The sequence below is a fragment of the Natrinema sp. DC36 genome (genome assembly GCF_020405225.1).
Classification (GTDB): Archaea; Halobacteriota; Halobacteria; order Halobacteriales; family Natrialbaceae; genus Natrinema.
Genome location: NZ_CP084472.1, coordinates 3,312,502 through 3,538,382, shown reverse-complemented (window position 1 = coordinate 3,538,382; position 225,881 = coordinate 3,312,502). Strand labels below are relative to the sequence as shown.

216 protein-coding genes, 4 tRNA genes and 2 pseudogenes (2 of these 222 only partly in view) are annotated in these 225,881 nt (G+C 65.0%); 114 read left to right on the top strand and 108 right to left on the bottom strand.

Annotated features, from left to right (window positions below):
- The 12 genes from LDH74_RS18080 to LDH74_RS18025 all read left to right on the top strand — a co-directional run.
- Positions 1–362, top strand: partial view of an argininosuccinate synthase gene (locus LDH74_RS18080; RefSeq protein ID WP_226040074.1) — the final stretch only. It extends 871 nt beyond the left edge of the window; only the last 362 of its 1,233 coding nucleotides appear in the window; its start codon lies beyond the left edge, outside the window; the stop codon is at positions 360–362.
- Between the two features lie 2 nt (positions 363–364).
- Positions 365–1,870 carry an argininosuccinate lyase gene (gene argH / locus LDH74_RS18075; RefSeq protein ID WP_226040073.1) on the top strand — a complete coding sequence of 502 codons (1,506 nt, stop codon included), beginning with the start codon at positions 365–367 and terminating at the stop codon, positions 1,868–1,870.
- Positions 1,871–2,098: 228 nt separating this feature from the next.
- On the top strand, positions 2,099–2,263 hold the full coding sequence (gene lysW / locus LDH74_RS18070) for a lysine biosynthesis protein LysW (RefSeq protein ID WP_005554620.1): 165 nt from the start codon (positions 2,099–2,101) through the stop codon (positions 2,261–2,263).
- Between the two features lie 88 nt (positions 2,264–2,351).
- Positions 2,352–3,230 carry a lysine biosynthesis protein LysX gene (gene lysX / locus LDH74_RS18065; protein ID WP_226040072.1) on the top strand — a complete coding sequence of 293 codons (879 nt, stop codon included), beginning with the start codon at positions 2,352–2,354 and terminating at the stop codon, positions 3,228–3,230.
- Positions 3,230–4,306 (top strand): N-acetyl-gamma-glutamyl-phosphate reductase, encoded by a 1,077-nt coding sequence (gene argC, locus LDH74_RS18060; RefSeq protein WP_226040071.1) that lies wholly within the window; start codon positions 3,230–3,232, stop codon positions 4,304–4,306. The genes lysX and argC overlap by 1 nt, the downstream gene beginning before the upstream one ends.
- Complete coding sequence (locus tag LDH74_RS18055) at positions 4,307–5,179, top strand: acetylglutamate/acetylaminoadipate kinase (RefSeq protein WP_226040070.1); 873 nt, start codon at positions 4,307–4,309, stop codon at positions 5,177–5,179.
- Positions 5,176–6,324, top strand: coding sequence for an aminotransferase class III-fold pyridoxal phosphate-dependent enzyme (locus LDH74_RS18050; protein ID WP_226040069.1), 1,149 nt, complete (start codon positions 5,176–5,178; stop codon positions 6,322–6,324). The genes LDH74_RS18055 and LDH74_RS18050 overlap by 4 nt, the downstream gene beginning before the upstream one ends.
- Positions 6,321–7,391: a [LysW]-lysine hydrolase gene (locus LDH74_RS18045; RefSeq protein WP_226040068.1), complete on the top strand. Its 1,071-nt coding sequence runs from the start codon at positions 6,321–6,323 to the stop codon at positions 7,389–7,391. The genes LDH74_RS18050 and LDH74_RS18045 overlap by 4 nt, the downstream gene beginning before the upstream one ends.
- 31 nt (positions 7,392–7,422) lie before the next feature.
- Complete coding sequence (argF, locus tag LDH74_RS18040; RefSeq protein WP_226040067.1) at positions 7,423–8,352, top strand: ornithine carbamoyltransferase; 930 nt, start codon at positions 7,423–7,425, stop codon at positions 8,350–8,352.
- Positions 8,353–8,862: 510 nt separating this feature from the next.
- A complete protein-coding gene (thrC, locus tag LDH74_RS18035) occupies positions 8,863–10,122 on the top strand; it encodes a threonine synthase (protein ID WP_226040066.1) in 1,260 nt (419 codons plus the stop codon).
- A 90-nt stretch (positions 10,123–10,212) separates the two neighbouring features.
- The gene (locus LDH74_RS18030; protein ID WP_226040065.1) at positions 10,213–10,563 is read left to right on the top strand and encodes a hypothetical protein; all 351 of its coding nucleotides are present in this window, start codon (positions 10,213–10,215) and stop codon (positions 10,561–10,563) included.
- A 102-nt stretch (positions 10,564–10,665) separates the two neighbouring features.
- Positions 10,666–11,565, top strand: a complete 900-nt coding sequence (locus LDH74_RS18025) for a transcription initiation factor IIB family protein (RefSeq protein ID WP_226040064.1) — start codon at positions 10,666–10,668, stop codon at positions 11,563–11,565.
- Between the two features lie 33 nt (positions 11,566–11,598).
- Here the strand turns inward: LDH74_RS18025 and LDH74_RS18020 are convergent, their stop codons facing one another.
- Together LDH74_RS18020 and LDH74_RS18015 are read right to left on the bottom strand one after the other, a co-directional pair.
- Complete coding sequence (locus LDH74_RS18020) at positions 11,599–14,241, bottom strand: ATP-binding protein (protein ID WP_226040063.1); 2,643 nt, start codon at positions 14,239–14,241, stop codon at positions 11,599–11,601.
- A 349-nt stretch (positions 14,242–14,590) separates the two neighbouring features.
- Positions 14,591–15,241: a DUF502 domain-containing protein gene (locus LDH74_RS18015; protein WP_226040062.1), complete on the bottom strand. Its 651-nt coding sequence runs from the start codon at positions 15,239–15,241 to the stop codon at positions 14,591–14,593.
- A gap of 179 nt (positions 15,242–15,420) precedes the next feature.
- Between LDH74_RS18015 and LDH74_RS18010 the strand changes: the two genes are divergently transcribed.
- Together LDH74_RS18010 and LDH74_RS18005 are read left to right on the top strand one after the other, a co-directional pair.
- Positions 15,421–15,996, top strand: a complete 576-nt coding sequence (locus tag LDH74_RS18010; protein WP_226040061.1) for a hypothetical protein — start codon at positions 15,421–15,423, stop codon at positions 15,994–15,996.
- Between the two features lie 197 nt (positions 15,997–16,193).
- The gene (locus LDH74_RS18005) at positions 16,194–16,361 is read left to right on the top strand and encodes a hypothetical protein (RefSeq protein WP_226040060.1); all 168 of its coding nucleotides are present in this window, start codon (positions 16,194–16,196) and stop codon (positions 16,359–16,361) included.
- Positions 16,362–17,275: 914 nt separating this feature from the next.
- Here LDH74_RS18005 and LDH74_RS18000 read toward each other — a convergent pair.
- A tRNA-Pro gene (locus tag LDH74_RS18000) sits at positions 17,276–17,348 on the bottom strand.
- Positions 17,349–17,431: 83 nt separating this feature from the next.
- Between LDH74_RS18000 and LDH74_RS17995 the strand changes: the two genes are divergently transcribed.
- Positions 17,432–17,686, top strand: coding sequence for a pro-sigmaK processing inhibitor BofA family protein (locus LDH74_RS17995; RefSeq protein WP_226040059.1), 255 nt, complete (start codon positions 17,432–17,434; stop codon positions 17,684–17,686).
- Positions 17,687–17,797: 111 nt separating this feature from the next.
- Here LDH74_RS17995 and LDH74_RS17990 read toward each other — a convergent pair whose 3' ends face one another.
- The 8 genes from LDH74_RS17990 to LDH74_RS17955 all read right to left on the bottom strand — a co-directional run bounded on the left by LDH74_RS17990 (position 17,798) and on the right by LDH74_RS17955 (position 25,982).
- Complete coding sequence (locus tag LDH74_RS17990) at positions 17,798–18,493, bottom strand: hypothetical protein (protein WP_226040058.1); 696 nt, start codon at positions 18,491–18,493, stop codon at positions 17,798–17,800.
- Between the two features lie 146 nt (positions 18,494–18,639).
- On the bottom strand, positions 18,640–20,706 hold the full coding sequence (locus tag LDH74_RS17985; protein WP_226042557.1) for a DEAD/DEAH box helicase: 2,067 nt from the start codon (positions 20,704–20,706) through the stop codon (positions 18,640–18,642).
- A 108-nt stretch (positions 20,707–20,814) separates the two neighbouring features.
- Positions 20,815–21,915, bottom strand: a complete 1,101-nt coding sequence (locus LDH74_RS17980) for an ABC transporter substrate-binding protein (RefSeq protein ID WP_226040057.1) — start codon at positions 21,913–21,915, stop codon at positions 20,815–20,817.
- Between the two features lie 59 nt (positions 21,916–21,974).
- Positions 21,975–23,081 carry an ABC transporter substrate-binding protein gene (locus tag LDH74_RS17975; RefSeq protein ID WP_226040056.1) on the bottom strand — a complete coding sequence of 369 codons (1,107 nt, stop codon included), beginning with the start codon at positions 23,079–23,081 and terminating at the stop codon, positions 21,975–21,977.
- A gap of 49 nt (positions 23,082–23,130) precedes the next feature.
- Positions 23,131–23,994, bottom strand: a complete 864-nt coding sequence (locus LDH74_RS17970) for an ABC transporter ATP-binding protein (protein ID WP_226040055.1) — start codon at positions 23,992–23,994, stop codon at positions 23,131–23,133.
- Complete coding sequence (locus LDH74_RS17965; protein ID WP_226040054.1) at positions 23,994–25,103, bottom strand: iron ABC transporter permease; 1,110 nt, start codon at positions 25,101–25,103, stop codon at positions 23,994–23,996. Before LDH74_RS17965 ends, LDH74_RS17970 begins: the two co-directional genes overlap by 1 nt.
- A gap of 114 nt (positions 25,104–25,217) precedes the next feature.
- Positions 25,218–25,583, bottom strand: coding sequence for a cupin domain-containing protein (locus tag LDH74_RS17960; RefSeq protein ID WP_226040053.1), 366 nt, complete (start codon positions 25,581–25,583; stop codon positions 25,218–25,220).
- Between the two features lie 204 nt (positions 25,584–25,787).
- Positions 25,788–25,982: a cold-shock protein gene (locus LDH74_RS17955; protein WP_005554588.1), complete on the bottom strand. Its 195-nt coding sequence runs from the start codon at positions 25,980–25,982 to the stop codon at positions 25,788–25,790.
- A gap of 480 nt (positions 25,983–26,462) precedes the next feature.
- Between LDH74_RS17955 and LDH74_RS17950 the strand changes: the two genes are divergently transcribed.
- The 4 genes from LDH74_RS17950 to LDH74_RS17935 all read left to right on the top strand — a co-directional run bounded on the left by LDH74_RS17950 (position 26,463) and on the right by LDH74_RS17935 (position 30,478).
- Positions 26,463–27,479, top strand: coding sequence for an NADP-dependent oxidoreductase (locus tag LDH74_RS17950; RefSeq protein WP_226040052.1), 1,017 nt, complete (start codon positions 26,463–26,465; stop codon positions 27,477–27,479).
- Between the two features lie 426 nt (positions 27,480–27,905).
- Positions 27,906–28,052 (top strand): hypothetical protein, encoded by a 147-nt coding sequence (locus LDH74_RS17945; protein ID WP_176548140.1) that lies wholly within the window; start codon positions 27,906–27,908, stop codon positions 28,050–28,052.
- Between the two features lie 154 nt (positions 28,053–28,206).
- Positions 28,207–29,298 (top strand): hypothetical protein, encoded by a 1,092-nt coding sequence (locus LDH74_RS17940; RefSeq protein WP_226040051.1) that lies wholly within the window; start codon positions 28,207–28,209, stop codon positions 29,296–29,298.
- 85 nt (positions 29,299–29,383) lie between these two features.
- Entirely contained in the window at positions 29,384–30,478 is a 1,095-nt protein-coding gene (locus LDH74_RS17935; RefSeq protein WP_226040050.1) for an aminopeptidase, read from the top strand.
- Positions 30,479–31,109: 631 nt separating this feature from the next.
- Here LDH74_RS17935 and LDH74_RS17930 read toward each other — a convergent pair.
- Complete coding sequence (locus tag LDH74_RS17930; protein WP_226040049.1) at positions 31,110–31,271, bottom strand: hypothetical protein; 162 nt, start codon at positions 31,269–31,271, stop codon at positions 31,110–31,112.
- Between the two features lie 807 nt (positions 31,272–32,078).
- On the opposite strand from LDH74_RS17930, the gene LDH74_RS17925 reads away from it, so the two are divergent.
- Positions 32,079–32,495 carry a universal stress protein gene (locus LDH74_RS17925; protein ID WP_226040048.1) on the top strand — a complete coding sequence of 139 codons (417 nt, stop codon included), beginning with the start codon at positions 32,079–32,081 and terminating at the stop codon, positions 32,493–32,495.
- Positions 32,496–32,579: 84 nt separating this feature from the next.
- Here LDH74_RS17925 and LDH74_RS17920 read toward each other — a convergent pair whose 3' ends face one another.
- The 3 genes from LDH74_RS17920 to LDH74_RS17910 all read right to left on the bottom strand — a co-directional run bounded on the left by LDH74_RS17920 (position 32,580) and on the right by LDH74_RS17910 (position 34,592).
- Positions 32,580–33,248 carry a dienelactone hydrolase family protein gene (locus tag LDH74_RS17920; protein ID WP_226040047.1) on the bottom strand — a complete coding sequence of 223 codons (669 nt, stop codon included), beginning with the start codon at positions 33,246–33,248 and terminating at the stop codon, positions 32,580–32,582.
- Positions 33,245–33,868 (bottom strand): VOC family protein, encoded by a 624-nt coding sequence (locus LDH74_RS17915; protein ID WP_226040046.1) that lies wholly within the window; start codon positions 33,866–33,868, stop codon positions 33,245–33,247. Before LDH74_RS17915 ends, LDH74_RS17920 begins: the two co-directional genes overlap by 4 nt.
- A 115-nt stretch (positions 33,869–33,983) precedes the next feature.
- Positions 33,984–34,592 carry an FAD-dependent oxidoreductase gene (locus LDH74_RS17910; RefSeq protein WP_226040045.1) on the bottom strand — a complete coding sequence of 203 codons (609 nt, stop codon included), beginning with the start codon at positions 34,590–34,592 and terminating at the stop codon, positions 33,984–33,986.
- A gap of 268 nt (positions 34,593–34,860) precedes the next feature.
- Here LDH74_RS17910 and LDH74_RS17905 point away from each other — a divergent pair, with 268 nt between their 5' ends.
- Together LDH74_RS17905 and LDH74_RS17900 are read left to right on the top strand one after the other, a co-directional pair.
- Complete coding sequence (locus LDH74_RS17905; RefSeq protein WP_226040044.1) at positions 34,861–35,955, top strand: glutamate--cysteine ligase; 1,095 nt, start codon at positions 34,861–34,863, stop codon at positions 35,953–35,955.
- 325 nt (positions 35,956–36,280) lie between these two features.
- Positions 36,281–36,517: a UPF0058 family protein gene (locus LDH74_RS17900; protein WP_226040043.1), complete on the top strand. Its 237-nt coding sequence runs from the start codon at positions 36,281–36,283 to the stop codon at positions 36,515–36,517.
- A gap of 267 nt (positions 36,518–36,784) precedes the next feature.
- Here the strand turns inward: LDH74_RS17900 and LDH74_RS17895 are convergent, their stop codons facing one another.
- The 3 genes from LDH74_RS17895 to LDH74_RS17885 form a co-directional block, all read right to left on the bottom strand.
- Positions 36,785–37,963, bottom strand: a complete 1,179-nt coding sequence (locus LDH74_RS17895) for a C45 family peptidase (protein ID WP_226040042.1) — start codon at positions 37,961–37,963, stop codon at positions 36,785–36,787.
- Positions 37,964–38,422: 459 nt separating this feature from the next.
- The gene (locus LDH74_RS17890) at positions 38,423–39,124 is read right to left on the bottom strand and encodes a hypothetical protein (protein ID WP_226040041.1); all 702 of its coding nucleotides are present in this window, start codon (positions 39,122–39,124) and stop codon (positions 38,423–38,425) included.
- Between the two features lie 178 nt (positions 39,125–39,302).
- Complete coding sequence (locus tag LDH74_RS17885; RefSeq protein ID WP_226040040.1) at positions 39,303–40,472, bottom strand: divalent metal cation transporter; 1,170 nt, start codon at positions 40,470–40,472, stop codon at positions 39,303–39,305.
- A 296-nt stretch (positions 40,473–40,768) separates the two neighbouring features.
- Between LDH74_RS17885 and LDH74_RS17880 the strand changes: the two are divergent.
- Positions 40,769–41,078, top strand: a pseudogene (locus tag LDH74_RS17880) (hypothetical protein); the annotation flags it as partial.
- 345 nt (positions 41,079–41,423) lie between these two features.
- On the opposite strand, the pseudogene LDH74_RS17875 reads toward LDH74_RS17880, so the two are convergent.
- The 7 genes and pseudogenes from LDH74_RS17875 to LDH74_RS17845 all read right to left on the bottom strand — a co-directional run bounded on the left by LDH74_RS17875 (position 41,424) and on the right by LDH74_RS17845 (position 45,815).
- Positions 41,424–41,705 (bottom strand): annotated as a pseudogene (locus tag LDH74_RS17875) (hypothetical protein).
- Between the two features lie 334 nt (positions 41,706–42,039).
- On the bottom strand, positions 42,040–42,945 hold the full coding sequence (locus tag LDH74_RS17870) for a phosphatase PAP2 family protein (RefSeq protein WP_226040039.1): 906 nt from the start codon (positions 42,943–42,945) through the stop codon (positions 42,040–42,042).
- A gap of 553 nt (positions 42,946–43,498) precedes the next feature.
- Entirely contained in the window at positions 43,499–43,750 is a 252-nt protein-coding gene (locus LDH74_RS17865; protein ID WP_226040038.1) for a HalOD1 output domain-containing protein, read from the bottom strand.
- On the bottom strand, positions 43,737–44,132 hold the full coding sequence (locus LDH74_RS17860; RefSeq protein ID WP_226040037.1) for a hypothetical protein: 396 nt from the start codon (positions 44,130–44,132) through the stop codon (positions 43,737–43,739). Before LDH74_RS17860 ends, LDH74_RS17865 begins: the two co-directional genes overlap by 14 nt.
- A gap of 660 nt (positions 44,133–44,792) precedes the next feature.
- A complete protein-coding gene (locus LDH74_RS17855) occupies positions 44,793–44,990 on the bottom strand; it encodes a hypothetical protein (protein ID WP_226040036.1) in 198 nt (65 codons plus the stop codon).
- Positions 44,991–45,197: 207 nt separating this feature from the next.
- A tRNA-Arg gene (locus LDH74_RS17850) sits at positions 45,198–45,272 on the bottom strand.
- 174 nt (positions 45,273–45,446) lie between these two features.
- Positions 45,447–45,815 carry a hypothetical protein gene (locus LDH74_RS17845; RefSeq protein WP_226040035.1) on the bottom strand — a complete coding sequence of 123 codons (369 nt, stop codon included), beginning with the start codon at positions 45,813–45,815 and terminating at the stop codon, positions 45,447–45,449.
- Between the two features lie 366 nt (positions 45,816–46,181).
- Between LDH74_RS17845 and LDH74_RS17840 the strand changes: the two genes are divergently transcribed.
- The 3 genes from LDH74_RS17840 to LDH74_RS17830 all read left to right on the top strand — a co-directional run bounded on the left by LDH74_RS17840 (position 46,182) and on the right by LDH74_RS17830 (position 48,309).
- Positions 46,182–46,763 carry an AAA family ATPase gene (locus tag LDH74_RS17840; protein ID WP_226040034.1) on the top strand — a complete coding sequence of 194 codons (582 nt, stop codon included), beginning with the start codon at positions 46,182–46,184 and terminating at the stop codon, positions 46,761–46,763.
- Positions 46,760–47,173 carry an RNA-binding domain-containing protein gene (locus LDH74_RS17835; RefSeq protein WP_226040033.1) on the top strand — a complete coding sequence of 138 codons (414 nt, stop codon included), beginning with the start codon at positions 46,760–46,762 and terminating at the stop codon, positions 47,171–47,173. Before LDH74_RS17840 ends, LDH74_RS17835 begins: the two co-directional genes overlap by 4 nt.
- Positions 47,174–47,337: 164 nt before the next feature.
- Positions 47,338–48,309 (top strand): CBS domain-containing protein, encoded by a 972-nt coding sequence (locus LDH74_RS17830; protein ID WP_226040032.1) that lies wholly within the window; start codon positions 47,338–47,340, stop codon positions 48,307–48,309.
- Here the strand turns inward: LDH74_RS17830 and LDH74_RS17825 are convergent.
- Both LDH74_RS17825 and LDH74_RS17820 read right to left on the bottom strand, forming a co-directional pair.
- Entirely contained in the window at positions 48,306–49,259 is a 954-nt protein-coding gene (locus LDH74_RS17825; RefSeq protein ID WP_345778534.1) for a hypothetical protein, read from the bottom strand. The two genes, LDH74_RS17830 and LDH74_RS17825, sit on opposite strands and share 4 nt — an antisense overlap.
- A 157-nt stretch (positions 49,260–49,416) precedes the next feature.
- Positions 49,417–50,811 (bottom strand): signal recognition particle protein Srp54, encoded by a 1,395-nt coding sequence (locus tag LDH74_RS17820; protein ID WP_226040030.1) that lies wholly within the window; start codon positions 50,809–50,811, stop codon positions 49,417–49,419.
- 143 nt (positions 50,812–50,954) lie between these two features.
- On the opposite strand from LDH74_RS17820, the gene LDH74_RS17815 reads away from it, so the two are divergent.
- From LDH74_RS17815 to LDH74_RS17805, 3 genes are all read left to right on the top strand, one after another.
- A complete protein-coding gene (locus LDH74_RS17815; protein ID WP_226040029.1) occupies positions 50,955–51,176 on the top strand; it encodes a hypothetical protein in 222 nt (73 codons plus the stop codon).
- 117 nt (positions 51,177–51,293) lie between these two features.
- Positions 51,294–51,824: a hypothetical protein gene (locus LDH74_RS17810; protein ID WP_226040028.1), complete on the top strand. Its 531-nt coding sequence runs from the start codon at positions 51,294–51,296 to the stop codon at positions 51,822–51,824.
- 56 nt (positions 51,825–51,880) lie between these two features.
- A complete protein-coding gene (locus LDH74_RS17805) occupies positions 51,881–53,329 on the top strand; it encodes a dihydrolipoyl dehydrogenase (RefSeq protein ID WP_226040027.1) in 1,449 nt (482 codons plus the stop codon).
- A 93-nt stretch (positions 53,330–53,422) separates the two neighbouring features.
- Here LDH74_RS17805 and LDH74_RS17800 read toward each other — a convergent pair whose 3' ends face one another.
- Together LDH74_RS17800 and LDH74_RS17795 are read right to left on the bottom strand one after the other, a co-directional pair.
- Complete coding sequence (locus LDH74_RS17800; protein WP_226040026.1) at positions 53,423–54,130, bottom strand: ferritin-like domain-containing protein; 708 nt, start codon at positions 54,128–54,130, stop codon at positions 53,423–53,425.
- Between the two features lie 215 nt (positions 54,131–54,345).
- Positions 54,346–55,158 (bottom strand): sulfurtransferase, encoded by an 813-nt coding sequence (locus LDH74_RS17795; RefSeq protein WP_226040025.1) that lies wholly within the window; start codon positions 55,156–55,158, stop codon positions 54,346–54,348.
- Positions 55,159–55,437: 279 nt separating this feature from the next.
- Here LDH74_RS17795 and LDH74_RS17790 point away from each other — a divergent pair, with 279 nt between their 5' ends.
- Positions 55,438–56,295: a sulfurtransferase gene (locus LDH74_RS17790; RefSeq protein WP_226040024.1), complete on the top strand. Its 858-nt coding sequence runs from the start codon at positions 55,438–55,440 to the stop codon at positions 56,293–56,295.
- 107 nt (positions 56,296–56,402) lie between these two features.
- On the opposite strand, the gene LDH74_RS17785 is transcribed toward LDH74_RS17790, so the two are convergent.
- Positions 56,403–57,623, bottom strand: coding sequence for a polysaccharide deacetylase family protein (locus LDH74_RS17785; RefSeq protein WP_226040023.1), 1,221 nt, complete (start codon positions 57,621–57,623; stop codon positions 56,403–56,405).
- 215 nt (positions 57,624–57,838) lie between these two features.
- On the opposite strand from LDH74_RS17785, the gene LDH74_RS17780 reads away from it, so the two are divergent.
- Positions 57,839–58,474: a rubrerythrin family protein gene (locus LDH74_RS17780; protein WP_226040022.1), complete on the top strand. Its 636-nt coding sequence runs from the start codon at positions 57,839–57,841 to the stop codon at positions 58,472–58,474.
- A 1,137-nt stretch (positions 58,475–59,611) separates the two neighbouring features.
- On the opposite strand, the gene LDH74_RS17775 is transcribed toward LDH74_RS17780, so the two are convergent.
- Together LDH74_RS17775 and LDH74_RS17770 are read right to left on the bottom strand one after the other, a co-directional pair.
- Complete coding sequence (locus LDH74_RS17775; RefSeq protein WP_226040021.1) at positions 59,612–60,709, bottom strand: Gfo/Idh/MocA family oxidoreductase; 1,098 nt, start codon at positions 60,707–60,709, stop codon at positions 59,612–59,614.
- Between the two features lie 556 nt (positions 60,710–61,265).
- Positions 61,266–62,030, bottom strand: coding sequence for an IclR family transcriptional regulator (locus LDH74_RS17770; protein ID WP_226040020.1), 765 nt, complete (start codon positions 62,028–62,030; stop codon positions 61,266–61,268).
- 316 nt (positions 62,031–62,346) lie between these two features.
- On the opposite strand from LDH74_RS17770, the gene LDH74_RS17765 reads away from it, so the two are divergent.
- The 5 genes from LDH74_RS17765 (at position 62,347) to LDH74_RS17745 (ending at position 67,119) form a co-directional block, all read left to right on the top strand.
- Positions 62,347–63,795, top strand: coding sequence for an extracellular solute-binding protein (locus LDH74_RS17765; protein WP_226040019.1), 1,449 nt, complete (start codon positions 62,347–62,349; stop codon positions 63,793–63,795).
- A gap of 84 nt (positions 63,796–63,879) precedes the next feature.
- Positions 63,880–64,839: a sugar ABC transporter permease gene (locus LDH74_RS17760; RefSeq protein ID WP_226040018.1), complete on the top strand. Its 960-nt coding sequence runs from the start codon at positions 63,880–63,882 to the stop codon at positions 64,837–64,839.
- Positions 64,832–65,749, top strand: a complete 918-nt coding sequence (locus tag LDH74_RS17755) for a carbohydrate ABC transporter permease (RefSeq protein WP_226040017.1) — start codon at positions 64,832–64,834, stop codon at positions 65,747–65,749. The genes LDH74_RS17760 and LDH74_RS17755 overlap by 8 nt, the downstream gene beginning before the upstream one ends.
- Positions 65,750–65,753: 4 nt before the next feature.
- Positions 65,754–66,932, top strand: a complete 1,179-nt coding sequence (locus tag LDH74_RS17750) for an ABC transporter ATP-binding protein (protein ID WP_226040016.1) — start codon at positions 65,754–65,756, stop codon at positions 66,930–66,932.
- A gap of 7 nt (positions 66,933–66,939) precedes the next feature.
- Positions 66,940–67,119 carry a hypothetical protein gene (locus LDH74_RS17745; protein WP_226040015.1) on the top strand — a complete coding sequence of 60 codons (180 nt, stop codon included), beginning with the start codon at positions 66,940–66,942 and terminating at the stop codon, positions 67,117–67,119.
- Positions 67,120–67,301: 182 nt separating this feature from the next.
- Here LDH74_RS17745 and LDH74_RS17740 read toward each other — a convergent pair whose 3' ends face one another.
- A complete protein-coding gene (locus LDH74_RS17740) occupies positions 67,302–69,350 on the bottom strand; it encodes an RICIN domain-containing protein (protein WP_226040014.1) in 2,049 nt (682 codons plus the stop codon).
- 157 nt (positions 69,351–69,507) lie between these two features.
- Between LDH74_RS17740 and LDH74_RS17735 the strand changes: the two genes are divergently transcribed.
- The 5 genes from LDH74_RS17735 (at position 69,508) to LDH74_RS17715 (ending at position 76,562) form a co-directional block, all read left to right on the top strand.
- Positions 69,508–71,172 (top strand): glycosyl hydrolase family 28 protein, encoded by a 1,665-nt coding sequence (locus tag LDH74_RS17735; protein WP_226040013.1) that lies wholly within the window; start codon positions 69,508–69,510, stop codon positions 71,170–71,172.
- A 91-nt stretch (positions 71,173–71,263) separates the two neighbouring features.
- Positions 71,264–72,742: an aldehyde dehydrogenase family protein gene (locus tag LDH74_RS17730; RefSeq protein WP_226040012.1), complete on the top strand. Its 1,479-nt coding sequence runs from the start codon at positions 71,264–71,266 to the stop codon at positions 72,740–72,742.
- Positions 72,743–72,925: 183 nt separating this feature from the next.
- Positions 72,926–73,429: an LUD domain-containing protein gene (locus LDH74_RS17725; protein WP_226040011.1), complete on the top strand. Its 504-nt coding sequence runs from the start codon at positions 72,926–72,928 to the stop codon at positions 73,427–73,429.
- Complete coding sequence (locus tag LDH74_RS17720) at positions 73,429–75,654, top strand: LUD domain-containing protein (protein ID WP_226040010.1); 2,226 nt, start codon at positions 73,429–73,431, stop codon at positions 75,652–75,654. The genes LDH74_RS17725 and LDH74_RS17720 overlap by 1 nt, the downstream gene beginning before the upstream one ends.
- A 71-nt stretch (positions 75,655–75,725) precedes the next feature.
- Positions 75,726–76,562 carry a fumarylacetoacetate hydrolase family protein gene (locus tag LDH74_RS17715; RefSeq protein ID WP_226040009.1) on the top strand — a complete coding sequence of 279 codons (837 nt, stop codon included), beginning with the start codon at positions 75,726–75,728 and terminating at the stop codon, positions 76,560–76,562.
- Between the two features lie 3 nt (positions 76,563–76,565).
- Here LDH74_RS17715 and LDH74_RS17710 read toward each other — a convergent pair whose 3' ends face one another.
- The 3 genes from LDH74_RS17710 to LDH74_RS17700 all read right to left on the bottom strand — a co-directional run bounded on the left by LDH74_RS17710 (position 76,566) and on the right by LDH74_RS17700 (position 80,941).
- The gene (locus LDH74_RS17710; RefSeq protein ID WP_226042556.1) at positions 76,566–77,432 is read right to left on the bottom strand and encodes an amidohydrolase family protein; all 867 of its coding nucleotides are present in this window, start codon (positions 77,430–77,432) and stop codon (positions 76,566–76,568) included.
- A 229-nt stretch (positions 77,433–77,661) separates the two neighbouring features.
- Positions 77,662–79,698 carry a hypothetical protein gene (locus tag LDH74_RS17705; RefSeq protein ID WP_226040008.1) on the bottom strand — a complete coding sequence of 679 codons (2,037 nt, stop codon included), beginning with the start codon at positions 79,696–79,698 and terminating at the stop codon, positions 77,662–77,664.
- A gap of 211 nt (positions 79,699–79,909) precedes the next feature.
- Positions 79,910–80,941: an alcohol dehydrogenase catalytic domain-containing protein gene (locus LDH74_RS17700; protein WP_226040007.1), complete on the bottom strand. Its 1,032-nt coding sequence runs from the start codon at positions 80,939–80,941 to the stop codon at positions 79,910–79,912.
- Positions 80,942–81,007: 66 nt separating this feature from the next.
- Between LDH74_RS17700 and LDH74_RS17695 the strand changes: the two genes are divergently transcribed.
- The 5 genes from LDH74_RS17695 to LDH74_RS17675 all read left to right on the top strand — a co-directional run bounded on the left by LDH74_RS17695 (position 81,008) and on the right by LDH74_RS17675 (position 85,093).
- Positions 81,008–81,154, top strand: coding sequence for a hypothetical protein (locus tag LDH74_RS17695; protein ID WP_226040006.1), 147 nt, complete (start codon positions 81,008–81,010; stop codon positions 81,152–81,154).
- Positions 81,155–81,214: 60 nt separating this feature from the next.
- On the top strand, positions 81,215–82,420 hold the full coding sequence (locus LDH74_RS17690; protein WP_226040005.1) for an enolase C-terminal domain-like protein: 1,206 nt from the start codon (positions 81,215–81,217) through the stop codon (positions 82,418–82,420).
- Between the two features lie 3 nt (positions 82,421–82,423).
- The gene (locus tag LDH74_RS17685; RefSeq protein ID WP_226040004.1) at positions 82,424–83,455 is read left to right on the top strand and encodes an LLM class flavin-dependent oxidoreductase; all 1,032 of its coding nucleotides are present in this window, start codon (positions 82,424–82,426) and stop codon (positions 83,453–83,455) included.
- A 125-nt stretch (positions 83,456–83,580) separates the two neighbouring features.
- Complete coding sequence (locus LDH74_RS17680; RefSeq protein WP_226040003.1) at positions 83,581–84,726, top strand: mandelate racemase/muconate lactonizing enzyme family protein; 1,146 nt, start codon at positions 83,581–83,583, stop codon at positions 84,724–84,726.
- A 61-nt stretch (positions 84,727–84,787) separates the two neighbouring features.
- Positions 84,788–85,093 (top strand): L-rhamnose mutarotase, encoded by a 306-nt coding sequence (locus tag LDH74_RS17675; protein ID WP_226040002.1) that lies wholly within the window; start codon positions 84,788–84,790, stop codon positions 85,091–85,093.
- Positions 85,094–85,610: 517 nt separating this feature from the next.
- On the opposite strand, the gene LDH74_RS17670 is transcribed toward LDH74_RS17675, so the two are convergent.
- On the bottom strand, positions 85,611–86,540 hold the full coding sequence (locus LDH74_RS17670; protein WP_226040001.1) for a dihydrodipicolinate synthase family protein: 930 nt from the start codon (positions 86,538–86,540) through the stop codon (positions 85,611–85,613).
- A gap of 158 nt (positions 86,541–86,698) precedes the next feature.
- Here LDH74_RS17670 and LDH74_RS17665 point away from each other — a divergent pair, with 158 nt between their 5' ends.
- The 3 genes from LDH74_RS17665 to LDH74_RS17655 all read left to right on the top strand — a co-directional run bounded on the left by LDH74_RS17665 (position 86,699) and on the right by LDH74_RS17655 (position 89,350).
- The gene (locus tag LDH74_RS17665; protein WP_226040000.1) at positions 86,699–87,775 is read left to right on the top strand and encodes a glycoside hydrolase family 88 protein; all 1,077 of its coding nucleotides are present in this window, start codon (positions 86,699–86,701) and stop codon (positions 87,773–87,775) included.
- A 100-nt stretch (positions 87,776–87,875) separates the two neighbouring features.
- Positions 87,876–88,718, top strand: coding sequence for an NAD(P)-dependent oxidoreductase (locus tag LDH74_RS17660; protein WP_226039999.1), 843 nt, complete (start codon positions 87,876–87,878; stop codon positions 88,716–88,718).
- A gap of 209 nt (positions 88,719–88,927) precedes the next feature.
- On the top strand, positions 88,928–89,350 hold the full coding sequence (locus LDH74_RS17655) for a heme-binding protein (protein ID WP_226039998.1): 423 nt from the start codon (positions 88,928–88,930) through the stop codon (positions 89,348–89,350).
- 996 nt (positions 89,351–90,346) lie between these two features.
- Here the strand turns inward: LDH74_RS17655 and LDH74_RS17650 are convergent.
- From LDH74_RS17650 to thiE, 3 genes are all read right to left on the bottom strand, one after another.
- A complete protein-coding gene (locus tag LDH74_RS17650) occupies positions 90,347–90,619 on the bottom strand; it encodes a hypothetical protein (protein WP_226039997.1) in 273 nt (90 codons plus the stop codon).
- 106 nt (positions 90,620–90,725) lie between these two features.
- Positions 90,726–91,556 (bottom strand): hydroxyethylthiazole kinase, encoded by an 831-nt coding sequence (gene thiM, locus LDH74_RS17645; RefSeq protein ID WP_226039996.1) that lies wholly within the window; start codon positions 91,554–91,556, stop codon positions 90,726–90,728.
- Entirely contained in the window at positions 91,553–92,218 is a 666-nt protein-coding gene (thiE, locus tag LDH74_RS17640; RefSeq protein ID WP_226039995.1) for a thiamine phosphate synthase, read from the bottom strand. The genes thiM and thiE overlap by 4 nt, the downstream gene beginning before the upstream one ends.
- Before the next feature lie 127 nt (positions 92,219–92,345).
- Here thiE and LDH74_RS17635 point away from each other — a divergent pair, with 127 nt between their 5' ends.
- On the top strand, positions 92,346–93,035 hold the full coding sequence (locus LDH74_RS17635; RefSeq protein WP_226039994.1) for a haloacid dehalogenase type II: 690 nt from the start codon (positions 92,346–92,348) through the stop codon (positions 93,033–93,035).
- A gap of 53 nt (positions 93,036–93,088) precedes the next feature.
- Here the strand turns inward: LDH74_RS17635 and LDH74_RS17630 are convergent, their stop codons facing one another.
- Positions 93,089–93,694 carry a GNAT family N-acetyltransferase gene (locus LDH74_RS17630; RefSeq protein WP_226039993.1) on the bottom strand — a complete coding sequence of 202 codons (606 nt, stop codon included), beginning with the start codon at positions 93,692–93,694 and terminating at the stop codon, positions 93,089–93,091.
- Between the two features lie 408 nt (positions 93,695–94,102).
- On the opposite strand from LDH74_RS17630, the gene LDH74_RS17625 reads away from it, so the two are divergent.
- Complete coding sequence (locus tag LDH74_RS17625; RefSeq protein ID WP_226039992.1) at positions 94,103–95,062, top strand: AEC family transporter; 960 nt, start codon at positions 94,103–94,105, stop codon at positions 95,060–95,062.
- Between the two features lie 541 nt (positions 95,063–95,603).
- Here LDH74_RS17625 and LDH74_RS17620 read toward each other — a convergent pair.
- From LDH74_RS17620 to rpl18a, 6 genes are all read right to left on the bottom strand, one after another.
- Positions 95,604–97,226: a Coenzyme F420 hydrogenase/dehydrogenase, beta subunit C-terminal domain gene (locus tag LDH74_RS17620; protein WP_226039991.1), complete on the bottom strand. Its 1,623-nt coding sequence runs from the start codon at positions 97,224–97,226 to the stop codon at positions 95,604–95,606.
- Positions 97,216–98,916, bottom strand: coding sequence for a ferredoxin--nitrite reductase (locus LDH74_RS17615; protein WP_226039990.1), 1,701 nt, complete (start codon positions 98,914–98,916; stop codon positions 97,216–97,218). The genes LDH74_RS17620 and LDH74_RS17615 overlap by 11 nt, the downstream gene beginning before the upstream one ends.
- Positions 98,917–99,250: 334 nt before the next feature.
- A complete protein-coding gene (locus LDH74_RS17610) occupies positions 99,251–99,889 on the bottom strand; it encodes a hypothetical protein (RefSeq protein WP_226039989.1) in 639 nt (212 codons plus the stop codon).
- A 79-nt stretch (positions 99,890–99,968) separates the two neighbouring features.
- Positions 99,969–101,651 (bottom strand): signal recognition particle-docking protein FtsY, encoded by a 1,683-nt coding sequence (gene ftsY / locus LDH74_RS17605; RefSeq protein WP_226039988.1) that lies wholly within the window; start codon positions 101,649–101,651, stop codon positions 99,969–99,971.
- Between the two features lie 25 nt (positions 101,652–101,676).
- Positions 101,677–102,129 (bottom strand): prefoldin subunit alpha, encoded by a 453-nt coding sequence (gene pfdA, locus LDH74_RS17600; protein WP_226039987.1) that lies wholly within the window; start codon positions 102,127–102,129, stop codon positions 101,677–101,679.
- Entirely contained in the window at positions 102,126–102,302 is a 177-nt protein-coding gene (rpl18a, locus tag LDH74_RS17595) for a 50S ribosomal protein L18Ae (protein WP_180839771.1), read from the bottom strand. Before rpl18a ends, pfdA begins: the two co-directional genes overlap by 4 nt.
- 151 nt (positions 102,303–102,453) lie before the next feature.
- Between rpl18a and LDH74_RS17590 the strand changes: the two genes are divergently transcribed.
- A complete protein-coding gene (locus tag LDH74_RS17590; RefSeq protein ID WP_226039986.1) occupies positions 102,454–102,765 on the top strand; it encodes an ASCH domain-containing protein in 312 nt (103 codons plus the stop codon).
- A 22-nt stretch (positions 102,766–102,787) separates the two neighbouring features.
- Here the strand turns inward: LDH74_RS17590 and LDH74_RS17585 are convergent, their stop codons facing one another.
- From LDH74_RS17585 to LDH74_RS17550, 8 genes are all read right to left on the bottom strand, one after another.
- On the bottom strand, positions 102,788–103,453 hold the full coding sequence (locus LDH74_RS17585) for a translation initiation factor IF-6 (RefSeq protein ID WP_226039985.1): 666 nt from the start codon (positions 103,451–103,453) through the stop codon (positions 102,788–102,790).
- Positions 103,454–103,455: 2 nt separating this feature from the next.
- Complete coding sequence (locus LDH74_RS17580; RefSeq protein ID WP_226039984.1) at positions 103,456–103,734, bottom strand: 50S ribosomal protein L31e; 279 nt, start codon at positions 103,732–103,734, stop codon at positions 103,456–103,458.
- A 2-nt stretch (positions 103,735–103,736) separates the two neighbouring features.
- Positions 103,737–103,889 (bottom strand): 50S ribosomal protein L39e, encoded by a 153-nt coding sequence (locus LDH74_RS17575; RefSeq protein WP_006184874.1) that lies wholly within the window; start codon positions 103,887–103,889, stop codon positions 103,737–103,739.
- A gap of 361 nt (positions 103,890–104,250) precedes the next feature.
- Positions 104,251–104,808, bottom strand: coding sequence for an RNA 2',3'-cyclic phosphodiesterase (gene thpR, locus LDH74_RS17570; RefSeq protein ID WP_226039983.1), 558 nt, complete (start codon positions 104,806–104,808; stop codon positions 104,251–104,253).
- A 128-nt stretch (positions 104,809–104,936) separates the two neighbouring features.
- Positions 104,937–105,644, bottom strand: a complete 708-nt coding sequence (locus LDH74_RS17565) for a hypothetical protein (protein ID WP_226039982.1) — start codon at positions 105,642–105,644, stop codon at positions 104,937–104,939.
- A 103-nt stretch (positions 105,645–105,747) separates the two neighbouring features.
- The gene (locus tag LDH74_RS17560) at positions 105,748–106,563 is read right to left on the bottom strand and encodes an ABC transporter permease subunit (RefSeq protein WP_226039981.1); all 816 of its coding nucleotides are present in this window, start codon (positions 106,561–106,563) and stop codon (positions 105,748–105,750) included.
- 94 nt (positions 106,564–106,657) lie between these two features.
- Positions 106,658–107,482 (bottom strand): ABC transporter permease subunit, encoded by an 825-nt coding sequence (locus LDH74_RS17555; protein ID WP_226039980.1) that lies wholly within the window; start codon positions 107,480–107,482, stop codon positions 106,658–106,660.
- Complete coding sequence (locus LDH74_RS17550) at positions 107,482–108,396, bottom strand: ABC transporter ATP-binding protein (protein ID WP_226039979.1); 915 nt, start codon at positions 108,394–108,396, stop codon at positions 107,482–107,484. The genes LDH74_RS17555 and LDH74_RS17550 overlap by 1 nt, the downstream gene beginning before the upstream one ends.
- A gap of 142 nt (positions 108,397–108,538) precedes the next feature.
- On the opposite strand from LDH74_RS17550, the gene LDH74_RS17545 reads away from it, so the two are divergent.
- From LDH74_RS17545 to LDH74_RS17535, 3 genes are all read left to right on the top strand, one after another.
- The gene (locus tag LDH74_RS17545) at positions 108,539–110,164 is read left to right on the top strand and encodes an FAD-dependent oxidoreductase (RefSeq protein WP_226039978.1); all 1,626 of its coding nucleotides are present in this window, start codon (positions 108,539–108,541) and stop codon (positions 110,162–110,164) included.
- Between the two features lie 91 nt (positions 110,165–110,255).
- Positions 110,256–111,191: a tetratricopeptide repeat protein gene (locus LDH74_RS17540; RefSeq protein WP_226039977.1), complete on the top strand. Its 936-nt coding sequence runs from the start codon at positions 110,256–110,258 to the stop codon at positions 111,189–111,191.
- A gap of 4 nt (positions 111,192–111,195) precedes the next feature.
- Positions 111,196–111,489, top strand: a complete 294-nt coding sequence (locus LDH74_RS17535) for a DUF424 family protein (protein ID WP_226039976.1) — start codon at positions 111,196–111,198, stop codon at positions 111,487–111,489.
- Positions 111,490–111,549: 60 nt separating this feature from the next.
- Here the strand turns inward: LDH74_RS17535 and LDH74_RS17530 are convergent, their stop codons facing one another.
- Complete coding sequence (locus LDH74_RS17530) at positions 111,550–112,425, bottom strand: ABC transporter permease subunit (RefSeq protein WP_226039975.1); 876 nt, start codon at positions 112,423–112,425, stop codon at positions 111,550–111,552.
- Positions 112,422–113,417, bottom strand: coding sequence for an ABC transporter ATP-binding protein (locus LDH74_RS17525; protein WP_226039974.1), 996 nt, complete (start codon positions 113,415–113,417; stop codon positions 112,422–112,424). Before LDH74_RS17525 ends, LDH74_RS17530 begins: the two co-directional genes overlap by 4 nt.
- Positions 113,418–113,519: 102 nt before the next feature.
- Between LDH74_RS17525 and LDH74_RS17520 the strand changes: the two genes are divergently transcribed.
- The 8 genes from LDH74_RS17520 (at position 113,520) to sufU (ending at position 119,095) form a co-directional block, all read left to right on the top strand.
- Positions 113,520–113,861, top strand: a complete 342-nt coding sequence (locus LDH74_RS17520; protein ID WP_226039973.1) for a winged helix-turn-helix domain-containing protein — start codon at positions 113,520–113,522, stop codon at positions 113,859–113,861.
- Between the two features lie 5 nt (positions 113,862–113,866).
- On the top strand, positions 113,867–114,184 hold the full coding sequence (locus LDH74_RS17515) for a hypothetical protein (protein ID WP_226039972.1): 318 nt from the start codon (positions 113,867–113,869) through the stop codon (positions 114,182–114,184).
- Positions 114,185–114,331: 147 nt separating this feature from the next.
- Complete coding sequence (locus LDH74_RS17510; protein WP_226039971.1) at positions 114,332–114,688, top strand: hypothetical protein; 357 nt, start codon at positions 114,332–114,334, stop codon at positions 114,686–114,688.
- Entirely contained in the window at positions 114,685–115,560 is an 876-nt protein-coding gene (locus tag LDH74_RS17505) for a sensor domain-containing protein (protein WP_226039970.1), read from the top strand. Before LDH74_RS17510 ends, LDH74_RS17505 begins: the two co-directional genes overlap by 4 nt.
- 467 nt (positions 115,561–116,027) lie before the next feature.
- Positions 116,028–117,275 carry a cysteine desulfurase gene (locus tag LDH74_RS17500; protein ID WP_226039969.1) on the top strand — a complete coding sequence of 416 codons (1,248 nt, stop codon included), beginning with the start codon at positions 116,028–116,030 and terminating at the stop codon, positions 117,273–117,275.
- 106 nt (positions 117,276–117,381) lie between these two features.
- Positions 117,382–117,828 (top strand): response regulator, encoded by a 447-nt coding sequence (locus LDH74_RS17495; protein WP_226039968.1) that lies wholly within the window; start codon positions 117,382–117,384, stop codon positions 117,826–117,828.
- 89 nt (positions 117,829–117,917) lie between these two features.
- Positions 117,918–118,550, top strand: a complete 633-nt coding sequence (locus LDH74_RS17490) for an HD domain-containing protein (RefSeq protein WP_226039967.1) — start codon at positions 117,918–117,920, stop codon at positions 118,548–118,550.
- A gap of 122 nt (positions 118,551–118,672) precedes the next feature.
- Positions 118,673–119,095: a Fe-S cluster assembly sulfur transfer protein SufU gene (sufU, locus tag LDH74_RS17485; protein WP_226039966.1), complete on the top strand. Its 423-nt coding sequence runs from the start codon at positions 118,673–118,675 to the stop codon at positions 119,093–119,095.
- Between the two features lie 114 nt (positions 119,096–119,209).
- Here the strand turns inward: sufU and LDH74_RS17480 are convergent, their stop codons facing one another.
- From LDH74_RS17480 to htpX, 10 genes are all read right to left on the bottom strand, one after another.
- Positions 119,210–121,060, bottom strand: coding sequence for an IucA/IucC family siderophore biosynthesis protein (locus tag LDH74_RS17480; protein ID WP_226039965.1), 1,851 nt, complete (start codon positions 121,058–121,060; stop codon positions 119,210–119,212).
- A 3-nt stretch (positions 121,061–121,063) separates the two neighbouring features.
- A complete protein-coding gene (locus tag LDH74_RS17475) occupies positions 121,064–122,581 on the bottom strand; it encodes a lysine N(6)-hydroxylase/L-ornithine N(5)-oxygenase family protein (RefSeq protein WP_226039964.1) in 1,518 nt (505 codons plus the stop codon).
- On the bottom strand, positions 122,574–123,245 hold the full coding sequence (locus LDH74_RS17470; protein ID WP_226039963.1) for a GNAT family N-acetyltransferase: 672 nt from the start codon (positions 123,243–123,245) through the stop codon (positions 122,574–122,576). The genes LDH74_RS17475 and LDH74_RS17470 overlap by 8 nt, the downstream gene beginning before the upstream one ends.
- Positions 123,242–125,155, bottom strand: a complete 1,914-nt coding sequence (locus tag LDH74_RS17465; RefSeq protein ID WP_226039962.1) for an IucA/IucC family protein — start codon at positions 125,153–125,155, stop codon at positions 123,242–123,244. Before LDH74_RS17465 ends, LDH74_RS17470 begins: the two co-directional genes overlap by 4 nt.
- A complete protein-coding gene (locus LDH74_RS17460; RefSeq protein WP_226039961.1) occupies positions 125,152–126,738 on the bottom strand; it encodes an aspartate aminotransferase family protein in 1,587 nt (528 codons plus the stop codon). The genes LDH74_RS17465 and LDH74_RS17460 overlap by 4 nt, the downstream gene beginning before the upstream one ends.
- Positions 126,735–128,108, bottom strand: coding sequence for a diaminobutyrate--2-oxoglutarate transaminase (locus tag LDH74_RS17455; protein ID WP_226039960.1), 1,374 nt, complete (start codon positions 128,106–128,108; stop codon positions 126,735–126,737). The genes LDH74_RS17460 and LDH74_RS17455 overlap by 4 nt, the downstream gene beginning before the upstream one ends.
- Before the next feature lie 504 nt (positions 128,109–128,612).
- On the bottom strand, positions 128,613–129,644 hold the full coding sequence (gene radA, locus LDH74_RS17450; RefSeq protein WP_226039959.1) for a DNA repair and recombination protein RadA: 1,032 nt from the start codon (positions 129,642–129,644) through the stop codon (positions 128,613–128,615).
- Between the two features lie 155 nt (positions 129,645–129,799).
- Positions 129,800–130,987 carry a PQQ-binding-like beta-propeller repeat protein gene (locus LDH74_RS17445; protein ID WP_226039958.1) on the bottom strand — a complete coding sequence of 396 codons (1,188 nt, stop codon included), beginning with the start codon at positions 130,985–130,987 and terminating at the stop codon, positions 129,800–129,802.
- 647 nt (positions 130,988–131,634) lie between these two features.
- Positions 131,635–132,240 carry a hypothetical protein gene (locus LDH74_RS17440; protein WP_226039957.1) on the bottom strand — a complete coding sequence of 202 codons (606 nt, stop codon included), beginning with the start codon at positions 132,238–132,240 and terminating at the stop codon, positions 131,635–131,637.
- A 24-nt stretch (positions 132,241–132,264) separates the two neighbouring features.
- Positions 132,265–133,155 carry a zinc metalloprotease HtpX gene (gene htpX, locus LDH74_RS17435; RefSeq protein WP_226039956.1) on the bottom strand — a complete coding sequence of 297 codons (891 nt, stop codon included), beginning with the start codon at positions 133,153–133,155 and terminating at the stop codon, positions 132,265–132,267.
- Between the two features lie 397 nt (positions 133,156–133,552).
- Here htpX and LDH74_RS17430 point away from each other — a divergent pair, with 397 nt between their 5' ends.
- A complete protein-coding gene (locus LDH74_RS17430; protein WP_226039955.1) occupies positions 133,553–134,677 on the top strand; it encodes a 60S ribosomal export protein NMD3 in 1,125 nt (374 codons plus the stop codon).
- Entirely contained in the window at positions 134,670–135,845 is a 1,176-nt protein-coding gene (locus LDH74_RS17425; RefSeq protein ID WP_226039954.1) for a class I SAM-dependent methyltransferase family protein, read from the top strand. Before LDH74_RS17430 ends, LDH74_RS17425 begins: the two co-directional genes overlap by 8 nt.
- A 325-nt stretch (positions 135,846–136,170) precedes the next feature.
- On the opposite strand, the gene LDH74_RS17420 is transcribed toward LDH74_RS17425, so the two are convergent.
- The gene (locus tag LDH74_RS17420) at positions 136,171–138,036 is read right to left on the bottom strand and encodes an ATP-dependent DNA helicase (RefSeq protein ID WP_226042555.1); all 1,866 of its coding nucleotides are present in this window, start codon (positions 138,034–138,036) and stop codon (positions 136,171–136,173) included.
- 202 nt (positions 138,037–138,238) lie between these two features.
- Here LDH74_RS17420 and LDH74_RS17415 point away from each other — a divergent pair.
- Positions 138,239–138,327 (top strand) — tRNA-Gly (locus tag LDH74_RS17415).
- Positions 138,328–138,520: 193 nt separating this feature from the next.
- Here LDH74_RS17415 and LDH74_RS17410 read toward each other — a convergent pair.
- Positions 138,521–138,766, bottom strand: coding sequence for a hypothetical protein (locus LDH74_RS17410; protein WP_226039953.1), 246 nt, complete (start codon positions 138,764–138,766; stop codon positions 138,521–138,523).
- Between the two features lie 136 nt (positions 138,767–138,902).
- On the opposite strand from LDH74_RS17410, the gene LDH74_RS17405 reads away from it, so the two are divergent.
- On the top strand, positions 138,903–139,898 hold the full coding sequence (locus LDH74_RS17405) for a YkgJ family cysteine cluster protein (RefSeq protein ID WP_226039952.1): 996 nt from the start codon (positions 138,903–138,905) through the stop codon (positions 139,896–139,898).
- A gap of 62 nt (positions 139,899–139,960) precedes the next feature.
- Here LDH74_RS17405 and LDH74_RS17400 read toward each other — a convergent pair whose 3' ends face one another.
- Positions 139,961–140,134 carry a DUF5786 family protein gene (locus LDH74_RS17400; RefSeq protein WP_226042554.1) on the bottom strand — a complete coding sequence of 58 codons (174 nt, stop codon included), beginning with the start codon at positions 140,132–140,134 and terminating at the stop codon, positions 139,961–139,963.
- Between the two features lie 177 nt (positions 140,135–140,311).
- Here LDH74_RS17400 and LDH74_RS17395 point away from each other — a divergent pair, with 177 nt between their 5' ends.
- Both LDH74_RS17395 and LDH74_RS17390 read left to right on the top strand, forming a co-directional pair.
- The gene (locus tag LDH74_RS17395) at positions 140,312–141,319 is read left to right on the top strand and encodes a DUF5784 family protein (protein WP_226039951.1); all 1,008 of its coding nucleotides are present in this window, start codon (positions 140,312–140,314) and stop codon (positions 141,317–141,319) included.
- A gap of 100 nt (positions 141,320–141,419) precedes the next feature.
- Entirely contained in the window at positions 141,420–142,484 is a 1,065-nt protein-coding gene (locus tag LDH74_RS17390; protein WP_226039950.1) for a zinc-dependent alcohol dehydrogenase family protein, read from the top strand.
- A 231-nt stretch (positions 142,485–142,715) separates the two neighbouring features.
- Here the strand turns inward: LDH74_RS17390 and LDH74_RS17385 are convergent, their stop codons facing one another.
- The gene (locus LDH74_RS17385) at positions 142,716–143,003 is read right to left on the bottom strand and encodes a DUF2795 domain-containing protein (RefSeq protein WP_226039949.1); all 288 of its coding nucleotides are present in this window, start codon (positions 143,001–143,003) and stop codon (positions 142,716–142,718) included.
- Between the two features lie 158 nt (positions 143,004–143,161).
- Here LDH74_RS17385 and LDH74_RS17380 point away from each other — a divergent pair, with 158 nt between their 5' ends.
- Entirely contained in the window at positions 143,162–143,938 is a 777-nt protein-coding gene (locus LDH74_RS17380) for a PHP domain-containing protein (RefSeq protein WP_226039948.1), read from the top strand.
- A gap of 56 nt (positions 143,939–143,994) precedes the next feature.
- Entirely contained in the window at positions 143,995–144,159 is a 165-nt protein-coding gene (locus LDH74_RS17375; protein ID WP_176548143.1) for a DUF6757 family protein, read from the top strand.
- A gap of 17 nt (positions 144,160–144,176) precedes the next feature.
- Here the strand turns inward: LDH74_RS17375 and LDH74_RS17370 are convergent, their stop codons facing one another.
- From LDH74_RS17370 to LDH74_RS17355, 4 genes are all read right to left on the bottom strand, one after another.
- A complete protein-coding gene (locus LDH74_RS17370; protein WP_098724945.1) occupies positions 144,177–144,500 on the bottom strand; it encodes a ferredoxin family protein in 324 nt (107 codons plus the stop codon).
- A gap of 153 nt (positions 144,501–144,653) precedes the next feature.
- Positions 144,654–145,454: a helix-turn-helix domain-containing protein gene (locus tag LDH74_RS17365; RefSeq protein WP_226042553.1), complete on the bottom strand. Its 801-nt coding sequence runs from the start codon at positions 145,452–145,454 to the stop codon at positions 144,654–144,656.
- Between the two features lie 65 nt (positions 145,455–145,519).
- Complete coding sequence (locus tag LDH74_RS17360; protein WP_226039947.1) at positions 145,520–145,669, bottom strand: Zn-ribbon domain-containing protein; 150 nt, start codon at positions 145,667–145,669, stop codon at positions 145,520–145,522.
- A gap of 106 nt (positions 145,670–145,775) precedes the next feature.
- On the bottom strand, positions 145,776–146,948 hold the full coding sequence (locus LDH74_RS17355) for an MFS transporter (RefSeq protein WP_226039946.1): 1,173 nt from the start codon (positions 146,946–146,948) through the stop codon (positions 145,776–145,778).
- A gap of 165 nt (positions 146,949–147,113) precedes the next feature.
- Between LDH74_RS17355 and hemB the strand changes: the two genes are divergently transcribed.
- The 3 genes from hemB (at position 147,114) to LDH74_RS17340 (ending at position 152,153) form a co-directional block, all read left to right on the top strand.
- Positions 147,114–148,142 (top strand): porphobilinogen synthase, encoded by a 1,029-nt coding sequence (gene hemB / locus LDH74_RS17350; RefSeq protein WP_226039945.1) that lies wholly within the window; start codon positions 147,114–147,116, stop codon positions 148,140–148,142.
- 484 nt (positions 148,143–148,626) lie between these two features.
- Positions 148,627–150,354 (top strand): ammonium transporter, encoded by a 1,728-nt coding sequence (locus tag LDH74_RS17345; RefSeq protein WP_226039944.1) that lies wholly within the window; start codon positions 148,627–148,629, stop codon positions 150,352–150,354.
- A gap of 452 nt (positions 150,355–150,806) precedes the next feature.
- Positions 150,807–152,153 (top strand): glutamate-1-semialdehyde 2,1-aminomutase, encoded by a 1,347-nt coding sequence (locus tag LDH74_RS17340; protein WP_226039943.1) that lies wholly within the window; start codon positions 150,807–150,809, stop codon positions 152,151–152,153.
- A gap of 51 nt (positions 152,154–152,204) precedes the next feature.
- On the opposite strand, the gene LDH74_RS17335 is transcribed toward LDH74_RS17340, so the two are convergent.
- From LDH74_RS17335 to LDH74_RS17325, 3 genes are all read right to left on the bottom strand, one after another.
- Positions 152,205–153,389: a HAMP domain-containing sensor histidine kinase gene (locus LDH74_RS17335; RefSeq protein WP_226039942.1), complete on the bottom strand. Its 1,185-nt coding sequence runs from the start codon at positions 153,387–153,389 to the stop codon at positions 152,205–152,207.
- Between the two features lie 185 nt (positions 153,390–153,574).
- The gene (locus LDH74_RS17330; RefSeq protein ID WP_226039941.1) at positions 153,575–155,893 is read right to left on the bottom strand and encodes a cbb3-type cytochrome c oxidase subunit I; all 2,319 of its coding nucleotides are present in this window, start codon (positions 155,891–155,893) and stop codon (positions 153,575–153,577) included.
- 192 nt (positions 155,894–156,085) lie between these two features.
- Positions 156,086–156,451, bottom strand: a complete 366-nt coding sequence (locus LDH74_RS17325) for a group 1 truncated hemoglobin (protein WP_226039940.1) — start codon at positions 156,449–156,451, stop codon at positions 156,086–156,088.
- 219 nt (positions 156,452–156,670) lie between these two features.
- On the opposite strand from LDH74_RS17325, the gene hemC reads away from it, so the two are divergent.
- The 5 genes from hemC (at position 156,671) to LDH74_RS17300 (ending at position 162,340) form a co-directional block, all read left to right on the top strand.
- The gene (gene hemC, locus LDH74_RS17320) at positions 156,671–157,810 is read left to right on the top strand and encodes a hydroxymethylbilane synthase (protein ID WP_226039939.1); all 1,140 of its coding nucleotides are present in this window, start codon (positions 156,671–156,673) and stop codon (positions 157,808–157,810) included.
- A gap of 14 nt (positions 157,811–157,824) precedes the next feature.
- Positions 157,825–158,637 (top strand): uroporphyrinogen-III C-methyltransferase, encoded by an 813-nt coding sequence (gene cobA / locus LDH74_RS17315; protein ID WP_226039938.1) that lies wholly within the window; start codon positions 157,825–157,827, stop codon positions 158,635–158,637.
- Between the two features lie 3 nt (positions 158,638–158,640).
- Positions 158,641–159,384 carry a uroporphyrinogen-III synthase gene (locus LDH74_RS17310; RefSeq protein WP_226039937.1) on the top strand — a complete coding sequence of 248 codons (744 nt, stop codon included), beginning with the start codon at positions 158,641–158,643 and terminating at the stop codon, positions 159,382–159,384.
- Between the two features lie 241 nt (positions 159,385–159,625).
- Entirely contained in the window at positions 159,626–160,732 is a 1,107-nt protein-coding gene (locus LDH74_RS17305; protein WP_226039936.1) for a CapA family protein, read from the top strand.
- 72 nt (positions 160,733–160,804) lie between these two features.
- On the top strand, positions 160,805–162,340 hold the full coding sequence (locus LDH74_RS17300; protein WP_226039935.1) for a DHH family phosphoesterase: 1,536 nt from the start codon (positions 160,805–160,807) through the stop codon (positions 162,338–162,340).
- 327 nt (positions 162,341–162,667) lie between these two features.
- Here LDH74_RS17300 and LDH74_RS17295 read toward each other — a convergent pair whose 3' ends face one another.
- On the bottom strand, positions 162,668–163,423 hold the full coding sequence (locus LDH74_RS17295; RefSeq protein WP_226039934.1) for a PHP domain-containing protein: 756 nt from the start codon (positions 163,421–163,423) through the stop codon (positions 162,668–162,670).
- 1,226 nt (positions 163,424–164,649) lie between these two features.
- Between LDH74_RS17295 and LDH74_RS17290 the strand changes: the two genes are divergently transcribed.
- Positions 164,650–165,579 carry a hypothetical protein gene (locus LDH74_RS17290; RefSeq protein ID WP_226039933.1) on the top strand — a complete coding sequence of 310 codons (930 nt, stop codon included), beginning with the start codon at positions 164,650–164,652 and terminating at the stop codon, positions 165,577–165,579.
- Entirely contained in the window at positions 165,576–166,385 is an 810-nt protein-coding gene (locus LDH74_RS17285; RefSeq protein WP_226039932.1) for a hypothetical protein, read from the top strand. Before LDH74_RS17290 ends, LDH74_RS17285 begins: the two co-directional genes overlap by 4 nt.
- Before the next feature lie 19 nt (positions 166,386–166,404).
- On the opposite strand, the gene LDH74_RS17280 is transcribed toward LDH74_RS17285, so the two are convergent.
- Positions 166,405–166,803 carry a hypothetical protein gene (locus LDH74_RS17280; RefSeq protein ID WP_226039931.1) on the bottom strand — a complete coding sequence of 133 codons (399 nt, stop codon included), beginning with the start codon at positions 166,801–166,803 and terminating at the stop codon, positions 166,405–166,407.
- A 256-nt stretch (positions 166,804–167,059) separates the two neighbouring features.
- On the opposite strand from LDH74_RS17280, the gene LDH74_RS17275 reads away from it, so the two are divergent.
- Positions 167,060–167,377, top strand: coding sequence for a DUF5783 family protein (locus LDH74_RS17275; protein WP_226039930.1), 318 nt, complete (start codon positions 167,060–167,062; stop codon positions 167,375–167,377).
- Between the two features lie 82 nt (positions 167,378–167,459).
- Entirely contained in the window at positions 167,460–167,822 is a 363-nt protein-coding gene (locus LDH74_RS17270) for a NifU family protein (RefSeq protein WP_226039929.1), read from the top strand.
- Between the two features lie 147 nt (positions 167,823–167,969).
- Here LDH74_RS17270 and LDH74_RS17265 read toward each other — a convergent pair whose 3' ends face one another.
- From LDH74_RS17265 to LDH74_RS17255, 3 genes are all read right to left on the bottom strand, one after another.
- A complete protein-coding gene (locus LDH74_RS17265; protein WP_226039928.1) occupies positions 167,970–168,878 on the bottom strand; it encodes a ketopantoate reductase family protein in 909 nt (302 codons plus the stop codon).
- A 77-nt stretch (positions 168,879–168,955) separates the two neighbouring features.
- Positions 168,956–169,249, bottom strand: coding sequence for a hypothetical protein (locus LDH74_RS17260; protein WP_226039927.1), 294 nt, complete (start codon positions 169,247–169,249; stop codon positions 168,956–168,958).
- A gap of 105 nt (positions 169,250–169,354) precedes the next feature.
- Positions 169,355–169,693: an anaerobic ribonucleoside-triphosphate reductase gene (locus LDH74_RS17255; RefSeq protein ID WP_226039926.1), complete on the bottom strand. Its 339-nt coding sequence runs from the start codon at positions 169,691–169,693 to the stop codon at positions 169,355–169,357.
- 398 nt (positions 169,694–170,091) lie between these two features.
- Between LDH74_RS17255 and LDH74_RS17250 the strand changes: the two genes are divergently transcribed.
- The gene (locus LDH74_RS17250) at positions 170,092–171,003 is read left to right on the top strand and encodes an alpha/beta hydrolase (RefSeq protein WP_226039925.1); all 912 of its coding nucleotides are present in this window, start codon (positions 170,092–170,094) and stop codon (positions 171,001–171,003) included.
- Between the two features lie 321 nt (positions 171,004–171,324).
- Here the strand turns inward: LDH74_RS17250 and LDH74_RS17245 are convergent, their stop codons facing one another.
- On the bottom strand, positions 171,325–174,984 hold the full coding sequence (locus tag LDH74_RS17245) for a DNA polymerase II large subunit (protein WP_226039924.1): 3,660 nt from the start codon (positions 174,982–174,984) through the stop codon (positions 171,325–171,327).
- 1 nt (position 174,985) lies between these two features.
- Complete coding sequence (locus tag LDH74_RS17240; protein ID WP_226039923.1) at positions 174,986–175,405, bottom strand: PPC domain-containing DNA-binding protein; 420 nt, start codon at positions 175,403–175,405, stop codon at positions 174,986–174,988.
- Between the two features lie 313 nt (positions 175,406–175,718).
- On the opposite strand from LDH74_RS17240, the gene LDH74_RS17235 reads away from it, so the two are divergent.
- From LDH74_RS17235 to LDH74_RS17210, 6 genes are all read left to right on the top strand, one after another.
- Positions 175,719–177,305: an ABC transporter substrate-binding protein gene (locus LDH74_RS17235; RefSeq protein ID WP_226039922.1), complete on the top strand. Its 1,587-nt coding sequence runs from the start codon at positions 175,719–175,721 to the stop codon at positions 177,303–177,305.
- 120 nt (positions 177,306–177,425) lie between these two features.
- The gene (locus LDH74_RS17230) at positions 177,426–178,454 is read left to right on the top strand and encodes an ABC transporter permease (protein WP_226039921.1); all 1,029 of its coding nucleotides are present in this window, start codon (positions 177,426–177,428) and stop codon (positions 178,452–178,454) included.
- Positions 178,455–178,456: 2 nt separating this feature from the next.
- Positions 178,457–179,488 (top strand): ABC transporter permease, encoded by a 1,032-nt coding sequence (locus tag LDH74_RS17225; protein WP_226039920.1) that lies wholly within the window; start codon positions 178,457–178,459, stop codon positions 179,486–179,488.
- Between the two features lie 2 nt (positions 179,489–179,490).
- Positions 179,491–180,663, top strand: a complete 1,173-nt coding sequence (locus LDH74_RS17220; RefSeq protein WP_226039919.1) for an ABC transporter ATP-binding protein — start codon at positions 179,491–179,493, stop codon at positions 180,661–180,663.
- Between the two features lie 10 nt (positions 180,664–180,673).
- Positions 180,674–182,008 (top strand): oligopeptide/dipeptide ABC transporter ATP-binding protein, encoded by a 1,335-nt coding sequence (locus LDH74_RS17215; RefSeq protein ID WP_226042552.1) that lies wholly within the window; start codon positions 180,674–180,676, stop codon positions 182,006–182,008.
- Positions 182,009–182,185: 177 nt separating this feature from the next.
- Positions 182,186–182,341, top strand: a complete 156-nt coding sequence (locus LDH74_RS17210; RefSeq protein ID WP_226039918.1) for a hypothetical protein — start codon at positions 182,186–182,188, stop codon at positions 182,339–182,341.
- A 112-nt stretch (positions 182,342–182,453) separates the two neighbouring features.
- On the opposite strand, the gene LDH74_RS17205 is transcribed toward LDH74_RS17210, so the two are convergent.
- Positions 182,454–182,960, bottom strand: a complete 507-nt coding sequence (locus LDH74_RS17205; RefSeq protein WP_226039917.1) for a hypothetical protein — start codon at positions 182,958–182,960, stop codon at positions 182,454–182,456.
- 153 nt (positions 182,961–183,113) lie between these two features.
- Entirely contained in the window at positions 183,114–183,389 is a 276-nt protein-coding gene (locus LDH74_RS17200) for a helix-turn-helix domain-containing protein (RefSeq protein WP_345778562.1), read from the bottom strand.
- Positions 183,390–183,546: 157 nt separating this feature from the next.
- Between LDH74_RS17200 and merB the strand changes: the two genes are divergently transcribed.
- A complete protein-coding gene (merB, locus tag LDH74_RS17195) occupies positions 183,547–184,233 on the top strand; it encodes an organomercurial lyase (protein ID WP_226039915.1) in 687 nt (228 codons plus the stop codon).
- Positions 184,234–184,251: 18 nt separating this feature from the next.
- Here the strand turns inward: merB and LDH74_RS17190 are convergent, their stop codons facing one another.
- Positions 184,252–184,413, bottom strand: coding sequence for a hypothetical protein (locus LDH74_RS17190; RefSeq protein WP_176548145.1), 162 nt, complete (start codon positions 184,411–184,413; stop codon positions 184,252–184,254).
- A 133-nt stretch (positions 184,414–184,546) separates the two neighbouring features.
- On the opposite strand from LDH74_RS17190, the gene LDH74_RS17185 reads away from it, so the two are divergent.
- From LDH74_RS17185 to LDH74_RS17170, 4 genes are all read left to right on the top strand, one after another.
- Positions 184,547–185,401 (top strand): CBS domain-containing protein, encoded by an 855-nt coding sequence (locus LDH74_RS17185; protein WP_226039914.1) that lies wholly within the window; start codon positions 184,547–184,549, stop codon positions 185,399–185,401.
- The gene (glyS, locus tag LDH74_RS17180) at positions 185,394–187,226 is read left to right on the top strand and encodes a glycine--tRNA ligase (RefSeq protein WP_226039913.1); all 1,833 of its coding nucleotides are present in this window, start codon (positions 185,394–185,396) and stop codon (positions 187,224–187,226) included. The genes LDH74_RS17185 and glyS overlap by 8 nt, the downstream gene beginning before the upstream one ends.
- 225 nt (positions 187,227–187,451) lie before the next feature.
- Positions 187,452–188,036 (top strand): dolichol kinase, encoded by a 585-nt coding sequence (locus tag LDH74_RS17175; RefSeq protein WP_226039912.1) that lies wholly within the window; start codon positions 187,452–187,454, stop codon positions 188,034–188,036.
- Between the two features lie 142 nt (positions 188,037–188,178).
- Positions 188,179–189,363, top strand: a complete 1,185-nt coding sequence (locus LDH74_RS17170) for an MFS transporter (RefSeq protein ID WP_226039911.1) — start codon at positions 188,179–188,181, stop codon at positions 189,361–189,363.
- 39 nt (positions 189,364–189,402) lie between these two features.
- Here LDH74_RS17170 and LDH74_RS17165 read toward each other — a convergent pair whose 3' ends face one another.
- Positions 189,403–189,903, bottom strand: a complete 501-nt coding sequence (locus LDH74_RS17165; protein ID WP_226039910.1) for a TspO/MBR family protein — start codon at positions 189,901–189,903, stop codon at positions 189,403–189,405.
- Between the two features lie 131 nt (positions 189,904–190,034).
- Between LDH74_RS17165 and LDH74_RS17160 the strand changes: the two genes are divergently transcribed.
- The gene (locus tag LDH74_RS17160) at positions 190,035–192,482 is read left to right on the top strand and encodes a DEAD/DEAH box helicase (RefSeq protein WP_226039909.1); all 2,448 of its coding nucleotides are present in this window, start codon (positions 190,035–190,037) and stop codon (positions 192,480–192,482) included.
- Between the two features lie 19 nt (positions 192,483–192,501).
- Here the strand turns inward: LDH74_RS17160 and LDH74_RS17155 are convergent, their stop codons facing one another.
- The 3 genes from LDH74_RS17155 to LDH74_RS17145 all read right to left on the bottom strand — a co-directional run bounded on the left by LDH74_RS17155 (position 192,502) and on the right by LDH74_RS17145 (position 194,931).
- Positions 192,502–193,359: a phosphatase PAP2 family protein gene (locus tag LDH74_RS17155; protein WP_226039908.1), complete on the bottom strand. Its 858-nt coding sequence runs from the start codon at positions 193,357–193,359 to the stop codon at positions 192,502–192,504.
- 313 nt (positions 193,360–193,672) lie between these two features.
- A complete protein-coding gene (locus LDH74_RS17150) occupies positions 193,673–194,401 on the bottom strand; it encodes an Sjogren's syndrome/scleroderma autoantigen 1 family protein (RefSeq protein ID WP_226039907.1) in 729 nt (242 codons plus the stop codon).
- Between the two features lie 71 nt (positions 194,402–194,472).
- Complete coding sequence (locus LDH74_RS17145) at positions 194,473–194,931, bottom strand: TIGR00725 family protein (RefSeq protein WP_226039906.1); 459 nt, start codon at positions 194,929–194,931, stop codon at positions 194,473–194,475.
- Between the two features lie 246 nt (positions 194,932–195,177).
- Here LDH74_RS17145 and mdh point away from each other — a divergent pair, with 246 nt between their 5' ends.
- Positions 195,178–196,092: a malate dehydrogenase gene (mdh, locus tag LDH74_RS17140; protein ID WP_226039905.1), complete on the top strand. Its 915-nt coding sequence runs from the start codon at positions 195,178–195,180 to the stop codon at positions 196,090–196,092.
- Between the two features lie 133 nt (positions 196,093–196,225).
- On the opposite strand, the gene LDH74_RS17135 is transcribed toward mdh, so the two are convergent.
- The gene (locus tag LDH74_RS17135; RefSeq protein ID WP_226039904.1) at positions 196,226–196,471 is read right to left on the bottom strand and encodes a ferredoxin; all 246 of its coding nucleotides are present in this window, start codon (positions 196,469–196,471) and stop codon (positions 196,226–196,228) included.
- A 114-nt stretch (positions 196,472–196,585) separates the two neighbouring features.
- Here LDH74_RS17135 and LDH74_RS17130 point away from each other — a divergent pair, with 114 nt between their 5' ends.
- Positions 196,586–197,422, top strand: a complete 837-nt coding sequence (locus LDH74_RS17130) for a class I SAM-dependent methyltransferase (protein WP_226039903.1) — start codon at positions 196,586–196,588, stop codon at positions 197,420–197,422.
- Between the two features lie 63 nt (positions 197,423–197,485).
- Here the strand turns inward: LDH74_RS17130 and LDH74_RS17125 are convergent, their stop codons facing one another.
- Positions 197,486–199,057, bottom strand: coding sequence for an alkaline phosphatase (locus LDH74_RS17125; protein WP_226039902.1), 1,572 nt, complete (start codon positions 199,055–199,057; stop codon positions 197,486–197,488).
- A 200-nt stretch (positions 199,058–199,257) separates the two neighbouring features.
- On the opposite strand from LDH74_RS17125, the gene LDH74_RS17120 reads away from it, so the two are divergent.
- Positions 199,258–200,466, top strand: a complete 1,209-nt coding sequence (locus LDH74_RS17120) for an inorganic phosphate transporter (protein WP_226039901.1) — start codon at positions 199,258–199,260, stop codon at positions 200,464–200,466.
- Between the two features lie 68 nt (positions 200,467–200,534).
- Here LDH74_RS17120 and LDH74_RS17115 read toward each other — a convergent pair whose 3' ends face one another.
- Positions 200,535–200,984 (bottom strand): universal stress protein, encoded by a 450-nt coding sequence (locus LDH74_RS17115; protein WP_226039900.1) that lies wholly within the window; start codon positions 200,982–200,984, stop codon positions 200,535–200,537.
- Between the two features lie 422 nt (positions 200,985–201,406).
- Here LDH74_RS17115 and LDH74_RS17110 point away from each other — a divergent pair, with 422 nt between their 5' ends.
- The 3 genes from LDH74_RS17110 to LDH74_RS17100 all read left to right on the top strand — a co-directional run bounded on the left by LDH74_RS17110 (position 201,407) and on the right by LDH74_RS17100 (position 205,759).
- Positions 201,407–203,764: an ATP-dependent DNA helicase gene (locus LDH74_RS17110; RefSeq protein WP_226039899.1), complete on the top strand. Its 2,358-nt coding sequence runs from the start codon at positions 201,407–201,409 to the stop codon at positions 203,762–203,764.
- Positions 203,764–204,270: a KEOPS complex subunit Cgi121 gene (cgi121, locus tag LDH74_RS17105; protein WP_226039898.1), complete on the top strand. Its 507-nt coding sequence runs from the start codon at positions 203,764–203,766 to the stop codon at positions 204,268–204,270. Before LDH74_RS17110 ends, cgi121 begins: the two co-directional genes overlap by 1 nt.
- Before the next feature lie 112 nt (positions 204,271–204,382).
- Positions 204,383–205,759, top strand: coding sequence for an NADH:flavin oxidoreductase (locus LDH74_RS17100; protein ID WP_226039897.1), 1,377 nt, complete (start codon positions 204,383–204,385; stop codon positions 205,757–205,759).
- A 2-nt stretch (positions 205,760–205,761) separates the two neighbouring features.
- On the opposite strand, the gene LDH74_RS17095 is transcribed toward LDH74_RS17100, so the two are convergent.
- From LDH74_RS17095 to LDH74_RS17085, 3 genes are all read right to left on the bottom strand, one after another.
- Positions 205,762–206,508 (bottom strand): rhodanese-like domain-containing protein, encoded by a 747-nt coding sequence (locus LDH74_RS17095; RefSeq protein WP_226039896.1) that lies wholly within the window; start codon positions 206,506–206,508, stop codon positions 205,762–205,764.
- Positions 206,509–206,637: 129 nt separating this feature from the next.
- Positions 206,638–206,710: transfer RNA gene (locus tag LDH74_RS17090), tRNA-Gln, on the bottom strand.
- 74 nt (positions 206,711–206,784) lie between these two features.
- Positions 206,785–207,348 carry an HNH endonuclease gene (locus tag LDH74_RS17085; RefSeq protein WP_226039895.1) on the bottom strand — a complete coding sequence of 188 codons (564 nt, stop codon included), beginning with the start codon at positions 207,346–207,348 and terminating at the stop codon, positions 206,785–206,787.
- 122 nt (positions 207,349–207,470) lie between these two features.
- Between LDH74_RS17085 and LDH74_RS17080 the strand changes: the two genes are divergently transcribed.
- The 4 genes from LDH74_RS17080 to LDH74_RS17065 all read left to right on the top strand — a co-directional run bounded on the left by LDH74_RS17080 (position 207,471) and on the right by LDH74_RS17065 (position 210,368).
- Complete coding sequence (locus LDH74_RS17080) at positions 207,471–208,061, top strand: IMP cyclohydrolase (protein ID WP_226039894.1); 591 nt, start codon at positions 207,471–207,473, stop codon at positions 208,059–208,061.
- A 330-nt stretch (positions 208,062–208,391) separates the two neighbouring features.
- Positions 208,392–209,060, top strand: coding sequence for a metallophosphoesterase family protein (locus LDH74_RS17075; RefSeq protein ID WP_226039893.1), 669 nt, complete (start codon positions 208,392–208,394; stop codon positions 209,058–209,060).
- A gap of 195 nt (positions 209,061–209,255) precedes the next feature.
- Positions 209,256–209,765 carry a serine O-acetyltransferase gene (gene cysE / locus LDH74_RS17070; protein ID WP_226039892.1) on the top strand — a complete coding sequence of 170 codons (510 nt, stop codon included), beginning with the start codon at positions 209,256–209,258 and terminating at the stop codon, positions 209,763–209,765.
- Between the two features lie 222 nt (positions 209,766–209,987).
- Positions 209,988–210,368 carry a DUF1428 domain-containing protein gene (locus LDH74_RS17065; protein WP_226039891.1) on the top strand — a complete coding sequence of 127 codons (381 nt, stop codon included), beginning with the start codon at positions 209,988–209,990 and terminating at the stop codon, positions 210,366–210,368.
- Positions 210,369–210,676: 308 nt separating this feature from the next.
- Here the strand turns inward: LDH74_RS17065 and LDH74_RS17060 are convergent, their stop codons facing one another.
- The 5 genes from LDH74_RS17060 to larB all read right to left on the bottom strand — a co-directional run bounded on the left by LDH74_RS17060 (position 210,677) and on the right by larB (position 214,648).
- Positions 210,677–212,071: a phosphoglucomutase/phosphomannomutase family protein gene (locus LDH74_RS17060; RefSeq protein WP_226039890.1), complete on the bottom strand. Its 1,395-nt coding sequence runs from the start codon at positions 212,069–212,071 to the stop codon at positions 210,677–210,679.
- 91 nt (positions 212,072–212,162) lie between these two features.
- A complete protein-coding gene (locus tag LDH74_RS17055; protein ID WP_226042551.1) occupies positions 212,163–213,092 on the bottom strand; it encodes a hypothetical protein in 930 nt (309 codons plus the stop codon).
- Between the two features lie 192 nt (positions 213,093–213,284).
- On the bottom strand, positions 213,285–213,533 hold the full coding sequence (locus LDH74_RS17050) for a GIY-YIG nuclease family protein (RefSeq protein WP_226039889.1): 249 nt from the start codon (positions 213,531–213,533) through the stop codon (positions 213,285–213,287).
- An 87-nt stretch (positions 213,534–213,620) separates the two neighbouring features.
- Positions 213,621–213,770 (bottom strand): hypothetical protein, encoded by a 150-nt coding sequence (locus tag LDH74_RS17045; RefSeq protein WP_006184973.1) that lies wholly within the window; start codon positions 213,768–213,770, stop codon positions 213,621–213,623.
- A 119-nt stretch (positions 213,771–213,889) separates the two neighbouring features.
- Complete coding sequence (gene larB, locus LDH74_RS17040) at positions 213,890–214,648, bottom strand: nickel pincer cofactor biosynthesis protein LarB (protein ID WP_226039888.1); 759 nt, start codon at positions 214,646–214,648, stop codon at positions 213,890–213,892.
- 282 nt (positions 214,649–214,930) lie between these two features.
- Here larB and LDH74_RS17035 point away from each other — a divergent pair, with 282 nt between their 5' ends.
- The 3 genes from LDH74_RS17035 to LDH74_RS17025 all read left to right on the top strand — a co-directional run bounded on the left by LDH74_RS17035 (position 214,931) and on the right by LDH74_RS17025 (position 216,231).
- Positions 214,931–215,098 carry a DUF1931 family protein gene (locus LDH74_RS17035; RefSeq protein ID WP_008013450.1) on the top strand — a complete coding sequence of 56 codons (168 nt, stop codon included), beginning with the start codon at positions 214,931–214,933 and terminating at the stop codon, positions 215,096–215,098.
- Positions 215,099–215,237: 139 nt separating this feature from the next.
- Complete coding sequence (locus LDH74_RS17030) at positions 215,238–215,699, top strand: hypothetical protein (protein WP_226039887.1); 462 nt, start codon at positions 215,238–215,240, stop codon at positions 215,697–215,699.
- 97 nt (positions 215,700–215,796) lie between these two features.
- A complete protein-coding gene (locus tag LDH74_RS17025) occupies positions 215,797–216,231 on the top strand; it encodes a hypothetical protein (RefSeq protein ID WP_226039886.1) in 435 nt (144 codons plus the stop codon).
- A gap of 23 nt (positions 216,232–216,254) precedes the next feature.
- Here the strand turns inward: LDH74_RS17025 and rpiA are convergent, their stop codons facing one another.
- From rpiA to LDH74_RS17010, 3 genes are read right to left on the bottom strand one after another with little or no spacing between them, the layout of a single operon-like run.
- Positions 216,255–216,962: a ribose-5-phosphate isomerase RpiA gene (gene rpiA, locus LDH74_RS17020; RefSeq protein ID WP_226039885.1), complete on the bottom strand. Its 708-nt coding sequence runs from the start codon at positions 216,960–216,962 to the stop codon at positions 216,255–216,257.
- 52 nt (positions 216,963–217,014) lie between these two features.
- On the bottom strand, positions 217,015–217,872 hold the full coding sequence (locus tag LDH74_RS17015) for an ABC transporter permease (protein ID WP_226039884.1): 858 nt from the start codon (positions 217,870–217,872) through the stop codon (positions 217,015–217,017).
- Positions 217,869–218,810: an ABC transporter ATP-binding protein gene (locus LDH74_RS17010; protein WP_226039883.1), complete on the bottom strand. Its 942-nt coding sequence runs from the start codon at positions 218,808–218,810 to the stop codon at positions 217,869–217,871. Before LDH74_RS17010 ends, LDH74_RS17015 begins: the two co-directional genes overlap by 4 nt.
- Positions 218,811–219,085: 275 nt before the next feature.
- Here LDH74_RS17010 and LDH74_RS17005 point away from each other — a divergent pair, with 275 nt between their 5' ends.
- The 3 genes from LDH74_RS17005 (at position 219,086) to LDH74_RS16995 (ending at position 221,655) form a co-directional block, all read left to right on the top strand.
- The gene (locus LDH74_RS17005) at positions 219,086–219,421 is read left to right on the top strand and encodes a hypothetical protein (RefSeq protein ID WP_226039882.1); all 336 of its coding nucleotides are present in this window, start codon (positions 219,086–219,088) and stop codon (positions 219,419–219,421) included.
- A gap of 87 nt (positions 219,422–219,508) precedes the next feature.
- Positions 219,509–220,285 (top strand): ABC transporter ATP-binding protein, encoded by a 777-nt coding sequence (locus LDH74_RS17000; protein ID WP_226039881.1) that lies wholly within the window; start codon positions 219,509–219,511, stop codon positions 220,283–220,285.
- Positions 220,282–221,655 (top strand): ABC transporter permease, encoded by a 1,374-nt coding sequence (locus LDH74_RS16995; RefSeq protein WP_226039880.1) that lies wholly within the window; start codon positions 220,282–220,284, stop codon positions 221,653–221,655. The genes LDH74_RS17000 and LDH74_RS16995 overlap by 4 nt, the downstream gene beginning before the upstream one ends.
- Before the next feature lie 19 nt (positions 221,656–221,674).
- Here the strand turns inward: LDH74_RS16995 and LDH74_RS16990 are convergent, their stop codons facing one another.
- Together LDH74_RS16990 and LDH74_RS16985 are read right to left on the bottom strand one after the other, a co-directional pair.
- Positions 221,675–222,244 (bottom strand): DUF5518 domain-containing protein, encoded by a 570-nt coding sequence (locus tag LDH74_RS16990; RefSeq protein WP_226039879.1) that lies wholly within the window; start codon positions 222,242–222,244, stop codon positions 221,675–221,677.
- Between the two features lie 175 nt (positions 222,245–222,419).
- Complete coding sequence (locus tag LDH74_RS16985; protein WP_226039878.1) at positions 222,420–223,541, bottom strand: AI-2E family transporter; 1,122 nt, start codon at positions 223,539–223,541, stop codon at positions 222,420–222,422.
- 109 nt (positions 223,542–223,650) lie between these two features.
- On the opposite strand from LDH74_RS16985, the gene LDH74_RS16980 reads away from it, so the two are divergent.
- Positions 223,651–224,736 carry a thiamine ABC transporter substrate-binding protein gene (locus LDH74_RS16980; protein WP_226039877.1) on the top strand — a complete coding sequence of 362 codons (1,086 nt, stop codon included), beginning with the start codon at positions 223,651–223,653 and terminating at the stop codon, positions 224,734–224,736.
- Between the two features lie 4 nt (positions 224,737–224,740).
- Positions 224,741–225,881, top strand: the 5' portion of a protein-coding gene (locus LDH74_RS16975; RefSeq protein ID WP_226039876.1) for an iron ABC transporter permease. Its footprint extends 773 nt past the window's final position; 1,141 of the gene's 1,914 nt are visible here — the first part of the coding sequence; it begins with the start codon at positions 224,741–224,743; its stop codon lies beyond the right edge, outside the window.

Below are 225,881 nucleotides of genomic sequence, written 5' to 3'. Positions count from 1 at the left end.
TCAAGAACCAGATCGACCAGCAGTGGTCCCAGAAAGGCTACGAGGGCCTGATCGACGCACCGCTCGTGAGCGCGCTCGAGGGCTTCATCGCGGAGACGCAAAAGCGCGTCACCGGTACCGTCACGATCCGCTTCGAGGGTGGACAGGCCCGGCCTGTCGCCCGCGACAGCAAGTTCGCGGCCTACTCGGCCGAGCACGCCTCCTTCGACACGGAGACGGTCGGCAAGATCAAACAGGAGGACGCCACCGGCGTCGCGAAGTACCACGGCTTCCAGCGCCGCCTCGCGAACGAGGCGATCGCCGCGAACGCGGCCGACGAGGAAGTCGAACTCGCGACCGACGGGAGCGGAGACGACGAGTAATCATGACCGAGGAGAGCGCTCACGACGGGTCCGAATTCGAGTCGGACGTCGCTACCGACGGCGGTTCCGACGACGAGGGGGTCGTCCGCCGGGACCGCTTCAGCGGCGGCCCCGCCCGGAGCTTCCTCTCCTCGCTCGCGGCGGACGAACGCATTTTCGCGGCCGACCTCGAGGTCGACCGCGCGCATACAGTCATGCTCGCCGAGCAGGGAATTATCGGAGACGACGTGGCCGGTCAGATCCTGACCGCGATCGACGCGATCGAGGTCGACGGCCACGACTCATTGCCCGACGGCGAGGACGTCCACGAGGCCATCGAGACCGCCGTCATCGAACGCATCGGTGCGGACGGCGGGAAGATGCACACCGCGCGCTCGCGCAACGACGAGGTCGCGACCTGCATCCGCTATCGCCTGCGCGAGGACGTCCTCGAGGCGATCGAGACGACGCTGGCGCTGCGCGAGTCGCTGGTCGAGGTCGCCGAGGCGCACACTGAGACGATCATGCCCGGCTACACCCACCTTCAGCCCGCCCAGCCGACCACGATGGCCCACTGGGCGCTGGCCTACGAGGGAGCCATCCGCCGCGACACCGAACGCTTGCTCGAGGCCTACGGCCGAATAAACGAGTCGCCCCTCGGTGGAGCCGCGTTCGCGGGGACGACGTTCGATATCGACCGCGAGCGCGTCGCCGACTTGCTCGGCTTCGAGCGCGTCGTCGAGAACTCGATGGACGCCGCCTCGAGCCGGGACTTCCTGCTCGAGACGGTGCAGGCGCTGTCGACGCACGCGACGACGCTGTCGGGGCTCGCGGAGGACGTGATCATCTTCGCAAACCGCGGCTTCGTCGATCTGGCGGACGACTACTCCTCGACGTCGTCGATCATGCCCCAGAAGAAGAACCCGGACACGCTGGAACTGGTCCGCGCGGTTGCGGGCGACGCGGCCGGCGGCGTCCAGGGACTGACGACGACGCTGAAGGGGCTGCCCCGCGCGTACAATCGCGATCTGCAGCGGGCGACGCCACACGCGTGGGAGACCGTCGACGCCGTGACGGAAGCCAGCGAGGTTGCGGCTGGTGCGGTTGCCACCGCCGACTGGAACGAGGAGACCCTCGCGGCGGCGGCCGGCGAGGGCTTTTCGACGGCGACGGGCGTCGCGGATCTGCTCGCGGCGAACGGGTTACCGTTCCGGACCGCACACGAACTGGTCGCCATCGCCGCCGAACGCGGGGCCGATTACGACGCCCTCGAGGCCGCCGCGCAGGAGGTGCTCGGCGAGTCGCTCGAGGCCCACGTCGACCCCGAGGCGGTCGTGAACGCGCTCGATCCGGCCGAAAGCGTCGCGAGCCGCGACTCGCAGGGCGGTCCCGCGCCCGAAGCGGTCGCTCCCCAGCTCGAGTCGGCCCGCGAGGCGCTCGCGACCGACGAGGAGACCCTCGCGGACGCGAGCGACGCGCTCGAGGCGGCCCGCGGGGCGCTCCGTTCGGAGGTGAACGGCTATGTCTGAGGCGTTCACTCGAGCGGGACGGGCCGGTCGACCCGCGAAATCGCGGGCCGTCGCTCGACCGGTTCGGCGACGGTCCCCGCGAGGGGACGAATTAACTGCTTGATGATATGTCAAAGTAGACCTGCGGTGAAGTAGCCCCCACGGACCGGTAGAGTGGCGTGCAGTTAATATAATTTTGCTGTTAAGTTCGAAGGCTTTAAGGGATCCCGGCCCCCACGTGCGAGTACAATGACCGAATGCGTCGAGTGTGGGGCCGAGGTGTCCCTGCACGACGATCTGGAAGTCGGAGAGATTGTCGACTGTACGACCTGTGGAGCCGAGCTTGAAGTCGTCGATACGGAGCCGCCAGTCCTCGAGCGGGCCCCCGAGCTCGAAGAGGACTGGGGTGAGTGACCTTGCAGACGGGCGCGATTTCACCGTCCCCTGCGCAGCCGGTTCGCGGAGCGCGTAGCGCCGCGATCCCCACGCAGAGGTGTCTCGCGTGAACGTCGGCGTACTCTACTCGCGAATTCGCAAGGACGAGAAACTCCTGCTCAGCGAGCTTCGCGAGCGCGACCACGAGGTCACGAAGATCGACGTTCGCAAGCAGACCTTCGACATCTCGGAAGCCCCTGCGGCGTTCGACGGCCTCGACATCGTCGTCGACCGCTGTCTCGCCACGAGTCGGAGCCTGTACGCCACGCAATTCTTCGAGGCCTACGGCATCCCCGTGGTCAACAGCCACGAGACCGCGGACATCTGCGCCGACAAGGTGAAAAACAGCCTCGCGCTCGAGAAGGCGGGCGTGCCCACGCCCGCGACGAAAGTCGCCTTCACGAAGGAGACGGCCATGGAAGCCATCGAGGACTTCGGCTACCCCTGCGTCCTCAAACCCGTCGTGGGTTCGTGGGGTCGTCTGATGGCCAAGATCGACTCCGAGTCGGCTGCCGAGGCCATCCTCGAGCACAAGGCCACGCTGGGCCACTACGAGCACAAGGTGTTCTACGTCCAGGAGTTCGTCGAGAAGCCGGGCCGCGACATTCGCGTGCTCGCAGTCGACGGCGAGCCGATCGCCGGAATGGTCCGCTCGTCGGACCACTGGATCACGAACGCCGCCAAGGGCGCCGAAACGGACGTCTTCGAACCGGACGAGGAAGCGAAAGAGCTCGTCCAGAAGGCCAGCGACGCCGTCGGTGGCGGCTTGCTCGGCGTCGATCTCATGGAAACCGGTGACTCCTACACGGTTCACGAGGTCAACCACACGGTCGAGTTCAAGGCCCTCGACGGCGCCGTCGAGACCGATGTCGCCGGTACCGTCGTCGACTGGCTCGAGGCGAAAGCCGACGCCGCGGCCGACGAGGAACTCGAGGTGAGCGCCTGATGGCGGTCGGTACCGAGACCGGCGCGGACGCAAACGCCGAGACCGTTACCGCGAGCGTCATCGGCGGGAGCGGCTTCACGGGCGGCGAGCTCCTGCGACTGCTCGCCGGCCATCCAAATTTCGATATTACGGAAGTCACGAGCCGCTCGAAGGCCGGCAAGAGCGTGGGCTCCGTCCACCCGCCGCTTCGCGGCTCGGACCTGCGCTTTACCGAACCCGACGATCTCGAGAGCGTCGACGTCCTGTTCGCGGCGACGCCACACGGCGTCTCCATGGGCCGGATCGACGACTTTTTCGACATTGCCGATACCGTCGTCGACCTCTCGGCGGACTTCCGCCTCGAGAGCGAAGCCCAGTACGAGGAGTGGTACGACGGGCACGAGGCTCCGGAATACCTCGAGCGGGCCGAGTACGCGCTTCCCGAGATCAATCGCGAGAACCTCGAGGGCGCGGACCTCATCGCGGGCGGCGGCTGTAACGCCACCGCGACCATTTTGGGGCTGTACCCGCTGTTCGAACACGGCATTCTCGAGGGCGGCGAGCAGATCGTCGTCGACGTGAAAGTCGGCTCCTCCGAAGGGGGCGCCGGCGGCGGCGAGGCCTCGAGCCACCCCGAGCGCTCGGGCGTCGTCCGTCCGTACGCGCCGACCGGCCACCGCCACGAGGCCGAGATCGAGCAGTTCCTCGACACCTCGGTCGCCTTCACCTGCCACGCCGTAGATATGATCCGCGGCGCGAGCGCGACGAATCACGTCTTCCCCTCGGGACCGGTCTCGAAGGGCGACCTCTGGCAGGCCTATCGGGGCTGCTACGAGGACGAGCCGTTCGTCCGCATGGCCGCCGGCGGCTCCGGCGTTTACCGCTACCCTGAACCCAAAGCGGTTGCCGGGACGAATCTGGCCGAAGTCGGCTTCGAACTCGACCCCTCGAACAAGCGCATCGTCGTCTTCTCGGCGATCGACAACATGATGAAAGGCTCCGCGGGGCAGGCGGTCCACGCCGCCAACGTCGCGCTGGGCTTAGAGGAGACGGCCGGACTCGAGTTTACGGGGCTGCACCCCGTGGGGGCTCCGTAAATGACTGTCGTAGTCAAGATCGGCGGCGCGCGCGCCGTCGACCCCGAAGGCGCGCTCGCCGACGTCGCCTCGCTCGTCGAGGACGGCGAAGACGTGGTCCTCACGCACGGCGGTTCGACCGCCGTCGACGAGACCTTAGAAGAACTCGGCGAGGAACCGACCTACGTCGAGACGCCCGGCGGCGTCGTCGGCCGCTTCACCGACGAGCGCACGATGGACGTCTTCAAGATGGTGATGCCGGGCAAGCTCAACACCGATCTGGTGGAGAGTCTGCACAACGAGGGCGTCGACGCGGTCGGCCTCTCGGGCACCGACGGCAAACTGCTCGAGGGCAAGCGCAAGTCCGCCGTTCGCGTGAAAGAGGACGGCAAGAAGAAGATCAAGCGCGGCGACCACTCGGGCACGATCGAGTCGGTCAACGCCGACCTGCTCGAGACGGTGCTCGCGGGCGGCTACACGCCAGTCGTCTCCGTCCCCGTGTTGGGGAAAGAGAAGGAGGGCGGCTACACCGCGGTCAACGCCGACGCCGACCGCGCCGCGGCCGCGATCGCCGGCGCGCTCGAGGCCGATCTGGTCGTCCTCACCGACGTCTCGGGGATCTACGAGGATCCCGACGACGAGTCGACCAAGATCGACACGGCCTCCACGCCCGACGAGTTCGAGGCCGTCAAAGCCGCCGCCGAGGGGTTCATGACGAAGAAGGTCATGGCCGCCGAGGAGGCCCTCGAGGGCGGCGCGTCGTCGGTAATCGTCGCGACCGCGAACGCCGACGAGCCGATTACGAGCGCGCTCGCGGGGGAAGGGACGACCCTCGAGCCCGGCGCGCTCGGTGATGCGGACGCGGACGAGACGGCACAGGAGGCCGCAGAATGAGCGACCTCGACTTCATCTCCGGGAGCAAGCCGATCGGGCTCGAGACCGGCGAAGGACCGTATCTCTACACTGCCGACGGGACGGAGTACCTCGACGCCGGCGCGAGTTTCGCGTGCACGCCGCTGGGTCACTCCCACCCCGCGGTCGTCGAGGCCGTCCAGGAGCAGGTCGGCGACCTAACGTTCGTCGACTCCTCCTATCCCATCCAGTCGCGCGAGGACGCCTACGCGGCGTTCGTCGCGGCGGCGCCCGACGGACTCGAGTCCGCCTGGTTCTGCAACTCCGGGACCGAGGCCAACGAGGCCGCCTTGAAGTTCGCCCGGTCGGCGACCGGCGAGTCCAAGATCGTCGCCGCGACCCGCTCGTTCCACGGGCGGACGATGGGGGCGCTCGCGGCGACCTGGAAGGACAAGTACAAGAAGCCCTACGAGCCGCTGGCCGGCGACGTGGAGTTCGTCCCCTACGGCGACGGCGAAGAGCTCGCGGCCGCCGTCGACGACGAGACCGCGGCCGTCATCCTCGAGCCGATTCAGGGCGAAGGCGGGATCAACGTTCCGCCCGCGGGCTACCTCGAGACCGCCCGCGAGTGCACCGACGAGGCCGGCGCGGCGCTCGTCTTCGACGAGGTCCAGACCGGGATGGGCCGCACCGGCGAGATGTGGGCCTGCCAGAACGCGGGCGTCACGCCGGACGTGCTCACGACGGCGAAAGGGCTGGGCAACGGCCTCCCCGTCGGCGCGGTCGCGGTGCAGGACTGGATCGCCGACGGCGCGGCCTCGCACAACGCCACGTTCAGCGGCGGCCCCGTCGTCGCCGCGGCGGTTCACGCGACCGTCTCGACGCTGGTCGAAAAGGAGTGGCCCGCCCACGCAGCCGAGATGGGGGACTATCTCACGGCAGAACTCGAGGCGGCGCTGGGCGACGAGGTCCGCGAGATCCGCGGCGACGGACTGCTCGTCGGCGTCGAGTTGAAACGCGGCGCGAACCGCGCCGCTCGCGATCTGGCGATGAACCACCAGGTCCTGGCGCTTCCCGCGGGTCGAACGGTTCTGCGTCTGCTGCCCCCGCTCGTGATCGAAGAGGCGGAGGCGGACCGACTCGTGGACGCGCTGACCGCGGTCGTCGCATCCGACACCGAATCATGAACGCGAACTCGAGCGAGCCGACGGACGTGACGGCGGCGGACGCCCGGGAGCTGTTGGTCGATCTCGTTTCGATCCCCTCGCCGACCGGCGAGGAACGCGAGGCGGCCAAACGCCTCGTGGACTTCTTCGAGGCCCACGACCGGGAGGTCTGGATCGACGCGGTCGGAAACGTCCGCGCGCCGGCGGACGACGCCGTGTTGTTGACCTCACACATCGACACCGTGCCGGGGGACATCCCCGTCGAGGTCGAAGCGACCGGCGACGACGAGATCCTCTGGGGTCGCGGCAGCGTCGACGCGACGGGGCCGCTCGCCGCGATGGCGGCCGCCGCCGTCCGCACCGGCGTCTCCTTCGTCGGCGTCGTCGGCGAAGAAATCGACTCGAAGGGGTCGCGCTATCTGGTCGACGACCGCGAGGAGCCACCGGACGCCGTCGTCAACGGCGAACCCTCCGGAGCCGACGGGATCACGCTCGGGTATCGCGGACTGATCGCCGGCACGTACGTCGCGACCAGCGAGTCCGGCCACACCTCCCGGCCGGACCCGAACGCGATCCAACACGCCGTCCGCTGGTGGTCGGCCGTCGAGGACCGCTTCGAGGGCGACGAGTACGAACCGGTATTCGAGCAGGTGACGACCAAGCCGGTCGATATCGAAGGCGGCGTCAGCGCCGACGGCCTCTCCGTCGAGGCGACGATGGACGTCCAGTTGCGCGTGCCGCCAGCGCTCACCGTGGGGACCGTCCGCGAAGCCGCGGAGGCCGAACTCGAGGTCGGGACCGTCACCTGGAAGGATAAGGTCCCGCCGGTGATGATGAGCCCGCGAACGGCGGTCGCACGGGCGTTTCGCGTCGCCATCCGCAAGGAGGGTGGCGATCCTCGCCTGGTGCGAAAGACCGGCACGAGCGACATGAACATCTACGCCGGGGCCTGGGACTGTCCGATGGTCACCTACGGGCCGGGCAACTCGGACCTCGATCACGCGCCCGACGAACGACTGCCGCTGTCGGAGTTCGATCAGTCAGTAGCGATCCTCGAGCGCGTCGCGCGGACGCTTAGCGAGGACTGAGCACGAGTACACGCAGACGATTTATCATACCATGACAACAGCAACGAACGAGACGGAGCCGAGACATTTCCTCGACGTCGACGACCTCTCCGAGGCGGAACTGCTCGCAGTTCTCGATACGGCCGACGAGTACAAACGCGCCGTCGAAGCCGGCGAGGACCACGCCGACCTCTCCGGGCGGACCCTGGGGATGCTCTTCCAGAAGGCGAGTACCCGTACCAGGGTCTCCTTCGAGACGGGAATGACACAGCTCGGCGGACACGCGATCTTCCTCGGGGAAGACGACATCCAGCTCGGGCGGGGCGAACCGCTGAAAGACACGTCGCGTGCGCTCTCGCGGTACGTCGACGCGGTGATGGCTCGCGTCTTCAAACACGAGAACATCGAAGTGCTCGCGGAGTACTCCTCGGTTCCGATCGTCAACGGGCTCACCGACGACGCCCACCCCTGCCAGACGCTCGCGGATCTGCTGACGATCCGCGAACACGAGGACGGCTTCGAGGACGTCTCGGCGGCCTGGATCGGCGACGGCAACAACGTCGCCCAGTCGTTCGCGCTCGGCTGTGCGCTGACGGACGTCGATCTGACAATCGCGACGCCCGAGGGCTACGAGGTCGACGACGCCGTCCTCGAGCGGGCTCGCGAACTCGGCGGCGATCCGACGACCACGACCGATCCCGTCGAGGCGGTCACCGACGCCGATATCATCTATACGGACGTCTGGATCAGCATGGGCCAGGAGGACGAACGCGACGTCCGCATGGACGATTTCGCGGGCTTTCAGGTCAGTTCGGAGCTGCTCGAGCACGCCCCCGATGCGTCGGTCATGCACTGTCTCCCGGCCCACCGCGGCGAGGAGATCACCGACGACATTATCGAGGGCGACCGCTCGATCGTCTTCGATCAGGCGGAAAACCGACTTCACGCCCAGAAGGCGTTGCTGAGCTGGCTGCTCGAGTAGATGGCCGACCGCGAGTGAAACGAGCGGTCGGCTTTTTGGTCCAGATTGTTTGCGTGAGCGGTGAGTGACGTTCCGAAGAACTCGCGTAGCCGAGCACACTCGCTGCGCTGGCTCGTCGGGGTACTAAACCGTCGGAGAAATCGCTCGTTTCCGCGGTCAATCCGATATTGGTCACCGGTGCCGTGTGTTCATATAGCTGAACAATCTATTGCGCTTATATCTGAGTCGATCGAGGAGTGACGCGACCCATGTCGTTCAGACTGGTACTCGCGACGCTCCTCATGGTGTTAGGGCCGGCGGCCCTGATCGCGCTGGTCCTGCTGTAACGCTGGGGAAAGGGGTACCGACCACTAATCACGGGGACTGCGGTGATCCGGTTCGCAGTTCGGGGAATCGACTGACTCGAGCATCGTCGTCACGTCACCGAAACGAGGTCAGCGACGCGGTCCAGCGGGTCGCCCACCGACGAATCCAGTCACTTTTTCCCCCTCGCCTCCCTCTCGACCGACAATGAGTCTCAGTCTCTCGGCTGATCAACCGGAACAACCTGCGGACGCCGACGAGGGCGTCTGGCTCGAGTGCATCGAGTGCGGCGACACCTTCGCTCCCTTCGACGACGTCCGATACACGTGCGACGAGTGTGACGGGCTGCTCGAGGTCCGCTACGCCGACCTGCCCACCTTCGACGACTTCGAGGGTGAGGGCGTCTGGCGCTACGCCGACGCGCTGCCGTTCGAATCGGGCGTCTCGATTCAGGAAGGGGCGACGCCGCTGTACGAGGTCCCTCGTCTCGAGGACGATATCGGCGTCGAGACCCTGCGGATCAAACACGAGGGGATGAACCCGACCGGCTCGTTCAAGGACCGCGGGATGACCGTCGGCGTTCGGGTCGCCGAAGAACTCGGCGTCGGCCGACTGGCCTGTGCCTCGACGGGCAACACCAGCGCCGCGCTGGCCGCCTACGGCTCCCGCGGCGGGATGCAGACGCTCGTGCTCCTCCCCGCCGGCAAGGTCGCCGCCGGCAAGATCGCCCAGGCGAGCCTTCACGGCGCGCGCATCCTCGAGGTCGACGGCAACTTCGACGCCTGTCTGGACATCGTTCAGGAACTCGCGGGGCAGGGCGAGGCCTACCTGCTGAACTCGCTGAATCCCTTCCGACTCGAGGGCCAGAAGACGATCGGCCTCGAGATCCTCGAGGGCTTCCTCGCCGATTACGACACCGTCCCGGACCGGATCGTGCTCCCGGTCGGTAACGCAGGTAACACGTCGGCGCTGTACAAGGCATTCCGCGAACTCGTCCACGCGGGCGAACTCGAGGAGGGCGAGGTCCCGAAACTGACCGGCGTCCAGGCCGAGGGTGCCGCGCCGATGGTCGAGGCGATCGAGAACGGGGCCGACGAAGTCCGGCGCTGGGACGACGTCGAGACGCGCGCGACCGCGATCCGAATCGGCAACCCGGTCAACGCGCCCAAGGCCCTACCCGGCATCCGCGAGACCGGCGGTACCGCCGTCGCGGTCTCCGACGAGGCGATCACCGAGGCCCAGCGCGACCTCGCGGGCGAAGGGATCGGCGTCGAGCCCGCCTCCGCGGCCTCCGTCGCCGGTCTCCGAAAGCTTCGCGCAGCGGGAATCGTCGACGACGACGAGCGCGTCGCCTGTCTCACTACCGGCCACCTGCTCAAAGACCCCGACGCCGCGGCCGCCGCCGGCAGCGAACCCGAACCCGTGCCGGCCGACACGCAGGGAGTGCTCGAGCACCTGCAGGAGTAGCGTCGTTCGGACGGACGACCCGCGTCTGACGCGTCTGACGCCCGACTGACTGAGCTTTTTCCGGGACGGTATGGTAGGCGTTGTCGAGCCATGTCCGCCGAGCAACGAGGTCCAAGGCCCATCCACTTCAGTGCCGAACGAACCGAACACAGGTATCCAAACGGACCCGCCGTATCGGACCATCGAGACGGTCGCCCGCTGCAACGGCCCTCCCCCGACTCGGATCGACGGGAACCGCCGCTCGCCTACAAGATCGAACGCGCGCGGCTTCGCGCCCGGATCGCCGCCCTCGAGCAACTGGTCGAAACCAGCGAACGACGCCGACAGACGGTCATCGATCAGTACGAACAACTGTTGGCCGATCGAGCGGACGACAAGACGGCGACCCGCGAGTCGGAATCGCAGTCACGGTCCCTGCTGGCGCGATTAGTCGACCGATAGCCTCCCCCTGTTCTTTCCCTCCAGCCCCACAGTTTCCTTTAGACATTCCAACAGTTTAAATATTAAGCGGAAGCCAGTGGTAGATAGGGAATGAAATAACCAATGGCGAATGCTGATACGTCTATAGTCTGTCCCGAATGTGATGGCAGATTGCGGAAGAGGGATACCGAAATAGTCTGTGAGGAGTGCGGACTTGTCTCGGCAGAGGACGCGATCGATCACGGTCCCGAGTGGCGGTCGTTCGACGACGAGGACACCGACCCGAGACGCACCGGAGCCCCGCTAACCCGCTCGAGACACGATCGCGGGCTCTCGACGGAGATCGGATACGGCTCCGGCTCGAGTTCGGGGTACAGTTCTCGGTTAACCGGCAGAAAACGACGGCAGATCGCTCGATTACGCCGAGAGCACAACCGGGCCCGAATCTCCTCGAAGGCCGAACGAAATCAGGTGTACGGATTCGCAGAAATCAGGCGGATCACCGCCTTGCTCTCACTACCGGACTCCGCTCGAGAGCAGTCTTGCGCGCTCTTCGAGTCCGCCCAGTCCGAAGACCTCCTGCAGGGGCGGTCGCTGGAAGGCTTCGCCGCCGCCGCGATCTACGCGACCTGTCGAACGCGCTCGATCGCCCGGACGATCGACGAAATCGCCGCCGTCGCGCGCGCCGACAGCGACGAACTCACCGTCGCCTACGACGCCTTGAACCGTGAACTCGGTCTGCCGACGGGGCCGATCGATCCCACGCAGTATCTCCCGCGGTACGCGTCGAAACTCGACCTCGGACAGGCGGTCGAGCGGCGTGCGCGAGAGCACGTCGACGCCCTGCTCGAGGCCGGGCTGATCGGCGGGCGCAATCCGAGCGGGGTCGCTGCGGGCTGTCTCTACAAGGCCACCGGCGAACGCGAGGAGTGGCCGTCGGTAACCCAGTCCGACGCCGCGGAGGTGGCCGACGTCGCTGCCGTGACGATCCGATCGACCGTCATGAATCTCAGAGAGCTCTAAGGCACGTTCGAGCATGTCGGTCCGCCACTCGTCCTACGTCGTCCGAAGCGTATCCGTACTCGGCTCGTAGACCTCGCCTTTCTGTTTGAGCTTGTCGATCTCGTGTTCGGCCTTGGACTGATCCATGCCGACTTCCTCGGCTCGCTCGAGGACGATGTCAACCGGCGCGCCGTCGTCGTACTCCTCCTCGATGTCGCCGATCAGCTGTTTGAGGTTCTTGATCCGGTCGCGCTGGGACTTCGAGGTGCCGGCCTCGACGATGTCCGCGTCGAACTCGCCGGTCTCGGGATCGACGCCGATGTCCTGCAGACACGAGCGAACGATCTCGATGACCCGTTCGGCGTCGACCTGCTCGACCGTATCCGACAGTCGCACGCGAGCGCTGGCCTCCGAGAGGCGCACCAGTGCCTCGAGTTTCCGCGCCGTCACGGGGACCGGCGCGTCCTCGTCGGACCCCTTCGCACGCAGGTCGACGTAGAAATCCCGGATCGAATTGCGAGCGCTCTCGGTCATCCGCGGATGGCAGTTCTGTTTCGCGTAGGCGATGTACTTGCGCAGGAGTTCGGCGTCGATCTCCGGATCGACCTGCGCGGTCATCTCGTCGATCTCCTCGGTCGAGACGTCCATCGACGTCATCTCCTCGCGCTGCGTGGTCAACTCGCCCGCGTAGTTCGTGGTGATGATGTGTTCCGCGAGGTTGCGGTCTTTCTCCTCGTCGGGCTGGTCCGTCACGGTGAAGATCAGGTCGAACCGCGAGATCAGCGCCGGCTCGAGGTCGATCTGCTCGCCGATCGGCTCGTACTGGTCGAAGCGGCCGTACTTGGGGTTGGCCGCACCGAGCAGGGAACAGCGGGACTTGAGCGTCGCGTTGATTCCGGCCTTCGAGACCGAGATCTTCTGTTGTTCTAAGGCCTCGTGCATGGCACTCCTGTCTTCCGATCGCATTTTATCTAGCTCGTCAATGGCGGCGATCCCCTGATCGGCGAGGACGAGGGCCCCAGCCTCGAGAGTCCATTGCTGGCCGTCACCGAAGTCGTCGCGAACGGCGGCGGCGGTAAGACCCGCCGAGGACGAGCCTTTCCCGGAGGTGTAAACGGCGCGAGGAGCGATGTTCTGAATGTAGCTCAGCATCTGGGAGTTATGCGAGATGACTCCGTTCGAGACGTAGTTGTGAGTGCTCTCGACCTCGAGGTCGTACACCCAGTCGTAGTCGGGCTCGAGTGTCTCGATCGAGACGATTCGATCCGTCTCGACGGTACCAGAGATAGTCGCTACGCCACCATCAGCCAGCACTTCTTTTGGGTCTGACTGGCCGACTGGGTCTACGAGCGTTTCCATCGCAGCGACGGTGTCACCGACGGATAGTTCGTCGGCGCGTGTTGCCTGAAAGCTGGTCGCAGTGGGAACGAACAGCGGATGCGACGGCGTCACCTCGAGTTCCCGTCCGCTCGAGGTCTGCACGCGATACATCTGCTCGGGCGCTTTGCGTTTCCAGACTTTCGTCGCACGCTGTGGGGCGATTGAACCGTCGTCCTGCAGGGACGGAACCTCGAGATCGATTTCGTCGTACCAGCCGTCATCGATCGGTTTCGGGTCCTCGAGATTTGATTCGACGAGATCACGAATCGGGACCTCTCGTCCGTCTACGAGAGTAACCTTCGTATCTCCGCGGACGCATTTACCAGTACCAGGATCACCGATAAGCAGCATGTGCAAGTCCCCGCGAATCCTCGAGCCGTCGGGCAGCTGCTTCGTCACGCCGGAAAACAGCTGGAGGATCATCGAGAGCTTCTCCTGATCGTAGCCGTAGATCGAGGGCGCGATGGAGGCGACCATCTGCTCGTAGATGCCCTCGGAGCTCGAGAGTCGGATGATCTCCTCTTTGTCCTCGTCGGTGATGTCCATGTCCTCGAACTGTTCTTCGTCGACCTCGACTGACATCCCCTCCATGTAGAAGTCGAAGACCGGCGACTTCTCCTGCTGGTCGCCCTGTTGCTCGAGCCGGAGGACGCCGGTTGCGGAGACGTGGTCGCCGGGCGTGACCTCGCCGGTGATGTCGTCCTCGATGTGGATGTCGAGCGACTGCGGGGTCTCCCCGCCGCGCAGCCCCTCGGGACTCTCCTGAATGCGCAGCTTCTGCGAGTCGACGAACTCGGACTGGTCGAAGTTGACGCGGAACGGGCCCTGCCGTTCACAGCCCTGGCACTCGTGGGGTTCCTGAAAGTCGCCGCTGGACTGGGGGACGCGGGTGAGAGTACCACAGAGCTGGCACTCGAAGGCGGATTCCTCGATCTTGGGCCGGACATCGGTGGCTTTGCGAACGATCCCCCGGACCTGGACGAGGGAGTTCATCTCTCGAGCGCGGATCTCCCGGATCTCGGGGGACTCCGTCTCCGGGAGGTTCCGGATTCGGACGTGAGCCTGCCCGAGACTTACGTCGATCGGGAGGTCGTAGAGGCGCAGCGCCTCCTCGGCGTAGCGCTGGAGCTGTTCCGGCTGTGCGAGGAAATCGTCCGCGAGGTCGGGATCGAATTTGTAGAGGTCCTGCCAGTCGATGTGGAGCGATCGCTGCTCGTTGGGATACTGCTGGGCAAGCTGTTTGACCTCGTTGTCGTAGTAGTTACGAAAGAACTGCTCGAACGCGTCGACGAGTTCGGAATTTCCCGCTTGCGCCATTGCACCGTTCTAGGACCGGCATCGGGTATAAATGGTCGTATACCGGGGCGAAACTGAACGGAGACGAGCCAGAGCCGGTCTCCGCCTTCGAGCCGCCATCGTTCCGTCGGTCGGGTGCGATACGAAGCCGTGTCCGTGCCCTCGAGAAATCGGAAAATCGATTCGGTCCACGTCGAACCCGTCGACCCTGTTTCGTGGCAGGCCGACGTGGACCACACGCCGTGTACAGTATTCCCGTCGACCGGTTGGCCGCGCGGCCACAGTCGTTCGTTCGACCCCGACGGTATGTAACTACGGCCAATCTGTTTTGGATGTCGGGGGCCAAGAATGAGGGTGACAGCAGTCCGTCTCAATCGGCACCGCTCGTGGCCTCACCGAGACTATCCGCGGCGACGCCGAGCGTCGCGATCGATCGGAACGCTTCCTCGACGGTCAGGTCGACCTCGTGGACTTTCTCGGTGGGCATGTGCATGACGTAGCCGTTCGTCGCCGGGTTCGGCGCGAGCGGGACCATGATCGTCACCATCTCCGTTTCGTCCGCGCTTGCCTCGACCACGGCGGGCGTCTCCGCGGTGAGAAAGCCGAGCATGTACGCGCCTTCGTGAGGGAACTCGACGAGTTTCACGTCCTGGAACTGATCCGTGTCGTCATCGACCAGCAGCCGACTGGCCCGGCGAACGCTCTCGTAAACGGTGCTGACGCCGGGGATCGTCTCCATCACCGCGTGGACTCGCTTCGAGAGGTATTTGCCGGACGTGTGCTCCGCGACGAGGCCGACCAGCAGGAAGACGCCGAGCAGCGAGAGCAGCGTTACAAACTCGATTGCCAGGGCCGGCGGTTCGTCGGCCAAGAGATAGGTGACGCCGGCGGTCACCGGTGAGATCGCACTGCGAATGAAGTTGAGAACGACCATCACTACCAGCAGCGTCGCAACCAGCGGAATCGTGATCACGATCCCGTTGATGAGCCAGCGTCGGAACCGCGAGCCGTGAGAGACCATGTTTCCTGTCAATCGAAGTGACACCGAAACCGTTGGGCTTGCGGACGGTCGCAGTCGTCTGTGCGGTCGGTCAGTGTCTCTCGCGACCTCGAGGCTCGAGGACGACTCAGGATCCGGAGGTCCAATACAGTCCCGAGATGGCCGCTATTCTTAACTGAACGCGGTTGGACCGACACGTCGTGTCTCGAGAAACACCGACTGAATCGACTGCCGACTCGACTCCCAGACGGGAGCCACACCAGCAAGGGAACCGTTCCGCCTCGGACGTTCTCTCCGACGATCGAAATAAGGGGTATCTCACCTATACGACATCGATTTTCGCCATCGTCGGTGCCGGGTTCGGACTGACCGGTGCGCTCGGCACCCGGATGCTCTTCGACGGCTCCGACGAGGGCGGATTCGTCGTCGCGTTCTTCATGATCGTCCTGTTCGGCGTCATGGTATTCACCGGGCCGATACTCGGTGCGATCAGTGGGCTTCAGCTCGATCGGCAGATGGCCGACACGCGCGAAGCGATGATCACCGCCTTCGCAAGCGGGACGCTCGGCTACGTCGTGATGACGATCATCGGCGTCCTCGTCACCGTCGTCTTCTCCCCCAGTACCGATAGCGCGGACACCGGCGGCACCGGTGGGAGCGGCGGAACCGATCTCTTCGATCTCGGCGACGTGCTCGTCCCCCTGATCGCCATGGCGATTCCCGTCGGCCTCGTCGCTGCGGGAGTGATCTACGTCGGCGATCGGTTCCTCGAGTAGGCAGGGCGAGAGATCGAGGCGAGTTCGCACCTCGATTCGTCTTCTACCGACGTTCTCGAATTCGCTTTCGAAATCGGCCCTCTACAGGTGACAGATCCACCTGTTCCGGTCGATACCGAATCGAGGGGCACTCGAGCACCTTCATACGTTGGAGCCGTACTAATAGCGATGTAGCCGCTTGATCTCAGTCCATGGCAATGCAATCCACTCAAACGCGAGCCGCGGTCCGCTGTGAGAACTGTGACGCGATCCTCGTCGGCGCGATCTCGCCGACGGGCTCGATCCGCCCGCTGGGCACGAGCGAAGACTGCGTCTGCGGTGACGGCTCGTTCACTCGGCTCGAGCAGCCAACCTCGTCTCCCTGATCGGTGTTGCGCGCCTCGTCGGAGCGTCGATTGATCGGTCGATACTGCCCGCGACAGGGACGGATTTGGAAGACGGTCACAAACGCCCATAGCGGCACGTTTCGAACGTTTGATATCGAAGAGAATGCGGCATTAGAACCACGTTCGGCCATGTTATCCGCCCCATCTAGGGCGATTACCTCGATAAAAAGCTTTATTATTGAACATACGCTATGGAGTAGTGAGGTGATGACGACGAATACCAAAACGATCACTACGGCTATCCGAATCCCCTGTGGCCATTGTGACCATACTCCGTGTGGGCCCCGCAACCGGCTAGCACCGGAGATTGTCACACCCCGAACCCGTATGCTTCGATCCTCGGCACTCAGTTTTCACGACGCGTTTTGATACCCCAGCGAAATCACTCGGTATTTGACTCAGCGGAAGACCATCGCTCCGTCACGACAGAGATAGTGCAACAGTGGTCAAGAGCCACCCTATCGATCCCGACCGTGTTTTTCGCCTCGAGGCGAATGGGAAGGTAACAAGCTGGTCGCCGCCTTCGATGGCGACCTGCGCGGGGCTTCCATGTTTTCCCCATCTGAGGGTAGCAAAGACGGTTCCGTCGCTTGCGGCGGATAATCGAACAGCCGACAGACCACTCACTGGGTGGGTGAGTCGGTGGGTGGGCCTGTTTTCACTAAGGGAGGGGAAGAGCGACTGCTGAGAACCGTTCTCACACAGAATTTTATCGATTTGAGGAAAACTGGTGTATAAGGGTTGCGTAAGCCTTATTTTCGCGGTAGGACCGACCGGATTTGTACTAACGGAAGACGGTCGCTCTCGCTTCGCTCGAGCGCTGCGACTTCCGAGGTTCAAATCCGTGCTCTTTCCAATGGCTGCCGCTCACGAGTTTGTTCGCGGCAGCAATATGGGATCGCCCGGATTTGAACCGGGGTCACGGGCACCCAAGGCCCGAAGTATACCAAGCTAACCCACGATCCCGTATCTATGCAAACCGCGCCCACGTCATAAAGCGTTTCGTTACGGTCCGAACGGTTTTGCCCGGTGCCGTGATAGCGCCAGCCATGACCGGACTCGAGATACTGCTTCTGATTCTCGTGTTGGTACTCGTCCTCGTGGCGGCACAGCTCATCGAGGTCGCGAGACCCTTCATCGTCAACGCGGTGGGTGGACTCGTGGTGTTGTACCTCGCCCAGGTCGTCTTCGGTGTCGGAGTGGCGGTGACGCCACTGACGGTTGCAATCGTCGCGATCGGTGGCGTTCCGGGCTCGTTGCTCGTGCTCGCGCTCTCGCTATTTGGTGTCGCCTTCGTTCCGTGAGCCCCGCTGATCGGCGTCGAACCGTCGATTCATACGGTCTGCCGTACCGATGTCCCAGCGCACCCGTCTGGCGGGTCGCGGGTGCGCCGGAACTGACGGACCGTTTCCGTCTCAGTTTCCGAGAGTACGTGCGATGTCCTCGTCGGTCGCTTCGGTGACCGCATCGGATCCGGTATCAACCGTCGACTCCTCGTCCCACTCGGCCAGTAACGCCGCGACGTCCTCGTCGGTCGCTTCCGGGAGCGACTCGTGGGTCTCGTCGTCGGCGACGACGGCGTCGAAAATCGTCCCGAACGTCGAGATGACCCGGTCCTCGTGGCGCGCCGGATCGAAGTGAAAGTGGGCGTAGGCGTCGACGCTCGAGAGCCGGTTCGTGAGGACGTGTGCGAACTGGAAGACCTCCTTCGGCGAGCTGTGGCGAAGCAGGGCGTCGAGCGAGTCGAAACAGATCGTGATCTCCCCGCCGGTTTCGTCCCAGTGTTTACAAAACCGGCTGACTGCGACGCCGATCGCGGAGAGGTCGGTTGGATCGGTCACCGAATCGGTGACGACCGGCCGGGTGAAATCAGGCTCCGATTCGTCGCCGGCATCGGTTAGGACCTCCCCGATAGTGAGCTGACCGAGCGGGCCGTCGATCGCCTCCTCGTCGGGACAGTCGGGCTCCTCGTCGGCGAAGGTGACCGCGAGATGAGCCGTGTCGCTGTCGTCGTAACACAGCTCTTCGCAGGCGTTTGGCGCTGCTCGTCTCGAGTGGACGAGCAACACGTTCGCGGGCGGATCGATCGCGGCTGGCGTCGTCGTGTCCATGGTGACAGCTCCGGGTCGGATGCCCGTACTGGCTATCGATTGAACGCTGCCGTCCTTTACCGTTCCGGCCGTCGAGACGGCTCACAAACGATCGTGGCCGCCGTTCGCTGCGCCAGTGACAGTCACGGATCGCACCGCTGGCCTGATTAGAGGTCCTCGTCGCGGAGTTCGATATCCGCGACGAGTTCGTAGGGATGGGCGTCCTTCCGGATCCCGTCGAGAAGAGTGAACGCCTGGCCGGGCTCGAGGAAGTGTTCGGTCACCACGCGACCGAGCGGCGTGGGTTCGAAGCCGTCGATGAACTCGTACTGCAGCAGCTTGCCGATAGCGTGTTTCGTGGGGACGTCGCCGAGCATGCGGTCGTTGAGTGTCTTCGCAGCCTTGCCGCCGACAGTGACGTTCGCGAGCGTCTCCTCGACGGCCGCGGCCTCGTCGTAGTGGGTCATCACCGACTCCATATCTCCTTTGAGGAGTTTGAAGGCGACCTCGTCTTCGCTCATCTCCATCGAGTTGTGGTAGACGGTGTCGGGTTCGACGAGGACGTACACCGTCCCCGTGTCGTGGTAGTCGGGCCGGCCCGCGCGGCCGAGCATCTGGTGGAACTCCTGGACCGAGAGCCACTCGATACCCATCGCCAGCGAGTCGAAAATGACCTGCGAGGCGGGGAAGTCGACCCCTGCAGCCAGCGCGGCGGTCGTGACGACCGCCGAGAGCTCCTGGTCGCCGAACTTGCGTTCGACCGTCTTCCGGCGCTTGTAGTCCAGCCCGGCGTGGTAGGGGGCGGCCGAGTAGTCGAGTTTTCGCGAAATCTCGTGACAGCGCCGCCGGGAGTTGGTGAAGATTATCGTCTGCCCGCGATACCCCTTCGAGGACTCGGTGTCGAACTCGCGTTTGACGAGTTTGTTCTCGACCCGGACTTTCTCCTGACCGTCCGCGAAGGTGACGTGGCGTTCGATCGGGATCGGCCGCTCCTCGAACTCGATGAGCGTGGCCTCGAGCGCTTCGGTGAGCTGCGTCGGGTTGCCGACGGTCGCCGAGAGGTAGACCCACTGTGCGCCGTCGTACTCGTCGCGGCGCGCCGCCCGCTGCTCGCAGGTGTATTTGAGCCGCGAGATGAGGCCGTCGAGGCGGTGGCCCCGGTCCTCCTCCTTGAGGGTGTGGACCTCGTCGATGACGACGGTTCCGATGTCGCCCATCTCCTTGCCCGTTCGCAGGGCGTGGTCGATCCCCTCGTAGGTGCCGACGATGACGTCGGCGTTCGGATCGAACTGGTTGCCGTTGTCGGCGATCCGGCTCGCACCCACGCGGATGGAGACGTCGACGAGGTGGCCGTATTCGTCCTGAAAGTCCTCGTACTTCTGATTGGCCAGCGCCACCAGCGGGACGAGAAAGAGCATCGTCCCCTTGCCCTCGAGGACGCGGTCGATGCCGGTCATCTCGCCGACGAGGGTCTTTCCGGTCGCCGTCGCGGAGACGACGAGTTGGTCCTCGCCATCCAGGAGGCCGTTCTCGACCGCGAGACTCTGGACCGGGAGCAGAGTATCGAACCGGTCCTCGAGCAGGTTCTGAATGCCCGGATGCAGGTTCAACGAGTCCGTCCGAACGGGGTCGACCTCCTCGGTCGTCGCCGAGATGGTATCGAACTTCGTCAGATCGGGATCGAGCTGTCCCTTGAGCAGGTTGACGATCCGTTCTAAATCCTGGACCTCCAGCATGAGGTCTTCGAGGCGCTCCTTGGCGGCACCCGAGACCTCGCCGCCGCCCGAAAAGGAAAGCTGGCGCTCGAGTTCGCGTTTCGCACAGTCCGTACAGATCCAGTCGGTGTCGTCTTTGACGGCGGTCTCGGTAGTGATCGGCGAGTATCGGCCCGCACCGGCGCAGTAGCGGCAGGTCCGGACGGTCTTGACTTTGTCCTCGAGCTGGTAGCCCGCAAGCATTTCCCGAAGGTCGCGCCGACCCGCGCTCGAGGTCTGTTCGGAGATGCGGATCCGCTTGGCTCGGCGGGCGAGTTCGACGAACTCGTCGGGTTGGCGAGGCTCTTCGCTCGAGCCCTCCTTCAGCCGGAACTTCGCGGGGCGGGGCCCGGCCGAGGTTTCCGAGAGCTCGAGTTTCGCACGGAACAGCCGCTTCCCGTCACGTTCGACGACGACGAGGAAGTCGCCACCGGTTTCGTGACAGAAGATGGTATCGACCTGCTGGACCTGCTTCGACACGAGACTGAATAGTAGCGTGGCGTACTTGAGCGATTCGGACTCGAGTGCGTCGAGCGCGCGAGTCGATCCGGATGCGTGCCGTGTCACCGGTTTCGACCGAGCGGTCGCCTAGAAGTCGCCGTTGACGATGTCGCTGACTTCCTGCGGGTCGTACAGTTGCTCGTCGATGCCGTAGAGCCGCTCGGCCAGCTGCTGGGTGACGGCGAGGTTGATGATTGGCCCTTGGTAGAGCGGACCGGCCCGATAGATATTGTCATTCTGGACGGCCGTGAGTTGTTGTGCGGCGTCGTGATCTTTCATCGGCTCGACGGTGCCCTGTACGAACTCCTCCCGAGACTCGTACTCTTCACTGCGCAGCAAGAGATTGTCCGGATCGACCTCGAGCAGCGTCTCGTAGTCAACCTCGCCGCGTCCGCTGTGGAAGTCCTCAACGTTGGTGTTCGCGAGCGCGTCCTCGTACCCGAGGTCCTGTAGAGGTTTGTAACTCGTTCCCTCATCGACGATATACGGGAGGAAAACGTCATCCAGGGGCCACAAGACGGCGACCTGGGGATCGTTCGCGGGGACGGTGTCCTCGAGTGTCGTCTGGAACTCGTCGTGTAGCGCCTCGAACTCCTCGTAGCGTTCCTCTTCCTGGAAGACCTCGGCGAGTTTCTCGAACGCTTGGTACAGTGTCAGGTACTCGTAATCGTCGTGGAAGCCGTAATCCCGCGAGAAGATACTGTTGCCGAAAAACGGCACCCCAGTCGACGCGACTTGATCGATGTCGTCGTCGCTCCACTCGCCTTGACCCTTCAGGAAGTTCGGGTCCATGACGAAGACATCCACGTCCTCGCTCAGATCTATGAACTCCTCGACGGTCAGTTCGTCCGCCCAGAGCGCGTCGATATCGTCCTCGTCCGGATCGACGCTCACGTCGGGGATTTCGTCGTAGTACTGCGTGTGGTACCGGTGGGTGAGGTAGAGGGCCGCGGGAGGGTCCTGGCCCAGTGCGATCCCCATGTCGGCCCAGCTACCGTTGTTGGCCGCCCAGTTTTCCGGGACGCCCTCGAACTCGACGTCGCCGACCGGCGGCATCGATACCGTGTATGCGGTTTCGCCGTCCGAGGACCCGTCGTCCCCGATGCAGCCCGCCATCGCGCTCACGCCTGCGAGCGCTCCCCCCGTTCGAAGCACGTTCCGTCTCGTCCACGTCCGTTTCTCACTCATCAAATTTTAGGTTGGCCTAAAATAGTAAAAGTGTTCCGAAGCCGTCCGACTGATCGGCGTCAGCTGTCGCCGGTAACGATATCGGCGACCGCCTGCCGGTCGAACAGCTCCTCGTCGCCGAATTCGTCGGGATAGATCCCGCGAGCCGCCCGCTCGAGCTGGAACAAGTGAATGATCGGTCCCTGGTAGGTCATGCCACCGTAGACGACGCGGTCGTTCCGGACCGCCCGGAGTTGGCTCGCGACGTCGTGATCGCGCATGAACGAGACGATCCCCTGTTCGAACTCCGACTCGGTGACCGCCCCCTGCTGTCTGATCGCGATGACGTCGGGATCGATCTCGAGCAACGTCTCGTAGTCGATGGTGCCGCTCGCCGCCTGCGCGTCGCCGACGCCGTTCGCGGCGAGCGCGCCGTCGACCTGTAGATCGGTCCAGTGTTTGGACTGGGTATCGTCCTCGATGTGGTACGGATAGAACGCTTCGGGCTCGGCCGAGGCGGGGACCAGGACCGCGACCTCGGGTCGCTCGTCGGGCAGCCGGGACTGGACGTCGGCCAGCACGTCATCGTGGAGTCGTTCGAACGCCTCGTAGCGCTCTCGGGCCTGAAAGACCTCCGCCACCTTCTCGAAGGCCTCGTACAGCGTGTAGCGGGGGTAGTCGTGCCACTCGTAACTGGCCGAGAAGATCGTGTTACCGACGAACGGCGCGACGGTCTCACCGATCTCGTCGACCTCGTCCCGGCTCCAGCCAAGCCGGTTGATCATGAAGTTCGGGTCGATGAGGTGAACGTCGGCCTCGAGTTCGTAGAACACCTCCTGCCCGGTCCCGTCGTCCCAGAGTTCAGTCAGGTCGTCCGGGTCGACCGAGACGCCCGGGAGTTCGTCGTAGTAGTGGGTTCCGTACCGGCTCTGCAGGCCGATTCCGACCAGACCGTCGCCCTGCCCGAGCGCGACGCCCATGTCGGCGTAGTCCCCCGTATAGGGAAGCCACGTCTCGGGAACGGACTCGAACTCGACGGTGCCGACGGGCTCCATCGTAACGGAGTACTCGCTCTCGCCGTCCCCCGAGCCCTGCGTGCCGAGACAGCCGGCGGTCGTCCCGAGTCCGGCGATCGCCGCTCCCGTTTTCATCAGGCGTCGTCTCGTCCGTTTCGAATCGGCTGTCATCAGTTTTTTAGGCTGGCCTAAAAATACAAAAACCTTCCGGATAGCGGCGTCAGGTCCGGCTATCCGGGAGCGCCCGCTTTGGCAGCACCTGGAGTTCGGGCTCGTACTCGACGGTGGCTTCGACGCCGAAGACGTCGGCGAGCAGTTGCTCGGTCACGACCTCTTCGGGCGGCCCCCAGTCGTACAGTTCGCCGTCGCGCATCGCAACCAGATAGTCCGCGAACCGGGCCGCCTGCGAGATGTCGTGGAGAATGACGGCCACGGTGACGCCTTTCTCCTCGTTGAGCTGGCGGATCGTCTCGAGCACCCGGAACTGGTGGTGAATGTCCAGAAACGTGGTCGGCTCGTCGAGCAACAGGACGTCGGTGTCCTGTGCTAACACCATGGCGATCCAGGCCAGTTGCTTCTGACCGCCGCTCAGTTGGCCGAGTTCGGAGTCCCGCAGGTGGTCGATCCCCGCCAGTTCGATCGCGCGTTCGACCGCCCGATGATCCTCCTCGGAGACGCCGTCGAAAAAGCCCCGGTGCGGGTAGCGCCCGTGATAGATGAGATCCTCAACGGTGATCGAGCCGAGCGAGTCGTTCTCCTGCGAGAGGACCCCCATTTCGCGCGCCAGTTCCTTGCGACTGAACGTGTCGAGGTCCTCGCCGTGTATCTGTACGGTTCCCGCGTCCGGCTCGAGGTGCTTCGAGAGTGCCTTCAGGAGGGTACTCTTCCCGCTGCCGTTGGGGCCGACGAGCGCGGTCACCGCTTTCTCGGGGATGTCGAGGCGCGCGCAGTCGACGATGGTCTCCTCGCTCGTCGGATAACTGAGCTCGAGGTCGTCGCCGACCAGTGCGCTCTCGACCGCAACGCCGTTGTCGTCGGTGATCCGCTCCTGTTCTCGATCCGCATTCTGCTGTGTGCGTGACATTATAGCTCACCCATCGATTGCTGTTTCCGCATCAGATAGAGGAAATACGGGCCGCCGATCAGTCCGGTGACGACGCCGACGGGCATCTGGGTCCCGCCCAGCGCGAGTCGCGCACCGACATCGGCGGAAACCATCAGTGCGGGCCCGGCGAAGAGACACCCGATCATCAGCCGTCGGTAGTCCCCACCGACCGTGTTCCGAACGATGTGGGGGACGACGAGGCCGAAGAAGCTGACGATACCAGCGACGGCGATAGCAGCGCTGGCGGCCAGAATAGCGACGGCCGAGAGGAAAAACCGAACTCGTTCGACGCGCATCCCGAGCGATCGGGCGGTACTCTCGCCCAACATGAGGACGTTCAACTGCCGCGCACCGGCGAGCGCGATCGCGATCGCCACGGCCGCCGGCAGGATCGCGATCCGTACTTCTTCCCAGCCGGTACCAGTAAGCGATCCCGTCAACCAGGCGATCGCCGTCTGGACGACGCCCAGATCGTCCGCGAAGAAGAACAGCCCCTGCTGGAGCGACTGAAAGACCATGTTGACGACGACGCCCGCGAGGACGAGTCGGACGGGGCTCGTCCCGCCCTTCCAGGCGATCGTGTAAACGATCACGAACGCGACCGTCCCGCCCAGGGCGGCGATCAGCGGCAGGAACGGTGAGAGGCCGCTAAAGACGACCAGCGTCGCCAGCACGGCGAATCCAGCGCCGGAGCTGACCCCCAGCACGAACGGACTCGCCAGCTCGTTTCGCGTCACGGCCTGAAAGATCGCACCGGAGATCGCGAGCGTCGCGCCGGCGATGATCGCGACGAACACCCGCGGCATTCGGAGGGTCCAGACGACGATGCTCGCGGTGCTCATCTCCGGCAGGTCCGTCCCGAAGAGGAACGCCGACCAGGCGTGAAGATTGAATATCACGCTGGGGTTGAACACCGCCTGCCAGGCCTCGAGGAACGTCATCGAGTACTCCCCGAAGCTCACCTGTACGAGCCCGGCGGCGACGGTAACGACCGTGCTCGCCAGACAAAAGAGGACGAGCATCCCCGTGACCCATCCCTCCCGCTCTCGGGCGGACGCGTGCCCCTCGACCGACTGCGCTTCTGCCATCGTATTTAGGTGTGCCTAAAAGACGTTTAGTAGTTGCGGTTGCAGAGCGGTATGACACAGTACTGTCAAGGGACACAACTGGGCCGGGCAGGATCGGCTCGATCGGCTGCAGTCTCACTCGAGCAGGTCGATCTCGTCGTCCCCGTTCGGAACCGCACAGATGAACGTGCCCCGCCCGTCGCTCTCGTTGCGGTACCAGTGGACTGTCCCCGCTGGGATCAGCAGCGAGTCGCCCGCCTCCACCGCGTGCACCTCGTCGTTGATACCTACCGTGTACTCGCCCTCGAGGACGTACTGCTCGTGTTCGACGTCGTTGGTGTGTTTCGGCACCTCGGCACCGGGCTCGAGGACGAACCGCCGAATCGCGAAGTTCGGCGCGCCGTGGTCGTCGTCGATCAGGACGCCCTTCGAGAGCCCGTCGGCCGCGTCGACCGACTCGTACTCGATCTCGTCGGCGCGTCGCAGTACAGGGTCGACCATACCGTGCATGGGTGCCGGAGCCACAAAACCGTCCGGATCTCCCTCGCTGCGACCGACCGATCCCACGTCGGTTCGGTGTCCATCGATCATCTCGAGACAGCAATATCCGTCCAGTACTCTCGGAGTCAGCGTCGCCGACGACGGTGCTGTCGCTCAGCGGTGTAAAATACTGCAGTCAAGTGCCGATACCAGTTCGAATTCGCCTTACAGGCGCTCGACGTTCGTCGCGCGCGGGCCCTTGGGGGCCTGCTCGATGTCGAACTCGAGCTCCTGTCCTTCCTCAAGGTCCGGGCCGCCGATGTCTTCCATGTGGAAGAACACGTCGTCGTCCGCGTCCTCAGTCTCGATGAATCCGTAGCCGCCAGTGTCGTTGAAGAAATCAACGGTTCCTTTCGCCATTGCTTCTGAAGAGAAGCGCCAGGAAGTCATAAAGGCACCGACTCGTACCTAGCGACGATATTGAGGGAACAGACCCGCTCGAACCGGTATGTGCGGGTTCAGCGGCGGCTCGCTCGTTCCGTCTCCTCCGGGCGCTGCACCGAGATCGATCACGGCGACCGCGACCAGTCCGAGAACGAAGATCGAGATCTGGAACTCCCAGAACGCGTAGTAAACGGGAAGGCAACGCGCTGTCCTCTCCGAAATCGGTCTCGAGGCGTTCGCGCATCGCTGTTCGCCTCCGTTCGACGCGACTCGCACAACGGGACCGACGCGCTCCCGGTCGGCGGACCGAGATGCGCCGTCAGTAGTCGCGCAGGCGGTGTCCCCCGTCAGTAGTGGCACGGACGATGTTCGCGTGCAGGCGATCGGGACGGCGGTCCCGTTCGGACCGGGTTCCGGGAGCCCAATATTGACTTGGGGGCGGGACCAAGGACGGGTATGGCAGAAACCAGGCAGTGGCAACTCGCCAGTCGTCCGGTCGGCGAACCGACCGCGGAGAACTTCGAACTCGTCACCGTCGACCGGCCCGAACCGGGCGACGGCGAGGTGCTCGTCGAGACGCTGTATCAGTCGGTCGATCCCTACATGCGCGGGCGGATGCGCGACGTGGAATCCTACGCCGAACCGTGGAACGTCGGCGAACCCATGCAGGCCGGCGTCGTCGGCGAGGTCCTCGAGTCCGAGGCCGACGAGTTCGCGGAAGGCGACGTGGTAACCGGCGACCTCCTCTGGGCGGAGCACGCGGTCGCCGATGCGGACGAGCTCCAGCCGGTGAATCCGGACCTCGGACCGGTCTCGACGGCGCTGGGCGTGCTCGGCATGCCCGGTGTGACGGCCTTCTGGGGCCTGCTCGACGTCGGCGACCCGAACCCCGGTGACACCGTCGTCGTCTCCGCCGCCGCGGGCGCGGTCGGCTCCGTCGTCGGCCAGCTCGCCCGGATCAACGGCGCGCGCGTGGTCGGCACCGCCGGCAGCGAGGAGAAGGTCGAGTGGCTCACCGAGGAGCTCGGCTTCGACGCCGCGATCAACTACAAGGAGACCGACGACCTCGGCAGCGCGGTGGCCGAGGCCTGTCCCGACGGGATCGACGTCTACTTCGACAACGTCGGCGGCCCGATCACCGACGCCGTCTGGCCCCGTCTCAACGTCCACGCGAGAGTCGCCGTTTGCGGCCAGATCGCGCTATACAACGAGACCGAGGTCCCCACGGGTCCCCGAAAGCTCGCGAAACTCATCGAGACCCGCGCGAAGGTCGAGGGACTACTCGTCGGCGACTATCAGGATCGATGGGGCGAGGCGCTCAAGCGCCTCTCCACGTTCATTCAGGAAGACGAACTCCGCTACCGCGAGAACGTCGTCGAGGGCTTCGAAAATGCCCCCGACGCATTCCTCGGCCTGTTCGAGGGCGAGAACATCGGCAAGCAGCTGGTCAAGGTCGGCGAGCGCGGCGACTGAACGGGTAGCGTCGCGGCTCAGTTTTCCGTTTGGGAACGCGGGTCCGACGAGTCGGTCGTCCGCTCCGCTAGAGCGGCGAACGATAGAGTACGCGACGGAGGAGGGCCGCAGGACCAGCGCACGATGTCAGCGGGGAGGTAACCTGAAAGGGATGTCAGAGGGGCCGGCTGCCCGCATCTCCGAGCTGTCAGACGGGAGTGGGCGGACGGCCGGTCGCAGTCGCAGGGGACGGGCGACAGGCCCCGATCTCGAGGACGCGCCTCGGACGGTGGAGGGCCGGCGATCGAGGCCTATTCGAACGGAGGAACCGCCACACGTTATAGTCAGCGCAAGCTGAAATACCGATTTTAGTTACCGATTCGGGCGGACGGATTCAACCGATCGAGGTCGAAACGGTTAACCACGCTGACAGTGTAGCGGGCGACTATGCTGGATACCCTCATCGGCCTCATCCCCGACGACCCCGTCATCATCGCGGTCGTCGTGATCCTCCTCTCGCTGGTCTTCTTCGCGTATCTCCTCCTGCGACGGACCGTCCTCGAGTTCCGCGACGGAATGCGCGGCGATCGCTGAGCGATCCCAGCGTCATCGAACCCGGTAGAGAAGTTGGTCGGTTATACGGGGAGATAACTGCCGCCTCGAGCGTGGAACGGTCGACTGCGAACTGAAGCGTGACGGTGTTTCGGCGAGCGGAACGTTCATTTCGATAGTATTTGTACAGCGACACATGGCTCCCGCTTCCGGTACCGGGTCGGGCGACGACGATCCAGCGGCGACCACTGACGGGTCGGGCGACGGGCGGTCGAGGCCGTTTCAGCGTCACACTTCCCGCGTCATCGATCGATTCGGCGATCTCTGGGCGTTCGCGCTCGTCCCCCTATTCGTCGCGCTGATCGAGTTCGAGAAGGTACAACGAGCGCTCGACTCTCCCACTCGCGGGTTCGCCATCAACTTCGAGTTCCTCGTGCCGACGCCGCTCGTGACGCTGTGGCGGCTCGCCGATCCGCCGGCACCACCCGCCGCGACGACGCAAGCACCGCGCAGGGAACCGTACGACTCTCCCGCGTTCGGCGACGCCCCCGGTGAGCCGGCTCCGACCGACGGACGGACTGCTCCCGCCGGATCTGCTGGGTCCAGCGAGACGGACGTAACGGTCGAGACGCCGGTCGAAACTGTCGAGGTTCCTCTCGAGGCGATCGGTCTCGAGACGATGACGTGGATCGGACTCGCGCTCGCCGCGTACGCGGTGATTTCGGGTCTACTGATGGCGGGATACGTCGGCGGGATTGATCGACGGCTCCGCGGTGAGCCGATCGCGATCGCCTCGTGTGTCGTCACCTACGCGCCGCGATTCGTCCTGTACAATCTCGTGGTGTTCGGTGCGTTTCTGCTGGTCGTCCCGGTTTTCGCTCTCGCTCCGGGACTGTTCTTGCTCGCGATTCCAGTGATCGTCATCGTCGGCTACGTCTTCTACCCCGTTCCGTTTCTGTTCGTCGTCGACGATGCGCCGTTCCTCGAGGCGTTTCGGCAGGCGGTCCGTCTGACGACCGCGGACGGGCCTGTTCTCAGCTTCGCGCTCTGGCACATCGCTGCCGGAGTCGTCGCGTCGGTGGCCCTGTCGATATCGGTGAGCGCTGGCGGCGCGGGCTTCCTGCTCGCGCTGCTCGTTTCGGCTCCTTTCGGCCTTCTCCTGACCGCTGCGACGGTCTCGTTCTTCCAGACCCACCTCGAAGGCGACGGTCCCGAGATGGCGGGCGGCCCCTCGAGTGGCGACACCGAAACGCCCGTAACAGACGGATATGGCCGGGCGACTGACTGAGTGGGCGGAACCGACCTCGCCGAGCCGTTCGCCGGACGGTTCCCCATCACGAACCGTTTTTTCCTCCCCCCGTCAATAGCGGGGTATGGACCCGCGAATCCGAGAACACGCCGAGATTATCGCCAATCACTCGGTCGACCTCGAGGCAGGGGACAACGTCGTCATCGACGCCCATCCGGTCGCCGAGGACCTGGTCGTCGCCCTCCACGAGGTGATCGGCGATCGGGGAGCGAACCCGATCACGACCAGCCAGCGAACCGGGAAGCGACAGCAGCGCGCGTATCTTCGGGCTGCCGATGACGAGTTCGAGACGCCGGAACACGAACTCGCGCTCGTCGAGAACACCGACGTTTACATCGCCATTCGTGCGACGGACAACGCCACCCAGACCAGCGACGTCGACCCCGAGATCAGCGCGGCCCACCAGCAGGCCCATCGCCCGATTCTCGAGGAGCGCCTCTCGAAGCGCTGGTGTCTCACGCAGTTCCCAGCACCGGCGAACGCCCAACTCGCGGAGATGAGTACGGACGGCTACGAGAACTTCGTCTGGGACGCCGTCAACAAGGACTGGGAGGCCCAGCGCGCCCACCAGGAGCACATGGTCGAGATCATGGACCCCGCCGACGAGATCCGGATCAAAAGCGGTGACACGACCGACGTAACGATGTCCGTCGCGGGCAACCCGACGCTGAACGACCACGGCGAACACAACCTGCCGGGTGGCGAGGTCTTCACCGCACCCCAGCCCGACAGCGTCGAGGGCGAGGTCCTCTTCGACATGCCGCTCTATCACCAGGGCCGGGAGATTACGGACGTTTTCCTCGAGTTCGAGGGCGGCGAGGTCGTCTCGCACTCGGCGGCGAAGAACGAGGAGGTGCTGACCGAAGTGCTGAACACCGACGACGGCGCGCGCCGACTCGGCGAACTGGGTATCGGGATGAACCGCGATATCGACCGGTTTACCTACAACATGCTCTTCGACGAGAAGATGGGCGACACCGTCCACATGGCCGTCGGCCGGGCCTACGACGACACCGTCGGCGAGGGCAACGAGGCCAACGACTCCGCGGTCCACGTCGACATGATCGTCGACATGAGCGAGGACTCGGTCATCGAGGTGGACGGGGAAGTAGTCCAGCGCAACGGCACCTTCCGATTCGAGGACGGGTTCGAAGAATAGCAGGCGTCTTTTTGGGGGTTATGCGCGAGCGAACGACGTGAGCGAGCGGAAACCGGTCCGATCGTGACGGTCCGATTCGAGGAGCAGGGACCGTTCGACTCACTCGAGCCGGCTTTTGGCGTACTCTCGAGGCAAAGTCACGGCTGGAGCCCGCTGAACGTTCACATGCGGTGGCGCGCGCTGGGCCGCGGTGAACTACGAGGCCGAACGAAGTGACGGCCTCGGCTGTGAGCCGCGGCGCAACCCCGTGCGAGGGATGAGCGAAGGAGCGAAGCGACTGAGTGAATCGGCTGGGGAGGGCGTGGCGTCTCCCTGTTGCCACGATAGCAGGACACTCGTCACCATCTGCGGTCGCTGCTCAGACAGGTTCAACGAAGAGTGCGGTTCGAAGCCGCTCGAGCAGTCACGGATCACACCCGCTCGAGCCCCGTTTACGGGCCGACCCCCTGCCGTCGACGCGGTGGTTTCGGTGGTGGCGTCCGGCGACGGGAGGTCGGCTGTCCGCCGGGGCTCGAACCCGACGGAGAGCAGATAGTAGCCACTGAAGGAATGTACACACAGATCGGACAGCCGTCGTGCGATCAGGTGTGCAGTGACGTTCAGTAGCTATGATAGGTGCCCAGCGGAGATATCACTCGCGCTCGAGCAGCCCCGGCGGGACCGAACAGCCACAGGGGGAGGCGAAGCCGGTGTGGGGACCGGTGACGACCGAGAACAGGACCGGATCGCCACAGCGCGGACAGGCGGGGAACGGCGAGTCCTCGTCGTCGCCCGGCTCACGGTCGGTACTCATGGGCCGTGACCTCCGGTTCGGCTCGAGGCCGAGACGGGACTCGAGGCTGGTCGTGGCGGGCGATTCCGCGGTCGTGCGGGACGTTTATATCCCGGTAGAATCAACGCAATCATGGCTTGCAAACGGGTCGCGTTTGGAAGCCACGTCTCGGGTGCTGGTACACCCGGGGCATTTCAGCGCATGCCCCTCGCGACAGATGGAGTGTGGCTTCCGTTCTAATTGTTGAACTATAGAGACTTATAACTACTGAAAGTATGTAGAATAGAGTGGGCGAGGCCTCAAGCGTATTCGAAATTACTTGCTAACGGGCGATCAACCTGATTTGATCTGTAGCATGCGGATAGCAGCGGGAAGTGTCCTGATCTCACTGGCGACAGGGAATTGCCACGCCCTCCCCAGCCGATTTCTGCTCACGGGCGCTGCGGGACGGCTGCGTCGTCCCGACAGTCGCGGCGCGTCGCGCCGCGCACTGCCCGTTCGCATGGTTCGCGGAACCTCCGGTTCCGCGCTAACGCTCGTTCACTTCGTTCACTCGCTCATCCCTCGCGCAGCGTCGTGTCGCGGCTCACCAGTGGTTCGCGGTTCCCTCCGGTCACCGCTCACACTACCGAGGCCGTCACTTCGTTCAGGCCTCGCAGTTCGCCGCGACTCAGCGCGCGCCACCGCATGCCGGTCGGACAGTCCGAAGTGAGACGGCGGTCAGCGACCCGATTCGCGAACCGTTCGAAGACGGGGCGATCGCTCGTTCGGCCGAGTCGGTCGGATACTATCGGACGGATTTATACTCTCGAGAGAGCTATCAGGCGTATGGACGTACTCGTCGCGTACGACGGCTCAAAGCCCGCGCGAAAGGCGGTCGAACACGCGTTTACGACGTATCCCGACGCGGAGATCGTGTTGCTGCGCGTCATCGAGGCGGCGGACAGTTCGACGGAGGCGGGGATCAGTATTATCCAGGAGATGCTGCGGGAGCGAGAGGAGAAGATCTCCGAGGAGTTCCCAGACGAGATCGACGCGATCACCAGCGATCCCGACGTCGAGTTTCGGACCGAGACCGTCGTCGGGCGGCCCGCACGCGAGATCGTCTCGTTCGCAGAAGAGCACGACATCGATCACGTCATTATCGGAAGTCACGGACGGGCCGGGCTCTCCCGCATCCTGCTCGGCAGCGTCGCCGAGAAAATCGTCCGGCGCGCCCCCATGCCGGTTACCGTTATCCGCTAAGCTGAGCCTCGAGCGGAGCCGAACTCGGCCGACAGACCCGCAATCGGTTGTCGACGAAGCCGCGATCAATCGACGCAGCCGCGATTAGTCTTCGACCAGCTCCGCGACCATTTCGGAGACGAACGCCATCTCGTCCTCGTTGATGCCGTGGCCCATCCCCTCGTAGAGCCGTTTCGTGACGTCGGCGTGCATCGACTCGAGCACGTCGGCCGTCTCGTGGACGCGCTCCTCTGGGATGTGGGGGTCGACGTCGCTACAGCCGAGGAAGACGGGCGTTCCCTCGAGGTCGGGGTCGTTCTCGAGGTAGTCGTCGGGATCGATATCCTCGCCGATGAGACCGCCGCTCAGGGCGGCGAGACCGCCGTACCGGCGCGGGTTACGCGCGAGGTACTCGCTGGCGAGGCAGGCCCCCTGCGAGAAGCCGATCAGCATGATCCGCTCGATGGGAATCCCGGCGTCGGTGGCCTCACCGATCGCGTCGCTGATGGCCTGCAGGCCCGACGAGCGGCCGGGCTCGTTCCGCTCGACGGGCGCGAGAAACGAGTTCGGATACCACGTCTGACGGGCTGCCTGCGGCGCGAGGAAGGCGACGCCCTCCCGACCCACTTCGTCGGCCAGCTGGATCATTCCCTGCGCGGTCGCGCCGCGACCGTGAGTGAGGACGAGCGCGGCGGTCGCGTCCTCGAGGTCGGTTCCGCCCGTCGCAAGTTGCTGATCCTGATGGGGACCGTCGCCGCGGTCGTCCGCGCTCATTCGACACCACCGACGCCGGTGCTGGCCTCGGGCAGGTCGTGTTCGATGAGCTCGAGGCCGAGCGCCTCGATCGCACCGCGGAGGTGTTCGTCCTTGGCGTAGTCGGCACCATCTTCCTCGCGGAGCTCCTGTGCCTTCGCCAGCACCTCGCCGCGGCGGTCGTCGGGCACCTCGTACTTGTCCGTCGAGAGCTCGATGACGAGGCCGTTGTTGTCCGTGGTGTAGATCGAGTGGAAGATGCCTCGGTCGAAAACGTTGTACTGGTGGCCCGCGTCCTCGAGCGCCGCCATCGTGTCCTCGTACTCGTCCGGATCGATGCTGAAACAAAGATGGTGGACGGCACCGGTGCCGCCGCGCTGGCCGCGCTGATTCGACGGCCGGTCGTCGCTGACGAAGAAGGTCAGAATGCGACCGTCGCCGGTGTCGAAGAACAGGTGCGTTTGCGAGGGGTCGTCGAGGTTTGGCTGGCGGAGCACAAGCGGCATGCCGAGGAGGTCTTGGTAGAACTCGATCGTATCGGCTTCGTTGCTCCCCCAGATGGTGATGTGATCCGTTCCCGTCGTGTGGACGGGGCTGTCGGGTAGTTCCGGCGTGACTGGATTGGTAGGTTCGGTAGGCATGGTGGGTGAATCGAATCGGTCGTGAATCCGACCGAGGTGGGTTCGAATGCGATCCGCTCGGTTGCGGGTCCGGCGTCTCCACAGCTACGCCGCGAAGACGTCGGCGTCGGCGCGACTACTCCGCGACGTGTTCGCCGAAGACGCGCGCGGCGTCATCGGGAACGTCGAAGTCGTGGTAGTGTTCGCCCTTTACGCTCGAGAGGATGTTGAGTGCTGCGGCGGCCCCGTCGCCGACGGCGATGGCGGCCTGCCACTCCTCGGGGCGGACCATCGCGCCGGTCGCGTACGCACCCGAGACGCTCGTCTCCATCTCGACGCCGACGTCGACGGTGTCCTCGTCGGTGAACTCGACGCCGAGATCCTCGGCCAGTTCCCGGTTCGCACCGGTCGCGAGGACGACGAAGTCGGCCTCGTCGCTGCCCGCCTCGGTCTCGACGGTAAAGCCGTCGCCGGCTTCGCTGACGCCGGTCACTTCCTCGCCCTGGCGACGGTCGACGCCGAAGTCGTCGACCTGCTGGCGGGCCGTCGCCATGAACTCGCTGCCGCCGACCGAGCCGATGCCGAGGTAGTTGAACAGGTGGGCCTTGTGCATCCACGTCCCGTCGGTGTCGAACACCGTCGTCTCGAGCCCGTTCTTCGCGGTGAAGAGGGCCGCACTCAGTCCGGCGGGGCCGCCGCCGACAACGATCACTGTCGCATCGTCCGTAGTCGTCTCGTCGCTCATCGTAGTTACATAGTGTTACTGCAAGGGTATCAATCCCCAGCAACCCCGAAGCCACCACATAACACCAGTGTCAGTGTCGTGAGTTACCATAGGCCACTCATCGGAGCGGTCCCGTGAACGCTGCCAACGGACGGCACGACCTGCGCACGCAGGCTCAATTCATTCGCGTAACTCGTTCGTACTATCGTATCCAACAGGACAACTGTCGGCAGACGGCCCGGTGACGGCTTGCTCGAGGGCCAGACATCGCGTTCCAACAGACATATCCATGAACACTAGCCTCGAGGTGGAGTACTGGGTCGTCGACGACGACGGCGACCTCGTCTCACCTGACACACTGCTCGACGTTTCGCCGCAGGTCGACCCCGAGTTCGTCGAGCCGATGCTCGAGATCAAGACGACCCCGTGTGGATCGATGGCCGAACTCCGCGAGGAACTCGTCGGCCGAATCAGCCGCGTCGTCGACGCGGCACGCGATCGAAACAAGCGACTCGTCCCGCTCGCGACGCCGCTGAACACCGCACCCGCGGACGTCCCCTACCGCGACAAGGAGGAGACAGACCTCCAGCGCCGGATCGTCGGGCCGGCGTTCGACGACGCCCGCGTCTGCGCCGGCACGCACATCCACTTCGAGCAGTCGAACGTCACCGACCAGCTCAACGCCCTGACCGCGATCGACCCGGCGTTCGCGCTGGTCACCAGTTCGGCACACTACCGCGGCGAACGCCTCCTCGAGTGCGCCCGCCCCTTCCTCTACCGGCGCTCGTGTTACGACTCCTGTCCCGAACAGGGCCAGCTCCAGTCCTACGTCGACAGCGTCGCCGAGTGGGAGCAGCGTCTCGAGGACGCCTACGACTCGTTCCGCGAGCGGGCGCTCGAGCGCGGCGTCGACCGGGCCACCTTCGAGGACGAGTTCAGCCCCTACGACGCGGTCTGGAACCCAGTTCGGCTTCGCAAAGCGATGCCCACGGTCGAGTGGCGCTCGCCCGACGCCGCCCTACCGAGCCAGGTGCTTCGACTCGCGGACGACGTGCGATCGATCGTCACCCGCGCGGACGAGAACGGGACGGTCGTCGGCGGCTCGGAACGGAGCGCTTGGCCGGATGCAGCCACCGACGGACCGCTCCGTCTCCCCGAGTTCGACACCGTCGAGTCGGTTACTGACGTCGCCATCCACGATGGACTCGAGGGGGCGGGAGTCAGGGACTACCTGCGACGGCTCGGATTCACGCCCGCGGCGTACGATCCGCTCGCAGACCGGATGACCGACTCGCGACTCGGCGAGCGCCGCGCGAAGAAACTGCGGCTCCGGGCCGCCGATCGGCTCGAGGCCGACCTCGAGCAGCGCCGCGTTCGAGCCTGACGAGATTTCTTAGTTCCGTACCGGATTCCCTGCTCGCGTCTCACTATAGTAACAACTGCAACTATTTACACACTGATCGCACAGCTGTCGTGCGATCAGGTGTGCATTGACTTGCAGTGGCTACTATAGATAGTAGCCGGTTTCAGCGAGTGGAAGTTCGTGCGACTCGCGGTGAATATAGGCCACGGAGCGGATACTGATTGTACAAAAGACACAATAAAAGCGCTCGTCAGATGAACCTACCATTTACACTTGTTACTCGGATCAGTACATCTAAATAACGCCTCAAAAAACACTAAGAAGAGAGATAGCGGTAGATGGTAACGTGAGACAACAAGAACTCATACATCTGCACGCATTACTGTTGGAAATCCGCCGATATCTCGAACGGGAAGAGACGCTTCCTGCCGGTGCATTTGCCGCCTACGACGCGCAATCGGTCCGTCCTACTCACATCCATTGTGGGAAAGACGCACACAAGAAAGCGATTGCCCATCTACTGGGAGATCTCATCTATTCCGTACAGAGCCATCCCCCACCAGACCACACGATAGTATCATAAAATGAACCAGAGGTTTGAGAAAACGGGTCCGATAGAAGTGGCTGCTGTCGTGGCTGAAAACACAAATTCGGCCGACGTGTGCGTTCTCTATCCCGCGGATGCGACTGACGAGCAACTCGAAACGACGTGGGTTCGTGCAGAGGAGGCTGACTATACCTGTGTCGAGGATATTCGATAGTGAGCGACCAATAGTTGGCCGGAAGCGAACAGTCACTCACTGACGGACGGTTTCAGTCACTTTTCTGGGCACCGAACTCGTATTCCCACCTACTGGTATCGAAGCCACTCGAGCCACCGCGCTCCCGTCCGAAGCGCCATCGAAAACTCGTCGCCGAACGAACACCGCGCCGGCTCGGTTTCACAGGGGTTGCCCATCACGAGTTCTACCGTCGGCGAGCCGCCCTCGAAGACGGCCGCGCTCGCGGTCGTCAACTGACCGAACGCGTGCTCGTCCGTCTCGGGTTCGGGATGTCGGCAGATCGACTCGTTTCCCGGCCCGTACTCGTGATCCGCCGCGATCCGCCAGAGGTAGTCGCGGTCGATTTCGTCGCCTCCCGCCTCGAGCAGCGCCGTCGCTCGCTCCCGACGGCGGCGAGAACTCTCCGTCGACGCCGAGCGCGACAGCACGAAGTGATTCGTCCGGGCGACGGCCCCGTCGTCGGCGACCGCGATCCGCTCCTCGAGAGGGTTCACCTCGAGCAAGACAGCATCGGTTCCGTCCGCCAGAAACAGCGTCTGGGCCATCAGCTGCCGCGTCGGGATCGACTCGAGGAGTTCCCGGGCCGCCTCGACGGTGGCACACTCCTCGAGCACGCGCCGGACGACGGTGCCGTTCCGGAACTGCGCCTCGGGCTCGATATCGTCCCGGTTCGCGTCGATGTAGGTGTTCGCGGCGACCAGCCCCCGATCGTTCACGCCCTTGTAGAGCATGACCGTCCCGCAGGTGTCGACGGTCAGAAAGCCGTGGTAGCCGTCGATCGCCGGCTGCTCGACGACCGATTTGGGGCGGGCACCCCGGCCGGCGATGTCGCGATTCTTGAGCACGAGCGAGCCGTCTCGTCCGGTCCGCGACGGCGACACGAGCGCGTTCGTACAGCCGCGCGAGGGATCGGCGGCCGGCTCGGCGGCCAGTTCGTCACAGAGGTCGCTGTACGCGAAGGCGTAGACCTCGTATATATCGGGATCGACGTCGAGGGTCTCGGCCATCGCCTCGTAGGACCGCACGTGTCGGTCTGGCATGCTCTCCCGACTGCGACGCGCGTACTCGAGCAGCGGCTCGAGGTCGACGTTCCGGGCGTCGATCAGCGACTCGAGTTCGGCGACGGCCCACTCGACGGCCTCGCGTTCGGTGTCGGCGCGTCGGCGCGCCTGGTCGGCGAACGTGTCCGGTTCGGACGGCGCGTCCGGACCGGTGAACGCGACCGGCTCGAGGTCGGTGTCGTCCATACCGTCGGAAGGTGATCCAGCGGGTTGTATCGTGGGCCTGAACGAGAAGCCCGGGTACGGGTGAGAGCGGAAATCGTCGGCTCGAACGGCGGAAGCTGAGAGCGGGTACCAGCAGTCGAGTACGGGCGACAGCGAGGACTATCGGGCAGGTATCGAGGTTCGAAAGGGTGTACACGTGTCGGCAGCGGGATGGCGATCGTCGTGCGTGCATCGCGATGATCGGTGCGTCCCCCGTATCCCCTGTGATGCCAACGGCTGGCCCTGCCGACGTTCTATATAACGTTAGTGGCCGACATTAGTGTATCGGAACAAGTCAATTTTTAAATAATATCTGGTGAAGAAGTATCCCCCTTCGGTCGGTCGTCGTTCTCGAGCGTCTGCTGGGAGTCGCGAGCGGTATCGGTCTCGCACCCGCTTCGAATCCATCGTCGAACGACGACCGAACCGGGGTAGTGCGTCTCAGTCGTGTCGGTATCCGAGCGCTAGCACGGCAACGAGTAATCCGACGACGGAGGCACCGACTCCGAAGCCAGGAATACCGTCATCATCAGCGGAGTCAGAGTCGGACCCCGTCTCGGACCCCGTCTCGGACTCCACGGACAAGACGTTCGGTCGCTCTTCGTGGAGGTGCCACGTGGCAGTGTTTCCATCGACCGTCAGCGCGTTCGAGTCCGTCACCTCGCCGGGCATATTGATGACGTACGTCATCTCGCTAAACGTATCGTCTGTTTCGGGATCTTCTACGTTACCGATTTGCATGGAGACCGTTCCGTTCTCCGCCGTTAGTTCCGTGTCATCGAACTGCTCCTGATTGAAATCCGTGAATTCAATTTCGATCGCGTACCCGTCTTCGAGTTCGGTATCGTCGGCGTTCTCGTAGCCAGCGTACCCGTTCTCTTCCGGGAGCATTTCCTCCTCGGCGAACCACGCGGCTACGGTATCGTATCCCTGCTCAGACGCAGTCGACTCCAGAGAACTGTAGGTCTGTGCGTCCGTTTCCCACACCATTCGGAGGGTCTCAAATTCGCCGTCTTCCGTTATCGTGGCCTCCATCTCCATCGAATCACCGTCTTCTTGCGCCACTGCCGACAGTGGCATCGTGACGAGTCCCAACGCCACGACGACGAGCGTCACCGCGAGAATCGTATTCGTTCGTTTCATATTTCACGATTTACTCTCTATCTGTTATATATAGGATTTTCTCTCGAGAGTCCTCCTCATCGATCGAGTCGCCGCAGTGTGTTCGCTATCGCCCGGCGACCGGATGACCGACGCGGTCGCTCGAGCGATGGGCGTGTGGCTCGAGGCCAGCGGAGGCCCTGGAGACGGCGGGGAAACGTCAGACAATCGTTCTGATCGTCTCGGCCAACGACGTGGCCGTCAGGAGTGCCACGAGGAACGTGAGGATCACGGTGCCGATGAAGACCACATTTTCGATCCGCGTGGGGTTGTAATACCGGTGCATCGCGCCGTAGAGTGCCAGCACCGTCACCGGCAGGCCGATTACGCCGTTCACAGCGGGCACCACGAGTGCCAGTTGCACCGCCGAGAAGTCGGTGAACGTGAGGATCGACACGGCGAGGAGCAACGACAGGACGATCAGACCGTTGACGACGATGCGGAACGGCCGGTCACCGAATGCGGTGTCGTTGCCGAACGCCTGGGGAACCATGAACCCGGCCCCGAACAGGGTGCCCGTCGCGCTGGAAAAGGAGGCCGCCCCGGCCCCGACGATGAACACGGTCAGGGCCCAGGGGCCGAGCTCCTCCACGAGTGGCCGAGCCGGATCGACGAGCGAGACCACGCCGGACGGAACCGTGATCGCGGCTACGATCAGCACGGCCATGCTCATCAGGACGGCCGCAACCAGGCCGACGGTGTGGTCCCGTCGGTACTGGCTGACGGTGTCGAACTCCTTCGCCTGGTGCATGCTCGTCTGGATGAAGAAGTTCGGGTAGTAGATTGTCGTGCCGACCAGCGCGATAATCATCGTGAGTGGTCCCATCCTGGTCCGGACCGCCGGGATCAACCCCCGGGCGATGTCGGCGGCCGGGATGTCGATGCCGAGAAAGATCACGAGATACGACCCGAAGACCACGAGAACGAGGATCGCGATGACCGCTTCGATCCGCTGATAGACGCGGAGTTCGATGAGTGCAATCCCGGCGGCACCACTGAGGATGGTGGCGATCAGAACGTTGTCGAGCGGGGTGAGAAACGCAAGTGCGGCCCCCGTCAGCGCGTAGTTCGCCACGCTCCAGAGGTGCATGATGAACGCGATGAACACTGCGAACGCCTTCGCGGCAGGTGACCCGATAACGTCGCGAATGTACCCCATGAGTGGCCGATCGAGCACGGCCAGCCGTGCGGACATCTCGTGGACCGCGAGACCGACACCAAGGGAGAGTGGGAGGACCCACAGGAGGGTGAACCCAAACGATACGCCGATGGAAGAGAGAATGTAAATCGACCCAGCGCCGAAGATGTTCGCCGCAAATATCAGCCCCATGCCGTAACTCCGAAACAGGTTCCGTACGTATCGGTACGAGTCGTCGTTCCACTGGACGTTGTTCATCGGCGGTCGACCCCGTTGTCGGCGGCGGCGGGCGGAACCGTACCACACCGGTTCGGCGGCACATAGTCCATTGTGTGTAGTGGGTTCCGCCCGTCACCGGGGCGTGGCACAACGGAGATGACCTGCATACGAATGCTGATGAGCGGTCAATGAAATGGGGCTGACCCCTGACAATGAAAGTAGCTTACACAAGCGGCCGTTCACCATCGAAACGCCGGCCTCATCCTCTACGTCGCTTCGATCTCGAGCGGGCCAGCTGGCACGACGCGAGGGTCGGGAACGGCACGCCCGTCGAGAGCAAGTCGACGATGCACGAGCATTCCGATGGACAGCCCGGTATGGAAGGTCTACCGCGAATACGACGAGAAACTCCGGCGTCACGACGGCTGGTACTGTTTCGTCGTCTATCGGCCACAGAGGCGATCGGCTGCACGATCCGTTGTGAGAAGATGGTCCGCTCGAGTGATTTCCCGCTACTCCGCTGGCGGTGATCACCGCGGGACCAAACAAGCAAAAATCGCGATTAATACCATTTTTTGACAAAACGGCAGGTGGTGGATGCCTCCGAATGGATGGGGGAGAGGATGGTCGGAGGCAATCCGTTGTTATCGATAATTATTATTGATTGTTCCGGTAGTAGTCATACAGACGACAAGATTATGTCTATGTAATGCAAAGAAGCGGATGGCGGGGGAGAGGATTCGGTCGTTGGCCGACTGAATCCGTCCGACTTCGAGACAGACGGAACCTCGCCGCACCTGAGATCGGTCCGACTTGAAAGTCAACTTGTCAAACTTGATCTCAAACCCTCCCACCCAACACATCACCTATGGGGGGTGGGGGCTCCGACGCCGGCCCCTGGCCGGCGTTTCTCGAGGCAAGAATTCAATCAGTAGTGACAGCGATGTCGGTATCGACTTCGAACGTCACTACTCGAGTCGAGAGCGTCTCGGCGATCTCCCGGCGCTACTCGAGCGTGCGGTCGTCGCGCTCGAGGACGCGCCGAGCTGCGGAGACCAGCGCATCCACGTCGTTGCACGCGAACGCGATCGCGTTCGATCGGTTGCAGTCGTAGAAGCGGGCTGCTTTCTGGATGGCATCGAAGCGCCATTCGTTACCGTCGTCGGTCCGGACGCGCACCGATCCGGGAGTCTCGTTGTGAGACATGGCCGTGAACACAACCCGCCTATCCTAGTTTTTTCGGTTCACTCAAACAATCTCAGTTTATAAAGAGGGGTTCGGGATCGCCATGATCGTCGCGATCACCGGTACGTTCTCATGGGCGATGGGCCGAATATGAACACAGCCGGTATTCGGTTCGTGTTCATATCGAGGGAATCGTTCTTCGCGACGTGCAACTCCAGGCAGTTGAGTCGAAAGGGTGCTTCATTATCTTCTATTCACTTGGAAGTTGGCTGAACGCCGCGATAACTATGTGTGCGTATTGTTCGTCCATGGATACGACCGCCCTGGCTTCCTCTTAGCCGCGTAGTCACGCACCTCACCAATCAAGGAGTTTCTCACCGGCCAAAGGGGCGATAACGGCCCCACCGACGGCGATCGCGGAGCCGAAAAACGTGGCCAGTAGTGGCGGTTCGACAGCATACATCAGCGCGAAGAAACCGCCTGCCAATCCGAACACAACGAATCCAGCAGCTGCCTCTCGGCGGTTTGACGGGTGAGCGGGCGTTGAATCGGCGATGCCACGCCAGACGAGCCACCCGCCGACGCCACTTCCGAGCGCGGCCACGCTCTCGAAGGTGGCTCCCTGGATTAGTCCCAGGGCGCCAGCACCGACCGCGATGAGGAGTACTCGAGCAGGGGCAGTACCTCGATCGGCGATCACGTAGAGCACACCCAGCACCACCACTCCGAAACCGACCCCGACTACGACATCAACGAGATAGTGGACGCCCAAGATAAGTCGTGAGAGCGAGACGAGACCGACGACGGCTGCGACTCCGAGCCACCCCGGCGAAAATTTGTCTTCGAAGACGACGAGTGCGAACCCACCCCAGACGATCGTACTCCCGAAGGCGTGGCCACTCGGAAATCCGGGGCCCGACCCAGTCGCGATCGAAGCTAACACGCCCTGGAAGACGGCTGGAAGCCACGCAATGACGGGTGGCTCACCCGCTCCCGGGGGCCGAGGGAGCAGAAAGAAATGCTTGAGCACCCCGATGAGAGCCACGTACGTGAGTAGGAGACCGAGCACAAACAGGCCACGCCGCCGATCGATCCCCCACCGCGGAAACTGATCGCCGGCGACGTACAGAAGACCCCCCAACAGGAAGAGAAACCAAACGTCGCCGAGCTGGGTTAGTAGAGCGAAGACTATAAGAACGGGTTCTGACGCTGACTCGTGAAGCACCTCGGCCAGCCCGAGACCACGGTCACCTCCGAACATACTCGTACGAGAATATATCGGCTTCAGTTCCGTTAAGACCTTGGTCTGTACTTACCGCTCGGCGATAGTCTAATCTCTTCCCCCCCTAAGCGGACTCGACAACACTCGTTATCGAGGTCCCATCCTCTCCTACTGCTGGAGCAGCACCGTTCTACCGTCTCGAATCGGCCAGTCTGACTTTTCGCTAGCGCGGCGCGCGCTCTGCGCGCCGCGCAATTGCCCTGCCCCCTTAGGGGCATTTACGGCAATCTCTCCTCTTTCGTTCAGGTAGACGATTTTGAGTAGGCTGATACCAAGACATGCGTATCTAACGCTAGCACTTTTACCAACTATCGGTGATGTTGCCAGAGTCGTGCTGAATACAGCGCGCGAATGTCGCACGAGATCAGCCCCGGTTTGCGAAAGTGGAGATCGCTCAGTACAGGTCAAGTAGGTATTGGATCGACGACTGATTTATCTGGGAGATAGCAGAGACTGCGTGCTGAATGCAGAGGTGGAAGTTAGCCTGGAAGGGACATTGAGTTTAGAGTGGAGAACCCGCATCACTCAATAGTCATTTACTCCCTCTTGATACACTCGGCGTATGCAGGACACCATCAACGAAGATTTGTTCCTCGTGGGTCAGAGTGACTTGAGGATCGGAATATTGGAACGTAAAGGTCCAGTCGCCCTTCTCTTGCTCATACACTTTCTCTAATATTTCTGGGTCGATGTACTCGTACAATGAATCGAGTTCCCCTGGTTCTACCTCATCTTGGGCGGCCACCGCTTTGACAACGTTGGTGACAACGTCAGTTCGCATCATCGTTAATTTTCTTCTGTATAATCCTACAGTTGTCAATCAAGGGTTCGGGGATTTCGTCCATCGACTCGAACACGTTCTCAACGATAAATGCCGGTTCCGCAAAGTTGGGGCCACGCTGGACACAGAACCGTTCGGAATCCCAGCGAACGTACCCTTCTTCGGCGAGCTTAGGGAGGTGATGATGGCGCAAGTGAATAGCTAATGACTCAGAGTTCATCGACTGGTTAGGGGATTCTGCAGCCTCAGGTAGCGAGAGCCGTCGCTCTTGTGGCACATCCAGCAACGAATTGATAATCTCTCGCCGCGGCTCGACAGAAAGGATGTCAAATAACTTATTCCACCGCTCAGCCCATTCCTCATCGTTAGACGGACTTGCAGTCATACTCTGGCCAATTGTCTCTACGCACTTCACCCTTGTTGGCGTGCAACTTTTGATAATTTCTACATTTTAACTTTACCACCTCTATCGAGGATCTCCATCTTAGCCGACCTTGCAGCTAATCCAGCGAACTGTACTGCGAGTGTGTGCTGTGTATTCAGCACGGCTCTACAGAAGTCACTAATAGTTGATAGAGGCACCAGCGTTAGATTCGCAGATCTACGGAACGGCTGGTTCAGTAGGGCGGGCGTGAAACAAACGAGATCCTCGTACTAAACTCATCCTCTGTAGTCAGCACGCCGTTTCTGACAGTGTTTACGCAGAATGAGTAGCCGCTGCTGAGTAGAAAGCGCAAATTCATCAGTCCAGTCGGTTCTAAACATCGATTAAATTCCCCGGACAGTCTCGATGATTTCCATCGATTCGAGAATCATCCAGAGGAGGAACAATCCGTATAGGCAGAGAAAGCCGTATGCTTCGTGGTCGGTGAGTTCGAGGTCCGTGCGTGTAAACACGACGCAACTAAAGTTGTGAAAATCAGCGTCTGATGAAGGTGTAGTTGCGCAAACGAAATGAAGGGGTAGTGTTGCCACTATGGAGGCCGGTTCAGCGGTCGGCGACAGCGCCGACGAATCCGGTTTCAGAGCCGCCGCTTGGAGTCTTTCAGGTCAACTCGACGCCACGGAGTACGGTCGGATCGTTCCCCGATCGCGACCACTTCTCGAGAGCCTCGCTCGCGAGCGCATGGAGGTTCTCAAAACGGTCCGACTTCAACCGGGAGAGAATCGTATCGATCCGCATCCGCCGGGGCTCGCCCTGGTCGTCGAACTCGAGGCTGACCCCAGTTTTCTCGAGCCCCATTCGATCTCAGTGAGTACTGTCGCTGATGAATGGTTCGTGGCCGAACGCGGGCACGATGGGATTATGAACTACGCCGTCGGCTCGCTCCGCTCGCCGCCGTCTAGTTCAAATCCCATCTCTGTCTGTGATTCGCTCCTCGCGTCCGTTTCCGTGAAACTACGTTTCACGACGTTCCGCTCACTGGTTCGCGGAACCGTCGCAGAATCACGGGCACGATGGGATTTGAACCCACGACCGTCGGATTAGAAGTCCGACGCTCTTTCCGGACTGAGCTACGTGCCCTCGAGTCCGAATCCACGACGGAACGGCATAAGCGGTTGGGATTCTCGTCGCAGTCAACCGCTCGCTACGGTATCAAACAGGCGAACGGAATTCGAACGCGGTACCCGACGGTACCCGGTGATTCGCACAAAAAAGGTGCGTCCTCGTGAGTACCCGCGTCGGCACCGGCCGGCGTCAGAACTCGACCTCCGCATCGTCGTCGCTCGAGTTCTCGGTGTCGTTGCCGCCGGACTCGTTGATGGACGCGTTCTCCGTGTCATCACCCGTCCCGTCGTCGGATTCGTTCCCCACGCCGCCGTCGGACTCGTTGTCGGATTCGTTGCCGAGTCCGCCGTCATCCGACTCGTTACCGAGCCCACCGTCGTCGGACTCGTTACCGCCATCGCCGGAGCCGAGGTCCTCCGAACCGTCCGTTCCGTCCGACTCGTCGTCCGGCGAGTCCTCGCTGGATTCGCCGTCGTCCGAACAACCTGCGACTGCAGCGATCAGTCCGGCACCGGCTCCGGCCGTGAATCGACGCCTGGTGAGTATCTTGTCTGTCATGGTACGCACCCGTCTCCGCAACGGACTGCCACATAACGGCGTCTCTCCGTTTCAGCGATCAGTCAGAGTTTGATCGAATTGCCTCGAATTGGAACGGTTGAGCGAAGTACGACCGTCGAACGCGTCGGTTCGATGCGAGCGAACTCATCGATAGCAGGCGCATAAGCCGCGCCGACTCGAGCGAGACCGGCTGTCGAGTTCGACCCCGCTCGAGGGGCGGCCGACTCGGAATGTAACGCGGCGAATGTCGATCCTAAAACCGTTGCAGCGAACCGATGGATGGTCCGACCGCCGAGCGGAGACGGTGCAGTCCGGACCGAACGGCGAACACAGCGTTTATGCACGTCTCGCCGGTACGTAGTCTCGATGCACGTCATCGGAACGGTCGGGCTCCCCGGAAGCGGCAAGGGCGAGGCCGCGACCGTCGCACGCGAGGACGGAATCCCGGTGGTCACGATGGGCGACGTCGTCCGCCAGGAGACGGCCGACCGCGGGCTCGACCCCGCGACGGATCACGGCACGGTCGCGCAGGCGCTGCGCGAGGAAAACGGCCCGGCGGCCATCGCCGAACGATCGCTGCCGATGATCGAGGATCGCCTCGAGGCCCACGAGACGGTGCTGGTCGACGGCATCCGCTCGGGCACCGAGGTCGACGTCTTCGAGGACGAGTTCGAAGACGCGTTCACGCTGGTCAGTATCGAAGCTCCCTTCGAGTTGCGAGCCGAGCGGATCGACGAGCGCGGCCGGGACGCGAGCGAGGCCGACGGCGGCGAGGGGCTGGCCGCCCGCGACGAACGCGAGCGCAGCTTCGGAATGGACGATGCGATGGCCCGCGCCGACGTGGTCGTCGAGAACACCGACTCGCTCGAGGCGTTCCACGATCGGATTCGGTCGATCGTCCGGGGAACCGACGACGAGAAACGTGCCGAGGCCGAAGCGGACCCATGAGCGAGATCTACCGCGTCGACGTGGAGATTACGGCACCGATATACGACACCGAGGTCACGAGTCGCGTGATCGACGCCGTCGCGAATATCTTTCCCACCGCCGACCTCGAGGAGGAGTTCGGCGAGGTCAGGGGCGAGGCCCACACGCTCGATCACTTTTCGGAGCAGTTGCACCGCCAGGAGATCCTCGACACCGCCCGCGGCGAGTTCTTCGCCAACCGCGAGGGCGACGCGTTCACCTTCGCGCTGAAAAAGCAGGCGGCCTTCGAGGACTACGTCAACTTCTCGGTCGGCAAACCCGACGAACTCGGCGAGATCGCCGTCCGGGTCCGGGTCGACGAACCGAGCCTCGAGGAGTACGTCGACCACATCGCGCCGCCGACGGAAGACGGGCGGCCGGTCGACACCTGAATCGGCGCTCCCGAGTCGCGACTCATTGTTCTGTCTGTCCCACTGTGCCGCTCGAGTCGGTCTCGAACCCGGTCACTCGCGGTCGCGCTCGAACAGCGCCGGCGGGTGTCCGTTCAGCGAGTGGCCCTGCCAACTGATAGGGGTCGACCACGTAGGGCCGTCAGATGCACGACACGATATCCGTCGCGGAAATCATGGTCGAGGATGTCGTCACCGCCCCGCCGAACGCGACCGTCACCGAAGCGGCGACGCTACTACGCGACGAAGGCGTCAGTTCGGTACTCGTCGTCCGAGACGGTGACCCCGAGGGTATCATCACCGAGGGCGACTTCGTGACACAGCTCTGTGAACGACGGGATCTCGGCCACCTCGAGCTATCAGCGGTCATGTCGTCACCGCTGACGACGATCGAACCGACGGCCTCGATCGTCGACGCCGTGGCGCTGTTGCGGTCGACGGACATCGAACACCTGCCGGTCGTCTCGAGTCCCGAGCGGACGAGCGAGACGGCGGCGGATGACGGCACCGGCGAACTGGTGGGAATCGTCACGACGACCGAACTCACCTACTACGTGCCACAGCTCGTCCACCGTGCGACGGAGTCACGCGAGCAACCGCCTCAGCGACGTGTGCGGACCGACACCCTCTACGAGCGCGACGACTGGGAGTTCGAGTACCGCGGCGCGGACGAGACGGCCGTCTCGGTCGGCGACGTCGCACGGTTCTCGAAGCCGATTTCCGAAGACGACGTCGAGGCCTTCGCGTCGGTGACCGGCGACACCAACCGGGTCCACCTCGACGCGGCCTACGCGGCCGAAACGCGCTTCGGCGAGCGGATCGTCCACGGCGTCCTCGCGAACGGGATCGTCAGTGCGGCGCTGGCCCGGCTCCCGGGACTGACGATCTATCTTTCACAGGAAAGCAGCTTCCGCGCCCCGCTCCCGATCGGCACCCGCGCCACCGCCGTCTGCGAGGTCGTCGAGGACCTCGGCCGGTCGAAGTACCGGATCGAGACCGACGTGCTCGACGGCGACGGCACGACGGTCCTCGAGGGGGACGCGGTCGTGCTGATCGACGACCTCCCGCCGGCGGCCGCCCGCGAGCGCGACGCTGCGGCGACCGGGTCGTCCGACTAATCGGGACAGGAACCGACCGCATCGAGCGAGTCCTCGCCCTGATTCCGGTGGTTCTCGGCAGCGATCGGGTCTCTGGCCGCCGCGGCGGCTGCCGCCTCGGCGAACGCCGCTGCCGCGTCTCGCAGGTGTCCGTTCTGACACGACGCCGTCTCGAAGTAGTCGGCGTATCCCTCCGGGGACTCCGACCGCCCGGTTTCGAGTCGGTCCAGCGACGCCGCAAACGTCGCTTCGGCGGTCTCGAACTCCGCCTGCGCGTCCTCGTACTCGTCGTTTTCCAGCTGGTCCCGGCCGCGCTCGAGCGCGCCGAATCCGTCGTCCTCGCTCAGCGTCGCATCGTACGTCTCGGTGAGCGTCTCGAGCGACGTCACCGCATCGCCGAGCGCGGCCGCGCCGTCCGCGAGATCCGCGAGATCGATGCCGGACAGTTCGCCGAGCCGATCGCCGTCGATGGATTCGATCGTCGCCGTCGATTCCTCGTGGCGCTCGCGCGCCCCGGTGACGGTCTCGTTGCGTTCGTCGACGGTCTCGTTCGCCGCATCGAGGTCCCCGTCCTCCTCGAGCGCCGCGTTGACGGCCTCGATATCGTCGGTGATCGTGTCGTCGGTGACCGCCACGGTCACCGCGATGAGGCCCTCGAGAGCGTCCGCGTACGAGCGAAGCGTCCCGATGTCGCTCGTCCGGTCGTCGCCCAGTTCCGATTCCGCTGTCTCGAGGTGCTCGCGCGCCGCCGAGAGGTGGCTCCGCGGCTCCTGTGGGTCGAACTCGACGTCTTCGGGATTCTCGAGGTCGTCGAGGGCGTCCAGCGACTGTGCAGCCTTATTCAGACTGCCCGCAGCGCGGTCGAGCGCGCGTTCGCCGGTCCGATCGCTGACCGCGACGTTGTCCGTGTCCGACGAGCCGGTGAGCCCACCGAGACAGCCGGCCATCGCTGCCAGGGTTCCTGTGCTCACACCGGCCGCGCCGGTACGAGCGAGATACTGCCGACGATTCATTGGTACCCGAGGATTCGTCTAGAAGTCCATTAACGTAGTGGCAGCGAGAGAGCCTTCCGAACCGACAGGACGGAAGCGTTTCGTGAGGCGGGTATTGGCGAAACGCGGGCGAGATCTACCCGAACGGCCCCATACCGCCCATGCCGCCGCCACCGCCACCGCCGCCCTGTTGCATCTGTTTCATCATGCGCTGCATCTCCTGTTCCGAACCCATGCCCTGGAACTGCTTGATGGTGCGTTCCATCATCTTGTACTGCTGGAGCAGTTCTCGGACCTGCTCCTCGCTGGTCCCCGAACCGCGGGCGATGCGCTTGATCTGACTCGCGCCGATGGCCTTGGGGTACTCCTTCTCCGCGTCGGTCATCGAGTCCATGATCACCGAAAAGGCCCGCATCCGGTCCTGGGTGACGTCCATCGCGTCGTCGGGCAGCTGATCCTTGATCCCGCCGCCGAGGCCGGGGATCATGTCCATCACCTGATCGAGCGGCCCCATGTTGTTCATCGCCTCCATCTGTTTCTGCATGTCGTTCAGGGTGAACTGGCCCTGCAGCATGTCCTCGGGGTCCCAGTCGTCCTCCTCGATCTCGGTCTGCTCCATCGCGCGCTCGACGCGCTCGGCGAGCTGACTGAGGTCCCCCATCCCGAGCAGCCGCGAGATGAAGCCGTCGGGCTCGAAGCGCTCGACGTCCTGGACCTCCTCGCCCGTCCCGAGGAAGGCGATCGAGGAATCGGTCTGGTCCACCGCGGTGAGGGCACCGCCACCCTTCGCGGTCCCGTCTAACTTCGTGATGACGACGCCGTCGATCCCGATCGAGTCGTCGAACTGCTGGGCCTGATCCTTCGCGCCCTGTCCGATCGCGGCGTCGAGAACGAGTAGGGACGTGTCGGGTTCGACGACGCCTTCGATCTGCTCGATCTCGGCGATCAGGTCGTCCTCGAGCGCGTGGCGACCCGCCGTGTCCACGATGTGGACGTCGGCCTCGCTCGTCGCCTCGAGGCCCTCGCGGGCGATTTCGACGGGGTCCTCGCCGTCGGGATCGCCGTAGAAGTCGACTTCTGCGCGCTCGGCCATCTCCGCGGCCTGGTCGTACGCGCCGGGGCGGAAGGTGTCCGTCTGAATGACGGCCGGTCGGAGCCCCTTCGTGGAGAACCACCAGGCCATCTTCGCGGCGGACGTGGTTTTACCGGACCCCTGCAGCCCGGCCAGCAGGATGGTCTGTTCCTCGAGGGGCAACTCGGTGGAGTCGCCGATGAGGTCGACCAGTTCCTCGTAGACGATGCGGAGGACGAAGTCCCGCGCCGGGGTGCCGGCCGGGGGTTCCTCCTCGAGGGCGCGCTCTTTGATGTTGTCCGACAGCGCCATCACGAGCGAGACGTCGACGTCGGCGGAGAGCAGCGAGCGCTGGATCTCCTTGACGATCTCCTCGATATCTTCCTCGCTGAGTCGCGACTTCCCGCGGAGCTTGTCGAGGGTGCCCCGCAGAGAACTCCCGAGATCGTCGAGTACCATTTGCTGGGTCTACGGGGCGATGGTGTTAAAGGCTTTTTCTACGGCCGACGCGATCGGCTCGGTTTGCCCGCTCGAGCGCTCATCGCCCGAACCGATCGCCTGGCGTCGGAGAGTATTTCAGCCGACCGCGACAACTCCCACGTATGAGTTCCGACGCAGATGTAGATCCCTCGGAGTACGAGGCGCTCGCGGACGCGGACGTGACCATGCGGCAAAACGAGCACGGCCTCCACATCGCCGACGACGAGGAGACCGGCGTCTCGAGCCAGGGACAGACGCCCGAAGAGGCCCTCGCGAATCTCGCGGCGGCGGTCGAGGGATACGCGGACGCGACGGACGACGATCCGGGCGACGACTGGCTCTGAGACGAGCCGCGTGCGACGACGCCCCGAGATGGCCGAGAGAGTCGGTATCAGTACACGTTTTTTCGAGAGGAGGACCAGATCGGATATTACCACCGGCGATGGATCTGTAAGCGTCGCATGGCAGACACACCGCACGAGCCGTCAGGACAGGTGGAATCGACGAAGACGAACGCCGCGTTCGGTCGGCGACGCGTTCTCCGAGCCGGAACGGGGCTGGTTGCGACGACGCTCGGAATCGCAGCGTTCGGCGGACAGGCCGCCGCACACTTCCCGGCCGACCTCGAGATCGAGATCCGACCGGGCTGCGATCGCGCGCCGATCAATCCGGACAGTCGCGGCGTAGTCCCGGTTGCCGTCCGACAGACTGACGAGTTCGATCCGACGAGCGAGCCGGTTCGATACCGGTTCGGTGCGCCCGACGTCGTCGGTGACGGCGGCGGCGGTGCCCGACCGATCGGTGACGGTCACCTCATCGACGCGGATCGGGACGGCCGACCGGCTCTCCTCCTGTTCTTCCGAGCCGACGAGACCGGGTTCGACGGCGGCGAATCAACTGGCCGACTCGAGTGGGAACGCGACGACGAGGGGAATCACGGACTCGCGGGAACGGCGCCGGTAACGATCGTCGGCCGGCGCGGCAGGGACTGATCGGGGTTCGCATAGCAGGCCCCCGTTTTACGCGGCCGTTCGTGGTTTCGAACGGTATGGACGCGTACGACATCGTCGTCCTCGGCGGCGGATCGGGGAGTCAGGTCGCGACCGCGGCGGCCGACCGGGGACTCGAGGCGGCCGTCGTCGAACCCGGGCCGCTCGGCGGGGCCTGCATCACGCGGGGCTGCGTTCCCTCGAAGGCGCTCATCCACCGCGCGGACGTCGCGGAAGGCGTGCGCGGAGCCGAGAAGTTCGGCGTCCCCGCTCGGTTGCACGAGATCGACTACGGCGAGATCACGGAATCGGTTCACGACACGGTCTACGAGAAGGCGAACAGTCAGGAATCGAGCCTGAACGACAGCGAGAACGTCACGCTCTACCGCGGCGAGGGCCGATTCGTCGACGACCGAACGATCGAGGTCGAACTGAACGGCGAGGGGAACGAAACGGCGGAGATCAGCGGCGAGACCGTCGTCATCGCCGTGGGGGGCCGACCGATGGTCCCGCCGATCGACGGCCTCGAGGACGTCGACTTTCTCACGAGCGACGACGCGCTCTTCCTCGAGGAGCGCCCCGACGAACTCGTGATCGTCGGCGGCGGCTACATCGGTGCCGAACTCGGCTATTTCTTCGGCGCGCTGGGGGCCGACGTCTCGATCGTCGGCCGTAGCGACCGGCTCGTCCCACGGGAAGACGACGACGTGAGCGAGGTCGTGACGGACTCGCTCGAGACGTACTGCGACGTGTACACCGGCTACGAGGCGGCCGAGGTCGAGGAAGGTGACACGGTCGTCGTGACCGCGGAGCCGAGCGACGGCGATGAGGAGGAAGGGGACGGTAACGCGGTCGAACTCACCGCCGACGACCTCCTGCTCGCGACCGGGCGGCGGCCGAATACCGATACGCTCGACCTCGAGACCACGGGCGTCGAAACGGACGACACGGGCTACGTCGAGACGGACGATCGGCTGGAGACCGCCGTGGACGGGGTCTGGGCGCTCGGCGACGTTCTCGGCGAGCAGCCGTTCAAGCACGCGGCCGACGACGAGTCGAAAGTCGTCGCGGCGAACGTGCTGGACGATGCCGGGGAGACGATCGACTACGAGGCGATGCCCCACGCGATCTTCACCAGCCCGCGGGTCGCGAGCGTCGGGCGAACGGAGGGCGAACTCGAGGACGCGGGCCACGAGTACGAGGCCGTAACCGTCCCCTACGGGACCGCGCCGATGGGGATGATCCTCGAGGCCGACGACGGCTTCGTCAAAGCCATCGCTGGACCCGACGGCGAGATTTTTGGCTGTCACATCGTTGGGCCACAGGCCGCGACGCTGCTCCACGAGGTGGTCGTCGCGATGGACGGCGGCGGCACGGTCGACGACGTCGCGGGGCCGGTCCACGTCCATCCCGCGCTGAACGAGGTCGTCTACGCGGCGTTCGACGAGCTATCGGACTCGAAATATTCGACGGCGCCCGATTGGCGAGACGTGAGCGGGCGGGACTGAGGGGATTCGCTGGCGATCAGTACGGACGGTGGATCGAGCGATGTCGGACCCGCGGAAAAAATACCGCGCAGAGGAGTGAACGCGTACCGCTCCCTATTCCACGATGAACCCGCTTGCCAGCTCCAGGACCTCCGATTTGGAGCGCGGATCGTCGAACGCCTCGGGGAATCCGATCTCGCCGTTGAGCTCTCGGAGGAACGAGGCGTGACGCGCCTCGACGCTGTGGATGCTGAGCGCCGGCGCGATAAGTTCGAACGTATCGATATACGGCGCCGCACCGGCGTACGCCGAGACGCCGACGTCCTCGAGGGTGGCGGCGGTGGCGATGAACTCCGCCGGATCCTGGACGGCCGTCCCGAAGTCGAACTCCGGTGGCTGGACCGGTTCGCCGCCCAACGCTTCCACCGTCTCCGCGAGGACTTCCACGTGCCGTATCTCGTGATCCCGAACGACGCGGAGTCGGTTGAGGACCCGGTCCCCGATCGGCCCCCACTCCTCGAAGTGCTGTTCGAGAGCCGATTCGTCGATGTTCCGGATCCCGCGGGTGTAGAACGTCGCCTCGAGATACTCGAGGGTGAGCGCGTAGTTGAGGATGTCGACGTCGCTCCCGAATTCGTCGGGGACTGCTTCGGGCGGCTGCTCCGCCGATTCTTCCGTTGCCGATTCGTCACTGGTTTCGTGATGGTGGTCCCCACCAGTCGCCGCAGCACTGCCGACGGCCCCCGTCGACAGGGCGCCAGCGATGCCGCCGAGGACGGGTCGTCGACCGATGTCAAACCGATCTGAATTGTCGTTAGTCATGCTTGGGGAGTACCCGGGCGGAACGAGTGAGACCGGCCAGTAAGTACCGAATCATCGTTTCTGCGTCCAACGTACAGTTCCGCCGAACATCTCCGCGATCGGAACAGAGGACGCCGACGGCAATTCATGCGTACGTGAACCCTGTCGATTCGGAATCGGTGGGAGTCACGCGGTCGAGACGGAGACGGAAACCGGGACGAGTCGGTCGCGGAGCGTCAGTTGTCGTCGGCCGTCGAAACGGGACCGGTCTCGACCTCGCCGTCGTTGGCGAGCCACTCCGTCAGACTCCCCTCGTAGAAGCGGACGTTCTCGTAGCCCAGCGCCCTGAGGACGACGTAGGTGTGGCTGATCCGGCGGGCTGTGTTGCAGTAGAGGACGATATCTCGGTCCGGCGTGATTCCGTGCTCGGCGAGCAGTGCCTCGAGTTCCCCCTCGGGTTTCAACCGCCGCGTTTCGTCGTCGACGACCTCGCGCCAGTCGAAGCGCACCGCGCCGGGTAACCGGGCCTCCTCGAACTCGTCTTGCTCGCGCGTGTCGACGAAAACGGCGTCGCGCTCGAGGGCGTCCGCAACGGCGTCGTAGCCGACCAGCGGGCTCTCCGAGGGCTCGAGCGGATCGGGCTCGTAGTCGGTCGCCTCGATTTCGGGCGTCTCGCTCGTGGTCTCGTACGCCCGGTTCCAGGCGCTGTAGTCGCCGTCGAGCAGGCGGATGTCGTCGTGGCCGTACTCGAGGGCGGTGAGCACGAACCGGGCGGCGAAGACGCCGTGGGTGTCGTCGTAGGCGACGATCGTGTCGTCGGGATCGATCCCTCTCTCGCTGAGCAGGTCGGCGAATGCCTGGGCACCGGGCAAGGTACCGCGATCGACGTCGCTCTCGTCCCGGTAGCTGTCGAAGGGGACGTTCACTGCACCGGGGAGGTGACCGATCCCGTCGTACTCCCAGGCGTCCCTGACGTCCACGATGCGTACGGTCGGATCGTCTAAACGCGCTGCGAGCCAGTCGGGGGAGACGACGACGGATTCGTCCATTAGGCGACCGATACGAACCGCAGATCCGAGTACGCACCGGTTTCGCGACGATCCCGGCTACCGGGACAGTGGCAACTCTTGCTTGTTTTTGGTGGAGTTCCTGTCCTGTCCCGCCCTCTTGCTCCAGCAAACACCGCGAATCCGACGAATACAGCCGCTGTACGAACGGTGCTGTGGATCATCGATCCCAGTGGCGGCAATTATTTCCGACAGAGTCGACTGGTGTCCGAATTGACCGGTTAAGTAGTCCCTTTGTGTGTCCCCGTCCATAGAACGAGTATGGCAAACGACTACGCCAAAGACGTACTCGTCACGGCTGACTGGGTCGAGGAGCGCCTCGACGACTTTCAGGACGACGGCTCCGACCTTCGACTGGTCGAGGTCGACGTCGACACGGAAGCATACGACGACGCACACGCACCCGGCGCGATCGGGTTCAACTGGGAGACGCAACTCCAGGACCAGACCCAGCGAGACATCCTCGACAAGGAGGACTTCGAGGACCTCCTCGGGAGCCACGGCATCAGCGAGGACGACACGGTCGTCCTCTACGGTGACAACTCCAACTGGTTCGCCGCCTACACCTACTGGCAGTTCAAGTACTACGGCCACGACGAGGTCTACCTGCTCGACGGCGGCCGCGAATACTGGCTCGAGAACGACTACCCGACCACGGACGAGGAGCCCGACTTCTCCGACGCCGAGTACGAGGCGGCCGGCCCGCGCGAGAGCATCCGCGCCTACCGCGAGGACGTCGAGAACGCGATCGATCGCGGCGTTCCGCTCGTCGACGTTCGCTCGCCCGAGGAGTACTCCGGCGAAATCCTCGCGCCCCCGGGACTTCAGGAGACCGCCCAGCGCGGCGGCCACATCCCCGGCGCGAAGAACATCTCGTGGGCCGCCGTGACCAACGACGACGGCACCTTCAAGGATCCCGAAGATCTCGAGGAGCTCTACGCCGACGAGGACATCGACGGCGACGAGACGACCGTCGCCTACTGCCGCATCGGCGAGCGCTCGTCGGTCGCCTGGTTCGCCCTGCACGAACTGCTCGGCTACGAGGACACCGTCAACTACGACGGTTCCTGGACCGAGTGGGGCAACCTCGTCAACGCGCCGATTGAAAAAGGCAACTGAGCATCGTTCGGTACGCAACGGACAACTAGCGGCTTTGCCGCACCCATTTCTGCGCCACTCGAAAAATAGCGGCAGCCACGCTGACGGACGACCGCTCGCCTGAGCGTCTACTCCTCGTAGATGTGGCTCGACGCGATGTCGTCCGGCCCGACGACCTCGAGGTCACCGGCCGACTCGAGGTCGCTGAGATAGGAGAGCGTCTCCTCGAGCGCCGTCCCCGATTCGCCGGAGAGGTCTCCGTAGCTGAGCGTGGTGATCGTCCGGAACTGTGCCGTCCGGTCGAGCAACTGCTTGGCCTCGTCGGCGGACGGACCGACCGTCCGCGGGGCGATTGCCGGGTTCAACAGATCGGCGTGACCGCCGTAGCCGCCGACGAAGCCGACGTCGTGGTGCTCCTCGACGAGGGACATCGTCGTCTCGTCGTAGCGATTGAGCGGATAGGCGAAGTAGCCGGCACCGTCTTCGAACCCGTTGCTCTCGAGCCACTCGATCGCGCCCTGGATGCGGTCTCGCTGTGTCGATTCGGACCGGCCGGCGAGACTGCCGCTGGACGTCCCCTGACTGGCGATCGTCCACCCCTCGCTCTGGAGGGTCTCGAGTTGGCCCTGACTGACGTAGCTGGAGCCGCCGACGTAGTCGGTGGGGACGAACGCGGTCGCGGGGAAGTCGTAGTCCGACAGCGCCGAACGAGCCCGGGTCGCGGTGGATGCGCGGCCGCCGTCGAACTGGAGGAGGACTTTGCCGGTGTCCGGGCGAGAGACGAAGTGGAGGTCGTCACACCACAGCGTCACCGACTCGCCGTCGCCCGCCAGCGCCGAGATCTTGATGTGGGCGATCGAGCTCAGATCCGGCTCGCCGTCGGTCCCGATAACCCCGAGATCGTAGCGGGCGAACGGAAGTCCCGGCGGGACGTCACACTGGAGGAGAAGCCGGTTACCGTCCGTATCGGAGAGCTGGACGATCGGATCGACGTCCTGCTCGGTCGCAAACGCCATCGCGGGGAACTCGTCGGAGAGGTCCCGCGGCTGGTCGAATCGTCGTTTGATCATCACTCGTTGCTCTGCCTCCATCGCCTCCATGCGGCCGGACTGCTCGCCGACGTACGTGCGTTCGGCATCGAGTTCGAGCGAGCCCTCCATCACCGTCCACATCGAGAGGTCGTCGAACTGATCGAACGACCCGGGATCCTCGTCGACCGGCTCCGGCGAATCGGAATCGCCGTTGCCGTCGTCATCGTCCGGTTCGTCCGACGTTTCGGAATCGCTCAGGGCGGAACAGCCACCGAGCGTCGCTGCGGCGGCCGTCACGAGATACGCTCGTCGTTTCATTCCGATCGATGAAATTCCGAGTAGTATCATTGTTATGCCGCCGTTGTAGTTCCGTTCGCGACTGGTAACCGGCGCCTATCGACGGGTACGGGGACGGACAACGCGGGGTCGAAGGCGAGCGAGCGGAGCCGTTACAGCGGACAGCGTGGACGCCCGCGACGGAGCCGCGAGTCGCTGACGACAGACATAACTCGAGCCCCCCCGAAGCACTCCGCATGACCGATCCGGACGCGTTCGTCGAGGCCGTCAGCGAGGACAACCAGACCGCGCTCTCGCGACTCGGCTCCTCGAAATCGCTGTACGCCGACACCGGCGGGGAGATCGACACCGAGCCCGTCCTCGAGGCGACCGCCGACGCCGAGTACGCCGCCTGGCAGACGTTCCTCGCGTGGGCCGACGACGAGGGCGACGACGAGGCGCGCGCGGCCTTCGAGACTACGGCCGAGGAGGAGCAAAATCACTACGAGACCGTCGACGGCAAACTCGCTGACGACGAGTACGAGCCGAGCGAGGTCCCCCAGCTCCACGAGTATCTCCGGAATCGCGAGGACACCGTGGAACGGGTCGGCGCACTCGTCGGCCGCATTCTCGCGAGCCAGCGCTCGAAGGACCAGGTCGTCGGCTACTTCGTCGGCGACGCCGATCCCCAGACGGCCAGCCTGTTCCGCGGCTTCGGCGAGGACCTGGACGACCAGCTCGAGCGTGCGAAAACGCTGCTCGAGACGGTCTGTGACAGCGATGAGGACTGGAACCGCGCCCAAGAGGCCGCGAGCGGCGCGATCCAGGCCGCCTACGACGAGTACGTCGAGACGCTCGAGGGGATGGGCGCGAATCCGAAGCCGGTCTGTTAGGCGGCAGTAGCCGCCGACCGGGGGTGTGACTCGCAGTCGGACGGGAGCGAACTCGATTGATCATCCCGATACTCGCCGACGGGGAGCCACCCGTCGGTCGAGACCCGGACTCCCGCGACGGTACTGGAGCGGCGACGACCCTTCGTCTCGGAACGTCTCGTCCCCGGCTCGTTTCGTCGGCCGGTTCCCGAACGACTACCGCGTCGTTCGCCATAATAGCCCGTCGTTAGAAATGTTTGAGTCCATGTAGATAAGAGGTCCTACTAGATGAGTTATATTTGTGTGAGAGGGGAGAATTATCCGTGGTCTCGTCTCGAGGTCGCCGCCCCGTTGACGGGCGACCGGTCATCGGTACAATCGATGGGGGAATCACGGCAGTTGTGGTCTCGCTGTCGATGGGGCGGAGCGGAGCCGACACCGCGTTTTCCGACCGCATGTGGGCGGAGAACGCACGTCGTGGAGGGGTACCGGCCGGATCCGCTCGGATCCGTGGAGCGAAATGCCAGCGTGGCCGCCGAGAGAGGGGTCCCCGGCCCCGTCTCGCGGGGCTCGCCTTCGACATCCGAGACGGGCGGTGGTGAACGCGCTCGGTCGCCCCCTCACAGGGTACACGAAACCGCGATCCGATTCGACGATGAGGATCCCGGCTGTCGGCCGCCCGGGTCCGAATTGTGGTCTCGTCAGCGGCGATACGTCGACGCGATCGCGCACGTCAGCGAGACGGGCCCGATTACACGGACGACGTCGAAACGGTGCAAACGCGTCTTCCGAGCGAGATAAATGCGCATATATCAGTGTTCATAGTTGTATTCGAAACGGACACTATTTGAATTCCGATACTGGAGCCAGCGTGTCGATTCGACGGCCACCCTCGCCGCTGAGACGGTTCCGACGCCGATCGTCGGCGTCACGAGCCGCGACAGAATCGAGCGGTCCGAAACGCACCCGCCGTCTCGCCCGCCACCGCTCGAGGGGGCGAGTCGGACGCAAACGCGTTGCTCCCGACGGATATCGCGACGATACACGGTGGCGACCGTGTCCGGAGCGCGGTCATCCGTCGACCGTGCGAATCGCGACGGCTGCGCCCTCGTCGGTCGACGGCTCGGCCGCGAAAGTCGACGTCCCGATGGAAGCCGGCTACCAGGAGGTGATAGTGACCTCGCGGAGCGGCTGTGAGAGGGGGACGTCGATCGTCCCGTTCGCGTGGTGAGAGAGGTAGAACGCGACGATGATCTCCAGCGATCGGATCGCCTCGCGACCCGGTGATCGATTCTCGGCCTCGCCGTTCAGCAGGGCCTCGATGTGCCCTGCGGCGTTCGCGAACGATTCCTCGTAGTCGTCGTCCCACGTCCACGACCCGTCGATCCCCGGCAGGTCGGTCTCGACGTGCTCACCGTCCTCGAGCGTCCAGTACCGCCACTCCCCGTCGTCGTTGTTCATGTAGAGTTTGCCCTCCGTGCCGACGAACTGGAGCGTCATCGACGAGATGTCGCGGGGGATCGTACAGTCGACGGTGACGAAGGTGTCGTCGTCCATCACGACGTGACCGCCACCGCCGGCGTCGGCGATGTCCTGCGAGACATCGAGGGAGTCGACAGCCTCGTTCTCTCCGGTGATGTAGCCGCTGACCCGCTCCGCGCGCGCGTCGAGCAAGTACACGAGCGTATCGAGCACGTGCGTCGAGTTCCGCAGGAGCTCCATGCGATACTGCGTGCTCACGGAGGCGACGTCGCCGAGGAGGTTCTCCTCTCGGACGAGGGACCGAAGCTGCCGGAGTTTGTCGGTAAACCGGAAGGAGTGATTGACGACGAGTTCGGTGTCCGTTTCCGCGCAGACGTCGACCATTCGCTCGGCCGCACTGACTTGCGAGGCGATCGGCTTCTCACACCAGACGACCTCGGGATCCGCGGCGGATCGAGCGGCGTCGATGGTGTGTTCGTCGTGGAGATACGAGGGAGTGCAGATCGAGACGACGTCGAGGGACTCGGACTCGAGCATCGCCTCGTGGCCGGTATACCGGCGATCCGACGAAACGTCCCACGCATCGCCGAACTGTTCGAGCGCCGACTCGTCGACGTCCGCGACGGCGACGAGTTCGATCTCGTCGGTGGCGGCGTATCCGCCGGCGTGGCTGGCCCGAATCTTCTCCGTTCCGATGACATCCTCGTCGTGCATGCCGAGGATCCCCATTCCTGCGATACCACCGGTTCCGATGATGCCTGCGGTATATGTCATTCCTGTCTCCAATCGGCGGTAGTCGTGTCGTTGGGACGCGAGACGCGAATCGAGGGATCGACGACTGGTGAGTTCACACCCTGCCAATCGCAACCGGTACCCATATATCTTCGACATTCTCACCGGAGCGATCGCTCGTCGTCCGAGGCGGATCGACCGCCGAGGATGCCGCTGTGGGACGTCCGCACGGGATACCCCACGGCCGGAGCGGTGGGAGTGCGGCGTTCCGTCGTGGCGTACTGGGCGCGGGGTCCGAACCCAATCACACGGTAACTGTTAGCATGAAAGCGTTCGGTGGTACCGGAAACTGATCCCGCGGTCTTTCGGCGTTTCGTTGTACATCTATATGGGTGTAAACCAAAGGGAGCACGTAGGTCGTCTCGCGAGGAGGATAAGCGATCTGCCCATCTCGACCACACAAAGATTACATGGATATGAATGTAATGGAACGAGGTCGCCGGCTCAGGAGCGGCCTCGGATCGACGAAAAATGCAGCTTTCGAGCGACACATTTCCGGATACTGGACCTGCAGTGCTATCCGGTCACACCGGATGATCTATGAGTAGGTCATATTCACTTCGATAACGTTTGCAGTACTCAGAACGGCCTTCGGAATCTCGGTCGCGAATATCTCGTCGTCGAATCGATTCGTCGGCCCCGAGACGCTGATCGCGCCGATCGGATTCGCTTCATCGTCACAGATCGGTGCAGCGACACACCGCATTCCGGACACCCGTTCTTCATCGTCGATCGCGTACCCCTGTTCGCGGATCGTCGCCAGCTGCCGCTTCAATTCACCGACATTGGTGATCGTCTTCTCGGTCACGGCGGGTAGTCCGTGCCGATCGATGATCTCGTCGACGGCCGGTTCGGAGAGCCTCGAAAGGATCGCCTTTCCCAGAGCGGTCGTATGGAGATGAACCCGCTTGCCGATGTGGGTATCGAGGTTCACTGCATCTTGCCCTTTCGTCTTGTTTAGAAAGATCCCCTTGCCGTGTTCTTCGATCAGGAGGTTCGCGTGTTCGCCGGTTTCTGACGCTAACTTCTTGATCTCGGGAGAGGCGATCTGGTAGAGTTTCATCTGGCTTCGAGCGAACCCGCCCAACTCGAGAAACCGTGCACCGACGTGGTACGTTCCACCCTCGTTGACGAGATACTCGATCTCGGTCAGCGTCTGGAGATGATCGTGAACCGTACTCTTTGGCATCTCGAGTTCGTCTGAGAGGTCGGACACGCCGGCCCCGTCGAGTTCGTGAAGCGTTTCGATGATCCGGAACGTCGTCGCAGCGGCCTGGACCGGATATCGTGATTCGTTCGACATCTACGCCCCAGTATGGACGGGATCTATTTAATAGTTGTCCGGTGTCGCCGGACGTCTTCCGTCGTCCGCTCGGCACATCGTGACGACCATCGAGAGACCCGAACCCGTCCGAGAGGGTCGAACAACGAGTCTCACGGCCGGAACCGTCGCGGGACCGTTCGACGTCGAATCTCGTCCGGCGAGACGTCTCCCCTCTCTTCTCGCCCGCCCGAAACCGAACAACAGATCATGTAAATGGTGAATAGATATATTTATATAAGGGCCTACTTATTTGACAACCATGGCAGGTAGACCCAACCATAGGTTAACGAGTAGAATGCAAACCACGAGTCCGGTTTCCCGTCGACGGTTCCTCGCAGCGGCCGGTGCTGCTGGAGCCGTCGGAACCGCCGGTTGTCTCGGCGGCGACAGCGACGACGAACTCGACCTTTCGGAGTACGACGGCGAGCCGGCGACGGTCGAGTACAGTACCGCGCCGCTTTTCGGGGACATCGAAGACCAGCTAAAGGAGTCGATGCGAAATGCCGGTCTCCACGAGAACATCGACGTCGAGTTCTCGACCGGCGTCTGGGGTGCGGACGATCAAGAGGATCGGTACAATCAGATCCTGCAAGCCGGCCGAAGTACCCCGGACATCATGTTGACCAACTTCGCGTACACGTCCTCGTTCGCGCCGCGGGGATGGCTGGTCGACCTGAACGAGGCGCTCCCGCAGGAGAAGCTCGACGAGATTGAGAACGACTACCACCAGGTGATGGTCGATTCAATGCGGTGGGACGGCGGCCTCTACGGCGTGCCGCAGTTCGTCGACATCCCTGCGATCCTCTACCGCAAGGACTACGTCGAGAACGCCGGCTACGATCCCGAAGGAGAAAACTGGGCGACGGAGCCGATGGAGTGGGAACGGTTCGCCGACATCGTCAGCGAGTCGATGGCGGCAAACGACGTCGATCACGGCTATACGACGACGCTCAACCAGCGGACGATCGGTCACCAGACCGGCTACGAGAAGGTCGTCACGATGGGCGGTAACTACTTCGGCGACATGGAAAACCAGCACGGTCCCATCGGCGACCGGCCGATCACGATCGACGACGAGCCGGTAATCGAAGCGCTCCAGTTGCTACGGACGTTCATGCACGGGTCCGACGACGAGCACGCGCTGGACGGGATAACCGGTGACATCCTCCCGTCCGAAGCGCTGGGCTGGGACACGCAACCGTCTCAGGAATCGTTCGCTGCCGGCGAGGCGGTCTTCCATCGAAACTGGTCGTACGCGATCGCACAGTTCGCGGGCGAGGACGCGTTCGGTGACGACATCGGGCTCATGCCGTTCCCCTACGGCGTGACCAAAGACGAAGCGGAGTACGAGGGCACCGGCGGCACGAACTCGACACTCGGCGGGTGGCATCTCTCGTTGAATCCCAACTCCGAGACTCTCCCGGCAGCCGTCGAAGTGCTGAAGGCGATGACGTCCGACGAGTTCTACCTCGATATCTTCGAACTCGCCGGATCGACACCGCCGAAACCCGAACTGTACGAGTCGGACCAAGCACAAAACGTCCCGGTGATGAGCCGGTATCTCGATACTCTCCAGCTCCAGTCGGAGAACCAGTGGGTCCATCCGATCAACCAGATCTGGGACTCGCAAAAGGACGCGATCGCCGACGAGTTCCACGCGTGTCTCAACCAGGAGCAGTCCCCTGAAGCGGCCGTCGCGTCGGCACAGGAAGCCGTCGAGGAAATCGAAAACGCCGACTTCTAGTCGGCTTCGACGATCCACGCCGGCAACTGGAATAACGAAACTTACAAGATCGTTCGTGGATCTCATCCGAAGTAGGCCATCACAATGTTAGACAAGGTATCCCGCGCTGCATCGCCCATCCTATACAGGATCGAACGGCTAGACGAGGACAAGTATGGCTACCTCCTCATCGGACCCATGCTCTTCGTCCTCTCGGTTCTCGCGTTCTATCCGCTCATCAGAACGCTGTGGGTCTCGCTTCACAGCGACGACCTCTACGGCGAATATCCGGTCGGTGAGTTCACCGGGCTCGATACGTATATCGCGATTCTCAACGGTGATATAAATATCATCCTCAGTGACCCGTTCATCAGCCTGAGCGATCCGCTCTCGAGCGCGCTGGTCATCACGCTCCTGATCACGGCCGTGAGCGTCGCCATGGGGACGAGTCTCGGTCTCGGCATGGCCTTGCTGCTCAACAAGGAATTCCGCGGGCGCGCGGTCGCGAGGATGATCGTTCTCCTCCCGTGGTCGATCCCGATCGTCATTCAGGGGATGATCTTCTACCTGCTGTTCCAGCCGTCGATCAGCTTTCTCGTCGAACCGTTGCACAGCCTCGGCCTGTTCTCGGCGAACCCGCTCGTCAGTACGCGCGATTCGATGATCGTGATCATGCTGGTCGACGTCTGGCGGCGGGTGCCGTTCATGGCGCTTATCATCCTCGCCGGACTCGCGAGCGTGGATCAGAGCCTCTACGATGTCGCCAAAGTCGCCGGCGCCTCGAAGTGGCAGCAATTCAAACTGATCACGTTCCCGTTGATCAAGCCGGTCGTGTTCATCGGCATGATCTTCTACACGATCAGTTCGATGAAGGTCTACGGCATCGTCGAGGCCTCCGCAGGCTGTAGCACGGTCCCGACGCTAACCTGCCTCGTCGTCGATACGTTCCGTATGCAGCGGTGGGCGACCGCCTCCGCAATCGCCTTCCTGACGGCGCTCATCATCGCCCTGATCGTGATGGTATATCTCATCAAATTCCGCAACGAGGTGACTACCAGTGAGTAACGTCCGAGACGACTCGCGAAGTCGCGTCGGGCAGCTCGTCGACCTGCTCATCAACAACCCGTACGACACCTACAGGATCCTGTTCTACGTCGGGCTGACGTCGTTCATCATCGTGACGCTGTTCCCGTTCTACTGGCTGTTCGTCCTGGCGATCACGCCCAGCGATCAACTCTACGGGATGGGGATCCTGCCCGAGGGAACGAACGTCGCGGTGTTCGTCGAGATATTCCAGGAGTATCCGATCCACCACTACGTCTTCAACAGCATCGTTATCGCGATGCTGACGGTGGTTATCTGCCTGCTGATCGGTAGTCTCGCGGGGTACGCGTTCGGCCGCGTCGACTTCCGGGGCAAGGCACCGCTGATGTTGCTGTTGCTCGTCGTCTCGTATTTCCCCGGGATCGCGTACCTGATCCCGCTATACGAGATGCTGACGGGTACGCTAACCATCGGACCGTTCATGACGCCGGACCTCTACAACACGCCGTGGGCGATGGCCTTCCCGTTCACGATGTTGACGCTCCCGCTCACGATCTTCATCCTCACGACGTTCTTCAGCCAGATCCCCGACGGGCTCGAGGACGCCGCCAGAGTCGAAGGGACGACGCGACTCGGGGCCCTGTTCCGGGTGATCCTGCCGCTGTCGGCCCCCGGCGTCACGACGGCGGCGATAATCGTCTTCATCAGCGTCTACCGGGAGTTCTTCTTCTCGTTCATGATGACCGACGGCGAGGCCGACAACTGGGCGGTGCTGGTCTACGGCATCCTCGAGTTCGAACAGCAGGGTGGACAGCTGTACAACATGATGGCAGCGGCGAGCATCGTCGGGATCATTCCCGTCGCACTGCTGGTCGTCTTCGCACAGAAACATATCGTTAGAGGCTTAACTCAAGGCGGACTAAAGGAGTGACAACATGGGACACGTTAATCTAAAAGATACGACAAAGCGGTACGACGCCGTCGTCGCGGTCGAGGAGATGAACATCGAGATCGAGGAGGGCGAGTTCCTCTGTCTCGTCGGCCCGTCGGGCTGTGGAAAGTCGACGACGCTGGAGATGATCTCGGGGCTAACGCTCCCCTCGAGCGGAACCGTCGAGATCGCCGGCGAGGACGTGACGAACGAACCGCCGAAGGACCGGAACATCTCGATGGTCTTCCAGAACATCGCCCTGTTCCCCCACATGGACGTCTACGAGAACATCAGTTTCGGGCTGCGGCTCCGGAGCTTCGACAAAGACGAGATCGACCGTCGCGTCGAGAGGGCGGCCAAGACCGTCCAGCTTCAGGGGATGCTCGATCGCAGCCCGAGCGAACTCTCCGGCGGCCAACAGCAACGCGTCGGGATCGCCCGCGCGATCGTCCGCGAACCGGAAGTGTTCCTCATGGACGAGCCGCTGGCCAACCTCGACGCGAAGCTGCGGGTCCACATGCGGACGGAGATCCAGCGACTACAGAAGAACCTGGGGATCACGACCGTGTACGTGACCCACGACCAGGAGGAGGCGATGACGATGGCCGACCGCATCGCCATCATCAACCAGGGAACGCTCCAGCAGTGTGCACCGCCCCTCGAGTGCTACAACCGACCGACCAACGAGTTCGTCGCGAGTTTCATCGGCAGCCCGTCGATGAACGTCTTCGACGGCACGGTAACGGGGGAGCAGGTCGACCTCGAGCACTTCACGCTCCGCCACGAACTCGGGAGCGAACACGACGGGTCCGATGTCAGGGTCGGGGTTCGGCCGGAGGACGTCTACCTCACCGGCAGCGACGACGAGCCCGCGAGCGCGAGCGCCTCCTTCGAGGCCGTCGTCGACGTGCTCGAGCCGGTCGGCGACCAGACGTACGCGTATCTGGTCCCGGTGAGCGCGGCCTCGGACGATCCGGAGCTGATGGGCAAAGACGGCGCCGAGTTGCTCGTGACCCTCGATCCCAGTACCGCCATCGCCGAGGACGAGACGGTCGAGATCGTCCTCGATCGGGAGAAAGTGCATCTCTTCGACGGGCAAAGCGGCGACGCGATCGCACACTCGCTCATCGAGGGGCTGCCGGCGAAAGCGGAGATCGATTCGTCGGAAGGGGTTCAGGGGTGATCTGACGATGGTGACGACTACCGGCGCGCTGTTTATCGTCTCGGCGGTAGTCCTGTTTTTCTTCTGGATCTACGGGATCGTCTCGTTCTACTTCGATCTGCGGTACCGGTTCCTCCCGGCCGTGCAGCGGTACCTGCGCGACGGCGACGAACAGGCCGACCGTCCCGACCCGGAAGACTACATCTGATCGGGCCGGGCTTCGTTTTCCCCCACTCGCCACCGATTCCGTCAGCGACGCGGTGATTTCGATCGCGGAGTCCGTCGACGGTTCGAGAGCGTCCCGCGGTCGTCTCGAGGGTCGTCGTCGCCGACGAGAGGAACCGGGTTTCGGCCTCGGAAGTCGGTGGTGCCCCGTCTCGTGATGCGCGCTTACAACCGCTCGAACCGCCAGATCTGGTTCGGTTCACCCTCCCAGTCGCCGGCGCGAACGGGAGCGCCGTCGACCGTCGAGCCCTCGGCGACCTCCAGTCGGCCGCCGGGAACGTCGATCTGGAAGCCGGTCTCGTACCGTTCCATCCGGTACTCCGTGACGCTGCCCTGAACCGCCTCGGTCCCGGAGAACGCGATCCCCTTGTCGCTGTGTTCCGCGGCGAGCGTAAAGCGGCCCTGTCGACCGTCCATGCTGCCGTCGACGACCCAGCGCTGGTGGGGCTCGTCAGCCCACTCGCCCTGCTGTATCGGCGCGCCCGCGGCCGTCGAGCCGTCCGCGACCTCCAGGACCTTGCCGCTGTGTTCGGCGACGACGCGGTACGTCCCGGGTTCGATCGACTGGACCGCCTCGTCCCAGAGGGCGTCCCGATCGATCGATCGGCCGATCGTCGCGCGCGGCTGGTCGACGACGTAGTCGACGTCGACGTCCGTGCCGGGGTCGGTCCGCCACTCGAAGACGAGGTCCCACGACTCGCCGTTCCACTCGGGGTACTGCTCCCAGGCGGCCGACGCGCCCGCCTCGCCGGACGGCATCGTGCGGGCCTCGATCGTCGAGCGATAGTACTCGGCAACCCCCGACACCCGGGCGGCCGGCGAGGACCCGGACTCGAGGGTGACGGTCCCCTGATCGAGACCGCCGCCGACGTTACCGTCGACGACGGTCGTCTCGGAGGCGACCCTGATGAGGCCCTCGGTCCCGCCGCCGCGGACGTCGTTGTTGACGAACTGGTTGTGGAGGCATGCCCCGTCTTCCCTGATCGCCCACGGCTGGGACGGGTCGTCGCGGTCGTCGGTGATCCGGAGGTTGGCGAGCGTGATCCCCTCGTTGATCTCCGAGGCGGCACCCTGCAGCCCGAGCGACCAGAAGTTGACGCCGGGGCCGTCGAAGTTCTTGATCACGCCCCCGAGGATCTTCACGTTCCTGACGTCGACCAGCAGGATACCGGCCTTCGAGCCGCCCCGAACGTTGACTTCGCCGACGGTGACATCGCGCGTACCGGTGATGATCGACAGGCCGCGGACGCCGCCGCGGCTGACGACGCGGCCGACCGACACGTTCCGACAGCCGTTCGCGAGCCGGAACGTCGCGTAGTCGAACGAGGGGTTCTCGCCGACGACCTGACCGACGCTCGCGTCGAACGTCTCGTTCAACAGCAGTACGCTACTGCCCGGATCGACGCCGGTCACCTGTCCGATCTGGATCCGTTCGACGTCGTAGGTCTCGATCCCGTGGTGGCCCGTGTTCGTCACGTAGGCGGTATCGATCTGGACGTCGGAACTGCCGCCCTGAATCCGGACGCCCTGGACGGTGACGCCGTCGATCCACAGGCGCCCGATCGTCAACTCCGAGCAGTCGTCGGCGAAGATCGCCTGGCTCGCCGAACCGGTCACGGTGAGCCGGGGAATCTCGACGTTCTCGACGCTCCGCATCGAGAGGACGGCGTCGGTCTCGCCGTCGACCGTCACCTCCCCCGCGACGTCGAGTCGGGTGTGACTCGGTACGTCCACGCCCGTTCGCTCGTGGTCCTCGCTGACCTCGAGGTCCGCGGCGACGCGGACCGTGGCCTTCGTCGTCCGGTCGTCGTCCAGCGCGTCGACCGCCGCCTGGACGATGGGCATCGGCTCCTCGCCGCTGGCCACCGCGTCGTCTTCGCCGTCGGCGTGATAGACGCCATCGTCGTCGCGCCAGACGATGACATCGGCCTCTCTGGCGCCCGTATACGTGTGGTCTACGTCGAGGGCGGTCAGATCGTACAGACCGTTCCCGCCGGCGTCGACGTCGGCGTCCCATTCGTACCACGGCTGGTTGCCGGTGTTCGGACCGCCCTTCCCCTCGTCGCCCCGGGCGCTCGCCGCGCCGGTCAGGGCCGTCCCGAGTCCGGCGGCACCGAGGACCGCCATCGCTCCGCGTCGCCCCATCGAGGTCGAGGCGTCGGTTTCCGCTCGAGGCGACTGCTCCGTCGTCCGCTGATCGCTCTCGTTGCTCATGGCAAACACTGTCGCGCCATTGCGACACGGTATCAGTCACCGTTCGTGAACTTAATTCTTACCACCACCTATGTCGCTGGGAGATTACCGATCGGAGATCGATACCACGCCAGCGAGCGGAGGGATTTATACCGTCCGTTCCGATGAACCGGACGAGATGACCGAGCACACGGAGCCGTCTGCGTCGGTTCGGATCGACCCGACCGCCGAATCGAACCGAGACGCGGAGTCGGCGCACGAACGCACGACCGAGCGCTTCCAGCGCGCGATCGACGCCCGTCACGAGGACGGCGGCGGGACCGTCACCGTCTCGAGCGGCGAGTACGTCCTGGGGACCGTCCACCTCCGCAGTAACGTGACTCTCCGTCTCGAGGCGGGGGCCCGTCTGCGTCCCGCAGCGTCGGATGCAGCGTTCGTCGACCGCCACGTCGGCCCCGACGGCGAGCGGCCGTTCGTGCTCGCGGAGGGCGTCGAGAACGTCGCACTCGTCGGCGAGGGGACGATCGACGGGCGCGGGACCGAGTTCATGGACACCGACGAACCGATCCGGCAGCACTCCGGCGAGAGCGAGGGGCACCCGCTCGTCTCGAACGCGCCCCATCGCGCCCGACAGGGCGACGACTACCTCGACCGGTCGGGAGCGACCGACGAGTGGCCGGTCGCGAAGCCGTCGTTCCGACCGGGGCCGATGATTCACCTCGTCGACTGCGAGGGGGTCTCGATCCGCGACGTCACGCTGCGGGACATGCCCGCGTGGACGCTCAGCCTCGACGACTGCGTCGACGTCAACGTCCGCGGCGTGACGATCCGCAACCACATGCGGATCCCGAACTGCGACGGGATCGCGATCGGCAACTCCCGGAACGTCCGCGTCTCCGACTGCGCGATCGAGGCCTGCGACGACGCGATCACGCTCGTCTCTCACGACGACCGAAAACGGCCATGCGAGCACGTGACCGTCACTAACTGTACGCTGGCCTCGAGCGCGTGCGCGATCAAGCTCGGCTCCGAGACGAGCGGCGACATCCGACACTGCACGGTCGACAACTGCGTCGTCTACGGCTCGAATCGGGGGCTGGGGATCCAACACCGCGACGGCGGCTCCATCGAGCACGTCCTGTTCTCGAACGTCACCCTCGAGACGCGCCTGCTGCCGGGGCCGTGGTGGGGGAAGGCCGAGCCGATCTACGTGACGTCCGTCCCGCGCGACGGGGAGACCGACCTCGGCGCGGTCAGGGACGTCCGGTTCTCGAACGTCGTCGCCGACGCCGAGAACGGCGCGCTCGTCTACGGCCACGCGGACGCGACGCTCGAGGACGTTCGTCTCGAGTCGATCTCGGTGTCGATCGAGGCGGGTCGCCACGCCGACGCGGTCGGCGGGAACGTCGATCTGCAGCCGACCGCGGTCACCGCACCGATCACCGCCGCCGACATCTCGGGACTCCACTGCGAGGGCGTCGCCGACCTCGAACTGTCCGACGTCGCGCTCGAGTGGGGCGACGACCTTCCGGACTACTTCGCACACGGCGTTCGCTGCGTCGACGTCGACGGGGTCACGATCGACGGCTTCGCGGGACGGCAGGCGCAGCCGGCGGGGGACGGGGAGACGGCGTCCGCGGGGACGGCCGCCGCGATCTCCCTCGAGGGAACGACGGCGAGTACGATCAGGAACTGTCGAGCGGGTTCGGGCACCGGGACCTTCCTCGCGACGGCGGCCTGCGACGACGCGCGCCTGTTCGCGACCAACGACTGCATCGCCGCCGAGACGGCGATCGACGGCGACTGCGGATACCGGACCGCGGGTAACGTCCCGCCGCTCTGATTCCGGCGTCGAAGCGGATCGCGACTCGAGCCGGTGGCGACCGCTTCCGACGACCGAAATCGTTATGCATCAGTTCGAGTACTGTTCGATGATGGCTGTCGAGCAACGCAATTACGTCGACGGAGAGTGGATCGAATCCGAAACTGGCGATACCATTACGGTCGAGAACCCGGCCGCGCCGGACGAAGTCGTCGCGCGCTACCAGCAATCGAGTGCGGCCGACGCGGAACGGGCCATCGAGGCCGCGGCGGCGGCGGCGGACGAGTGGGGCGCGACCCCGGGGCCCGAACGAGGACGGATCCTCGCGGAGACGGGTCGTATTCTCGCCGATCGGAAAGACGAACTGACGGAACTACTGGTCCGCGAGGAGGGGAAGACGAGGGGCGAGGCCGCCGGCGAGGTGCAGCGCGCGATCGACATCTTCCGCTACTACGGCTCGAAGACGCACGACCTCGGCGGGACGGTCAAGAGCCCGAGCAGTCGGGACACGACCCTGTATACGGTCAAAGAGCCCCTCGGAGTCGTCGGCCTGATCACGCCGTGGAACTACCCGATCGCCATTCCGGCGTGGAAGCTCGCACCCGCGCTCGCTGCCGGTAACGCCGCCGTTCTCAAGCCGGCATCGATCGCCCCCGGCGTCGCACACGCGATCTTCGAGGCGCTCGACGAAGCGGGGCTCCCCGACGGCGTCGCCAACTTCGTGACCGGCCCCGGCAGCAGCGTCGGCGGAGAACTCGTTACCAGCGACTCGGTCGACGCGATCTCCTTCACCGGCTCCACTGCGGTCGGTACCAGTGTCTACGATCAGGCGACCGAGGACGGCAAGCGCGTCCAGCTCGAGATGGGCGGCAAGAACCCGACGATCGTTTCGGACAGCGCTGACGTCGAGGAGGCCGCCGACATCGTCGCCGCGGGCGCGTTCGGCGTGACCGGCCAGGCCTGTACCGCCTGCTCACGCGCGATCGTCCACACGGACGTCTACGACGAGTTCGTCGAGGCGGTCGTCGACCGCGCCGCGGCGATCGAGCCCGGCCCGGGGCTCGAGGAGTCCGACATGGGACCCCACGTCAGCGAGTCCGAACTCGAGGGCACCCTCGAGTACGTCGACATCGCCCGGGAGGAAGGCGCGACCCTCGAGTACGTCGACATCGCCCGGGAGGAAGGCGCGACCCTCGAGACCGGCGGCTCGGCGCTCGATCGCGACGGCTACTACGTCGAGCCGACGGTCTTCTCCGACGTCGAGCCGTCGATGCGCCTCGCACAGGAGGAGGTGTTCGGCCCCGTGCTCGCCGTCCTCGAGGTCGAGGACTTCGACGACGCGCTCGCGGTCGCCAACGGCGTCGACTACGGCCTCTCCGCGAGCGTCGTCACGGACGACCACACCGAGGCCAACCGCTTCGTCGACGAGATCGAGGCTGGCGTCGCCAAGGTCAACGCGAAGACGACCGGCCTCGAGCTCCACGTCCCCTTCGGCGGGATGAAAGACTCCTCGAGCGAGACCTGGCGCGAACAGGGCGACGAGGGGCTGGAGTTCTACACGATCGAGAAGACCGTCTACGATAACTACTGAGAAGCGATCGAGACGGCGTCCCATAGCGACCGCCACCGTCGACGATCGCCGCCGGGCGATCAACGGCTGGCACGGCGATCCTTTTAGACCCCGACGGCACCGACGAGCGCACTCGGTTCGTCCGCGACGTGGTGGTCAATGACAAGATCCAAATCCGTGGCATGAGTGAGTGACGACCACACAATGGAGACACAGCTAGAGATGTTCGAAACGAACCTCGAGAGCGTCCGGACCGCCGTCACTCGGACCTCGCCGGCCGCGTTTCAGGAAACGCTCGCCGACGTCGTCGACCGTCCCACCGTCGGTGCGCCGCTCCCCTTCGAGGAGGTGACGCTCGAGGGGCTGGACATCGTCCTCGAGCCGACGCCCGACCAGCTCCGCGAGGCGGCCTGCGGCGTGACGGCCGCCGCGCTCGGCGTCGCCGACTACGGCTCGGTCGTCCTCGAGTCGACGCCGGCGGGTGCCGAACTCGCCGGTCTCTTCCCCGACCGCCACGTGATCGTCGTCCGCGAGCGGGATCTCGTCCCCGATATGGCGTCGGCGTTCGAGCGGCTAGGCGAGCGGTTCCGCGCCGGGAGCGACGACGCCGTGATCGCGACCGGCCCGAGCGCGACCGCCGACATGGGCGAACTCGTCTACGGCGTCCACGGCCCGCGAGAGACCCACGCGGTCATCGTGGAGGCATAATGGCCAGCGAACGATCCCGGAAAGCCGATCGGATCCGACACGTCATGGAAACGGAGGGCGACAGCGTCGAGCGCAACGCCCGCGGGTTCAACGAGGGACGATACGAGTCCGTCGCCCGACTCGAGGACTACGACGCGTACAAGGACCGAGCGCGGGCGATCAAGGAGGACGCGATCGAACGCCTCCCCGAGCTGATCGAGCAGGTGCGCGAGGCGGTCGAGGAAAACGGCGGAACCGTCTACGTCGCCGACGACGCGGCCGACGCGAACCGGTACGTCCGCGAACTCGCCCGCGAGCGGGCGGCCGAAACCGTCGTCAAGTCGAAATCGATGACGACCGAGGAGATCGACCTCAACGAGCACCTGGAGGCCGAGGGCTGTGACGTCTGGGAGACCGACCTCGGCGAGTTCGTCCTGCAGGTGGCCGACGAAGCGCCCAGTCACCTCGTCGCGCCGGCGATCCACCAGTCGCGCGAGGAGATCGCCACCCTGTTCAACGAGTACTTCGAGCCCGAGGCGGAGCTCGAGACGGCCGAGGAGCTGACCGCGTTCGCGCGGGAGTACCTCGGGGAACGGATCGAGGACGCGGATATCGGCGTCACCGGCGCGAACTTCGTGACGGCGGACACGGGGACGATGGCGCTCGTCACGAGCGAGGGCAACGCCCGCAAGACCGTCGCCGTGCCCGACACGCACGTCGCGGTGGCGGGCGTCGAGAAGATCGTTCCGACGTTCGAGGACCTCCAGCCGTTCGTCGAACTGATCGCGCGCTCGGGGACGGGACAGGACATCACCTCCTACGTCTCTCTCTTTTCGCCGCCGGTCTCGACGCCGCCGGTCGACTTCGACGACGACGAGCCGATCGCCGACGATCCGGCCGACCGGGACTTCCACCTCGTCTTGCTCGATAACGGTCGAATGGACATGCGCGACGACGATCAGCTCCGGGAGACGCTGTACTGCATCCGGTGTTCGGCCTGTGCGAACTCGTGTGCGAACTTCCAGTCCGTCGGCGGCCACGTCTTCGGCGGCGAGACCTACTCGGGCGGGATCGCCACCGGCTGGGAGGCCGGCGTCCACGGCCAGGAATCGGCCGACGAATTCAACGACCTCTGTACCGGCTGCTCGCGGTGTGTCAACCAGTGTCCGGTGAAGATCGACATCCCGTGGATCAACACGGTCGTCCGGGATCGGCGCAATCGCGGGGCCGAAGACGGAGAGCTCGACTTCCTGGTCGAGGGGCTCACCCCCGACGAGGAGCCCGCGGGGCTCGACCTGCAAAAGCGGTTCTTCGGCAACTTCTCGACGCTGGCGAAACTCGGGTCCGCGACCGCGCCCGTCTCGAACTGGGTCGCGGACACGCTGCCCTCGAGAGCGCTCATGGAACGGGTCATCGGCGTCGACCGCCGCCGCGACCTGCCCCGGTTCGAGCGCGAGACGTTCGTCGAGTGGTTCCGGAACCGGGACGAACCCCGGCCCGTCGACGCCGACTACCACGCCGTCGTCTACCCGGACCTCTACACGAACTACATTCGGACCGACCGCGGGAAGGCGACCGTCCGAACGCTCGAGGCGCTGGGGGTCGCGGTCGAGGTCCCCGAGGTCGCGTCGTCGGGCCGCGCCCCCCTCTCGCAGGGAATGATCGCCACCGCGGGAGACCACGCCCGCGACGTGGTCGCCGACCTCGGGCCCTACCTCGAGGCGGGGTACGACGTCGTCGCCATCGAACCGAGCGACCTCGCGATGTTCCGCGGCGAGTACGAGCGGCTGCTCGAGACGGACCGCTACGAGGCGCTCTCCGAGCGCAGCTACGAGGTCTTCGAGTACGTCTACGGCCTGCTCGAGAACGGGGCCGACCCCGCGTCGCTGCGAGACGCCGACGACGGCCGCGGCGTCGGCTCGGCCCTCGCCTACCACTCTCACTGCCAGCAGCGCACGCTCGAGCTCGAGGCCTACACGACGGACGTCCTCGAACGGCTGGGATACGACGTCCTCACCTCCGACGTCGAGTGCTGTGGCATGGCGGGGAGCTTCGGCTACAAGAGCGAGTACTACGAACTGAGCGTGGACGTCGGGGACCGGCTCAGGGAACAGTTCGAGGCACCCGACGCCGCCGATCGAACGGTCGTCGCGAGCGGGACGTCGTGTCTCGAGCAACTGGACGGGCTCCTCGCCCGTCGGCCGCGCCATCCGATCTCGCTCGTCGCACCGGAGGAGTCCGAGTAATCGGGGCGGGTGTGGGCCGTCCCCGCGACCCGAGAGAAAGATTCAAGATCCAGGACAGAAATTCTGAGGTGATGCAATTCGTTCGATTCGCGACCAGCGGTGGCGTCCGCTGGGGCGTTACCGTCGACGACCAGTCGTACGCGCTGGACCGTTTCGGAGAACCGACGATCGAAGACCTCGCAACGCCGGGCTACCGTCGCCGCGTCCGCCGCGCCGTCGAGACGGGAGAACTCCCGGAAATCGACGAGCCCGAGGACCGGCTGGCCCCGATCCCGTCGGTCGAGCAGATCATCTGTATCGGATTGAACTACTACGACCACGCCGAGGAGCAAGACGAGGAGATCCCCGACAAACCGATGCTCTTCTCGAAGTCGCCCGGGAGCGTCACCGATCCCGACGCGCCGATCGTCCACCCCGAGGACGTCGAACAGGTCGACTACGAGGTCGAACTCGGCGTCGTCATCGGGCGGACCGCCTGCGAGGTGTCGGCCGACGAGGCCGAGGAGTACGTCGCCGGCTACACGGTCGTCAACGACGTCAGCGCGCGCGACGCCCAGTTCGAGGACGGCCAGTTCTTCCGCGGCAAGAGCTACGATACGTTCGCACCGATGGGGCCGGCCCTGACCGCGCCCGAGGACATCGACGCCAACGACGTCGGCGTCGAACTCCGAGTCAACGGCGAGGTGAAACAGGCGTCCTCGACCGCGGAGTTCATCTTCGACGTCGGCGACGCCATCGAGTACCTCAGTCACAGAATGACGCTGCAGCCGGGGACCGTTATCTCGACCGGCACGCCGGGCGGCGTCGGTATCTTCCGCGACCCGCCGGAACTGCTCTCCTCGGGCGACACGGTCGAAGCCGAGGTCGAGGGTATCGGAACGCTCGAGAACCACGTCGTGGACGAGTAGCGCTCAGATCCCGCACAGTTCCCGCATCGAGCGGCCGGTGAGCCACTTCCGGTCGTTCGTCGAGAGGCAGTCGACGTGCTCGAGCCAGCGCAGGCTCTTCTCGTAGCTCGCCTCGTCGCTGACGTTCGGAAAGTCCGACCCCCAGACGACCCGCTCGCGGCCGAAGGTCTCGAGCAGCCAGCGGACGTGACCGTGCATATCGCAGTAGGGGTACCCCTCCTCGGAGCGGTGGACGACTTCGGAGATTTTCACGGCGACATCGTACTCATCGCCGGCGAGGGGCTCGAGCGCGGCGAGCGCTTCTTCGGGCGGGACGTCGGGGCCGGCGTGACAGAAGTGATCGAGCGCGTAGGAGAGATCAGGGTAGGTCTCGACGAGGTCGATCACCTGCTCGAGCTGGTCGACGTCGGCGAGCACCTGTACCAGCGCGTCGGTCTCGCGGGCGGCCGCCCAGAACGCCGTCTCGTCGATCGACTCGCGGAGCCAGTCCGCGTCGGGATCGAACGTCTCCCACATCCGGTCGAAGGGACAGATCGCCCCGAGGCGGACCCCGAGCACGCCGTCGACGGCCATCGCCTCGCGAACCCGGTCGGCCGCGCCGTCGGCGAACGGATCGAGCATGACGATCCCCGAGAGCCTGTCGTGTTCCTCGACGCAGCGGACCGTGTACCGGTTGTCGGTCCACTCGCAGATCGGGTAGCCGACGACGATCGACTCGTCGACGCCGACGTCGTTCATGTCCGCGAGGAGCTTCTCGGCGGTGTAAACGGTGTCGACGTCGAACTCGTCGACGGTCTCAACGAGCGGCCCGTTGACCCACGGCTGGTCTCGCGTCGGCCGCGTCCACGCGTGCGTGTGAGTATCCAGCACCATCGTGTACGAAACCCGACGCGTCGGGCGATACTAAACGTTGCGTTGCGCGCGAGCGGAGCGCAGCGGTCGTCCGATCACGCGACCGGGAATCGGCGCGATCAGGGGATCACGGCCGCGAGCGGGAGACGGGGGTTGCTATGGGACCCGTCGGTTCGTTCCGTTCCCGCGCGGAGCGATGACCTCGAGCGCAGCAGTGACCGATCGGTGGACACGCGGCGACGCGCGCTCAGCGGAACCGCACGTTGTCGAGGGCGCCGGTGCTGCGGACGCCGATGCCGCCCTCGGTGAACGTCTCGTCCGTGGCGGCGACCGAGCCGATCGCGTCGCCGGACGGATCGCGAACCTCGACGTCGATCTCGCCGAACTCGCCCCAGTCGACGACGAAGTCGTACAGCGTGTCCCGTTCGACCGAGACGGTCGCCTTGTCGAGTTCGGTGTACGCGCCGTCGACGCGCTTGTACAGTTGGAGGCGATCGCCCCCGCTCTCCGGATAGATCCGGGCGAAGTAAAAGTTCTCCGTGTCCTGTGCGCCGAAGGCGATCCCGAGGTTGTCGTTCGTCTCGGTCCGGGCCGCCTGCGCGGCGAACGCGTCTCCGGCCCGCGGGTACCGTGCCAGCCCGCTCGTCGAGACGACGATCGCGGCGTCGCCCGAGGTGTTCTTGAGGCTGTTGTCGCCGTGACCGACGGGCTCGGCATCGTCGACGACGTAGGCGTCCGTCGCGCCCTCGTACGCAGCGAGATCGCCGTCCTCGAAGCTCTCGATGATCCCCGTGCGGTCGCCGCCGTCCTCGACCTCCTCGGTGAGCAGATTGCCGTCGTTGTCGACCCGGACGCGATACCGGCGCTGACCGTCCGGCGTCGTGAGGACGGCCCCGTCGCCGGCACCGTCGATCCGGACGTCGTTTTCGCCGACGGCGAGCGTGGGCGACCCGCCGGCGTGGAACTCGTGGGACCTGTAAGTCTCGTGTTTCTGTACGCCGTCGTCGAACCATCGCGTCGACCCGGCCGCGTCGTCGCTCACCGTCGGTGCGGGGCGCAGGTTCTGCTGATCGAAGTACGACGCGTGCTCGATGTCGGTGCTGTACTCGGCGTGGAACAGGTCGACGTTCTCGACGAAGATCCCGTTGTGCCGGGGTCCCTCGCCGTCGGTCACGTCGGTAACCCTGACGCCGCTGTGGTAGTCCATCGCGTTGTGGCGCTCGTGGACGTTCGAGATCGACACGCTCCGGGTCTCGTTGACCGAGTTCTCGAGCCTGACGATATCCTCGCTGACCGACTGGAGCGGGTGACCGCCGACCTGAATCGAGTCCAGCGTGATCGACGCGCCGCCGTCGATCCGGATGCTGTGCTCGCCGCCGCCGCCGCGCCAGTTGGAGATGTCCAGATCGAACGAGGGGCCGTAGGGCACGTCGTCGCTCCCGTACTCGGCGAGGAAGCCGTCGCGACAGCCGGTCACTTCAGTGTCTTTGATCGTCAGTTCGCTCGAGCCGTGGTAGTCCGCGAGCCTGATCCCGGCCGGCACCGCGTTTCGCTCCGTCAGGCTCTGGAGGTACAGCCGGGAGAGGTGCATGTGGCCGACGCCCTGAATGTCGACGAACGACCGCTCCACGTTCCCCTTGGCGTAGAACATCCCGCCGTAGAGGTTGATGTTCTCGGTCTTCTCGTCCGGACCGATGACGAAGAAGCTCTCGATCGACTCCGTGGCGTAGATCAGGGTCCATCCCATCTCGAACACCAGTTTGCCGGTGTTGTTCCCGATCTCGACCGGGGACTCGAACCGCCAGGCTGGGAGGCCGTCGGCCGCCGCCGGATCGTCCGGATCGGGCGCGGGAATCACGATCTTGTGTCCCGGCTGCTGGGTCGGGATACCGTCGCCCTCGGGGAGCGCCTCGAGGACGTTCTCTATCTTCTGATCGAGCGTGTCGCCGGGATACTCGGTGACGACGTGGATCGAGTCGGGCGAGCTCTCGGCGTTGAGCGTCCCGTCGTCGTCGACGCTCAGGTTCTGCCCGGCGAAATCGGTGATCGGCGCGTCGGTCGCGACCGTCGCGAGCGCGCCGAGTTCGGTCAGGTCGTGGCCGCCGGCGTCGACGTCGGCGTCCCACTCGTACCACGGCTGGTCGCCGTTGCCGTTCCTCTGCGCGGATGCGGTACCGGCGAGTACGGCCCCGAGGCCGGCGGTACCGAGTAGTCCGAGCGCCCCGCGCCGGGGCATCGTCCAGTTCGATTCGTCTCCGTCTGACGGAGTCTCGTCTCCTGTCATGGGTAATCGCCACCGTGTGTGGCAATCCCACTGTTACAGGGACGACTATATATTAGTTATTGATAAATTTGTTATCGGTCTTACTGACAAAGCGGACGAACGGAACGATCGGACGCCGGTCGCCTCGTCCCCTCTCGGACTCGTTTGCCCGGTCGGCGGCGCTCGCGTCGTCGGACTGTACTGTGAACCGTGCGGTCACCACCGCCTTACCTCACTCGGAAAACGAGAAGACCGGCTTGCAGGTCTCCGACTCGAGGAACGCCTCGAACGCGGCGGTCGGGTCGTCGACGCTGAACGAGCGGTCGATGATCGCGTCGGCGTCGATCGCGCCGGCCGAGAGGAGTCGGATGGCCTGTTCGAAGTTCTTCCACGTCGAGCCGTAGGAGGTATTCACGTCGACCTCGCCGCGGACGACCGGCGTCATGAACACTTCGCTGGGCGAGCCGGGGAGGCCGACGACGGCGACCTGCCCGCCCTTGCGGACGTTGTCGATGGCCATCTCGACGCCACTGGAGTGGCCGGTCGTATCGAACACCACGTCGAAGCCGATGCCGTCGGTTCGGGCGTCGACGACGTCCGAGAGGTCGGTCGTCTCGATGTCGACGGTCTCGATCCCGAGCCGTTCGACGAGCGGGAGCCGATACTCGGTGTCTTTGCCCAGGCCGGAGACGACAACGTTCGCGCCCATCGAGTCCGCGACGGCCGCGACGAGGACGCCGATCGGGCCGGGCCCTTCGACGAGGACGGTGTCGCCGGGCGTCACAGTGGACTGGTCGAACACCGCGCGCGTCGCGATACTGAGCGGTTCGGTGATGCTCGCGTGTCCGAGCGGGACGTCGTCCGGAATCAGGTGTAGATCTCGCGTTCGAACCGTCGTATACTCGGTGTACGCGCCGTCGTTGTGCATGCCGGTGATCTCGAAGTTCTGGCAGACGTTGGGCTGTCCGTTCTTGCACTGGAAACACGAGCCGCAGTCGTGGATCGGCTCCTCGACGACGTGGTCGCCGACCGCGAAGTCGGTGACGTCGTCGCCAACCGCGACGACCTCGCCGGAGTACTCGTGGCCCATAATCCGCGGGATCGGGATCCACTTGTAGCCGTCTTCGTAGGTGTACGCGTGCGCGTCGCTGCCGCACAGCCCCGCCGAGTGAACGCGAACGAGCACCTCGTCGACGTCGGGAACTGGCTTCTCACGTTCGCGAATCTCGATAGATCTGGGACCGGTATGTACTATAGCCTTCATGTAGGGTTACCTCGCTCTGATCGAGCTATCAGTAGGTGGGTGACTCACCTACATATAACTTTAGGTGTGAAACACGTTCGGTCGGGCGGGAACGACCCGCTCGAGTCCACCCAGCGATCGCCGGCGGTCGGACACGGCGTCGATGGGCTCGAGACGGGCGGAACAACGCGAGAGACGAGCCAGCGCGGTCGTCTCGCGGTCGGGACACTATAAACACTTATGTGGCTGTTAGACACACGTCGGACTGAGTTCGTCGGAAGTGAATTCAGACTTATGGAGATAACGAATATTACCGTCACGAAGGTCAGTACCGATTCCTGGGGCGAGTTCGTCGAGTTCCCGCTCGTCACCGTTATGAGCAAGTTCGACGAGTACAACAACGCCGACGGCGACAACCCGGAGGCCCGTCGGAAGTGGATGGGGCCGGTCGGCGACGTCGTCGTGGAGGTCGAGACCGACGCGGGTATCACCGGCATCGGCGTCGGCAACTGGGCGACGGGCTCGATCGAGACGATCGTCAACGAGACGCTCTCGAAGCTCGTCGTCGGCGAGGACCCCCACCAGCGCGAACGACTGTGGGACATGATGTACCGGGCGACGATCCCCTTCGGTCGGAAGGGCGCGGCGATCGAGGCCATCAGCGCTATCGACCTCGCGCTCTGGGATATCGCCGGCAAGGAAGCCGAGAAGCCGGTTTACGAACTGCTGGGCGGCCCGGTCACGGACGACATCCCCTGTTACGCGAGCAACCTCCACCCGCTCGATCACGAGACGCTCGCGCGCGAGGCGCAGAACTACGCTGAGCAGGGCTTCGACGCGATGAAGCTGCGGTTCCGGTACGGCCCGGAAGCGGGTCGGCAGGGCATGAAAGAAAACGAGAAGATCGTCGAGACGGTTCGCGACGCCGTCGGCGACGAGATCGCGATCGCCGGCGACGCGTACATGGGCTGGAACGTTCGATACGCCAAGAAGATGCTCAAGCGCCTCGAGCGCTACGACATGGAGTGGGTCGAGGAGCCGGTCATCCCCGACGACATCGACGGCTACGCGGAGGTCCGCGAGGCGTCGAACGTTCCCATCTCCGGCGGCGAACACGAGTTTACCCGCTGGGGCCACAAAGAACTGCTCGAGCGCGAGGCCGTCGACATCCTCCAGCCCGACATCCACCGCTGTGGCGGCCTGACGGAACTCCAGCGGATCGACGCCATGGCGAGCGCTCGCGACGTGCCGGTGATCCCCCACTCCGGGACGAACCCGACCCTGCACTTCATCGCCGCCTCGACCAACGCGCCGATGGCGGAGTACTTCCCGATCCCCGAGTGGTATCAGGAGCGCCAGGGAGAACAGGAGTCGACCTACGCCGACGCCATCTACGCCAACCCGCCGAACGCTGAGAACGGGACCATCCCCCTGCCCGACACCGTCGGGCTGAGTTCGGCGACCAACCCCGAGGCCCTCGAGCACTACAGCGTGGAGTGATCCATGAGCGACATCACGTTCGAATACAACGTCCCGGTGTTCGCGGGCGCGCCGGAGTCGGGAACCGATCCCGTCCACCGCGACACGCCGTGTTACGAGCGACTCGACTGGGAGACGACGAAGGAGGGCGTTCTGAAAGCCGAGGAACTCGGCTTCGACGCCGCGTGGGCACCGGACCACCTCATGCTCGGCCGGGATCACGCCGAGTACGAGTGCTGGACGCTGCTGTCCGCACTGGCGGGCCTCACCGACGACATCGACCTCGGATCGCTCGTGCTGTGTAACGACTACCGCAACCCCGCGCTCGTCGCGAAGATGGCCGCGACGCTCGACGTGATCTCCGACGGTCGCCTCGAGCTCGGGCTCGGTGCCGGCTGGCACGAGCCCGAGTACGAGGCCTACGGCTGGGAGTACCGCGACGGCTTCGAGCGGCTGATGCGGTTGGACGAGGGTATCCGGCTCATGAAGGAACTGTGGGCCACCGAACCCGGCGAGGCCGCCTCGTTCGCTGGCGAGCGCTACGAGATCGACGGCGCGCACTGCGAGCCCGGACCGGTTCAGGACCCGCACCCGCCGATCCTCGTCGGCGGGCAGGGCGAAGACGTGACGCTGAAACTCGTCGCGAAACACGCCGACATCTGGAACACGGACGTGTTCAACGGGACGCCGGAGACCCTCGAACACAAGATCGGCGTCATCGAGGACCACTGCGAGACGGTCGGCCGCGATCCCGACGAGATCGAGTACTCCTGGGACGGCCACGTCATCTGTACGCGCGACCCCGAGAAATACGAGCGCCTGCTCGAGCTGATGATCCCGATCCAGTTCGAGGAGGAATACGTCGATCAGGCCGACATCACGACCGAGGAGATCGCTCGCGACTACTTCATCATGGGAACGCCCGAGGAGTGCGCCGAGGCGATCGAGCGGCGGATCGACGCCGGCGTCACGAAGTTTCAGTGTTGGTTCGTCGACTTCCCCGACACCGGCGGTATGGAACTGTTCGCCGACGAAGTCGCACCGCAGTTCCGGTAGTCGAATCGTCGCCGTTACCGTTTTCGTTCCGCTGTCCGCCACGGCTCGCGAGTTTCGGCCCGGAACCGACGCTGGGGGTGACTGGGAACAGCTATTTGAGGTGTGCGCGAGAGCCCACGGATGAGATGGAGATCACCGATGTCACAGCGATTCCGCTGTCACACGAGCTAGAAGCGGGCCGCGCGTTCGGCGGCTCGCGCGGGATGACCGAGTCGCGATCGGCGACGCTCGTTCGGCTCGAGACGGCCGACGGGACGGTCGGCTGGGGCGAAGCCTTCGCCTCGCCGCGGGCGGTCGCGGCGTTGATCGAGGACGAGTTCGCCGACGCCGTGCTCGGGAGTTCCCCGGTCGCGGCCGAATCCCTGGCCGATCGCGTCTACACCGGCGACATCGGCGGCTACCACGCCGCCCGCGAGGCGCTCGCACAGTCCGCGCTCTCGGGGATCGAGGTCGCGATGTGGGACCTTCGGGGCAAGGCGGTCGGAAAGCCGATCCACGAACTGCTCGGCGGCCGTCGGGTCGAGTCAGTCGTTCCCTACGCGTCGACGATGTACCTCACCGAGTGGGGAGAGGACCCGGCCGACCCCATGGAAGCGGCCGTCGCGGAGGGGTTCACCGCGGCGAAGATCAAGATCGGCGGCGGCCGCGAGGACGACCGTCGGCGCGTCGAGATCGCCCGCGAGATCCTCGGCGACGACGCGCACCTGATGGTCGATTTCAACGGCAACTACACGCCGCGAGGGGCGATCGCGTCGATCCGCGAACTCGAGCCCTACGACCTGACGTGGGTCGAAGAGCCGGTCCCGCCAGAGAACTACGGGGGCTACCGCAAGATCGGGGAGCGCGTCGACGCGCCCCTCGCGGCCGGCGAAGCCCACTACGGTCGGTTCGAGTTCGCGCGGCTGCTGGAGGACGGACTGATCGACGTCGTCCAGCCCAATCTCGGACGCTGTGGCGGCTTCGCCGAGGCGCGGTTCCTCGCGACGCTGGCGACGACGGCGAACGCGGTCGTCCGACCGCACGTCTGGAACAGCGCGGTCAGGACCGCGGCCGCGCTGCAGTTCGCCGCGAGCCTATCGACGTATCCCCACGCCGAGGGGATGGAGCCCGATCCCGTCCTCTTCGAGTTCGATCGCAGCGAGAACCCGCTTCGAAACGACCTGCTCGAGTCGCCGTTCGATCCGACCGGCGGTGAACTCGCCGTGCCACAGGACCCCGGCCTCGGTATCGAGGTCGACGAGTCGGCCGTCGACCGCTACCGGCTCGAGTGAGGGACGCCCGATCGAGAGACGGGGGAATAGCTATAGGGGAGCCGTTCGATGCGACACTCGTATGGCACGCATTGCGTTCCACCTCGAAATAGCGGACGGACAGCGCGAAGCGTATCGCGAGGCCCACGAGAACGTTCCACAGTGGCTCGAGGACGCCTACCTCGAGTCCGACGCCGGGCTCGAGACCTACAGCGTCTTCGAATCCGACGGGCACGTTTTCGGGTTCCTGGAACTCGAGGACCCGGATGCGATCCAAGAAGTAATGGACGAGAGCGACGCGCAGGCCCGCTGGGCCGAGGAGATGGAGGGGATCACCGTCGACGACGACTCGGATCAGTGGATGGACGAAGTGTACCGGATGATCTAACGGGGCCGTCGGCGTTCGCCGACTCGAGTCAGCAGGTCGTGGACCGGGTTTTGCGTTCGTTCGATACGGCAGCGGCGGCGCTATCGCACTGGTGGTCCAGTCCGTTTCGACGACGAATCGTGCCAGAGAATCGCGCATTCTGTCCGGCATCACCGGATGATGGGTAGAATGCAACGAAACGGGCCGCTCTCCACTGAAATCGTCCGTTTTGACGGATGCTATACAGAGTATCGACTCAAATTACATCCATAGGAATGTAACTCTGGGGGAGGAACCAATCGGTGGTCGTGTCCTGCTGTCCGGTTCGGCCGGACGCTGGTTCGTCGCTCCCTGCAGAATCGAACCGGACGCGCATCTGAGAGTCGACGTTCGTCCACCTCGGACACCGAAAAACGGGCTTCCGACGATGACGGACGACTGCGGAGAGCGAGGGTGCTACGACGTGGTCGGTCGTGCGGCGAGACGGACGGTTCGAAAAAATCGCGTCGGGAAAACGGACGGCAGCCGCGGCCCGGTCTCAGAGAAGACGGTCGAGATCGGACTGGAGTTCCTCGTAGAGCGTTTCGGCCCGCTGCTGGTCGGCCGCCGACAGACCGACGATCGGCTCGCGGACGGCGCCGCCGTTGTAGCCCGCGAGCTCGAGCCCGTACTTGACGGCCGGGACGCTGATCGCGTCCGCGAGCGTATTGTCCTCGCCCGTTCCGTTACGGAACTGCTGGTACGGGACGGCCGCGTTCTGAAGGGCTCGAGCGCGCACCCAGTCTTCGTCGCGTAACGCCGTTAGCAACGCCTGCCCGAGACGCGGTTCGAAGTTCGTCACGCCGGCGGTGAACCCCTCGACCCCCTGGACCCAGAACGACAGCGCGTGCGGTTCGGCCATGCCGTCTACCCAGACGACGTCGTCGTCGCCGGCCGCGACCGCCTGCCCGAGCTTGACCGCGTCCGGGATGGCGTACTTGATTCCGGCCACGCCCTCGATCTCGGTCAGCGACGCGAGGAACGACACGGACGGCTCGAAGCCGCGGACGTACGGGACGATGCCGACCTCGGCCGCGTTCGCGAGGGCCTCGTAGTACTCGAGGAGCCCCCGTTCGTGGACGTAGGTGTGGTCCGGCGGCATGATCATCATCGCGTCGACGCCGATCTCGTCGTAGGCGGCGATGAGGTCGCGTGCGGTCTTCGTACTCCCGCCGACCCCGGCGAGGACGCACGCGTCGTCGGGCAGCGCCGACACACTGGTCTCGGTGACGTCGATACGCTCCTGATGGGACAGCGAGTGATACTCGCTGATGTTCGCACACGCGAGGAACGTACTGAGCCCGTCGCTCGAGAGTGCCTCGGCGTTTGCGGTCAGTTTCTCGTGGTCGATTTCGCCATCGTCGTCGAACGGTGTCAACAGTCCGGCAGCGACGCTTCGCAGTCCGTCCTGTAGCTTCTCGGACGCCATAGATCCGAGATCGGATAGCTGAGTGATAAACGTATCGTCATTCGATCTCTCGCTGCGATTCGGTGTCGGGTAGCCGGACGATCGGTGCCGAGTATCGCCGCGTTCGTCCCGTCAGCAAGATTTATCAGCGATCCCGCGGAGAGTTAGCTATCGTCACTATGACGCAGTCCCTCGACGAGGCGATCGCAGCCGTCGCATCGTATACGATCGATACGGACATGGAAAACGAGGTCTGGCAGAAAGGTGTCGCGATAAACGGGCTACTCGCCACCGACCGCGACGACTGTCTCGAGGCAGCACGGGCGCTCGTCGATCGTTCGGTCGAGACCCAGGACAGCAACGGCCAGCTCTCCTACGGGCCGAGCTATCCGATCGAGGTCTTTCAACACGGTAAGGAGTACGACGCTCACTGGGAGATCGACGAGCGGAAGGCGATGAACACGAACAACACGACCTCGATCGGCCACGGCGTCCTCGAGTTCTATCGACGGACCGGCGACGAACGCTACCTCGAGGCCGCCCGCGGCGAGTACGAGAACCTCCAGTCGGTCGAGCGGACCGAAGACGGCGGTATCCCCCATCACGTCCCGGAGCTGTCCGGCGTGAAGGGGCTGTGGATCGACTCGGTCTACATGATGTGTCCGTTCTTCGCCCGGTACGGGGCGGCCGCAGACGAGCCCGAGGCCGTCGACGAGGCCGCCAGACAACTCATCGTTCACGCGAAACACCTCCAGGATCCGCACACGGGACTGTTCCGACACATCTGGCACGAACAGCCGAACAGCTACCCCCAGAGCACCTTCTGGGCCCGCGGCAACGGCTGGATACAGGCGGCGATCGTCGACGTTCTCGAGTTCCTCCCCGACGACCATCCCGATCGCGAGGAACTCGTCGAAATCTTCCGGGACGTCGCCTCGGCGGTCGTGGAGCGACAGGACGACAGCGGTATGTGGTACAACATCGTCGACGATCCCCACACCCCCCTCGAGAGTTCGGGGACGCTCATGTACACCTACGCGTTCGAGCGCGCCCTGGAGCTGGGCATCATCGAAGACGAGAAGTACGAGCGGGCGGCGCGGGACGCGATGGACGTCGCGATCGGTCTCGTCGACGACGAGGGGGCCGTCCGCCGCGTCGCCGGGCCGCCGGGCGGTCCTGGCGCACCGCTGACGTCGACGTCGTACGGACAGGGCTTTTTCCTGCTGGCCGCGTCGCAGTTTACTGACGGTCAGTAACGTCGACCAGTCACTGGACTTCCTCGGAGACCACGGTCGCGGCCCCGGATCCGGGTGCGTGATCCGAACTATTATATCACACGCGGCAGACCCAACACCTGTGAACGTCCTACTGACTGGTGCGTACGGACGGTGTGGAACCGCCATCATCGACCACCTTCACGACGACCCCGACTACGACTTCACCTATCTCGACCGGAACGATCCGGACGACGGGGACGAATACGGGGAGTACGAAACCGTCGTCGGCGACGTCGCCGATGCGACCGCCGTTCGGAGCGCGGCCGCCGATCAAGACGCGATGATCCACCTCGCGGGCTATCCCTTCACCGACGGCACGTGGAACGACGTCCACCAGCCCAACGTCATCGGGGTACTAAACGCCCTCGAGGCCGCACGGACTGCGGAACTCGAGACGGTCGTGTTCGCCTCCTCGAATCACGTGATGGGCATGTACGAGTCCGAGAACGCCCCCGAACTCTACTTCGGATCCGAGGCACCCTTCCAGCTCTCCCACGAGGATCCGGTCCGACCGGACTCGTACTACGGCGTTTCGAAGAGTTTCGGCGAAGACCTCTGTCGGTACTACGTCGAGAACTACGAGTACCCGAAACGAGCCCACGCGATCCGGATCTGTAGCGTGCGGATGCCCGAGTACGACCATCCCTACGGTGACGCCGAACACGACGTCGACGACGGCGAATGCGAACGCGGAAGCGACCAGTACGAACAGCAGGTCGCACGGATGAAAGCCATGTGGCAGTCCCGCCGGGACTTCGCGCACATGATGGATTGCTGTCTCCAAACCGACGACCCCGGCTTCGAAATCTTCAGCGGCGTCAGCGATAACGATCGCCGCTGGTACAGCATCGAAAACGCCCGGGAGACGATCGACTACGAGCCCCAGGACAACGGCGAGACGTGGGACTCCCCGCCGGCGTAATGCGGCGCGGTCCGTGCGACCAGCATCGATCGACATCGATGACATCCCATCACCCCGCCCGCTCGAGACCCGTCGATAAACCGTCCCGCGAGTCCTGTCCTCGGTGAGTGACGTGGTCGGACCACGACGAGTATCCGACTGGTCCGCGCCCGCGCTACGTTCGCCGAGCCGAAGCTGATTTATACGTGGGCCGACCTCTTTCGGGTGAAATGCAGTCCCACCACTCGGTTTCGTTAGACGAATCGAAAGAGATCCTGGACGCTGCCGAAGCCAAGGCGAACGAACTCGGCGTCCCGATGAACCTCGCCGTAACGAACCACGAGGGAAACCTCCTCGCGTTTCGCCGACAGGACGGCGCGAAGCTCGTCGCGGCGAGTATCGCGCGTGACAAGGCCTACACCGCGGCGGCCGTAAAGAAGCCGACGGAGGACCTGAAGGAGGGATCCGAACCGGGCGGCGACGTATACGGGCTCCAGTCGACGGACGACAATCGCGTCGTCACGTTCGGCGGCGGCATCCCGATCGAGTACGACGGGGAGGTCGTCGGCGCGGTCGGTGCCAGCGGCGGTGACGTTTCGGAAGACGTCGCGATCGCCGGTGCGGGGGCCGAAGCGTTCACGCCGTCGGAATGACCGACCGTCCTCGCAGTCGTTGAAACGTAACCGGAACCACCGGCCGTCTCGAGGTACCGACCGATATGTCGCTCGGACGAGACCCCGCTCGAAAGCGGACGGACTCCGTCGGATCGGTTGTGCCGCGGGAGCAACGAGTCGACGGGTAGTGATCTCGTGCAACCGACGAAGCGGGCGTCGGTCCAGTCACCGCGCTCCGCAAAACGTCAGGCGACCGCCAGCGGGGAGCAGTTCGGCGGACTGCAATGCTTGTCCGAGCCCTGATCCGACGGCGGTACGGAACGCCGTCTCGCTCGACCGAGACGCGTCCGACACCCTCACGTCGCACCGCGGTCGAAATGGTTTTTAAATTATTTTTCCAAATGATACGCGCCATAGTATTGTACTGTATGATCAAATTATTCGATTCCGCCCGACCGACTCGCGCTGCTCGAGCAACGAAAACGATACGCCGTATTTCCGGGAAGAGAGAGAGGGTTTTAGCCAGATATCTCTCGATAGAGCCGAACGATCTGGAGGCGGACCGCGAGAAGAGTCGAGTAGCTGTCAGCAAGAATATGTCCCGCAAAAACGGTGTTTTTGAGCCATTCACGCAGGATTTCTCAGTCATACGGGAACGGAATCCGGCGGTCTACTGGTCAACCGGGACTCGATCCGACATCGATAGAATTCCACAATATACACAATATAGAGTTGCGGATAGAATGGTAATTTATCGGATGATTTTGTGAATATCTGACTCGAGCAATAGGCACTCGTCCGGACGCGAGACGGCCGACCCACTGGTTCGGCTGCCTCGCAACGCTGCAACGTGGGACGCCAATCGGGACATGTCTCGACTCCGCCGCCGGTATGGGAACGCGACGATGGATCCATCGAAGCCGCGGGCTCGTGGCGACGGTGCCCAAAAGGGGCGTCGAGACCGTCGCGGTCGGAGCACGGCGACGGAGCGTGGAAAACGGGACGCCGGTTCTCGAAAACGACTCTCTTCGAGCCTTAGACGCCCTCGAGGTCCGACCGGAACTCGGAGATGGACGCGAGCGCGTCCTCGAGATTCGACGCGACGTCGCCGCCCTCGTCGTCGGCGATTTCGTTCAGAATGTGTTCGTGGCGCGCGAGCTGCCCGTGATCCGGGCCGTGATCGGCCGTCGCGTAGTCCTCGAATTTCGCCGCCTGCGTCCGGAGTCGGTCCTGTGCCTCATCGTTAGCTGTCGCGTCGGCAGCCTCTTCGATCGATTCGGCCGCGCGTTGGAGTTCGTCTCGAGCCATACGCTTCTGTTTACCAGCGGGTACTAAAACGGTTTCAATACAATCTGACTATCGGAACGGTGACCGGCGGAGACCGGCCGGGCCAGCGCACCCGCTCGAACGTACTTCAGCGCACCTGCTCGAGTCGGTCCTCGAGGGAGAGAGCCGCGACGGTATCGCCCGTCACGTCAGCGACGGCGTCGCGGAAGTTCGTCCGATAGCTGCCCGGGCCCGCGTACCCCATCTCGGCCGCGCGTTCGCCGGCGAGACCGAACGCGAGCGTGCCGTGGACGGCGGCTTCGCGGGCATCCTCCAACGCGCCACAGAAGGTCGCGACGGTCACGCCGAGCATACAGCCGGTGCCGACGACCTCGCCGAGCATCTCGTCGCCGGCGGTGAGTCGGACCGCACCGTCGGCATCCGCGACGACGTCGTCGACGCCCGAGGCGACGACGGTGGCACCGGTCGACTCGGCGAGAGAGCCGGCCGTCCGCTCGATCTCCTCGTAGTCGCCGACGGATTCGACGCCCTTGACCTCGGCCTCGACGCCCGCAAGCGCACTGATTTCGCCGTAGTTACCGTTGATCACGGTGAAATCGATCTCCGAGAGCAGGCTCTCGGCGACCGCCTCTCTCGAGGGCGTCGAGCCGACGCCAACGGGATCGAGGACGACCGGGATGCCCCGTTCGTTCGCCTTCTTCCCGGCCTCGTGCATCGCCTCGACGCGGCCGTCGGGCACCTGGCCGGTGTTGATCAGGACCGCGCGCGCGAGGTCGGCCATCTCGCCGGCGTCGCCGAACGAGTCGGCCATCACCGGGAGCCCGCCCCAGTGGAGGGTTACGTTCGCGACGTCGTTGATCGTCACCGTGTTGGTCAGCGACTGGACGAGCGGTTCCGTCTCTCGGACCGTTCGAACCGATTCCGCGAGGTCGCCGGCGTCGATATCGGTTACGCTCATTCCCCTCGTCCTCCGGTATCGATCGCCTTCGGCGTTTCGGCGGCGGCTGCCAGCGACTCGGTCGCGGCAGCCGGATCCGGAGCCGCCGTAATCGCGCTGATCACGGCCACGCCGGCCGCGCCCGCGTCGACGACCGACCGAGCGTTGTCGGCCGTAATGCCGCCGATCCCGACGATCGGGATCGAGACCGCGTCGGCGATCGCGGCGATTCGCTCCGGACCGACTCCGTCCTTGTCCGCGTCGACATCCTTCGAGGAAGTCCCGTAAACGGCCCCGACGCCGAGGTAGTCCGCCCCATCGGCGTCCGCCTCCCGCGCCTCCGCGACCGTCGACGCCGAACAACCGACGATCGCATCCGAACCGAGCAGGTCGCGGGCGACCCCGACCGGAAGGTCCGACTGGCCGACGTGGACGCCGTCGGCGTCGATCGCTCGCGCGATGTCGACGCGATCGTTGACGATCAGGTCGACGCCCGCCTCGGCCGTCAGTTCACGCAGTTCGAGCCCCAGTTCGTACCGCGAGCGGGCGCTCGTCTCTTTCTCGCGCAGCTGGACGGCGTCGACGCCGCCGTCGACGGCTGCGCGAACGATATCGGGCGTCGTCCGGTCGCCCGACAGCGACGCCTGCGTGACGAGGTAAGTCCGCCAATTCGAGGGATTCACGGGGGATATTAGTCGGTGTTCGCACTAAGCGGCTTCGGTCGGGGAGCCATCTCGAACCACCCCTTGACCGATTCAGTGGCGGAACGAACGGTCCACGTTCTTTGCGCTCCGCGACGTAGGGGCCGTCATGACGTTCGATCCCGACCGCGTTACGACGGTCACGTTCGACTCGTACAGTACGCTCGTCGACGTCGACGCGACCGCGGCTGCCCTCGCGGAGCACGCGGAGATCGACGATCCGACCCCTATTTCACAGACCTGGCGGGAGCGCTCGATGCAGTACACGCTCGTCGCGACCCACCTCGAGGCCTACGAGACGTTCTACGAGATCAACCGTGACGCGCTGGCCTACGCCCTCGCGGCCCACGGGATCGATCACTCCGCCGACGAGCGCGAGGAAATCCTCGAGGTCTACCACGAACTCGAGGTCTTCGAGGACGTCCGGGAGAGCGTCGAGCGATTACACGAGTCCGGCTACGACACGTACGTCCTCTCGAACGGCGATCCGGCGATGCTCGAATCGATGGTCGACCACGCCGGAATCGACGACCTCCTCGTCGATACCATCAGCGCGGACGAACTCGAGACGTTCAAACCCGACCCGGATCTCTACCGCCACGCCGCCGGACGGACGGGGACGCCGATCGACGAACTCGTCCACGTTTCGGCGCTCTGGTTCGACGTGCAGGGCGCGATCCACGCGGGAATGCAAGGCGCCTGGCTCGACCGGAAAGGGACCCCGTGGGAGCCCTTCGGCGCGGAGCCGGACCTGATCACCGAGGGGCTCGGGGAGCTAGCGGACCGACTGGGCTGTTGATCGGTTGGGGCGGCTGAATCGGGTCGGATGGTTGAATCGAGGGGTGACTGGAATCAGGACAGCTCGAGCGCGTCCTCGCCCGACCGCACGAGTGACGCCCAGTCGTCGTCCTCGCGAACCGCCGGAAACGAGCGCGGTCGCTCGGGCGTCGCGGATTTCTCGGCGAGCGGCCGCCGCCACCAGGCCACGTCCTGCCACTCGTCCTGCGTGTAACCGATTCCCGGAAAGTCGACCAGTCGCTCGAATCCCAGCCGCTCGTGGAACCGCTCCGTTTCGGGATTGGGAACCGTCGTCACGGCGTAGGCGTCGCGGATCCCCTGTCGCTCGAGGACGGTGAACAGCGACCCGTACAGCGCCCGGCCGACGCCCGTTTGGCGGGCCGAGTCGGCGACGTAGACCGAGAGTTCGACCGTCCACTGGTAAGCCCGACGCTTCCGGAGTCGGCTCGCATAGGCGTAGCCGACGACCGCGCCGTCGACCTCGCAAACGAGCCAGGGATACGTCTCGAGGGTGGATTCGATCCGATCGGTTATCTCGGCCACCGACGGGGCGGTCTCTTCGAAGGTGACCGCCGTCGACTCGCAGAAGGGTGCGTAGATATCGCGGACGGCAGCCGCATCCGCCGGGGTTGCAACGCGAATCAGCGCGTCGGATACCATGGTCGTGGTTACCGCGTCCCCGAAATAAGTCCGCTGAAGCGACTCGAGCGCCTCGTTGTGTTCGGACTACACACCAGTACTCGCGTTTGACCGCCGGTCACGACTCTCGGATGAATACGCAGCGCTGGTCGGTAGAAACTGTCTCGAGAACGCGTCCTCCCGTCGTATCTTCATCTTGTGACCAGAAGTACTTAAACGACGAGTAGGGGCCGATGGCCAAGCCGCTGTCCTCGAGGAGCGGGAGCACCATCTCTTCCGATTATTTGTGGATGGACGCGGTCACCGTCGCGGAATCGCAACTCCCATATCGGGCGCAGGGAGTATCTGGCTGCGAATGCAACACGCGACTGTTGCCCGGCCGCTGGGTCCCTCGAGTCGCCAGCCCACTGCGAGGTCGAGCGCCGACTGATGGCCGATCTCCTCGGTATCTTCGGCTCCGCGATCGGCCCGATCGTCGCTATCGCGGCCGTCGGCTACGTGCTGGCGACCGTCAAGGAGATCGATCCGGAGCCGCTGAACACGGCCGTCGTCTACGTGCTGGCACCTGCTCTGGTCTTCCACAGCCTCGCCGTCACCGAACTCGAGGCGGCGACGCTGCTGCGAGTCACGGTCGGGATCGGTCTCTTCACCGCGACGATGTGGGGGATCGCCGAGGTCGCCGGTCGCGCCATCGGTGAGGAAGAGCCGGCGTTGAGCGCGCTCGTGCTCGTCGCTATTTTCTGTAACTCGGGGAACCTCGGCATCCCCGTCTCCGACTTCGCGTTCGGCGAGGTCGGCCGCCAGACGGCCGTCCTCTTCCTCTCGGTCCAGTCCGTGCTGATGTACACCGTCGGCGTCTACGTCGCCTCCCGGAGCAGCGGTTCCGCCGGCCTCGAGGGCGTTCGCCGCGTGTTCTACATCCCGCTGGCCTACGCCGTTATCGCGGCACTGCTCGCGCGAGCGTTGGATATCGTCCCGCCCGCCGACACGGCGGCGATGGAGACGCTCCAGCTCGTCGGCGACGCCTCGATCCCGCTCATGCTTCTCATTCTGGGCGTTCAGCTCGCGAGAGCCGATACCGCATCCGCAGTCTCTCGAGCCTGGCCCGCGACGGCCCTCAAGATGGGGATTGCACCGCTCGTCGGGCTCGGCGTCGCGCTCCTCATCGGCTTCGAGAACCCGACCGTCGCGCGCGTGTTCGTACTCGAGACCGCGATGCCGGCCGCCGTGACGCCGCTGATACTCGTCATCGAGTTCGCCGGCAGCGCCCGCTCGGAGGGCGTACTCGTCACCGAATACGTCTCGACGTGCGTGTTCCTGACGACGCTGCTTGCTATCCCGGTTCTCACCGTCCTGATCGCGATACTGCAGTCCGGTGTGATACTCTGAGAGAACCACTCAGCGCTCGTCGCTGGCTCCGGCCCGGAGGGAGACGCTCGCACCACGCCGGATGGTATGTGAGGAATTGAAGGAACGGAAGGGGGTACACTCGCGGGGCCGCCGTACACCGTCGATGCACCGCAACGGGGCCGCGTTGCATCTGGGAGCTCATTCACGCTATGCGACCGCGCGAGTGTGTTAATATCTAGCACGATATGGCATAAATAAGTTAGCCCGAAACGGTAGCGGCCCGAAGATCTCGAGTGATAGTAATGTGGGTATCGTTCGCATTCATAGGTCGGCCCAAAGCCTATGGAAAAACTCCACGCACGTTCGAGTGATCTGCGTCCGGCATCTACTACTGGCCCGGAGGCGGATCGAGCCGATACGCCGTTGCCGAATCCGTTACGGGACGAACGGACAGCGAACCGGGGCTTCCCACCCCTTTTCACGAGTCGGTTTCGGACGAGATGTACGAGCAGCGACCGTCTCGAGAAAGCGATAGAGAACGAACGCGACGGCAGAGAACAGCGGCTGGAGACGACGTGAGTCAGTGACCCTGGTCGTGGGGGTTGAGCGCCGTGCCGTAGTTCTCGGCGTGATCGGTGTACTCGATGAACCGCGGGGCGTCGGGGTCGAAGGGACGCTCGAGGCTCTCGAAGGCCTTCTTCTTGTCCCAGCCCTGGAGCTTGCCGACCGCGGACTTGTCCTCGAGGTCGTGGTAGTCCAGGTTCGGCTCGGTGAGCTCCCACGCCTTCATCCCCTGCTCGGTGCGGACGATGACGCTCGAGTACTCGTCGCTCGAGCCGACGGAGCCGACGGTGATGTCCGAACAGAAGCCGGTGAAGTCGGCACACTCGTCGCAGCCCTTGAGGGCGGCGTCGTGGAAGTTCTCGATGTCCTCCTCGACGATCATCTCGCCCTCGTGGTCGTAGACCATCATCTTGCCGTTGAGGACGTCCATCTTGCCGATCTCGGACGGCGAGATGCCCCGTTGCTCCTCCAGCTGCTCGCCCATGAGGCTGTGGTAGTTGAAGTTCTTCGTACACATCAGCGCGATCGTGTAGTCGACCGCGCGGATGCCCTCGTTCTGGGCCTGGTAGTCCCACTCGAAGTCCTGCAGGGCGCGAATGCCCTCGATCTCACACGGCGTGCCGACGATCGCGATGCTGAGGTCGTCCCAGGACTTGTCGGGAAGCTTGTGCTCCCACTGATCGAGGTCGAGATTGCCCAGCGCCATCGTCTGATTGTAGACGGTGCCGGCGTTCTCGATGAGCTCCTCGGTCGTCGTCGCGAGGTAGCTCTCGGCCTTCCACTCTTCTTCTTCGCTCTCGGTGGCGACGAGCGCGCCATCGATCTCGCCCTCCTCGAGCAGCGTCGCGAGGATACCGGTGACGACGCCGCCGTCCTGGGCCTGATCGGTCCAGTCGTCCTCGACCTTCGCGGAGAACTCCGTGATCGGGTCGCCCGCGCCCTTGACGTTATCGTCGCCGCCGGTGATCTTCCACTGGCGCTCGTAGCGCAGGCCGCCGCGGGGGCAGAAGTCCCAACACAACGAACAGCCGGTACACATCTTGACCAGTTCCGGATGGCCGTCGTCGCCGATCCCGATCGAGTCCGATGGGCAGGCGGCGACGCAGGTTCCACACTGGATACAGCGGCCCTCGTCGATGACGGCCTCGTCCAGTTCCATGAACCAGGTCTTTTCGTCCGGCGTCTCGATGTCGTTCATCCGCGAGCGGATCGAGTACTCCGGGGTCTCGAGGTCGACGCCCTCGGGAATCCCGACGCGCGCGTCGGGCGAGCCGTTGTCGACGTCCTGACTGACGTTCTCGGCCGGCTCGGTGAACTCGAGGTCGCCGAGTTCGCCCATCTCGTCGACGTTGGCGACGCCCGCACCGTCAGTCGCGACGGGCGGCGTCTCGGACTCGGTATCGGCGTCGGCACCGGTCTTCTCGCCGCAGGTGCAGGTGTTCGGAGAACAGCTCTCGCCACTCGCGTTGTCGGCACCACTACCGCCATCGGTGCGAATCGCGCCCTCTCGAGCGTGATCCGTGTTCTCTCGGGAACGGGACGCGCCGCCGTCGGCTTCAGGGACCATGACGGCGTCGTCATCGTCACTCGAGTCGGGAACGTGTGGGAATCGGTGCTCGTCTCCCTCGTCAGTCCCCATGGGCAACACCTCGTGCAACCGGCGCGTCCGCCCCTTGCATGATCGTCCGGAGCTGCTCGTTGTCGACGCCGCGACACCACTCGTAGAACTTCTCGCCGTCGGCGCGATCCGCGGAGTAGGCCTCGAACAGCTGCTCGAGGGCCGGAATCACGGAGTCGGCGGGCACGGCGCTCTCGACCCAATCCAGGAACTCGTTGTCGGCTCCCAGCGAGCCGCCGAGTCCGAAGTCCATCCCTTCGACGATGTTGTCGCCCTCGGCGTTGGTACTGTTCTCGTCCTCGAGTTTGACCGTCTCGCCGCGGAAGCCGATGTCTGCGATCTGGGGCTGGGCGCACGAGGCGGAACAGCCGGACATGTGCATCCGGATGGCCTCGATGTCGTCGGGAACGTCGATACGCTCGTCGAGTTCGCGGGCCCAGCGCTTGGTGCGCTTTTTCGTCTCGATGATGGCGTAGTTACAGAACTCGTTACCCGTACAGCCGACTGCTCCGCGGGAGAACGGCCCCGGATCGGGGCTGTACTCCTGTGCGAACGGCTCCGCGAGCAGGTCGTCGACGTTCTCGTCGGGGATGTGCGTGACGAGGAAGTTCTGGTCGGTCGCGAGGCGCACGGAGGCGTCCTCGGTCCCGTACTTTTCAGCGGCGCGGGCGGCAGCGGCGAACTCGTCGCCGCCCATCCGGCCGGCGATGACGTTGAAGCCGACGTAGTTGAGCCCGTCCTGTTTCTGGTCGTGGACCCCGACGTGGTCGCCCTGATAGCCGACGGTCAGGTTCTGGCCACCGGTCGGCAGGTCGATCGTACAGCGGTCTCGGACGGCCTCCTCGAACTTCTCGGGACCGAGCTGTTCGACGAGGTATCGCATGCGGCAGACGCCGCGGTTGTTCCGGTCGCCGATCTCCTTGAACGTCTGGGCGACGGCGCGGCAGAACTCGACGGCGTCTTCGGGCTCGATGAAGACGTCGAGTTCGGATCCCATCCGGGGACCGTCGGAGAGGCCGCCGCCGACGCGCGCGTGGAAGCCGTAGAGGTGTTCGCCGTCGATCTCCTTCTTCGCGGGGACGAGGCCGACGTCGTTGATCTGGGACTGCGCGCAGTCGTGGGCGCAGCCGGTGATCGTGATCTTGAACTTCCGCGGGAGGTTGGCGTACTCGCGGTTCTCGGTGAAGAAGTCCGAAACGGCATCGATGACCGGCTGTGCGTTGAAGCACTCGTGATCGTCGAGTCCGGCCGCGGGACACCCGAGAACGTTCCGGGCGGAGTCACCGCAGCCCTGAACCGTCGTCAGGCCGACCTCGTCGTAGCGGTCCCACATCTCGGGGACATCCTCGACGCGGATCCAGTGTTTCTGGATGTCTTGACGGGTCGTGATGTCGAGATAGGCATCTCCCCAGAGTTCGTTCTGCTCCTCGCCGCCGTACTCCTCGGGGGCGACCGCGAGGTCCTCGGTGACCTCGCCGATCACTTCGGCCTGCTCGGGCGTGAGCTTCCCGCCCGGCACTTTCGTCCGGATCATGAAGTAGCCCTCCTGCTTCTGGGCGTACATACCGGCCCACTTCAGGCGCTCCCACTCGCCGCCGCCGGCGCGCTCCTCGATCTCCTCGAAGGAAAGCTCCTCGTCGGCGTAGTCGTAGACATCGTCGATAACGTCGAGCGGGTGTTTGTTCTGTTTGTATTGTTCTGTTGTATTCACGCGAACCACCGCCGCCGAGGGGTCTCGGCAGCTACTCGACCTTGCATACTATCGTGAAGGACCATTGGGTAGCGGGTAATAACACCCCACACCTATACACCCCCGCAACTCGGCGAATCATGACGTGGGTCGGCCACTCCAGTAAATATTGCCTCAACGTGCGGCGACGAACGATCGGATCAGTCGAGGACGGACAGCCAACAGTTCGATACGAACCGACTCGAGCCGATACCGGCGACGGCCCCGCCAACAATAGCGGCGATTATATCCGGTAACGTGTGATCATGGCGTCGGTCCGGTTCGATCACTCACCGACGAGACATCCCGCCCACCCTCAGTGCAAACAGGCCACGAGTTCTCCCTGCCGTCGCGGGTCGGGCTCGAACGACAGGTCCTTGGCGACACCGTTGTATCGCGCCCGGAGAACGATGTTCTGGTCGACGTAGTACGTGACACGGATATCCCACTCGTCGCGCGGATCGGCGGCCGACTGTTGGGTTCCCAGGGTCAGGTCGTAGCGGAGCGCCACCATGACCGCATCCGCGTTCGTGGACGATCCGATCGCGGCCGTCCGATGCGCCCGCCGGCGAAGGTCGAAGGTCCGTGTCATGTTTCCGAACCGGGCGATAAACGCGTTCCGTCGGTACGCTCGCTCGAACTCGGTCACGTACTCGGCCGCGCTGTCCACCAGCGACGGCGGCGGCGATTGGGCCGACGAATTGTCCGCCGCTTCGGACACGCTCCCCGACGGGAGTGGCGGATACGGCCGGGGCTCGAGCGCGCCGTCATCTATCGGCGTGATCGGTTCGTGACGCGTCACTGACTGACAGTCGTACCAGTCGGCGGGGACGGTTCCCGACTCGAGCGGCGGTCTGTTCGCGGCGTTCGATACGTGCTCGAAACCGCCCGTCGCGACCGCCGCCGTGGTCACAACCGACGCGAGGAGCGCACGTCGAGAGCGAGGGCGGTTCATACGCAAAAGTCTCAGACCTACAATAAGTGTCTTCTGAAATGATACGAAACGGGGGTACCGATGATCGACGGCCGGCAGCCTATTCGTCGTCCTCGAGCAGCCGGTCGATCATCTCGTCGGGATCGAACCGCTCGATGTCGTCGTACCCCTGTCCGACACCGAGGAACAGGATCGGCTTCCCGGTAACGTGCGCGACCGAGATGGCCGCGCCGCCGTTCGAGTCGGCGTCGGCTTTCGTCAGAATCGCGCCGTCGATTTCTGCCGCGTCGTTGAACTCACGGGCCCGGTTGACCGCGTCCTGGCCGGCGACGGCCTCGTCGACGAACAGCGTCATATCGGGATCGACGACGCGACCGATCTTCTCGAGTTGGTCCATCAGGCCCTCGTCGGTGTGGAGTCGGCCCGCCGTGTCGCCCAGCACGACGTCGACGTCGTTGGCCTCGGCGTACTCGACGGCGTCGTACAGCACTGCAGCGGGATCGCCGCCCTGTTCGTGGCTGATGCACTTCGTGCCCAGCGCGTCGGCGTGTTCCTGAATCTGCTCGTTCGCTCCCGCACGATAGGTGTCGCCGTTGGCCATCACCGAGGAGTAGCCGCGTTCCTCGAAATAGCGGCTCAGCTTGGCGATCGAGGTCGTCTTTCCGACGCCGTTGACGCCGGTGAAGATGATGGTGACCGGCTTGTCCGCAGCGGCGATCCGTTCGTCGAAGTCGAACTGTCCGACGCTGATCACGTCGTAGATCGCGTTGCGCAGGGCCTCCTCGACGACTGCGCCCGTCGAGGTCGTGAAGGTCCGTGTCTCGCCGACCAGTTCGTCGCGGATGTTATCGAGGATCTCCTCGGCGACGCCCATCTCGACGTCGCTCGAGAGCAGCGCCATCTCGAGTTCGTAGAGCGGGCCCTCGAGGTCCTCTTCCTCGATGACGAACTTCCCCTTGACGAGGGACTTCGCCTTCGTGCCGAACCCGGTCGAGTTGCCGCCGTCATCGGCGTCCTCGGTCTCGTCATCGACCGGTTCGTCCGCGTCGACGACCGATTTGTCCGCGTCGACAGCCGGTACCTCGTCAGCGGTCGCCGCATCGACTGAGTCCTCCTCGATGGCCGGCTCCCCGGCGGACGCCGCCGTCTCGGTCGGCCCCTCGTCCGGCGTCGCCCCAGCGGCCTGCTCCGCCTCGGGAGTCGCCTCGTCCGGTTCCGGTTCAGCGTCGTCAGACGACCCCGTAAAGAGGGATTTAGCTCTGGCACCGAGGCCAGTCCGTCCGCCGTCCTCGTCGGCATCTCCGTCCCCGGCGGCTTCTTCGTCCTTATCGACGGCCGATTCCTCGTCGGAAGTCACCGTCTCGGCCGGCTCCGCATCGGGAACCGCCTCGTCCGCGACCGAATCGGACTCGTCGGACTCGAGGAAATCGGGGTCGGAATCGGTCGCCGGCTCCTGCCCGACGGACTCGGCCGCGTCCGCAGTGGCGGATTCGGTCGTCGCGTCCGGCTCCGGTTCTGCGTCCGGTTCCGGCTCCACGTCAGTCGTCGCCGTGGCTGCCGGCTCAGACGTCTCGGCGTCCGTCGGTTCAGGAGTAGTATCGGTGGCTTCCGCGTCCGTCGAGGCCGCCGCTTCCGCGTCCGGGTCGACGGCCGCGAGTTCCTCGCCTTCGTCAAGCGTCTCGTCCTCGAGTTCGTCGTCGTCGACCTCTTCGACGTTCTCCTCGGCGGCTTCTTCGGCGTCTTCGCGGAAGCTCCCGAGCTTGTCCTTCAGGTTGTCGAACATGGGTGATGAAAGTCCCTACGGCGCGTTACTCGTCGGGCTGGCCCTGACCCTGGCCCATCCCCTGCATCTGCTGTTGCATCGCCTGCTGCTGGAGCTGCTGAGCCTGCTGCTCGAGTTCGTCGCTCTCGGTCTCGAGCTCGGCGAGTTGCTCGTTGAGCTCCTCGATCTGGTCGTCGAGATGGTCTTTCTTGTTCTCGAGAGCGTCGACGGCGTCGCCTTCCTCGAACTCCGCGGCGTAGTCGGCACCGAGTTCGACGATCACTTCGTCGATGTTCTCGATCGTCGTTCGGAGGTACGCGCCGCCGCCGAGGGGCATCTGTACGGTCGAGCCGGTCTCGAGCGTCTCGATGGCTTCGATGGCCTCGTCGACCTCGGTCTTCTCCTGCTGGACGGCCTCGATGTTCGCCTGTAGGCCCTCGATCTGTTCGTCGATCTCCTGGAGTTCCTGGGACAGTTGCTGGAGTTGCTGCTGACTCATTGTTCGGACACCTCGTCCAGTTCGATTTCGCTCCGCTTGAGTCCGTGTTGACTCCCGAACTGGGAGAGGGTGTGTTCGCGGGCGACGTTCTCGTTCTGGGCATCGATGGTTGTCTCGAACTCCGCGAAGCCGTCGCGGCTCTTGAACCGACCACTGACCGTAAATTGACTCATACATCACCATCCGGCAGGGAGCCGGAAGAATCTTCCCTTCCAGTCCGGATCGCCGAACCCAGCAAAACGGGGCGAGAGACGGGACGCAGCCGCTGCTTGGCCGACAAGCGACGGGTCAACGATTTTACCAAGTGGGATCCAATCGAGACCCATGAGCGAACGCGAGCCCGGCGACCTGTTACCCAGCGATCGAATGCAGCGTCAGGCTCTCGAGGGCGAGGTCACACAGATCCACCGCGGTCACCAGTACGCCGAGGAGGGGGACACGTTCACGATCGACGGGACGGCCTTCGACGTGACTGCGGTCCGCGAACGCACGCTCGGCGATCTGACCGACGAAGACGCCCAGGCCGAAGGAATGGAAGACCTCGAGGCGTACGAGCGGCTGCTCGAGCGCGCCCACGATGACTTCGAGTGGGACGACGACAGCGAGGTCGTGTTGCATCGGTTCGAACGCCGGTGAAAACGGAAGGAAAGCGAGACCGTCAGTCGAGATAGCCCAGCGCGTCTTCGATCCGGCCCAGTTCGGGGCCGGTCGTGTTCTCGCCGATGACGTAGCCGGCCTCGTTGGCGATCAGGCCCGAGCCGACCAGCGGCGCACCGTAGTTGATCGTTCCGACATCGGCCCGGACATCGAGAGCATCCTCGAGCGCGTCGAGTTCCTCGTCGGTCGCCTTCGGGTGACAGAGCACGCCGGTGTCGTTCGCCACCGCGGCCGTGCCGACGGTGCGAACGCCCGCGAGGTCGCCGCGTTCGACGGGCACCTCGAGCGTGTCTGCGACGATTTGAACCGCCTCGCGGGGCAGGTCCGGATGGACGTAGGCCCCGTAGTCGTTCGCGAGGACGACGTTGCCGGCGGCGTTGATACTGCCCGGTAGCTCCGCGACGGGGAGGTCGATCTCCTCCTCGAGCGTCTCGCGTTCGTACTCGAGGACGCGCGAACTGACGAGGAGACCGTTTTCGTTACCGGTCGCTAAGGCACCGACCGTGGAGGAACCGCCGACGGTCGTCCGGACGGCGGGCACCTCGAGTTCGTCGGTCAGGTCGGCGACGACGTCGTCGTCGACGTCGGGGCGAACGAGCACGCACGAGTCGGTCGCACGGGCAAAGACGCCAACGTACGCCGACCCGGCGAAGGCGAGACGTTGCAAGTTCAGTCAGCGACCTCGGCTTCGACGACGGCGTCACCCTCTTCGTCGAAGCGGGCTGCGCGGACGCGCAGCTTTCGCGGCGGGTTGGAGCGGCCGTTCGACCAGATCGTCTCGTTGATCGAGGGATCCAGTCGGATGGCGTCCTCGTCGACCGCGAAGTGTTTCGCGAGGTGTTCGCGGATGAGTCGCATCGCGTAGTCGGCGGCCTCGTGGTTAGGGCCCTTCTTGACGTCGCGCAGCGGAACGGTGACGACGCGTTCCTCGAAATCAGTTGCACTCATCGTTATTCGTCGGTGTCGTTACGCCGCCAGTTGCGTCGCTTCGGGTTGCGCTGGACGTCCATGTCCGTCTTCATCATAACCCAGGCCGGCACGCGGCTGTTCTGGTTCTCGAGTTTGGCAAGTCGCTTCTTCTTGCCCTTCGATTTCTTACCCATAGTAGCCGGACGTAGCCCGCGGTGGCTTAAAATCTTGTCCATCTTGCAGGGATACCTCGGACAGCCACTCGCGAGACGATCGATCACGGCGAATCGCCCGCCGATCGCAACCGAACCGCCGCGACGAACCCGCAACGAGAGGTGTGGAAGGTATCGAGCGGCGGCTCGAGAACGCTCGAGAAAGCGCGTCACGCCCTCGAAGGTGGTCTCGCTGCGTTGGGTCGTGTCGGTCGAGTTTTCGATACCGGCGTTGCCGTCGTGGTGATAGAACCGGTCCCGGTCACAGCAGCCGGTGCCGTGGAAGCGGGTGCCGCCGCCAACCGGTCCGGACCGGCGTCGGTGGTCGCGATCGGGATCGGCGTCACTCGAGCGGGAACGACTCGACCGTCGAGTAGACCGGCCCCTCGTCCGTGAGAGTGCTCTCGGTCAGTCGAATCTCGTCGACTCGAGTCTCGCCGACCGTCGGATCGCGCTCCCGGACGAGATCTTGCACCAGTTCCTTGCCGCCGGCGTGTTCCATCCGCGCGAGGGTGACGTGGGGCGTGAAGTCGTGGTCCTCGGCGTCGAACCCCATCGCAGTCGCCCGGTTTTCGATGGCCTCGTGCAGCCGGGTCAGCTTCTCGCCGCCGTCCTCGACGCCCAGCCAGACGACGCTGATGTACTCGAGGCTCGGGAAGACCCCAAGTCCGCCGTAGCGGACGGTGAAGGGATCAACATCGGCGTCGTCGACCGCGGCGGACAGTTCCTGTTCGAAGGCAGGGAGCCGATCATCGGCGATATCGCCGAGGAACTTCATCGTGATGTGGGCCTGCTCGGGGTCCGTGAAATTGAGCCCGCTGGCGTCGGCGAACTCGGCCTGCAGGTCGGCGACCGGCTCCGCGAGGTCGTCGGGGATATCGACGCTGACGAACAGTCGCATATCGGTGGTCCGCTCGGCAGGCTCTTGAATCGTGTGCCGGGCGGTCTCAGCGTCGTTGCGACGATTGTCGCCATCGACGCGGCGAAAAACGGATGCGTGAAGCGATTCCGTCGACGTCGCGAGCGCGATTACTCGAACTCGTCCTCGAGGTCGCTGAAGTCCTCGATGACGTGGTAGCTGATCAGGTCGGCCGGCCCCTCCTGTGCGATACCGATCACGAGGCGCTGCTCGTCGGTGTCGTCGACCGACACCGTATCGGTCTTGCTCGGTCCGCTCTGGGACGGATCGTCGGGGTCGGTTTCGTTTCCGTCAGTCTCGTTCCCATCGATTTCGCTTCCGTCAGTCTCGTTCCCGTCAGCGTCCTCGACGGGCGTCGGTTCCGCGCCCTCGGACTCGTTCGTCTCGTTTCCATCGTCCTCGCTCGAGTCGTCGTTCGTTCCGAGGGGGGCGTCGAGTGCGACCGTGACCTCGTAGTCGCCAGTGGCGGTCCAGACGTCGTCGTACTGGGCCAGCGCCTCGTTGCTATCGCCGGTCTCCTCGTCTTCCTCCGGTTCCTCCTCGAGGTCGAAGGTCTCCTCGAGGACGGTCTCGTCGTCGGGGTCGACGATCTCGATCGAACCGCTGACCGACTGATCGGCGCCGTTGAAGACGTTCACCTCCTGGAGCGCCATGTCGGCGAGGAAGTCGGCAATCGCCGAACAGCCGGCGAGCGAGACCAGCGCCGTTGTGCTCCCGGCGGCGATGAACGTCCGGCGGGAGCACAGGCGATCGATTCGGGATCGGTCGGTCGATGCTGAGGGCGTCGCTGTCGATTTGGGGGGGTTTGGCGGGGACATGCAATTGACACTAACAAATTGTCTGATTAAAATTTTTGTGTTGACAGTTTGTGAGGGACTACCGCGATCACGGCACGGAACAGACCGAATCGATCAGAGCCGATCAGAGGTCGGTGTTTCTAAAACGGAGATAACCGAGCGCCACGGGGACGACGATCCAGAACAGCAGTACGACCACCGCCGACCACGAGTTGACGATCCACGGAGCGGTCGGATCGAGATGGGCTCGCGAGCCCACGAACCCGAAGCGAGTGGTGACGATGTGTCTGTACGCTTGGCTCGGCGACGCCAACTGGAGCGCCACCGCCCAGTCGGGGAGTTCGCTCGGAAGGGAGATCTCGAATCGATACAGGAGTTGCACGAGCAGGGTTACCAGTCCGTTCCAGGCCCGATCGAGGACGACGTAGGCACCGATCGCTCTGACGAGGACGCGCCGACCGGAGGTGGTGCTCATCGAGGCGGCCAGCGCGACCGAGACGAACGCGGCACCGTACAGCACTGTCGCGCCGATAAAGATCAGATACGATCCGATCGACGGAGCGTCGTACTGCGTGACGGCGAACGCACCGCCGACGACCAGCCCGGCGACGACCGAGACGGCGAGCACGAGCGAGCGGCCGACGAATTTTCCGACGACGAAGTCCCGCCGGGATTGCGGGAGCGACAGCGCGAGGACGAGGGTCCCCGATTCGCGCTCGTAGAGCACGGCCTTGTAGCCGAGGAGGATGCCGACCAGCGGTACCACGCCGTACACGTTCTCGAACGTCGTCTCGACGAACGCATCGAACGGCCCGGAGTCGGGACCGAGAGCGAGGCTTCCGAGGACGAACAGCCCCACGAACGCCGCGAGCAGGAGCCAAATCGTCCGCGACCGGACCGCGTCCCGGAAGTCCTTCCGCGCGGTCGGTTGCCAGGTCATCGACGATCACCGCCGTTGGCGGCCGGTCGGTCGATCGTCGCGGTGCCGGTTAACGGTCGGTCGAACATCCCAGCGGTGGCGGGTGTACTGTCGATCATAGGTCGGTGTTGTCGAACCACAGATAGCCGAGCGTGATCGGGACGACGACCCACGCGAGGAACAGCGCCAGCGCGAGCCACTCGCTGAGATACCAGGCGTCCGCGCCGACGTAGGGCCCGGAGCCGCCGTCGACGAAGAAGCCGGCGAGGATCCGTTCGTACAGCGTCGCCGGATTGCAGCCGAACAGGAACAGGATCGGGTCGGGCAACCCGCCGTCGATCACGCCGGCCGTCTCGAGGCCGAACTCGAGGGCCGTCCGGAGGGCCCCCCAGGCGACGACGAACAGCCCGTAGACGCCGAACGCGCCGACGGTCGCGAGGTGTTTCGAACGCGTGAGCATCGAGATCGCGGTCGCAATCCCCGTGAACAGCAGGCCGTAGAGGAGGGTCAGGACGACGAAGGCCAGATACCAGCCGGGCGCGAGCGAGCCGAAGGGGTAGACGACGAGCGCACCGGCGACGGCCAGCGAAGCGACGAGCGTCGTCGCGAAGACGAGCGAGCGGCCGACGAGTTTCCCGATCACGAGGTCGCGTCGGCTGTACGGCAGCGACAGCAGCAGCGTCAGCTCGCCGGAGGCCCGCTCGGTGACGATGGCACCGTAGCCGAGGAAGACGCCGAGCAGCGGCAGGAGATACCGGACGCTATCGGACAGGAAGTCGAACCCGACGAACGCCTTCGTCGTGATCGGCTCGCTGCCGAGCATCGGATAGACGTAGCCGCTCAGGAGACAGGCACCGGCGAGCAGCCGCAACAGCCACGTGACCGCCCGGGAATCGCTGGTCGCCGCGTACTCCCGGCGTGCGATCGCTGTCCACGACATCAGCTCCCCTCGCCCGTGTACTCGACGAACATCTCCTCGAGCGACGCCTCCTCGGTCCGGAAGTTCTCGATGTCGACGCCGGCCTCGTGGAGCGTCACCAGCACGTCCATCTTGGCGTCGTTCGAACAGGTCACCTCGACCCGGTTGGCCTCCGGGTTCGGCCAGGCGCGCTCGACGCCCGCGAGCGATTCGACCCTCTCGAGGGTGTCCCCCTCGACGCGGTCGACCGTGATCAACAGCTTCGTCCCGCCGCCGACCGACTGGCGCAGCCCCTCGATCGTGTCCGTCGCGACGAGTTCGCCGTCGTAGAGGATTCCGACGCGGTCACAGACCGCCTCGACCTGCTCCAAGATGTGACTCGAAAAGAAGACGGTCGCGCCGCGCTCGCGTTCCTCCCGGATGACGGTTCGGATCTGCTTGATTCCGTGGGGGTCGAGACCGCTGGTGGGCTCGTCGAGGACGAGCAGATCGGGCTCGCCGACCAGCGCCATTCCGAGGACGAGCCGCTGGGCCATCCCCTTGGAGTAGCCGCCAGCCCGTTGATCGGCCGCGTCGCGGATGCCGACCCGATCGAGAACGGCCATCGGTTCGACGTCGGCGTCTTTCGCCTCGATCGCGTACTCGACGTGTTGGCGTCCGGTCAGCCGGTCGTAAACGGTGTAGCCGTCCGGCAGAACGCCCATTCGGGACTTGGCGGCGACGTCTTCGGTCTGGCAGTCGTGGCCGAAGATCGACGCCCGGCCGGTGTCCGGCTGTGCGAAGTCCAGAAAAACGTTGATCAGGGTCGATTTCCCGGCCCCGTTCGGGCCAAGAAAGCCGAACACCTCGCCCTCGGTAACGGTCAGATCCACACGGTCGAGTGCCGTTACGGTATCATACCGCTTCGACACGTTTTCGACCGTTATTGCGGCCATGTAGTGTTAGAATGGAAAACTAAAGTAAGTATCTTTATATTCGATTAGCCGTTTTCAGATTCAAATACTGAGGGCGGGAATACTATCGGTCGGGGGTCGTTAGGGACGAGGGTTATTTCCGTCGGACCCCGAAGGTCGGTCGATGACCGACGTAGCCGTCCTCGGCGGCGGGATTGGCGGCCTCACCGCGGCCCACGAACTCGCCGAGCGTGGGTTCAACGTAACCGTCTTCGAGGCCGACGACCGCTTCGGTGGCAAAGCACGCTCGATGCCGATCGAAGACGACCCGGACGCGCTCCAGGGCGAACACGGCTTCCGGTTCTTTCCGGCGTTCTACCGCCACGTCGTCGATACGATGGAGCGAATCCCAGACGGCGCTGGAACCGTCGCGGACAACCTCGTCGAGACCGAGGCGACGCTGATCGCGAGCACCGCGAACTCGGGTCGGATCGCCGAGACGCGCACCCCCGACACGATCCGCGGCTGGCTCGAGGCGTTGCGCCCCGCGTTCGCGGAGGACCTCCCTCGCGAGGACGTTCGCTTCCTGCTCGAGCGGCTGCTGTACCTGCTGACCACCTGCGAATCCCGGCGCGAGGAGGAACTCGACGATATCTCCTGGTGGGAGTTCATCGACGCCGAGAACCGCTCGCAGGCGTTTCGCGACCGGGTCGCGTACACCACGCAGGCGCTCGTCGCGCTCCGGCCGCAGGTCGGGAGCGCCCGGACGGTCGGGACGATTTACCTGCAGTTGCTGTTCGGCCAACTCGATCCGACCGAGCCGACCGAGCGCGTCCTGAACGCGCCGACGAACGAGGCCTGGATCGATCCGTGGGTTCGCCACCTCGAGACGCTCGGCGTCGAGTTCCGTCCGAACACCCCTGTGCAGGGCCTCGCGTTCGACGGACGCCGCGTTACCGGTGCCGGACTGGCCGACGGACGAACGGTCGCGGCCGACGAGTTCGTGCTGGCCGTCCCGGTCGAGGTGGCTCCCGAGTTCGTCACGCCGGAGCTACGCCGGGAAGCGCCGGAACTGGGATGGATCGATCAGCTCGATACCGCCTGGATGAACGGCATCCAGTTCTACCTCACCGACGACATCGAACTGACCCGGGGCCACCAGGTCTACGCCGACGCACCGTGGGCGCTGACCTCGATCTCCCAGCGCCAGTTCTGGACGGGCTACAACGTAGCGGGACGCGGTCCCGACGAGGTCGAGGGCGTCCTCTCGGTGATCGCCTCCGACTGGGACACGCCGGGAATCTACCACGAAAAACCGGCCAGAGACTGTACGCGCGAGGAGATCGCCGAGGAGATCTGGGCCCAGTTGAAGACCCACCTGAACGGGGCCGATCAACAGCTGCGGGACGACATGCTGGTCGACTGGTTCCTCGATCCCTCCATCGTCGAGACGGAGAACGGTGTCGAAAACCGATCGCCGCTGTTGATCAACACCGTGGGGTCGCTCCGGAGGCGGCCGCCGGCCGATGTCGGCGTCAGAAACCTGACGTTGGCGAGCGACTACGTGCGAACGAATTCGGACCTGGCATCGATGGAGTCGGCCAACGAGGCCGGCCGTCGAGCAGCGAACGCGATCCTCGATCGACACGGTGGACGGGATCGTGCGCAGGTCTGGGAGCTCAGAGAGCCCGCCGTGTTCGAGCCGTTCAAGCGACAGGATCGGGTCCGGTACCGGCTCGGACTGCCGCACCCGGCGGCAGTAACGCAGTCCCTTCGGGGAGTCACGAGACGCCTCGGCAAACGAGGCTGAGAGCCACGTTCCGAGGGCCGTTCGGCGCTCTCGGAACGCCGCCGATACCCGGGTCGCAGCCCTTAACAGTCGTCGTCGCCAATTTACAGTAATGACTGACCGAGACGACGATCGCGACCATCGCTTCTCCGAGGGAGAGGGGTTCGGCGATCCGTACGAGGAGTTCGACCTGGACCCGCCGGAGCTCGGCGTCGACCCGTCGAAGGTCGACCCCGTCGACTCCCGCGTCGTCACCGACACGCTCGACCAGCACAACATCGATCAGGACGACGTCGACGCGAGCGAACTGCTCGACGTCGGCCTGAACTACATGCAGATCAACCGCTACGAGCAGGCCACCGAGGCCTTCGATCGGACCGCTCACTTCGCCGAGGACGACGGGATCGCACAGGAGGCGTGGGTGAACAAGGGCGTCGCCCACGGCGAACTCGAGGAGTGGGACGAGGCGATCGGGGCCCACCGCGAGGCCCTGCGGATCGACGAGGAGAGCGAGCACGCCGCGACCGCCGAAACCAATCTCGCCTACGCGCTCTGGGAGTTCGGCCAGACGAGCGAGGCGCTCGAACACGCTGAACGCGCCATCGAGATCGACGAGCGCTTCGCCGCAGGCTGGTTCAACCGCGCCTTCTTCCTCTCGGAGCGCGGGCTCTCCGAGGAAGCGCTCAACTGCGTCGACAACGCGATCCGGCTCGGCCTGCGCAACGCGAAAGTGCTCGAGACGAAAGCCGAGATCCTCGAGGAACTCGGCGAGTTCGACGAGGCCGAAGAGATCGCCGAGGAGGCGAACCGGATGCGCGAAGACGCCGAACAGGAGATGATGGACGACCGCGAGGAGATGCTCGGACAGGGGCAGGGCGGAGCGGGCGGCCGTCCGGGAGCCGGTCGCGGTGGTGGCGGAGCCGGCGGTCGCGGGATGGGAGGCCAGTCGCCGCCCCGGCGACAGGACGATATCGGCTTGGACGATCTCGGCGTCGCCGATCTCGGCACCGAGGACGACGAGGACGAGCGCGAGTGGGAACTCGAGTAATCGAATGATCGTCAACGAACGGGAGACGAAGGAGGGAGTGCTGGTCGCCGTCTGCGACGAGGAGGTCCTCGGCGAGACGTTCGAGGAGGGCGAACTCTCCCTGACCGTCACCGAGGAGTTCTACGGCGGCGACGAGGTCGACGAGAGCGCGGTCGTCGAGAGTCTCGCACGGGCGGCCGTCGCCAACATCGTCGGTACCCGCGCCGTCGAACTCGCCGTCGAAGAGGGGTTCGTCGACGAGGCGAACGTCCTCGAGGTCGGAACGACGCTACACGCGCAGTTACTGCGGATGCAGTAGCGGGGTCGGCAGGAACCCGATCGCGGTGAGACTGATAGTTCTGCGAGCGACTCGAGGTCCCTAGAGATCGGTCCGCTGGAACCGGTAGTAGCCGATCGCGACGGGCACGACCAGCCAGAACAGCAGAACGACGACGCCGAACCACTCCTGCAGATAGAACGGCGCGTCGCCGGGGTAGCGTTCGGCCGGCGTCATTCCGTACGCCTCCATCGACTGGAGTCCGTACTGGAACTGGAAGGGATAGACCAATCCGTCGACGACCACGCTCGAGAGGTTCGCGTACGCGAAGATCGGATTGAGCTGTTGGAGGAAGAGATACCACGTTTCGGCCGCGACCGGCGGCCCTTCGTCGTAGATGAGGTAGTAGGGGCCCGCGGTGAGCAGTTCCCACAATGCGATGAACACCATGTAGAGGCCGACGACGACGGCCATCGCCTTCCCACGCGTGGAGACGGCGGCGGAGACGCCGACGGCCAGGCCGACGAAGGTCGTCCCAAAGAGCAGCGAAACTGCGGCGAATCCCAGCCAGTCGACGAACGGAATCGAGCCGAAGAGGAGGCCACCGAGGATCAGCGAGACGAGGAACGCGAGGGCGACGGCGAGGCCGACGACGCCCGTGCGGCCGAGCAACTTGCCGAAGACGATATCGGTTCGGTTGGGCGGCAAGCCGAGCAGGAGCTTGATGCTGCCCGACCGGCGCTCTCCCACGACGGCCATGTAACCGGCGATCAGCGCGGCGACCGGGAGGATTACCTGCAACGGCGTCCCGAGGAAGCTGAGCACCTCGGCCGCGCTCACGTCATCCATCGTGTACCAGATCGCAACGTAGCCGATCGCGACGAGTCCGACGAGCAGCCCGATTAGCGACCAGAGCAGCTTCGACCGACCGGCGTCGTCGAACTCCTTGCGGGCGACGGTGGTGATATGCGAGGTCATCGCGCCGCCTCCGTTTCCGTCTCGAGCGCACCCTCATCGGCCGTCCCGGACCGCGTATCGGCCCCGTTCCCGGTTTCGCTCCCCTCACCGTTCGTCAGCGCCGTGAACAGCGACTCGAGCGAGACCTCCTCGATCCGTAGATCCTCGATCGTCGCGCCGGCGTCGGCCAGCGCGGTTACGACGCCGGCCTTCGCAGTCGGATCGGTGATCGTACACTCGAGGGTTCGCCCGGACGCGGTGACGTCGGTGAGGCCTCGAACGTCGGCGGCCACCGCTCGCAACTCGGCGGCGGGACTCGAGAGCGCGAGCGTCATCGTCGCGCCGCCGCCGATCTCGTCGCGGAGTCCTTCGATCGTGTCGACGGCGACGAGTTCCCCCTCGTTCAACACGCCGATTCGGTCACAGACCGCCTCGACGTGCTCGAGGATGTGACTCGAGAAGAAGACGGTCGTCCCCCGTTCGGCCTCGCTGCGGACGAGTTCCTGCATCTCGCGGATCCCGTGGGGGTCGAGCCCGCTCGAGGGCTCGTCCATGATCAGCAGGTCGGGATCGCCGACCAGCGCCATGCCGGTCGCGAGCCGCTGGCGCATCCCCTTCGAGTAGTCGCCGGCCGACCGGCTAGCGTCCTCGGCCGAAAGGCCGACCCGCTCGAGGATTTCGTCCGGATCGTCGTCGGCGGCCTTCGTCTTGCTGGCGAACTCGATGTGGCGTCGACCCGAGAGGCGCGGATAGATGTCGAACCCCTCGGGGAGGACGCCCACGCGGGGACTGATCTCGTCGGCCTCGGTCTGTGCGTCGTATCCCAGTACCGTCGCCGACCCCGCCGTCGGGCGTGCGAAATCCAGTAGCATGTTGATCGTCGTCGACTTCCCCGCCCCGTTCGGGCCCAGAAAGCCGAAGACCTCGCCGTCGTCGACGGTGAGGTCGAGGTCGTCGACGGCGGTGAGATCGCCGTACTCCTTCGTCAAGCCTGACGTATCGATCGCGGTCATCTCGGTGGCCACTACACGGCGGCGGCACATAATGCACCGATCACGATTTCACGGTCAGAAACTGTGGGATCTTTTATATCATCCGTTCGTACGAACGCTCGAATGACCGACGATGAGGAGCGAGAACTGCTCGCGTTGCTCGACGACGAGTACGCGCGCCGCATCCTCATCGCGGCCAGCGAGGAACCGATGTCCGTCGAGCGCCTCACCGACCGCTGTGACGCGTCGCCGCCGACGATCTACCGGCGGATCGACCGGCTCACAGCACAGGGCTACCTCGACGAATACCAGGAGCTCGATCCCGATGGACACCACTACAAGACCTACAGCACGCGACTCGAGCGCGTGGCGATCGAGATCGCCGAGGGCTCGATGGAGCTGGACGTGTACCGCCTCGACGAGGACCCCGCCGACCGGTTCACCCGGCTCTTCGAAGATCTGTGATCGCGATGCTCGGGATCCCATTACAGACCAGCACAGGTGGCGGGACTACGATCGCGATCGCCGTCTTCGTCGGGCAGGCGGTCGCGTTCGTCATCGCCTGCTGGATCGCAAAGCGGTCCTACGACGGGTACCGAGACGCCCGCCGATCGCCGCTGCTCTGGCTCGCGCTCGGTATCGCGCTGCTGGCTGCGGTACCGACGGTCGTCCGATTCCTGCTCCCGACGCTGCTCGGCGCGTCGTCGCTGACGACGACGATTCTCGCGACTACGAGCGAAGTCCTCGGGCTCGTTGCGATCCTCTATACCGTCTACGGGCGACCGTGACACGACCGCACCGATCGAATCGAACACGTCGAGTACACCGATCACGCCGGGGACGACAGCACCGCTCACGCCGAGTGCGACAACGACGACACAGATGAGAACCGTTCCGTTCGACGCCACGCGCGCCGACCGTCCGAGGTGGAATCGATGAGCGCGAGCACCGGTGCGTTCCTCGAGGCAGATCTCGTCGCACCCCTCCTCGAGACGACGGTGCTGGGACTCGACGAGGCGACGACGATTTTCTTCGTCGGAATGGCAAGCGCCGCGCTCGGCTCGGTCGTCACGTGGACGGCGTATCGAGGCTACGCTCGCAACGCCAGTCAGCCGATGCTGTTTCTGGCCGTCGGGGTCGCCTTCCTCACCGTCGTCCCGTTCGTGCTCTCACATCTGATCGACTGGACCACCGACGCGACGGACGCGACGGTGTTGCTCGTCGTCACCGTCTGTCACCTGCTCGGACTGCTCGCGATCGTTCGCTCGTTCAAGAGGCCCGATTCGAGATGAAATCCTCATCCACGTCTTCGTCACGTCCCGCAGTCGGAACCGCGCTCGAGCGCATTCGATCCTGGTGTCGCTGGTTCTTCGGCGTCGCCGCTCGGAGGGAAACCTACGCCAACGTCGCGTATCTCTTCCTCGCGTTTCCCCTCGGTATCGGCTACTTCACGGTCCTCGTCACCGGCTTCGCGATACCGCTCGGGCTCTCGTTCGCGCTGGTCGAAATCGCCAGAACGGAACCGGGTGCACTCCTGATCGTCGCGATCCCGTTGGTGCTCGTCATGGTGTGTATCGGGCTCCCGAGCGCGCTCTGTGTCCTGTTCGCCTCGATCGAGTTGAGCGCGCTCGAGCGACTCCTCGCCGATCGGTTGCTCGGTGCGGGGATTCCGACGTCCGAACCCGCAATAAGCGTCCGCGAGCGGGCGCGACGGCTCGTCTTCGATCGCGGGACGTGGAAAGGGGTCGGCTACCTGTTCAGCAAGTTCGTGCTCGGAATCGCCTCGTTCGTCCTCCTCACCCTCGGAATCACGTTCACGTACGCGCTGGTCGCCGCACCGCTTCATTACCGGAACGAGACGGTCGGCATCCACATCGGCGATCCGATCGAGTTCGTTCCGAAGTTCACGTACCAGCACGATGGCTGGACCATCGATATCTCACCGATCACGCTCTCGATCGCCGACGGCGAATTGCTCTCGCTGTACGTCGACTCGCTGCCGGCGGCCCTGGCCGTCTCGGCGGTCGGCGTTCTCGTCGGGCTCGTAATCTTGCACCTGTTCAACGCCGCCGCGTGGCTCTTCGCGCGATACACGGAACTCCTGTTACGGAACACGCAGCCGTCGATCTTCAGCGAGCCGCCGGGAGGAGAGAAGAGTCGCTGAAACGATTGACGCGCTGATCGCACGAGTGCAAGCGATCGGGTGTGCAGTGACTTCCAGTGACTCCTCTCGGTCACGGCGACTCGAGGTCGTCTCCGACGCCTCACGATGATGGCCGTCGAACGCTCACGATCCCGCGTTCTCGATACCAAAATAGTTTGGAGATACCGGTTTCCGGGAAGCACTCCAAACAACTATTGCGGCAGGGGCACCCACCAGGGTTCCCCCACCACTCCCCCCCTGCCGTTCACCTCCCGGCCCCGTCTCCACCCCACCTCCCTCCCCCCTTCCCACTCCACTTACCGTTCCGTCTACACCGTCCGATCAGCACGTCACCACTGAATTTCGGATCCGGACCAGCGCTCCGTCCGGTCCGAACAGGCAATACAGACCGGTTCGCAGCGATTCCGGAAATATCGGCCACGGTCGGACCGAAGGAGTGTTTTGTGTGCGGTCCGTCCTAGTCACCAATGAGTCAACAGAACCTCGAGTCGCTCGACGTCGAGGCGATCCGGGAGGAGTTCCCGATCCTCCAGCGGGAGTTCGACGACCAACAGGTCGTCTATCTCGACAACGCGGCGACGACCCAGACCCCCGATCCGGTCGTCGATGCGATGAGCGACTACTACCGCGAGTCCAACGCCAACGTCCACCGGGGGATCCACCACCTGAGTCAGGAGGCCTCGATTCTCTACGAGGAGGCCCACGACCGCGTCGCCGACTTCATCGGCGCGAGCGGCGGCCGCGAGGAAGTGATCTTCACGAAGCACACGACCGAAGCCGAGAACCTGGTCGCCTACTCGTGGGGCCTGAACGAACTCGGCCCCGAAGACGAGATCGTGCTGACGGAGATGGAACACCACGCCTCGCTGGTCACGTGGCAACAGATCGGCAAGCGCACGGGTGCCGACGTCAAGTACATCCGAATTACGGACGACGGCACCCTCGACATGGACCACGCCCGCGAGCTCATTACGGACGACACCGCGATGCTCTCGGCGGTCCACGTCTCGAACACGCTCGGCACCGTCAACCCGGTCTCCGAACTGGTGGATATCGCCCACGACCACGACGCGCTGGCCTTCATCGACGGCGCACAGGCCGTCCCCAACCGCCCCGTCGACGTCGAGGCCATCGACGCCGACTTCTACGCCTTCTCCGGCCACAAGATGGCCGGCCCCACCGGTATCGGCGTCCTCTACGGCAAGAAGGAACTCCTCGAGGCGATGGAGCCCTATCTCTACGGGGGCGGGATGATCCGCAAGGTCACCTTCGAGGACTCCACCTGGGACGACCTCCCCTGGAAGTTCGAGCCCGGCACGCCGCCCATCGCCGAGGCCGTCGGCCTCGTCGCCGCGATCGACTGGCTCGAGGCACTCGGCATGGAGCGAATCGAGGCCCACGAGGAGGAGCTGGCCCGCTACGCCTACGAGCAACTCGCGGCGGAGCCGGGCGTGGAGATCTACGGCCCCGAACCCGGCCCGGAGCGCGCCGGCCTCGTCGGCTTCAACCTCGAGAGCGTCCACGCCCACGATCTGGCCTCGATCATGAACGACCACGCGGTCGCGATCCGCGCCGGCGACCACTGTACCCAGCCGCTCCACGACAAGCTGGGGGTTGCAGCGTCCGCTCGAGCCTCGTTCTACGTCTACAACACGAGGGAAGAGGTCGACAAGCTCGTCGCTGCGATCGACGATGCGCGTCAGCTCTTCGCGTGAGCGAATACTGACTGCCGAGGCCGACGCTGCGACAGGGGACAACGGAATAGACTGTTCAATACAGAGATCCCCGATGTTTTACCGGCGCACACGAAACGGGATACAGATGGCCACGGAAGGGGAGCAGTTGGACGATCCGATCGATATCCTATTAGTCGAGCCGAACCCCGGCGATAGTCGTCTCTTCGAAGAAAATTTCAGGGACGCAAAACTCCTGAACACGGTTCACACCGTCAGCAACGGACAGTCCGCGCTCGATTTCCTCCACCAGCGCGGCGAGTACGCGAGCGAACCGCAGCCGGATATCGTTCTACTCGAGCCGCAACTACCCGGCAAAAGCGGGGTCGATGTCCTCTCGGAACTGAAAAACGAATCGGAGCTGAACGACATCTCGGTCGTCGTGCTCACGAGTTCGGACGCCGGAGAGCGAATCGTCCAGTCCCACGGGCTCGAGGCGGACACCTACATCCAGAAACCGATCGAGCCCGAGGACTTCGTCGAGTTCGTGCAGTCGATCGAGGACTTCTGGTTCGCGATCGTCGAGAAGCGATAGCAGTGACCGCGGTATCGAACCCGTCTCGACCGCTCACGTGATCGCTCGAGGACGGCGCTTATTACTCCACCGTCGAAACGAGAGTGACGATGCTCGAGGCAGTCCGGGACCGTGCGCGGCCGTACTTCGCGGACGCGCCGCCGGCCCACGACTGGCACCACGTCCGGCGGGTCGAGGCGCTCGCCGAAACGCTCGTCGAGCGGCAACCGGAGCCGGTCGACGAACGCGTGATCCGACTCGCCGTCGTCCTCCACGATATCGGTCGAGCGCGGGAGGACCGCGGCGAGATCGACGATCACGCGGCGTGGGGCGCGCGGGAAGCCGGAACGATCCTGCGCGAACTCGGCGCGGGAGCAGGCGTAATCGAGCGCGTTCAACACTGTGTCCGCGCCCACCGGTACTCGAACGACGTCGAACCCGCGACGCTCGAGGCGAAACTCGTCTCCGACGCGGACAACCTCGACGCGCTCGGCGCGGTCGGCATCGCCCGGACGTTCGCTCACGGCGGCGAGACGGGGTCGCCGATCCACGATCCCGCCCGGCCCGTCGCCGAGGACGACACCGACGGCGGCGCGACGCAGTACGACCACTTCTTCGAGAAGATTCTCGACCTGCCGGAGCGGATGTATACCGACGCGGGTCGCGACCTCGCCGTCGACCGCGCGGCGTTCGTTCGGGAGTTCCTCGAGCGCTTCGACCGAGAGGTGACGGGCGACGCGTGACGAGCGTGAGAGCGACGTGCGAGAGTAGTCGGCGATACCCCAGAACCGCTCGAAAACGGACTCGGCCGCCCGTTTCGCCCCCGGAACCCTTTTACAACTCACTGGCCTATCCGTATACAACGATGGGACTGGGCTCCGATATGTACCGACAGCAGATCCTCGACCACTACAAGAACCCCCGTAACTACGGGAAACTCGAGGATCCGACGTTCACCCACGTCGGCGAGAACCCGATGTGTGGCGACGAGATTCGGATGGACGTCACGCTCGCGGACGACGACGAGACGATCGAGCGGGTCGCCTTCTCCGGCGACGGCTGTGCGATCAGTCAGGCCTCCGCCAGCATGCTCTCGGGGGAACTCGCCGGAAAGAGTCTGGAGGAACTCCACGAGATGGATCGCGACGACGTGATCGACATGCTCGGCGTCGACATCTCGCCGATGCGAGTCAAGTGCGCGGTGCTGGCCGAAAAGGTCGCACAGGACGGCGCGGAGATCTATCAGGGCGAACTCGACGTCGACAAGACGACGACTGAGGACGACTGAGGACGTCCGAGAACGACCAAGAACGACTGAAGCCGCTTCACCTCCGGCGAACCCCGAAACGCAGGAGCTGCGTTCTATGCTACCGCTCGTCGATTCGAATCTCGAGCGTCGCCGTTACCGTTCTGGTTCGACCTCGGAGAGCGGGTTCGGCACGGTTCCGTGCTCGACCGCGTGGGGTCGCTCCGGGAGGTCGCCGTAGCCGATGTCGAGTATGCGGTTGCGGTTCAGCGTCAGCTTCGGGACCGCCGGCTCGAGCAGGTCGAACAGCTCGAATCGGTCCTCGAGGTCGGGGAACTGCGCCTGATAGTCCTCGATCGCGGTCCGGACCTGTCCCCAGAATTGCTCTTCCGAATAGTCGTGGTGGCGAACCAGCAGGTCCGCGAGGTAGCGGTAGACGCCGACGAACAGCCCGTAGACGACGAACAGACGCAACTCTTCCGGCGGCACGGACAGCAACACGTCCTCGAGGTCGTCGGGCAGTCCCTGTAGCTCCTCGAGCGGTGCCTCGGCGACGTTGACGTCGTCGACGAAATCCTTGACGGCGAGCCGGGACGGCCGATCGTCCTCGAGAACGAGGATCGTGTTCTCCCCGTGGGGCGAGAACGCGGTTCCGTACCGGTAGAGGTAGTGTAGCAGCGGCGGGAGCATCGTGGCGAACAGCTCGTCGAGCCACTCGGAGAGCGCGAGATCGGAGCGCTCGACGAGTTTCGAGATCAGCGGGTCGCCATCCTCGACGTGCAGCAGGGCGGAGAGGGTCATCGCCCGCTCGTCCTCGTCGATCAGGTCCGTGACGCTCTCGCGCCAGACGCAGCCCAGCAGTTCGGTGTACTGGTAGGCCGGGCCCTCGAGCGCGTCGAACGTCGGGTGATCGAAGTTCACGCCCGCTATTTCGCCCGGCAGGACGACCTCGCAGTCGTCGCGCAGGAACGGGTCCGAGTCCCGAACGTCCTTCACGTACTCCGTGACGAGCGGCGCGGCCTCGGTGCGCTCGCCGGGGAGGCCGCGCCAGACGAGGGTGTTGGTGATCATCATCGGGAGCTTCACGTTGTGTTTGCCCGGCTCGTCGGCGTTGACGAACGTCCGGACCGACTGCATGGGCAGGTACTCGTCCGGCCCCGCCCCCAGCGGCACGATGTCGTCCGTCGCGAGCTGTTTGCCGAACATGGGGACGATCGCGTTCTCCCACTGCCAGTCGTGAACCGGCAGAAGGAGATAGTCCTCGGGGTCGAGCCCGCGCCCTTCGAGTTCCGCGCGGAACCGGCCGTAGTGGCTCCCGAGCTCCGACTCGAGGAGCGCCTCGTGCTCGAGGCCCTCGACGCTGACGAACTCGGCCGCCTCTCGGGAGACGGCACACCACGAGAGCCGGATCGACTCGGCGCGCTCGGGAGCGTAGTCCCGATAGTCATCGTATCCCCAGCCGACCCGGCCCTTGTTGAAGGTGAGCCACGGGTGGCCGGTCATCTCGCCCTCGATTTCGGCGTAGGACATGTCGAGCACGGACCGTTCGGCGTCGGCCGAATCGATGTGGGCGTCCGCGAGCAGCGTGTTGGTGTACTCGCGGACGAGGTGGCCGGCCGTGATCGAGTCCATATCGATCGTCGGCTCGAGGTCGACGACGAACTGGAGGGGGTCGTCGGCAGGCTCGAACCCGTCGCCCGCGTCGCGTTCGATCGAGTCGACGCGAACGCTGACGGAGTCCCAGAACCGCTCGACGGCGTCGAAGCGGTAGCGAGTCCCCTCGAGATCGATCTCGTAGGTGGTCCACTCGCCGCCGGATCCGTCACCGGATCGATCGTCGTCGACCGGTTCGGGCTCGATGATGTCCTCGTAGGTGAACTCCCGCAGGATCTTCGCGAGCAACTCCCGGCCCGCGTCGTTCCAGCGGTCTTCGGTCAGCGCGTCGTCTAGCGCGTCGATTCCGTCGAGTCCGTACTCCGTCTCCGTCGTGTGTCGTGCGTTTTGCATGAATTACTCCGTGGTGAGTGGCGGCGATTGCGCGGTGCCGGTCCGAACAGGCGCGTGGTCGGCGAACGATTCGACGTCGAAACGCTGGAAGACGGTGTCCCGATCGATGGGATACACCTCGCGGCCGACGAGCCGGTCGATGATCACCGCGTTCCGGTAACAGCCCAGGCCGAGATCCGGCGCGCCGACGCCGTGGGTGTGCACCTCGGCGTTCTGGACGAACACGCGGCCGCCGTCGTCGTCCGGACTCCCGAACGCTCCCTCGATCCGATAGTCCTCGCTCACGCGGAACCGGCCCCGATCGTCGAACGCGATCCGATCGGCGATCGGCTCGAGGAACGTCGGCGTCGGCCGCTGATACCCCGTCCCGAAGATCACGGCGTCCGTCTCGAGCGCGAACGCCGTCTCCTGCTGGCGCTGCTCGCACTCGAGCCAGTAGCTGCCGTCGAGGCGCTCGATATCGGCGACTTCGGTCGTCGCGAGCATGCCGAAGTCGGGCTCGCGGTCGCCGATCGAACGCTCGTAGAGGGTGTCGTAGATCCGCTCGCTGGTCTCGGGGTCGATCCCCTTGTAGAGCAGGTCCTGGTCGGCCAGCAGGTCGTCCTTGCGCGACTGTGGCAGGTCGTAGAAGTACCGCGCGTACTCGGGCGTGAAGTGCTGGAGACCGAGCTTCGAGTACTCCATCGGGAAGAAGCCGTCCGACCGGGTGAGCCAGTCGAGTCGATAGTCGCGGACGGACTGGCGCTCGAGCAGGTCTAACACGACCTCGGCGGCGCTCTGCCCGGAGCCGACGACGGTGATCGCGTCGGCCGCGAGGGCGTCGTCGCGGCGCTCGAGGTAGTCGGCGGTGTGGAACAGCGGCTCGTCTCCGTCGGCGCGGTCGCGGGCGAACTCCGGCAGCGCGGGCCGGGAGCCGACGCCCATGACGAGGTCGTCGGCGCGGTAGCGGTAGCGCTGCCCCGTCTCGGGGTCGATGGCCTCGACGACGAACGTTCCGGCGTCCGCCGTTCCGCCGGCACCGTCACGTCCGCTGCCTGCGTCCGCAGCCTCGTACTCGACGCTCGTCACCTCGCGCCCGAACCGCGTCGTCGGCACCGTCTCGGCGACCCAGCGCAGGTACTCGTCGTACTCGCGACGGGGGAGCTGGAACGTCTCGTAGAAGTAGAACTCGTAGATGCGGTCGCGCTCGCGGACGTAGTTGAGGAAGCTGTAAGGGTTGGTGGGGTCGGCCATCGTCACCAGATCCGCGAGGAACGGCACCTCGAGCGTGACGCCTTCGATCAGCATCCCCTCGTGCCAGGCGAACTCGGGCTCGCGCTCGAGGAAGACGGCATCGAGCGCGAGGTCGGGGTCGGCCCCGTCGAGCAGCGCCGCGAGTCCGAGGTTGAACGGGCCGAGGCCGACGCCGAGCACGTCGTAGTGACCGCGATCGGTGACGGGATCGGATTCGGCACCGCCGTCGACGATGGTGTCCGCGTCGGCGCTGGTGCTGTCGACGGTACTGGACTCGCCTTCAGTCATCGTCGCTCACCTGCGACGGTCGCGCGTCCGCTTCGTCCGCGTCCGCGGTCGGCGGCCAGGCCTCGCGTTCGAACCGCTCGCGCGTGCAGACGACGAGGCTCGCCGTCTTTTCTTCTTCTTCGAACTCGAACTCGCGGCGGAACTGGAAGCCGCACCGTCCGGCGAGTCCGAGGACCGCTTCGTTGCGGGTGTCGGGCTCGCCGACGACGCGATCGGTCTCGGGGTGGCTGAACTGGAAGGCCAGCATCGCCCGGAGCAAGGGAGCCGCGTACCCCTCGCCGACGTACTCGGTCGGACCGAGCAGGAGGTGAATCCCCTGATCGGCCGGGGCGGCGTCGTAGTACGCCGCCAGGTCGTCTTCGGCGGCCCAGTAGCGCTCCCAGTAGCTCATCGGAACGTGATCCAGACAGCCGACGTACAGCGTCTGATGGTCGTCCGCGAGTTTCTCGCGAAGCGTCTCGCGGAACGCCGGCAGCGGTTCGTCGAGATCCCAGTAGGGTTTGACGTGGGCCGAACCGAGCCACGCGTGCAGGCGGCCGAGGTCGCGCTCGAGCGAGACCGGCCGGAAGCCGATGTGGCGGTCGATCGTCTCGTCGTAGTACTCGAAGTCGTAGTCCGAGACAACCGTTGCGTGCGGTCCGCGATCGGGGGCGCGGGCCGTCATCGGTTCACCTCCGCTCCGGTCGACTGCGCCGGACCGGTGGGCCCGGTCGCATCCGATGCGTCGACGAGCGGATTCCGCACGTCGGCGTAGACCGACTGCTCGTCGAGCGAGGGGGCCTCGAGTTCGTCCAGCCCGCGGAAGCGGGTCAGCAGGTTCGCCTTGCAGGGGACGGTCGCCGACTCGAGGAGCGGGTCCAGAATCGACGTGCCGGGCCGGTCGAACTCCCGGAGCGACTCGATTTCCGTACGAAGGACAGCGAGCAGTCGCTCCTCGTCGACCAGCCCCGCCGTTCCGAAGGCGTTGATCACGCCGAGGGCGTTGTTGAGCACGACGTAGTAGCGGATTCGCTCGTCGGCGACCGCGTCCGGACAGATCGAGTTCGCCCGCTCGCCGATGCCCGGATACACGGCCTCGAGCCGGTCGGACGCGTTCTCGGGGAAGTAGTAGCCCTGGTTGTCCCGGTAGCGGAACTCGTCGGGGTAGCCCGCCTCGTCCAGCGCGAGCACGCTGTTTTGCTGGTGGGCCTCGAGCCCGATCCCGCGCTCGAGGTAGAGCCACAGGAGCGGCCGGACCGAGATCCCGAGATAGCGGCGGAACCACTCCTCGCTGACGGCGGCGGGGTCGCGGCCCTCGCGCTCGGCGATCGAGCCGACGATGCGGCCCAGACGGGAGGTCCCGTCGCCGATCGCGTCCTGACAGAGGGCCACGACGGGCGTCGTCCGCCGGGCGTCCTCGCCCCGAAACGGGTTCTCCCGGAGGACGACCTCGAAGCCGGATTCGTCGCCCTCGACGCCCAGCGCGTCCGGATCGATCGTCAGGTAGGCCGGATCCCGAATCACGTCGAACCCGGGGAACCGTTCTCGCAGGTCGTCGCCGAGTTCGGTCGCCAACAGGTCCGAAATCGCGACTCCGCGCTCGAGTTCCGGCCGCTTGTTCGTCCGCAGCGAGTTGGTGATCTCGACGGCGAGCGATCCCTTGACCATGAACGGCGAGTCGGGCGCGTACAGCGTCCGCACGGACGTCGTCGGGTGGAACTCGCGGCCCAGCGGGCCGAGCGACTCGAGTTTCCCCGCCGAGATGAGGTCCCGTACGTCGGGGCGCTCGAGCAGCCGATCCGCCTGCCACGGGTGAACCGGCAGGAGAACGTCATCGTCGTCGCCGTTCGCGAGTCGGCCCTCGAGGATCGACTCGTCGACGGTCGGATCGTCGCGTAGCGCCTCGCGAACCCACTCCGCGGCGGCGTCCGCGCGCGCGGACTCGCTCTCGACGATGTCGGGATCGGCACGAACGTAGTGGAGCCGAAACGAGCCCTCGAGTTCGGGCGCGTAGCGCTCGGCGTCGCGCTCCATCCCCCGGCGGCTCTTCGGCGTCGGATGTCGGAGGTGGCCGAAGACGAGCGACTGTTCGGCCTCGCGGAAGGTGAACTCCGACCCGTACAGGACGTCTCCGTCGTCCGCGCGGGCGTCGACGTACCGCTCGATGTTCCGGCAGGAGCGGACGATCCGCTCGAGGAGATCGTCGCGGTTCCCGTCCGCGCCGCGCTCGATCTCGAGTTCCTTCGTGACGAGCGTCGCGAGCGTGGTGTAGTCCAGTTCGACCGGGTCGCCGCCGTTCCCGGCCCGAAAGTAGGCGGGGAGGTCGAACAGATGGCGACCGGTCGGGGAGCGGTAGTCCACGGGAGCGAACAGGTCGATCCCCTGATTCGGAAGCGAGCAGGATAACACGAGTCCGGTCGCCGGAGCGCGGTCGCCGGGGACGGGCGCGTCCGCGGCCGCGACGAACTCGCCGGCACCGGTCTCGTGGCAGTAGCAGTTCAGGAAGCTGTGCACCGTCGCGTCGCGTGCGACCCGCGTCGGATCGACGCGACGCTCGTCGGTCGTCGCCGTCGGTGTCGTGGGTTGTGGAGTCATGCGGAATCACCAAGTTCGTGTTCGAGGGCCTCGCCGCGGTCGATAACCGCCTCGAGGGCCTCTCGGAGGTCCGAAAGCGTCGTTCGGGGATTCAGAAGGGTAACCTTCAGCGCGGCAGTGCCGTCGACTTCCGTCCGAGCGAGGACGACCTCGCCGTCGGCCAGTAACTCGTCGCGGATCGCGCGATTGATGCGATCGACGCCGGTCGACGCGTCGGAACTGGCCCGCTCGGTCGGTCGGTTCGATCGCTCGAGGCGATCCGGCCGGTACCGGAAGACGACCGCGCTCAGTTCGGGCTCGCAGCACAGTTCCAGCGCCGGTTCGGCTCGGATCTCGGCGGCGACCGCGTCGGCCAGCTCGCAGACGTACTCGACGCAGTCGGCCACGCCGGTCCGGCCCAGCGCGTTGAACGTCACGAACGGCTTCAGCGCGTCGAACCGGCGGGTCGTTCGCGTCGACTTCGAGACGAGATTCGGAACCCCCGCCGCGTCGTCCCGTTCGGGGTTCAGATAGGCCGCGTTACGCTCGAGGTGCCGATAGCGGTCGCCGTCGCGCAACAGGAAGGCCCCGCAGCTGATCGGCTGGTAGAACAGCTTGTGGAAGTCGACGGCGATCGAGTCGGCGCGATCGATCCCCGCGAGCTTCGGGCGGAGGCGGTCGCTGATCGCACACGCCCCGCCGTAGGCGGCGTCGACGTGGAACCACAGGTCGCGCTCGGCGGCGCGATCCGCCAGCGCCTCGAGCGGGTCGATGCTCCCGAAGTCCGTCGTGCCGGCGGTGCCGACGATCGCGAACGGGTGGCGGCCCTCGGCCCCGAGGCGCTCGAGGGTCGAATCCAGCGCCTCGAGATCGATCCGATGGTTCCCGTCGCTCCGGACCGTGACGACCGCATCCTCGCCGAGACCGAGGTGGTGGGCGGCCTGTCCGGCGGTGAAGTGGGCGGCGTCCGAACAGAGCAGGCGGAGATCGGACGCCGCTTCGGGTCCGAGCCCCTCCGTCTGCACGTCGCGGTCGAACCGCCGCTCGCAGTACCGATCGCGGGCCAGCAGGAGACCGAGGAAGTTCGACTCCGTGCCGCCGCCCGTGAAGACGCCGTCCGCGCCGGTCGGATAGTCGAACAGGTCACAGCAGGCGTCGACGACGCGCTCCTCGAGGACGGACGCCGCGGGGGCCTGGTCGAACGAGTCCATAGACTGGTTCGTCCCCGACACCAGCAGCTCCGCGGCCAGCGCCGGGATCGCCGGCGGACAGTGGAGGTGGGCGACGCAGCCCGGATCGTGGACGCGAACCGAATCGGCGAGCACCTCGTCGGCGACCGTCTCGAGGACCGCCTCGAGCGACTCGCCCTCGTCGGGGAAGACGGCCAGATCGTCCGTCCGCTCGCGGAGCGTCTCGTGATCGGTTCCCGCATAGGGACCGTCGGCCGTCGCGAACGACTCGAGGAGACACTCGCGCGCCCGATCGATCGCGTCCGCGTAGGCGGCGTTTCCGTCCGGATCGCCGAGGAAGGCGCTCGAGGCGTCCGGTGGCGTCGGCCCGTCGGTTTCCGAACGGTACTGGCCGGCCAGTTCGTTGCCCGTCATGCCGGCGCCTCCGCCCGCTCCCGGTCATCCGCGACGACCGATCGAACGCTCTCGTGAACGATTTCGCCGACGGCGTCGACCTGCGACGCAGAAATCGTGAGCGGTGGGAGGAACCGGACGACGCTGCCGTGGCGGCCGCCCGTCTCGACGACGATCCCGCGATCGAACGCCGCCGACTGGACGGCCGACGCGAGATCGCCGTCCGCGGGCGCGTGACCGAGCGAGTCGGGTTCGCCCTCCGGATCGACGACTTCCATCCCGAGCAGTAGGCCGCGTCCGCGGACATCGCCGACCGCATCGAACGTCGCGGCCGTCTCCTCGAGCCGGCTTCGCAGCCGATCGCCCATCGCCGCCGCGCGGTCTGCGAGGTCGTGCTCGAGGACGTGTTCGATCGTCGCGGTCCCGGCGGCCATCGCCAGCTGGTTCCCGCGGAACGTGCCGGCGTGCGCGCCGGGCTCCCAGACGTCCAGCGACTCGTCGTAGACGACGACCGACAGGGGGAGCCCCCCGCCGACGGCCTTCGAGAGCGTCAGCACGTCCGGGACGATATCGGCGTGCTCGAACGCGTACAGTTCGCCGGTGCGGCCGAGTCCGGTCTGGATCTCGTCGACGATCAGCGGAATGTCGCGCTCGCGGGTGACTCGACGCATCTCGCGGAGCCACTCGCCGGGTGCCGGCACCGCGCCGCCCTCGCCCTGTACCGGCTCGAGGATCATCCCCGCGGGGTCGACGATCCCGTTTGCGGGATCGGAGAGGGTGCGTTCGACGTACTCGGCGCTCGTCCGCCAGCAGTCCTCGCCGCCGAGTCCGAACGGACAGCGATAGGCGTGAGGATAGGGCAGATGGTGGACGTCGGACGCGACCCCGGCCACCGATTCTCTCGGCGCCGTGTCGCCCATCAGCTCGAGGGCACCTCGGGTCATCCCGTGGTAGGCCCCCTGGAACGCCAGCATCGATCGGTTGCCCGTGGCCGTCTTGACGAGCTTCAGCGCGGCCTCGACGGCGTCCGTACCGGCGGGACTGCAGAACTGGACTTTCGCGGTCTCGGCGAACTCGTCTGGGAGGCTCTCGAGTAAGCGATCGACGAACCGTTCCTTGACCGGGGTCGTCAGATCCAGCGTGTGGAGGGGACGATCGCGCTCGAGCAGTTCCGCCATCCGCTCGACGACGGCCGGGTGATTGTGCCCGAGCGCGAGCGTTCCCGCCCCCGCCAGACAGTCCACGTACTCGTTGCCGTCGACGTCCTCGAGGATCGCTCCCTGTGCGCGTTCGATCGCGAGCGGCAACGAGCGGGGATAGGTTCGCGCGTTCGACTCGCGGCGCGCCTGCTGTGCGAGGAGTCGCTCGGCCGGCAAATCGCCGGCGGTCACGAACGCACACCTCTCTCCAACGACCGGTCATCGAGCGACGCCAGTGGTAATTGTTCCTTCGGCATACGGTTTTTAGGCCAACCTAAACATTGAAAAGCGTACCGGTTTTTAGGCCAACCTAAAGTTTATACCCGGCAAGCTAAGAGGTTCGAATTCGGCGTACAGCACGGCTACGCGGCGGGTTCAGTCGCAGAATCGGGAGACGCATCGATCAGCGGTCGATCGCGAGGCGACGGACTGGCGCCGTCCGGTCGTTCGAGGTCACAGGCGACAATACACAGAAGACCGACGGCGGAAGGGGAGCAATCGAACTGTTCTCGGCGGCACTGACGGGCCGCGAGAGCGGGTTTGTTTAAGTAATCGACAGCATGAGAAGCGCCCTCACAGCGTGAGAGACGGCCATGCAGCATGAATTCGTCTTGGACGCGAGGCAATTCGCGGTCGGACGAACGACGGTCTCAATCCACGAAAACAAAAACTGGGTCGGTACCGAACCGTCGCGTTCTATTCCGGCTTCAGGCCGCCGTCCTGGACGCGCATGACGGCCTCGCCGTCGGCGAGATTCGGCGCGTCGACCAGTCGGACGATCCGTTTGTCGCCCTTGGACTTGCGGAGGTAGATCCGGAAGGTGGACTTGTGGCCGAGGATGTTGCCGCCGATCGGCTGGGTCGGATCGCCGAAGAACGAGTCGGGGTTCGACGCGACCTGATTCGTGACGATGACGGCGCAGTTGTAGAGGTTGCCGACCTTGTCGATGTCGTGAAGGTGCTTGTTGAGCTTCTGCTGCCGGTTCGCGAGCTCACCGCGGCCGACGTACTCCGCGCGGAAGTGAGCGGTCAGCGAGTCGATGCAGAGTAGTCGCACGGGGTACTCCGAGTCCTCGTGTTCGCTGGCGAGTTCCTTCGCCTTCTCCGCGAGCAGCATCTGGTGGTTGGAGTTGAACGCCTTCGCGACGTGGATCTTCTCGAGGACGTCCTCGACGAGTTCGTCGACCGCCGCCTCGTCGTCGGCCGTCCCCTCGATTTCGCGATCCTCGAGCGTGGCGTTGATGGCGTCGTCCGGGAGTCCGCGGACCATGTCGTCGATCCGCTCGGGGCGGAACGTGTCCTCGCTGTCCACGAAGATCGCACAGCCGTGGAGGCCGCCGACCTCCTTCGGAAGCTGAACGTTGACGGCCATCTGGTGTGTGACCTGGGACTTGCCGGCACCGAACTCGCCGTAGACTTCGGTGATCGACTGGGTTTCGATCCCGCCGCCGAGCAGGTCGTCGACTTCGTCGTTGTGCCAGCTCAGTTTGCCGATCTCGTTCCGTCGCTCGAGCACCGTCGAACCGGTTTCGAAGCCGCCGATGTCGGCGGCGTCGCGGGCCGCACTGACGATGTCCGCGGCGGTGGACTCGCCGACGTCTGCCGTGTTCGAGAGCTCCGACGGCGCGGCGACGGCGAGGCTCTGATAGGAGTCGAACCCCGAATCGTGAAGTTTGTCTGCGGTTGCCGGTCCAACGCCGGGAAGTTCCTCGAGATCTGCTTCGGGCATACTCCCTCGTTGTGCCGGACCCACCATAAACCCTCGTTAACAGGAGAGTGGAAGTGAAAGTGGGCGAGGGAGACGGGGTAGTTCGACACGAGAACGACGGGTTTAGAAGAAAAGGCGCGCGCCGGCGGAGCCAAACGACGAACTGCGACCGCGGTTCAAAACCCGGGTTCGTCGGTGTCCCACTCGAGGCAGGAGAGTTGCCCGTCGTCACAGCCGACGTAGAGTCGTCCGGGAGCGACCGCGGGCGTGCCGGTGACGGCGTCGTCGAGCGCGACGTGCCAGCGGGGCTCGGCGTCGTCGACGTCTATTCCGTAGAGGGAGCCGCTGGCGTCGCCGACGCAGAGGACGTCCCCGACGACGACGGGGCACGAACGGACGGGACCGTCGAGTTCGACTCCCTTCCGCGAGAACAGCCAGCCGCGCAGTTTGCGACGGCCGACGGTCGTGTCGGTGACGTGGACGTAGCCGTCCGCGGCCCCGGCGAACGTCGTCTCCGCGTCCGCGAGCACGGTCGGAGAGGTGGTGAACCCGTCTCGGATCTCGTACGTGAACCACGACTGCCCGGTGGCGGCGTCCAGCGCGAGCATCGTCCCGGTGTCGTCGGCGACGTACACCCGACTCTCGGCGACCGTCGGTCCGGCCGCGACCGCCCCGCCGGTCGGCGCCGTCCAGACTTCGTCGCCCGTTTCGGCCGCGAGCGCGAGCGTCGTGCCGTCCGCAGTCCCGGCGAACACCCGCTCGTCCGTCCACCGCTGCTCCGGCTCTCGCATCCGTTCGTCCTCGAGCAGGGACGGATCGTCCGGCTCCGAGAGCGGATTCCGCGACGATCGACGCTGGTCCACGTCCCGCCCGTCGGCGACCGCCGGGCAGCCGACCGCGGCCGACTCCGTCTCGTGGGTCCACAGCTCCGTCCCGGTCTCGGCCTCGAGTGCGGTCATGCCAGCTTCGTGGCCGGCGTAGAGCCGGCCGTCGGAGAGCGCGAGCGCGGTCTCGAGCGGGCCCGGTAACTCGGACCGCCACTCTTCTTCGCCAGTGGCGGGATCGAGCGCGGAGACGGTCCCGTCGGCCGTTCCCACGAAGAGTCGATCGCGGGTGACGACCGGCGTCGCGTCGGTCGCTACCGCCGTTTCGAAGACCCAGCGACGGCGACCCGTCGCCCGCTCGAGCGCGTAGCAGTTCCCGCCGGTCGTTCCGACGTAGACGGTGTCGCGATCGAGCACCGGCGAGCCCGGCGATCCGGCGAGATCGATCGTCCACGCTTCCGTGGGTCGGGACGGCCCCTCGAGGTCGCGCCGGAGCCCGGAGTTGTGCGGATCGCCCTTGTACTGGTTCCAGTCGGTCACTGCCTCCGGATACCGACCGAACCGCTATAACAGTGGGTGGATGCACTGGCGTTGTCCGGGAGGACGCGATCAGTAGAGGGGGACCACGTATTACTCCAGACCGACCATCCGGCGTGCGGTGGCGCGCGCTGTCGGCCGACCGAGCGTCGCGAGGCGCGAACACAGTGAGCGCCTCGGAAAGCGAACGGTGACCGCAGGGAACCGTGAGCACAGTGAGGGTGGCCGATGACGTTGCGCGAGGGATGAGCGAAGGAGCGAAGCGACTGAGTGAATCGGCTGGGGAGGGCGTGGCGATTCCCTGGTGCCACGATTGCAGAGCGCTTTTTTCACGGCAACCCTATCAGAAGTAGCTGTTACACAAACAGCCGGAGTGGACGGCCGTTTCACAGCACGTTCCAACAACGAAACTGACGGAGTACTCCAGTACCGAGCCGACGGCTCGTCGGAACGAACGGGAGCGGCAGGAAAAGGGAGCAACTGGTGTATGGCGCAGTTGTGATGATGTGGCTTCCTGCCGCGTACTTCCTCTTACACGGGGACCCGCAATACCGGTGACTCCTACATAATTTGGGGGTCCGCAACACGAGGGGACGGAACTGGGGCCCACGAGGCGGTAGCCGTCATCACCGCCGTTCCGCCCCGCGTGCTCACTCCCAGGGATGGGTGCCGCGTTCGCTGGGCCAGAGCGGATACCAGTAGTCCTTCTCGCGCTCGATCTCGAGTTCCCCGTCTAACGCCGACTCGAGGGTGAACTCCGCGCTCGAGTCGCGCTCCCGACCGGACCGAGGAACGAACGGATAGAAGCGGCCCCGCCGGAAGGAGTAGATCCAGTAGGCAGTCCCGTCGCGGTCTTCGTACGCAAACACCGCCGCCAACAGCCGCGAACCGTAGCCGTGTTCGATGAACGTATCGGCCGCGAAGTGCATGCTCGTGATCAGATCCTCGGGGTCGTCGTCTGTGAGGACCACCCACTGATAGCCGTGATCGTCCGCGGTGACCGAAAAGCCGGTCCCGGTCTCTTCTCGGCCGGCCTCGAGGATCGCTTCGACCTCGTCGACGGCGTCCCGGAAGTCACTCGAGTCGACGCCGGAGAAACAGAGCGCGCCGACGTCCAGCGACTCGTAGCCCAGATCGGCCTGCATCGTGAGGTAGGCGGTGCTCATGCCGAAGAGGTCGTCGGGGTCGGCGTCGCGTCCGGCGTCGGCCTCGGCGCGCGAGCCGAGGATGGCGCGGAGTCCGTCCAGCAGTCCCATGTGTGGAGTGACGGGGCCGGTTCCTTAGAACGATTGCATTTCGCGCTCGAGGTCCCGAAGCTGTTCGACGCGGCGCTCGGTCGGCGGGTGCGTCGAGAAGAGCCGGCCGACGATGCCGGACTTGATCGGGATGATGAAGAAGGCGTTCATCTCGGCCTCCTCGCGCATATCGTTTTTCGGGACCTTGTCCATCTCGCCGGAGATCTTCAGGAGCGCCGAGGCGAGCGCCGACGGGTTCCCGGTGATGGCGGCCGCGCCGCGGTCGGCGGCGTACTCGCGGTAGCGCGAGAGCGCCCGAATGAGCAGGTAGCTGATGATCCAGACGACCAGCGAGACGAGGATCGCGACGACGATGCCGCCGCCGCCCTGCCGACCGCCGCCGCGACCGTGGCCGCCGCCGAAAAAGGCCCCCCAGCGGACGATCATGAACGCGATCGTCGAGAGGAAGGAGGCGATGGTCATCACCATCATGTCGCGGTTCTTGACGTGGGCGAGTTCGTGTGCCAGGACGCCGTCGAGTTCGTCCCGCTCGAGCGTGTCCATGATCCCGGTCGTCACGCAGACTGCAGCGTTTTTCTGGTTGCGCCCGGTCGCGAAGGCGTTCGGGACCTTCGAGTCGACGACTGCCACCTTCGGTTTCGGGAGGTCAGCCTGCTGGGAGAGCCGTTCGATCGAGGCGTGGAGCTGCGGGTACTCCTCGGCCGAGACCGTCTTCGCGCCCATGCTCTTGAGCGTGAGCGTGTCGCTGAAGTAGTACTGGACGAGCGAAAAGCTCGCGAACAGCAACGCGAACAGCCACAGCCCACCACCGATGTAGAGGGCGAGCGCGCCGGCGAAGACGATGTACAACGCGAACAGCAGGAACATCGTCACGAACATTCGAAGCCGCAATCCCCAGTCCGCCTGCCAGTTCATACCCGAAACGAGGGGCTCCGACGAAATAAGTGCCCTGACAAGACGCTCGAGAACGGACGCGATAGTAATATCGCAGCCGACACCGGACCTGTCAAATCGAGACGATACGGTCCGCGTTCGCCGACCGATCAGTGATCGCAGCGGTCGGCCCGCCCAACCCCTTCGTTTCGGCTGGAGACCGCGTGACGTGGTGACGGCTGACAACAACGAGCTGAGACGATGTCTGACGCGCGTCTGACGGATTCGATTCGGCACCCCTTCGTTTCGAGTCGAACGACCCGAACGTCGGGGAACGAAACCGGTCGGGGCCGTGAGCGACCGATGTGGAACGCCTCGAGCGACCGCAGCGAAATGTCGGAACGCGTCCCTTAACTCCGTGAGCACCCAAACGGGGCCAATGAGTGAATCGCGTGCGTTCTGTCCCCGATGCGGGGACGCGGTGCCCGAGCGGTCGGCGAGCGACGCGAATAGCCCGTTGCGGCCCGGCGCGGAGGTCGAACTCTGCGATTCGTGTTACTTCGAGGACTTCGACTTCGTGGACGCGCCGAACCGGATCGACGTTCGCGTCTGCGCCCGCTGCGGTGCGGTCTATCGGGGGAACCGATGGGTCGACGTCGGCGCGGACGACTACACCGACATCGCCATCGAGGAGGTCAGCGAGGCGCTGGGCGTCCACGTCGACGTCGAGGACGTCGCCTGGCAGATCGACCCCGAACAGGTCGATCAGAACACGATCCGGATGCACTGTTACTTCACGGGCGTGGTGCGCGGAACGCCGGTGGACGAACAGGTAACCGTCCCGGTCAAAATCGCCCGACAGACCTGTACCCGCTGCGGGCGAATCGCCGGCGACTACTACGCCAGCATCGTCCAGATCCGCGCCGAGGACCGCACCCCGACGACCGAGGAGATCGAACGGGCGAAAGCGATCGCGAACGCGATCGTCGCCGACATGGAGGCGACGGGCGACCGCAACGCCTTCGTCACGGAGACGAGCGAGACCGACGACGGACTGAACATCAGGGTCTCGACCAACAAGATCGGCAAGAAGATCTCGAACAAGATGATCGAGGAGTTCGGCGGCACCGTCAACGACGCCGAAACCCTCGTCACGGAGGACGAGGACGGCAACGAGGTCTATCGGGTCACCTTCGCCGTCCGCCTGCCGCCGTACACGCCCGGCGACATCATCGACCTCGCCGAGGACGACGGCGGTCCCGTGCTCGTCCGCAGCGCCCGCGGCAACCTCAAGGGCGTCCGCGTGACGACCGGGGAACGCTACGAGGCGAGCTACGAGGAGGGGAACTCGCCCGACGCGCGACGGCTCGGCCATCTCGAGGACGCGGACGAGGCGACGGTCGTCACCGTCGAGGACGACAACGCCGTGCAGGTGCTCGACCCCGAGACGTTTCGGGCCACGACCGTCGCGCGACCGGACTACTTCGACGCCGAGGCCGAAACCGTACCCGTGTTGAAGAGCCGCGCCGGACTGCACATTCTGCCGGACGAGAGCGATGACTGAGGACGCAGACGACCGCACCGTCGACGAGGAGCCCCACGATCTCGAGGCCGCGGTCGACGGCGTCCTCGAGCCGGCAGCGGCGAATGCCCCCCTCGCCGTAATCGTCGCCAAGCAGCGCGCGGAGACGGCGATCGAGTCGCTACGTGCCGAGGGAGTCTACGACGACTCGAGGCGCGTCCGGGAGGACGGGCCGGAGCGGGTCGCACTCCCCATCACGGAGCCGCCGACCGAGACGGCGGTCCTCGAGGTCGTCAAACAACTCGAGCCAGAGCCCCGGAATCCGGACCTCGAGGACCTGCTGGCCGACCGGGGCTGGAGCGACGCCGACCTCGAGTCGGTCCCGGGCTCGTGGGCGGTGATCGGCTCGGTGATCCTCGTGACAGTATCCGAGGATTGCTCCGACGAGGCAGCGCTGGGTGAGGCCTTGCTCGAGTTACACGGCGAGGCGGACAGCGTGCTGGCCGACGAGGGGATCGAAAACGACGGGACGGCCGGCACGTATCGCGAGCCCCGCACCAGACTGATCGCGGGCGACGACGATACAGAGACGATCCACACCGAGCACGGAACCCGATACGGACTCGATCCGGCGAAAGTGATGTTCTCCCCCGGTAATCAGGTCGAACGCGCCCGTATGGGCGAACTGGGGAGCGAGGACGAACACGTCTTCGACATGTTCGCCGGTATCGGCTACTTCACGCTGCCGCTGGCCCGAGGCGGCGCGCGGGTGACCGCGACCGAGATCAACCCGACCGCCTTTCGCTACCTGCTCGAGAACGCCGTGCTCAACGACATCGGCGACCGGGTCGACGCTTACATGACCGACTGTCGCGACCTCGCGAGCGAGATCGAGGCCGATCGCGTCGTCATGGGCTACTACGGGAGTTCGGACGGCGCTGACGCCGACGGAAACGATGCGATGGACCACGGAACGCGAACCGACGAGGCTCACGACTTCCTCCCCGACGCCCTCGAGGCGCTGGTCCCCGGCGGCGTCGTCCACTACCACGAGGCGACCCCCGAATCGCGGCTCTGGGACCGCCCGCTCGAGCGCCTCGCGGCGGCCGCCGACGAGGCCGGACGCGAGCTCGAGGTGCTCGAGAAACGGCGAGTGAAGAGTCACAGTGCGGGCATCGACCACGTCGTCGTCGACGCGCGGTTCGAGTAGCGGTAGAGCGGGGACACGGGAACGACAGCGCGCGCTCGAAGTCGCGACGCGCTCAGGGGTAGCCAACCGACTCCGGTCGTGACATTGATAGTTGCGGGCCGCCTGACACCGACTATGAACAGGAATCAGATCATCGCGCTCATCTTCGCGTTCCTCATGATGTCCTCGATGATTGCGTGGAGCGCGATGTCCCTCTTTTAGGGACGGCCGGTCGAACGGACGTGGAGACGCTCGAGGCGCTCGCGCGGGCACCGAACCACTGCCGGACCGATCAGCAGCTCCACCGTCCGCGAGAGATCCGTTGCCGATCCTGCGTACCCGAGTTCTACTCGTCCGTATCCCAGACGTCCGCTAACGGGCTCGATCGGGACGATCGCCGTGATCGTCTCGATTGCGACGATTCCCGATCAGTTCCGTTGCCACGCTGGGTATCCGTCGTCCCGCTTCGTCCCGTTCGCGAGGATCCGTCAGAGACACTGGCCCCGTCACCCGACGCCGCCCCACCGAGGGCCGCCCGCGGCTCGAACATCGGGAGGTCGGGCGTCGTCATGCGATCGACCTGCGCCTCGAACCACTCCGGCATGTCCGTCCGGGCGCGCTCGAAGCAGTCCACCAGGCTCGAGTCCGCCAGATACGTCGCCCCGTAATCGTCGGGCGCACGAACGACTCGGCCGCAGGCCTGAATGACGGTCCGGAGCGTCGTCCGGTAGTACCACGCCCACTGCCCCTCCTCGAGGCGGTGGGCCACCCGCGAGTCGCCGGTGTTGAGGAAGGGTGCCTTACAGAGGACCTGCCAGCGACAGAGGTCGCCCTTGAGATCCAGCGCTTCCTCCATCTTCACCGAGAGGAAGACGTCGGGCTCGTCGCCGGCCTTCCAGGCCTCGAGTTCGGCGTCGCGGCCGTCGCGGTCGTGCGTTCGAATTCGGTCGCCGACGCCGAAGTCGGTTAGGAGGTCGGCCAGCCGTTCCTGAATGTCGTAGGAGTGGGCGTGGATCAGTCCCTTCTCGTCGGGGTGGTGTTGCATCAGCCGGACGATCGTTCGGGCGATCTTCGGCGTCGTCTCGTCGCGCTCCTCGTAGGTCATCTTCCCCTGCGTGACGTCGTACAGCGGCCGGTTCTCGACGGGGAACGTGTGATCGACGTCGACCAGCGCGACGTCGTCGGGATCGAGTCCGACCTGTCTGCAAAAGGCCGCTTTGTTGAGGATCGTCGCCGAGAGGAGAGCGAACTTGTTGCCCCGATCCCAGACGGTGTGCTGGAGGTACTTTTCGGGATTCATCGGCTTGATCGTCAGCGGGCCGCCCTGGGATTCGTCGCCGTCGGCGTCGCCCCCGTCGGAATCGGCGTCGCGAGCGCGCGGCTCGGACTGATCGACCAGCCACGTCGTCGGGCTCTGCGGATCCCGGAAGTCCGAAACGAACCACTCGAGTTCGCCGATGAGTTCCTGCAGGCGGTCGCGTTCGCGCACCTCGGCGGGGGAGAGCGGGTCCTGCTCGAGCAGGTCGTCCTTGCGGCGCGTACAGGTCTGTGCGAGGCTCTCGGCGTAGCGAACGGCTCGCTCGATGGAGTCCGTCTCGGGGACGCGAAGCTCGTCCCAGAACGGGACGGTTCGCGGCCCCAGTTGAATGGTCGCGTACATCTCGGCCCACTCGGCGAGGCCGTGGGCCTCGTCGACGACCACGACGTCGCGTTTGCGGAAGACCTCGCTGCCGGCGGTCTGCATGAAGTAGGCGAGCGTCATCGCCGCGATCTCCCGGTTCGATGCGATCGCGCGGTCGGAGAAGTACGGACACCGGTGTTTGACGGAACAGTCGTAGCCGCGCTCGCGGACGCAGGGGGCCTGATTGACCGGCGTGTTTCGCTCGTTCGGCAGGATGCAGGAGTAGTTGGATTTCCCCCGGATGACGTTGAGATCGGCCAGCAGGTCGTCGGCCGCCACGTCGTCGAGCTGGGAGACCTGCGGGGTCGTGTAGTACGCGCCCGTCGCATCGCTGGGGTCGCCCTCGTCGGCACGCTGTGCACAGCCGGCGATCGCGCGGGCGAGCAGGGACTTGCCGCTGCCCGTCGGCGCGCGAACGAGCACGACGTCGTTGCCGGCCGCGAAGGCGTCGCGAATGTCACGGAGGGCCTGCTGTTGGGTCCCGCGGTAACTCGGCGCGGGAAACTCCTCGAAGATCCGCTCGGTATTCACCGTTCGACTCACGGACCGGACGCGTCCTAAAGGCTGCGAACCGTTGCTCCCGATGCGAATCTGCCGACACGTGTACGACCCCGAGCGTCACCGAAATCGCTCGCTATCGGTCAGTATCGACGCCCTACGGAAGTCGACAGCGGGACGACGGCTCGGTAGTCGACCGATTACAAATACGATATCAGCCGTCGGTCGGAGACGCGGAAGGGTCGCTCAGCGGTAGAGCACCGCGGTGCCACCTGGTTCCGCGGCGGCATCTCGCCCCGTGGCGTTCAAATCCCACCCCTTCCGCTCGCGGTTGCGGTCGCGCCGTGGTCGTCGCTCGTGCTCACGCGTTCCACGGCCTGTGCCGTCACCGTCCCTGTCACATCGCCTCCACTCGAGACCCCCATTTTTCCTCGTCCCGACCCGAACTGAAGTGTCAATAGAAAATTACGTCCGTAGCGATAGCGCCGCGGCCTCGGGGATAGCATCATGGTCTCGGTTATAGCGTCCCGACCCGCGAGGTCTCGTCGTCGACCTGCTCGAGTCGCTCGACGTCCTCGGTCGTCGGATAGTCGGGTATCGCTTCGAGACACGGATAACAGAGCAGATGCGACGAGCCGTCCTCGAGCTCGAGCGTGATCGCGGTTCCGACGGTGCCGGCGTCGGTGCCAACGGACCAGAGGTTGGCGATCCCGCCGGAGACCGTGACCGTCCGGCCGCAGCCGTCACAGGAAGTCTTCGACATACGCGCCAGTGGGTGCCGAACGATCAAAGTCGTTCTCCCGGGCGATCGGTTGCTCGACGCAAGGTGACCGTGCGGCGACCGTTTGGACGGGGGAGTCCGCACAGCGGTTATAGGTCACAGCGTCGTACCGCCGGCTATGGAGGTGAACTGCGAGGGCTGTGCCGGCTGCTGCATGGACTGGCGATCGCTGCTCGAGGACGAAACGGGATCGGCCGCCGCTCGAGACGATGAAGACGCGACCGAGAACGATTCCAAACAGCGACACCGGCGACAGCGCGATCCGTTCGGCGGCGAGGACGCGAAGTCATCGTCCCGGGAGCCCCTCGACGACGACCCCACCTTCGTTCCGCTGACCCGCGACGAGGTTCGCGCGTTCCTCGAGGCAGGAATGGGCGACGCCCTGACGCCGCGGTTCTGGCACGCTCGAGACGAAGCCGAGGGCGTCGAGATCGACGGAGTGAGCGTCGCCGCCGTCGCGGACCGACCGACTTTCTTCGTGGGTCTCCGGAAGCCGCCGAAGCCGGTCGACCCGTTCGGCCGCGAGGAGCCGACGTGGCTGCCGACCTGCGTCTTCCTCGATCCAACGACGCTGCAGTGTCGGATCCACGAGAGCGAGCTGTACCCCGGCGAGTGCGGTGCGTATCCCGAATACACCCTCGCGCTCGCACGGGAGACCGAGTGCGAACGCGTCGAGTCCGCGTTCGGCGGCGACCGCCTGCTCGAGGCCGATCACGACGATCTCGACGGCATGCTCCTGGGCCCGCAGGCGATCGGGGCGAAGCTCTTCTGTCATCCGCGACCGGCCGATCTCGAGGGAGTCGTCGACCGAGCGGCGGCCGGCGAGCTCACGCGACCGGATCGTGCCGAGGCGATCGCGGTCGCCGCGGCCTCGAGTCCGGGGACGCTCGCGACCTCGGACCACCACTACGACCGGGCGAAAGCGCGGCTGCTCGGCGGTGAGGATGCCGAGTCGGAATTCGCAGACGACGAATCGTGGATCGGGCCGGCGATCCGCGAGTGGTACCAGCGCCGCCGGGCGGCCGGCGAGGCAGTGCCGTCACCGGCCGTCGCCGACGCTATCGAGACCGATCGCGGCGCGCCCGAAACGCCGGGCTGGGACGCCCTCGAGTGAGTACTGATACCGATTGCTCGAGAGCCAGTACGAACAAAGGCGGAATATTCAACTCGACGTCGCTACTCCGACTTGATCTGTTCGAACGTGTCTAGCAACGCTTCGGCGGAGTCCCCGGAGTCGTACTCGACTTTGCCGCGGTAAATCGTCCGCTCGTCGTCGAAATCGGTATCGACCTTCGAGGCCTGTTGTTCGCGACGCTCGTGCTCGTCCTCGTCATAGGCACCCATTGACATGGTAAGTGTGAACATGGTAGGGGTGGCGCGACTATTAATGTAACGGTCGATCACACGCATCGGGGAGCGATAACGGAGACACGGGGCGGCGAGACGGCTGCCAAGCCGTCGGGATCGGCGAGGATATCGAGAGAGGACAACGAACAGTATATGGGTCACCGTCGCTTACGGTGACCCGTGGCACGGCCGCTTCGCTTCCGTTACTCGCCCCAGTCTTGGAGCGACGGGCGAGTACAACAGGAGATTCTGCAGCCGCTTCAGTCAAACATCGGCGCACAGTCCGTCACGCCGTGGTTCAAGATCGGCGGCGACTGGCAGGCACACCGCTTCGAGATGCAAAACGGGGACATCGCCCTCTTCGCGCGCACCGACAGCGACGCCTACTGGATGGGCAACACGGAAACGCCCTCCTCGCTGTGGAAGACCGACAAGTTCGGCTGGCGGGAGGTGCCCCATCACGTCTCGCGGTGGGCCCAGCGCGAACTGACCGCGACGCTCCACGAGGAAGACCCCTGGCTCGCCGACTACCCGCACCTCTCGTGGTTTTTCCTGCCGGTGTTCATGTCCAAAGACGGCCGCAACTCGACTCGTGCGTTCTTCCGCGAGCACGCCGCCGGCTTCCCCGACGCAGGCCGCCGGGAGACGACCCGCTTCTTCGAGGACTTCCTCGAGACCGGCGTCCTCGACGAGTACCGACACGTCATGTCGGGCAAACTCGGCACCAGCAACCACGTCGACCGCGTCCGAATGAGCGCCGCGATGGCGGAGTTCATCGCGGCGAAACTCCTCACCGACGCGGGCTACGACGTGGTCCCGGAGATCGAGGTCACGACCGGACACTCGCTCGACTTCCGGGCCGAAAACGACGAGACCAACGTCCTCGTCGAAGTCACGCGACCCCAGCCGCCCCAGAACCGCGCGGCGTCCGGCCCCGTGGCCGCCGTTCGCGACACCGCCGAGACCAAGACCAGCGGCCAACTGGCCGAACACGGCGGCGGCGCGACCCTCTTCGTCGACTGCTCGAGCTTTCGCGACGACGCCTGGTCCGCCGTCCGCGGCGAACAACCCGACGTTCGCCACCGCCCCGCGGTCGTCTACCGCGTCAGGCCGAACGGCCACGCCGAAGGCTACCGAAAAGGTGCGGTTCCCCTCGAGTTAGGCGACGCACTCGAGTTTCTGGACTAGCGCGGCCGACACGACGACGACGGCCGTCCCGGTTCTGCTCTCGATCAGTCGCTGCAACGGAATGTGAGTTATTTGTAGCATGCCATGGTCAACCACACACATGCGCGCAGCAGTCCTCGAGGAACACGGCGAACCGCTCTCGATCGAAGAGGTAGACGCGCCGGAGCCGGCACCGGACGGGGCCGTCGTCGAACTCGAAGCGTGCGGCGTCTGCCGGAGCGACTGGCACGGCTGGCAGGGCGACTGGGGATGGCTCGGCCTCGAAACGCAGCCGGGGCAGATCCTGGGTCACGAACCCGCCGGCCGCGTCGCCGCCGTCGGCGACGAAGTCGAGACCGTCACGGAGGGCGACCACGTCGCCGTCCCGTTCAACCTCGGCGACGGCTCCTGTCCGCGGTGCCAGCGCGGCCACTCCAACATCTGCGAGAACGTGATGCCGCTCGGGTTCATCGAGCAAGCGCAGGGTGCGTTCGCCGAACAGGTCCACGTCCCCGTCGCCGACCACAACCTCGTGGAACTACCCGACGGCGTCTCGTCCGTCGACATGGCCGGACTCGGCTGCCGGTTTATGACCTCGTTCCACGCGCTGGCCCACCGCGCGGACGTCGGCGCGGGCGATTGGGTATCGATCCACGGCTGCGGCGGGGTCGGCCTCTCGGCGGTCCACATCGCCGACGCACTCGGCGCCAACGTCGTCGCCGTCGACCTCAAAGACGAGAAACTCGAGAAGGCCGAGTCCCTCGGCGCGGTCGAGACGATCAACGCGGAGGACGTCGGCGACGTCCCCGGCGAAGTCTCGGCGATCACCGACGGCGGCGCTCACGTCTCGATGGACGCGCTCGGCATCGCGACGACCAGCCAGAACTCCGTCTCGAGTCTCGACGCTCGCGGCCAGCACATCCAGGTCGGTCTCACGACCCAGGACGAACAGGGCGTGATCCCCCTCCCGTCCGACGCGATGGTCATGCAAGAGATCGAGTTCATCGGCTCGCTCGGGATGCCGCCGACCCGCTACGACGAGATCTTCCGGATGGTCTCGACGGGGAAGCTCGAGCCCGAAAAGGTCGTCTCCGAGACGATCGGGCTTGAGGACGTCAGCGACAAACTCGAGGCGATGACCGACTTCGAAACGGTCGGGATTCCGGTGATCGACAGCTTCAACTAAATTTTGCTCTGTCGTTCAAGAGAGCGAAGCTCTCTCGTGACTGAGCGAATCGAAGCTAAGCGGGAGCGAAGCTCCCTGCGATCGCTCGCGGGTGCTACTAGTGGACCCTCCGTCTGTGGAAAGTGCGGTGGCTGTACCGAGCGCGCCGACGGCGTGCTCGGCCTTTTTTAATCGAGTTTTTTGCTCGAGCGGTCGGCCGGAGGCCGACCAGAGAGTGAAAAAATTCGTTCCTTAGAACGAGACGGCGTCGGGCGCGTACGGGCTGCCGACCGGGGTCGGGTCGCGGTCGCTGTAGCCGACGCGGCCGACGGCCTTGTCGCTGACGGCGGAATAGACGGCGAAGCGCGCCTCCTCCGGATTCTCGAAGGTTTCGGGCTCGAGGCGGGCGAGTACATCGCCGACCGTCTCACTGCCGTTGGGGAGTTCGAGGGTTCGATCGCCGTACTCCTCGATCAGTTCCTCGGTCGTCGCTGGGTACTCGTGGTCGTCGATGACCTCGCCGGTGCCATTGAGCAGCATTACGCCCTATCCTCCGTGAACGATAATTATAAACATTGTCCATCTATGTTTCCTAGTAGCACTGTACACCTAATATACCTAGTATCACCCTAGAGATTGTGGAATCCGGGTGCCGGCCCGGAGAAACGCCTTTCAGAGCGGGGGCGTTCGAATACCGTATGCCATATGCCGATTTGCACGTCCACACGAAGCGCTCGGACGGCAGCCTCGCGCTCGAGGCGGTCCCCGACGCCGCACGCCGCGGCGGCGTCGACGTCGTCGCGGTGACGGACCACGATCGGGTACAGCCGTTCGACGGGCCGGTCGTCGAACGCGACGGCGTGACGCTCGTCCACGGGATCGAACTTCGCGTCGAGACGGGAGGACAACGGATCGACCTGCTGGGCTACGGCCTCGAGCCGAGCGCGGATCTCGAGGCTATCCTCGAGCGGATTCAGGAAAACCGCATCGAGCGCGGACGGGCGATCGTCGACTGCGTTGAATCGCGGTTGGGAATCGATCTCGACGTGACCGTCGACGGCGGGTTCGGACGGCCACACATCGCACGGGCGATCGACGCACATCCCGAGACCGAGTACGACTATCAGGGCGCGTTCGATCGCGTCATCGGGTCCGGCTGTCCGTGTTACGTCCCTCGAGACGTCCCGTCGTTCGAACGGGGACAGGCGGCGCTATCCGAGTCCTGTCGGCTCGTTTCGCTGGCACATCCGCTGCGGTACCGCGATCCCGAAGGCGCGCTCGCGCACGCGGCCGAACTCGATGCCGTCGAACTGCACTACCCCTACGGCCGCGAGGTCGACCGCGCTCCCGTCGAGCGAGCGATCGAGCGCAACGACCTGCTCCCGACCGGTGGCAGCGACGCCCACGACGAGCGCCTCGGCGTCGACGGGCTCTCTCGGCGGGCCTACGAGCGGCTCGAGCTGACAGCCGAGTAACCCGAACGTTGACCGCTAGCGGAGGGTTCAATGCATCGTAGTCCTAACGAGCGAGTATGAACTGCCACTACTGTGACCGCGAAGCTGCGTTCGCCGCGGAGTCCGACGGACTCAAAGTCGGCCTGTGCGAGGAGCACTTCCGGACTCGGTTACAGGAGCTCGCCGAAGCGGACGGCCTCGAGAGCCTGAAGGAGAAAGTCGACGTCGATCGCGCCGAATAAGATCGTCTCGCGTACTGTTATGCGGTTCGTCCGGCATCGACGTCGATCGCGTCGACCGGGCAGACATCGACGCAGAGCATACAATCGATACACTGCGCTTCCTTGGCGGGGTCGGCCTTCTCTTCGCTTTCCGGATGACCGGGCGTGTCGATCCACTCGAAGACGTCGACCGGACAGTCCTCGACGCAGGCGCCGTCCGCGATGCAGATGTCGAAGTCGACAGCGACGTGAGTGCCGTGGATGCCGAGTTCTTCGGGCTCGTCGACGGGGCCCCAGACCGAGTGCCCCTCGTGTTCGTCGACCTGGTCGCGATTCTCGTGAAACTGTGGGTCTATGGCCATTGCTAGCAGATTAAATGAGAGACGCGTACTTAAAAGTGAGTACTCGCTGCACCGTCGGCACCTCGAATTCGAGGAGCGAAGATCGGGACGAGAGCGTTCTCCTGCGGGCAGCCGACTCCGCGGAAGGGGGCACTCGCTCACACACACACTCATTCACTCACTCGTCGACCGGTCCTCCTCGCGGCCCTCGAGCCGATCGTCGAGGAGTTCGCGCGTCCAGACGGCGAAGCCGTGATCGCGGCCGTAGGTCCAGACCGCCATCTCGTCGACCACGTCGGGGAGATTGCTCTCCTTGATTCCGGCCGCGACGATCGCTTCCTGATCGACCATGAGCAACTGCGCCGGCCACTCGTCCTGGACGTTGTTGGTCGTCTGGAGGTCGGGTGCAACGACGATCTCCGCGCTGGGAGCCGCCTCCGAGAACGTCTCACGATCGTCCTCGGTCGGGACTTCGACGTAGACGTCGACGCCGCGATCGGCGGTCGACCCGAGGGCCAACAGGATCTCCCGATCGACGACTTCGGTCGCCGGAACGAGGTAGTGGACGGTGTCCTCGGCGTCCTCGAGGAAGAGGACGACGCGCTCGGTGACGTGTTCCTTCTGCGTGATTTCCCACATTCCCTCATCGTCCCGCGAATCGGGTTCCTCGAGTTGGCCGAGCGCGTTCTCGGCGGCGTTGATCCGCGAGTCGAAATCCTCGCGAAGCCGTCGACAGGCCGTATCGACTGGGACGGCTTTGTACTGGCGCGGTTCGGTCTGCTGGACGCTGACCAGGGCCTTCCGGTCGAGGCGCTCGATGGTATCGTACACCCGTGAGCGAGGGATGTCCGCGACCTGACTGATCTCCTTGGCGGTCCCCTTCGAGATTCGGACCAGGGCCACGAGACACCGAGACTCGTACTCCGTCAGCCCGAGCTCCTCGAGGGTCGTAACTGCTTCCTCGGCGTTCGACACGGTTGACACACAGCCAGAACGGACGAAAGAACGCGGCTTTCTACCGCCACGCGGTTATACGACGGTCAGGAAAACGTGCGAAAGGAGTTTCCCCCACAGGGACAGCCGTCGGTGCTGCCGATCGGGCGAATCTCGCCGGGAGAGAGCCAGACTGCCAGCGCTCGTCCGCAGTCCGTACATCGTGCTGCACCCTTCCGCCGTGACTCTGCTGCCATGGGGCGATCTACTCCCTGAGAACACATAAGCCGGTTGTGAGTTCGACGAGAATGCAGGGTCGCGTGCTCCAGCCGTAACAACGACATCCGAGCCACGGAGTTCGGGTCAGTAACCCAACGAGAAGGCCCAGTTGACGGCCAGCGCGACGAAGACGACGGTCAGTAACGCCGCGAGGAATCCGAAGGAGACGCCCCAGCCGAACAGATCCGCCAGGGTTCCGGTGACGACCGAACCCAGCGCGCCGACGACGCCGTAGACGGTCCGCACGAGACCGAACCCCGCGCCGCGTTCGGCCGCTGAGAGGTGGTCCATGAAACGGGGCAGCAGCGCCGCACCCCAGCCGAGGCCGATCCCGAGGAGCACGACGCCGGTCGCGACGGCGACGGTCCCCGGGACCGCGACGAACAGCGCGAAGCCGGCGACCGAGAGGACCATGCAGGCCGCCGTCGTCACGTCGCGACCGTAGCGGTCGGAGACCGCACCCACGCCGACCTGCGTGATCCCCTGGACGACGAAGTAGCCCGCGAAGACGAGGCTCGCCGTCGTCGCGGACTGGCCGCGGTGGGCGACGAGGAATGTCGGCAGAAACGAGGACGTCGCCTGCCAGACGAAGTCGCCCAGGATCGCGAGCACGCACGTGAAGGCGATCTCCGGTCGAGAGAGCAGTTCGACGACCGGCTCGAGTTCGAACCGTTCGGCCATCGGCTGGTCGGGCCGCTGGGGGGCGGTCGGCCGGACCGACCGGGCGAACAGGACGAAGATGGGGACGGCGACCACCGCACCGACCGCGATCGCGGCCCGCCAGCCGTATCGGACGGCGATCCAGGCGGCGATCGGCGGCGCGACGAGTCCCGCGATGGGGCCGCCGCTGTTGTGGACGCCGATCGCGGTTCCGATCTCGTCGTAGGTCCGGGTCAGCAGCGAGGTCGCGACGCTGTAGTGGAGGCCGGCGACGGCTCCGAGTACGATGGTGCCGACCACGAAGACGGGGAACAGGGGTGCGATCGCGAGGAACGCGCTCGCGACGGCCGTCCCACCGACGGCGACCAGAATGACGCGGCGCTCGCCGAACCGGTCACCGAAGACGCCGCTGGGAAACTGCGAGCAAAAGTACGCCGTCCACATCCCCGTCAGCGCGAGGCCGATCACCGAGTTCGAGACGCCGAACTCGGCGGTGATCCGTGGCACGACCGGGCTGATCACCAGCCTGGCGGCCATCGTCGCCAGGAAAGCGAGCGTGCACATCGCGAGGACGGTCTCCTCGTATCGCCAGCGCATTACTCGAGTTCACCCTTCGGTCGCAGCTCCCGACGGCCGGGATGCGATCGTATCAAGCAGTCACCGACCCTGACGGATGACGATACTGCTACCGGCAGCCGCCGCCTCGAGTCCGACTGCCGGCCGGAACGCATGGCTTTTGCGACTCGCGTTGAATGCACGTCTATGGACCTCACACATCGCCCCCGGCGGCTCCGGCAAGACCGGGTTCGCGGCCTCGTCAGCGAGACGAGCCTCGAACCGAGCGATCTGATCGCGCCGGTGTTCGTCGACGCCACGACCGACGAGCGGGTCCCGATCGAGTCGATGCCCGGTCACGAGCGGGTCCCGATCGAGGAGATCGTCGCCCGCGTCGAGGAGGTCCTCGAGACCGGCGTCGAGGCGGTCATGCTGTTCGGGATCCCGGAATCGAAGGATCCCGAAGGGAGCCGCGCCTGGGCTGGGGACGGCGTCATTCAGGAGGCGCTGCGGCGGATCACGAGCGAGACCGACGCCTACGTCATCACCGACGTCTGTCTCTGCGAGTACACGGATCACGGCCACTGCGGGCCGCTCGAGGAGGAGCTACGAGCGGAGGGGAGCGTCGTCGAGGCGGACGGGCCCGCGTGCGAACCGACGCTGACCGTCGACAACGACGCGACGCTCGAGGCGCTCGAGCGTATCGTCACTTCGCATGCTCGCGCGGGCGCGGATATGGTCGCGCCGAGCGGGATGATGGACGGGATGGTCGGCGTCGTCCGATCGGCGCTGGACGAAGCGGGGTTCGAACGCGTCCCGATCATGAGCTACGCGGCGAAATACGAGAGCGCCTTCTACGGCCCGTTCCGGGACGCTGCGGACGGGGCCCCCTCCTTCGGGAACCGCCGTCACTATCAGATGGATCCCGCGAACTCGCGGGAGGCCATGCGGGAAGTCCGACTCGACGCCGAGCAGGGCGCCGACGTGATGATGGTCAAGCCCGCCTTGCCCTACCTCGATATCGTCTCGGCAATTCGGCGAGAGTTCGACCACCCCGTCGCCGCCTACAACGTCTCCGGCGAGTACGCCATGCTACAGGCCGCCGCCGAGAAGGGGTGGCTGGATCTCGAGGATGCGGCGCTCGAGTCGCTGCTCTCGATCAAACGTGCCGGTGCGGATCTGATTCTGACCTATTTCGCGGAGGACGTCGCCGAGCGACTGCCCGGCGGTCGATAGCCGGACGCCCTTGGCCGGGCCGAGGGTGAATCGGTGAGCGCACCGTCGAACCGACCGACTCCGCGCGAGCAGTCGGTGGCATTCGAACGAACGTCCATACCTTGCCCAACGATGACGGACAACTGGCAATATCTACCGCGCGCGAGACGCGTTGCGCTGTTCGAGGGGGTATACTGGGTCGCTATGGCGGTGATCCGAATCACCTCGAGTTTTTCTGGGTTTACAAAGAGAGAATATATAACCACAGCTCGAAAAATCCGCAAGATCGGATTGCCTTATACACATTATATCACCTTTAGATTTGTTCGGTTGGCCCTATTACTCGAGAATTATTGGACAATCATCAACGCTAATCCTTATATGCAGCTAGTCCATCGGCATCAGACGTGATTCAGAAGACAACCATGCGCTCGAACGACCCATACATGGACATGCGTCTACAACGTATCGATAGCGAACCAATGGGAACGGGGGTGGCTGCCTGATGGAGCCGACGCTCTTGCAGTCCGGAGAGGTCGCCGACGTTGGCGTCCTCGTCGATGCGCTCAACTACACGTGGATCCTGGTGGTGTGTTTCCTGATCTTCTTCATGCACGCGGGCTTCGCGATGCTGGAGGCCGGTCAGGTTCGCTCGAAGAACGTCGCCAACCAGCTGACGAAGAACCTGCTGACCTGGTCGGTCGGGGTCGTCGCGTTCTTCCTCGTCGGAGCCGGTGTAAGCAGTTTCGTCGGCGGGGGCGGCTTCACCTGGATCGCCGGTGAGGATCCCGGCTCCTGGGCCAGCGGCTGGTTTTACGGGGCCGTCTTCGCAATGACGGCGGCGACGATCGTCTCCGGCGCCGTCGCCGGACGCGCGAAACTCCGCGCGTACGTAGCGTACACCGTCCTACTGGCGGCAGTCATCTACCCGGTCGTCACCGGGATCACGTGGTCCGGTGGGTACATTCTCGAGTACGTCGGAACCGGCTTCCAGGACTTCGCCGGCGGGATGATCGTCCACGGCATGGGCGGCATCGCCGGGCTCACGGCGGCGTGGGTACTCGGTCCGCGCATGGACCGGTACAACAGCGACGGGAGCGTCAACGTCATTCCCGGTCACTCGATGACGTTCGCGGTGCTGGGAACGCTCTTGCTCGCCTTCGGCTGGTACGGGTTCAACGTCGGGACGGCCTCGATCTTCGTCGAGAACGACGCCGGTGAGATGGTCTTCAACGCAGCCGTCCTCGGACGCGTTGTGCTGACGACGACGCTAGCGATGGCGATGGGTGCCATCGGCTCCGGCGCAGTCGCCCTCCTGAAAACCGGCAAAGTCGATACGCTCTACGTTGCGAACGGCCTGCTGGCCGGGCTCGTCGGCATCACTGCGATCCCGGACACCACCGCATGGTGGGGGGCCCTGGTCGTCGGACTGCTCGCCGGCGCACAGCTGCCGATCGTCTTCAGTTTCGTCGAGCAGCGCCTGAAGATCGACGACGTCTGTGCGGTCTTCCCCGTCCACGGATCCGCGGGCGTCCTCGGAACGCTGCTGTTCCCGTTCGTGGCCGCTCCGGGCATGGTCGATAGCGTCGTCAACGCGTTCATCGCACAGCTCGCAGGCGTCGTCGTCATCACCGTTTGGACGGTCGCCGCGACCGCGATCGTCTTCGGCGCGTTCAAGGCCATCGGCCAGGCCCGCGTCTCGCCCGAACACGAGCGCGACGGCCTCGACGTCTCCGAACACGGCGTCGACACCTACCCCGAGTTCGGACAGCCCGACGTCGCGACCGACGGCGGCAGCGACGAGATCATCCGCGCCGACGGCGGTGAGCGATTCGGTGAATCGCGATCCTCGTCGGAACTCCGTTCCGACGGCGGCGAGCCGAACGACGGCGAGATCAAGATGATTACCGCGATCGTTCGTCCCGACCGCCTCGGCGAGATCAAGAAGTCACTCGCCGAAGCCGGCGCGCCCTCGCTGACCGTCACCAACGTCTCCGGCCGCGGCTCACAGCCCGCGAAGAAGGGGCAGTGGCGCGGCGAGGAGTACACGGTCGACCTCCACCAGAAGGTCAAGATCGAGTGCGTCGTCGCGGACATCCCGGCCCAGGAGGTCGTCGATGCCATCCGTGACGGCGCCGAAACCGGCGAACCCGGCGACGGCAAGATCTTCGTCATGCCCGTCGAGGGTGCGACCCAGATCCGCACCGGCAAAACCGGTCGTGATGCCGTCTAAGCTCGGCTCACGCGGTCGACCGATCGCGGTCCGCCCGCCGACGGACCCCGACGTGAGGTGACTCACGCGACCCGCGTTCCACGGTGTCTGGCAAACGACGTTCGGCGACTCGAGGCCCGTCCGAACCGGGCGTCACGTCGGCTGTGGCCTCACCCGCCTCTCGGCCGACACAGTGTAGTCCGCCGTGGTTTCGATCGGACACCGCCGTACTGAATTCGCGCGGCGTTCGACGCTTTTCTCGCGATCCGCTCCCCCCGATAGCCGACGGAATCCCGTACGCTATCGAAGAGACTCGAGCCCCCGGCTCGAGCCGAACGCGTTCGATGCGGGACCGCTGGTTCGGTGGCGGCCGGTCAGTGGTTCGGCTGCGGGCCAGCGGTTCGACGGCTGGTCGCAGCGGTTCGGCGACCGACCTCGGTACAACTTTCCCGCCCGAAATCCAATCCCTGCCTATGACCGAGGATAACTCACGCGAACTGTACGATCGGGCGCTGTCGGTGCTGCCCGGGGGCGTCAACTCCGCGGTCCGCGCGGCGATCGAGCCGTATCCGTTCTTCGTTCGAAAGGGCGAGGGCGGCCACGTTATCGACGCCGACGGCAACCGCTACATCGACTGGGTCATGGGACTCGGGCCGCTGTTGTTGGGTCACGACCTTCCCGAGCCCGTGCGAGCCGGTATCCAGCGCAAGGCCAGCGAGGGACCGATGTACGGTACCCCGACCGAGGTCGAGGTCGACCTCGCGGAGTTCGTCGTCCGGCACGTCCCGAGCGTCGAGAAAATTCGGTTCGTCAACTCGGGGACAGAGGCGACTACCTCCGCCGTGCGCCTCGCGCGGGGGTACACCGGCCGGAACAAGATCGTCGTCATGCAGGGGGGCTACCACGGCGCACAGGAGTCGACGCTGGTCGAGGGCGACGCGGAGAACTCCCGGCCCTCCTCGGCCGGGATTCCGCAGTCGTTCGCCGAGCACACCTTGCCGGTGCCGTTCAACGACGAGGACGCGATGCGCGAGGTGTTCGAGGAACACGGCGACGACATCGCGGCCGTCCTCACCGAACCGATTCTGGGCAACTACGGCATCGTCTACCCCGAAGAGGGGTACCACCAATTCCTGCGGGAACTCACCGACGACCACGGCTCGCTGCTGATCTTCGATGAAGTCATCACCGGCTTCCGGGTCGGCGGCCTCGGCTGCGCGCAAAGCGAGTTCGGCGTCACGCCCGATCTGACCACCTTCGGGAAGATCATCGGCGGCGGCTTCCCCGTCGGCGCGATCGGCGGTCGCGCCGAAATCATCGAGCACTTCGCGCCGACGGGCGACGTCTTTCAGGCGGGCACCTTTTCGGGCCACCCCGTCACGATGGCCGCGGGCCTCGAGACCCTCAAATTCGCCGCGGAAAACGATGTCTACGATCACGTCAACGGGCTCGGGGATCGGTTGCGCCGCGGGCTGACCGACATCGTCGCCGATCAGGCACCCAGCTACACCGTCACCGGCACCGACAGCATGTTCAAGGTGATCTTTACGCGAGAGGGGCCGGGCCCGGACTCGCTCGAGGAGCAGTGCCCGGCCGGCTGTCGGCAGGACCCGACCTGTCCGCGCTACGATTACTCCCCGAAGAACGCCGGCGACGTGAAAAACGCCGAGACTGAACGCTGGCGACGCATCTTCTGGGGGAAAATGAAGGAGCAGGACGTCTTCCTCTCGCAAAACCAGTTCGAGTGCCAGTTCGTCAGTTACGGCCACACCGAAGAAGACGTCGAGGACACGCTCGAGGCGTACAAGAACGCGTTGTAGCCGCTCAATCAGTATCTCAGACGCAGAACGGCGACGAAAGCGGAGAGGGCATCACTCCAGTACGAGCGCTTCCGTCGTCGCGTCCGCGAGCGGTTCGTCGTCCCGTCTGCTCGAGGCCGCTGGGAGTTCGACCGTGAAACGGCTCCCGTCGGGCCCGGTTTCGGTGAGTTCGACGCTCCCGTCGTAGCGGGCGACCAGCTGGGAGACCAGATAGAGGCCGAGTCCGTGCGTGCTCCCGTAGCTCTCGACGCGGTCGAAGAGGGAGTCGACCTTCGATTCGGGGATTCCGGGACCGTTGTCCGCGATTTCGAACCGGACGGTTTCGGGGCCCGATTCGACGGTCACCTGGACGCGTGGCGTCGCAGCATCGTTGTGCTCGATCGCGTTCGAGAGGAGATTGGCGAAGATACGGGCGAGTAAGTCGTCCGCGCGGACGAAAACGTGGTCCGGGATCGAGGTCTCCACGTCGATGGGGGCCCACTCGTTCTCCAGTTTTCGGACTTCGTCGGCCAGTACTCGAGCGGCGTCGACGCGCTCGGGTCGGTAGCTCCCTTCAGTCGTCTGGAGCAGTACGCGGACGTCGTCGATCACCGTCGACATGTCCTCGGACTCGTCAATGACGATCTCGAGCCAGCGACGGCTGTGATCGTCCAGCGAGGACTCCGTCTCGAGGACCCGCGACGCGTAGCCGTTGATGACCGTTGCGGTGTTCAACACCTCGTGGCGGAGGATTCCGTTGAGGTAATCGAGGTAATCGCGTTGCTCCTCGAGGTGTTCCGTCCGGAGCGCCGTCCGTTCGGCGGTCAGGGCGCGCTCGACGGCGCGGCCTTCGATGCAGCCGATGAGCAACCCGGTTCCGGCACCGAACGCCACGGCCCACCGAGCCCACGCCCCGACCATGGCCCACGAGTCGGTCGGAATAACGGCCATGAGCGCGACGTTGACGGTCAGAAACACGGCGAGACCGCCGAGAAACCACCATGCGATACGCGGGTATCGCGCCGGCGAGAGCGAGGACGAACGGAGCCAGCGGCCCGCGTACGTGATTCCCACGAGAAGGGGAATCGTCGTTCCGACCCCGACCAGAAACCCACCCTCAGTAACTGCGGCCGAGACGAACGTCATTCGGAGAACGATTTCGGTGAGTAACACGAACGCCAGTCCCGTCCCGAATCCCGTCAAAGACGCCGGCAGTCGATCCGCGGCGATCGTTCTGGCGTTCTCGGCCCATTGCATACCCCGTTAGTACCCATCGGCTCGGTTAGTAGTTCCGGCCATTTCCCCGCTAACGGACCGGTAACGGCCGTTCGTGACCTGAAAAGAAAATCGATTCGAGCCGCATACGGACTGTTGTACGTCAGTTCCGGAGCAACCGCGAACCGTCCTGCAGTTGCTCCGGGACATCGGTACAACAGACCGCATCAATCGTCGTCACTGACAGACTCGAGGGACTCGCGATCCGCGATGAGCCGGTCGGCGATGACGTGATCGCTCGTCTCCGTCGCGGTCGCCTTCCGCTGGAAGAGCAGCTTCGCGCCGACGTCCCAGGCGAAGAGAACAGCGCCGGCGATCAGTAGCGTATCGCCGGGCATGCGCAGCCAGTACAGGGTCTGGATCAGCCCGCCGTTGTAGAACTCGAGGCTGCGCGAGGCGGCGTACCCCTGCGTGAACGCGGTCTCGAGCTGGAGGAAGCCGATGGGGAGCAAGGACATGAATATCATCAGCGCCAGCCCGAGGTTACACAGCCAGAACGACCAGCGCAGCCGGCGGTCGGACCAGTGTGCGTCGCGGGTGGTCAGCCGGAGGATGTAGACGGCCATCCCCATCGCGAGCAGGCCGAAGGCACCGAACATTGCGCCGTGGGCGTGGGCGACGGTGAGGTAGGTCCCGGTCTGGTAGTAGCTGATCAGCGGGAGGTTGATGAAGAAGCCGATCACGCCGGCCCCGAAGAAGTTCCAGACGCTCGAGGCGACGATGAAGTAGAAGGCCATCCGGTAGGGGAAGTCCGTCCCCGCGGTGTCCATCGCGCGATACTGGCCGAGCGCCTCGTAGAGGATGAAGAGGAGGGGAATGAACTCGAGCGTGGAGAAGACGCTCCCGATGGGGAGCCAGGCTTCGGGGAGGCCGACCCACCAGTAGTGATGCGAGACGCCGATGATTCCGCTGCCCATGACGAGCGCGGCCTGGAAGATGACGGCCTTCTCTGCGGACTTCTTGGTGAGGAGATTCATCGAGACCAGCGTCAGGGCGATGACGACGACGATGAAGAACTCGAAGACGCCCTCGACCCACATGTGGACGACCCACCAGCGCCAGAACTCGGTGGTGACGATGTTGGTCTGGGGCGTGTAGAGGAAGCCAGCGACGAACAGCAGGCCGATCGAGCCGCCCGCGTAGACGATCATGTGTGCCAGCCCGTAGCGGGGCTCGCGGTCCAGCAGCGGCTTGAACCCGCGGGCGACGAGCGCGGTCCAGCCGAGGAAGCCGGCCAGCAGGCCGAACTGCCAGACGCGACCGATCTCGAGGTACTCGAGTCCCTCGTTGCCCAGCAACCACCAGAGCTGGCCGTCGAAGACGTTGTTGGTGCCGAGCCAGATGCCGGCCAGCCCGCCGACGGCGACGACCAGCAACGCACCGATCAGTCCCTTGACGTACAGCGCCTGTTTCGGCGGTTCGCGGCCGGTCAACAGCGGCGCGAGGAACAGGCCCGCACCGAGCCACATCGTGGCGATCCAGAGGATTCCGAGATCGATGTGCCAGGTCCGGGCGATCGACCAGGGCAGCCACTGGAGAATGTCGAACCCGATCAGTTCGCGGAGGCCGAAGAAGCCGTCGCGCTCGACGTAGTAGTGGGCGAGCAAGCCGCCGAGGAACGTCTGGGCGGCGAAGAGGAGCGCGCCGATCAGGATGAATCGAGTGCTCAACAGCTGGCTCGGGGTCAGGTCGATCTCGCTCGGATGCGGGATCGAGACGCCGGCCGCGTCGGGCTCGGGGATCTCGACTGACTGGTAGAGCCAGATCGCGGCCCCCGCACCGCCGACCAGCAGGACCATCGCGATGACGCTCCAGGTCATCACCGGCCCGCCGGCATCGTTGCCCGCGGCGGGCGAGTACGGCCAGTCGTTGGTGAACGACGCCTCGGAGTCGGGGCGGTCGGTGTGGGAGATCCAAGCGGTCCACAGCGCGAAGTCGGCGAACTCCTCGGCCTCCTCGGCGCTTGGCACCTGTCCCTCGGGTACGCCGCGCTCGCGGTCGCCCTCGTAGTAGCGCTCGACGTAGTCCTCACGAACCTGCTGGTGGGCGTAGACTTCCGCGTCGGAGTACTCGACCCGGTCGGGCTCGTACTGGCTCGACTGGAGCTCGCCGCGGACCTCCCGATCGATTCCGGCCTGGACCGACGCGTTCAGCGCCGTGTAGTTCTCGTCGTGGCGCTCCTGCGCGTAGTACTCGCGCATGTACTCGGTCTTGGACTCGAGCGCGTCGGCAGTGTAGTCGGTGTCGTAGTAACTCCCGTGGCCCAGAATCGAGCCCTGGTTCATCAGGCCGTTCTCCTGAAAGACCGCCTTCCCGGACTGGACGTCGTCGCTCGTCGCGACCGTTTCGCCGTCCGGGCCGACGATGGTGTCGGGAATCACCGGTTCGTTCGCGTATGAGAGCCACGCTCCGCCGCCCATGACGACGAGATTCACGACGAAAATCGTCGCGAGGAACGTAGCGAGTTGCGTTCTGGATATCTGCATGACAGCGACAGGTTGCGGAGAAAGCCCCGTCAAACGGCCCGTGAATTCCGACGTTCTGGAAAAGGGGGCGAACGTGTTCGTGGAAGCGGTTAGATGATTGGAACTCGTAGCCGTCGCTTACCCGTTATCTCTCAGTCGAGGCAAACAAAGAGCGTCGCGTCTCGTCGCCACGGATCGATCCGCCGGGCAGGCTCAGTCCGCGGCCGTGACGATCGCGTCCTGATAACTCGCGATTTCCTCGAGCACTGCCTCTCGGTCGTCCTCGCCGACATCGAACTCGGCGAGCGCGTCGTCGAGGTGGGTCGCGATCGCTTGAAAGTCCGATGGGGTGATACCCATATCCGCGTGGACGGTTTCCATCTCCCCGCCCGAGTACTCGACCGGGCCGCCGGTGACCGAACTGATGAACTGGGCCTGATGAGCGCGCTGTTTCTGCATGTCGACGTCGTCGAAGTAGCTCGCGACCTGTTCGTCCGCTATGACGCGATCGTAGAACTCGTCGACGACCGCCGCGATCGCGTCTTCGCCGCCGAGTCGCTCGTAGAGGGTCTTTGTCATCCGGTCGGATCTATCCGACTGAAATAATATAAACAGCATGCCGAACGTGTGGCGCAAAAATATTGTGAGAGATCACCACACAATCAAGGTTCCGCGCCGAATTCGGCCTGACTCGCCTCGAAACGCCGTTCGTGACAGCAGTCCTCGATGTCGGCGGCTCACGCCACTCTCGCGTCGGACAAGCGTGCGCTTTTCAACTCGAGGCACCGACTGACTCCTATGAGAACGCACGGGACGCTGCGACTGGCGACGAGGGGGTCCGCACTCGCCCGGCGACAGGCCTCGCTGGTGAAAGAGGCCCTGGAAGACCACCGGTATGAGGTCGAACTCGTCACCGTGGAGACGACGGGCGACCAGATCAGAGACGAGTTGATCCACCGGCTCGGGAAGACCGGCGCGTTCGTCCGCGAACTCGACGAACGGGTCCTCGAGGGGGATCTCGACGGCGCGGTCCACTCGATGAAAGACATGCCGACCGAACAGCCCGAGGAACTCGTGACCGCCGCGGTCCCCGAGCGAGGGCGGCCAGGCGACGCGCTCGTCACGCCTGACGGAGCGACGCTCGAGGAGCTTCCCTCGGGCGCGACCGTCGGCACCTCGAGTCTGCGCCGGCGAGCGCAACTGCTCTCGGAGCGGGAGGATCTCGTGGTCGAGCCCCTGCGCGGGAACGTCGATACGCGCCTCGAGAAACTGCTCGCGCCCGCGCTGCAGGAAGAACATCAAGAGCGGTCGGAAGCGGATAAGGAGCGGAAGGGGAATACCGGTAACGACGACTTCGAGGCCGAGTACGACCGCACCACCGACGAGTGGTTCGACGACCTCTCGGAACTCGAGAAGGGCGCACTCGGCCGCGAGGTCGAGACGGCGTACGACGCGATCGTCCTCGCGCAGGCCGGACTCGAGCGCAGCGGACTCGCCCACTACGTCGACTATCAGGAGCTACCGACGTCGACGTTCGTTCCCGCGCCGGGACAGGGAGCGCTCGCGGTGACCGCGCGGGACGGCGAGACGGCGCGCGATATCCAGACCGCGATCGACTTCCCGCGGAGCCGCGTCGAGACGACCGTCGAGCGAACGATTCTGGCGGAACTCGGCGGGGGGTGTATCGCGCCGATCGGAATCTACGCGGTCGTCCAGGGCGAGCACGTCCACGCGACCGTGAGCGTCTTCGACCGCGACGGCGAGGAATCGGTGGCCGGCAGCCGAGATCTGCCGGTCGAGACCCACGCGGAGGCCGCCCGCGAGTTCGCGCGGGATCTCGCGGACCGCGGCGCAGCCGAACTGATCGAGGCGGCCCGCGATGACGCCGAGAGCGACGACGGCGGCGTCTCCGAGGAAGATAAACCCGAGGGGAAATAGCGAGGACGTATCGAATGTCAGGACCCGATATCGACGCCGACCCCGGCACCGTCTACCTCGTCGGCAGCGGCCCCGGCGATCCCGACCTCCTCTCCGTCAAGGCGAACCGCCTGCTCGAGGCCGCGGACGTCGTCCTCCACGACAAGCTTCCCGGTCCCGAAATCATCGACACGCTCCCCGAGGACCGCCGCGAAGACGTCGGGAAGCGGGCGGGCGGCGAACGCACGCCCCAGTCCGAGATCAACGAGCGACTGGTCGAACTGGCTCGCGAGGGCAAGTCCGTCGTCCGGCTGAAGGGCGGCGACTCCTTCGTCTTCGGCCGCGGCGGCGAGGAAGCGGAGTACCTCGCGGCCCACGAGGTTCCCTTCGAGGTCGTGCCCGCGGTCACGTCGGCGATCGCCGCGCCAGCGGTGGCCGGCATCCCCGTTACGCACCGCGACCACGCCTCCTCCGTCTCCTTCGTCACGGGCCACGAGGATCCGACCAAGGCGGAGTCGGCCGTCGACTGGGACGCGCTGGCCGCGACCGGCGGCACGCTCGTCGTCCTGATGGGCGTCGGCCGGTTACCGGACTACACCACGGCGTTGCTCGAGGCCGGGATGGCTCCCGAAACGCCGGTTGCACTCGTCGAACGAGGTACTTGGCCCGGCCAGCAGGTCGCGACGGGTACCCTCGAGACCATCGTCGACGCCCGCGACGAGGCAGGTATCTCGCCGCCCGCAGTGACGGTGATCGGCGACGTCGCCGGCACGCGCGAGTCCGTCGTCGACTTTCTGCAAAACGATTACGGCGCGGCCGCCGACGAGACGGCCGAACGCGAGGGATAAGAGATGGGGAATGCACCCACCGTCGCCGTCTTCCGGCCGGACGACGACCGCCTCGAGCGAGCCGTCGACCTGCTCGCGGAACTCGGAACGGAGCCGATCGCGGATCCGATGCTCGCGGTGACGGCGACCGGAGCGACGCCCCGAACCGACGCCGATTACGTCGTCTTCACGAGCAAGACCGGAGCCGAACTCGTCTCCGAAGCGGGGTGGGAGCCGGACGGCGAGACCGTCTGTGCGATCGGTCCCGCGACGGCCGACGCGCTCCGAGAGGAAGGGTACGCGGTCGATATCGTTCCCGAGGAGTTCACCTCGAGCGGGCTGGTCGCCGCACTGGAACGCGAAGTCGACGGCGCACGCGTCGAGGTCGCCCGCAGCGATCACGGCAGTCCGGTGTTGCTCGAGGGACTCGAGGACGCGGGCGCGTCCGTCCACGAAACGGTTCTCTATCGATTAGTTCGGCCCGGCGGTAGCGGCGAGTCGGCCGAGCTGGCCGCCGAGGGCGAACTCGACGCCGTCTGTTTCACCTCGTCGCTGACCGTCGAGCACTTCCTCGCAGCTGCCGCGGAGAAGGGCATCCGCGAGGCGGCAGTTACGGGACTCGCGGACGCCACCGTGGGTGTCATCGGCGAGCCGACGGCGGAAACCGCCGAGGAGCAGGGGATCGACGTCGACGTGGTCCCCGACGAGGCGACGTTCGACGCACTCGCACACGAGACGGTTACAGCGACACCGGTTCGTGAAGAATAAGGACCGCGGCACGGTGGTGTCGACTGACGGCTAGTAACCGCTTCGATAAAGACAATTATTTTAATATTCCCAATTGGAAATATTACATGTATCTAGTTCAGCGGAACCAATCGCTCGCGCTCTTGGGCCCCGGAAAGGCCGCAGATACCCTCGGCTGTAACTGGTTGTGGGATTTGCCGAGACTCCAGCGAATCCACCACGCCGACTTACAGCCGAGAGCAGACACGCAGCCATCAAACCGATGAGTCAACATCGTCGAGCGTTCCTCGCGACCGCGGGAACGATGGCAGTCGGCAGCTGCACCACACCCGAAGCCGACCCGGTCTCACCCGATACTCACGATTCGTCCGACGATCGCGAGCCCACCGAAACGACGATCGGGTTCGCCGGCGACACGATGCTCGGACGGAATCTCAACGGGCACTACGGGCGAGACGACGTCGATCCCGCGTCCGTCTGGGGCGACCTCCGGCCCCGGCTCGAGTCCCTCGACGGCGTCTGTTGTAACCTCGAGTGCTGTCTGTCGACGCGGGGCGACCCGTTCCCCGGCCGGACGTTTCACTTCCGAGGCGATCCCGGCTGGGCCGTGCCCGCACTCAGTGCAGCAAACGTCCGGTTCGCGTCGCTGGCGAACAATCACGCGATGGATTACGGAGCGGTGGCGCTGACCGACACGATCGACGCGCTCGAGGCGGCGAGCATCGACGTCGCGGGCGCCGGTCGGTCACAAGCGGCGGCCCGCGAGCCGGCCACGTTTTCCGTCGGCGCCGTCGACGTCGCCGTCGTCTCATTTGCGGATCGCTACGCCGGCTACAGCGCGACCAACGACCGGCCCGGAATAGCCCATATCAAACCCGATCCGGCGGATCCCGACACCCAACGGATCGTCGGAGATGCGATCGAGCGCGCGCAAGCCACCGATCCGGATCTGCTCGTCGCGTCGGTTCACTGGGGGCCGAACTGGGTCGAACGTCCCAGTGAGCTGCTCGTCGATTTCGGCCACTGGCTCGTCGATCGGGGCGTCGACCTCGTTCACGGCCACAGCGCCCACGTCGTTCAGGCGATCGAGCGGTACGGTGACGGGATCGTCCTCCACGACACCGGCGACTTCGTCGACGATTTCGGAATCAAAGGTGACCTGGGTAACGACCGAAGCTACCTCTTCGAGGTCACGCTCGAGGACGGGCGTCTCGAGGAGATACGCCTCGTCCCCATCGCGATCGACGACGGCGTCTCTCGCGCCGACGAGGACGAGGCGGCCTGGCTCCGGGAGACGATGCGCGCTCGGTCCGCTCCGTTCGAGACGACGTACGAACGGGACGGCGACGGTCTCGTGGTCTCCCTGTGAGCCGTTTCGTTCCCGGTCGGACGAGCGGGACGATCCGCGGGTTTATGGGCGAAGCCGCCCCACCATTCCTCGATGGCAGGGCCGGTTCCCGAACTCGAGGATCGTGCGGTAGCGTGCGCCGAGCGGCTGTGCGAGGCCGACCGAGTACTGCTCGCTTCACACATCGACGCCGACGGACTCACCAGTGCGGCGATCGCCGCGAAAGCCCTCGAGCGGGCGGCGATCCCGTTCGAGACGGTCTTCGAGAAACAACTCGACGAGGACGCGGTCGCCGACATCGCGGCGACTGACTACGACACCGTCCTCTTCACGGACTTCGGGAGCGGCCAGCTCGAGATCATCGGCGACCACGAGGAGGCGGGCGACTTCACCCCGGTGATCGCGGATCACCACCAGCCCGCCGACCGGGAGACCGAGTACCACCTCAACCCGCTGCTGTTCGGGATCAACGGGGCCTCCGAACTTTCGGGGGCCGGCGCGAGTTACGTCCTTGCGCGGGCGTTGGCGGACGTCTCGGACCACGATCCGGACCCGTCGGTTGCGGCGGACGGGGGTGAGCAAGTCGGTGAATCGAGATCCTCGTCGGCGCTGCACTCTGACGGCGGGACGGTCACCGCGTCGGGAGCCGCGAACGCCCGCGCCGACAACTGCGACCTCGCCGCCCTCGCGGTCGTCGGTGCCGTGGGCGACATGCAGGCCGCCGGCGGCGAACTTCACGGCGCGAACGCGGCGATCGTCGAAGAGGGCGTCGACGCCGGCGTCCTCGAGACGGGCAAGGACCTCGCGCTCTACGGGAAACAGACCCGTCCGCTCCCCAAGCTCCTCGAGTACGCGACCGACGTTCACATTCCGGGCATCTCGAACGACGCAAACGGCGCGCTGCGGTTTCTCGACGGTCTCGACCTCGAGTTGAAACGCGACGGCGACTGGCGGCGCTGGGCCGGGCTCACGAACGAGGAAAAGCAGACCGTCGCCAGCGCGCTCGTCCGGCGGGCCGTCTCGAGCGGCGTCCCCGCGAAAAAGATCGATCAACTCGTGAGCACGGCCTACGTCCTCAGCGAGGAGCCCGTCGGTACCGAGCTCCGGGACGCCAGCGAGTTCTCGACACTGCTCAACGCGACCGCCCGCTACGAGCGGGCGGGCGTGGGGCTCGGCGTCTGTCTCGGCGATCGCGACGGCGCGCTCGAGCGCGCCCGACAGCTCCTGCGCGAGCACCGTCGCAACCTCTCGAACGGTATCGATCTGGTTACTCGAGAGGGAGCGACCCAGGAGGAACACGTTCAGTGGTTCCACGCGAGCGACGAGATCCGCGAGACCATCGTCGGCATCGTCGCGGGAATGGCGATGGGGAATCAGGGGATCAGCCGCTCGAAGCCGATCATCGCTTTCGCAGACAAGAACGAGGAGGAGGTCAAGGTCTCCTCGCGGGGCACCCACTCGCTTGTCCGGCAGGGGCTGGACCTCTCGGCCGTGATGGGCGAGGCCTCTCGAGCCGTCGGCGGCGACGGCGGCGGCCACGACGTCGCGGCGGGCGCGACGGTCCCGAAAGGCGAGGAGGAAACGTTCGTCGAACGCGCCGACGAAATCGTTGGCGAGCAACTTTCCTAACGACCGCTCGCTCGAGAGGAATGAGTTGGCACGCGGTGGCGTGCGCTGTATCACGGTGAGCGGCAGCGAAGCGTGACACGAAACCGCGCGAGGGACGAGCGGGCGGTGCGAGGCCGAACGAAGTGAGGCCTCGAAAGCGAACGGTGACCGACGGGAACCGTGAGCAGCGAGCGAGTCGGTTGGGGAGGGCGTGGCGACTCCCTATTGCCACGATAGCAGGACGCTCAGGGAGTCCGTTCCGATCGAACCAGTGAGTTTTTCCCGTCTCCGAAAAGCGTCAAAATCGACGAAACCGACGAAATTAGACGGTCTGTCCGGCGTCCGTCACTAGGTCGATCTGTCCATCGAGGCCGGCACCGTCGGCAACAGCGGCGCGCGCGAGGTGAACATGTACGCCGTCTTGCGCACCGCACCCTTCCCGTACTGGACGGCGCTCTTGCGAATCGGCGTGCGCTTGCCGCGGATCTGGGTTCGCCCCTCGAGGATGGCCTCGATGAGTTCGTCGCCGTCGATATCCGCCTTCGTCGGGGCCGCCGTGTCGGGCGTCACGACGACCTCGGTGAAGGCTTTGCCCACGTTGGGGAGGTAGTGAGCGTCGCTGGCACCGATCTGGGGATAGTCCCGGCGACTGGCGAACGTTCGGGCCCGCCGGTTGCGGTAGCCCGTAAAGACCATCGAGTTGTAGGTCTCGATCGCGTCGGCGTCGTCGATGTGGCGTTTCCGGACGCCGTGGCGACTGCGCTGGAAGGGATGGGGAACGATCGCCACCCCGCCCAGGTCGCGGACGGTCTCGACGGTGTCCATGAACGGCTGCCCCGGATCGGGGCGCTTCTCGACGCCGATCGCCAGCAGGTGGCCGTGTTGCGTCGAAACTTCGACGCCGGGGATGCCGATCAGTCCGTACTCGGGCGCGAGGTCGGCGGCGCGCCGCGATTCGTCGATCTCGTCGTGGTCGGTGATGACCACTCCGTCGAGACCGATATCTGCGGCGTGCTCGAGGATCAGCTCGATCGGTTCGTGCCCGTCGTAGGAGTCGTCGGAGTGGACGTGGAAGTCGATCGCGAACGGAATCTGCGTGGTCATAGAGGGTTCCAGGGTCAGGGGTAACGGGGTCGCTACCACCAATAGCTCGTTGCCCAGCATAAACGCTGTGCTGCCGACCGACAGCAGCGGGTTGCTCGATATTCAATATAGCATTATGCAGTTTGTGTCCCAGAACTACCCAATCGATAGAATCAGCCGCTTGAAGGTGTGAGACGGAGCCAAACGCTCGAAAACGGGCTGAAAACCGGGTCAGGAGTAACAAGGATCGGAATACCGCGACTTCGACGAGAACGAAGCCCACCTCGGCGGTCGGGAGCCGACTTCCGAGCCGCAGATCGACATCAGATCTCGAACCCGTCGGCGAACGCGCTCGCGTCGTCTCAGGGACTGCCACTGTCGTCGCCCCCGTCGATGGGGCCTCGGCGACCCCGTACTCGCCCCGTCGCTCCCGGGGGTCATGACCGTCGGGGTGAGGTCGGACCACTCGAGGCCGGTAGCCCCGCGGACGTCCTCGAGCGCGTCGGGATGGAGCCGCGCGAGAACGACGAATTCGTCGGGAAATTCGTCTATCGGCGTCAGTTCGTCCCCATCCCAGCGGCGGGACCGCTTGCAGCGCCGATCCAGAGCAGACGGTCGGCCTCCGTCTGCCGTCGTCCCTCGATGAGTCAGTGGCCAGACGCCTATCTACCGACATCGTCGGGTTCAGCCGGCCGAGCGCTGGTCCGATGGCGTCGTGGCTGACAGTGCGTTTCGCCACCGCATTCGAGTCGGCCTCGTTCACGGCGACGGCTTCGAAATCGGGTGATCGGCCCGTCGATCTCCCTGCTCCGCGAGACGTCGGTGACGATGTCGCCCCGCTCGAGCAGTTCGGCCGGGGTCGGGATAGGTCAGCCACCGAGTGCGCGGATGGCCCTGCAGCCACGTCGTTCGTGCGTGGCCAGCGAGCGCCGCGGTGCCGTCGTGGAACCGTGGCGGCGGTAAAACTCCGATACCGGGCCCACAGACGGAAGTAGAGATGTATAAACCATATGTCGCTATACTAAATTCGATCAGTCGGCGAATCGCTGGTCGACACGCCACGGAAGAAGGCAATCTCGAAATCCGATGTACTTATTATGTTTTAGGTTGGCCTAAACTACAAGGACCGGTCTCCGACGGTGCAGTCGCGAGCCGTTCGACGGAAGCGTCCAACCAGTGGACGACTCTCGTGGCGTGAACGGTCAGCGCGGAATCCGAACGGAAACCGAAGAAAACTGGAGGAAATCATGGTCGGAACGACACTCAGAGAGATTCGTCAGCATATCGAACGACTGGCCAGCGACGACGGAGCGTACTACGTCGTCTGCGCCCGCTCCGGCGAACGTCCCGTCCCGGTCGCCGGCCAGCGGTTCGCGACCCGCCCGGACGCGGCGGACGCCGCGCAGGCGACCGAACAGTATCGCGCCGCACTCAGGCGGTACGATCCGCGACTCCCGTGTTACGATCCGATCGTCTGTCAGGCTCGAGCGGCGGACGCGGACGCGAATTCCACCGCGAACGGTGGTCGGCGGCAATCGAACCGACGAGTCGCGAACGCGGGGACACAGTCGCCGACTGGTCGAGCGAAGCGAGGCCAAGACGAGTCCCCGCTGATCAGCTTCTGCCACGACGTCTCCGGTGCCGTCTTCGAGGCCCTCTCGGCCCGCGACCACGACGACGCCGAGCGCGCGATCATGGAGACGTATCTGGCCGCGGCCGAGGCGACGACCAACCGGAATACGCTCTGTCTGGTGTTGCTCGAGACGATGGCGTCGGAGCTCGAGTGCTACCTCAATACGGTCGAACGAACACGGGTACTGCGGGCGGCAGCGGCGAACCTCTCGCCGGTCGACCCGGTAGACGATCCGGTCGCAACGAGCCTCGAGTTCCTGGACTCGCTGTCACTGATCCGAGCGTACGGCGTCACGCGCGACTCGAGCGACGCGACCGGCGGCGACGCCTGGACCGTCTCCCTGCGGGGATACGCCATCGAGTGTGGCGAGCGGCGGTTTCCGACGCTGCCGATCGGGATCGACATCCTGCGTCGGACGGCAACGCCGACCGCCGAACTCGGCGTGACGGACGTCACCGCACTCGGCGACGGCGACTGGCAGTTCGTCCTGACGAACGACGAGGAGGCGACGGGTGGACTCGTCTGTACGCGAGGTGAGCCGTGACAGGATCGACGGCCGTCCACCGGGCGCTCGAGTGCGTCGACGAGGAGCGAGAGGCAATCCGCGACCGCGGGACGGCATTCGAAACGTTCGCACAGCGCGTTCGAGCGGTTCCGGCGAAAGACCCCGAATCGACCCGCCCTCGGCGAACGGTTACGGCGATGGCGACGACGGCGACGCAGGCGACCCCTCCGCAGGGACCGACCCCGTCGACATCGGCCGATCGCTGTGTCACTGTCAGTCAGGCGTTCGCCGAGACGGTCCGACCCCACAGTGTCGCCGACTGCGACGCCGACGAATCGGTCGTCGAGACGATCGCGGCGGAGTTGACCGAAGACATCGCCGTCGCACTCGTGGCGGAAAGCGGATGGACACCGACGCTCAAGTCCGCCGTCCTCGAGGCTGTTTCGACCAGACGGCGCGAGGTCGAATCGCTGCAGGGACTCCTCCAGCGCGAGCGCTCCACACTCGAGACGGCGATCGACGAGATCGACGAGATCGTCGACTGGCTGCGGGCGACGGCCGACGAATCGCTCCTGCAGTGTGACTTCGACGCGTTGCAGGCGAAACACGAGCGGCTCGAGGCGTACCGGGACCGGCTCGAGGCGCGCATCGACCGACGACAAGCGCAGTTTACCGAGTCGACCAATCGCTATGGACCGGGCGGAACCCGATACCGATCGGTAGTCACGTCGATTTATTCGGATCTCTCCGTTCGGTATCCGCTGCTGTCGACCGTAACGCGACTGTACGGCATCTGCGAGGGGTGTCAGCGGGCGGTGCGCTCGCAGCTGACGCGGCGTGTTTAGACGCGGGAACTGCGAGGTGTCACGGCGACGCGGACGACCGAGAGAACCCGTCCGGGATGAGACCGGAGAGAGAGACGCGCTCGAGCACCTGTCCGACCGCGACCGGATCGTCGGCCCCCGAGACGGTTTCGTGGATACTGCGCATGCACTCGAGCAGGCCATCGACGGCAGCTCGGCGGGTCGAGACGCGGCCGATCGATCGGCAGATCGTGCGATCCGTGAGAAAGTACCGGTAGCGAAGCTCCCAACACCGACAGAGGCCGAGTCCCGGATGGGATCGATCGGCGAGGGTGCAATCCGCGATCAGTTCGATCGGTGGCCGGCTGTGCCGGTAGACGAACTGATCGTCACAGAGCTCCGCCAGCCCCCACCTCGGTGGTAACGCTTCGGGAGGAATGGGGTCCTGGTCAGTGATCATGCTCTCGGAGTCGCCGAGAGCGGGAGTGTCCGTTCCGCCTGCGAGCGCTTGCTCCTATATAGGGTGCCCCTACAGTGTCAGTGTTCTGGTATACGAACCCGTTACCGGGTCCGGCGGGTTGAACACGGCTCGAGCTGCGGCCTCTCTCACGGACCAGTTCGAGCTGGGCAGTGAGACGTAACGACCCCAGGGCGACGGACCGGCTTCAAAGGGGATGATCGTCCGACTTTTGTCGCCGCTTCCCCTCGGTTCGGATATGGCCGACTTCGATCCCGAGAAGTTCGAGGACAAGTACGCCAACTACTTCCCCGAGCTTCAGCAGGCGTACAAGAACGCGTTTAACCGGATGAACGACCGCTACGACTCCCAGCTCGTCCACGCGATCGACCAACAGGTGTTGAACGAGAGCGAACCGTTCTACGAGGGCGACGGCGAGTTCCGTATCGAACTCCCCGAGGATCCCTACGATCGGCTCTCCGACGTAGTCGTCGAGGAGGAGCGGTTCGAAACCGTGCTCGAGGCCCACATCGAAGAGATCGAAACCGAACTGCAGCGCGTCTTCGGGTTCGTCTGAGGAGAGGTACAGACATCGCCGACACCGGCAGCCGAACATGAAGGACGGAAGGTTTAGGGGGGCTGATACCCAAGGGAATTCTATGAGCACCGAGACCCAGAACGACGGGGACGACCTCGAGGAGCGCGTGACGAATTTCCTGCGACGAAACTTCCCGCAGATCCAGATGCACGGCGGCAGCGCGGCGATTCAGGACATCGATCGCGAGAGCGGCGAGGTCAGCATCGCTCTCGGTGGCGCCTGCAGCGGCTGCGGAATCTCGCCGATGACGATTCAGGCGATCAAGAGCCGGATGGTCAAGGAGATTCCCGAAATCGAGAAAGTCAACGCCTCCACCGGTATGGACGGGGGCGAAGAAGAGATGGGCGGCATGAGCCCGTCCTTCCCCGGCGAGACCGTCGACGACGACGGCGAGGTCGACGAAGGGCCGGAAGCACCGTTCTGAGCCGGTCGTCCGCGCGGATTCGAACTGATATTTTGCTATTTTCGACGCGAGAGCTACCGGACGGTCTCGGAATCGCGAACGATGACTCGTTCGCACGCCGACCGACGCCGAGTTCCGCGGCGATCGGTGCGTGCGACCGATGTCGGCTCACCGAAGGTCGCGTCCGCGCTCCCACGTTCGAACCAGCGTCGTGAGCGTCCGGTTCGTCGGTACCTCGAGCCCTCGCTCGGCCGCTCGATCGACCACGTAGCCGTTGATCGCGTCGATTTCGGTCCGTCGCTCCCCGAGGACGTCCTGGCGCATCGAGGACGTGTTCGCGGCCGTATCGGTCGCGACGGACTCGAGTGCGGCCAGTGCCGCGCGGTTCGACAGGTCGACATCGAAAGAGCGGGCGACCCGCGCCGTCTCGCGAGCGGCCGCCCGGGCGAGGCTGTCGGCGGACGCCTCGAGGACGGCCCCGTTGTCGATATCCGCCAGCGCCGTGACGGCATTGATCCCGGCGTTGACCGCGAGCTTCTCCCACAGACGACGGGGCATGTCCTCGGCGACGATCGGTTCGAGGCCGGCCGCGGCGAAGGCCTCGCCGACCCGGTCCGCGAGCGCCGAGGGCCCGCCGGCTCGAGCGCCCAGAACGACGTCGCCCCGGCCCGTGCACTCGACGACGCCCGGCTCCCGCAGGATCGCGCCGTAGGTCGCCGTCCCGGCGAGTACCGGGGCCTCGAGTCGCGCCGCGAGCGTCGCTTCGTTCCCCATGCCGTTTTGCAGCGAGAGTATCGCGTCGACAGCGCCCGTCGCGAGCGTTTCGGCGGCTGATTCGGTGTCGAAGGATTTGACAGTCACGACGGCGAGATCGGCCTCGAGGCCGGCCCCGTCGGTCGTCGCAGCGGGGAAGACGCGGGAGGGACCGCCGTCTATCGCGCCCTCGAGCCGCAGTCCCGACTCGCGGACGGCGCGAGCGTGGTCCTCGCGCGCAACGAGGGTCACGTCGTTTTCGCGCGCGAGCAGTCCGCCGACGAGGCTGCCGAGGCTGCCGGCCCCGAAGACGACGATTTCCATGACTCGAGGTGGAACGAGTGGGGTGAAAACGATGTCGTCCGATGGTCGGTCTGGGCTCGCGGTTCCGGAAGCCGCGCTCAGTCCTCAGTCCAGTAGTAGAGATCCTCGCGGTCGGCACCGCAGTTCGGACACTCGTCGGGCACGTCGCGGTCGAGCCGTCCCAGTTCGCCACACTCCCAGCAGCGCCACATGAGCTCGGCTTCCCCGAATTTCTGCCCCGATCGAACGTGTTCGACGCTCAGCCCCTCGATTCCCTCTCGAAGCGTGATGTAGACTCCGTTCTCGTCGACCCCGCGAACTCGGCCAATCTCCGTCCCGTCTTCGGTGTATACCATCGTTCCGAACCCCAGTCGTGTTCGTTCTTTTGCCATGTTAACCACCCACATGAATCTACGCTGTAAGCGGTGATAAATCCCTACATGCTATATGAAATGGGTCCGGGACCGCTACGACGTCCGATCGACGCTCCCGACGATTCAGTCCTCGGTCCAGTACATCAGATCCTCGCGTTCGGTGCCGCAGTTCGGACACTCGTCAGGGAGCCCTCCCTCGATATCGCCCATCTCGCCACATTCCATGCAGCGCCACATGAGCTCCGCCTCGCCGAACGACTGTCCCGACCGGGCGTGCTCGACGCTCATCGCCTCGACACCCTCACGGGTGGTGACGAAGAAGCCGCTCCGTTCGAAGCCCCGAATGCGGCCGATTTCGTCGCCGTCCTCGTCGTAGACCGTCTGCCCGAAGTCGAGTTCCCGTACCTCCTCGAGGGCCTCCTCGTCGCCTTCCTTCGTCGGTGTCTCGCCAGTTTCGACCATAGACAATTCTTACCGGCGACGGCGATAAAGTCACAGCACGCATTATGCGAGTAGCCGCTCGAGGGAGTGAAACGGACGATATCGGGACGTCGAGATCACAGCAAATCGTGTGAGCTGTATCCACGGTAATAGAAAACAATATACACCATCCGAACAGAGACACGTGATATGATAGTTTGTCTCACATCTGGTTTTTGTGACGGTGGCGTTGCCGTCGGCTCACACGACCTCGAGTCACGCGGATCGGGGAAAACACCGGGTCCTATCGCATCGATCGATAACGGAAGCCCTGTACGGTCAGTCGCTCCGAATCCGCTGCGGTCGGCGGACGCACCCCTCAGGTGCAGTCCGGTCCCTCATACGGTCGCAGGCCCTGGAACGGATACTGTGATCCGATCATGAGCGGGACCGGCGTCACGACGATCGGTGACTGTCGGATCGCTTACCGGCGCGCGGGGACGAGCGGCCCGCCCGTCGTCCTCTGCCACGGCGCGGGAATCGACGACGCGACCGTCTCGTGGCGACACGCGATCGACGCCCTCGCGGACGACTACCGCGTCTACGCGCTCGACTGGCCGGAGTACGGGAACAGTTCCGGGGACGTCGAGCACACCGTCGAAACGTACGTCGATATCCTCGAGGGCTTCCTCGAGACGCTCCCCTTCGAGCGCGTCTCGCTCGTCGGGATCTCGATGGGCGGCGGTGTCGCACTCGGCTACGCGCTCGACAACCCCGACCGGGTCGACCGCCTCGCACTCGTCGACAGCTACGGGCTCGGTGGCCGACTCCCCAGCGCCCTCCAGTGGAAGTTCCTCTCGCAGATTCCCGGGATGACCGAGTTCGGGAAAATCGCCGCCAGTACGAGTACGCGGAGCGTTCGCAGGGTTCTCGGCTCACTCGTCGCGGACGCCGACGCACTGCCCGAGCCCTTCGTCGACGACGTCAGGGAGAAACTGATGGAACCGGGCTCGATACGGGCGTTCACGGAGTTCCAGAACAACGAACTCTCCTTCAGCGGCCGCGTCGCGACGAACTTCGTCGACGACCTCGAGTCGCTGTCGGTGCCGACGCTGCTCGCCCACGGTGAGGATGACCCGCTGGTGCCCCTCGAGTGGTCGGAGCGAGCGGCGGAGCGGATTCCGAACGCGGAACTCGACGTGATCGAGGACTGCGGTCACTGGACACCTCGAGAGCGGCCCGATCGGTTCAACGAGAGCCTTCGAAACTGGCTGCCGGACCCACAGCGGGTGCCAACCCCGCAGTACACCAAGGCGGGGATGCCCGGCGTCACTCGAGTCAGCAGCGATTAGGACCGTCTCGTTCGTTCTCCGTTATCAGTCACCATCTGGCCGGGAGTACGGCTCGAGCGACGCGAGAGCCGTACGACCCGGGGGAGGGCAGGCCGTTGCCCGAACACCGACCGCGAGCGAAGCCGTGCGCGGCGCTACGCGCCGCGAACAGTCGAACGGCCGAAGGCCGTGAGACGGGGTGAGCGAGCGGGCCGACGACTGACTCGAAGTGAGCAGCGCGAACGGAGAGGAAGGAGGAGTGCTTTTGATCGAAATTTTACCGAGGGACATCGCGCTGTGCGGCGAAGCCGCCAGCGCGATAGACCGCAGAGTAAAATTTCGCTACATGAAATCCTCGATCCCGCTCTGCTTATTTTTGTCATTCTCGAAGACGCTCTCGAGGGATTTCTCGAGCACTTCTAACCGCTGTTTCGTGTAGGGGCGACAGTCGTACTCGTCGGCGACCTGGATGGCCGTCTGCATGTACTTGTTCACCGAGCCCTTGTGAACGGTGAGGTTGACGCGGCCGCCACACTCCCGGCAGTCGCCGGTCAGGGGCATCCGGCGGAACTTCTCGCCGCAGTCGAGACAGCGGGTTTCCTGCCGGGAGAACGCCCGGAGGTTCCCGATCAGATCCGGCAGGAAGTGGTACTCGATGACCCGCTCGGCGACGTCCGTCTCGTCGACGGCCGCGAGCTTGCGCGAAAGCTCGAGTTGGGCGTCCATCTTGTCCATCATCGAGCCCAGCGTCTTGTACGCCGAAAGATCGGGGCCCATCGCGATGTTGGTGGTGTCGTGCGTGTGGTCGAAGCCGGTGTACTCGGTATCGGTACCGAGGGTGTCCTCGGCGATCTCGACGTCGACGTCCTCCGGGTCCGCCTGCTCGAGGGTGGCGAGGTAAAAGTCGCGGGGGTACTGCCTGACGACGTCCATGTTGTGGGCCTCGTCGTCGATCTCGGAGGGGTCGATTCTCGAGGACATGACGAGGGGTGCGTCCATCTTCCCCCCTCGTTGGTCCGGCAAGAAGGACTTGCTGAAGTTAAGCAGTCCGTCAAGTAGCAGCATTACGCAGTCTTCGTCACCATCGCAATTGCGACGTTTTGCGGCGTGGAAGTACGGATGAGCGTATCCCACGGCAGCGCTCGTGAATCCAATCACTCTTCCGACAGTCGCCGCGGAGGTGTGGGGTGCCATCCCGAAGACGAGTTCCCCCACGAGATCCTGACGGTCCTCGAACTCGTAGTAGGGCTCGAGGCCGTAGTACTGCTCGAGCAGGTCGTCGATGAAGTCGGCGGTTTGCAACATGTGCTCGGCTGCGCCGTCCGAGAGGACGATGTCCTGCACGCGGAGTTCGACCAGCTGGTCCTCGTGGGTGAGCGGTTCGCCGTGGATGTCCTCCTCGTAGTCCAGCGCCTGCAGCTGGCCGACGTCGACGTCGAGTTCGCTCGCGCGGACGGCCGTCACCGGCAGGTCGGTCATGTCGTAACGGACGGTGCCGTCCTTGAACGTGGAGACGTCGTGTTTCGCGCGCAGGATCCCCTTCTCGATCGGTTCGGGGACTTTGGTCTGCGAGGAGAGTCCCTTGACGCCCTTGAGGATCTCGAAGGCGTTCTCGCGCTCGCCGACCGACTCGAGGGCGTCGCGGTACTCCTCGTGGATATCGATCTCGCGGGTGTCCACACAGGTCGCCTGGCGCTCGCAGCGGGGGCACTCGACGCGGCCGGCCTCGTCGGGGTCGACCTGAACGTCGCAGTCGTAACAGCGGTAGTCCGGCATCGTGCGGGCGTTGCAGTCCGGACAGCGGTTCTTGAACGTCTCCGTCCCGCAGGACTCACAGCGCTGGCGACCGATCTGGACGTCGACGACGCCGGGGGTGTCCGACATCGTCTCGGCGTGTTTGGCGGCGTCGGCGACGTTGCGCTGCGTGCCGCCGGCCTCGCCGATCGGGAACAGGGTGTGGACCGCCGGGCTCAGATCGCGGCTCTCGGATTTCTCCGGCCGGCCCATCCGGTTACCGATCCGGGTCGGGGCCCGCTCGCGGACCCGGAACGGAGCGACTTCGTTGACCGCCTCGATGGCGTTGTCGCCCTCGGTCTCGTGGCCCCACGTTCGCGCTCGTTCCGAGAGGTCGTCGTCGGACCACGTTCGCTCGAGGTCGACGATCGGCTCCTGCGCGTCGTTCCCGGATTCGGCCTCGAGCGCCGAACCGTCGGCGACCGCCCGTCGCGGCTCACAACCCAGCGTGCGGACGAACGGCCGCCAGCCGTCGATCTCGAGGCGGTCCTCGTCCGGGCGCTGGCGGTGCTCGAAGACGATCGTCTCGAGCGCCTCCCGGACGGGTTCGGTGTACTCGAGCACGAGCGTCGCGTCACCATCGGCGTCGCCCTCGACTCTGCCGTCCGCGACGGCCTCGGCGAGGGTACGGAAAGCGTCGACCGAGATGTCGTGCCAGAGGTAGGTGTACTCGGGATGGAGCGGCGCGTCGTACTCGACGGCCCACTCCAGCGCTTCGCCGGCGTCGGGGAACTCGAGGTCGATTCGGGGGTCGTCCTCGAGCGCCTGTACGTTCGCGCCGGCGGCTGCGAGGTCCTGTACCCACCACTCGTAGGTGTAGGAGGCGGGGGCGAGCGGGTGGTTGTTCTCGACGAACTCGCCGTAGTTGACGAGGTACTCGCCGAGGTCGAGGATCGCCTCGACGCCGTTTCTGATCTCGAGGGCGTCCTCGGGGTCGTCGATCCGCCAGACGTCGCCGTTGGCGAGTTTGACCGTCGGTCCCTCCAGCGAGTCGACGGGGACGACGCCGGCGGCCTTCCCGGGACGTTCGGTCTTGATCTGGGTACCGGTCGCGAGGAAGTCGTCGACGAGGTGCATCGCGGCGGGGTGGACGCCGGCGGTCGCGAAGCCGTGGTTGCGCGCCCGACCGTAGCGCAGCCGAAAGCCCCCCTTCGCACACGGATGGGAGAAGACCGGCCGGCCGGCGATCAGATCCCGAAGGAACTTCTCTGAGGTCTCCACGCGCGGGGGCCCCTCCGAGTCGTCGGGAGTGTCGCCGCCGTCGTCCGGTTCGTTCGCGTCGGTCTCGGCCGACTCCTCGTCAGCGCCCTCGTCGCCCTCACCGCCGGGTTCGTCGTCCGCGGCGTCCGATCCCTCACCGTCATCTTCGTAGTAGTTGCCGTCGATGAGATCCTGCAGCCACGGCCAGTCGACTTCGTCGAGGTTGCGGGTGTAGCGCTGGATCTTCGGCGCTTTCAGCGCGATCCCCTCGGCGAGAACGAGACACATCCCGCCGCGGGCGCTGTTGGTGTCGACCCGCTCTAAGTCGCGAAAGCCCGAGACCTCCTCGTCGCCGGTCGCCTCCCCGTCGAGCATGATCGGGAGGTTCTTCGCGATGAATTTGGCCTCCGAGTCTTTCGGGGAGTACTGCAGTCCCGTCTCCTTGTCGTAGAGGCCGAGTTCCTCGGCGTAGCGTTCGACCTCCTCCTGGCGGGCGTCGTACTGTTCGATGCCCACGAGTGCGCGCGTGTAGTCGGCGACGAGCACCGAGAGGGCCTGCGCCGTTCCGCCCGCGGAGCGAATCGGCCCGGCGTAGTAGACGTTGACGAACTCCGTCCCGTCGTCGTTAGTGAGAATCTCGACCCTGTCGATCCCCTCGATGGGTGCGGCGACGACACCCTCCGTCAGGAGCGCAACCGCGGTGCGGACCGCCCCCTCGATCTTGCCGGCGTTCGTCTCGTAGTCACCGACGCGTCCCTCGGCGAAGTCCTCTGCGAGTTCGAGGGCGGCCTCCTCCCTGCTCATCTGCCCCTCGAGTTCGCGGACGCGTTCGGCGACGCCGTCGATCCCGAGGATGTTCTCGACGCGGTCTGCCATGTCCTTGGCGACCGGGATCTCGACCTCGGGTTTCGGATCGCCGCCCCGTTCCTTGGCCCGCTCGGCGACATCGATGGCGTCCTCGAGCTGGTCCTCGAGCCCCTGAAAGTACCGTTCGTCTTCCCCGCGCATCTCAGAGCCAGAGGTCCAGTTCGGTGGTCTCGTCGTACTCGCGCTCGAGGGGCTCCTCGAAGACGCGCAGGTGGACCTCGCCGGCCCAGACGGTCGCCTCGTTCAGGTGGCCGGCGTAGGCGGTTCCCTCGTCGTCCGAGAGGACCGCGTGGGTGTGGGCGAACCGTTCGTCGTCTAACCAGGATACGTTCCCGACGCAGGTGGCGACCTCGAGCGGTTCGTCGAACGCGATCGGATAGTACTCGCACTCGTCCTGATCGTAAAACCAGAGTTCGGCGTCCTGGACCGCGCCGAGCGCGCTAAACCAGCCGGCGTCGGCGTCGACCGCGTCCGCGAGCGACTCGATCTCGGCCCGCCAGTCGGCACCCGTCTCGAGGCGGGCGACGTACTCGTCCGTGGTCTCGACGGCGCGATAGTTCATACGCGACTACTGTGACGGCCGGGAGAAAAAGCCCTCCGGTCGGTTACGGACGATACGGATCGAACATCCGACGAACTCCGAAACGGGGCCGCTTTCGTGCTCGACGCAAAGGGGCGCAGGCGTCTACGATAGTATTGCTAATAGCGGTAGGGACTATCTACTGGCCAGATGTGTTAAACAGCGATCAGAACCGAACATAGATCACCAATTATGGAGGATATGGTATTTTTTCGCGATTTATGATGGGATAATATCGGAATAATTCGTCAGACACCAAAAGATATAATAGTCGGGTACCGGCACTTGTCACAGTATGGCACGAGACACGCCAAAGGTTACCAAACGGCAGCTGCTCACGTCGGGAGCTGCCGTTTCTGCGGCAGCGATCGCAGGGTGCATCGGTGGGAGTGGCAACGGAAACGACAACACGTTCCTCTTCACGCAGGAGCAAGCGCGGGAAGATCAGTTCGATCCCGTCGTCTCGAACGATGCGTACAGTTTCCAGGTGATTCAGCTCGTCTTCGACGGGCTCTACGAGTACGACGAGGGCCTCCAGCTGCAGCCGAAACTCGCGACTGGCGAACCGACCGTCGAACGCGACGGAACGCGCTATATCTTCGAGATCGAGGAGGCGGCCGAGTTCCACAACGGCGACGACGTGACCGCCGCTGACGTGGCGCACTCGTTTACCGCCCCGGTCGAGGAGGAGACCGAGAACGCCGCGGAATACAATATGATCGAGAGCACCGAGGTCATCGACGACTACCAGCTGCAGGTCGACCTCGGCGACGAGCCGTACGGCCCGTTCGAACTGGCGACGATGGGTGTGACGGTCGTGCCCGAGAGCGTCCGCACAGACGACCGTGAAGCGTTCAACACGGACCCGGTCGGCTCCGGTCCGTTCCAGTTCGCCGAACTCGGGAGCGATTACGTCGAGATCGAACGGTGGGACGACTACTGGGACGACCTCGAGCCGAACCTCGAGCGAGTCCGTTTCGAGTCCCACGAGGACAATGCGGGCCGCGTGTCCGCCATCAGAGGGGAGGATACCGACGCCATCGCGGGCATTCCGAACGCGGACTGGGACGTCCTCGAGAACGAGAACGGGGTGAACCTCCACTCTGCCGAGAGTCCGACGTTTATGTATATGGCCTTTAACTGCAACGAGGGGCCGACGACGAATCCCGAGGTGCGACGGGGGATCGCCCACTCGTTCTCGATGTCGGACTTCATCGAGTCCAGCGCCGGGAACGTGACCTCGCCGATGTACAGTCCGGTTCCGCCGGTCGTCAACGAAGTCTGGGGGTTCCCGGAAGACGAATATCAGGACATGTTGCCGGAATACGACCCCGATCGGGCGCAGTCGCTTCTCGACGAACACGCGCCCGACGACTTCGAGCCGACGATCATCACGCCGGCCGGACTTCGGGCGCGACTCGCCGAGCGGATCGCCACTCGGCTCGACGAGATCGGCTACGGTGCCGAGGTCGAGCAGCTCGACTTCGCGACCCTGGTCGACAGGTATCACACGGGTAGCACCGATGACTACCACATGTACCTGCTGGGCTGGACCGGCGGCCCCGACCCCGACTACTACCTCTATCCGCTGTTCCACGAGAGTCAGACCGGGGAAAACGGCAATCAGGGTCACTACTACGAGGGAAGTGAGGATTTCCACGACGACATCGCCAGGGCGCGCAACATGGCGGGCCAGGAGGAACGGTACGACGTCTACGAACCGGTTATCCGAGAAATCGTCGAGCAACTCCCCGTGCTCCCCGCGTTCACGCAGGACAATACGATGGCCTCTCGCGACTATGTGCAAGGTCTGCAGGCCCATCCGGAGGTCACGCGGAATCCGACCCTCGTCGCGGACTACACGAACGTGTCGATGGAGTGAACGCGGCGCGAGACCGCGTTCGGTCCGGCGGCGGTCGAGCTCGTCCGCCGACGGCACCGAACGCCGACGCCGCCCGAGTACGGACCACAACGACGAGAACACCGACCGATTCGCTGACCGATGAAACTACTCAGATACACGACATACAGGCTGCTACAGTCGATCCCCGTCCTGATCGGGATCTCCGTCATCACGTTCCTGCTCGCGAACCTGGGGCCGGGCGATCCCGTCAGCCTCATGCTTCAGGGACAGGAAACCAACGAGGAACTGATCCGGTCGATCGAACGGCAGTACGGGCTCGACAGGCCGCTACACGAGCGCTACCTGTCGTATATGGCCGGGCTACTACAGGGCGATTTCGGGCAGAGTTTTTACTACAGGCGGCCGGTGTCCGGCCTGATACTGGAACGGGTCGGGCCGACGCTCCTGCTGGTCCTCTCCGCGTACGCGTTCGCGCTCATCACGGCGATTCCCCTCGGGATCATCGCCGCCGACCGGCGGAACGAACCGACCGATCACGTCTCCAGAATCGTCGCCCTCTTCGGCGTCAGCACCCCGTCGTTCTGGATCGGGATCGTGCTGATCCTCGTCTTCGCCGTCTTGGCACCGTGGCCACTGCGGGTGATACCCGGACTGCCACTTCCCACGAACGGGCTCATCTATCCGTGGCGACCGCCGAGTTCCTATCGGAGTATCGACGGCCATCTCGAGTTGTACTACCAGACGATCAGACACCTGCTGTTACCGATGATCGCACTCGGGACGTTACAGATGGCGACGATCATGCGCGTCGAGCGCACGCAGATGATCGAGTCGCTGCAGGGCGAGTACGTCAAGCTGGCGCGTGCGTACGGCGTACCGGAACGGACGATCCTGCGAAAACACGCCTTCCAGGTCGCTCAACTCCCGATCATCACCCTCGTCGGCCTCAACCTATCGACGGCGCTTGGCGGTGCAGTTCTGATCGAGGAGGTGTTCAGCATCAACGGGATGGGGAAACTGTTCATCGACGCGATCCAGCAGAACGACTACCAACTCGTGATGGGCGTCACCATGATGCTCGGCGTCCTGTTCGTGATCGGCGTCATCATCACGGACATCTCGTACGCCTACATCGATCCGCGAGTCACCTACGGGGAGAGTGAGTAACCATGGCAATCGGCGAATCAGAATTCGAGGCCGGTTCGGAATCGATGGCCGAAGACGAGGTCGAAACCCGCGTGGGCTGGCGGTACACCCTCGCGCGGGTCAAACGGGACACGACGGCCCGGTGGGGACTGTACATCGTGGCGTTCGTGTTGTTCGTCGCGGTATACGCCCTCGTCGACAGTAACCTCTCGCGGCTCACCTTCGGAGTGGTATCGGACTACACGTTCGCGGAGCTACTGCCGTTCTTCGATCACCCTACGCACCTCCCGCCGCCGGGCGAAGGACAACAGAACGTACCTCCGTACTTCCCGCTCGCGGAGCAGTCGTGGAACCCGCTGCCGGCGGGCGGCATGCCCGAGTATCCGCTCGGCACTGACCCCGCCGGTCGGGACTACTTCACCAGAGTCGTCTACGGCACGCAGGTGTCGGTGTTCGTCGGGCTGGTCTCGACGTTCATCGGCCTCACCGGCGGGACGCTCATCGGTGCCGTCGCGGGCTACTACGGCGGCAAGGTCGACGACCTCCTGATGCGGCTGGTCGAGACGGTGTACGCGATCCCGCCGCTGATCCTCATCATCGTCTTCACCGTGTTCGTCGGCGGCGCGAACATCTGGTACGCGGTGATCGGCGTCGGCATCGCCTTCATCCCCGTTTTCGCCCGCATCATCCGCAGCCGCGTCCTGAGCATCCGCGAGATGGACTACATCGAGGCGGCGCAGGCGGCCGGCGTCAAGGATCGAAACATCATCCTGCGACACGTCGTTCCGAACAGTTTCGCGCCGGTGCTGGTGTACGCGACGCTGCAGATCGGCGTCACGATCCTCATCGTCGCCGGGCTCTCCTTCCTCGGCTACGGCGCACAGCCGCCGACCCCGGACTGGGGGCAGATGCTCAACGTCGCACACAACAACTACATGCACTCGAACATCTGGCTCTCGATCTGGCCGGGACTGGCGATTATGATCACGATTATGGGCTTCAACCTGTTCGGCGACGGCCTGCAGGACGCCCTCGACCCGCGGATTGACGACTGACAATGAGCACCGAACCACTACTTCGCGTCGAGAACCTCGAGACGCAGTTCTTCACGGACGCAGGGACAGTACGCGCCGTCGACGGCATCTCCTTCGAGATCCGCGAGGGCGAGATCGTCGGCCTCGTCGGCGAGAGCGGCGCCGGCAAATCGGTCGCCTCGATGAGCCTCTTGCGGCTCGTCGAGAGACCCGGCGAGATCGTCGGCGGCGAAATCACCTACAAGGGCGAGACCATCGTGGGCTTCGAAGAGGGGCCCGACGGGGAGCGTCGAGAGCGCGACGAGATGCTCTCGAACGAGGAGATCCGGACCCGGATCCGGGGCAACGAGATCGCGGTGATCTTCCAGGATCCGATGGAGTCGCTCAATCCCGTCTTCACCGTCGGCGGCCAACTGCGGGAGTTCATCGAACTCAACCGCGGGCTTTCCGAAGACGAGGCGAAAGCCGAGGCGATCGACATGCTCCGGGAGGTCGGCATCCCCGACCCCGAACAGCGCTACGAGGAGTACCCCCACCAGTTCTCCGGGGGGATGCGCCAGCGCGTGCTGATCGCGATGGCGCTGGCCTGCGAACCGAGCCTCATCATCGCCGACGAGCCGACGACGGCCCTGGACGTCACCGTCGAGGGACAGATCATCGATCTCGTCGACGACCTCCAAGCGAAGTACGGGACGAGCTTCCTCTGGGTCACCCACGACCTCGGCGTCGTCGCCGAGATCTGCGACCGAGTGAACGTCATGTACCTCGGCGAGATCGTCGAGCAAGCGCCGGTCGACGAGCTGTTTTACGACACGAAACACCCCTATACGAACGCACTGCTGAACTCGATCCCTCGTCCCGATCGAACTGTGAGCGAACTCGAGGCGATCGAGGGAGTCATGCCCGAAGCGATCGATCCGCCGTCGGGCTGTCGGTTCCACCCGCGCTGTCCCGACGCCCGCGAGGTGTGCAAGCGGGTCCACCCCGACGCAAAAACCGTCGACGACGCCGACGGCGAACCGCATCGGGCGGCCTGCGTGAAATACGACGCCTTCGACGTCGGCTACGTCGAAAGCCGACCGCTCGAGGGGGCAGCGGGGATCGATCGGACGGCGGCAGCCGGAGACGTCGACGAGCCGGAATCGATCGCACCGAATCCGGCCAGCGACGAGAGCGGAGGTGAGGGCCGTGAGTAGTGGCATTCGGATGGACGAGGAGAGCGGCTACGACAGCGACGACGCGCTGCTCGAACTCGAGGGCGTCTCGAAGTACTTCGCACAGGAGTCGGGACTGCTGGCGGGCGTGCAGTTCGATCCGAGCCAGTTTCCGCCGATCAGCGTCGACCGGGACCGCGTGAAGGCGGTCGACGACGTCTCCCTCGAGATCCAGCCCGGAGAGACGCTCGGGCTCGTCGGCGAGTCCGGCTGCGGCAAGAGCACGCTCGGGCGGACGGTCTTGCGCCTGCTCGAGCCGACCGACGGAGACATCTACTTCAAGGGGGAGAACCTGGCCGACCTCGGCGGCGAGGAACTCCGGCGGATGCGTTCGGATATGCAGATGATCTTCCAGGACCCCCAGTCCTCGCTCGACCCGCGGATGAAGGTCGGCCAGATAATCGAGGAGCCGATGGGGGCCCACGACATGTTGGACGACGAAGGGCGGGAAGCGCGGGCGAAGGACCTCCTCGAGAAGGTCGGGCTCGATCCGCGCCACTACAACCGGTTTCCCCACGCGTTCTCCGGCGGCCAGCGCCAGCGCATCAACCTCGCGCGAGCGCTGTCGGTCGACCCCGATTTCGTCGTCTGCGACGAGCCCGTCTCCGCGCTGGACGTCTCCATTCAGGCGCAGGTGCTGAACACGATGGAGCAACTCCAGGAGGAGTTCGGCCTCACCTTCCTCTTCATCGCCCACGATCTCTCGGTGATCCGTCACATCTCCGACCGCGTCGCGGTGATGTACCTCGGCCACATCGTCGAGTTGGCGGAGAAAGAGGAACTGTTCGAGAACCCCCAGCATCCCTACACCCGCGCGTTGCTCGAGTCCATTCCCGTCCCCGATCCGCGGGAGAACGGTGCGCGCGGCGTGCTCGAGGGCGAGGTGCCGAGTCCGGTCGATCCGCCCTCCGGCTGCCGGTTCCGCACGCGCTGTCCGCGCCTGATCGCGCCCGACGAGTACGACTGGGCCGACGGGGAGTGGGAACGGACGCGAGCGTTCATGCGGGCGGTCAAGCGACGAACGTTCGAACCGATGCCGGCCGCCCGGATCGAGGCCGAGTTCTTCGGCGGGAATCCCCCGCGTGGCGAGGCAGGAGCGATCGTTAGTGACGCAATCGAGCTCATCGCCACTGATAGCGAACGGAGCGGGGGAGGCGAAGCGGGTGACGATGGTGACGACCAATACGATCGATGGGCGGCGGCGACAAACCTGTTGCTCGAGTCCTTCGCCGAGCAGAGCATCTGCGCCCGCGAGCGGCCGGCGTACGAACTCGAGGCCGAGTACGGCGACGGGGAGCATCTGGCGGCCTGTCACCTGCATCGGTGACGGCCGGGACCCGCTCGAGATTCGTGTCTCCGAACGGTTCTATCGGCCGTTCGGCGACGAGTCTCGAGACGCAACGCAACTGTGAGAGTCGTTCACTAATAGTTCGAGCGCCGATCATCCAACACGGTCGATCATCGCAATAATGCTTAAAGGGTTGTCGCAACTATTAACTCGTGTATGAGTAAGATACTCGCCATTCTGGCAACGCACACGAAAGCTGGCGCGAAGGTACAGCGAACGATCGAACACTCGCCCGCGTTCTCGGGCGTCCAGACGAGCGAGAACGGCCGTCCCGAGACGCAGGTCTCGCCGGGCGGGTTCCTAACGGGATAGTCCCGACAACCGGTAGCGATCTCTCAGTACGGATACCGGTGTGTGGATCCGACACCGAAACAATTGGGAGTTCCCCCTCCGAGACCGACGATCTTGCGGGCGATCACCCGACTCAGTCGAACGCCGACGACGGATGCTCGACATAGAGATCCTGTTCTGTCACCCGCCGGTAGAGTTCGTAGAGCGTCTCGACCGCCGCCTCGTCGGGGTCGAACCGAACGTGTGGAGCAGCGTAATAGCCGCGACAACTGACGAGGAAGAAGTACAGCGTCCGATGATGATCGGGCGTCGCGTCGACGACGCCCAGCGATCGGCCGCCCAGATCGTCCGAAAAGTCGTTGAGCATCGCCGCGATATCGTCCTGCAACTGCTCGTCCGGCCGATACTGGGGGAACCCGAACGTCCGTTGCATGTACGTCGTCGCCGCCTCGAGAACCGAGTTCGAGTCCCACCCGGTCGGGTCGACGGCCTGAAACGTCTCGTACAGCGCGAGCGTCCGCGAGAGCTCGTCTCGGGTAACTGCAATCGGCATGACCGGCTCGCCGCGCGGGAGCGAGTAGTCGGGAAACGTGTGCGAATCGGGGGCCGGAAGCTGCGCGAACACCTGCTCGATCGACATATGCGAACGTATGTCACAGAGGGTGAAACTGTTACCGGTGTGCAACTGGCCACGCGGGATACTATAGTAGCCACTGAAAGTCACTGCACACCTGATCGCACGACTGCGTTGCGATCAGTATGTGAATCGTTTCAGCGGCTACTATAGCGGAGTCTACCGTTCCCCGTCGGCGGCCCACTCGAGGAGCGGCTGGAGTCGCCGGCAGAGTTCGTCGCCGTCGTCGGTGAGGTCGTACTCGACGCGCGGGGGAATCTCGGCGTACTGCTCCCGGTCGAGGTAGCCGGCGTCGACCAGCTCGTCGAGCCGGCTCGAGAGCGTCGAACTGCTCACGTCGTCAAACGCGTCCTCGATCTCGCCGTACCGCGCCGGTCCGATCGCGCCGACGACGCAGATCAGCTGCATCGCGTACCGACGGCTGAGCAGTTCCATTAACCCGTCGAGTCGGCAGTAACAGTCGATCTCACAGGGCGAATCGGACGGTTCGAGTCGGTCGTCAACGGTCTCGGCCATAGCTTTCGATCACCGCAGTTACTCCGTTACTTCGGACTCGGCAGTACAAGTACTTCGCGGATCGAAGTAATAGTGTATGACGGAGCAAACTTGCGAGTGTTGCGAACCACTCGAGCGGCAGTCAGCAGTGTCGGAGAGCGAGAGCGACCGCGAGAGCGCGACGACGGCGGTCGAGGACGGCCCGTCGGTCGACCGCTGGCTCGGCGAGACGGCCGTGATGGAGACACCGTTACCCGAGGACGTTCAAACGGCGATGGAACGGTTCTTCGGCGACGTGTCGATCACCACCCTCGCGGAGTGGGTCACCGAACTTCGAGATCGAATCGGCGGCGGCTCGATCGAAATCGACGACCTCTGTCACGCCGACGAGGAGACGGGCCACTGGGGCGAACTGGACGGCACCCGCTACGACTTCCAGTGTTTCTACGACGCGGTCGCGCTCGCCGAACTGTCGTCGAAATCGGTCGAGGTTCGCACGGAGAGCCCGGACGGGACGGTCATCGAGGCTCGAGCGACCGGCGACGGCGACGTGACAGCGACGCCGACGACGGCGGTCGTCTCCTTCGGCGTCGCGACCGACGGCTCGGCCGCGATGAACGGCGGACCGACGCTCGAGGACGCCTATACTTCGATCTGTCCAGTAGTTACTGCGTTTCCGACTCGGAGCGCGTACGAACAGTGGGCAGCCCAGACGCCGGTCGCAACCGTCGGTCTGCCGATATCGGCCGCGACGGGAGTCGCGACCGGTCTCGTCGACGAATAATCCCATTTCCCTCCCCAGTTATCGCCAGGCCGGCAGCGTCGGTGCGTCGTCCGCCTGCATGGAAAGCCAGGCACCGTCCGCGGAGATATCCGCAATGACGTACTCGTCGCTCGCGGCCGTCGAATCGATCGAACCGACGATGGTGTCGTCGGACGTCATGGCGTGGGGGTTCGTCGCCATGTTAGTGAGTGACAACCACCGACATATAAACTCATCGAATCTGACTGTCCGTTCACGATACTAATCGGAAACGGGGCGACTTCCGACGTCTGAAACACTGGGTTTATACTCATTTTCGCCGTACCGGAGAGATATGAACGTAGCCGACGCGATGACGCCCGGCGAGGACGTGGTAACCGTCGACCTGCCGGGTACCCGAACCGACGTGCTCGAGTACCTGCAAGAACGGTCGTTCTCGTCCGTACCGGTCGTCGAAGAGACCGATGACGGACTCGAGTACCGGGGTCTGATCTCGCGGGAGACGCTGATCGAACGGCCGGACGAGGACCAGCTGGTCATCCTGATGAACGAGGACGTGCCGACGACGACCGCCGAGACGAGCCTCGAGGACATCGCGCGGACGATGGTCGAGGCGGGCGCGCGCCGCGTCCCGGTCGTTGACGGCGAGTTCGAGGGGATCATCACGGTGACGGACATCATTCACGCGGTCGCGACGGGCGACCAGCCGACCGACGGCACCGTCGAGTCCCACGCCAGCGAGAACGTGAACACGACCTACGAGGGTGCGCCCCTCCCCGTCGCCGAGCGGGAACTCTCCTACGCGAACGTCCCCTACACAGTCGCGTTGGACGACGAAGGCCGGATGAACGGCGTCCTCACGGAAGTAGACATCATCGACGTCGCCCGGATCGTCGAGGGCGAGGAGGAGACGGGCGACAACTTCGGCGATCAGGACGACGACTGGTCCTGGGAGGGGATCAAGGCCGTCGGCAGCCGCTATCTCCCCACGCGGGACATCGAGATTCCGACGGGGCCAGTTCGAGGGTTCATGAGCGACGACATCGTGACGGTCTCGAGCCAGACGACGATTCAGGAGGCCGCACAGCGGATGATCAGCAACGACATCGAACAGATTCCGATGGTCACGGGCGAAGATCTCGCCGGCATCGTCTGCGACGTCGATCTCCTGGAGGCGCTGTATGAGTGACCAGGAAGGCGCGGACGAAAGCGCAGAGGAACCGACGAGCGAAAAACTGGTCGAACTGGCCAAACGGCGAGGCTACTTCTTCCAGTCCTCGGGCGCGTACGGCGGCGTCGGCGGCTTCTACACCTTCGGCCCGCAGGGCGCGGCACTGAAGGGTAACGTCGAGGACGCCTGGCGCGATCGCTTCGCGCTCGCGGAGGGTAACATGGAGATCGACGCGCCGACGATCATGCCCGAACCCGTCTTCGAGGCGTCGGGTCACCTCGAGGGGTTCGACGACATGCTCGTCGAGTGTCCCGAGTGCGGCGAGAGCCACCGCGCGGATCACGTCGTCGAGGACGAGACGGAGTACGAGGACGCCGAGAGCCTCCCGATCCCCGAAGTCGAGGACGTCATCGCCGAGTACGAACTCGTCTGCCCGAACTGCGGCGCCGGGCTGGCGGGTCAGGCCGTCGACTCGTTCAATCTCATGTTCGCGACGAACATCGGTCCCGGCGACTCCGACCCCGGCTATCTGCGCCCCGAAACGGCGCAAGGGATCTTCGTCGAGTTTCCCCGCCTCAAGGAGTACGCGCGCAACCAGCTTCCCTTCGGCGTGACCCAGATCGGCCGCGCCTACCGCAACGAGATCAGCCCCCGGCGCTCGATCATCCGCACGCGGGAGTTCACGCAGGCCGAACTCGAGTACTTCATCGACCCCGAGGCCGACGAACCGGACCTCTCGAGCGTCGAAGACGTCGAGGTCACGCTCTACCCGGCCAGCGAGCAGAACGATGAGGACGGCGAGGCGTTCGAGACGACGATCGGCGAGGCTGTCGAAGAGGACATCATCACCGACCAGTGGGTCGCCTACTTCCTCGGCGTCGCGAAGCCGTGGTACGAGTCGGTCGGCGTCGACATGGATCGCTTTCGCTACCGTCAGCACCTCGCGGGCGAGCGGGCCCACTACGCCAGCGACTGCTGGGACGCCGAAGCGTTGATCGACGGGAGTGAGGAATCGCAAGATTCCGAACAACGGAAGTCGGCGGAGCCGTCTTCCGGTTACTGGATCGAGATGGCCGGCTTCGCCCACCGGGGGAACTACGACCTCTCGAAGCACGCCGAACACTCCGGCGACCGATTCACGATCTTCCGGCAGTACGACGAACCCAAGACCGTCGAGCGCGCCACGGTCGATCCCGACATGAGCTACCTCGGCCCCGAGTTCGGCGGTAACGCGCAGGCCGTGGTCCAGACGCTCGAGGACCTGGCGGCTCGCGACCGCTCCGCGTTCGACGGCGATACAGTCGAGATCGAAATCGAGGGCGAGACCCACGAAATTCCCGTCGGGAAGACCGGCTTCTCGGTCGAGGAGCAGACCGAAGCGGGCGAGCACGTCACCCCCCACGTCGTCGAACCATCCTTCGGCGTCGACCGGACCGTTTACACCGTCCTCCACCACGCCTATCGCGAGGACGAGGTCGCCGACGAGGAACGCACCTTCCTCGAGCTCGAGCCGGAGGTCGCACCCACGTTCGTCGGCGTCTTCCCGCTCCAGAGCGACGACGAACTCGAGTCCGAAGCCGAAGGGATCGCCGCGGCCCTGCGCGAGGCGGGGCTGTCGGTCACCTACGACGACTCCGGGAACATCGGACGGCGCTACCGCCGCCAGGACGAAGTCGGCACGCCGTTTTGCGTGACGGTGGACTACGAGAGCATCGAACAGGAAGACGGGGGCGTGACGGTCCGCGAGCGCGACTCGACCGATCAGAAGCGGCTCCCGATCGACGACCTGCCCGAGACGCTGTCGGCGATCCGCGCCGGCGACCTCGAGTTCGAGGAGTTGTAGGGGTCGCATCGCCGAGGCTGGCGGCCTTCCTATTGCACCCGCGAGCGAGTGAAACGAGCGAGCGGGCCGACGACCGATGTGGACGGCGCTCTCGAGCGCCGGGAACGGAGGGAGGAGGCTTTTGATCAACCCTTTACCGAGCGAACGAGCGAAGCGAGTGAGCGCAGCGTAAAAGGTTGGAACTGATCGACGGACTGAAGGTCACCTCCCCCGAGGCACGAAGTGATGGCTGACGAACTGAAGCGGCGACTCGTCCACGCCAGTGGCTCCGGGTTGGTCGCCCTCTACTTGCTCGCCGACTATCTCGAGGCCGGGCTCACGTGGCCCCGCTTTCGGCTCCTGATGATCGCCCTCGCGACCGGCGCGCTCGTCCTCGAGTTCCTGCGGCTTCGGATCGGACTCGACTGGCAACTCTACGACGTGCTGACTCGCGAGTACGAGCAGGACAACCCCGCCGGCTACGCCCTGTACATGATCAGTATGGCGATCGTCGTGGTGGTCTTCCAGCAGGATATCGCCCTCCCCGCGATGTTGATGCTCTCGCTCGGCGATCCGATCAGCGGAGCCGTCTCGGACAACACCCTTCAGCGGGTCAAGCCGCCGAAGGTGCTCATCACGATGTTCCTCGTCTCGACGGTTATCGCGATCCCGTTCCTTCCGATCGGCGTTGCGCTGGTCGCCGCCCTGGGCGCGACCCTCGCCGACGGCGTCACCCTCGAGATCCGCACCTACATCATCGACGACAACCTGACGATTCCGATCTACGCCGCCTGTCTAGCGTGGCTGGTGCTCGAGTTCGCGCCGTTGTAACCGCGCGAACTGCCGACGGCGACGGCAGTGACCGGTTCCGATATCGGCAAGGTCGTACCGTTCTGGGTCGCTCAAGACCGTCGCCGACGAATGGGTGAATCGATACGTGTCTCCCCCGGAAACGAGGAATCGACTGTCGACCGTGCGGTCCTTCCTGACGGACGGCCGCGGCGATATTCTGGTCGCCGTCGCCGCCGGCTGGTTCCTCTCGATCGGCGTCCGGCTGGCCTACCCCGTCCTGTTGCCCTATCTACGAGAATCGTACGGGCTCGACCTGACCACGGCCGGGCTCCTGTTGACCACGCTCTGGCTCTGTTACGCGCTGGGGCAGCTCCCGGGCGGTCTGCTCGCCGACCGCTTCGGCGAGGGAAACGTCCTCGTCGCGAGTACCCTGATTTCGGCGGTGACGCTCGGGCTCGTCGCCGTCGCCGGCTCCGCGCCGATCGTCTACCTCGCGACCGGGGCGTTCGGCTTCGGAACGGCGCTGTACGGCGTCGCCCGTTTCACGACGCTCTCGGACGTCTATCCGAACAACGACGGCACCGCGATCGGCGTGACGATGGCGGCGGGACAGGCCGGAAACACGCTCTTGCCGCTCGCGGCCGGCGGGATCGCCTCGGCGTTCGCCTGGCAGTACGGCTTCGGCCTCGCCGTCCCCGCCTTCGCACTCGTGGCGATCGGCCTCCGATTCGTCGTTCCCGCACGCACCTCCGGCGCGACCAGCGCCGTCGACAGCGTCTCCCTCGAGACGGTCCGGTACGTCCTTTCGGAGCTGCACCGACCCGAGATCATTACCGTGACAGCGATCCAGATCCTGACCTACTGCGTCTGGCAGGCCTTTACGGGCTTCTATCCGACCTATCTGATCCAGATCAAGGGTTTCTCCCAGGGCGTCGCCACCGGACTCTTTAGCACGTTCTTCGCGATGGGGATCCTCGTCCAGCCGCTGACGGGGCAGCTGTACGACCGGTTCGGGATCCGGAAATCGCTCCCGCCCGTATTGGGCGTCGTCGTGGTCTCGCTGGTCGCGCTGCCGTTCCTCGAGGGGTTCTGGCCGATCGTCGTCGGCACGGTCTTCCTCTCGAGCATCTTGGGATACGGGACGATCACCCTGCCGTACATGACCTCGGTGTTCCCGGCGGATATGAAGGGGACGGGACTGGGCTTCCTGCGGACCGTCTACATGACCATCGGCGCGGTCAGTCCGGTCCTGTTCGGCGCGCTCGCCGACCGGGGATTCTTCGACGAGGCGTACCTGATACTTGCCGGGTTCGTCGCTGTCGCGATGGTGCTGACCTGGTGGCTGCCCGAACTGTCGGAGCAGTGATCGCTCGCATCGGCCTCGAGTCACATTTCTCTCACGCCCTCAAGCGTTCAACCGCCAGAGTTCGAAATTGAGCACGGCCGCGAACGTCACCCACGCGAGATACGGCACGAGCAGGGCCGCAGCGCGACGGTCGACCCGTCGAAACGCGAGGATCGTCCCGACGACGAGTATCCAGAGTACACCGATGACGCCGAGTGCGACCAGTGGCAGCTCGAGCGCGAAAAACGCGGGCGTCCAGACCACGTTGAACAGCATTTGGCCGGCGAACAGCCCGAGTGCGAGTCGCCGACCGGCGGCGTCGCTGCGCCAGACGAGCCACAGCGCGACGCCTAGCAGAGTAAACAGTAGCGTCCAGACGACCGGAAACGCGATACCCGGCGGGTAGAACCAGGGTTTCTCGAGGCTTCGAAACCACGGCGTGGCGGGCGAGGAGAACACGCCCGGCAGCCCGCCGATGAGATTGACCAGCAGGACGAAGGCGACGGCGGTCAGAATCGACTTCCCGTCCGGGAGGCGCTGGGATATCGATCGGGTCTCCATACGCGCTCTACGTCACCTGCAGGTTTATATCGCCGACCCGCCGCGACCCGGCGACACTGCCGTCACGCTCGCGAGACCACTTTCACCCCGGTACGGGAACCCTTATTCGCGGCGGCGATGAACGGCCGGTAATGGCAACGACGGACGAGGAGATCGCGTCTATCGAGCACCCGCTGCTCGAGCCCGACTTCCTCGAGCGCCGACTCTACCAGCTGAAACTCGCGGGTACGGCCGCGAACCACCACACGCTCGTCTGTCTCCCGACCGGACTGGGGAAGACGACGGTGAGCCTGCTCGTGACGGCCCGGCGACTCGAGGAGGTCGGCGGCAAATCGCTGATGCTCGCGCCGACGAAACCTCTCGTCCAGCAGCACGCGGACTTCTACCGCGAGGCCCTCCAGCTCCCCGACGAGGAGATCGTCGTGTTCACCGGCGACGTGAGCCCGGACGACCGCGCCGAGATGTGGGAGTCGGCGACGATCGTGATGGCGACCCCGCAGGTGATCGAAAACGACCTCGTCGGCAGCCGGATTTCGCTCGCGGACGTGACCCACATCACCTTCGACGAGTGTCACCGCGCGACCGGCGACTACGCCTACAACTACATCGCCGAGCGCTACCACGCAGACGCGAAGCAACCGCTCGTTACCGGGATGTCGGCGTCGCCCGGCGGCGACGAGGAGGCCATCCTCGAGGTCTGTGAGAACCTCGGGCTGGACGAAGTCGAGGTGATGACGGAGGAGGACGCCGACGTCGAGGAATTCACCCACGACACCGAGGTCGAGTGGGAACGCATCGACCTCCCCGACGAGGTCCTCGAGATTCGGGACGCGTTGAACGAGGTGATCAAAGAGCGCCTCGAGAAGCTCAAGGAACTGGGCGTCGCGAGTTCGACCCAGCCCGACCAGTCCCAGAAGGACCTGAATCGGATGCGAGCGGAGTTACAGGAGCTGATCAACAACGACCAGTCGGAGGGGTTCGAGGGGATGTCCATTCATGCGGAAGTGATGAAACTCCGGCAGGCCGTCACCCTCGTGGAGACCCAGAGCGTCGAGGCCCTCTGTCGGTATTTCGATCGCCAGCGCAATCAGGCTCGGTCGTCCGGGGCGTCGAAGGCGAGCCAGCGAATGGTCTCGGACCCGCGTGTGCGCGAGGCCATGCGGAAAGCCGAGAGCTTCGACGAGATCCACCCCAAGTACAGCAAAACCCGTATGCTGCTGGCCGAAACGCTGGGGCTCGAGGGCGGCGAGCGGGTGATCGTCTTCACCGAGTCCCGCGACACGGCCGAGGCGCTCACCGAATTCCTGTGCGAGAGCTTCGACGCGAAGCGGTTCGTCGGACAGGGCGACCGCGAGGGCTCCGACGGGATGACCCAGAAACAGCAACAGGAAGTACTGGACGAGTTCCGAGCGGGCGAGTTCGAGGTGCTCGTCTCCACCTCGGTCGCCGAGGAGGGGCTGGACGTCCCGGAGGTCGACCTCGTGCTCTTCTACGAACCCGTCCCGACCGCGATCCGGTCGATTCAGCGGAAAGGACGGACCGGTCGCCAGTCCGAGGGGCGCGTCGTCGTCCTCATGGCCGAGGACACCCGCGACGAGGCCTACTTCTGGATCTCGCGGCGCCGCGAGAAGGAGATGGAGTCGGAGCTGCGCGAGCTGAAGGGGATGGCCGACGACCTCGCGGCCGAACTCGACGACTCCCAGCAATCGCTGGCCGATTTCGAGGCGGCCGGCGAGAGCGAAGCGGAAGTGGACGACAGCGAAGCGGACCCCGACGCAGTCGGTGGGTCTTCCAGCGGAAGCGAGGGGGTTGCGGGGCAGCCCGGATTACAGGAATTTGGCCCCGAGAACTCGGAAGCGAGTAACGGTGACGACGCCGGAGACGACTCCGACGAGGTCGAAACCCACGAACCGCACGCCGAGGGCGAGACGGTCGCGGTCGTCGCCGACCAGCGCGAGATGGACGCGAACATCGCCCGCGACCTCTCGCGGCGTGAGGAGTACGAGATCAGCCTCGAGACGCTCGACGTCGGCGACTACGTCCTCTCCGACCGGGTCGTCGTCGAGCGCAAGTCCGTCGCGGACTTCGTCGACTCGCTGGTCGGCGGCGACCGATCGGTCTTCGAGCAGGTCGGCGCGATGGCTCGCCACTACTCGCGGCCGATCGTCGTCGTCGAGGGCGAGGGGCTGTACGAACAGCGGGACGTCCACCCGAACGCGATCCGGGGGGCGCTCTCGAGTCTCGCCGTCGACTTCGGTGCGAGCGTGCTGCGGACCGAAAGCGAGGACGACACGACCGAACTGCTCGCGGTGATCGCCGGCCGGGAACAGTCGACCGCCGACCGGGAGGTGTCGGTCCACGGCGAGAAGGGGACCAAGACCCTGAGCGAGCAACAGGAGTACGTCGTCGCCTCGATCGCCGAGATCGGTCCCGTCACCGCGCGCTCGCTGCTCGAGGAGTTCGGCACGGTCGAAGGCGTAATGATCGCGACCGAGGACGAGTTGCAGGACGCTGACGGCGTCGGAACGGTCACCGCCGAGCGGATTCGAGAGGTTATCGGTAGCGACTACACCGGCTGAGTCCGACTCGACTCGCGGCTCAGTCGCTCGCTTCGGAGGAGATCCCGTCCTCGCTCTCGTCGCCGATGGGAACGGGACCCGGTCTCCCCTCCACGCGGGTGACGATCCAGTCGGCGATCCAGACGGCTCCGACGCCGAGGACGATGCCCGCGATGACGTCGATCAGCCAGTGGATCCCGAGGTACATCGTCGAGAAGACGACGCAACTCACCACGAACGACGCGAGCTGAAACCACCGCGGGTATTCGCTGCGCGACCGCCAGGCGAACACCAAGACGACGACCGCAAGCGACGTGTGCAACGAGGGGAACACGTTCGTGTTCGACGACACCGCTGCCGTCATCGTCTGGGCCTGCGGATAGAAGTCGTACATCAGCCCGGAGACGGACGACAGGTGGTTCCGCGGTCCGTACGCGATAAACAGCGTGTAGAAGATCGTCCCGATCAGGTAATTCAACAGGTACGCGATGAGGAGTTCCTTGAGGTGGCGCTGGGACGGTAACACGAAGTAGAGGATCGGTGCGGTTACCAGTAGATACGGGAACCCGAACATGTACATCGCCGAGAAGAACTCCAGCGTGGCCTGGGGGACGATATCCTGGAGAAACGCTACGAACTCCCCCTCGATTGCGTATATCTCCGCAGTGATATCCCAATCGAGAGCGTGCGAGATCCGTTCGCTATGGCCGGTCGTCGCCCGCTTCGCCAGGAAGAACAGGGCCGCCGCGCCGAGATACGGCGCGACCTCGAGGAGTCGGTCATCGAGTTCAGCCGCCGTCCGACTGATCGCTGTCCGATCGAGACAGATCGCACAGGTCCCTATGAGTCCGATGCAAACGACGAGTACCGTGAGCATGACGACGAATCCAAGTGCCATCGTTAGTTTCTCGTAAGTTCGTGGTTCGACGGGTGACTTCGGTCTGCGGGCCGGTAGCACGGAGGGCGGAGGGAAATGGCTACCTGAAACGCGACGCACGCGAGCGACCGATCAGGCCCGTCGATGAGTGTCATCAGAGTATACGTTTTTTGCTAAATATATATCTATTGATGTACAGATCCAGGTCCGGATCGACTCTCACACTGGTACGGGACGCGACGACACCCCGGGGAGGACCGAAAAGTGAAATCCGGTCGATAGTACCGCCAGTCGAGAGCCGTCAGCTCGGAGCCGGCAGTACCGTCCAGCGTCATCAGCGGAGGGTCGACAGCGTTTCGCCGGCCTCACGAGCCGCCTCGAGACAGTCCCGGGCGTACCGGGGGTCGTCCGCGGCGGCGGCCTCCGCGGCGAACTTCTCGAGCGTGCGGACGAGCGCGTCGCGTGCGGTCTCGAGGTCGGCGTCGACCGACGGCGGGGTCACTGTCGACTGCGATCGCGACTCACCGCTCGAATCGGACGGCTGGGATCGCGGCTGACGGACCCCCTCGTCGGCTCGCCGCCGGCCGGCAGCGATCGGTTCCCCGTCGGCGTCGGCCGCACGGCCAGCCTCGGAGTCGGCAGCGTCGACCGTGTCCGCGGTCGTCGCGTCGGCCATCGCAGGACGGTCGCGACCGTCGTCGGCCGGTTGTTCCGTCGCAGGCTGCCCTGCAGCGGGCTGTTCTGCAGCGGACTGTCCCGTAGTGGGCTGCTCCGCAGTCGACCGTTCCGTCGCGGGTTGTCCCGCAGTCGACTGTTCGTCGGCCGATTGCGCCTCGAGTCCCGTCCCCTCGACGGCGTCGGGATTGCCGTGACAGCTGGGGCAGAACGTGGTGCCCTCGTGCTGGAAAAGCGGGTCGCCGCAGGTGCCACAGTGGGCGTTCGTCATCGTCGCGCCCTTGAGCAGCAGATCGCTCATCCGTTGGGTCGCCTTGCGCTCTTCTTTGTCCTGCTCGTACTTCTCTCGAAGTTTCTCGCGCTCGGCTTCCTTGTCGAAGTCGCTCATATCCGTTGAGACGTGTCCGAGCGTCGAAAAAGCTGCGACACCCGACAGTCAGCGCAGCGCGACGGGTTGGGTCACCGCTCGAGGGCGGATTCGACCGCGTCGACGGCCGCTTCGGGCGACTCGACCGTCTCGAGAGCCATCCCGAAATCGGATACGTCGTGGGTCTCGAGGCCGACGATAGGGCGGTCGTAGATACCGGCGAAACCGATCTCCGAGAGGGTGCCGACGCCGCCAGTGAGCGCGATGACCGCGTCGCCGTTCAGCGGGACGAGCGCGTTCCGCGCGTGGCCGAGACCGGTTGCGATCGGGTGATCGACGGAGTCGTTCGCCGCCTCGGGACGCTCGCCGGGAAGGATCCCGATCGTCGTGCCGCCCGCGGCTTTCGCGCCGCGACAGACCGCTTCCATCGTGCCGCCGCGGCCGCCACAGACGACCGTATGGCCGCGGGCGGCGAGTTCGCGTCCGACCGCTTCCGCCCGAGTCGCCTGTTCGTCCGTGATCGTTCCGCCGCCGATGACGCTGACGCGCATACGTGCGTTCCGCGAGCGACGGGCATGACCGGTTCGGTCTCGACGTGATCGCGGCTCGAGCGGATACCGATCGATCGGCGGGTTTCGGGGAAACCGCGGTGGGTTTCACCGGACTGGCCGGTTCGCTCGGCGGGAGCTGCGAGGTGAGTAGATGAGACGACAGCTGTCGAGAGTTAGATCGGTACAACCGTTCGAAGTCCATCTGTCGACGGATTTAACGTGTGGGATGTGGAAGCAATACGCGACATGACGAAAGTTAGCGTGGTCGGCGCGGCCGGGACGGTCGGGGCCGCCGCGGGCTACAACATCGCGCTTCGGGACGTCGCGGACGAGCTCGTTCTCGTCGACATTCCGGACAAGGAGGACGACACGATCGGACAGGCCGCGGACGCCAATCACGGCGCGGCCTACGACTCGAACACGACGATCCGACAGGGCGGCTACGAGGACACCGCCGGCTCGGACGTCGTCGTCATCACGGCGGGTATCCCGCGACAGCCGGGACAGACGCGGATCGATCTCGCGGGCGACAATGCGCCCATCATGGAGGACATCGGCTCCTCGCTGGCCGAACACAACGACGACTTCATCACCGTCACCACGTCGAACCCGGTCGACCTGCTCAACCGCCACCTCTACGAGACGGGCGACCGCGCCCGCGAGAAGGTGATCGGCTTCGGCGGCCGGCTCGACTCCGCCCGCTTCCGGTACGTGATCTCTCAGCGCTTCGACGCGCCCGTCCAGAACGTCGAGGCGACGATCCTCGGCGAGCACGGCGACGCCCAGGTCCCCGTCTTTTCGAAGGTCCGCGTCGACGGCCGGGACCCCGAGTTCGACGAGGACGAGAAGGAAGACCTGCTCGAGGAGCTCCAGGCTTCGGCGATGAACGTCATCGAGAAGAAGGGCGCGACCGAGTGGGGCCCGGCGTCCGGCGTCGGCCACATGGTCGAGGCCATCCTGCGCGACACCGGCGAGGTGCTCCCTGGAAGCGTCGCGCTCGAGGGCGAGTACGGCCACGAGGACACCGCGTTCGGCGTTCCCATCAAGCTCGGGTCCGGCGGCGTCGAGGAGATCGTCGAGTGGGACCTCACCGAGTACGAGCGCAACCAGCTCGGCGAGGCCGCCGAGAAGCTCTCGGAGCAGTACGACGAGATCTCATAATCGACGGTCTCTCGAGCGGCTTTTTCGCGTTCGCCGCTCGAGCCGGCGTCATACGGTCTTGCTGTCACTGTGTCCCGGCGCACCCGCATGGCGGGTCGCGGGTACGCCGGGAGATAACTGCTAGTAGTCCGTCTCAGGGAATCAGCTGCTCGCCGTCGTCGTCGTAGATCGTGATCGCGTCGACGGGACAGGACCGGGCGGCGAACTTCGCGTCGAGTTCCGCGTCGTCGGGCACCTCGCGGACGAAGATTCCGTCTTCGGTCTCCTCGCTGTCGGCGAGGATCGCCTTCCCACGCGATTTGTCCTTCTCGAACGCGTCCCACTCGGCGACGCACTGGAACATCCCGATACAGACGTCCTCGTCGAATTCGACCTTCATGCGCGACCGTTGGGTCGATCGGCGTAAATCGGTAGCGGTCGGCATCCGTGGTCCGCGATATCAGAAACCACATGTCATCGTAGAGTTATTACTGGGCGGGTCGTCGGCTCGAGCATGGTCCCGGACCGGTTCGGACCGCTCGAGGCGAACGACGGAGCGGACCCGCTCGGCCGAGCGATGCTCGCTCACTACCGCGACGAACCGGGACGGCTCATCTATCGCGACGGGGCGGACGTACGGGACGGTAACGTCGCCGAGTTCTACTTCTCGAGTCCCGAGTCGTGGGACCGGGAGACGATCGCCGCGCTCGAGCGCCTCGCCGACGCCGAGCCGGTCCTCGACGTGGGGTGTGACGCGGGGAACCACCTCCTGTGGTGGGCCGATCGGGGCGTCGACGCGGTCGGCGTTGACGCGAGTCCAAATGCGGTCTTGGCCGCCCGCGAGCGGTGCGAGGTCCGCAGGACCTCGAGGCGGAGCGGCGAAGCCGCGGAGCGCGGACTCGAGGACGTTCTCGTCGGCGACATGTTCGATCTGCCGGTGCCGACGGACGCGTTCGGAGCCGTCCACGCCGTCGGCACGCAGATCGGCCTCGGCCGCTCGCTGGCCGGCGTCCGCGAACTGCTCGCCGAGTTCGATCGCGTCACCGACGACGGCGGGGTCGCGGTCGTCGATAACTACGATCCGACGCGGCTGGACGCGGAGTTCTTCGGCTACCGATCCGACCCTCGCGAGGGAGTCGCTCACCGGTGTTTCCACCTCGAGTTCGAGGGCGAGCGGGCGGACGGCGAACGATTCCGCGAGGTCGGGCGGACGCTGCAGTTCCTGCTGTGCTCGTCCGCCCGGTTCCGCGAGGCGACGACGGGGACGCCGTGGGCCGTGACCGACGTTCTGCGATCGGAGGCCCACTACAGAGCGGTTCTGGCGAAATCGGATCCGAAACCGCATCGGTAGCGAGACGGTCCCGGGGTAGACGCGAAAATCGGGGCAGATACCGGCGAGCGATGGGGGACGCGTTCAGAAGTCGTGGACCGAGCTGATCGACTCGCGGCGGCGGCCGGCTTCCGACGACGGCGCGGGGATGTCCTCCCGGTTCTCGAGGATCAGGAGGACGTCCCGGTAGTCGACCACGCCGTTGCCGTCGACGTCGAGTGCGTCGGTCACGTCGTCGGTGACGGGGCCGACGTACTCGAGGGCGAGCCAGGCGTCGAGCCGGCTCGATGGTCCCGTTCGGGCGATCCTTCGCTCCCAGGAGTCACGCCGGGCGTCGGAGACGCGGGGAAGTCGGCCGAACAGCAACAGGGCGGCGACGGTCACCGAGAGGTCGGTGTGGTGGATCCAGCCGTTGAACGGGTCGACGTGGGGACCGGCGGCCATCACCGTCTGCGCCGGACCCGTGTGAACGTTCGAGGCCCACGAGACGCCGAGGTGGTCGGAGAGGACCGCGCCGAGTTCGTTGGAGAGGGCGTATGGGCCCTCGGCGCCTCTGGCGTCCGCGATCCGTTCGACATCCTCGTCGGTGAGATCGACGTCGACGCGTCCGTCGACCGCCTCGCGGATCGGGGTGCCGGCCTCGATGGCCGCAGCGATGGCCGCGTTGCTCGCCTCCGCGTTCCGGATCGCCTCGGCCTCGATCGGCGACCCGTAGCCGCTGCCGGTCGCCAGACCGCCAGTCTCGTGGTCGGACGTGACGACGACCAGCGTGTCGTCTCGGTTCTCGGCGTACTCGAGCGCCCAGTCGACGACCGCGTCGAACTCTTCGGTCTCGGCAACCGTCGTCTGAACGTCGTTCCCGTGCTCGGCGTGGTCGATGCGCCCGCCCTCGACCAACAGGAAAAAGCCGTCGTCGTCCTCCTCGAGCCGATCGACGGCGGTCGCAGTCATCTCGGGCAGCGACGGGATCGACTCGTCGCGGTCGAGCGTGTAGGTGACGTGGCTGTCGTCGAATAGCCCGAGCAGCCTGTCTCCGCTCGCCGACTCGAGGTCGGCGGCGTCGAACAGGACCTCGTAGCCCGACTCTCGCATCCGCTCAAGCAGCGCGTCGTCGAACTCGCGACGGCCGCCGCCCATGAGCACGTCGACGTCGCTCTCGGCGTACTGTGCCGCGATCGCCTCCTCCATGTCGCGGTCGGGGACGTGCGAGGCGTAGGCGGCCGGCGTCGCGTGGGTGATCCGAGTCGTCGATACGAGTCCGGTCGCTTTGCCCCGCGCCTGTGCGAGCTCGAGCTGGGTCAACAGCGGCGTCGGATCGTCGTCGTCGGCGTCGCCGCGGACCGACAGCTGCCCGTTGTACGCCTTGTGACCGGTCGCGAGCGCGGTTCCGGCGGCCGCCGAGTCGGTCACCTCGCCGCTCCGGGAGCTGGTCCGCGTGTAGCCGACGCCGGTCATCGACTGCAGCGAGAGGTCCCCGTGGACGACCGACGTGACTTCGATCGGATCGAATCCCATGCCGTCGCCGATCAGGACGATCACGTTCTCGACGCCTCCGCCGAGACGGCTGGCGGCGGCGTCGGAGTGTGCGCCGGCCGAGCCAGTTGCACCGAGCAGTCCAGTCGCACCCAGGGCCGTAACGAACTGTCGTCGTCGCATAGTGCGTGCGGATTCTCCACGACATCGCCCATTATTGTTTGTATTATTGATTGGTAAGTTGCGATGGAAATCAGTAGTCGAGGAGAGACGGGTCCGCGACTCATTCAGCGATCGATGACCCTCGAGAGCGGGGTGCGGGACGGATGCACGGAACCCGGAGGAACCCTTTTCCGCTCCGTCGTGGAACCTCGACCGACGGAATGGTTGCACTGTCCTTTGCCGTTCTAGTCGGGACCGCCATCTTGACCTGTCTGTTCATGGCGTGGGTGCTCGGGGCGAACAGCAACTCGCCGCCGTTCGCTCCGGCGATCGGCGCAAACGCGATTTCGACGATGCAAGCGGCGTTCGTCATCGGCCTGCTCGCGGCCGCGGGGGCGCTCATGCAGGGCGGCAGCATCTCCGAGACCATCGGTGGGGATCTAATCGATGGCGTCACGATCACGCCGCTGGCGGCCACCGCGGGCCTGCTGACCGCGGCGGGCTTCATGGCGATCGGTATCTATACCCGATACCCGATCCCAGCGGCGTTCGCGACGACGGGCGCGATGGTCGGCGTCGGCCTCTCGCTGGGCGGCGACCCGGCGATGGCGACCTACCGCCGGTTAGGGACCTTCTGGCTGCTCGTCCCGATCATGTCCGGCGGGTTAGCGTACGCGACGGCGACGATCCTCCGCCGCGACGACATCCCCGAGACCGTCGGTGTCCCGCTGCTCGCGGGAATCGTCGGCGCGATCGTCGCCAATATCCGCCTCGGGGTGATTCCGGATCCGTCGGCGGATCAGGGCACGCTGGCCGGCTTCGTTTCCCGACCGTTCGGCGGCGGGCCGACGCTCGCCGCCGGGATCGATCTCGGAACGGTTCTGGTGACGATCGGTGCCGGAGTCCTCGCGTTCTACTTGGTCCGCGAGCGCGTCCGCGCCTCCGTCGAGAGCGGTATCCGCTCGTTCCTGCTGGTTCTCGGCGGCATCGTCGCCTTCTCCTCGGGCGGTTCGCAGGTCGGGCTCGCGACCGGCCCGCTCGAGAACCTCTTTCGAGCCGAACTCGGCCTGCCGGGGATCTTCCTGCTCGCGATCGGTGCGGTCGGCATCCTCGCCGGAGCCTGGATGGGCGCTCCGCGGCTGTTGCAGGCGACCTCCCGGGAGTACGCCCAGCTCGGCGTGCGCCGATCGATCGCGGCGCTGGTGCCGGGGTTCATCATCGCCCAACTGGCGATCGCGCTCGGGATCCCCATCTCGCTGAACAACATCATCCTCTCGGGGGTCATCGGCGGCGGGCTGGCCGGTGGCTCGGCCGGCGTCTCCCGACGCAAGATCGGCGTCACGATAACTTTCTGGCTGGTGACGCTCGGGAGTTCGGTTATCGTCGGGTACGGACTCTATCAACTGTTCGCGTGGGCCATCGGGGGTTGAATCCCTAACAGCGGTGGCAACTCGAGGAACAGCGGAACTCGTCGTTCATCAAATAGTTGTAATTGGGACTAAAGCACCGTCACCGGCCGCGCAGTGCGTTCGACCACCGTGGCGGCGATGCCGCGGCCGAGAAACCGCCTGAGAAATCCCGTCGACCCGCTTCGGGAGCCGTAGATGACGACGTGATCGACCCCCTCCTCGGACGCGTACTGCGGGACGACGGTGCCGGGTCGTCCCTCGGCCGTCTCGATCCGAACGCGGTCCACCGGCGCGGGATCGGTGGAATCCGTGGAATCGGTGACCGACTCGAGCAGCTCCTCGGCGCCGGCCCGGGCCGCCGTCGTCCGTTCCTCGCTTCGCTCGAGGACACCACCTTCGCTAAGCGGTGCGTCCAGCGGCGTCACGGCAGCGAGCAGCGTGATGTCGGCGTCGGGGAACGTCTCGAGGGCGTACGCGAGCGCCTCGTCTTCCCGCGGACGGCCGAGCGTCGGGACGAGGACGTGAGTAGAGTCGGCCATAGAGTCGTCTTCGGTCGCCGGTCCTATCGGTCTATCGCCGCCAACGAATCGCTCACTCCGTTGTGTGAATGGAGTGGGTTCTGGTGGGAATGAGTATGACAACGAGTTCTGCTATCGTGGCAACAGGGATTCACCACGCCCTCCCCAGCCGATTCGTTCGCGCCTCGTGGCGCTCACTCATCCCTCGCGCAGTTTCGGGCCGCGGCTCACCCATCGGGTTCGCCGCGGTACAGCGCGCGCCACAGCATGCCGGATGGTCGGTCTGGAGCAATACGTTACTCCCCTCTGTTGAACGCTCGAAGGAAGCACGGAGCCGCCAGCGATCGACACGGATCGGGGGCGGACGAACGCATTGCTCGAGGATCCGAGCCCACGGCCCTCGAGACGATACTTTAAACCGCGGGACGCGCCAAGGACGGGTAATGAATATCGAGGAGCTGACGGGGCTCCCGGCCGGTGCCGTCGACCACTTCCGGAGCGACGGCATCGAGGAGCTCTACCCGCCACAGGCCGAGGCGGTCGAGGCCGGCGCGACCGACGGCGAGAGCCTCGTCGCCGCGGTCCCCACCGCCAGCGGGAAGACGATGATCGCCGCGCTCTCGATGCTGTCGGCGGTCGAGCGCGGCGGGAAGGCGCTGTACATCGTCCCGCTGCGAGCGCTCGCCAGCGAGAAAAAGGAGGAGTTCGAAGCCTACGAGCGCTTCGGCGTGACGACGGGCGTGACGACCGGCAACTACGAGAGCACCAGCGACTGGCTCTCGACGAAGGACATCGTCGTCGCCACCAGCGAGAAGGTCGACTCACTCGTGCGAAACGGGGCCGACTGGCTCTCGGATCTGACCTGCGTCGTCAGCGACGAGGTCCACCTCATCGACGACCGGAACCGGGGGCCGACGCTCGAGGTGACCCTCGCGAAACTCCGCAAGCTCAACCCCCGCATGCAGGTCGTCGCGCTCTCGGCGACGGTCGGCAACGCCGACGAGATCGCCGACTGGCTCGACGCCGCACTCGTGGACACCGACTGGCGACCGATCGACCTCCAGATGGGCGTCCACTACGGCAACGCGCTGAACTTCGACGACGGCTCGACCCGCGAGGTTCCGGTGGAAGGTAGCGAGAAGCAGGAGGCCGCGCTCGTTCGCGACATCCTCCAGGAGGGGGGCTCCTCGCTCGTGTTCGTCAACTCCCGTCGGAACGCCGAGGCCGCTGCGAGACGGTTGGGCGGAGTCTCGCGGAACGAACTGACCGCCGAGGAACAGACGGAACTGGCCGAGCTGGCCGACGACATCCGCGACGATAGCGACACCGAGACCAGCAAGGACCTTGCCGAGGCCGTCGAACGCGGCTCGGCGTTTCACCACGCCGGCCTCTCGAGCACCCAGCGGAGCATCGTCGAGGACGCCTTTCGCGACCGACTCCTGAAGGTGATCTCGGCCACACCGACGCTCGCAGCGGGAGTCAATACCCCGGCCCGCCGCGTGATCGTCCGCGACTGGCGGCGCTTCGATCCCAGCGCCGGCGGGATGGCACCTCTGGACGTCCTCGAGGTCCACCAGATGATGGGACGGGCGGGTCGGCCGGGGCTCGACCCCTACGGCGAGGCCGTGTTGCTCGCCAAGAGCCACGAGGAAAGCGAGGAGCTGTTCGACCGCTACGTCTGGGCCGATCCCGAACCGGTGCGCTCGAAGCTGGCAGCCGAGCCCGCGCTACGAACCCACGTACTCGCAACCATCGCCTCCGGCTTCGCTCGAACGCGAGGTGGGCTCCTCGAGTTCCTCGAGGCCACCCTCTACGCCAGCCAGTCGACCGAAGCCGGCCGGCTCGAGACGGTGACCGATACGGTCTTGCAGTACCTCGAGTCGAACGACTTTATCGAGCGCGATAGCGGTGACGAGAGCGGCGACGAAGCGACCAGCGGCGCGTTCACCTCGGCTGCCGACCTCGCTGACGATACCGGTCGAGACGAGTCGCTCGAGGCCACCAGCCTCGGCCACACCGTCTCCCGACTCTACCTGGATCCGATGAGCGCCGCGACGATCGTCCACGGGCTCGAGCGGGCGGACGAGCGCCCGACCGCGCTGGGACTCTACCAGCTCGTCTCGCGGACGCCCGACATGTACGAGCTCTACCTCCGATCGGGCGAGGACGAGAAATTCGGCGAACTCTACTACGAGCGCGAGGCCGAGCTGCTGGGCGACGCACCCAGCGAGTTCGAGGAGGAGCGCTTCGAGGACTGGCTCTCCGCGCTCAAGACGGGCAAACTGCTCGAGGACTGGGCCGCGGAGACCGACGAGGAGCAGCTGACCGACCGATACAAGATCGGCCCGGGCGACCTCCGCGGGAAGGTCGACACCGCCGAGTGGCTGCTCGGTGCGGCCGAGTCGCTCGCCGCGGAGATCGACAGCGAGTGGACCGTCGCCGTCCGAGAGGCCCGCGCCCGCGTCGAACACGGCGTCGGTGAGGAACTCCTCGAACTCGTCTCGGTCGGCGGCGTCGGCCGGAAGCGCGCTCGCCGACTCTACGACGCGGGAATCGAGGAGCCTGCGGACCTGCGGACCGCGGACAAGGGCGTCGTTCTCAGCGTGCTCAAGGGGGAGAAGACGGCCGAAACCATCCTCGAGAACGCCGGCCGCGAGGATCCCTCGATGGACGGCGTCGAACCGTCCGAGTCGGGAGGTGGAGCGCCGATCGGAGACTCGAGCGACGATGCAGAGAGCGACGCGACGACGGCGGAGTCGACGGACCCGGACGACAGTCAGGCGAGCCTGGGTGATTTCTGATGGAGCTACTCGAATGTCGGCTCGCGATCGACGATCTGGACTCGTTCGTGGCCGAAATCGGCGAGGTCGGGGACCGCCACGGCGTGACGATTCAGGCGTTCGATTCGCGGTACGTCGCCGACCGTCCCCACCTCGAGCGGGCCGTCAAACTGGCCGATCGCGCCATCGAGCGCGGCGAGAACGTCGCCCGTGATCGCGCCGTCGAGATGCTGCTGTACGCCGCCGGCCGGCGACAGATCGATCGGGCGCTCGAGATGGGCGTCGGCGAGGGAGACAATCGGGCAGTCGTACTCGTCGACGGCGATACCGGCGATACGGAAGCGGCCGCGCTTGAGGATCTCGAAGAACTGAACGCGTTCGTCGAACGGGAGCCGACGCTCGAGTCGCAAGACGAGGAGACGCTCTGCGAGTTCTTCGAGATCACCGATGCCGAACGCGGGGCCACCGACGCGTCGCTGTCGGCGCTGGTCGGCGAACGGGTCGCCCTGCTCGAGGTCGAGAAGTGAACCGGTGAAAGGCGAGGTGGCGGAAGATGAGACGGCGGAAGACGAGGCGGCAACCGGCCGTCAGACGGGAGTCGACGCCACGCTCTTGTGCGATCCGACCGACATCTAGGCCATGGCCACCCTCGAGGACCCCATCGAGATCGGCGATCTCACGATCCCCAACCGGCTCTACCGCGCGCCACTGCTCGAGTGTGCGGGCAACGGCCCCGATGCGGTCGAGACGTTGATCGACGACCTCGAGCCCGCCGCGGCGTCGGGCGTCGGGCTCATCTGTCAGGGAGCGACGATCGTTCGGGGCGAGGGCGGCTGTGCCGCGCCGGGGATGACCCGCGTCCACGACGCTGATTTCGTCGAGAGGCTGTTGCGACTGACCGATCGGATCCACGACCACGGGAGTCGGGTCTTCGTCCAGCTCGAGCACGGCGGGCTTCGAAGTATGGAGACCTGGCACGCCGAGTATCGTCGGGAGCATTCCGACCTCGAGCAACTCGCCGTCTCGGAACCGCCGTGGCAGTTGCGGCTGCTCGATCGACTCGGATTCCTCGAGTACGATCCGCACGTCCTCACGACTGCGGACGTGTACGATCTCGCGGCTGATTTCGGCCGCGCGGCCGCTCGAGCCGTCGACGCCGGCTACGACGGGATCCACCTCGCCGGCGCGAACATGGGGATCGTCCAGCAGTTTCTCTCTCCCTTCTACAACCGGCGAGACGACGAGTTCGGCGGCTCGCCGGAGGCCCGCCTCGAGTTTCTCGCGGTCGTCCACGACGAGATCCGCGAACGGGCGGGGGACATCCCCCTGATGACGAAGGTGCCGGCCGAGACGCCCGCGCCGCCGTCGCCGCTCGTTCGCCGGAAACTCTCGCTCGCAGACGGGATCGAAATCGCTCGTCGACTCGAGCGGATCGGCTACGACGCGGTCGTGCCGGTCCAGACGTCGGTCGTCTGGGACATGAGCATCGTCCGCGGGGCGTATCCTGATCGGGCGTGGAACAACGAGGCGCTGCGCGAGAAGTACGACGCGGCCTTCGGCGGGTCGGCGCGACGGCGGCTCGTCGCCCTGGCGAACCGCGTGCAGTCGTTCCAGTACGATTTCGAGCCCGCGTGGAACGAGGACTTCTGTCGGCGCGTACGCGAGCAGGTGTCGATTCCCGTGCTCGCGGAGGGCGGGATTCGGGGACGGGCGGAGATGGATCGATTGCTCGGCTCGAGCGAGCGGGGCGGGGCAGAAGGCACAAACGCGAACGACACACCGCCCGCCTGCGACATGGTCGGCATGGCCCGTCCCTTCTACGCCGAACCGCGGTTAGGGGCGCGGCTGCTCGAGGCCGAGTCGGGAGACGAGGGGCCGCGCGTGCTCTGTGAGAGTTGCAACAACTGTACGGTACCGCAGGTGACGGGTGCCCCGGGGCTCTGCCGGACGCCCGATGTGGTTCGGAGACGTGGCGAACTCGAGCGGGAGGGTGCCTACGAGCGACCAGAATCGTAGTCTCAGGCCGTAACAGTAGCGCTCGTCAGTTCCTCGAGCGTTCCCTCGGTCGTGTAGTCGGGCGCTTCGACTCTGAATCGAGAGTCGGTCGAGCCCGCGTAGTGGAGTTGCAACGTGTACGAGCCGTCGTCGGCGATCGGTGCTGCTTCAGCGCGCTCGGCGTCGAGTTGCTCGAGCATGACCATCTCGCCGGCGTAGGCGGCGTCGGACTGGCCGTGAATGCTGTATGTCGCCCGATCTTCAGAGACGTCCGATCCCCTGAGCGGATAGCCGGCGTTTATCCACGCCTGAAATCCCTCGTCGAGCGCGTACACCTCCTCGTAGCCGTTGTCGAGCAGCCACGCAGCGCGCAATCCGGAAAGGTGGTGGGGGCAACCACAGTACGTCACGATGCGATCGTCTTTGGACCAATCCGAAACCGGGTCGTCCGAGTTGCCGTCCGGAGCGGGACTCAGCGGTGCACCGGCAATATGTGCCTTCTCGTACTGACTCGATTGGCGCGCATCGGCCACCCGAGCCTCCTGTCGCTGGTACCAGTAGAAGACGTCGGCGATCGGTGCCAGCGGTACGTCAACACCCTCGTACTCCTTTGTCTGATAGGTGCTGGTATCGATCGATCGTTCTTCAGGCATCGTCTCCGGCTCCGGACCATACCCATCTCCGTCACTACCACCATCGCCGCCGAGACAACCAGCCACTCCGCCGATCGCTGCTGTCCCGCCAACAGCGAGGAACGTCCGTCGGTTCATACTGAATAGATAGCGAGGACAGAGAGATATGGCTTCTGGTGACGCAACAGTTACCGCGAGACCCCTTCGTTTCAACTGGAAAACGGGAGACAGGGGTACGGAAGTGCTCGAGGCGAAACGAGAGAGAAGTAGTCCATGCTGGATTCGAACCAGCGTCGAAGCCCCCAGAAGGCTTCAGGATTGGCCACTACCCTAATGGACTTGACATGTTTCGTCGGGTCGGCTTTCGACGAGGTATTACAGCATAGTCGGCTTCCGTATTAGAGTGTTACGAACTCAGGTGGTCAGCTCTGAGTCGTGGTATTCCAGTCGATGACAATTCGCACAGAGGACGATACAGCACTCGATTTCCTCGCGAATACTCGCCTTCGAGTAGCCATTGGCAACCATCGTCGCGATACTGTGTTCCTTCTCGTCTGGGTGATGAAAATCCAAGCAAGGCGGTCTATCTTCATCGCACCGGACACACTCGCAGTGCCGGTTCTTGTACGAATAGAGCCACTGACGGATCTCCGCCCGGCGACGATCCTTTCGCTCGATGCGTTCCTTTCGGTTTTTGTAATACCAGCGCTGTTGGCCCGTGAGTTCATGCCACCCGACGTCATCGGGAATATCGATCCAATCCGGTTTCGGCTGGACGGGTTGTCCGCCCGTCACACACGGATCAAACGTTTCTAATCCTGCACGCTCTTTCGCCGCGTTCCACCCGTCCAGTATTTTCATAATCGTCGCAGAAACCGGCGTCAACCCCAACTCCTCATATTGCGCCTTCGTTGGAGACTCGCCAAGTTGTTCTGCGGCCCGCTGCAGCGCTTCAAGGCACTCCGCTTCCGTCGTCACACCGCCGTTCGCCGCGCCTTCCGATATAAACTCTCGCGAGCGCGTTCGGAAACGGCACCGACGAAGACGAGCTACGAGCACGAACCGACATCCCTTTTCCCCTCTCTCGCGCACCTGCGAGTATGTACATCGGACGGTTCGTCATCGTCGGCCCCGAGGTGGGCGCGTATCGCGTCTCATCACGGTCGTTCCCGAATCGCGAAATCACCGCTCGAGACGAGGCGCTCACCGTCGGTCCCACCGACGACGCGCCGGAAACGGACAACCCCTACGTCTCCTACAACTGCCTGCGGGTGGTCGAGACGCCGACGGGCGAGACGGCCGCCTTCGGCAACGGCTCGCACGTCGATCCGATCGCGGAGAAACTCGAGCTGGGCTACCCCGCCCGCGACGCGCTGGCGGAGAGCCTGCTGGCGCTTGATTACGAGAAGGACGACTACGATACGCCCCGGATCGCGGCGACAATCGGTGGCGACGGCGAGGCGCTGATCGGGACGGTTCGGAAGGACGCGCTGCTCGTCGAGACCGTCGACGAGCCGACGCTGGTCGCGACCTACGAGAAGAATGACCCCGAAGCATTCGAGTTCGAGGCCGACGGGGCTTCGGAGGCAGCGAGCGAGGCGTACGGCCTCGAGTTCGAACACGCGGTCTGTGCGGCCGGCGTGGCTCGGACCGAGGACGGGTTCGAGACGGCGATCGAGAACGGCGACTGATCGACGCGGAATTGCTCGAGGGTCGATTGCGATCGTTCAATAGACGTGTGAATGGTGCAGTGGGTTCTGATGGGAATATATATGAAGAAGTGACCTGCTATCGTGGCAACAGGGGATCGCCACGCCCTCCCCAGCCGATTCGCTCGTTGCACTCGCTCATCCCTCGCGCAGTGTCGTCAGCCGCCCTCACTCTCGTTCGGTCGGCTTCAAGCGCGCGCCACCGCACGCTGGTTGGCTGGTCTGGAGCGATACGTTGCTTCCCTCCATTGAACAGTTTCTGCGTCCCCTCCCTGCCAACCTACAAACACCTCGCGATTGTTACGTCCGGACATGAAGGTCGGACTCATCTCGGACGTCCACGGCAACCGGGTCGCACTGGAGGCCGTCCTCGAGGACATGCCGCCGGTCGACGAACTCCTCTGTGCAGGTGATGTCGTCGGCTACAACCCCTGGCCGGCCGACTGCGTCGACGAAATGCGAGCGCGGGACGTGCCGACGGTGATGGGAAATCACGACGCTGCCGTCGCCGGAGATGCACCCTTTCGGTTCAACGGGATGGCCCGTGCGGGCGTCGAATACGCCAAACGGGAGCTGTCGGACGAGCAACTCGAGTGGCTCGCCGACCTTCCGGCGGAGCGCCTCGCATGCGACGGGCGAGTGAAACTCGTCCACGGACATCCGGACGATCCCGACCGGTACACGCGATACACGTATCCGAGGGACTTCTCGCCGCGGCTGCTCGGCGACGAGGACGTCCTGGTGCTCGGCCATACCCACGTGCAGGGCGTCGAACGATTCGCGGAGGGTATCGTCGTCAACCCCGGCAGCGTCGGCCAGCCCCGCGACGGCGATCCGCGGGCGGGCTACGCAGTGCTCGACCTCGACGCGCTGACCGTCGAGACCCACCGCGTCGAGTACGATATCGATGCGGTACAGGAGGCAGTCGACGAAGCCGGATTGCCCGATCGAATCGGAACGCGGCTGGCTCGCGGCGAGTGAGCCGAGAAGGGACGGAAACGAATCCTTTTACACTGTTCCCACAGCTACGATCGGATATGGTATCCACCGGCCCACCCGTGCGTACCGAGCGGAACCATCCTCAGCGCGCCGCAGGCCGGTGTTGTCGCTCACCCCGTCTGAGCGCGGTTCGACGGCGTCGTGTCGCGACCGCTCCGTCGGCTCTCGAGGTGAGCGATGGTCCGACGAATTCGTGAGGACGTTCGCGCGATGGCCACGCGCGACCCGGCCGCGACGGGCTACCTCGAGGTCCTGCTGTGTTATCCCGGGCTGCACGCCGTCTGGGCGCACCTGCTGCTTCATCGGCTCTGGAACGCCGGTTTTCAACTCACTGCACGGCTGCTGTCCAACGTCGTCCGACTGCTAACCGGCGTCGAAATCCACCCGGGTGCGGAGATCGGCCGGCGAGTCACGATCGATCACGGAATGGGCATCGTCATCGGCGAGACCGCCGAAATCGGCGACGACGTCCACATGTACCACGGTGTCACGCTCGGCGGCGACACGAACGAGCCGGTCAAGCGCCATCCGACGGTCGAGGAGGGCGCACAGCTCGGTGCCAACGCGACGCTGCTGGGAGATATAACGATCGGCGAAAACGCGGCCGTCGGCGCCGGCTCGGTCGTCACGAACGACGTCGAGCCGGGCGCGACTGTCGTCGGCGTTCCCGCGGAGCGAGTGGACTAGGGACAACGGAGCGCAAAGAACTGTTTAGATTCCTTTAATATCCGTTGAACGCCCAGTACAGGTTGTTCGGTTGCCGAAGGAATCACATCTTCTCCGAATGTCGTCAACCACGGACTGGTAAATACGGAGCAGATATTCAACGGACCGATATCTACCGGTGAGAGAGATATCTGTTGGTGTGAGAAAAGATTCAATTTCCGTCGCGTCCTAGTGACGAAGGTTATGGAACGCTACGTCGATGGCTTCGTTATCCCGATTCCGGACGATAAACTCGATGCGTACCGCGAAATGGCCGACGAGGCCGGAAAACTCTGGATCGAACACGGTGCTCTCGAGTACTTCGAAGGGGTCGGAGACGACATGGAACCCGACATGGACGGGATGTCGATGGTGACCTTCCCACAACTCGCAGATACCGGAGACGACGAGACGGTCGTGTTCTCGTTTATCGTGTTCGAGTCGCGGGATCACCGCGACGAGGTGAACGCGAAGGTGATGGAGGACCCCGCGATGGATCCGGACAACTTCGAGGAGGAGATGCCCTTCGACACGGAACGCATGTCGTACGGCGGGTTCCGTTCCATCGTCAGTTACGAAAACTGATGAACGAAACCAGCGGTGCGTATCGGATCGTGCCGAGAAACCAACGGTGCATATCGGATCGTGCCGAGAAACCAACGGTGCATATCGGATCGTGCCGAGATACGATTACCGATTCGGCAACCGGTAACGACGGATTCGCAACGACTGGCCGCGTGAAATATGTGCCCCGTGTCTTACACGGCTACCAAGACATCTATCGGAACTGGCAGAAACGTTAGCGACTAGTTCACACGTCGACGAGGTAGTCGAGTCACGTTCTATCGGTCGTAATCGAGACGATAGAACGGATTCTACAGAGACTCGAATACTTACACGAGCGGCTCGAGCAACCCTTCACCCGCCTCGAGCAACTTCCCGACCCGATCCTCGTCCGCAGCCTCGGCGTAGACCCGCAACACGGGCTCCGTTCCACTGGGTCGAACCAGCAACCACGAACCGTCGGCCAACAGCAGTTTGAACCCGTCGGCGGTGTTCACGTCCTCAACTGCCGTTCCCGCCACGGTCTCGGGGATCTCGTCCTCGAGGTCCGCGAGCACCCGCGCTTTCTCCTCGTCGGGACAGTCGACGCTGATCTTGTCCTGCACGACGGTGCCGTGTTCGGAGAGCAGCCGATCGACCCGCTCGTCCAGCGGTTCCGCGGCGTGCATCGCACTCGCGAGCAGCGCCATGAGGACGCCATCCTTCTCGCGGACGTGCCCGCGGACGGTGAACCCGCCGGACTCCTCGCCCCCGACGAGGGCGTCGTGTTCGCCCATCGCCTCGGCGACCCACTTGAAGCCGACCGGGACCTCGTGGACGGTCTCGCCGTGGGCCTCCGCGACCCGGTCGATCAGGTAGGTCGTCGAGACGGTCCGGACGACCGAGCCCGACTCCGTCTCGAGCAGGTAATCGTAGAGCGCGGCGAAAAACAGGTTCTCGTCGAGATAGCCGCGTCCGGGCGTGACGACGGCGATACGATCGGCGTCGCCGTCGTTGGCGATCCCGAGGTCGACGTCGCTCTCGTCGTCCGTCACGGCCGCGATCAGGTCCGCGAGGTTCTCCGCGGCGGGTTCGGGCGAGCCACCGCCGAACTCGGGGTCGCGCTCGCAGCGAGAGCGCTCGAGGGAGGCCCCGGCGCGCTCGAGGAGCGCATCGGTCGTGTCGCGCCCGCTGCCGTGCATCGCGTCGTAGGCGACGGTCAGCCCCGAGAGGTCGGCGCTGCCGGTGATCGACTCGACCAGCTCGAGGGCGGCGTCCGCGTGGGGCTCCGCGAAGTCGACCTCGCGTGTCGTCCCGTGCTCGCCCTCGGGGAGCGGGTCGGGGTCGGCGAGACGATCCGCGATGGCGTCCGTGACGGCGGGCAGGGCCGGCGCGCCGTCCTCGGGGATGAACTTGACGCCGTTGTATTCCGGCGGGTTGTGCGAGGCTGTAATGACCAGCCCGCCCGCGAGGTCGCGGTCGACGATCGCGTAGGCGACCAGCGGCGTCGGCCGATCCCGATCCGCGAGCAACACGTCGAACCCGTTCGCACACAGCACTCGCGACAACTCCTCGGCAAACCCGCGCGAGGTTTCCCGGGCGTCGTACCCGACCGCGACCGGCCCCGCTATCCCCTCGTCGGTCAGATAGGTGGCGACCGCCTGCCCCACCATCCGAACCCGCGGGGCCGTGAACTCCTCGAGCGTCGCCCGCCAGCCGTCGGTGCCGAAACTGATCGTCTCCATGGTGCGGTGGTCGACAGCCGGTGCGAAAAAAGCGACGGCACGGACCGGCGAGCGCGACTCGCGACGGCCGGAATCGAACGAGGGGGCCGGGTCAGGCGTCGACGTCGGCGAGGCGCTGTTCGAAGAGCCGTTCGCCGGTCTCCTCGCAGGTGACCGCGACGACCTGGTGTGACGTACAGCAGGATTCGACGACCTCCTCACCCATCCGCACGTCGCCGCCGGACGGACAGGTCTCGAGGAACATCCGGAGGCCGTTGAGTACCTCGCCTCTCGTCTCGGGGGGGTAGGCAGACCAGTCGGGAACCCACGGCTCAAGGGCGCGGCTCGCCGCGATATCGGCCAGCAAGGCGGCCCGCGAGGGCCAGCGGCCCGCGGCACCGGACCGGGAGAGGAGCGACCAGGACTCGCCTCGTTCGTTGAGTTCGAACTCGTCGGGATCGGCGTCGAATCCGAACGCATCGACGGCCGCCGCGGCGTCGATGCCCGACTCGTCGAGGGCATCGATCTCGTCGAACCAGTCCGCCTCGAAGTCGGCGGTGAGACAGAGGTCATCCCGATCGTCGCAGGGCTCGAGGATATCGTGCTCGAGGAACAGCGTCTCGAGATCGACGGGGGCCGGTTCCTCCTCGGGTGCAGTCGATTCGCCGGCGGTGGTGCCAGCGTCGTCGGTGTCGAGCGCCTCGGTCTCGTCGAAGCTGGTCACGTCCCCGGTGTCGGCTGCGGGGTCGACGCCCCCGAGACCGCTAGCCACGTCCGGTTCGGGTTCCTTGCCGAACCAGCGCAGGACTTCGGGCGGGAGATATCGCTTGGTAAGCGTCGGCGTTCCGGGGACGAGATATCCCCGGAGATAGATCAATCCCACCGAAATGCCGACGGCGATGAGACCGCCGAGGCGGGATTTCCGCGCGATGACGGAGCCGAGTACCGCCGCGATACCCAGATTCAGGACGGTACACGGTTCGCATCGGTTCTCACCGGTGTATTCGGGCTGTCTGAGGTCGTCGACGACATCGATTTGCATCTCGAGAGAACGATTATTCTCTTGACTCATCTATTTTTCGGACGATGTGTTCGAGATAATAGTGACGACGACGAGACTCGCTCACGGCGTCGGGAGCGCCGGAGCGTTGACCGGCGACCGAAAGAGCAACGAATCGCCGGATACCGAAAGAGCAACGAACCGCTGGCTACCGACCGCGATCGCGGTCGGGTTTCAGTCGAGGCCGACGAGCCGTTCCTTCGCCGCGCGGCGCAGTTGCTTGATCTCGTACTCGCGGGACATCGCGGTCGACTTCGAGTCGAACCGCTCGTGGTATCGGAGCTCGACCGGCGTTCGTCCGCGAGTGTACTTCGCTCCTTCGCCGGCATCGTGTTCGGCGACGCGGCGCTCGAGGTCGGTCGTGTAGCCGGTGTAGAGCGATCCGTCGGCGCACTCGAGTACGTAGACGACGTGATCGGCCATCGCTCGTGGCCAGGTGGGGAAGCGCAAAAAGCGTCCGGTTCGGTGGGGGCGCGTGGTTGTTACTCGTGTGGTCGTCGATCGCGATGGTCAGGTGCCGCGAGCGCGCTCTTTCGCGGCTTCCGCGATTCCGGCGTTGGCCGAACAGCTAACACACGCGTGGATCTCGCCGTGTTCGTCAGCGAAGACGCGTGCGAACCGTTCGGAGACGTGCGCGCCGCAGTGGTCACACTTGGGCATTGGTCACACCGGCCGAAGCCGGTACTCGAACGTACCGGGTGAACGGTTAAATATCCTTCCCCAAACACTGTGTGAGTTTTCGATAGTGAAAACTATTTTTCCGTAACTAGGTGTGCATGTCAGTCACGAGCGGCATCGATCGCCCGGGCAATCAGGATCGCCTGGGCCCCGGCGACGAACCCCGCGTCGATGTTGACGACCGACAGCACGGTACAGGACTGGAGCATCCCGGCGAGTGCCGCCTCGCCGTCCCCGGCGTGGCCGTAACCGCTCGAGACCGGAACGCCGATGACCGGGGTGTCGACGAGGCCGGCGACGACGGTCGGTAGCGCCCCCTCCCGGCCGGCGGCGACGAGCAACACGTCCGCCGCGCGGAATCGATCGAGCTGGTCGAGCATCCGGGAAAGCGCCGCGACGCCGATATCATCGACCCGGTCGACCGTCGCACCGGCGTCCAGACAGACGAGTTCCGCCTCGTCGGCGACCGGTCCGTCGACGGTCCCACCGGTTGCGATCCCGACCGTTGCGTCGAGCGACGGCGGGTCGTACGCCGGCGTCGTTACCCGAACTGACCCGCTTCGTCGGTCGATAGTCGCCGCCGGAGCCGTCTCGTCGAGGTGGGCCTCGAGTCGCTCGAACTGTTCGTCGGAGACGCGCGTGAGCAGCGCCCGCCCCGTCGTCTCGAGCGCGGTCTCGGCCAGTGCGACGATCTGTGGGGTGGTCTTCCCCTCAGCGAAAATCGCCTCCGGGACCCCGCGACGTCGGTCGCGGGCAGCATCGAACCGGCCCGCCTCGCCAGTGACGTAGCCTCTGAGTTCGGCTTCGGCTGCCGCCGGCGACAGCGAGCCGTCGGCGACGGCTTCGAGCAGTTCGCGCATACTCGTCCTCCGCGACCGACGTACTCGAATCCGTCGACCCGATTTCGAGACGAACCGGGACCGGCGGTCCCCCAGTCGCTGAACGTGCGCGCGAGCCCCGGAGGGCCGCGCGCGAGCCGGATCAACCGGTTCGATAGCGTCGAAAATCGAGTCCGCCACTCATCGAACATATACTTTCCGGTGATTCGGGTCGTCGAAACGGGCGAATCAACCGCTGCAACCCCCGTATTTCCGTCTCTAAGCAGAATCCTTATATGGGGTAACGCGAAACGAATACATCGTATGGCAGACCTTATCGTCAAAGCCGCTGTTAAGGAAGCGCTCGATGACAAAAACGTCGCCTCGGATTTCTACGACGCACTCGACGAGGAAGTTTCGGAACTGCTCGACGACGCCGCCCGCCGCGCAGAGGCTAACGACCGGAAGACGGTCCAGCCCCGCGACCTGTAAGGCTCGCTATCTGAGCGATTTTTTGCGGACGCAAGCCGACTAGCGTAGCCACTGAACCGATCGCCGGGCTGGTCCCCGTTCGGTGGCCCCCGGATCGTTGGCTCGAGTTTTTTGCCTCCCGCCGTGGTACGAGCAGGACATGTTACGGAGACTCCTGATCGCCTTCGGCCTCGTCGAGATCATCGTCCCGGAGCCGGTCATCGAGATCTGCGAGCGTATCGGCCTGCGAAACCCCGCCGCGACCCAGCGGCGACCGCTGGCGCTGACGGGCGCTCGACTCGAGGGACTGCTCTTCGTCTGGCTGCTCGTCCGCGGGCGCGAGGGATCCACGCTGGTCACCGCCGGACTCGGACTCGCCGGGCTGGCGCTCGTACTCGTCCCGCGGCCGATCATCACGCTCAGTCAGCACCTCGTGTACGTCAATACCGACGAACTCGAGTTACGGCCCTGGGTGGAGCCCGCGGCGCGCCTGCTTGGCGTGCTCTACCTGACCGTCTCGCTGCTCTCCCGAAGCACCGACGAGGGAACGACGACCGACGAGACGCACGACGAATCGGACCGGGTGTCACCTCGGCCCCGACTCCGCCTCCGCTCGAGTTGACCCGAGACACTGACAAGCGAACACGCCGACGGTACAGAGACGGCACCGCCGACGTACCGCACCACCGACCACGAACCGCACTACCGACAGAGAACCAATGCGAGACACGAAACGAACACTGGCGATCGGGTTCGGCCTGCTCGAGGTGATCGCGCCCGACCTGCTCATCGATTTCGGCGAACGACTCGCGTTCGAAAACCCCGATCGGGGTCAGTTACGACAATGGACGATCCCGATCGCACGACTCGAGGGGCTGGCGTTCGTCTGGCTACTCTCCCGTGACGATGGGCTACCGGAAGGGCTCGAGACGGGAATCGTCATCGGCGGCTGTCTCATGGCGTTACTCCCGCGAACGGTCGCCGAATGGGGTCTCGGAGCGGCCTACGAGAACGCCGACGAGCTCGAGCTGAAGCGATGGGTGATACCAGTGACTCGCCTACTCGGGGCTGTCTACCTGATCGCCGGGCTGTTCTCGCGGCCGGTCAACGCGCCGCGCAACGCGGCTGGCGACCGCCGGGAGACGACGGAGTGAAAGACGGTTCAGTAGCCCCCGCATCAGTAGCGCCGCACCTCGCAACCCTCGTCGGTCCCGACGTAGGTCGCGTCGGCCAGCCCGACGAACAGGCCGTGTTCCACGACGCCCGAAATCCCCGAGAGCCGCGTCGCCAGCGCGTCGGGATCGTCGATCGGGCCGAACGCGCAGTCGAGCACCAGATTTCCATTGTCGGTCACGACCGGGCCGTCCTTTCGCTCGGCGTCCCGGAGCGTCGGCTCGCCGTCCAGGTCCCGAATCCGCTCGGCGACAACCGTGTGGGCGTCGGGACGGACTTCGAGTGGGACCGGCCGCTCGAGGCGGTCGGTCAACTTCGAGGGATCCGCGACGACGACGAACCGGTCCGCGGCTGCATCGACGAGTTTCTCGCGCGCGTGAGCCGCGCCGCCGCCCTTGATGAGTGCGCCGTGAGCCGTCGCGTCGCGGTCGTCGACCACCTGATCCGCGCCGTCGATCGCGAGGTCGACGCCGTCGACCGCGTCGAGTTCCGTCAGCGGAATTCCGACCTCGAGGGCCAGTTCGCGGGACTGGAAGGAAGTCGGAATCCCGCGGATCTCGAGACCGTCGTCGACGGCGCGGCCGAGGGCCCGGATCGCGTGGGCGGTCGTCGAGCCGGTGCCGAGCCCGACGACGGATCCGTCTTCGACTTCCTCGACCGCACGTTCGCCGGCGCGTCGTTTCGCTGCGGTGGAGCCACCCTCCGTCTTCATGGCTATGCAAGCGAGCGGCGACGGGAAAAACGTTGTAGCTCGGCGGCGTCGGTCAGAGGTCGACGCGATCGAACCGCCAGAGCCCGAATCCGAGCGGGGCGAGGGCCCACACGGCCAGCAGGACGAAACCGAACCACGGCTCGGCGACGAACGGAAGCGTTCCGTCGGTCAGGCCCATGGACTCGTACGTGCTGGCAACCGTGAACTGATTGTCACTGAGCACGGCAGCGATCGCGGAGCCGTAGGCGGCGTCGGGCGTCAACGAGTTCATCGCGAGGAACCAGTCGGGGAACGTGTCGGGGAAGAACTCGCCTTCGATGACGTAGAGCAGCGCCTGTGCGAGGAAGCTCCAGAGGAACCAGAACAGCACGACCAGTCCGAACGCACCGACCGCGGCTTTGGTCGTCGACCGCGTCATCGATGAGAGACCGACGCCGATACAGACGTAGACGAACCCGAACAGTACCGTCACCAGCGTGAAGGCAACGTAGTCGACGATCGAGACCGTACCGATGAAGGCGACGAGTCCGATCAGACCGACGCCGAAGCCGATCAGGATCGAGACGGCTACCACCGCCGTTCGGCCGAGAACCTTCCCCAATACGACGTCACGGCGACGGTGTGGCAGTCCGAGGAGGAACTTCAGACTCCCGCTCTCTCGCTCGCCGGCGATCGCGCCGTAGCCGACGACCAGGGCGATAACGGGCACGAGAAAGCCCGCGGGCGTCTGCAACGCGAGGATCAAATCCATCGTCGTGTCGCCGCCGCCCGAGTCGAACAGCTCCGATAGCCGCGACGCGAGGAACGCGCCGCCGACGGTAAACAGTGAGAACAGAGCGATCAGGCCGAGCAGCACGCGGGATCGCATGGCGTCGCGGAAATCCTTCTTCGCGACGATGATCGAACTCACTGTACCACCCCCGTACTACTGGCCGAATCAGACGTGTAGGCCATGAACAGGTCCTCGAGCGAGGATTCGTCGGTTTCGAAGTCCTCGACGGTCACGCCGTACTCCTCGATGGTGTGCAACACGGTCGTCTTCGCCCGGTCTTCGCAGGTGACGATGATGGTTCGGCCCTCGGGCGTCACCGACGAGACGCCGTCGACCGATTCGACCGCCTCGAGCGCGGCCGAAGAGTCGTCCGGGACGCGGTCGAGGATCACGCGAAGCCGGGTCTCGTTCGGCATGGCGTCGCGAAGCCCGTCGACGGTGTCTTCGGCGATCAGGTCGCCGTCACGCAGGATACCGACGCGGTCGCAGACCGCTTCGACCTGGCCGAGGACGTGCGAGGAGAAGAAGACGGTCGCGCCACGGGCGTTCTCCTCGCGGATGATTTCGCGCATCTGTCGAGCGCCGTTCGGATCGAGGCCGGTCGACGGTTCGTCGAGGATCAGCAGGTCGGGGTCGCCGACCAGCGCCGTCGCGAGCATCAGCCGCTGGGCCATCCCCTTCGAGTAACCGCCGGCTTTCTTCTCGGCCGCGTCGGCCGAGAGCCCGACCCGTTCGATGAGTTCGTCGGGGTCGTCGTCGGCTCGTTTCGACTCGATCGCGAATTTAACGTGCTGACGGCCGGTCAGCCGGTCGTACAGTTCGGCCCCTTCGGGGAGGATGCCGGTCCGCTTGCGGATCTCGAGGCTGTCCGACTGGGCGTCCAGATCGAAGACGCGTACCTCGCCCTCGGTCGGCCGAATGAAGTCGAGTACGAGGTTGATCGTCGTCGACTTGCCCGCGCCGTTCGGGCCGAGGAAGCCGTAGATCTCGCCGCGTTCGACGGTGAGATCCAGCCCTTCGAGGGCCGTTTCGGTACCGTACCGCTTCGTCACGTTCGAGATGTCGATAGAGGGCACTGTTTAAGTATCAAAGTTTTCCTAGATACAAATAGATTGCCTCATCGGCCCGGGAAGCGGCGAAACGAGGGGGACGGAACAGCCTGCACCCTCGGCCTTCGGTGAACGGCGATACGACGGACGACCGGCCGTACTCGCCGTTGGTATCGTAGCGGCCCGTCGTGCTGTCAATGGAAAGACCTTTAATTAGTGTTTATTGTATATCACGTGGAGAGTGACACAATGAACGAACGCACTCCACGTCCCGTCGGTCGAGCGGGTATCGACCGACACCGATGGTCCCGCATCCAAACGATCGGCCGCTCGAGGCAGGTGAGATAATGCTGGAGCACGCCCTCTACCCCTTACAGACCGACACAGGCGACCTGATGATGTACTTTCTCATCGGGACGTTGGTCCTTCTCCTCATCACGATCGGCATCGCCTACTGGGTTTACAAGGACGCCTCGAAACGCGAAAACAACGAACTCTTGTGGACGATCGGCGTTGCCGGACTCCTCTTCCTCTTTCCACCGCTGGGGATTATCGCCCTCATAATCTACGTCGTTATCCGCAGTGACGTGACGAGTTCGGAACCGTCACAGGACGGTGCTGTCAGTAGCGAGTGGTAGGGAAGTCGCCCGCAATTCGCGGTCAGTGACCGCTTGTGGGTCGCCGTCGCGCCGAACCTTTTTTGGACCGTCCGTGGTCGGACGCACATGGCGACTTCGGGCACGGCCGTCTCCCTCTCGAACGTCCGCAAAACTTATCGGATCGGCGAGCCGGTCCACGCGCTCGACGGCGTCTCCCTCGAGGTCCCACGGGGATCCTACACCGCGATCATGGGACCGAGCGGCTCCGGAAAGTCGACGCTGATGAACCTCGTCGGCTGTCTCGATACGCCGACCGAGGGCACGGTCGTCGTGGGGGGTCGGGAAGTCGGGGCGCTCGGCGATCGCGAACGGACCCGCTTACGGGGGACCGAAGTCGGCTTCGTCTTCCAGACGTTCAACCTGATGCCGCGGCTGAACGCCGTCGAGAACGTGGCGTTGCCCCAACTGTTCCAGAACGTCGGCCGGTCCGAGCGCCGCGAGCGTGCGCGAGACCTGCTCGAGCGCGTCGGCCTGTCCGATCGAGCGGACCACCTGCCGAACGAACTGTCGGGCGGCCAGCGCCAGCGGGTGGCGCTCGCTCGGGCGCTGGTCAACGACCCGGCGATCGTGCTGGCCGACGAGCCGTCGGGGAACCTCGACACCGAAACCGAGGCGGATATTCTGGACCTCTTCGACGAGTTCCACGGCGGCGGGACGACGATGCTCGTCGTCACGCACGAGCGCCACGTCGCCGAGCGAGCCGATCGGATCGTCCACCTGCTCGACGGACGAATCGAGCGGATCGAGGAACTCGAGGAAAGCGGCGAGTCGCGGACGGGACCGACGACGGACCGCGGATCGGGACGCGAAGGACGGCGGAACGGTGGAGGCGACGCCGAATGAACCCGCTCGAGAGCCTCCGGCTCGCGTGGCGGTCGATCCGCGGCCATCGGCTCCGCTCGGCGCTGACGACGCTGGGAATCGTGATCGGCATCGCCGCGGTGATCACGTTCGTCACGCTGGGTGCGAGCCTGCAGGCCGGCGTGATCGGTGACATCAGTCCCGACGATCAGCGCAACGTCTACGGCTGGGCCGCCGAACCCGATACCGAGGGCGGCCCGCTAGCGGGTGCCCAGCCAGTCTTCACGCCGGACGACCTCGCGGCGGTCGAGGACCTCGAGGCGGTCGAGGCGGCCTACGGCTACGCGACGATTCAGACGCAGGCGATCTCGAACGGCGAGGAGCAGGTCGCACAGGGCAACGGATTGATCGCGTCGGGGCCGTCGTACATCCGCGAGGAGCGGCTGGTCGAGGGCAGGCAGTTCGAGATGGGCGAGCGCGAGGCGGTGATCAACCCCGCGGCGGCGGGCCAGTTCGAGGAGAACGTCAGCGTCGGCGACAACCTGACCGTGACGATACTGGGCGGCCAAGAAACGACCCTCGAGGTGGTCGGCATCACCGATACCAGCGAGGGACTGAGCCCGTTCGAGGGGTTCGAGTCCTCGCCGCGAATCTACGTGCCGACGGATCCCTACTACGCGGAACAGGCGGCCGGGCTGGGGTTCGGGGGTGACGGTGAGAGTAACGGCGACGGCGGAACCGAGAGCGACGGCAACGGGAGCGGTGGAAACGAGAATGTCACCAACGAAAGCGCCAGTAACGGAAGCGGTGGCAACGGGGCCGACACGGGCACCGACGCTCGGTTTCTGGCGATCATCATCGAGGCCGAATCGACCGACCAGTCCGATATCGATGCCGCCCGCGAGAGCGCGACGAGCTACCTCGAGAGCGATCGATCCGACGCGAGCGAGCTTCTGGGCGACGATCTCGAGGTACAGTTTCGGACGAGTACGGAGCTACTGGGCCAGCTTCAGGACGTGCTGGATCTCCTGCGGAACTTCATCGTCGGGATCGCGGCCATCTCCCTGCTCGTCGGGTCGATCGGCATCGCGAACATCATGCTCGTCAGCGTCACCGAGCGGACCCGCGAGATCGGGATCATGAAAGCCGTCGGCGCGCAAAACCGCGACGTGCTCGGCCTGTTCCTGACCGAATCGGTGATTCTGGGTGTGATCGGCGCGATCCTGGGGACGGGGCTGGGGCTCGTCGGCGGCTATCTCGGGGCGCAGTACGTCGATCTCCCGCTGGTCTACCCGATCGAGTACGTCGCGATCGCCATCGCCGTGGGGATACTCGTCGGGGTTCTCGCCGGGCTGTATCCGGCCTGGCGGGCCGCGCGGACGGATCCGATCGACGCGCTGAGATACGAGTGAAGAACGGGGCTCGAGGGATTTATTTCGGCTCTCGCTCGGAGCCACGGTTGCGATCTCCGTCCGCGTATCGATCGTTCCGGCGTCCGCTCGAGTCGCCACCCTCGAGCGCGGAGTCGGATTCGCGGCCGAACTCGCGGTCTCGAGTCGATGTCGAACCGGACGCGCGGGAATCGTCCGCCGAATCAGTCTCGAATTCGACCGTTTCCCGGGTTCGGCGGTGGCTGTCCGGATACTCCCGCGCGAGGTACGCCCCCAGATAGCCACCGAGCAGGGACAGCCCGACGGTGTAGAGGAGGACGACGGCGCCGACGCCGAGGATCACGAGCGCGAACAGGGCGACCCCTTCGACGGGGACGCCACCGGCGAGTCCGAGGCTCAGAAAGCCAAAGAGGAGGAACCCGATCCCCGCGATGGGGAGGAACGCGATCGCTCCGGCTAGCGCGCCCGCGACCGCTCCCGCTCGTTCGTCCGGTCCCTCGAGAAATCCCGCCACAGCGCCGCCAAGGACCGGCGAGAACGGGATAAAACCGAGGACGACGCCGATGATAGCGCCGATGCCCGCGTTGACGATCGTTCGGCTCCGAACCATACCGAACCAAAGGGTAGCAGAGAGAAAAGTGTCGGTGGTCGAACGGTGTCTACCGTCGGTGCGCTCGAGCGGTCGGTTCGAACGGAACGGGACTCAGACGGTCTGCTGTCACCGTGTCCCGGCACGCCCGAATGCGGGGTCGCGGGGGTGCCGAAATGCCGTACAGCCGCCCGTATCAGTCGTTGGCGATCCGTGAACTCGACTCCTCGAATGTCGTCTCCGTCCCGCCGGGGTCGCTCGGCGGCTCCTCGGGGTCGTCTTCGATGAGTTCGGTGAACGTGGCGTCGCTGTTGACCTCGTCGGCGAGCAGGTCGACGGCTTCCACGAAGACGGCGACGATCAGCGGGCCGACGACGACGCCGATCGCGCCGAGAGTGAACAGCCCACCGGTGAACCCGACGAAGTAGAGGCTTCCGGAAAAGCCGGCCGACCGTCTGGCGAGTCGCGGACGGACGGCGACGTCGGGCAGCCAGGCGATGAGGCCGAGGCCGAGGATGCCGATCAGCGTCGCCGCGACGAGGTCGCCGACGGCGACGTGATAGAGCGTGATCGGAACGATGAGCATGCTCGGGCCGATGATCGGAACGAACTGCAAGACCGCGGCGGCGATCGCCAGCGTCATCGCCGCCTCGTAGCCCAGCGCCCAGAACAACGGGTATGCGACGGCGAGCGTCGCGAGCGATGTCGCCAGCTGCAGGACGTAGATGGCGTACAGCGTCTCGCGGGCTCGTCGAGCGAGCGCGTAGACGATATCCCGATAGTCGTGTGGAACCGGTGCGATGGCGGCCCGGCCCGCCTCATTGCCCTTGAGTAGCAGTCCGAACAGAAGCACAACGAACAGCGCGAACTTTATCCCGAGCACCGGCAGCGCGAGCGCGAACGAGGTCGCGGCCCCGCTGAGGAAGTCGAGAGCGGAGGCCTGTATCTGACCCGCTTCGATCGCATACGTCATTCCGAAGATCGAGACCGAAAACTCCCGGGGCAGCGACGCAACGAGGTCGACGACCTGCTCGAGCCGAAAGTAGAGCGCGACGACCAGCGGTGAGAAGACGGCGACTGCACTCACGAAGCCGATGAGGGTCGCCGCGAGCGCGCCGGTCCACTCGGTGAGCCCGCGCCTGACGAGCCATCGCTGGACTGGCATGAGGACGTACGCCACAGTGAGCGCAAAGAGGATCGTCCCGAGCACCTCGAGCAAAATCGCGCCGGTCACGACGCCGATCGAGCCGACGATTCCCGCGAGGACGTACCGACGGTGTCTGTCCGCGCGTGCGTTCTGTGTCGATATTCCTGTCACATCCGTGACTATCACCCAGTGGACAAAGTCTTTCGGCTCGAGCGACACCTTCGGAGCGGACCGTCGACCGATCAAGAGTCTTAAGACAACCCAGTGCAACCACCGGGTAATGAAGCGACGAGCGTTCGTCGGTGCAGTCGGTGGGAGTGCCGTCGCGGGCATCGCCGGCTGTTTGACGCGCAACGGGAACGACGAGGGGGACGATAGCGACGGGATCCTTCGAATCGCGACCTACGAGTCGATGGTCGACGGCGAGAACCCGGCCGGGACGTGGCTCAAGGAAGCGTTTGAAGAAGAATATCCCGACACCACGCTGGAGTGGACCGTTCCGAACAACGCAATCAATGACTACATCGATCGCGAACGGCAGAACGCCGAGATCGATGTCGACGTCTACCTCGGGGTGAATATCGACGACCTCGTCCAAGTCGACGACAACCTCGAGGAGGGCGGTCTCTTCCAAGAACTCGACGTCGACCGGATCGACAACGCCGAGCGGATCCGCGACGGACTCGACATGGGCGACCCCCACGACCGAGTGCTCGCTTACGATACGGGGTACATCTGTCTGGTCTACGACGAAACCGTCGTCGACGAACCCCAGACGCTCGATGATCTGACCGAACCGGCCTACGAGGACGCGCTGCTCGCCCAGAACGCCCAGCGTTCCGATCCGGGTAAGGCGTTCCTGCTGTGGACGATCGACGCCTACGGCGAGGACGACTATCTCGACTACTGGCGCGACCTCGAGGACAACGGCGTTCGCATTCTCGATGACTGGAGCGAATCCTATTCCGGCGCGTACATGAACGGAGAACGGCCGATGGTCGTCTCCTACTCGACCGATCAGGTGTTCGCCGCCGACGCGGGCAACGACATGAGTCGGCACCAGATCGCGTTCCCGAACGATCAGGGGTACGCCAACCCCGAGGGGATGGGGATCTTCGAGGGAGCCGCCGAACTCGATCTCGCCTACGAGTTCCTCGATTTCGCCCTCTCGAGCGAGGCCCAGGCGGTCATCGCCCAGCGCAACGTGCAGTTCCCGGCCGTCGAATCGGAGCACGTCGACCTCGACGAGGAGTTCGACCGGTACGCACACGTGCCGCCGGAGGCGGTGACGATCGGCTACGACGCCCTCCGGGGCAACCTCGACGGCTGGGTCGAAGAGTGGGCGCGCGAATTCGCCAGTCAGTAGGCCCGTGTCCCGATCGGGAGGATCCAGCCGTTTCGGCCGACGCTGGCATCGACCAGTCGCCGCTCGCCGCTGGCTCGAGCGCCGCGCGCTCGCCCTGACGGCGCTCGCGACGGCTCTCATCCTTGCCGTCATGCTCTACCTGCCGGTCGCCGTCGTCTTCGTCAACGCCATCTTCGACGACGGCGTGGCGACGCTCGCGTTCTTCCGTGCGGTCCTCACCGACCCGTTCTACGTCGGGGTCCTCGCGGACGTCTTCGCGGAGCCGCTGGCAGTGGGAACGCACCTCGAGTCGCTCGTCGGCTGGCTCGCGGCCGTCTCGATTTCGGTCTCGCTCGAGTACCCGCTCCCCGGCGTTCCGCTGCCGGTACCGTGGCCGAGTCTCGAGTTACCGGCGTTTCGGAAAGGACTGTTTGGCTTTACGGCCTATCAGGCCGCGCTATCGACGGTTGCGAGCGTCGCGCTGGGACTGCCCGCCGCGTCCGTCCTCGCGAACTACGAGTTCCGGGGCCGACGAACGCTGCGATCGCTGACGATCCTGCCCTTCGTCCTGCCGGGGATCATGGTCGCCGTCGGCTTCTACGCGATGTTCGGGCGGGCGGGGACGCTCAACCGCCTCCTCGCGATCGGCGGACTCGGCCCGTTCCCGTTCATCGAGTGGAACCCGCTCGCCATCGTGATCGTCGCCCACGCGTTCTACAACGCGCCGCTGGTGGCCCGCGTTACCGTCGCCGCCTGGGAGTCCGTCGACGTCCGGACCGTCGAAACCGCCCGCAGTCTCGGAGCGAGTCCCCGCCGGGCGTTTCGCGACGTGGTCGTCCCACAGCTCCTGCCGGCCGTCCTCACCGGCGCGCTGTTGACCTTCATCTTCACGTTCATGACGTTCCCCATCGTCCTCGCGCTGGGCGGTCTCCAGCTCGCGACCGTCGAGGTCTGGATCTACGATCGGGTCCGGCAGCTCGCCTACGCCGAGGCCGCGACGCTCGCGATCCTCGAGACGATGCTCTCGCTCGCACTGACCTACGCCTATCTCCGATACGAGTCCGCCCACTCCGGGCTGGCTCGAGCGGCCACTGCACCGTCTCGAGAACCGCTCTTTCCGGATCTCCGGACGGCGCTCTCGCCCCACAGACTGGCGATCGTCGGCT

What these genes read in the sequence shown, in the direction of transcription:
- argH (WP_226040073.1), top strand. Translation starts at nt 365, where the DNA reads ATGACCGAGGAGAGCGCTCACGACGGGTCCGAATTCGAGTCGGACGTC.
- lysW (WP_005554620.1), top strand. Translation starts at nt 2,099, where the DNA reads ATGACCGAATGCGTCGAGTGTGGGGCCGAGGTGTCCCTGCACGACGAT.
- argC (WP_226040071.1), top strand. Translation starts at nt 3,230, where the DNA reads ATGGCGGTCGGTACCGAGACCGGCGCGGACGCAAACGCCGAGACCGTT.
- LDH74_RS18055 (WP_226040070.1), top strand. Translation starts at nt 4,307, where the DNA reads ATGACTGTCGTAGTCAAGATCGGCGGCGCGCGCGCCGTCGACCCCGAA.
- LDH74_RS18050 (WP_226040069.1), top strand. Translation starts at nt 5,176, where the DNA reads ATGAGCGACCTCGACTTCATCTCCGGGAGCAAGCCGATCGGGCTCGAG.
- LDH74_RS18045 (WP_226040068.1), top strand. Translation starts at nt 6,321, where the DNA reads ATGAACGCGAACTCGAGCGAGCCGACGGACGTGACGGCGGCGGACGCC.
- argF (WP_226040067.1), top strand. Translation starts at nt 7,423, where the DNA reads ATGACAACAGCAACGAACGAGACGGAGCCGAGACATTTCCTCGACGTC.
- thrC (WP_226040066.1), top strand. Translation starts at nt 8,863, where the DNA reads ATGAGTCTCAGTCTCTCGGCTGATCAACCGGAACAACCTGCGGACGCC.
- LDH74_RS18030 (WP_226040065.1), top strand. Translation starts at nt 10,213, where the DNA reads ATGTCCGCCGAGCAACGAGGTCCAAGGCCCATCCACTTCAGTGCCGAA.
- LDH74_RS18025 (WP_226040064.1), top strand. Translation starts at nt 10,666, where the DNA reads ATGGCGAATGCTGATACGTCTATAGTCTGTCCCGAATGTGATGGCAGA.
- LDH74_RS18020 (WP_226040063.1), bottom strand. Translation starts at nt 14,241, where the DNA reads ATGGCGCAAGCGGGAAATTCCGAACTCGTCGACGCGTTCGAGCAGTTC.
- LDH74_RS18015 (WP_226040062.1), bottom strand. Translation starts at nt 15,241, where the DNA reads ATGGTCTCTCACGGCTCGCGGTTCCGACGCTGGCTCATCAACGGGATC.
- LDH74_RS18005 (WP_226040060.1), top strand. Translation starts at nt 16,194, where the DNA reads ATGCAATCCACTCAAACGCGAGCCGCGGTCCGCTGTGAGAACTGTGAC.
- LDH74_RS17995 (WP_226040059.1), top strand. Translation starts at nt 17,432, where the DNA reads ATGACCGGACTCGAGATACTGCTTCTGATTCTCGTGTTGGTACTCGTC.
- LDH74_RS17990 (WP_226040058.1), bottom strand. Translation starts at nt 18,493, where the DNA reads ATGGACACGACGACGCCAGCCGCGATCGATCCGCCCGCGAACGTGTTG.
- LDH74_RS17980 (WP_226040057.1), bottom strand. Translation starts at nt 21,915, where the DNA reads ATGAGTGAGAAACGGACGTGGACGAGACGGAACGTGCTTCGAACGGGG.
- LDH74_RS17975 (WP_226040056.1), bottom strand. Translation starts at nt 23,081, where the DNA reads ATGACAGCCGATTCGAAACGGACGAGACGACGCCTGATGAAAACGGGA.
- LDH74_RS17970 (WP_226040055.1), bottom strand. Translation starts at nt 23,994, where the DNA reads ATGTCACGCACACAGCAGAATGCGGATCGAGAACAGGAGCGGATCACC.
- LDH74_RS17965 (WP_226040054.1), bottom strand. Translation starts at nt 25,103, where the DNA reads ATGGCAGAAGCGCAGTCGGTCGAGGGGCACGCGTCCGCCCGAGAGCGG.
- LDH74_RS17960 (WP_226040053.1), bottom strand. Translation starts at nt 25,583, where the DNA reads ATGGTCGACCCTGTACTGCGACGCGCCGACGAGATCGAGTACGAGTCG.
- LDH74_RS17955 (WP_005554588.1), bottom strand. Translation starts at nt 25,982, where the DNA reads ATGGCGAAAGGAACCGTTGATTTCTTCAACGACACTGGCGGCTACGGA.
- LDH74_RS17950 (WP_226040052.1), top strand. Translation starts at nt 26,463, where the DNA reads ATGGCAGAAACCAGGCAGTGGCAACTCGCCAGTCGTCCGGTCGGCGAA.
- LDH74_RS17945 (WP_176548140.1), top strand. Translation starts at nt 27,906, where the DNA reads ATGCTGGATACCCTCATCGGCCTCATCCCCGACGACCCCGTCATCATC.
- LDH74_RS17940 (WP_226040051.1), top strand. Translation starts at nt 28,207, where the DNA reads ATGGCTCCCGCTTCCGGTACCGGGTCGGGCGACGACGATCCAGCGGCG.
- LDH74_RS17935 (WP_226040050.1), top strand. Translation starts at nt 29,384, where the DNA reads ATGGACCCGCGAATCCGAGAACACGCCGAGATTATCGCCAATCACTCG.
- LDH74_RS17930 (WP_226040049.1), bottom strand. Translation starts at nt 31,271, where the DNA reads ATGAGTACCGACCGTGAGCCGGGCGACGACGAGGACTCGCCGTTCCCC.
- LDH74_RS17925 (WP_226040048.1), top strand. Translation starts at nt 32,079, where the DNA reads ATGGACGTACTCGTCGCGTACGACGGCTCAAAGCCCGCGCGAAAGGCG.
- LDH74_RS17920 (WP_226040047.1), bottom strand. Translation starts at nt 33,248, where the DNA reads ATGAGCGCGGACGACCGCGGCGACGGTCCCCATCAGGATCAGCAACTT.
- LDH74_RS17915 (WP_226040046.1), bottom strand. Translation starts at nt 33,868, where the DNA reads ATGCCTACCGAACCTACCAATCCAGTCACGCCGGAACTACCCGACAGC.
- LDH74_RS17910 (WP_226040045.1), bottom strand. Translation starts at nt 34,592, where the DNA reads ATGAGCGACGAGACGACTACGGACGATGCGACAGTGATCGTTGTCGGC.
- LDH74_RS17905 (WP_226040044.1), top strand. Translation starts at nt 34,861, where the DNA reads ATGAACACTAGCCTCGAGGTGGAGTACTGGGTCGTCGACGACGACGGC.
- LDH74_RS17895 (WP_226040042.1), bottom strand. Translation starts at nt 37,963, where the DNA reads ATGGACGACACCGACCTCGAGCCGGTCGCGTTCACCGGTCCGGACGCG.
- LDH74_RS17890 (WP_226040041.1), bottom strand. Translation starts at nt 39,124, where the DNA reads ATGAAACGAACGAATACGATTCTCGCGGTGACGCTCGTCGTCGTGGCG.
- LDH74_RS17885 (WP_226040040.1), bottom strand. Translation starts at nt 40,472, where the DNA reads ATGGGGCTGATATTTGCGGCGAACATCTTCGGCGCTGGGTCGATTTAC.
- LDH74_RS17870 (WP_226040039.1), bottom strand. Translation starts at nt 42,945, where the DNA reads ATGTTCGGAGGTGACCGTGGTCTCGGGCTGGCCGAGGTGCTTCACGAG.
- LDH74_RS17865 (WP_226040038.1), bottom strand. Translation starts at nt 43,750, where the DNA reads ATGATGCGAACTGACGTTGTCACCAACGTTGTCAAAGCGGTGGCCGCC.
- LDH74_RS17860 (WP_226040037.1), bottom strand. Translation starts at nt 44,132, where the DNA reads ATGACTGCAAGTCCGTCTAACGATGAGGAATGGGCTGAGCGGTGGAAT.
- LDH74_RS17855 (WP_226040036.1), bottom strand. Translation starts at nt 44,990, where the DNA reads ATGGGGCTCGAGAAAACTGGGGTCAGCCTCGAGTTCGACGACCAGGGC.
- LDH74_RS17845 (WP_226040035.1), bottom strand. Translation starts at nt 45,815, where the DNA reads ATGACAGACAAGATACTCACCAGGCGTCGATTCACGGCCGGAGCCGGT.
- LDH74_RS17840 (WP_226040034.1), top strand. Translation starts at nt 46,182, where the DNA reads ATGCACGTCATCGGAACGGTCGGGCTCCCCGGAAGCGGCAAGGGCGAG.
- LDH74_RS17835 (WP_226040033.1), top strand. Translation starts at nt 46,760, where the DNA reads ATGAGCGAGATCTACCGCGTCGACGTGGAGATTACGGCACCGATATAC.
- LDH74_RS17830 (WP_226040032.1), top strand. Translation starts at nt 47,338, where the DNA reads ATGCACGACACGATATCCGTCGCGGAAATCATGGTCGAGGATGTCGTC.
- LDH74_RS17820 (WP_226040030.1), bottom strand. Translation starts at nt 50,811, where the DNA reads ATGGTACTCGACGATCTCGGGAGTTCTCTGCGGGGCACCCTCGACAAG.
- LDH74_RS17815 (WP_226040029.1), top strand. Translation starts at nt 50,955, where the DNA reads ATGAGTTCCGACGCAGATGTAGATCCCTCGGAGTACGAGGCGCTCGCG.
- LDH74_RS17810 (WP_226040028.1), top strand. Translation starts at nt 51,294, where the DNA reads ATGGCAGACACACCGCACGAGCCGTCAGGACAGGTGGAATCGACGAAG.
- LDH74_RS17805 (WP_226040027.1), top strand. Translation starts at nt 51,881, where the DNA reads ATGGACGCGTACGACATCGTCGTCCTCGGCGGCGGATCGGGGAGTCAG.
- LDH74_RS17800 (WP_226040026.1), bottom strand. Translation starts at nt 54,130, where the DNA reads ATGACTAACGACAATTCAGATCGGTTTGACATCGGTCGACGACCCGTC.
- LDH74_RS17795 (WP_226040025.1), bottom strand. Translation starts at nt 55,158, where the DNA reads ATGGACGAATCCGTCGTCGTCTCCCCCGACTGGCTCGCAGCGCGTTTA.
- LDH74_RS17790 (WP_226040024.1), top strand. Translation starts at nt 55,438, where the DNA reads ATGGCAAACGACTACGCCAAAGACGTACTCGTCACGGCTGACTGGGTC.
- LDH74_RS17785 (WP_226040023.1), bottom strand. Translation starts at nt 57,623, where the DNA reads ATGAAACGACGAGCGTATCTCGTGACGGCCGCCGCAGCGACGCTCGGT.
- LDH74_RS17780 (WP_226040022.1), top strand. Translation starts at nt 57,839, where the DNA reads ATGACCGATCCGGACGCGTTCGTCGAGGCCGTCAGCGAGGACAACCAG.
- LDH74_RS17775 (WP_226040021.1), bottom strand. Translation starts at nt 60,709, where the DNA reads ATGACATATACCGCAGGCATCATCGGAACCGGTGGTATCGCAGGAATG.
- LDH74_RS17770 (WP_226040020.1), bottom strand. Translation starts at nt 62,030, where the DNA reads ATGTCGAACGAATCACGATATCCGGTCCAGGCCGCTGCGACGACGTTC.
- LDH74_RS17765 (WP_226040019.1), top strand. Translation starts at nt 62,347, where the DNA reads ATGCAAACCACGAGTCCGGTTTCCCGTCGACGGTTCCTCGCAGCGGCC.
- LDH74_RS17760 (WP_226040018.1), top strand. Translation starts at nt 63,880, where the DNA reads ATGTTAGACAAGGTATCCCGCGCTGCATCGCCCATCCTATACAGGATC.
- LDH74_RS17750 (WP_226040016.1), top strand. Translation starts at nt 65,754, where the DNA reads ATGGGACACGTTAATCTAAAAGATACGACAAAGCGGTACGACGCCGTC.
- LDH74_RS17745 (WP_226040015.1), top strand. Translation starts at nt 66,940, where the DNA reads ATGGTGACGACTACCGGCGCGCTGTTTATCGTCTCGGCGGTAGTCCTG.
- LDH74_RS17740 (WP_226040014.1), bottom strand. Translation starts at nt 69,350, where the DNA reads ATGAGCAACGAGAGCGATCAGCGGACGACGGAGCAGTCGCCTCGAGCG.
- LDH74_RS17735 (WP_226040013.1), top strand. Translation starts at nt 69,508, where the DNA reads ATGACCGAGCACACGGAGCCGTCTGCGTCGGTTCGGATCGACCCGACC.
- LDH74_RS17730 (WP_226040012.1), top strand. Translation starts at nt 71,264, where the DNA reads ATGGCTGTCGAGCAACGCAATTACGTCGACGGAGAGTGGATCGAATCC.
- LDH74_RS17725 (WP_226040011.1), top strand. Translation starts at nt 72,926, where the DNA reads ATGGAGACACAGCTAGAGATGTTCGAAACGAACCTCGAGAGCGTCCGG.
- LDH74_RS17720 (WP_226040010.1), top strand. Translation starts at nt 73,429, where the DNA reads ATGGCCAGCGAACGATCCCGGAAAGCCGATCGGATCCGACACGTCATG.
- LDH74_RS17715 (WP_226040009.1), top strand. Translation starts at nt 75,726, where the DNA reads ATGCAATTCGTTCGATTCGCGACCAGCGGTGGCGTCCGCTGGGGCGTT.
- LDH74_RS17705 (WP_226040008.1), bottom strand. Translation starts at nt 79,698, where the DNA reads ATGACAGGAGACGAGACTCCGTCAGACGGAGACGAATCGAACTGGACG.
- LDH74_RS17700 (WP_226040007.1), bottom strand. Translation starts at nt 80,941, where the DNA reads ATGAAGGCTATAGTACATACCGGTCCCAGATCTATCGAGATTCGCGAA.
- LDH74_RS17690 (WP_226040005.1), top strand. Translation starts at nt 81,215, where the DNA reads ATGGAGATAACGAATATTACCGTCACGAAGGTCAGTACCGATTCCTGG.
- LDH74_RS17685 (WP_226040004.1), top strand. Translation starts at nt 82,424, where the DNA reads ATGAGCGACATCACGTTCGAATACAACGTCCCGGTGTTCGCGGGCGCG.
- LDH74_RS17680 (WP_226040003.1), top strand. Translation starts at nt 83,581, where the DNA reads ATGGAGATCACCGATGTCACAGCGATTCCGCTGTCACACGAGCTAGAA.
- LDH74_RS17675 (WP_226040002.1), top strand. Translation starts at nt 84,788, where the DNA reads ATGGCACGCATTGCGTTCCACCTCGAAATAGCGGACGGACAGCGCGAA.
- LDH74_RS17670 (WP_226040001.1), bottom strand. Translation starts at nt 86,540, where the DNA reads ATGGCGTCCGAGAAGCTACAGGACGGACTGCGAAGCGTCGCTGCCGGA.
- LDH74_RS17665 (WP_226040000.1), top strand. Translation starts at nt 86,699, where the DNA reads ATGACGCAGTCCCTCGACGAGGCGATCGCAGCCGTCGCATCGTATACG.
- LDH74_RS17655 (WP_226039998.1), top strand. Translation starts at nt 88,928, where the DNA reads ATGCAGTCCCACCACTCGGTTTCGTTAGACGAATCGAAAGAGATCCTG.
- LDH74_RS17650 (WP_226039997.1), bottom strand. Translation starts at nt 90,619, where the DNA reads ATGGCTCGAGACGAACTCCAACGCGCGGCCGAATCGATCGAAGAGGCT.
- thiM (WP_226039996.1), bottom strand. Translation starts at nt 91,556, where the DNA reads ATGAGCGTAACCGATATCGACGCCGGCGACCTCGCGGAATCGGTTCGA.
- LDH74_RS17635 (WP_226039994.1), top strand. Translation starts at nt 92,346, where the DNA reads ATGACGTTCGATCCCGACCGCGTTACGACGGTCACGTTCGACTCGTAC.
- LDH74_RS17630 (WP_226039993.1), bottom strand. Translation starts at nt 93,694, where the DNA reads ATGGTATCCGACGCGCTGATTCGCGTTGCAACCCCGGCGGATGCGGCT.
- LDH74_RS17625 (WP_226039992.1), top strand. Translation starts at nt 94,103, where the DNA reads ATGGCCGATCTCCTCGGTATCTTCGGCTCCGCGATCGGCCCGATCGTC.
- LDH74_RS17620 (WP_226039991.1), bottom strand. Translation starts at nt 97,226, where the DNA reads ATGGGGACTGACGAGGGAGACGAGCACCGATTCCCACACGTTCCCGAC.
- LDH74_RS17610 (WP_226039989.1), bottom strand. Translation starts at nt 99,889, where the DNA reads ATGAACCGCCCTCGCTCTCGACGTGCGCTCCTCGCGTCGGTTGTGACC.
- ftsY (WP_226039988.1), bottom strand. Translation starts at nt 101,651, where the DNA reads ATGTTCGACAACCTGAAGGACAAGCTCGGGAGCTTCCGCGAAGACGCC.
- pfdA (WP_226039987.1), bottom strand. Translation starts at nt 102,129, where the DNA reads ATGAGTCAGCAGCAACTCCAGCAACTGTCCCAGGAACTCCAGGAGATC.
- rpl18a (WP_180839771.1), bottom strand. Translation starts at nt 102,302, where the DNA reads ATGAGTCAATTTACGGTCAGTGGTCGGTTCAAGAGCCGCGACGGCTTC.
- LDH74_RS17590 (WP_226039986.1), top strand. Translation starts at nt 102,454, where the DNA reads ATGAGCGAACGCGAGCCCGGCGACCTGTTACCCAGCGATCGAATGCAG.
- LDH74_RS17580 (WP_226039984.1), bottom strand. Translation starts at nt 103,734, where the DNA reads ATGAGTGCAACTGATTTCGAGGAACGCGTCGTCACCGTTCCGCTGCGC.
- LDH74_RS17575 (WP_006184874.1), bottom strand. Translation starts at nt 103,889, where the DNA reads ATGGGTAAGAAATCGAAGGGCAAGAAGAAGCGACTTGCCAAACTCGAG.
- thpR (WP_226039983.1), bottom strand. Translation starts at nt 104,808, where the DNA reads ATGCGACTGTTCGTCAGCGTCGATATCCCCGACGACCTCGCGGAGCCG.
- LDH74_RS17565 (WP_226039982.1), bottom strand. Translation starts at nt 105,644, where the DNA reads ATGTCCCCGCCAAACCCCCCCAAATCGACAGCGACGCCCTCAGCATCG.
- LDH74_RS17560 (WP_226039981.1), bottom strand. Translation starts at nt 106,563, where the DNA reads ATGACCTGGCAACCGACCGCGCGGAAGGACTTCCGGGACGCGGTCCGG.
- LDH74_RS17555 (WP_226039980.1), bottom strand. Translation starts at nt 107,482, where the DNA reads ATGTCGTGGACAGCGATCGCACGCCGGGAGTACGCGGCGACCAGCGAT.
- LDH74_RS17550 (WP_226039979.1), bottom strand. Translation starts at nt 108,396, where the DNA reads ATGGCCGCAATAACGGTCGAAAACGTGTCGAAGCGGTATGATACCGTA.
- LDH74_RS17545 (WP_226039978.1), top strand. Translation starts at nt 108,539, where the DNA reads ATGACCGACGTAGCCGTCCTCGGCGGCGGGATTGGCGGCCTCACCGCG.
- LDH74_RS17540 (WP_226039977.1), top strand. Translation starts at nt 110,256, where the DNA reads ATGACTGACCGAGACGACGATCGCGACCATCGCTTCTCCGAGGGAGAG.
- LDH74_RS17535 (WP_226039976.1), top strand. Translation starts at nt 111,196, where the DNA reads ATGATCGTCAACGAACGGGAGACGAAGGAGGGAGTGCTGGTCGCCGTC.
- LDH74_RS17530 (WP_226039975.1), bottom strand. Translation starts at nt 112,425, where the DNA reads ATGACCTCGCATATCACCACCGTCGCCCGCAAGGAGTTCGACGACGCC.
- LDH74_RS17525 (WP_226039974.1), bottom strand. Translation starts at nt 113,417, where the DNA reads ATGACCGCGATCGATACGTCAGGCTTGACGAAGGAGTACGGCGATCTC.
- LDH74_RS17520 (WP_226039973.1), top strand. Translation starts at nt 113,520, where the DNA reads ATGACCGACGATGAGGAGCGAGAACTGCTCGCGTTGCTCGACGACGAG.
- LDH74_RS17515 (WP_226039972.1), top strand. Translation starts at nt 113,867, where the DNA reads ATGCTCGGGATCCCATTACAGACCAGCACAGGTGGCGGGACTACGATC.
- LDH74_RS17510 (WP_226039971.1), top strand. Translation starts at nt 114,332, where the DNA reads ATGAGCGCGAGCACCGGTGCGTTCCTCGAGGCAGATCTCGTCGCACCC.
- LDH74_RS17505 (WP_226039970.1), top strand. Translation starts at nt 114,685, where the DNA reads ATGAAATCCTCATCCACGTCTTCGTCACGTCCCGCAGTCGGAACCGCG.
- LDH74_RS17500 (WP_226039969.1), top strand. Translation starts at nt 116,028, where the DNA reads ATGAGTCAACAGAACCTCGAGTCGCTCGACGTCGAGGCGATCCGGGAG.
- LDH74_RS17495 (WP_226039968.1), top strand. Translation starts at nt 117,382, where the DNA reads ATGGCCACGGAAGGGGAGCAGTTGGACGATCCGATCGATATCCTATTA.
- LDH74_RS17490 (WP_226039967.1), top strand. Translation starts at nt 117,918, where the DNA reads ATGCTCGAGGCAGTCCGGGACCGTGCGCGGCCGTACTTCGCGGACGCG.
- sufU (WP_226039966.1), top strand. Translation starts at nt 118,673, where the DNA reads ATGGGACTGGGCTCCGATATGTACCGACAGCAGATCCTCGACCACTAC.
- LDH74_RS17480 (WP_226039965.1), bottom strand. Translation starts at nt 121,060, where the DNA reads ATGCAAAACGCACGACACACGACGGAGACGGAGTACGGACTCGACGGA.
- LDH74_RS17475 (WP_226039964.1), bottom strand. Translation starts at nt 122,581, where the DNA reads ATGACTGAAGGCGAGTCCAGTACCGTCGACAGCACCAGCGCCGACGCG.
- LDH74_RS17470 (WP_226039963.1), bottom strand. Translation starts at nt 123,245, where the DNA reads ATGACGGCCCGCGCCCCCGATCGCGGACCGCACGCAACGGTTGTCTCG.
- LDH74_RS17465 (WP_226039962.1), bottom strand. Translation starts at nt 125,155, where the DNA reads ATGACTCCACAACCCACGACACCGACGGCGACGACCGACGAGCGTCGC.
- LDH74_RS17460 (WP_226039961.1), bottom strand. Translation starts at nt 126,738, where the DNA reads ATGACGGGCAACGAACTGGCCGGCCAGTACCGTTCGGAAACCGACGGG.
- radA (WP_226039959.1), bottom strand. Translation starts at nt 129,644, where the DNA reads ATGCCCGAAGCAGATCTCGAGGAACTTCCCGGCGTTGGACCGGCAACC.
- LDH74_RS17440 (WP_226039957.1), bottom strand. Translation starts at nt 132,240, where the DNA reads ATGGGACTGCTGGACGGACTCCGCGCCATCCTCGGCTCGCGCGCCGAG.
- htpX (WP_226039956.1), bottom strand. Translation starts at nt 133,155, where the DNA reads ATGAACTGGCAGGCGGACTGGGGATTGCGGCTTCGAATGTTCGTGACG.
- LDH74_RS17430 (WP_226039955.1), top strand. Translation starts at nt 133,553, where the DNA reads ATGAGTGAATCGCGTGCGTTCTGTCCCCGATGCGGGGACGCGGTGCCC.
- LDH74_RS17425 (WP_226039954.1), top strand. Translation starts at nt 134,670, where the DNA reads ATGACTGAGGACGCAGACGACCGCACCGTCGACGAGGAGCCCCACGAT.
- LDH74_RS17410 (WP_226039953.1), bottom strand. Translation starts at nt 138,766, where the DNA reads ATGTCGAAGACTTCCTGTGACGGCTGCGGCCGGACGGTCACGGTCTCC.
- LDH74_RS17405 (WP_226039952.1), top strand. Translation starts at nt 138,903, where the DNA reads ATGGAGGTGAACTGCGAGGGCTGTGCCGGCTGCTGCATGGACTGGCGA.
- LDH74_RS17400 (WP_226042554.1), bottom strand. Translation starts at nt 140,134, where the DNA reads ATGTCAATGGGTGCCTATGACGAGGACGAGCACGAGCGTCGCGAACAA.
- LDH74_RS17390 (WP_226039950.1), top strand. Translation starts at nt 141,420, where the DNA reads ATGCGCGCAGCAGTCCTCGAGGAACACGGCGAACCGCTCTCGATCGAA.
- LDH74_RS17385 (WP_226039949.1), bottom strand. Translation starts at nt 143,003, where the DNA reads ATGCTGCTCAATGGCACCGGCGAGGTCATCGACGACCACGAGTACCCA.
- LDH74_RS17380 (WP_226039948.1), top strand. Translation starts at nt 143,162, where the DNA reads ATGCCATATGCCGATTTGCACGTCCACACGAAGCGCTCGGACGGCAGC.
- LDH74_RS17375 (WP_176548143.1), top strand. Translation starts at nt 143,995, where the DNA reads ATGAACTGCCACTACTGTGACCGCGAAGCTGCGTTCGCCGCGGAGTCC.
- LDH74_RS17370 (WP_098724945.1), bottom strand. Translation starts at nt 144,500, where the DNA reads ATGGCCATAGACCCACAGTTTCACGAGAATCGCGACCAGGTCGACGAA.
- LDH74_RS17360 (WP_226039947.1), bottom strand. Translation starts at nt 145,669, where the DNA reads ATGGCAGCAGAGTCACGGCGGAAGGGTGCAGCACGATGTACGGACTGC.
- LDH74_RS17355 (WP_226039946.1), bottom strand. Translation starts at nt 146,948, where the DNA reads ATGCGCTGGCGATACGAGGAGACCGTCCTCGCGATGTGCACGCTCGCT.
- hemB (WP_226039945.1), top strand. Translation starts at nt 147,114, where the DNA reads ATGGACCTCACACATCGCCCCCGGCGGCTCCGGCAAGACCGGGTTCGC.
- LDH74_RS17345 (WP_226039944.1), top strand. Translation starts at nt 148,627, where the DNA reads ATGGAGCCGACGCTCTTGCAGTCCGGAGAGGTCGCCGACGTTGGCGTC.
- LDH74_RS17340 (WP_226039943.1), top strand. Translation starts at nt 150,807, where the DNA reads ATGACCGAGGATAACTCACGCGAACTGTACGATCGGGCGCTGTCGGTG.
- LDH74_RS17335 (WP_226039942.1), bottom strand. Translation starts at nt 153,389, where the DNA reads ATGCAATGGGCCGAGAACGCCAGAACGATCGCCGCGGATCGACTGCCG.
- LDH74_RS17330 (WP_226039941.1), bottom strand. Translation starts at nt 155,893, where the DNA reads ATGCAGATATCCAGAACGCAACTCGCTACGTTCCTCGCGACGATTTTC.
- LDH74_RS17325 (WP_226039940.1), bottom strand. Translation starts at nt 156,451, where the DNA reads ATGACAAAGACCCTCTACGAGCGACTCGGCGGCGAAGACGCGATCGCG.
- hemC (WP_226039939.1), top strand. Translation starts at nt 156,671, where the DNA reads ATGAGAACGCACGGGACGCTGCGACTGGCGACGAGGGGGTCCGCACTC.
- cobA (WP_226039938.1), top strand. Translation starts at nt 157,825, where the DNA reads ATGTCAGGACCCGATATCGACGCCGACCCCGGCACCGTCTACCTCGTC.
- LDH74_RS17310 (WP_226039937.1), top strand. Translation starts at nt 158,641, where the DNA reads ATGGGGAATGCACCCACCGTCGCCGTCTTCCGGCCGGACGACGACCGC.
- LDH74_RS17305 (WP_226039936.1), top strand. Translation starts at nt 159,626, where the DNA reads ATGAGTCAACATCGTCGAGCGTTCCTCGCGACCGCGGGAACGATGGCA.
- LDH74_RS17300 (WP_226039935.1), top strand. Translation starts at nt 160,805, where the DNA reads ATGGCAGGGCCGGTTCCCGAACTCGAGGATCGTGCGGTAGCGTGCGCC.
- LDH74_RS17295 (WP_226039934.1), bottom strand. Translation starts at nt 163,423, where the DNA reads ATGACCACGCAGATTCCGTTCGCGATCGACTTCCACGTCCACTCCGAC.
- LDH74_RS17290 (WP_226039933.1), top strand. Translation starts at nt 164,650, where the DNA reads ATGGTCGGAACGACACTCAGAGAGATTCGTCAGCATATCGAACGACTG.
- LDH74_RS17280 (WP_226039931.1), bottom strand. Translation starts at nt 166,803, where the DNA reads ATGATCACTGACCAGGACCCCATTCCTCCCGAAGCGTTACCACCGAGG.
- LDH74_RS17275 (WP_226039930.1), top strand. Translation starts at nt 167,060, where the DNA reads ATGGCCGACTTCGATCCCGAGAAGTTCGAGGACAAGTACGCCAACTAC.
- LDH74_RS17270 (WP_226039929.1), top strand. Translation starts at nt 167,460, where the DNA reads ATGAGCACCGAGACCCAGAACGACGGGGACGACCTCGAGGAGCGCGTG.
- LDH74_RS17265 (WP_226039928.1), bottom strand. Translation starts at nt 168,878, where the DNA reads ATGGAAATCGTCGTCTTCGGGGCCGGCAGCCTCGGCAGCCTCGTCGGC.
- LDH74_RS17260 (WP_226039927.1), bottom strand. Translation starts at nt 169,249, where the DNA reads ATGGCAAAAGAACGAACACGACTGGGGTTCGGAACGATGGTATACACC.
- LDH74_RS17255 (WP_226039926.1), bottom strand. Translation starts at nt 169,693, where the DNA reads ATGGTCGAAACTGGCGAGACACCGACGAAGGAAGGCGACGAGGAGGCC.
- LDH74_RS17250 (WP_226039925.1), top strand. Translation starts at nt 170,092, where the DNA reads ATGAGCGGGACCGGCGTCACGACGATCGGTGACTGTCGGATCGCTTAC.
- LDH74_RS17245 (WP_226039924.1), bottom strand. Translation starts at nt 174,984, where the DNA reads ATGCGCGGGGAAGACGAACGGTACTTTCAGGGGCTCGAGGACCAGCTC.
- LDH74_RS17240 (WP_226039923.1), bottom strand. Translation starts at nt 175,405, where the DNA reads ATGAACTATCGCGCCGTCGAGACCACGGACGAGTACGTCGCCCGCCTC.
- LDH74_RS17235 (WP_226039922.1), top strand. Translation starts at nt 175,719, where the DNA reads ATGGCACGAGACACGCCAAAGGTTACCAAACGGCAGCTGCTCACGTCG.
- LDH74_RS17230 (WP_226039921.1), top strand. Translation starts at nt 177,426, where the DNA reads ATGAAACTACTCAGATACACGACATACAGGCTGCTACAGTCGATCCCC.
- LDH74_RS17225 (WP_226039920.1), top strand. Translation starts at nt 178,457, where the DNA reads ATGGCAATCGGCGAATCAGAATTCGAGGCCGGTTCGGAATCGATGGCC.
- LDH74_RS17220 (WP_226039919.1), top strand. Translation starts at nt 179,491, where the DNA reads ATGAGCACCGAACCACTACTTCGCGTCGAGAACCTCGAGACGCAGTTC.
- LDH74_RS17215 (WP_226042552.1), top strand. Translation starts at nt 180,674, where the DNA reads ATGGACGAGGAGAGCGGCTACGACAGCGACGACGCGCTGCTCGAACTC.
- LDH74_RS17210 (WP_226039918.1), top strand. Translation starts at nt 182,186, where the DNA reads ATGAGTAAGATACTCGCCATTCTGGCAACGCACACGAAAGCTGGCGCG.
- LDH74_RS17205 (WP_226039917.1), bottom strand. Translation starts at nt 182,960, where the DNA reads ATGTCGATCGAGCAGGTGTTCGCGCAGCTTCCGGCCCCCGATTCGCAC.
- LDH74_RS17200 (WP_345778562.1), bottom strand. Translation starts at nt 183,389, where the DNA reads ATGGAACTGCTCAGCCGTCGGTACGCGATGCAGCTGATCTGCGTCGTC.
- merB (WP_226039915.1), top strand. Translation starts at nt 183,547, where the DNA reads ATGACGGAGCAAACTTGCGAGTGTTGCGAACCACTCGAGCGGCAGTCA.
- LDH74_RS17190 (WP_176548145.1), bottom strand. Translation starts at nt 184,413, where the DNA reads ATGGCGACGAACCCCCACGCCATGACGTCCGACGACACCATCGTCGGT.
- LDH74_RS17185 (WP_226039914.1), top strand. Translation starts at nt 184,547, where the DNA reads ATGAACGTAGCCGACGCGATGACGCCCGGCGAGGACGTGGTAACCGTC.
- glyS (WP_226039913.1), top strand. Translation starts at nt 185,394, where the DNA reads ATGAGTGACCAGGAAGGCGCGGACGAAAGCGCAGAGGAACCGACGAGC.
- LDH74_RS17175 (WP_226039912.1), top strand. Translation starts at nt 187,452, where the DNA reads ATGGCTGACGAACTGAAGCGGCGACTCGTCCACGCCAGTGGCTCCGGG.
- LDH74_RS17165 (WP_226039910.1), bottom strand. Translation starts at nt 189,903, where the DNA reads ATGGAGACCCGATCGATATCCCAGCGCCTCCCGGACGGGAAGTCGATT.
- LDH74_RS17160 (WP_226039909.1), top strand. Translation starts at nt 190,035, where the DNA reads ATGGCAACGACGGACGAGGAGATCGCGTCTATCGAGCACCCGCTGCTC.
- LDH74_RS17155 (WP_226039908.1), bottom strand. Translation starts at nt 193,359, where the DNA reads ATGGCACTTGGATTCGTCGTCATGCTCACGGTACTCGTCGTTTGCATC.
- LDH74_RS17150 (WP_226039907.1), bottom strand. Translation starts at nt 194,401, where the DNA reads ATGAGCGACTTCGACAAGGAAGCCGAGCGCGAGAAACTTCGAGAGAAG.
- LDH74_RS17145 (WP_226039906.1), bottom strand. Translation starts at nt 194,931, where the DNA reads ATGCGCGTCAGCGTCATCGGCGGCGGAACGATCACGGACGAACAGGCG.
- mdh (WP_226039905.1), top strand. Translation starts at nt 195,178, where the DNA reads ATGACGAAAGTTAGCGTGGTCGGCGCGGCCGGGACGGTCGGGGCCGCC.
- LDH74_RS17135 (WP_226039904.1), bottom strand. Translation starts at nt 196,471, where the DNA reads ATGAAGGTCGAATTCGACGAGGACGTCTGTATCGGGATGTTCCAGTGC.
- LDH74_RS17130 (WP_226039903.1), top strand. Translation starts at nt 196,586, where the DNA reads ATGGTCCCGGACCGGTTCGGACCGCTCGAGGCGAACGACGGAGCGGAC.
- LDH74_RS17125 (WP_226039902.1), bottom strand. Translation starts at nt 199,057, where the DNA reads ATGCGACGACGACAGTTCGTTACGGCCCTGGGTGCGACTGGACTGCTC.
- LDH74_RS17120 (WP_226039901.1), top strand. Translation starts at nt 199,258, where the DNA reads ATGGTTGCACTGTCCTTTGCCGTTCTAGTCGGGACCGCCATCTTGACC.
- LDH74_RS17115 (WP_226039900.1), bottom strand. Translation starts at nt 200,984, where the DNA reads ATGGCCGACTCTACTCACGTCCTCGTCCCGACGCTCGGCCGTCCGCGG.
- LDH74_RS17110 (WP_226039899.1), top strand. Translation starts at nt 201,407, where the DNA reads ATGAATATCGAGGAGCTGACGGGGCTCCCGGCCGGTGCCGTCGACCAC.
- cgi121 (WP_226039898.1), top strand. Translation starts at nt 203,764, where the DNA reads ATGGAGCTACTCGAATGTCGGCTCGCGATCGACGATCTGGACTCGTTC.
- LDH74_RS17100 (WP_226039897.1), top strand. Translation starts at nt 204,383, where the DNA reads ATGGCCACCCTCGAGGACCCCATCGAGATCGGCGATCTCACGATCCCC.
- LDH74_RS17095 (WP_226039896.1), bottom strand. Translation starts at nt 206,508, where the DNA reads ATGAACCGACGGACGTTCCTCGCTGTTGGCGGGACAGCAGCGATCGGC.
- LDH74_RS17080 (WP_226039894.1), top strand. Translation starts at nt 207,471, where the DNA reads ATGTACATCGGACGGTTCGTCATCGTCGGCCCCGAGGTGGGCGCGTAT.
- LDH74_RS17075 (WP_226039893.1), top strand. Translation starts at nt 208,392, where the DNA reads ATGAAGGTCGGACTCATCTCGGACGTCCACGGCAACCGGGTCGCACTG.
- cysE (WP_226039892.1), top strand. Translation starts at nt 209,256, where the DNA reads ATGGTCCGACGAATTCGTGAGGACGTTCGCGCGATGGCCACGCGCGAC.
- LDH74_RS17065 (WP_226039891.1), top strand. Translation starts at nt 209,988, where the DNA reads ATGGAACGCTACGTCGATGGCTTCGTTATCCCGATTCCGGACGATAAA.
- LDH74_RS17060 (WP_226039890.1), bottom strand. Translation starts at nt 212,071, where the DNA reads ATGGAGACGATCAGTTTCGGCACCGACGGCTGGCGGGCGACGCTCGAG.
- LDH74_RS17055 (WP_226042551.1), bottom strand. Translation starts at nt 213,092, where the DNA reads ATGCAAATCGATGTCGTCGACGACCTCAGACAGCCCGAATACACCGGT.
- LDH74_RS17050 (WP_226039889.1), bottom strand. Translation starts at nt 213,533, where the DNA reads ATGGCCGATCACGTCGTCTACGTACTCGAGTGCGCCGACGGATCGCTC.
- LDH74_RS17045 (WP_006184973.1), bottom strand. Translation starts at nt 213,770, where the DNA reads ATGCCCAAGTGTGACCACTGCGGCGCGCACGTCTCCGAACGGTTCGCA.
- larB (WP_226039888.1), bottom strand. Translation starts at nt 214,648, where the DNA reads ATGCGCGAACTGCTCGAAGCCGTCGCCGACGGCTCGCTGTCGCCGGCG.
- LDH74_RS17035 (WP_008013450.1), top strand. Translation starts at nt 214,931, where the DNA reads ATGGCAGACCTTATCGTCAAAGCCGCTGTTAAGGAAGCGCTCGATGAC.
- LDH74_RS17030 (WP_226039887.1), top strand. Translation starts at nt 215,238, where the DNA reads ATGTTACGGAGACTCCTGATCGCCTTCGGCCTCGTCGAGATCATCGTC.
- LDH74_RS17025 (WP_226039886.1), top strand. Translation starts at nt 215,797, where the DNA reads ATGCGAGACACGAAACGAACACTGGCGATCGGGTTCGGCCTGCTCGAG.
- rpiA (WP_226039885.1), bottom strand. Translation starts at nt 216,962, where the DNA reads ATGAAGACGGAGGGTGGCTCCACCGCAGCGAAACGACGCGCCGGCGAA.
- LDH74_RS17005 (WP_226039882.1), top strand. Translation starts at nt 219,086, where the DNA reads ATGGTCCCGCATCCAAACGATCGGCCGCTCGAGGCAGGTGAGATAATG.
- LDH74_RS17000 (WP_226039881.1), top strand. Translation starts at nt 219,509, where the DNA reads ATGGCGACTTCGGGCACGGCCGTCTCCCTCTCGAACGTCCGCAAAACT.
- LDH74_RS16995 (WP_226039880.1), top strand. Translation starts at nt 220,282, where the DNA reads ATGAACCCGCTCGAGAGCCTCCGGCTCGCGTGGCGGTCGATCCGCGGC.
- LDH74_RS16990 (WP_226039879.1), bottom strand. Translation starts at nt 222,244, where the DNA reads ATGGTTCGGAGCCGAACGATCGTCAACGCGGGCATCGGCGCTATCATC.
- LDH74_RS16980 (WP_226039877.1), top strand. Translation starts at nt 223,651, where the DNA reads ATGAAGCGACGAGCGTTCGTCGGTGCAGTCGGTGGGAGTGCCGTCGCG.